The organism is Ralstonia nicotianae, assembly GCF_018243235.1.
Taxonomy (GTDB): domain Bacteria; phylum Pseudomonadota; class Gammaproteobacteria; order Burkholderiales; family Burkholderiaceae; genus Ralstonia; species Ralstonia nicotianae.
In genome coordinates this window covers 3,008,553-3,232,800 of the sequence record NZ_CP046674.1, presented here as the reverse complement: position 1 = coordinate 3,232,800, position 224,248 = coordinate 3,008,553, and the positions used below count along the sequence as shown (strand labels likewise).

Genomic DNA, 224,248 nt, shown 5'->3' with positions numbered 1-224,248 from the left:
ATCGATGACCGCCATATCGGTGGCTTCGACGACCTCTCGGCGCTCGACCGCGAAGGCGGGCTGGAGCCGCTGCTGGCGGCCTGACGGCCCCCGCGAAAACGCCCGGCTCCGGCCGGGCGTTGTACTTTTAGGCCGGCTCCGATGGCGCCCCGCGTGCCGTCATGTACCATACGCGTCTTGCGCGCCGGGCAGCTTCCGGCCAGCACCGACCCATACCTATTTCGAAGGCGAGTCATGAGCGACCAGCAACAGCAGCAACCCGGCCAGGACGGCCAGCCGTTCTTCAATATTCAGCGCGTCTACCTGAAGGACCTGTCGCTGGAGCAGCCGAACTCGCCGCACATCTTCCTGGAGCAGGAGCAGCCGACGGTGGAAGTGCAGGTCGACGTGGCCGCCACGCAGCTGGCCGAGGGCGTGTTCGAAGTCACGGTGATCGGTACGGTCACCACCAAGGTCAAGGAGAAGGTCGCGTTCCTGGTGGAAGCCAAGCAGGCCGGCATCTTCGACATCCGCAACGTGCCGGTTGAGCAGATGGACCCGCTGCTGGGCATCGCCTGCCCGACCATCGTGTACCCGTACCTGCGCTCGAACATCGCCGACACCATCGGCCGCGCCGGCTTCCAGCCGATCCACCTGGCCGAGATCAACTTCCAGGCACTGTACGAGCAGCGCCTGGCCTCTGCCATGGAAGAGGCCCAGGCCGCCGGCGGCAATGGCGGCATCGTGATGCCGGACGGCTCCAAGGCCACCCACTGAACACGATGGCGCATTGCGCCTGATGCCCGCGCCGGCCGACCGCTCGCGCGGGCATTTTTTTTGCCTGACTGACTCACACTTCTAGCTCATGCGGATTTCCGTTCTGGGCGCGGGCGCCTGGGGCACGGCCCTGGCCAGCCACGCCGCGCAATCGCACGATGTCGTGCTGTGGGGCCGCGACGCGGCACTGGTGGCCCAGATGGCGGCGACACGCGCCAACGAGCGCTACCTGCCGGGCATCCCGCTGCACGCATCGCTGCGTTTCGAGGCGGAGATGTCGGCCGCGCTCGATCATGCCACTGGGGAAGACGCGCTGGTCGTGATCGCCTCGCCGGTCGCGGGGCTGGCCGACCTGACGCGCGGCGTGGCCGCGCATGGCGGCGTGCGCAACGTGATCTGGCTGTGCAAGGGCTTCGACCCCGAGTCGGGCGCGCTGCCGCACGCCATTGTGGCCGGCGTGCTGGCGCAGACCGGGCGCGCCGATCTGGCCACCGGTGCACTGTCCGGCCCGAGCTTCGCCAAGGAAGTCGCGCAGGGACTGCCGTGCGCGATGACGGTGGCGTCGGCCAGCACCGCGCTGTGCACGCGCACTCAGCGCGCTTTCCATCACCATGCGATGCGCGTCTACGCGAGCGACGACCTCGTCGGCGTGGAAGTGGGCGGCGCGGTGAAGAACGTGCTGGCCATTGCGACCGGCGCGGCGGATGGTCTGGGCCTGGGCCTCAATGCGCGCGCCGCGCTGGTGACGCGCGGCCTTGCCGAGATGACGCGGTTGGGCACGGCACTGGGCGGCCGGCCGGAGACCTTCATGGGCCTGACTGGCATGGGCGATCTGCTGTTGACCGCCACCGGCGATCTCTCCCGCAACCGCACCGTCGGCATGCAGCTCGCGCAGGGGCGTTCGCTGGATGAGATTCTGGCGCACCTCGGCCATGTCGCCGAGGGTGTGCGCTGCGCACGGGCGGTGGCGGCCCTTGCGCGCGCCAAGGGCGTCGACATGCCGATCACCTTTGCCGTGTGCGAAGTCCTGTTCGATGGGCTGGCGCCGTCGCGCGCCGTCGATCGCCTGCTGCAGCGCGACGCCAAGGCCGAATCCGTGCGCTGACCGGCAGGGCCGGCGCGCTCAGGCGCCGCCCGCGAATCCGTTCTGCCGCCACGCCTCGAAGACCACCACGGCCACTGTGTTCGACAGGTTGAGGCTGCGGTTGTCGGGGCGCATCGGCAGGCGGATGCGCTGCGATGGCGGAAACCCTGCGCGGCGCTCTTCCGACAGGCCCCGCGTTTCCGATCCGAACACGAACCAGTCGCCCGGCTGGAACGCCAGTCCCGCGAACGGCGTCGAGCCGCGCGTGGTGAGCGCGAACATGCGCGCGGGGTCGGGCTGCGCATCGCGCAGGAACGCGTCCCAGCTCGCGTGCACGCGCATCGTGGCGTATTCGTGGTAGTCCAGGCCGGCGCGGCGCATGCGTGCATCCTCGAGCGGAAAACCGAGTGGTTCGATCAGGTGCAGCTGCGCGCCGGTGTTGGCGCACAGCCGGATCACATTGCCCGTGTTGGGCGGAATTTCGGGCTCGACGAGAACGACGTTGAACATGATGGCAGACCGGGCAATACCGGCGGCGAGCTTATCGGCATCGGCAAGGGTTGTCACCTTGCCACAAGGGGCGCGACACAATGCCGCAGAGGCATATTGCTAGGGTGTGCGCAAGGCGACGCAATTGGTTACCCGCGCCGCGCCCGCGCGCTTGAGCTGCGTGGCGATCTCGCTCAGCGTGGCGCCCGTGGTCATCACATCGTCGACCACGCCGATGTGGCGGCCGGCGATGCACGCCGGATCCGGCACATCGAATGCGCCCTGGAGGTTGGCGAGGCGTTCGTCGCGGTCCAGTGTCGACTGGGCGGGGCTGTCGCGCAGCCGGCGCAGCCCGTCCGGAATCGCGGCGATGCCGAGCTGCGGGCCCAGCCGTCGCGCCACTTCCCAGGCCTGGTTGTAGCCGCGCGTGCGCAAGCGCGGTATGGAGAGCGGCACGGGCAGCAGCAACTCGGGCAGCGTACCTGGCGCAGCGAGCAGCGCGTCGGCGAGTCGTTCGGCCAGCCATGCGGCCAGCGGCAGCTGCGCGCGGAATTTCAATCCGGTGACAAGGTGATCCAGTGGCCAGGCGTAGTCGGCGATGACGACGGTGGCGTCGAAGTCCGGCGCGCCGGCCAGGCAGGCCGGGCAATGCCGCGCGGGATGCCGCCGGTCGAGCGGCCTGGCGCACTGGCGGCAGCGGCGCCGATCCAGCAGCGGTGACATGTCCGCCATGCAGCCCGCGCAGACGAGGTCATGCTGGACGGCGCCGCACAGCGCGCAGGCGCAGGGCAGCAGATGGCGGAGGCCGGCGGCGAGCCGGTGCAGCAGGAGCGGGACGGGCATGGCAAAAAGCCCCATCGAAACCGATCGGCGCGCGCCGCGCCATCGGACAGCGCCCCGAAATGGCCCGCCGGTATACTGAGCGGCCGCAGCACATTGCCTCGTGTTTCCTGTCCGATGTCCGATCCCGTTCTTGCCCGTCCCGCCGCGCTGCGGCGCGCCTTCGACCGCCGCGCCGCGCGCTTTGCCGAGGCGGATTTCCTGCTGCGCGAGGTGGGGCAGCGGATGCAGGACAGGCTGTCATACATCAAGCTCACGCCCGCCCGCGCACTGGACCTGGGCTGCGGCCTCGGTCAGGGCCTGGCGGTGCTGCGCGCGCAGTACCCCGACGCGCAGATCTGCGGGCTGGACTGGTCGGCCGCCATGCTGGCCCGCGCGCGCCAGCTCGATCCGCAGCACAGCGATGGCGGCTGGCTGGGCCGGCTGCTGAAGAAGCGGCCGGTGTTCGATTTCGCCCAAGCGGATTTCCGTGCGCTGCCGTTTGCCGATGCATCGTTCGATCTGCTGTGGTCCAACCTGGCGCTGCACTGGGATCCGTCGCCGCACGCGATCTTTCCCGAATGGCACCGCGTGACGGCCGAGGGCGGCCTGCTGATGTTCAGCCTGTTCGGCCCCGACACCTTGCGCGAACTGCGCAGCGCGCTGGCCGGCATCGACGCCTCCGTGCATACGCTGCGGTTTGTCGACATGCACGATATCGGCGACATGCTGGTGCACGGCCGCTGGTCCACGCCGGTCATGGACATGGAGCAGATCACCATCACCTACGAATCGCCCCAGGCCCTGCTGGCCGATGTGCACCTGCTGGGCGGCATGGCAGGCCTGGCGGATGGGGATGGCCGCGCGCTGTCGGGCCCGGGACTGTACACGCCGCGCTGGCGCCAGCACCTGTTCGACGCGCTCGATGCCCAGCGCAATCCCGACGGACTGATTCCGCTCACGTTCGAAGTCGTCTATGGCCACGCATGGAAGCTGGCGCCCAACCCGAGGCAGGCGCTGGACGAGCAGGGCCGGGCCATGATCCCGGTCGACCGGATCGGCCGCAGGCCGCGCGCCTGAGGCCTGCGGGGCCGCCGCGTCGGCATCGGCGGCCCTTGTCAATCCGGGACTTGCATCAGCCGGCTTGCCTTGTTCGGGGTCCGTTACGGCCATATAATGCGCCAGTTTGTCGCAGCAGTCCCCCAAAGGCCTATCCCGTTTTTGCCACGGGCGAACCGATCGGGTATGCATCCGAGGCAGGAGTGGTTCAATGCATGACATTGGAATCGCGCTCCAGCCAGCGTGCGGCGCATCCAGCATCCCGGAACCGCCGCGGAAGATCTGGCTCATGAAGCGAAACTGCTCGCTTTCACCCCGCCAGGTCGGCTGGTTCTACCTCTCGATTGTCATCCTCTCGTTCGTGATCGCTTCGTTCTTTGCGTGGCAAGGGGCGTGGTTCGTGCTGCCTTTCTCGGGGCTGGAAGTCGCGGCCCTCGGATGGGCCTTGCTGTACTATGCCCGGCACGCCTCCGATTACGAGCGCATCGAGCTGGATGACGATGCGCTGGTGATCGAACAGGTCAACGCTTGCAGGCGGGTGCGCCACGTGCTCAACCCGCACTGGGTGCACGTGGAAGTGGTAGAGCCGTTGCAGGAGCAGGTCGCGCTCTGTTCGAGCGGGCGCGTCGTGCGGGTAGGGCGGTTTCTTGACCCTGCCGGTCGTCGCCGGCTGGCGGATGAGCTTTCCCGGTGTCTGGGACGCGGGCAACCAACCCATGTTCCATGAGCCGCGCACCGGGCCAGAGTGGAGTCTGTAAATTGGGTAGACAAAAATGAAAATGTTCAATAAGACATTGGCAGGTTTGCTGGCGGCAGGCTCCCTCCTTGCCCTCGGTCAAACAGCCCTGGCAGTGGAAGACATGCCGGGCGGCCCCGCGGTGCGACAGCTGAATCTTGCCCCTCCGGTCACCAAGATCGCGGCGGAGATCCACTGGCTGCACTACATGATGCTGATCATCTGTATCGTGATCTTCGTCGGTGTGTTCGGGGTGATGTTCTATTCGATTTTCAAGCACCGCAAATCGCTGGGTCATAAGCCGGCGACCTTCCACGAAAGCACCACCGTCGAAATCATCTGGACCATCGTGCCGTTCCTGATCGTGATCGGGATGGCGCTGCCGGCCACCCGGGCCGTGGTCGCGATGAAGGACACCACCAACTCCGACCTCACCATCAAGGCCACCGGCTACCAGTGGAAGTGGGGCTATGACTACCTGAAAGGCGAAGGCGAGGGCATCTCGTTCCTGTCCACCCTCGCCACGCCGCGCGACCAGATCGACAACCTGGCGCCGAAGAGCGACACCTATCTCATCGAGGTCGACAACGAGCTGGTCGTGCCGGTCAACCGCAAGGTGCGCATCGTCACCACCGCCAACGACGTGATCCACTCGTGGATGATCCCGGCCTTCGGCGTCAAGCAGGACGCGATCCCGGGCTTCGTGCGCGATACGTGGTTCAAGGCCGAGAAGGTCGGCGTGTACCGGGGCCAGTGCGCCGAGCTGTGCGGCAAGGAACATGCCTTCATGCCGATCGTCGTGCGCGTGGTGTCCGACGCGGACTACACCAGCTGGGTCGACGGCAAGAAGAAGGAGATGGCCGCCAAGGCCGACGACCCCAACAAGACCTACACGCTCGACGAGCTGAAGACGCGCGGCGAGAAGGTCTACACCGCCAACTGCGCCGTGTGCCATCAGCCGAACGGCAAGGGCGGTGGCGCGTTCCCGGCCCTGGACGGCTCCAAGATCGCGACCGGCCCGCTGGCCGACCACGTGAGCATCGTGCTGCACGGCAAGGGCGCCATGCCGCCCTGGGCCTCGGCGCTCAACGACGTGGAGATCGCATCCGTCATTACCTACGAGCGGAACAACTGGGGCAATCACACCAATGACGTGCTGCAGCCGACCCAGGTGAAGGAGGCGCGCGGCGGCAAGATGCCCGAGGGCGGCGGTGCCGGCAAGACCGCGGCGGCCGAAGCGGCGAAGACCGCTGCCCCGCAGGCCAGCGTCGCGGCGCCCGCCCGCAACGCCGGCTGACCGACCGCCTGCGTGACGAAACGACACCAAGGAGTTTTGCGATGAGCACTGCGATAACGCACCCGCAAGATCACGCGCACGGTCATGGAGACGACCACGCGCACGACCATCCGCATGGCTGGCGCCGTTGGCTGTTCGCGACCAACCACAAGGACATCGGCACGCTGTACCTGCTGTTCTCCTTCACGATGCTGCTCTCGGGCGGCACGCTGGCACTGCTGATCCGCCTGGAGCTGTTCGAGCCGGGCCTGCAGTTCTTCCATCCGGAGCTGTTCAACCAGTTCACCACGCTGCACGGCCTGGTCATGGTGTTCGGCGCGATCATGCCGGCCTTCGTCGGCTTCGCGAACTGGATGATCCCGCTGCAGGTCGGCGCGTCCGACATGGCCTTCGCGCGGATGAACAACTTCAGCTTCTGGCTGCTGCCCCCCGCGGCCATCCTGCTGGTCGGCTCGTTCTTCGTGCCGGGCGGCGCCACCGCCGCCGGCTGGACGCTCTACGCGCCGCTGTCGGTGCAGATGGGGCCCGGCATGGACATGGCGATCTTCGCGGTGCACATCATGGGCGCCTCGTCGATCATGGGCGCGATCAACATCATCGTGACCATCCTGAACATGCGCGCCCCCGGCATGACGCTGATGAAGATGCCGATGTTCTGCTGGACGTGGCTGATCACGGCCTACCTGCTGATCGCCGTGATGCCGGTGCTGGCCGGCGCGATCACCATGGTGCTGACCGACCGCCACTTCGGCACGAGCTTCTTCTCGGCCGCCGGCGGCGGCGATCCGGTGATGTACCAGCACATCTTCTGGTTCTTCGGGCATCCCGAGGTCTACATCATGATCCTGCCGGCGTTCGGCATCGTCAGCCAGATCGTGCCGGCCTTCGCGCGCAAGCCGCTGTTCGGCTACAGCTCGATGGTGTACGCCACCGCCTCGATCGCCATCCTGTCGTTCATCGTGTGGGCGCACCACATGTTCACGACCGGCATGCCCGTCACCGGCCAGCTGTTTTTCATGTACGCGACCATGCTGATCGCGGTGCCGACCGGCGTGAAGATCTTCAACTGGATCGCCACCATGTGGCGCGGCTCGATGACCTTCGAGACGCCGATGCTGTTCGCGCTCGGCTTCATCTTCGTGTTCACCATCGGCGGGTTCACGGGCCTGATCCTGGCCGTGGCGCCGATCGACATCCAGCTGCAGGACACCTACTACGTGGTGGCGCACTTCCACTACGTGCTGGTGGCGGGCTCGCTGTTCGCGCTGTTCGCGGGTTTCTACTACTGGGGGCCGAAGTGGTCGGGCTACATGTACAACGAGACGCGCGGCCAGATCCACTTCTGGGGTTCGATGATCTTCTTCAACCTCACCTTCTTCCCGATGCACTTCCTGGGCCTGGCCGGCATGCCGCGCCGCTATGCGGACTACCCGCAGCAGTTCGCCGACTTCAACGCGATCGCGTCGATCGGCGCGCTGGGCTTCGGCCTGATGCAGGTGTATTTCTTCTTCTTCGTGGTGCTGCCGTCGTATCGCGGCGGCGAGAAGGCCGCCGACAAGCCGTGGGACGGCGCCGAGGGCCTGGAGTGGACCGTGCCCTCGCCGGCGCCGTTCCACACCTTTGAAGAACCGCCGCACGTCAAGTGAAACAGGACACGCGGGGCTGGCCGATGCCCGGTCCCGGCCCCGCGCGCCTCCGGACAACGATGCCGAATCCAGGAAACAGCCCGACGCCCGAGCAGCGCGCCAGCAACCGCCGGCTCGCGTTCATTCTTGCCACCATCGCGCTGGTCTTCTTTCTGGGCGTGATTTTCAAGCACGTGGTCTTCGGCGGATAGCCGGAGCGCGCCACTGCCGATCCGAGACCACCATGACCCAGACGCCGGCCAGCCCGGACCCGACCGATGATGCCAGGGCTGCCGAGCGCGGCCTGAACCGGGCCATGCTCGGCAAGCTGGCGGTCGTGGTCGTGATGATGTTCGGTTTCGGCTACGCGATGGTGCCGCTGTACAAGAAGATCTGCGAGCTCACCAACATCAACGTGCTGACCACGCGCGACCTGGACGGTGGTGCGCTGCGCAACACGCAGGTCGACCAGGCGCGCACGGTCACGGTGGAATTCGATTCGAACAGCCAGGGGCCGTTTCGCTTCCGCCCGGTCAAGAACAGCATGGAAGTCCACCCCGGCGAGATCAACCAGATCGTCTACGAGGTGGTGAACAAGGAAGGCCGGTCGGTGTCGGCGCAGGCGATCCCGAGCTATGCGCCCAAGCAGGCGACCGAGTTCTTCAAGAAGATCGAGTGCTTCTGCTTCAAGCAGCAGACGCTGGCCGGCAACGAGTCGCGCGAGATGCCGGTGGTGTTTGTGATTGATCCGGATCTTCCGAAGGACGTGAAGACGATCACCTTGTCCTACACTTTCTTTGAAATCGGCAAGCCGGTGGCGCAAACGCCCACCGTGCCGGGCAAGGGAACGTGAGGCCATGGACGAACTGAAGGAAGCGACCAAGCGGCGCGCGTCGTTCGCGCAGACGATGAAGGCGGTGTTCTGGTCCTTCTTCGGCGTGCGCAGGGGCAGTGACCATGACCGGGACATGGCGCAGCTCAACCCGGTGCACGTGATCATCGCGGGCATCCTGGGGGCGGTGCTGTTCATTGTCGTGCTGCTGCTGATCGTGCGCGCGGTGGTGGGTTGAGGAGGCGGTCCGGCGCATCGTCGCGGCGCCGGGCGGATCGAGTGTGGTTCCAATAAGAGAGCTGGAGAACAAGAGATGAGTGCGAATCGAGCGAACGCTCCGTACTACTTCGTGCCAGGGCCCTCGCGGCATCCGATTTCGGCGAGCATCGGCCTGTTGATCGTGCTGCTCAGCGCGGCGGCGTGGGTCAACGCGCAGCCGTGGGCGCCGTGGACCTTCCTGATCGGCCTGCTGTGGTTCCTGTTCGTGCTGCGCGCGTGGTTCGCCGACGCCATCTCCGAGTCCGAGGGCGGCCAGTACGGCGACCGCGTGGACGCCTCGTTCCGTTGGTCGATGAGCTGGTTCATCTTCTCGGAAGTGATGTTCTTCGCCGCCTTCTTCGGCGCGCTGTTCTATGCCCGCACCATTGCCATGCCGTGGCTGGGCGACCTGAACAACAAGCTGCTGTGGCCCGACTTCAACGCGCTGTGGCCGAACGCCGGCCCGGCCGGCACGGTGCCGCCGTTCACGACGATGGGTCCGTGGCCGATCCCGACCATCAACACCGCGCTGCTGCTCACTTCCGGCGTGACGCTGACCTGGGCGCACCACGCGCTGCGCGAGGGCAAGCGGGCACAGGTCATCCAGGGCATGCTGCTGACGGTCATCCTGGGCGCCACGTTCATGTGCCTGCAGGCGTACGAATACATCCACGCCTACCACGAGCTGAACCTGAAGCTGACCTCGGGCATCTACGGCTCGACCTTCTTCATGCTGACCGGCTTCCACGGCTTCCACGTGACGATGGGCGCGATCATGCTGGCGGTGGTGCTGGGCCGCGTGATCAAGGGGCACTTCACGCCGGAGCACCACTTCGCGTTCGAGGGCGCCGCCTGGTACTGGCACTTCGTGGACGTGGTCTGGCTCGGCCTGTACGTGGTGGTGTACTGGCTGTAGGCGGGCCCCGGGGGCGGTCGCGCATGCGTCGCCCCTGCCGCATCGATGCCGCAGACGGGAAGCCGCTGCGGCGTTTTCATTTTTATCGGCCGAGCTGGATGCCGGTGCTGTGGATCCAGCCCAGCCGGTTCGCCACCAGGATGAACACGAACAGCGCGATCGACAAGCCGACCCGGAGCATCAGCGAGCGGACGGTGCGGTTGCTGGTGCCCTTGTCGCGCATCAGGAAGAACAGCGCGGAGGCAAGGCTGCCGAGGATCAGCACAAAGGCGATGGCAACGACGATGCGCATGGAGGGTGAAGGCGTGAACGGGTTAGCGCAGCATTATCTCACCGGGCGGACGCGATGACGGCGCGGGCCGGCTTGCGCCGGTGGTTTGCGCCGGTGCCCATGCTGGCCGGCGTGGTGGTGATCGCGTCGACGTGCGCGCTGGGCCGCTGGCAGCTGTCGCGCGCGCACGAGCGCATCGAGCGGCAGGCGCGCATCGAGGCGATGGCGCATGCGAGCGCGCAGCGCGTGACCGCGCAGCCGGTGGCCGCCGATGCGGTGATGTACCGGCCGGTGGTGCTGCGGGGCACGTTCGATGTCGCGCATACGGTGCTGCTGGAGAACCGTCCGCATGCGACGAACGGCGTGTCGCGCCCCGGTTTCGAAGTGCTGATTCCGCTGATGCCGGAAGGGGTGGGTGGACGCGCCGTGCTGGTCAACCGGGGCTGGCTGCCGCGCGATCCGGTCGAGCGCACCCGCATCGCCCCGTACACCACACCCGCGGGTGTGGTGCAGGTCGAAGGGATTGCTGTGCCACATGCCAGCCGCGTTTATAGTTTCGGCCGCAAGGACGGCGCAGATGAAGCCGGCCAGCGACTTAGGCAGAATATCGACCTCGACGCGTTTGCGCGCGAAATCGGCGTGCCGCTGCAGCCCTTCGTGGTCGAGCAGCAATCCGGCGCGCAGGACGGCCTGCAGCGCGATTGGCCGCGCGCAGACTCGGGTGCCGACCGCAATTACGGCTACGCCTTCCAGTGGTTTTCGATGGCGGCGGCGGTGCTGGCGCTGATGATCGTTCATGGCGTGCGGCGTTATCGGCGCTTGAGCGGGGCTTCGCCCACCGACTGAACACGAACACGCGTTGCGGCGTAGTGCCGCAGCTAAAGGTATTGGGAATCACATGGTGAATCAGGAATCCGCGTCCGGCCGGCTTCAGGCGCCCGCCGATCCACGCATCGACGCGCGCACGCGCCGGGGCCGCATGATGATGCTGCTGTTGCTGCTGGTATGCGCCTCGCCGGTGATCGCGTCGTACCTGGCGTACTACGTGTTCACGCCGGCCGGCGGCAAGGCGGCGTACGGCATGCTGGTCGAGCCGCAGCGGCCGATGCCGCCCGGCCTGATGGTGAAGGACGAGCATGGCGCGGAAGTGCCGTTCGCCAGCCTCAAGGGCAAATGGCTGATGGTGTCGATGGATGGCAGCGCCTGCGATGACACCTGCGCCCGCAAACTGTTCACCATGCGCCAGCTGCGCATCGGCCAGGGCCCGGACCGCGACCGCATCGTCCCGGTCTGGCTCGTCACCGATCAGGGGCCGATCGACTCGCGCCTGGCCACGGCCTACAACGACGACTACGCGGCCGTGCGTTTCCTGCGGGCCGCCGACCTGCCCAAGGGCTGGCTGGGCGACGGCAAGACCCCCGCGACCGACCACATCTACCTGGTCGATCCGCTCGGCAACCTGATGATGCAGTTCCCGAAGGACCCGGACCCGAAGAAGGTCCGCGGCGACCTCGGCCGGCTGCTCAAGTATTCGCGCATCGGATAGGCCATGCTGCTGCAACTCGCATCGATCGGCGTCCTGATCGCGCTGATTCCGCTGTGCTACGTGGCGGTCAAGGGCGACCGCAACAAATACCGCAAGCTGGTGTGGATCACGGCGTTCCTGACGCTGGACCTCATCATGTTCGGCAGCTTCACGCGCCTGACCGACTCCGGCCTGGGCTGCCCCGACTGGCCCGGCTGCTACGGCACCTCCAACCCCTTCCACGCGCGGGACGACATCCATGCCGCGCAGGCGGCCATGCCATCGGGCCCGGTGACGTGGATGAAGGCGTGGATCGAGATGACGCACCGCTATTTCGCGCTGGCGCTGGGCGTGCTGATCATCACGCTGGTGGTGCTGGTGTGGGCCAAGCGCCGGGAGCTCAGGCAATCTCCGTGGTACGCCACTGCGGTGCTGGGGCTGGTGTGCCTGCAGGGCGCGTTCGGCGCCTGGACCGTCACGCTCAAGCTGCAGCCGGCGATCGTGGTGACGCACCTGCTGCTGGGCATGTCGCTGCTGGCGGCGCTGATCTGGCTCGGCTGCAAGAACGATGCGCCGCGCCTGGTGGACGGCCGGGGCGCGTCGCTGCGCGTGCCGGCGGCGATCGGCCTGGCGTTGCTGGTGGCGCAGATCGCGCTGGGCGGCTGGGTCAGCACCAACTACGCGGTGCTGGCCTGTACCGATTTCCCGCTGTGCAACGGCCAGTGGGTGCCGCCGATGGACTTCGCGCACGGCTTCACGTTCTGGCGTGAGCTCGGCCGTACCGCTGGCGGTGATTTCATCTCGCACGATGCGCTGGTCGCCATCCACTGGACGCACCGCGTGTTCGCGGCGGTCGTCCTGGGCTACCTGGCGTGGCTGGGCCTGCGCGCGCGCCGCGTGGCCGGTATCGCGCGCGTGGCGACCGTGCTGCTGACCGTGCTGGCCGTGCAGCTGGCGACCGGCCTGTCGAACATCGTGCTCGGCTGGCCGCTGCTGGCCGCGGTGGCGCACAACGGCGGCGCGGCGCTGCTGTTGCTGCTGATGGTGCGCTTGCATTACCTGATCGGCCTCGCGCAGGCGCGCGCGCCGATGTCTGCGGCAGTGGCCGCTGTCTGACTGTTTTCTATGAATACCGTGGCTTCCACTTCAACGTCGACCCAACCCTCCGGCTGGCGACACACCGCGTCGCAATATGCGGCGCTGACCAAACCGCGCGTGACGCAACTGGCTGTGTTCTGCGCCGTGATCGGCATGTTTCTCGCCACGCCGGGCATGGTGCCGTGGCCGGTGCTGATTGGCGGCGCCGTCGGCATCTGGCTGTTTGCCGGCGCCGCCTTCGCCATCAACTGCCTTGTCGAGCGCAAGATCGACGCGATGATGCGCCGCACGGCCTGGCGCCCGTCGGCCAGCGGCGAGCTGGGGACGCGACAGATCCTGCTGTTCTCGCTGGTGCTCGGCGGCGCGGGCATGTGGACGCTGCATGTGTTCGCCAACGACCTGACGATGTGGCTGACCTTCGCCACCTTCATCGGCTACGCCATCATCTACACGCTGCTGCTCAAGCCGGCCACGCCGCAGAACATCGTGATCGGCGGCCTGTCGGGCGCGATGCCGCCGGCGCTGGGGTGGGCTGCGGTGGCCAACAGCGTGCCGGCCGAGGCGTGGATCCTGGTGCTGATCATCTTTACCTGGACGCCGCCGCATTTCTGGGCACTGGCGCTGTATCGCCGCGCCGACTACGCCAAGTCCGGCCTGCCCATGCTGCCGATCACGCACGGCGAGAAATTCACGCTGCTGCACATCCTGCTGTACACGCTGATCATGGTCGCCGCCACCATCCTGCCGTTCGTGCATGGCATGAGCGGCTATCTCTACCTGGCGGTGGCGCTGGTGCTCGGCTTCGGCTTCCTCGTCCATGCGTGGCGGATGTACCGCAACTATTCGGATGCGCTGGCGCAGAAGACGTTCCGGTACTCGATCGTCTACCTGTCGCTGCTGTTCGCGGCGCTGCTGATTGACCACTACTTCAAGTTCGGGCCGCAGGGCGCGGCGCTGTGACGCATCGGGCTGTCGGCAAGGGCGCGCGGTTGGCGCTACGCTAGATGGCCGCCTTCGACACGATCCACCATGCTCGTCTTCCGATTCTTCCGCACCGCGCTGTTCGCCATGCTGGCCGCCGCCGCGCTGGCGCTGGTCGCCTGCAGCGACAAGCCGGCCTTCCAGAATCTCGACATCACCGGCGCCAAGAGCTTCGGCGCCGGCTTCTCGCTGACCGATCACACCGGCAAGCGCCGCACGCTGGAGGATTTCCGCGGCAAGGTGGTCGTGATGTTCTTCGGCTACACGCATTGCCCGGACGTCTGTCCGACCACGCTGGCCGAGCTGCGCGGCGTGATGGACGGGCTCGGCAAGGATGCCGACCGCGTGCAGGTACTGTTCGTCACCGTCGATCCGCAGCGCGATACGCAGGACTTGCTGGCCAAGTATGTGCCCGCTTTCGATCCGCGCTTCATCGGCCTGCGCCCGGCCAACGACCAGGAGCTGCAGAAGGTCGCCAAGGACTTCAAGGTGTTCTACAGCAAGGTGCCCGGCAGCACGCCCGACAACTACACGATGGACCACACCGCCGGCAGCTACATGTTCGACCCGAAGGGCAACCTGCGGCTGTTCATCAAGCATGGCCAGGGGCCCGCGCCGATCGTGCACGACATCAAGCTGCTGCTGGACTGATCCAGCCCGCGCCCAAAGAAAAAGCCCGCCAGTTGGCGGGCTTTTCGTTGCGTGGGCGGTCGATCAGGCAAAAGACTGCAGCGCGCCCTTCATCTTCTTCATCGCGGCCGATTCGATCTGGCGGATGCGCTCGGCCGACACGCCGAACTCGTCGGCCAGTTCATGCAGCGTGGCGCCGCCCGAGCCGTCGTCGTTGACGTGGAGCCAGCGCGCCTCGATGATGCGGCGGCTACGCTCGTCCAGCTTGGCCAGGGCGGTTTCGATGCCCTCGCTCTGCAGGCGGTCGCGGCCGCGCCCTTCCAGCACGCGGGTGGGCTCGTTGTGCGTATCGGCCAGGTAGGCGATCGGGGCGAACGACTCTTCGCCGTCGTCGATCTGGCCCTCCAGCGCGATGTCGCCGCCGGACAGGCGCGTTTCCATCTCGCGCACCTCGGCACCCTTGACGTTCAGTTCTTGCGCCACCGCATCGACTTCGTCGGACGTGAAGGTGGCGTGGGCGTCCTGCTTGTGGCTGCGCAGGTTGAAGAACAGCTTGCGCTGGGCCTTGGTGGTCGCCACCTTGACCATGCGCCAGTTCTTCAGGATGTACTCGTGCATCTCGGCCTTGATCCAGTGGATCGCGTACGACACCAGCCGCACGCCCTGGTCCGGGTCGAAGCGCTTGACGGCCTTCATCAGGCCGACGTTGCCTTCCTGGATCAGGTCGGCATGCGGCAGGCCATAGCCGAGGTACTGGCGGGCGATCGACACCACCAGGCGCAGGTGCGATAGCACCAGCCGGCGCGCGGCGTCGAGGTTGCCGGTCGCATGATAGTCGCGGGCCAGCTGTTGTTCTTCTTCGGCCGTGAGCATCGGCACGCGGTTGACGCTCTGGATATAGGCGTCAAGGTTGCCCAGGCTGCCGGGAAAGGCTAGCGCCCAGGCATTGGACGACGGCTGCGTGGCGACGGCGGAAACGGTGTTCACGGGAATGACTGCGTTCACTCAGGACTCCTGTCGAAATCCAGTGGAAGTTTGGAGAGGCATCTTAGCACTCCGGCTGGATGAGTGCTAATCAGACTTTTTGCGCTGTCTGATAGTTCCTATTAATTGGTTGTGTTTTATCAATAGTGTTGTGTTTGCGGCGCAACAAAAGCTGCGCCGGCCACCTTGTCATAGACCGGGGCGAGCGGCATCGGTTCGGCGCCGGGTATCAGGCTGCGGTGTCGCGTCCGCGTGACTTTGCCCAGTAAAGCGCGCGATCCGCCTCGCGCAGCACGGCGTCCGCATCGGCTGCCTCCGGGCTGGGGCAGGCTACGCCGATGCTGGCCGTGACGTTCAGGGCGATGTCGCCGCGCAGCTGGATCGGCGGGCGGATCGCCGCCACCACTTTCCCGGCGGTGTGCAGCGCATCATCGGGGGTGTCGATCGGGTCCAGCAGGATGACGAATTCGTCACCGGCCAGGCGGGCCACGGTGTCGGTGCGGCGCACGGTGTGTTGCAGCCGGCGGGCGACCTCGACCAGCACCGCATCGCCGGCGGCGTGGCCGTAGGTGTCGTTGATGCGCTTGAAGTGGTCCACGTCGAGGTACAGCACGCCCATCGGCGCCGGCTGCCGCTGGCGGCGCTCCAGCGCGGCGCGCAGGCGCTCGTAGAGTTCGTAGCGGTTGGCGAGGCCGGTGAGCGCGTCGAAGTGCGCCATGCGTGACAGCTCCATCTCGTTGCGCTTGGCTTCGGTCACGTCCTGCACGAAGGCGTAGAAGCCGTCGCGCTCGCCCGTGTCGGTGGCATCGACGACGAACTGCCCGCGGAAGTAGCGCGTGCGGCTGCGCGCGCTGGAGCCGGTCGCCTTTTCGTACCAGGGCGCGTTGATTTCGAACTCCACCGATTCGCCGGCCAGCGCGCGCTCGATGTAGGGCGCCAGCAGCGCATAGGTGCCCGGCGTGAATGTCTCGCGCGCGTGCCGGCCGCAGACCTCCTCCGGCGTGCACTGCAGCCAGCGCGCGTGCGTGACGTTGCAGAACGTGAAGACGCCGTGGGCGTCGATGTGCGAAACCAGCAGCGGGGCGTTGTCGAGCACCAGCTTGAGCGCGCGTTCGCTGCGTGCGAGGGCGAGTTCGGCGGTCTTGCGCAGGGTCAGGTCCTGCAGGACGGAGAAGTAGCCGCGCTGCCTGCCGCGGTCGTCGTAGTCAGGGTAGTAGTGGCCGCTGAGGTAGCGCGGCGTGCCGGTCTGCAGCGAGGTGATCTCGAACTGCACCGGGTAGCCTTCCAGCACCTCGGTCATGTAGGGCAGCAGGGTGCGGTAGTCGTCGGGGGCGTAGAGCTCGCGCACTGGGCGGTCCAGCACGTCGGCCTCGGTGCGGCCGAAGGCCTCCTGCAGGGTGCGGCTGGCGAAGCGCAGGACGTTGCCGGAATCGACGTAGCTGAGCTGGGCGGGCACGTTGTCGGCCACCAGGCGCAGCTGTTCGCGGCTGGCGCGCAGCGCATCGCGGCGGCGTTCGAGGTTCTCGTTGGCCTTGCGCAGCGCTCGCTCCGAGGCGGCCAGCCGGTTGGCAAACGGTTGCACCGTCACGCGGATGGCCAGGACGCTGCCGATCATCATGCACAGGATGAAGCTGCCCAGGCGCTCGAACTGCTGCCGCATGGGGGCGTAGAGCTCGGCGCTGGCGATCTTGCTGATCAGCGCGAGGCCGGTGTGCCCGATGGGCGTATAGCCGAAGGCGGTCGGGATGCCGTGGATGTCGCGCCACTGGCCGTAGCCGGTTTGGCCGGTGACGGCCAGGCGCGACGGCAGCGGCCGGTGCTCGGGCATCCAGGCCGGCAGCTCGAAGACATAGGCATCGAAGCGCTGCGGGAACGACATCAGGCGCCCGTGGGCATCCAGGCCGGATATCGCGAGGGTCTCGGTGATGCCCAGGCCGCGCGTCCCGGTATAGCGGGACGTCATGTGCGCCAGCGGGTGTTCGGCGACGAGCCAGCCGACCTGCGTGCCGTCGGCCATGACCGGCGTTTCGGTGCGCATGCTGAAGCCGTGGACCCACTGCAGCGTGGATCGCTCCGGGGCGCGGCCGGCCTGCAGCCGGATGGCGAGTTCGGGCTGGGCGATCTCCGCGCCCAGCTTGAGCACGGTTTCGCCCGCCAGCGTGCGCAGCGCCAGGTACGAATAGCCGTGATCGCGGAACGCGTTGAGCGCTGCCAGGCCGCGCAGGCGCACCCCGTTGTCGGCGGGATGGCGCAACACGTCCTGCACCCGCAGTGCCGCCACGACCAGCCGCGGGTTTTCGATCCGCGCCGTGAGTGCCTGATCGAACTCCTCGGCGTAGCTGGACAGCGCCTGCGCCCGCGTGATGCCGAAGGTGGTGCCGGCGTCTTCGATCTGGAGGATGAAAGCGGTGACGGTCGCGCCCAGTCCGGCCAGCACCACGCAGCCGCCGCTGATCCAGACGATGGTGTCTTCGGGCGACAGGCGGGTTTGCCACGGGCGGGAATGCCGGGCTCGCGTGGCGCAACCGATTGCTGCCACGGCAAAGAGATTGCAGACGGCGGTGACATTCGATGCCCGCCATTTCAGCCACACCGGGTACAGGTACTCCAGGTCCATCGCCCTGCCTAGTAGGTCGACGCCGCTGATGAGTACCGACATGGCCAGCAGGCCGTAGAAGGCGACGGCCTGGCGGCGTTGCGACAGGCCCGGCGCCAGGGCCAGGGCCAGCCCGGTGATGCCGAGGGCCAGCGCGTGGCTCGGCTGCGGCGCGCCGATCCAGCCAGTGAGCCACTGGCGATCGAGCCAGCGGTGCACGTCCGGCACGTCGAGCGCCACCGACCACCCGGTGGCGGCTTCCACCACGCGCAGCGCGCAGAGCACCGCCGCCGTGCCGCCGCAGGCGGCCGTTGCCCATCCGGCGCGGTCGGCGAGGGCGGGGGCCAGGCTTCCGGCCGACAGCGCAACCACCCCGGCGCCCAGCAGCGCGAGGGCGAGCGCCGTCGAAAAGACGATCACGAACTCCGGGTTGCCCAGCGTGACCACCCATGGCCAATGCAGCAGCCAGCCGCCCATGACGGCGGTGGCCAGCAATACGAGGAACAGTCCGATGCCGCCGGCGGCAGCGGCATACGGGCGCGGAGAAACCATGCGAGAAAGCGGGTGGGCGGAATCGGGACGAAACTGTCCAACCCGGTCAATCGGCAGCCGGCCGGGCGACTTGAGCGGTTGCGATGCAACTCTGACACGCAAATGTTTGCGTGTCGAATTGTTCACTCGATCGGCATTCGCCTCGTATGCCCACGGCCCAGTTCGCTACACTGCCGTGGCGGCGTAGCCGTTGCGCGCCGGATCATTTTTCTCCCTGGAGCCCGCATGACCATCGTCGTCACCAAGGACGCGGAAGGACTCTTCCGTCACAAAGTCATCTTTCCCGAAGGCGTGGCCTACACCGATGTTCCCAAGCCGACCGGCGAGGGCAGCGCGCCCGATCCGCACGCCTATTTCGATGCCGCGCTGGCCTGCTGCAAGACGCTGACCGTGACGCTCTACGCGCGCCAGCGCAAATACCCGCTGGAATCCATCGAGGTGGCGGTCGAGCACGACGGCAGCCAGGAGCGCCAGGGCCACTACAAGCTGCGCACCGTGCTGACGCTGCATGGCGACCTGACCGACGAGCAGCGCGCCGACCTGCTGCGCGTGGCCGGCAAGTGCCCGATCCACAAGCTGATGACCGAGGTCGAGGTCAGCATCGACACCCAACTGGCCGAGCGCGCCTGAAGGCCCCGACATGACCTCGATCCAGCACATCATCGGGCCGCACGTGCGCGACCTGGGCGGCTTCTCGGTCAAGCGCGTGCTGCCGGCGGCCGCGCGGCAGACGGTCGGGCCGTTCATCTTCTTCGATCACATGGGGCCGGTCGATTTCGCCCCCGGCGAGGGCATCGACGTGCGTCCGCATCCGCATATCGGCCTGGCCACCGTGACCTACCTGTTCGACGGCAGCATGGTCCACCGCGACAGCCTGGGCAGCGTGCAGACCATCGTCCCCGGCGACGTCAACTGGATGACGGCCGGCAACGGCATCGTCCACTCCGAGCGCACGTCGCCCGAGGTGCGCGAGCAGGGCGCCCGCCTGCACGGCATCCAGACCTGGGTGGCCCTGCCGCGCGGGCAGGAGAAGGTCGATCCCAGCTTCGCGCACCATGCCGCCGACACCTTGCCGAAGCTCGAATGCCCGGGCGTGCGCGGCACCATCATCGCCGGGGATGCGTTCGGGCTGACCTCGCCGGTGCGGGTGTCGTCGCGCACGCTGTACGTGGCGCTGGAGCTGGCGGCGGGCGCATCGCTGGTGATTCCGCCGGAGCATGAGGACCGCGGGGTCTATCTGGTCGACGGCGCCGTCACGATCGACGGCGAGGCGCTGGACCCGCATCACCTGGCCGTGCTCGAGCCCGGCGGCGACATCACGCTCACCGCGCAGGCGTCGTCCCGGGTGATGCTGCTGGGCGGCGCGCCGACCGACGGCCACCGGCATATCTACTGGAACTTCGTTGCCAGCGACCGGGCGGACATCGAAGACGCCAAGCAGCGCTGGCAGGACGACCGGTTTGCCCGCGTGCCGGGCGAGACCGAGCGCATCCCGCTGCCGGCGCGTTGAGCGCGGCGGGTCAGCCGGCCGCGTGCGCGGGCCGCGCGCAGCGCACGATCGCCCGCACCTGCCGGGCGATCGGCTCCGGTACGGGCTGGCGGCCGCCGAGCACGGCCTCGATCCAGCGTGCGGTGGCCTCGGCATCGGTGCCGGCGGGCAATTCGGGGGGCTGGCTGCTGGAGCCTTCCGCGGCTTCGATCACGGTCTCGTGCAGGCCGTCGTGCAGCCATTCGACCGCGCTGCCGCGCCGCGCGTCGGCCACGGCCTCGCCTTCCGTGCCGCGTGCCAGCAAGACATTGGCGGGATGGCGCAGGAAGTAGTCGGTGAGGGTGTCGCGGTATTCGGGGTGGGTGTAGCTGACCAGCCGCAGCGCTTCGTGCGGGGCGTGGCCGCCGATCGGCTGCAGCATCTTCACCACCGTGTGCGACGAGTTGCGCAGGCCGACGATTTCGCGCTTGTCGAGCAGCGCCTTGAGATCCGGCGACAGCACATCGATCGGCACGAAGGCCAGGCGATCGCTCTCCAGCCGCGCGCGGGCCTCGTCCATGTGCTCGCACACGGGCCAGCCCAGCGCGTCGAACAGCGTGGCGGTGGTGATGCGGCCGTCGAAGCGGCGGATGCCGTGGACCAGCACCGGCACGCCTTCGCGCGCCAGCAGCGCGGCCAGCAGCGGCACCAGGTTGGGCTGGCGGCGCGCGCCGTTGTAGCTGGGGATGACCACCGGCAGCGTGCCGCCGGGCGCATCCGGCGCGGGCAGCGGCAGGCAGCGGGCGTGCGTGGCCTCCAGCATGCCGTCGAGCTCTTCCGGCGTCTCGCCCTTGATGCGGTAGGCCATCAGGATCGCGCCCAGCTGCACGTCGGCCACGCGGCCTTCGAGCATGGCGGCGAACAGTGCGCGCGCGTCGTGCTTGACCAGCGCGCGGGCGCCGTCCGCGCCGCGGCCGATCTCCTTGATGAAGCGGGCGGCGGGGAACGGACCGTTGGCGACCGCTTCTTCGGCGGCTTCGTCGGGCAGGAGGGGCGGAGCAGGCATCGGCATCGGAATGGGCAAGGAGGATGACGCCGATGATAGCGCCGCCCGGCGGGCAAAGGCTACGCCGCTTCCTCCATCGCGGGGTGGCACTGCTTGCGGTAGAGGAAATCGAGCACGGCGGTGCGGCAGGCGTGGTAGGCCGGATCGTCGGCCAGCGCCAGCCGCACGCGCGGGCGCGGCAGGCCGACGGTCAGCACCTCGCCGATGGTCGCGGCCGGGCCGTTGGTCATCATGACGATGCGGTCGGCCAGCAGCACGGCTTCGTCCACATCGTGCGTGACCATCACCACCGTGCTGCCGGTCGCGGCGATGATCTTCAGCAGCGCGTCCTGCAGGTGCGCGCGGGTGAGCGCGTCGAGCGCGCCGAACGGCTCGTCCATCAGCAGCACCTTCGGTTCCATCGACAGCGCGCGGGCGATGCCGACGCGCTGCTTCATGCCGCCGGAGATCTCGTGCGGATGCCTGTGCTCGGCGTGCGACAGGCCGACCAGCGCCAGCGCCGCGTGCGTGCGCGCTTTCAGGTCCGCCTTCGATTCGGTCTTGCCGAACACGCGCTCGACGGCCAGGTACACGTTGTCGAAGCAGGTCAGCCACGGCAGCAGCGAGTGGTTTTGGAACACCACCGCGCGGTCCGGCCCCGGCCCCGCGATCTCGCGCTCGGCCAGGATCAGCCCGCCCGAGGTCGGCCGGGTCAGCCCGGCGATCAGGTTCAGCAGCGTGGACTTGCCGCAGCCCGAGTGGCCGATCAGGGCGATGCACTCGCCGCGCGCCACGCTCAGGTCGATGTCGCGCAGCGCGACGAACGGGCCTTTCCGGGTCTTGAAGACCTGGCCAACGCTTTCGATGCGCAGGAATTTGTCGGACATGCCCGGCTCCTCAGATGGCGTCGTACGAGAACCTGCGGGCGACGGCCAGCAGCGCCTGCTCCAGCAGCAGCCCCACCACGCCGATCACGAAGATGGCGATGACGATGTGCTCGACCTTCAGGTTGTTCCATTCGTCCCACAGCCAGAAGCCGATACCGACGCCGCCCGTGAGCATCTCGGCGGCCACGATCACCAGCCACGCGGTGCCGATCGACAGCCGCACGCCGGTCAGCATGTAGGGCAGCACGGCGGGAAACAGCACGCGGGTGAAGATCTTCCATTCCGACAGGTTGAGCACGCGCGCCACGTTCAGGTAGTCCTGCGGCACGCGCGTCACGCCCACGGCGGTGTTGATCACCATCGGCCAGATCGAGCAGATGAAGATCGCCCAGATCGCCGCCGGATTGGCGGACTTGAACAGCAGCAGCCCGATCGGCAGCCACGCCAGCGGCGACACCGGCCGCAGCAGGCTGATGATCGGCGAGGCCATCGCGTTCAGGAAGGCGAAGCGCCCGAGCAGGAAGCCCGCCGGAATGCCGATCACGGCGGCCATGCCGAAGCCCGCGCCCACGCGCGCCAGCGACGACAGCACGTTCCAGCCGACGCCCTGGTCGTTCGGTCCGTTGCGGTAGAACGGATCGGCAAAGAGGGCCACCGCGGCCTTCCAGGTGAGCGCCGGCGTGGGCAGCGCCGGGATGGCCATGGCGATGCCCTGCCAGGCCAGCACGAATAGCGCGAAACCCAGCATGGGCGGGAATCCCTTGACGACGGCGGCCGCCAGCCAGTCGCGCCAGGCGGGTTTGGACGGTACGGAACCAGCGCTGGCGTGCGCGCCGGGCAAGGCTTTGGCAAGCGTGTTCATGTCGGGCTCCATCGATGTGAAGATCCGAAGATCAGGCCTTGATCTTGAAGCTGTCGGCGTAGGCGGCGGGGTTCTTTGCATCCCACACCACGCCGTCGATCAGCCTGGCGGTGCGCAGGTCGCTCTTGGGCAGCGGCGTGCCGGTGGCGGCCGCGGCCTGCTTGTAGATGTCGACGCGGTTGACCTGCCTGGCGATCGCCAGGTAGTCGGGGTGCGTCTTCAGCAGGCCCCAGCGCTTGTGCTGCGTGAGGAACCACATGCCGTCCGACAGGTACGGGAAGTTGACCGCGCCGTCGTGGTAGAAGCGCATCGGGTCCGCATCGTCCCAGGTCTTGCCCAGGCCGTTGGTGTAGCGGCCGAGCATGCGGTCCAGGATGATGTCCATGTCGGTGTTGACATAGGACTTTGCGGCTACTGTCTCGGCCGTCTTGCGCCGGTTCGAGGCCGAGGCATCGATGAACTTGGAGGCCTCCAGCACGGCGGCCGTCAGCGCGCGCGCGGTGTTCGGATACTTCTGCGCGAACTCGGCCGTGGTGCCGAGCACCTTCTCGGGATGGTCTTTCCAGATCGCCTGCGTGGTCTCGGCGGTGAAGCCGATGCCGTCGGCGATGGCACGCGCGCCCCACGGCTCGCCCACGCAGTAGCCGTCCATGTTGCCCACGCGCATGTTGGCGACCATCTGCGGCGGCGGCACGGTGATCGCCTTGGCGTCCTGCAGCGGGTGGATGCCGTGCGCGGCCAGCCAGTAGTACAGCCACATCGCGTGCGTGCCGGTGGGGAAGGTCTGGGCGAAGGTGTAGTCGCGCTTCTCCCTGGTCATCAGGGCCTTGAGCGAAGCGCCGTCCCGCACGCCCGCCTCCTTGAGCTTGGACGACAGCGTGATCGCCTGGCCGTTGTTGTTGAGCGTCATCAGCACGGCCATGTCCTTCTTCGGGCCGCCGATGCCGAGCTGCACACCGTAGACGAGGCCATACAGCACGTGGGCCGCGTCCAGGTCGCCCGAGACCAGCTTGTCGCGCACGCCGGCCCACGAGGCCTCCTTGGACGGCACGATCTTGATGCCGTACTTCTTGTCCAGGCCCAGCGTGGCCGCCATCACCACCGATGCGCAGTCGGTGAGCGGGATGAAGCCGACCTTCAGCTCGGTCTTCTCGGGCGCATCGGAGCCGGCCGCCCAGGCCCCGGCGCGCACCAGCGGGTCTATCAATGCCATTGCGCTGCCTCCAGCGACGGTTGCCAGCACACGCCGGCGCTTGGGGTTGATCGGGGTGTCGGTGTTACTCGGCGCGGCCATCCGTGGCTCCAAAGAAAAGGCGTCCCGGCACGCCGCGCCGCCCGTCGCGAAGGCGGGTCGTCTACGGTTGCGCCGGGACGCCGTTGTCCCATGCCGATACCCACGTTGGCACCGGCTGGGCCGACATTCGCAAGGGGCATGCCATGTGCGCAGGAAGGGGAGCGGGGAGGGGCGACCATGCAGCGGCCGCGCCTTGCCGCGCGGCGGGGCGCGATTGGTGCGCCCGGTTGCGCCGCAGTTGTGCGGCGCACCAGAAGTGGGCGGTGGCGGCCGCCTAGCCGGCCATGACGTCGATGACCCGCTGGGCCGCTTCCACCAGCTTGATGTTGCGGTCCATCGCCATCTTGCGCAGGCGCTTGAAGGCTTCGTCTTCCGACAGCTGCATCTGCTGCATCAGCAGGCCCTTGGCGCGCTCGAGCACCTTGCGCTCGGCCAGCTGGGTCTTGGCGTTGTCCAGCTCGGCGCGCAGCGCGCGCTCGTGCTCGAACCGCGCGTAGGCGACATCCAGCACCGCCTTCACGCGGGTCGGCTTGAGCCCGTCGACGATATAGGCGGTGATGCCGGCCGCGAACGCCGCCTTGATGCGGCTCGCGTCGTCGTTGTCGGTGAACAGCACGATGGGGCGCGGCGCGTGCTGGGTGGCCACGCAGACGTGCTCGATGGTGTCGCGCGCGGCCGATTCGGAGGCCACGATCACCATGTCCGGCTGGGTCTGGGCGATGCGCTCGGGCAGCATCAGGTCGGCATCGACCACGCCCACGTCCACGAAGCCGGCCTCGGCCAGTCCGGCGCGGATCAGCTCCAGGTTGACCTGCTCCGCGTCGAGCGGATCGCGCACCAGCAGCACGCGCGTGGGTGCCATGGCACGAGGAACGGAGGGGGCGGGCGGCTTGGTTTGCATGGTGCAAAGTGGGGCGTTATGCACGCCACCCATGCAAGAACCGCGCCGGGGCGGTGCGCAAGCGGGCAATGGCCACAGTGTATCCTCACTGCTTCGCTGGCGGCACGCAAGCCGCGGCCGACCGGAACATCACCTGAGGAGATCCGCATGACCGATTTCGTCGTCACCCCGCCGGCCGTCACCGGCATTCCCGTCCGCGGCGCAGCCGGCGAGTTTCCGGTGCGCCGCGTCTACTGCGTGGGCCGCAACTACGCCGCCCATGCGCGGGAAATGGGCTCCGACCCGGATCGCGAACCGCCGTTCTTCTTCTGCAAGCCGGCCGATGCCGTGCGCTACGTCGCCGACGGCACCACCGGCCAGTTCGTCTATCCGACCGAGACCCGCGATTGCCACTACGAGATCGAGCTGGTCGTCGCCATCGGCACCGGCGGGCGCGACATCGCGGTGGAGTCGGCCGCCCAGCACATCTACGGCTACGCCATCGGCCTGGACATGACCCGCCGCGACCTGCAGAACGCCGCCAAGAAGGGCGGCCGCCCGTGGGAGACCGGCAAGGCCTTCGACGGCTCCGCCCCGATCGGCCCGATCGTGCCGGCCCAGACGGTGGCCAGCCCCGACCGCGGCGCCATCACGCTGTCGGTCAACGACAAGGCGCATCAGCACGGCGACCTGTCCGATCTGATCTGGTCGGTGCCGGAGACCATCGCCTACCTGTCCCGCCTGTTCGAGCTGCGCCCCGGCGACCTGATCTTCACCGGCACGCCCGAGGGCGTCGGCCCGGTCTCGATCGGCGACCTGATGGTCGGCCGGATCGACGGCGTGGGCGAGCTGCACGTGAAGGTGGTGTGAGCGATGTCGATCAAGCTGTACAACTACTTCCGCAGCTCGGCGTCGTTCCGCGTGCGCATCGCGCTGGAGATCAAGGGCCTGCCGTATGACTATGCGCCGGTGCACCTGCTCAAGGGCGAGCAAGCCGCGCCCGACTTCGTCAAGCTGAACCCGGAAGCGCTGGTGCCGGTGCTGTGCGACGGCACCGAGGTCCTGAACCAGTCGCTGGCGATCGTCGAGTATCTGGAAGAGACGCATCCCGGGCCGACGCTGCTGCCGGGTTCGGCGGCCGACCGCGCCCACATCCGCGCCATCGCGCTGGCGATCGCCTGCGAGATCCATCCGCTGAACAATCCGCGCGTGCTCAAGTACCTCAAGCACACCTTCAACGTGGGCGACGACGCCCGCAATGACTGGTATCGCCATTGGGTGCGCCTGGGCTTCGCCGCGCTGGAGACGCGCCTGACGCAGTCGCCGCGCACCGGCGCCTGCTGCGTGGGCGACACGCCGACGCTGGCCGACCTGTGCCTGGTGCCGCAGGTCTTCAACGGCAAGCGCTTCGACGTGGCGGTAGAGGACTACCCGACGCTCGCCCGCGTCTTCGAGCACTGCATGGCCCAGCCGGCGTTCCAGCGCGCCGCGCCCGCCGCCCAGCCCGACGCCGCGTCCGCATGACGGGGCCCGGCCCGGAGAGCGCGCCGCTGATCGGCGCGGCGCTGTCGGGCTTCGGCCTGGGCGCGAGTCTGATCGTGGCGATCGGCGCGCAGAACGCGTACGTGCTGCGGCAAGGGCTACGCCGCGAATACGTGCTCGGCGTGGTGCTGATCTGCGCGCTGTGCGACATGGCGCTGATCGCGCTGGGCGTGGCGGGCATGGGCACGCTGATCTCGGCGCACCCGGCATGGCTGACGGCGGTGCGCTGGGCCGGCGCGGCCTTCCTGCTGGCCTACGGCGCACGGGCGTTCCGGGCGGCGTGGCGCGGCGCCGAGCGGCTGCAGGCGCGCAACGGCGACAAGGCCTCGCATGCGCAGGTGCTGGCGTCCGCGCTGGCGCTGTCGCTGCTCAATCCGCACGTCTATCTCGACACCGTGGTGCTGCTGGGCGCCATCGGCGGGCGCTACGCGATGCCGGCCAACGTGGCGTTCGCCGGCGGCGCGATGTGCGCGTCGATCCTGTGGTTCTCGCTGCTGGGGTTCGGCGCGCGGCTGCTGGAGCCGGTGTTCGCCAGGCCGGTCGCCTGGCGGGTGCTCGATGCGCTGATCGGCGCGGTGATGTGGGCGATCGCGCTGACGCTGCTGATGGGCGGTTAGCCCAGCAGCGCGTCGGCGAATTCGCGCGCGGAGAACGGCTGCAGGTCTTCCACCTGCTCGCCCACGCCGATGAAATACACCGGCACCGGCCGCTGCCGCGCGATGGCGGCCAGGATGCCGCCTTTGGCGGTGCCGTCCAGCTTGGTGACGATCAGGCCGGTCAGGCCGAGCGCATCGTCGAAGGCTTTCACCTGCGCCAGCGCGTTCTGGCCGGTGTTGGCGTCGATCACCAGCAGGGTCTCGTGCGGCGCGGTCGCCATCGCTTTGCCGATCACGCGGCGCACCTTCTTCAGCTCTTCCATCAGGTGCAGCTGGGTCGGCAGGCGGCCGGCGGTGTCGGCCATGACGATGTCGATGCCGCGGGCGCGCGCCGCGTTCACCGCGTCGAAGATCACGGCGGCCGGGTCGCCCGATTCCTGCGCCACCACGGTCACGTTGTTGCGCTGGCCCCAGATCACCAGCTGCTCGCGCGCGGCGGCGCGGAAGGTGTCGCCGGCGGCCAGCAGCACGGACTGTCCATAGGTCTGGAAGTGCTTGCACAGCTTGCCGATGCTGGTGGTCTTGCCGGCGCCGTTGACGCCCGCGATCATGATCACCGTCGGCTGGTCGCGGCCGAGCACCATGGTCTTTTCTAGCGGATGCAGCAGCTCGATGAGCAGGTCGCGCAGCGCGGTCTTCACGCCCTCGGCGGTCTCGATGCGCTGGGCCTTCACGCGGCGGCGCAGTTCGTCCAGCAGGTACTCGGTGGCATCGACGCCGGCATCGGCCATCAGCAGCGCGGTCTCCAGCTCCTCGAACAGCGCCTCGTCCACCTTCACGCCGACGAACAGCGTGGTCAGGCTCTTGCTGGTCTTCGACAGGCCCGAGCGCAGGCGCGACATCCAGCCTTTGCGCGCCTGCTCCACCACGGGCGGCGTCGGCACGGTCTCGATGTCATCGGCCTGCATGTCCAGCGCAGCCGGCGCGGCCGGCGTATCCGGCACGGCGACCGGGGCGGCGACCGGGGCGGGAGCCGGCGTGGGGACGGGGGTGGCAACCGGGGCCGGGGCAGGAGCCTGTGCGGCTTCGGGCGCGGCGGCGGGCGGCGCCGGTTCGGCAGCCGGCTGGGGCTCTGCCTTGCGCTTCTTCCAGAAACTAAACATCGTAAAAGGCAGTCAATTTCGCCGTTAGAATCAAGCGTCGAATTTTATCAGACGGCCTCTATGCGCTCTTTCCCGCAATCCGTTTCAAATTCCGCCCGGACCGGCCTGTGCTGGGCGGGCATCACTCTGGCGGTCGCCCTGCTGGCCGGCGAGGCCGGTGCGCAGGCGCCGGCCCCGGCCCCGATGGCGGCGCGCCAGGCCGCCGCGCTCACCGGCGCCAAGGTCGGCACCAGCCAGGCCGATACACACGAATACCGGCTCGCCAACGGCCTGCGCCTGATCGTCAAGGAAGACCATCGCGCGCCCACCGTCGCCCACATGGTGTGGTACCACGCCGGCAGCATCGATGAGCACAACGGCACCACCGGTGTCGCCCACATGCTCGAGCACATGATGTTCAAGGGCACCCGGGCCGTCGGCCCCGGCGAGTTCTCGCGCCGCGTCGCCGCCCTGGGCGGCCGCGAGAACGCCATGACCACGCGCGACTTCACGATGTACTTCCAGCAGATCGAGAAGTCGCACCTGGCCGACGTGATGGCGCTCGAAGCCGACCGCATGGCCAACCTCCAGCTGACCGACAAGGAATTCAAGCCGGAGATGAACGTGGTCAAGGAAGAGCGCCGCATGCGCATCGACGATTCCGCCCGCGCTACGGTCTACGAGCAGATGCTTGCCGTGCTCTTCAACGCCGCGCCGTACCGCAACCCGACCATCGGCTGGCCGTCCGACCTCGACACGATGACGGTGCAGGACGCGCAGGACTGGTATCACAAGTGGTACGCGCCCAACAACGCGACGGTGGTCATCACCGGCGACGTCAACCCGGACGAGGTCTTCCGCCAGGCCCAGCGCACCTACGGCAAGCTCCAGCCGCACGCGCTGCCGCGCCGCTACGCGCAGGACGAGCCCAAGCAGGTCGGCGTCAAGCGCATCTGGGTCAAGGCGCCGGCCGAGAATCCCTATGTGGTGCTCGCCTATAAGGCGCCGCCGCTGCGGGACGTGGAGAAGGATGTCGATCCGTATGCGCTGGAAGTGCTGTCCGCCGTGCTCGACGGCTACGACAACGCCCGTTTGCCCAACCTGCTGGTCAAGGGCAAGGATGAAAAAGGCGGGCGCCTCGCCGACGACGTCAACGCCGGCTACGACGGCATGAACCGCGGCCCGTCGATCTTCCTGCTGGACGGCGTGCCCGCCGACGGCCACACCACCGCCGAGATCGAGCAGGCGCTGCGCGCGCAGATCGACCGCATCGCCAGGGATGGCGTGACCGAAGCCGAGCTCAAGCGCGTCAAGGCGCAGGTCGTGGCCGCGCAGATCTACAAGCGCGATTCGGTGTTCGGCCAGGGCATGGAAATCGGCATGGCCGAGATGACCGGCCTGTCGTGGCGCGATCTGGACCGCATTCTGGAGAAGATCAAGTCCGTGACGCCCGCGCAGGTCCAGCAGGTCGCCAAGACCTACTTCACCGAAGACAACCTGGTCGTGGCGACACTGTTGCCGCAACCGATCGACCCGAACAAGCCGGCGCGCAAGCCCGTTCCCGGCATGCGCGAAGAAGGAGGGCTGCGTTGATGCGCGCCATGTCCCTGACCCTGAAGACGTTCCTGGCCGGCATGCTGGCCGCCGCGGCGCACGGTGCGCTGGCCGCGCTGCCGATCGAGCACTGGACGGCCGCCACCGGCGCACGCGTGTTCTTCGTGCCGAGCCCGTCGATCCCGATGCTCGATATCAACCTCGATGTCGATGCCGGCACGCGCTATGAGCCGGCGGCCAAGGTCGGCCTCGCCTCGCTCACGGCGGGCATGCTCGACAAGGGCGTCGCAGCCGTCGGCAGCACGCCGGCGCGCGACGAGGCGGCCATCGCCGATGCCTTTGCCGACGTGGGCGCCAGCTTCTCGGGCGGCGCCGGCGGCGACCGCACCAGCCTGCGCCTGCGCACGCTGTCCGATCCGGCCGAGCGCAAGCCCGCGGTGGACCTGATGGCGCAGATCGTCGCCGCGCCCACCGTGCCCGACGCCGTGCTGACGCGCGACAAGCAGCGCACGGTCGCCGCCATCCGCGAGTCGCTGACCAAGCCCCAGGTGCTGGCCGACCGCGCCTTCGGCACGGCCATCTACGGCACGCACCCGTACGGCCAGTCGGCGACGCCCGACACGGTGCAGAGCATCACCCGCGACGACATCCTGCGCTTCTACCACGCCAACTACACCGCCAAGCGCGCCGTGGTCACGCTGATCGGTGCGATCAGCCGGCAGGAGGCCGAGGCCATCGCCGAGCAGGTCACGCGCGGCCTGCCGCCGGATGGCGCCACGCCGCCCGCGCTGCCCGCCGTCGATGCGCCGCTGGCCAAGGCCGACACCGTGCGCATTGCGCACCCGGCGCAGCAGGCGACCATCGTGATGGGGCAGCCCGGCATCGCGCGCAGCGACAAGGACTACTTCCCGCTGCTGGTCGGCAATTACGTGCTGGGCGGCGGTGGCTTCAGCTCGCGCCTGACCAACGAAGTCCGCGAGAAACGCGGCCTGACCTACAGCATCGGCAGCTATTTCGCGCCGGCCGCGCAGCTTGGCCCGTTCGAACTGGCGCTGCAGACGCGCAAGGACCAGACCGAGCAGGCGCTGACCGTGGTGCGCGACACCGTCGTCCGCTTTGTCGCCGAGGGCCCGACCGATGCCGAGCTCAAGGCCGCCAAGGACAACCTCGTCAACGGTTTCCCGCTGCGCCTGGACAGCAACCGCAAGCTGCTGGACAACGTCGCCAACATCGCGTGGTACAACCTGCCGCTCGACTACCTGGACACCTGGACGCAGCGCGTCGCGGCCGTCACGCGCGAGCAGGTGCGCGTCGCGTTCCAGCGCGTGCTGCAGCCGCAGACCATGGCGACCATCGTGGTGGGCGGTCCGGCACCGCACTGACGGCCGGGTTGGCTCCCGAGCGCAAAAAACCGGCGGCATCCCCGCCGGTTTTTGTTTGCGCAGGCTCTACAATCGCGCCCATGGCTTCCCGTACTCCCAATCGTCCCAAGACTTCATCCGCCACGTCGCATGCCCGCGCGCCGCACCAGGTGCGGATCATCGGCGGGCAGTACAAGCGCACGCCGCTGCCGGTGATCGATGCCGAGGGCCTGCGCCCGACCGGCGATCGCGTTCGCGAGACCCTGTTCAACTGGCTGGGCCAGGACCTGGCCGGCTGGCGCTGCGCCGATCTCTTCGCCGGTACCGGCGCGCTCGGCTTCGAGGCCGCCTCGCGCGGCGCGGCGCGGGTCACGCTGGTGGAAAGCCATGCGCCCGCGCTGCGCGCCCTGCACGCGGTGCGCGACAAGCTGCGCGCCGGCATGGTCGACATCGTGGCGGGTGATGTCTTCGCCTGGCTCGCGCGCCAGGCCGACGGCGCTTTCGACCTGGTCTTCATCGATCCGCCGTTTGCGCAGGACTGGACCCTGCGGGCGCTGGAAGCCGCGCTGCGCGTGGTGCCCGAGGGTGGGCTGATCTACGTGGAATCGCCGCGTCCGCTGGTGGCGGTCGAGCCGGGCGACGGCGTTGCACCGGAGGCCGGCACGCCGCTTCCGGCCGGCGTGGTGCTGCACAGGCACCTGCGCGCCGGCGCGGTGCATGCCCATTTGCTGCTGCGCAAAAACGGTTAAACTACGCGGCTTGTCGCCGGTGCATGGGCAGCCGGCGGCACGTTGCCGCCGGGCTTGGGCGTTCCGACCTGATCCCGGCAATGCGGGCGGCAGATTCGGGGTCTGCCGTGCACGACAATCGTGTCCGACCGCAGCAGGCGCGGCCAAGTACCTCGCCGCGCCACCGGATGCTTTTTTCCCCTTGGTGGAGGAACCATGGTGATCGCGGTTTATCCCGGCACATTCGATCCGTTCACGCGCGGCCACGAGGATCTCGTGCGGCGCGCATCCAACATCTTCGACGAGCTTGTCGTCGGGGTGGCGCAGAGCCCGAACAAGCGGCCCTTCTTTGCGCTCGAGGAGCGCATCCACATCGCGCGGGAAGTGCTGGGCCACTACCCCAACGTGCGGGTGGAAGGCTTTTCCGGCCTGCTCAAGGATTTCGTGCGCAAGAACAACGCGCGGGTGATCGTGCGCGGGCTGCGTGCCGTGTCGGACTTCGAGTACGAATTCCAGATGGCCGGCATGAACCGCTACCTGCTGCCTGACGTGGAAACCATGTTCCTCACGCCGTCCGACCAATACCAGTTCATCTCCGGCACTTTCGTGCGGGAGATTGCCCAGCTGGGCGGCGATGTCAGCAAGTTCGTCTTTCCGTCGGTGGAGCGGTGGCTGGTCGAGAAGGTCGGCCGCCGGCATGCCGAGTCCGACAAAACGGCTTAAAATGGCCGCTTGGCGGGAACGCTTCCGCCGGTCATTTCAAGGAAGGCATCATGGCGCTCATGATTACCGATGAGTGCATCAATTGCGACGTCTGCGAGCCCGAGTGCCCCAACGGCGCGATTTCGATGGGCCCGGAGATCTACGTGATCGACCCGGGCAAGTGCACCGAGTGCGTCGGCCACTTCGACGCACCGCAGTGCCAGCAGGTGTGTCCGGTCGAGTGCATCCCCAACGACCCGGCCCACGCCGAGACCCCCGAGCAGTTGATGCAGAAGTACCTCAAGTTGACCGCTGCCTAGCGCGCGGCGCACGCAAAAAAAGAGACGGTTCCGGCCGTCTCTTTTTTTTTCGTGGATGCGCCCGCTCCCTCATTCAACCGGCAGCAGGTCCTCCGGCCCGTCGTACACGTAGCCCGGCTCGCAGACGATGCGGTAGGCCGGCGGATGCAGGTGCGGCGGGCGCGGCACGATCGGCGCGGGGCGGGTGACGGGCGCCTGCACGAACGGCAGCGGCTTGCCGCCGCTGTTGCCGGCCTGTTGCCCCGGGACGATGCGCGGCATCGGTGTCGGAATCGGTGTCGGAATCGGTGTCGGAATCGGTGTCGGAATCGGCGCCGGCGGCGTCACCATCGGGACCGGGTACGGATACGGCATCGGGCCAACGTAGACCCGATGGCAATAGCGCGCGCCCACGTCCTGCTGCACCCGCCGGGCGCGTTCCTGATCGCGCCGCGCCTGCTCGGCGGCTTCGGCGGCAAGGCGTGTCTCGGCGGCAAGGCGTGCGTCTTCTGCCGCCTGGGCCTTGCGGCGGGCGGTCTGTGCCTCGCGCACCTGTACCGCTTCGTCGGCAGCGCGTTCGCGCGCGGCCTTCTGGTCGGCTGCGCTCGGCGTGCTGTCGAGCAGCGGCACGGTCACGGCGCGCGATCCGCAGGGATGGTCGGAGTACACCGTCTGGCCGTTCTCGGTGCAACGATAGACCTCGCCGGCGGCGGGCAGGGCCGTCGCCGCGGCCCATAGGCCGAGTGCGAGCGCAATCGGCGCACGGGGGCGGGACGACGGGATGGGTGGCTTCATGGCGGTGTCCTGCGCGCGGCTGGCGCGTCAGCCTGTGGTGTGCAGGCGCATCATGGCGCGCTCGGCGTTGCCGGCAACCAGGTCCGGCAGCGCATCGAGGCTGCGATCGATGGCGCGGTCGATCAGTTCCTGTTCCTCCCTGCGCGGCGCCTTGAGCACGAAGTTGGCGACATCGTGCTGGCCGGACGGTGCCGTGCCGGGCGGCAGCAGATTCCGCGGATGCCCGATGCCCAGGCGCAGCCGCCAGAACTGCTGCGTGGTCAGGTGGGCCGCGATGTCCTTCAACCCATTGTGCCCGCCCGAGCCGCCGCCCAGCTTCAGCTTGACGGCACCCGGCAGCAGGTCCAGTTCGTCGTGCGCGACCAGGATCTCATCGGGCAGGATTTTGTAGAAGCGCGCCAGCGCTACCGTGGCGAGGCCCGAGCGGTTCATGAAGGTCTGCGGCTGCAGCAGCCAGACCTCATGGCTCCACAGCGTGGCACGCGCCGCGTAGCCGTGGAAGCGCGTTTCGTTGCGCAGTGTCACGTGGCCCATGCGTGCGAGCTGGTCGACCAGCCAGAAGCCGGCGTTGTGCCGCGTCGCCGCGTATTCGGCGCCCGGGTTGCCGAGCCCGACAATGAGTTTGATCATGCGATTCGGAGGGAAGCGGGTGAACGATGCGCCCTGTGACCGTACAAGCATAGCCGCTTTCGCGTGAGCGGATGCACGGCGGGCGCAGGCAGAAAAAAAGCCCGGCGAGACAGGCTCGGCGGGCTTTCCTTCCGATCGCGCCGGTGTGGCGCGACGGTCCGGCACCTTAGGCGGCGGGCTTGTCGCCTTCGCCAGCCGACTCGGCGGCAGCGGCGGACACTTCGCCAGCCGGCACGCTGATGTTGGCCACGGCCGGGTTTTCGTCGCCACCGTGCGTCACGATGGTCACGCCCTTCGGCAGCTTCAGGTCGGAGATGTGCAGGGTCTGGCCGATTTCCAGGTTGCCCAGGTCTACTTCGATGAACTCCGGCAGGTCGGCCGGCAGGCACGACACTTCAACGTCGTTCAGGATGTGGTTGACGATGCCATGGCCCAGCTTCACGCCCGGCGCGGTTTCCTGGTTCAGGAAGTGCAGCGGCACCTTGACGTGGATCTTTTCCGTGGCCGACACGCGCTGGAAGTCGACGTGCAGGACCAGCTGCTTGAACGGGTGCAGTTGGAAATCGCGCAGCAGCGCCTTTTCCACCTTGCCGGCCACTTCGATGTCGAGGATCGACGAGTGGAAGGCTTCCTTCTTCAGCGCGTGGTACAGCGCATTGTGATCGAGTTCGATCAGCTTCGGCTCTGCGCCGGCACCGTAGATGATGGCCGGGGTCTTGCCAGCATTGCGCAGGCGGCGGCTCGCACCCGTACCCTGAACGCTACGCTCGAAAGCGACAACTTTCATGATTGCTCCAAACGAAAAAGACGACTCGCGACCAAGCCGTCTGGTGAAACGGGGCGCCGATGCACCCCGTTGGATATCGCGCAACCGCCGATCAGGCCGGCATTTGCGCAGTAAAGCTTTGAATTATAACAGGATGCCCGAGCCCTGCTGAATTATTCGGCAAACAGCGACATGATCGAGTCGCCGCGCACGATGCGGGTGAAGGTCTCGGCCAGCAGCGGCGCCGTCGACAGCTGGCGGATCTTGCCGCACTGGGCGGCATCGTCACGCAGCGGAATGGTGTCGGTCACGACCACTTCGTCCAGCGCCGAGTCGGCAATGCGGGCCGCCGCGCCACCCGACAGCACCGGGTGCGTGCAGTAGGAGAACACCTGCTTGGCGCCGCGCTCCTTGAGCACCTGCGCAGCCTTGCACAGCGTGCCGCCGGTATCGATCATGTCGTCCATGATCACGCAGTTGCGGCCCTCGACCTCGCCGATGATGTTCATCACTTCGGCCACGTTGGCCTTGGGACGGCGCTTGTCGATGATCGCCAGGTCGACGCCAAGCTGCTTGGCGAGTGCGCGCGCGCGCACCACACCGCCCACGTCGGGCGACACCACCAGCAGGTTGTCGTAATTCTTCTTGCGCAGGTCTTCGAGCAGGATCGGCGACGCGTAGATGTTGTCGACCGGGATGTCGAAGAAGCCCTGGATCTGATCGGCGTGGAGGTCCATCGTCAGCACGCGCTCGACGCCGGCGACTTCCAGCATGTTGGCCACGACCTTGGCCGAGATGGCCACGCGCGCCGAACGCGGGCGGCGGTCCTGGCGGGCATAGCCGAAATAGGGGATGGCGGCGGTGATGCGACGGGCGGACGCGCGCTTGAGCGCATCGACCATCACCATCAGTTCCATCAGATTGTCGTTGGTCGGCGCGCAGGTAGATTGCAGGATGAACACGTGCTTGCCGCGCACGTTTTCCTGGATCTCGACCTGAACTTCTCCATCCGAGAACCGGCCGACAAGGGCCTTGCCTAGCGGGATGTTGAGATGCTTGACGACAGCTTCTGCGAGTTTCGGGTTGGCATTGCCGGTAAAGACCATCAAGCCTTCGCTGCTCATCGGGGCACCTGTTTTTCGACTTCAGACGCGCCGGTTGGCTGGAGTGCCAACCGGGCAATTGCTGGGAACATGAGGAAGAAAATGGCAGGGGAGGAAGGACTCGAACCCTCGCATGCCGGAATCAAAATCCGGTGCCTTAACCAACTTGGCGACTCCCCTACACAACCGATCGGCCCTTGCTTCCGTTGCAGAAGCAAAAGCTGCAAACCTTATACAGCGAACATCGCGAGCGGGTGATGCGTCAGACCTGCCGCACACCGACCTTCCCATTCGGAAGGCACCTGATCCGCCACCGCTTGTGCCTGTTCTGCACGATCAAACGGTGCGAACACGCATGCGCCGGATCCGGTCATCCTTGCCAGTGGGCTGAACTGACGCAGCCAGGCAAGAGCTCGGGCGATTTCGCCGTATTTCCTTTCCGCCACCGCTTGCAGATCGTTGCGACCGTAAGCGAAAACAATTTGTTGGTCAGGAAAGTCCGTAATTATGGTGAGGGGAGTGTTACGTGTCAACCCCTCATCGGAAAAAATTTCGGGGGTGGGGACATGGACGCGCGGATGGATGACCACAAAGGTCGCCGGCGGCAGCGCGATCGGTGTCAGCTCTTCACCGATGCCCTCGGCAAATGCGTTCTGGCCGAACAGGAAGAAAGGCACGTCAGCGCCCAGGCGCAGGCCCAGCGACATCAGCTTCGCGCGCGGCAGGTCGAGCCCCCACAGGCGGTTGAGCGCCAGCAGCACCGTCGCCGCATCGGACGAGCCGCCGCCGATGCCGCCGCCCATCGGCAGGCGCTTTTCCAGCGCGATGTCGGCGCCGTAGGCGCAGCCGGTCTCCGCCTGCAGCAGGCGGGCGGCGCGGATGACCAGGTCTTCGTCCGCCGGAACGCCGGGGATGTCGGTGGTGCGCACCAAGCGGCCGTCGGCGCGGCGGCCGAAGTGCAGGGTGTCGCACCAGTCGATCAGCTGGAACACGGTCTGCAGCAGGTGATAGCCGTCCGGCCGGCGGCCGACCACGTGCAGGAACAGGTTGAGCTTGGCGGGCGCGGGACAGTCGCGCAGTTCGGTGGGCGCGGAGGGCATGGCGGGATGGTGACGGTCTTACTGGTCGAGCACGAGGCGCACGGACAGCGGGCCCGGCGCGCCGCCCGCGCCCTGGGGCCGGTCGAGATCCAGCCGGCGTACGCGGGCATTGGCGGTGCTGTTGTCGCCATCGTCGCTCCAGGCGACGTAGTGCACCGTCCACCCGTTCTGCTCAATGGTCTCGGGGCGCGATTGCGCGTCGCGCGCCACGCGGGCCGGCGTGCCGGGCGTGGGGCGGGCGCGCAGCCAGTCGCGCAGGCCGGAGACCGGCAGCGAGAAGCCGAGCGCGTCCTGCATCAGCGTATCCACTTCGGCGGCGCGGCGCGGCGGCTGGTTAGGCAGTTCCAGGGTGGCGCCCTGCCGGTTCTGGCTGACGATGGCGAGCGTCTGGCCCAGCGGCGACATCAGCTCCAGCTGCACGTCCGCCCCCCGTTCGCGCCACAGGAAGCTGCCAACCGCGCTCTGCTGCGCGTCGTCCTGCACGTAGCGCGCCGAAAAGCGGCCCTGGTAGCGCGTGATGGTGGCGTCGCCGTCTTGCGTGCCGGCGAAGAGGTCGTTGGCCGGCCGTACGCTGGCGCAGCCTGCAAGCAGCGCGCACGCAACACCCAGCACCAGCGCGCCGAGCGCTCGCGAAAACACGGTCGCCATCAGTTCGCGCTCGTGGGCGCGTCCGGCAGCGGCTGGCTGAAGCGGTGCAGTGTCTCGCGCAGGGTCGTGTCGTTGATATCGAGCTTGGCGGCTTCGGTCCAGACCTTGCGGGCATCGTCCTGCTTGCCCGACTGCCACAGCACTTCGCCCAGGTGAGCGCCGATCTCGGCCTGCGGCGCGGCGGCCCAGGCTTTGCGCAGGATGTCGGTGGCGGCCGGCAGGTCGCCGCGGCGGTACTTGACCCAGCCCAGGCTGTCGGCGATGTAGGGGTCGTCCGGCGCCAGCGATACGGCTTTTTCCAGCAGCTCCTGCGCTTCCTGCAGGCGGATGTTGCGATCGGCCAGCGAGTAGCCGAGCGCGTTGTAGCCGATCGCCTGGCCCGGGCGCAGGTCGATCACCTTGCGCAGCAGGGTCTCCATGTTGTCGTAATGGCCGTCGTGCTCTTCGAGCATCGACAGCTGATAGGTGTATTCGACGCTGTCGGGGCTGGTCCTCAGGAGGTCGTTGACGCGGGCACGTGCGCGTCCGTACGCCTTGGCGTCCATCAGCATGCCGACCTCGGCCTGGCGGATGCCGTCCATCAGGGCTTGCCGGCGCGGGCCGTCGGGCACGTCTTCGGTGTCGGCGATGAGCTCGTCGAAGGCCTGCTGCGCTTCATCGATGCGACGCAGCTTGCCGAGCAACTGGGCGCGCTTGATGCCGGCGGCAAGCGCCACCTGGCCGTCGCCATCGCCGTTCGAGGCGCCGGCGATCTTGTCCAGCCACGTGATGGCGCCGGCGTAGTCGCGTTTTTCCTCGGCCACTTGCGCCAGGCCCTGGTAGCCGGGCTCGGGGCTCAGCGAGGGCGACTTGGCGGCCTGCGCGACGTATTCCTTCAGATACTGTTCGGCCGAGTCGTACTGCCGCTGTTGCAGGTTCAGCAGGCCCAGCGCCAGCGGGATGCGCGGGTCGGTCGGGGCGATTTTCCTGAGCGCTTCGAATTCGGCGCGCGCCTGGTCATTCTGATTGCGGACCAGATACATGCGGGCCAGCGCGAGGTGCCCGTCGATGGAAGCCGGCGCCGCCTTCAGGAACGTACGCAGGCCGCTGATGGCGGCGTCGGGATCGCTGTCGGCGCGCAGTTCGGCGGCCAGGATGGCGGCATCTTCATAGCCGGGGCGCAGCTTGAGCGCGGTGTCGAGCTCGGACAGTGCGCCGGTGTTGTCCTTGGCGACCACCTTGGCGCGGGCCAGCGCCAGGTGGGTTTCCGGTCGCTGCGCGTCGTGCGTGGTCAGGCGTTGCAGGGCGGAAACGGCGCCGGCCGGGTCATTGCTCTTGGACATCTGCTGCTGCAGTTGCAGGATGGCCTCGGCGCGCTGTCCGGGCGAGACCTTGTTCAGCTGTGCCTGCAGCATCGGCTCGACTTCGCTCCACTGGCCCGTGGCGACCATCAGCAGCTGCTGCACCTGGCGCGCCGGCATCGAGGTGGGGGCGAGCTCGACCCACAGCCGCGCGGCCGTCAGCGCTTGCGAGGGGGAGCGGGTCAGGAAGGCGATTTCGGTGGCGCGCTGGGCGAAGCGCGGGTCGCGCGTGTCCTGCGCGAGGCCGAGGTAGGTGCGGTAGGCCGGCTCGACCAGGCCGCGTTGCAGCGACACCTCGGACGCCAGCACGCGGTACATGATGTCTTCTGAGAGCGGGACGGCCGGCAGGTCGGTGCGGTCGGTCGCCAGCAGGTTGCCGCGCGGCCGGGATTTTTCGAGCTGGACCGCTGCCCGGCTGCTGCCTTCAGGCGCCGCCTGTGCCGTCCGCGTGGCCGGTGCCGCGGCCCGCGCCGGCAGGCTCACCAATCCCGCCGCAAGCAGCGAGGCCAGCAGGAGCGCCCGGCTGCGCGGAAAGCGCCCGGAACGGTGCGTCGCGGGCGGGCGGGAGAAGGCGTGCGGCATGGTCAAAAGACTCCGGATTCGGTTCGGCTCATTGTAGCCTGACCGCTACAATTGCCGTCTGATCAATCACCGATTGGAGCCGCGCATGCGGCGGAGGTTCGATGCCTGAATTGCCCGAGGTCGAGGTCACCCGGCTGGGACTCGTCCCACACCTGACAGGTCGGCGGATCGTCCGCGCCGTGGTGCGGCATCACGGCCTGCGCTGGCCGGTCGATCCGGCGCTGCCCGAGCTGCTGGGCGGGCGCACGGTCGCGCGCGTGCTGCGCCGGGGCAAGTATCTGCTGATCGAGTGCGTGCCCGACATTGCCCACGGGCCGCAGGCGGGGGCCGGCTGGCTGCTGGTCCACCTGGGCATGACGGGCACCCTGCGCGTGCTGGAGACGCCTGCCGCACCCGGCACCCACGACCATCTCGACATCGAGCTCGCGGACGCGGCCGGCCGGCCCATCACATTGCGCTACCGCGATCCGCGCCGTTTTGGTGCCGTGCTATGGCACGATGGGGACGAGGCCGCGCTGTCGGCGCATCCGCTGCTGCGCAACCTCGGCATCGAGCCCTTCGACACGCGCTTCGACGGCGACTGGATGCACGCCCGCACCCGCGGCCGCAGCGCTGCCATCAAGACCGTGCTGCTGGCCGGCGACATCGTCGTCGGCGTCGGCAATATCTATTGCTCGGAAAGCCTGTTCCGAGCCGGTATCCGGCCCACCACGGCGGCCGGGCGCATCAGCCGGCCGCGCTATGCGGCGCTGGCGGAGGCCATCCGCGCCACGCTGGCGGACGCCATTGCCCGCGGCGGCAGCACGCTGCGCGACTTCGTCGGCTCGGACGGGCAGAGCGGCTATTTCCAGCTGGATGCGCTCGTCTACGACCGAGCAGGCTTGCCGTGCCGCGTGTGCGGCACGCCGATCCGCCAGATCGTGCAGGGCCAGCGCTCGACCTTCTATTGCCCGGCCTGTCAGCGCTGAAGGCCGGCACGCCGTGAGGCAAACGGCGCCGTAGAGCGCTTTGCACAGCATTTCGCAAGATTTTCGAAGTGGGGTGTCGCGTCGCCGATGGCATCCCGCAACACTTGCACCCGCAAGCCCTTGTTGGAGCGCGGAAAGTTCCCCCGAAACCTTGCAGTTCCCTGTATCGTTCCACCTAAAATTGTGCATTTCTGTGCCGTAAAGGGCGGTAATCAGAGATGCCTGACGCGCGTGATCGGGGCGCGCATCCATACGATAGAACGATGAACAACACACTGAGCACTCAGTTCGAGCAATACAGCGCCTGGCGCGCGTCGGTATTGCAATCCGTGGGGGAATTTCAGGACTGGCTCCAGGCCCAGGAACTGTACGACGCCCAAGCCGACATGCGCGCCCAGCGTATCCGCGGCGTACTGCGCAGCGATAAGCTGAAGGTCGCCTTCATCGCCGAGTTTTCGCGCGGCAAGAGCGAACTGATCAACTCGATCTTCTTCGCAGACTTCGGCCGGCGCATCCTGCCGTCGTCGGCGGGCCGGACCACGATGTGTCCGACCGAGCTGATGTACGACGACAGCTATCCGCCGTCGATTCGCCTGCTGCCGATCGAGACGCGCCTGCACGATGCCTCCACCGCCGATTTCCGCGACGCCGGAAGCCACTGGCTGTCGGTGCCGCTCGATCCGTCGTCGCCCGAGGGCATGCTGGAAGCGTTCCGCCACGTGGTGGAGACCGTGCGTGTGCCCAAGGAGGAGGCCGAATTGCTGGGCCTCTACAACGATGCCGATCCGGATGCCGCTTTCTCGGTGGATGCCGCCGGCACCGTCGAAGTCTCGAAGTGGCGCCACGCCATCATCAATTTCCCGCACCCGATGCTCAAGCAGGGCCTGGTGATCCTGGACACGCCGGGCCTGAACGCCATCGGTACCGAGCCGGAGCTGACGCTGCGCCTGATTCCGGATGCGCACGTGGTCGTGTTCGTGCTGGCCGCCGATGCCGGCGTGACCAAGAGCGACCTGGAGCTGTGGCGCTCGCACGTGGGCGGCGGCCAGCGCAAGGGCTGCATCGCCGTGCTCAACAAGGTCGACGGCCTGTGGGACCCGCTCAAGAGCGAGCGGGAAGTCGAGTCCGAGATCAACCGCCAGATCGTGACCACCGCGCAGGTGCTGGATATCGACGTCAAGCGCGTCTATCCGGTCTCGGCGCAGAAGGGCCTGCTGGCCAAGGTCAGCCATGACCCGGCGCTGCTGGCCAAGAGCCGGCTGCTGGAGCTGGAGTCGGTGCTGTCCGATCAGCTGATCCCGCAGCGGCGCGAGATCGTCACCGAGCAGGTGCAACTGGCCGTCAAGGACATGGCTGCCGGTGCGCAGCAACTGCTGCAGACGCGCCGCCGCGACATCGTCGAGCAGCTGTTCGAGCTGCGCGGCCTGCGTGGCAAGAACCACACGATGGTCAAGCACATGCTGTCGCGCGTGCAGGGCGAGAAGGAAGAGTTCGAGCAGAGCATCGCCAAGTTCCAGGCGCTGCGCACGGTGTTCGGTCGCCACAGCGCGGAGATCATCAAGAGCGTGCAGCTCAAGCAGATCCGCACCACCATGCGCGACGCGCGCGAAAAGATGAAGGAGCGCGTGTTCTCGCGCGGCCTGCGCGACGACATGGAGAAGCTGTTCGGCCACCTGGGTGGCCTGGTGCGCGATGCCACCAGCCGCATCGACCAGTTGCACCAGATGGTCGACGGCATGTACAAGAAGTTCAATGCCGAGCACGGTTTCACGCTGTCGCCGCCGCTGCGCTTCCTGGGCACGCGCTATGACGCCGATCTCAAGGAGACGCTGGCGCTGGCGCACGCGCACTTCGGCGCGTTCAGCTTCCTGACCCGTCCGAAGCCGCAGCTCGTGCACGGCGCGTTCTCGACGGTGGCCAGCCGCGTGCTGGACACCTTCCAGGACATGAACCGCGACATCGAGATCTGGCTGAAGTCGGTGATGTCGCCGCTCGAAGCTCAGGTGCGCGATCACCAGAAGCAGCTGCGCAAGCGTGTCGATTCGATCGAGCGCATCCACGAGGCGACCGACACGCTGGAGGCGCGCATCGCCGAACTGGAGGCCATGCTCAACACGCTGGACGAGCGCAGCGGCACGATCGCCGACTACTCGTCGCGCATCCTGTCGGCCGGCACGCTGCTGGAGACCCAGTCGGTGGCCGCCTGACGACCGGACGGCATGTCGACGAAAAAGGCGCCTGCGGGCGCCTTTTTCGTTCCGGTATGATCCCCGCCAGCGCAGCCTGCCTGCGCGCCGTCTCCCCATCACACGCATGACCACCACACCCCGCCGTTCGCGCCGCGCCGCGCCGTCCGCCCCCGCCCTGCCGCCCTTGCCCGAGGATTTCGCCGTCCGCGTGATCGCCTGGCAGCGCCGCCATGGCCGCCATCACCTGCCGTGGCAGAACACCGGTGACGCCTATCGCGTGTGGCTGTCGGAGATCATGCTGCAGCAGACGCAGGTGTCGGCGGTGCTGGGCTACTACGCCCGCTTCGTGGAGCGGTTCCCGACCGTGCAGGCACTGGCCGCGGCACTCGCGGACGACGTGATGGCCGCCTGGGCGGGCCTGGGCTACTACACCCGCGCGCGCAATCTGCACCGCTGCGCGCAGATCGTGGTGGCCGAGCATGGCGGCGTATTTCCGCGCGATCCCGAGGCGCTGGCGGCGCTGCCGGGCATCGGGCGCTCCACCGCCGCGGCCATCGCCGCGTTTTCGTACGGTGTGCGCGCGGCCATTCTCGACGGCAACGTCAAGCGCGTGTTTGCGCGCGTCTTCGGCATCGACGGCTTTCCCGGCGACAAGCGCGTCGAGGAAACGATGTGGCGCATCGCCGAGACCGTGCTGCCCCCGGCGGACGGCATCCAGTCGTACACGCAGGGCCTGATGGACCTGGGCGCCACGGTCTGCACGCGCGGCAGGCCGGCATGCCTGACCGGCGAGCGCGCATGTCCGCTCGAATCGCTGTGCGAGGCGCGCCGGACCGGGCGCGTGATGGAACTGCCCGTGCCGCGTCCGCGCAAGGCCATCCCCGAGCGCGCGGCGACCCTGCTGATGGCGCTGCATGACGGCGCGGTGCTGCTCCAGCGCCGTCCGCAGCGCGGCATCTGGGGCGGGCTGTGGTCGCTGCCGCTGGTGGGCGACATGGACACGGCGCTCGATGCGCATCCGGTGGCGACGGACGTGGCGCATGCCGCTGCGCAGGCCTACGGTACGGTGTCATCGATCGAGTCGGCCGGCGTGCTCATGCATACCTTTACGCATTTCCGCCTGCAGATGCACCTGCTGCGCGCGGACATCCGCCAGCCCGCCGCGCTGGGCGACGACTGGCGCTGGGTGCCGCTCGTGCGGTTCGATACCGTGGGAATGCCGGCGCCCGTGAAGCTGGCGCTGGAGATGCTGGCGCAGCCGAGCCTGGTGTGATGGCCGGCGGTTGCCGCGCTACAGGATGTGGTGCTGCTTCATATAGCGATGGACGATCTCGATGCGCATGCCGGCATCCATCAGTTCCATCAGCTTCTGCTTGGCCTTGAGCGGCACCGGCAGCAGTTCGCACAGCCGGTTGCCGACCCAGCTCGGGCTGGCCCAGTCATAGGGCTCGGCCAGCGGCACCTGGCCTTCCTCGCGCGCGCCCAGTGTCGTGACGATGCGCCGCAGGGCATTGACGCAATCGTCGAACAGTTCGCCCTTGCAGTCTTCCAGGTCGGCGCCGATCGGCTCCACGGTGCCGCGCAGCAGGCCGCCGACGGTGGTGTCGACCGACCGCACCTTGAAGCGCTGCGTACCGCGCGCCTTGATCATCAGCAGGCCGAGCTGCTCCATGTCGCATTCGACGATATGGGCGATGCAGCCGATGTCGACCGGGACGGTCGGCGTGTCTGCTGCGACCTCGTTGCCGCGCTCGATCAGGCAGACGCCGAATGGGGTCTGCTCGCGCAGGCAGGTGCGCACCATGTCGATGTAGCGGGCCTCGAAGATGCGCAGCGGCAACAGGCCACCCGGAAACAGCACCGTGTGCAGCGGGAACAATGGCAGCTCGGTCGGCAGCGGAGGCAGCGGGGAAAACGGGGAGAGGGCAATATCGTCTTGCATGGGCGGGCGTCGGCGGGACCTTCGCGCAGCGCTACGTGGCCGGGCGGCGAGTCGCGGGCCAGTGGGGCAGACGCGGTTTAAGCGTCTACCGCCAGTTCGCGGTGGCGGACCAACACATTACCATGCGCACGGAAGTAGGTGGCGAGCCGTTCCGCGATATAGACGGAGCGGTGCTGCCCACCCGTGCAGCCGATGGCCACGGTCAGGTAGCTGCGGTTGTCGGCAATGAAACTTGGCAGCCACTTTTCGACATAGGCGCGGATGTCCTCGGCCATCGCCAGCACCATCGGCTGGCTTTGCAGGAAGTCGATGACGGGCTGGTCACGCCCGGTCAGCGGCCGCAGCTGCGTATCGTAGTAGGGGTTGGGCAGCGAGCGCACGTCGAACACGAGGTCGGCGTCCGTCGGCACGCCGTGCTTGAAGCCGAACGATTCGAACATCAGGGTGATGTCGTGCGGCTCGTCGCTGATGAATTCCTTGATGTACGCGCGCAGGGCGTTGGTGCGCAGGGTGCTGGTGTCGATGCGGTGTGCCGGATCGGCGAGCGGGCTCAGCAGCTCCCGCTCCATTTCGATGGCTTCGATGAGCGAGGTGTCGGGACCCTTGGCCGCGCTGGGCGGATTGCCCGCATCGGGCCGGCCGTTGCGGATCGACAGCGGATGGCGCCGGCGCGTCTCCGAGTAGCGCTGCACCAGCGCATTCGTGCTGGCCGTCAGGAACAGCATGCGGACATCGTGTTCCTTGCGCAGCTGGGTGATCGTCTCGGGCACCTTGCGCAGCGATTCGCGGCTGCGGATGTCGGTGGCGACGCCCAGGTGCGTGTAGCCCTGGTCCGCCAGATAGCGCGCCAGCTCGGGGATGAACTGCGCGGGCAGGTTGTCCACGCAGTAGTAGCCTGCGTCTTCGAGCACATTCAGGGCGACCGACTTCCCCGAACCCGACATACCGGTGATGAGAATGATCCGCATCCTGCGAGGATAGCATCCTTGTGTGGCAGGGCAGCGACCAACAAAAAAGGCGACCTGGGCGGTCACCTTTCTGGCATTGCGCTAAGCGGATGCTCAGCTCTTGAGGCAATCGCTCTGGGCCTTCTTGTATTCGTCGCCCTTCTTACCCTTGTTGGTCTTGGCGCAGGCTGCCATCTTTTCCTGTTGGGTCATCGGTGCTGCTGCCGGCGCGGCGTCGGTTTTGCCGGACAGGCAGTCGCTCTGGGCCTTCTTGTAATCGGCGCCCTTCTTGCCCTTGTTGGCCTTGGCGCAGGCCGCCATCTTCTCTTGCTGCGAAGTCTTGGCTGCGGGTGCGGCCGGAGCAGCAGCGGCCGGTGCGCTGCCTTGGGCGAACGCCTGGCCGGCCAGGAACGGGAGTGCCAGGGCGCAAGCGGCAATCAGTTGTTTCATCGTTTTCTCCTTGGATACCGTCAGAAGGGCGGGCGGATCGAGCGCCGCGCCCGCGATGAACGCCGTCGCGTGTGCTCGGCGCATTCCCTCCCACAACGGAATGGCCGTGTGCCGGGTTGACGTTTTTCTACAAAAGTTTGAGAAAGTCGCCGCGCTCGCCTGTCGGAGCGCGCGCTTTGTAAAGACTTTGCTAAAGCAGGCGGCCCTGCGGCGAGTGCGACGCGGCTTCGGCTTGCATGGCGGCACGCTGGCGGTCCATGAAGTCGCGCAGCGTGTCGATGCCGCGCAGCCGCAGGATGGTGTTGCGCACGGCGGCCTCGACCAGCACGGCCAGGTTGCGGCCGGCCGCCACCTGGATCTTCACCATGTGGATGGGCAGGCCGAGCACATCCATGTATTGCGAATCCAGCGGCAGCCGCTCGAATTCGCCGTCGTTGCGGCGCACGAGCTGGACGATCAGCTTGATCTTCATCTTCCGGCGTACCGCGGTCTCGCCGAAGATGGTCTTGATGTCGAGCAGGCCCAGGCCGCGCACTTCCAGCAGGTTCTGCAGCAGCGGCGGGCAGCGGCCCTCGATGAAGTCCGGCCCCAGGCGCACGAAGTCGACCGCGTCGTCGGCCACCAGGCCGTGGCCGCGCGAGATCAGTTCCAGCCCGAGCTCGCTCTTGCCCAGACCGGAGTCGCCCATGATCAGCACGCCCATGCCGAGGATGTCGAGGAACACCCCGTGCATCGTCACGCGCGGCGCCGAGATGCGCGACAGATACAGCCGCAGGTGGTCGATCACGGCCGCGGAGGAAATCGGCGACGTGAACAGTGGCGTGGACGATCGCGTGCAGCGCAGTTCCAGGTCGGGCGGCGGATCGACACCATCGGCCACCACCAGGAAGGGCGGCTCGAGCAGGATCAGTTCGCCCATCTGGCGCTTGCGGTTTTCTTCGGACAGGCGCTGGTAGTAGGTGATCTCGGGCTTGCCGAGCACCTGGATGCGGTTCGGGTGGATCAGGTTCAAGTGCCCCACCAGATCGGCTGCGGAGGTCGCTTCCTTGGCGAAATCCACGTCGAATGCGCGGTCCGCGCCTTCCAGGCCGGCGACCCACGACAGCTTCAGGTCGGCGGCATTGTCGTCGAAGATCGATTGGGCGGTGACGCCGGTCAGTTCCATGTCGGTGCGTTCCGTGGCGCTCGGGTGGAGGGCGGTCGGGCCGCGGCATCCGCGGCGTGTTGCCTTTGGCCTAAGGGCGCCAGTCGGTGAGTAGCTGGTGAATCGCCTCGGGCGACGGCAGGGTGGTGAGTCCCTCGCGCATGTCGCGGTCGGACAGCAGCTGGGCGATTTCGGACAGGATCTCCAGATGCTGCTGGGTGGCCTGTTCCGGCACCAGCAGGAAGATCAGCAGCGAGACGGGCTTGCCGTCGGGCGATTCGAAGGGCACGGGCTCGGACAGGCGCATGAATGCCGCCAGCGGCTGCTTGAGGCCCTTGATGCGGCCGTGCGGAATGGCCACGCCAGCTCCCAGGCCCGTCGATCCGAGAGATTCCCGTGCAAACAGGTTGTCGGTGACGGTCGCGCGGGCAACCCCGTGATTGTTCTCGAACAGCAGGCCTGCCTGTTCAAACACCCGCTTTTTGCTGGTTACGCTGACGTCGAGGGCAATATTCCCGGGCGGCAGCAGTTTGGCCAAGCGATTCATGTGCAATGCGTGAAATGAGCGGCGTCCTTCTGCACCAAAGTGGCGCGCGGACAATCGAGTCATTATAGACCAGCGCACCGCTCGATTTGTGCGGCGCACCAGCGATGGCCGCATCTGGCAGAGAGGCGACTCCCCCAAGGCTGCAATCGGTTGCGGAAAGCGTTTTCGCGTTGCCGCAGCCCCTGTGTGTCGCATAGCGTGACGCGGAAACCCGCGCGGCGCCATGCGTTCATGCTTTGGTCAGATTTTAGCCCGACTGAAATCCGATGCAATCGGATTCATTGGGCACGCACCAACACATAAAAAAAACCGCGCCATCCCGGGGCGCGGTTTTTTGTGGTGCATCGTGCTATTGCTGCATCTGCGCGGCGGAGAGGGCCTGATGCTTCAGGGCGTCGCGATCATGCCCCTGTACGCGGTCCTTGTATTTGAGGACCTGCCGGTCGAGCTTGTCGACGAGGAGATCGATGGCCGCATAGAGATCTTCATGGTGTGATTCGACGAAGACATCCTTACCCTTGAGATGCAGGTTGATTTCCGCGTACTGGCGGCGACTCTTCTCCTTGTGGTTATCGACCGATAGCAGCACGCTGACGCCAATCACCTGATCGAAGTGTCTGATCACACGCTCCAGTTTCGTTTCCACGTACTCACGCAACGGTGGCGTGATGTCCAGGTGGTGTCCACTGAGTTTGAAGTTCATAGCGGTTCTCCTTCTCACGGATGGGCCGCACCGGAACTGCCCGCGATGCGGCTATAAAGACTTGCGCAGATTCACTGCTGGGATCTTGAGGGCTTCGCGGTACTTGGCCACCGTCCGACGGGCCACCACGAATCCTTGTTCGCCTAACAGCTCGGCAATTCTGCTATCGGACAGAGGATTCTTCGGGTCTTCGGCTCCTACAAGTTGCTTGATGAGCGCGCGTATCGCGGTGGATGACGCGGCCCCGCCGGTTTCCGTCGATACATGGCTGCCGAAGAAGTACTTCAGCTCGAAGGTCCCCATGGGGGTTGCCATGTATTTGTTGGTCGTCACACGGGAGATCGTGGACTCGTGTAGACCCAGTGTATCGGCTATTTCCCGCAAAACCAAGGGGCGCATGGCGATTTCACCGTGCGTGAAAAAGCTCTTTTGACGTTCGACAATTGCTTGCGAGACACGCAGGATGGTGTCGAAGCGCTGCTGGATATTTTTGATCAGCCAGCGCGCTTCCTGCAGCTTCTGCTGCAGGTTGGCGGCACCCGATTCGCCACGGCTGCTGCGCAGGATCTGCGCATACATGTCGTTGATGCGCAGGCGTGGCATCACGTCGGGGTTCAGCTGTGCCATCCAGCCGGCGGCGGTCTTGCGCACCACCACGTCGGGCACGACGAAGTCGGCCTCGGCCCGCCCGAAGGCGTGGCCAGGAAAGGGCGCCAGCGAGCGGATCAGCTCATGCGCGGCCTTCAGCTCGCCATCATCGACGGACAGCGCTTTCTTCAGCCGCGTGTAGTCGCGCGCGGCGAGCAGTTCGAGATGCTGGTTGACGATGGTCAGCGCCAGCGGCTTGGCCGGGGAGTCCAGGCGCTGCAGCTGCAGCGTCAGGCATTCGGCCGCCGAGCGCGCACCGATGCCGGCCGGATCGAAGCTCTGCAGCATCCGCAGCGCGGCCTGCAATTCGTCGAGCTCGACCTCGAGTTCGGCCGGCAGGTCGGCGAGGATCTCATCGAGCGAGCCGGTCAGGTAGCCTTCGTCGTCCAGCGATTCGATCAGGAAGATGACGAGGCCCTTGTCGCGCGGGGACAGCTTGAGCGGCGCGAGTTGTTCCATCAGGAATTCGCGCTGCGTGGGTTCGGCCTCGCGCAGCTGCATCGGCGCGCGGTCGTCTTCGTCGGACTGGGGTTTGCGCGCGAAGTCGTCGAGGCTCCAGTCGGACCGCTCGGTGCCGTAGTCGCTGTCGAAATCGCTGCCGTTTTCGTACGATGCGTCGGCTGTGTCGGCATGGTCCGCACCGTTGGCGGCGGGCGGCGGCGATTCGGTCGGCAGCGGGGTGGCGCTGCTGCTCTGCAGGGCGTTGACCGAGCCGTCGGCGCCGATGCGCGCGGAGGTGTCGAGCCACTCGTTCTCGCGCTCGAGCAGCGGGTTCTCGGTCAGCGCCTGCTCGACTTCCTGTTGCAGCTCGATGGTCGACAACTGCAGCAGCCGGATCGACTGCTGCAGTTGTGGCGTGAGCGCCAGATGCTGGGAGAGACGGAGCTGGAGCGACTGTTTCATGCGGGCTATTCTATGCCCAACAGTCGGCTGATGGAACGGAATTTGCTTGATTGTGCCGCTTTGCTACGTCCATAAGGCGTAGGCAGGCGCGCCAGGCTTACATCCGGAAGTTGTCGCCCAAATAGACCTTGCGCACGTCTTCGTTTTCGACGATCTGCTCAGGCATGCCGGCGGCGAGCACCGTGCCTTCGCTGATGATGTAGGCGTGGTCGCAGATGCCCAGCGTTTCACGCACATTGTGATCGGTGATCAGCACGCCGATGTTGCGGTCTTTCAGGAAACTGACGATGCGCTGGATTTCGCCCACGGCGATCGGGTCCACGCCGGCAAACGGCTCATCGAGCAGGATGAAGCGCGGCGAGGAGGCCAGTGCCCGGGCGATCTCGACGCGGCGGCGTTCGCCGCCGGACAGCGAGAGCGCGGGGTTGTCGCGCAGGTGGGCGATCTGCAGGTCGTCGAGCAGGGCGTCCAGCCGGCGGTTGACTTCGGCGGACGACAGCGGCTTGCCGTCCTGCTCCTGCAGTTCCAGCACGGCCCGGATGTTTTCCTGCACGTTGAGCTTGCGGAACACCGAGGCTTCCTGCGGCAGGTACGACAGTCCCATGCGCGCGCGCTGGTGGATCGGCAGGCGGCTGATGTGCTGGCCGTCGAGCACGATATCGCCGGCGTCCAGCGCCACCAGCCCGACGATCATGTAGAACGAGGTGGTCTTGCCCGCGCCGTTCGGGCCGAGCAGGCCGACCACTTCGCCGCTCTTGACGTCCAGCGAGACATCCTTGACCACCGTGCGCGTGCCGTAGCGCTTTTTCAGGTGCCGGACCACCAGCGTGCTGGAGGTGGCGGCTTGCGGCGCGATGGTGGCGGTGGCTTGGGCAGTGGCGGACATAGGCGAAGCGGAAAAGCGGGTCGGCGGGACGGATCAGGGCTTGGCGGCCGGCGTCCCGCTGCGCGGCGCGAGCACGGCACGCACGCGGCCGGACGGGTTGGCGGCGGTTGCGTTCTCCGCGCCGCCCGAGGCCGTGTAGAACTCCTTCTGGCCGTCGTAGGTGATGACCGCGCCGCGGATCTCGTCGAGCTGCGTGGCGCCCTGCAGGCGCTCCATGCGGGCACGGTTGATCAGCTTGGAGATCTCCTGCTTGCCGTCGTACTCGATGCGCTCGCCCCAGCCCTGGATGTACTCATCGACGTTGTCGCGCTTCTGGCGGATGAAGGCCAGGTTGCCGGGCTTGGCGATGGCGACGGCGTAGTTGTAGCCCTCCGGGTCCGTGCGCAGATCGGCGGTGTCGGAGCGCAGCACCATGGTGCCCTTGGTCAGCACCACGTTGCCGGACAGGTGATAGACCTGCTTCAGGTCGTCGTAGCTGGCGTTGTCGGCTTCGAGCACCAGCGGCTTGTCGCGGTCGGCGCGCTCGGCGTGCGCGGGCAGGGCCGGCAGCAACAGCGCGGCGCTCAGGGCGAGGAGGGCAAGGCCGCTGGCGCGGCGGGTGTCGGTCATGGAAATCGGATCGGAGAAGGCGCGGTGGATCGGGAGCGTCGGGGCCGGAACGTTGCCGAGGGCGCAGTTTACTGCTTCGGCGCGCCCAGCCCTTCGATGCGGCCGCGCACATTGCCCAGCAATTGTACTTGGCGCGTCACGTTGTTGAAGACGAGGCCGTTGGCATTCATGACCGACGGCCCGCGATGGAGTTCGACCGGCTTGTCGGTGCGCACCACGTCGTCGTTGAGCAGCACCTGGAAGTAGGTCGAATCGGCGGTCATCAGCGGGTCCTGGCGCAGGTCCGGGCCCTGGGCGCGGACCACCTTGGCGTTGTCGTACAGGTCGATGATGCTGCCTTCGCCGTTCATCTTGCCGAGATCGGCGCGCGCGGTGACCTGCGGGCGGTCCGGCGCGTAGATGCGCAGCGCGGGAAAGGTGACATCGTAGGTCAGGTCGTCCTCGTAGTGGTTCATGTGGACGCCGGTGAAGCGGTATTTGGTGACGCCGCGCTCGTCCAGCGCAGTGGCCGAGATGCCGTCCATGGTGTAGTCGGCCACGTGGCGCTTGGCCTGGTTGGCGGTTTCTTCGGTCTGCGGTGTGTTGACCTGCACCAGCAGGAAGGTGACGCCGCATACCACCGCCATCAGCAGGATGGGCAACCCGCGCAGCATGATCTGCAGCAGGGAGGAGACGAGGCGTTGAGAGCGTTCGCTGGCCATGTCAGGGGGCGTTGGGCGCTTGCAGCAGTTGCGCGAGCAGGTCGTCGTAGGCGCCCTGGGCCTTGAGGATCAGGTCGGCGACTTCACGCGCCGCGCCGCGACCGCCCTTGGCCCGGGTCACATAGTGGCAGCGGCTGCGCACCTCGGCGTGGGCCTGGGCGGGGCAGGCGGCAAAGCCGACCTGCGCCATGACCGGCAGGTCGGGCCAGTCGTCGCCCATGTAGCCGGCGTCGGCGGGCTGCAGCGCTGTGGCGGCAAGCAGGTGGACGAAGGCCTCGCGCTTGTCGGCCACACCTTGGTACAGATGTTCGATGCCGAGTTCCCCGGCGCGCCAAGCCACGATCTCGGATTCGCGCCCGGTGATGATGGCCGGCGTAATGCCCGCCTGGGCCAGCAGCTTGATGCCGTGGCCGTCCAGCGTATCGAAGGCCTTGCTGATCTCGCCCTGCGGGCCGACCAGCAGGCGGCCGTCGGTCAGCACGCCGTCCACGTCGAAGATCATCAGGCGCACGCGGGCGGCGCGCTCCATTGCCTGCGGGAAGCGTGCCTCGATGTTGCTGTGGACGGGGGAATCGGCCGGGCTGGACATCGGCGGGGCGTCTGGGTGTCGGAGCAGCGGAATCAGACTCAGATGACCTTGGCGCGGGTCAGGTCGTGGATGTGCAGCGCGCCCATCAGCTGCCCGGCGGCGTCCACCACCAGCAGCTGGTTGATGCGATGCGTTTCCATCACTTCGACCGCCTCGACCGCCAACTGGTCGGGGCCGACCGCGTGCGGATTGCGGTGCATCACTTCGTGCATCGGCACGGTGCGCCAGTCGCGCGGGGTTTCCAGCAGGCGGCGCAGGTCGCCGTCGGTGAAGACCCCTACGGCGCGGCCCGTGGCGTCGACCACGGCGGTCATCGCCATGCCCTTGCGGGTGATTTCCATCAGCGCCTGCGACAGCGGCGTGTCTTCGGTCACGCGCGGCACGGCGTCGCCCTGACGCATGATGTCGCGCACGTGCGTGAGCAGCTTGCGCCCGAGCGAGCCGCCGGGGTGCGAGCGGGCGAAATCGTCTGCGCCGAAGCCGCGCGCATCGAGCAGAGCCACGGCCAGGGCGTCGCCCAGGGCCATTTGCGCGGTGGTGCTGGCGGTCGGCGCCAGGTTGAGCGGGCAGGCCTCGACCTCGACGCGCGAGTTCAGTATGACGTCGGCGTGCTGCGCCAGCGACGATTGCGGATTGCCCGTCACGGCGATCAGCCTGGCGCCCAGCCGCTTGACCAGCGGCAGGATGGCGGTCAGCTCCGACACCTCGCCGGAATTGGAGAAGCCGATGAAGACGTCGTCACGCGTGACCATGCCGAGGTCGCCGTGGCTGGCTTCGGCGGGGTGGACGAAGAACGCCGGCGTGCCGGTGGAGGCGAGCGTGGCCGCCACCTTGCGCGCGATATGGCCGGATTTGCCGATGCCCGAGACGACCACGCGGCCGGTGCAGCGCAGCACCATCTCGACCGCGCGCGCAAAGTCGGCGGAAACCTGGGACTTGAGACCGAGCACGGCCTGCGCTTCGATGTCGAAGGTCTGCTGGGCCAGGGCCAGCGCTCGATCCGGATTGAAATTCGCTATCATGGCGGCGAAGTATAACAACGATTGGCCATGGCCACGGCCGCCCGGAGCGCGCCGCGGCTTGGCCCGCGGGGAGCGGACGGGGCGTGCGGGCGCACCGCTTTGCTGTGCCGCAACGGTCCGCCTCCGATGACTGCTTTCCCCCGCCGCCACGCTCCGGCATTGCGCCGTGGCGTCCCGCGTCGCTTGGTTCTTGTTGCCCTGGCATCGGTTTTGCAAGGTGCGGCGTGCCGCTTGTCGCACGCACCGTTCCGATGCCGGGGCATCGTCCCGCATTGCCAACCCTTTCGCCTGATTTTTCGCGTCGCATGCATTCGCCGCTGGAACTCACCCTCGTGTTGTTGGCCGCCGCCGTGATCGGCGTGGTGCTGTTCCGCATGCTGCAACTGCCGCCGATGCTGGCCTACCTGGTGGTCGGCGTGGTGATCGGCCCGAATGCGACCGGGCTGGAGTCCGATTCGGCGCAGACGCGCTATCTGGCCGAGTTCGGCGTGGTGTTCCTGATGTTCTCGATCGGGCTGGAGTTCAGCCTGGCCAAGCTGCGCTCGATGCGCCGGCTGGTGCTGGGGCTGGGCGCCTCGCAGGTGGTGCTGACCATGCTGCTGACGGTGCCGGCCTCGCTGCTGCTCTCGCGCTGGTACCCGCTGTCGTGGCAGGCGAGCCTGGCGCTGGGCGGCGCGCTGGCGATGTCGTCCACCGCCATCGTCTCCAAGATGCTGGCCGAGCGGCTGCAGCTGGAGACGGAGCACGGCCGCAACATCATCAGCGTGCTGCTGTTCCAGGATCTGGCCGTGGTGCTGCTGCTGATCGTGGTGCCGTCGCTCGGCAAGAACCCGACCGACCTGGTGCTGACGCTGTCCATCGCGGCGGTGAAGATCATCGTCGCGCTGGTGCTGATCCTGTTCCTGGGGCAGAAGCTGCTGTCGCGCTGGTTTCACCTGGTGGCCGCGCGCCGCTCGCAGGAGCTGTTCATGCTGAACCTGCTGCTGGTGACGCTGGGCATGGCGGCGCTGACCGAGCGGCTGGGCCTGTCGATGGCGCTGGGCGCCTTCCTGGCCGGCATGCTGGTGTCGGAAACGCCGTACCGGCTGCAGGTGGAGGAGGACATCAAGCCCTTCCGCGACGTGCTGCTGGGGCTGTTCTTCGTCACCGTGGGCATGCTGCTCGACCCGCGCGTGGTGATCGGGCACTGGGGGCTGGTGATCGGGCTGGTGATCGGGCCGGTGCTGTTCAAGTTCGCGCTGATCGCCTTGCTGGCGCGCGCCTTCGGCTCGGGCGGCGGCACGGCGATCCGCACGGCGCTCGGCCTGGCGCAGGCCGGCGAGTTCGGCTTCGTGCTGCTCAACCAGATCGACGGGATGCGGCTGATCGATCCGCTGCTCAGCCAGGCGATCCTGGCGGCGATGCTGCTGTCGATGCTGCTGGCGCCATTCCTGATCCAGTACAGCGATGCGATCGCCATGCGGCTGTCGCGCACGGACTGGCTGATGCAGTCGCTGGCGATGACCAAGATCGCCGCGCAGAGCCTGCAGACCGAGCGCCACGTCATCATCTGCGGCTACGGGCGCAGCGGCCAGAACCTGGCGCACATGCTGGAGCAGGAGGACATCAGCTATGTCGCCCTCGACCTGGACCCCGACCGCGTGCGCGATGCGGCGGCGGCCGGCGAGCGTGTGGTCTACGGCGATGCGGCGCGGCGCGAGTCGCTGGTGGCGGCCGGGGTCCACCGCGCGGCGGCGGTTGCCGTCACCTATGCCGACACGGCCTCGGCGCTGAAGGTGCTGCACCACGTGCAGGCGCTGGCGCCGACCTTGCCCGTCATCGTGCGCACCATCGACGATGCCGATCTCGACCGGCTGCAGCAGGCCGGCGCCGCCGAAGTGGTGCCGGAGATCATCGAGGGCAGCCTGATGCTGGCCTCGCACGCGCTGGTGCTGCTGGGCGTGCCGCTGCGGCGCGTGGTGCGCCGCGCGCAGGAAATGCGCGATGCGCGCTACGGCCTGCTGCGCGGCTACTTCCACGGCCAGGATGACGACGAGGACATGCTCGAGCGCGACGCCGTGCGCCTGCACTCGGTGCCGCTGATCAAGGGCTCGCCCGCGATCGGCCGCCCGCTGGGCACGCTGGGGCTGGAAACCTTCAAGACCTCGGTGACGGCGATCCGGCGCCAGGGTATCCGCGCGCTCGACCCGGAGCCGAACACCCTGCTCGAGCTGGGCGACATCGTCGTGCTGCGCGGCACGCCCGACGGCCTCCAGCAGGCCGAGGAGCGCCTGTCGCCCCGCTGATGTGCGGGTGCGTTATTTCGCCACGACTTCGAGCAGCGGCCCGCGCGAGCGCCGCTGCAGCGGCGGCTCGGCCAGGCGCGGCGGCAGGCCGGCCAGCACCGCGGCCGCGTTCAGCGAGCGGATCGGCACGCGCGTGTCCGACGGGATGCGCCCGTCCTGCTGCAGCATCAGGTAGCGCAGGCAGCAGACACGCAGGAACGAGGCGAAGTTGGCGACCTCGCCGCGCCGCTCCAGCAGTTCGTCGTAGAGCCTGCCGATCAGCTGGGTGACGCTCAGGCTGTCGCGCCGGCCGATTTCTTCGAGCACGTCCCAGAACAGGCATTCGAGCCGCACGCTGGTCGCCACGCCGTGCAGGCGCAGCGAGCGGGCCTGGGTTTCGTACGACTGCGGATTGGCGCGGATGAAGATTTCGCACATGGCGGGGTCTCCGGGCGGGAGCGCCCGGCGCGCGGGCAGTCCGATCAGTGTAGGACCCGCGTCCCCAGGACTTCAAGAAATTGCGCCAGCCATGCGGGGTGGGCCGGCCACGCGGGCGCGGTCACCAGGTTGCCGTCGGTATGGGCCTGGTCGACGGGGATGTCCTGGTAGGTGCCGCCCGCCGCCGTGACTTCCGGGCCACATGCCGGATAGGCGGAGCACGCGCGGTCCTTCAGGACGCCCGCCCCCGACAGCAGCTGCGCGCCGTGGCAGATCGCCGCGATGGGTTTGCCGGCGCCGCTGAAGTGGCGCACGATGTCGAGCACGCGCGGATCGAGGCGCAGGTATTCGGGAGCGCGGCCGCCGGGCACGACCAGCGCGTCATAGGCGGCGGGATCGACGTCGGCGAAGCTGGCATTGACGGTGAAGCGGTGGCCCGGCTTCTCGGAATACGTCTGCGCGCCCTCGAAGTCGTGCACGGCGGTGGCGATCGATTCGCCGGCCTGCTTGTCCGGGCAGACCGCGTGCACGGTGTGGCCGACCATCTGCAGGGCCTGGAAGGGCACCATGACTTCGTAGTCTTCGACATAGTCGCCTACCAGCATCAGAATCTTCTTCGCCATCGTCGTCTCCTGTATGGTTGCGGTTTGTGCATGGCGGCTGCCGTGCACCGTGCCTGCCGCATTGTGGTGCGGCGCCATCCGGGCCGGGTGGTAGCCGGCTACCGCATCGCCTTTTCTCTTTCTGTTTCAGCAATGACCGACGCCAGCATCTCTCCGTCCTCGCCCGTTCCTGCCTCGACCGAACTGGGCGATGTGACGCGCTACCTGCGCGAGCGCATCCGCACCGTGCCCGACTGGCCGCAGCCGGGGGTGATGTTCCGCGACATCACGCCGCTACTGCAGGACCCGAAGAGCCTGCGCGTGCTGGTGGACGTGTTCGTCCATCGCTATATGGGACAGGGGCTGAACCTGGTGGCGGGCATCGATGCGCGCGGCTTCATCCTCGGCTCCATCGTCGCGTACGAGCTGAACCTGGGCTTCGTGCCGATCCGCAAGAAGGGCAAGCTGCCGTTCACCACCGTGGCCGAGGAGTACATGCTGGAGTACGGCAGCGCCACGGTGGAGATCCACGCCGACGCCTGCAAGCCCGGCGACCGCGTGCTGCTGATCGACGACCTGATCGCCACCGGCGGCACCATGATGGCCGGCAAGCGCCTGCTGGAGCGGCTGGGCGCGACGGTGGTGGAGGGCGCGGCCATCGTCGACCTGCCCGAACTGGGTGGCTCGCGCCTGCTGATGGACGGCGGCCTGCCGCTCTTTACCGTGTGCCGCTTCGACGGGCATTGATGGCCGCCGGCGATGCCCTGGCCGCATCCCTTGGTGTCACCGCAACAAGACGCCGCCGCGCGCCGCGCGGTGGTGTGACCTTTTGATGAGAGGACAACGATGCCGAATGTGCTGCTGTTCCTGCTGTCTTCCGTCGCCATCACGGTGATGCCGGGGCCGGACAACCTGCAGGTGATCGCGCGCGGCGCGAGCCAGGGCCGCAAGGCCGGGCTGGCGGTGGCGGCCGGGTTTGCCTCGGGCTGCCTGTTCCATACGACGCTGGCGGCGCTGGGGCTGGCGGCGGTGCTGCAGTCCGCGCCGGTGGCGTTCCAGGCGATCCGCTGGCTGGGCGCGGCCTACCTGGTCTGGCTGGGCGTGCAGGCGCTGCGCAGCAAGGGCGGCGTCGGGCCGTCGGTGAGCGCGCAGGCGGCGGCGCCCGATCTGTGGCAGGTGTTCCGCCAGAGCGTGCTGGCCAACATGCTCAACCCCAAGGTGACGCTGTTCTTCGTGGTGTTCCTGCCGCAGTTCGTCGATGCGCAGGCCGGTCATGCGGCGCTGCAGATGCTGCTGCTGGGCGGGGTGTTCATGGCGCAGACCATCGTGGTCTTCGGCCTGTACGGCTGGTGCGCGGCGGCGCTGGGCGGCTGGATGCGCCGCACGCCGCGCGCGTCGCTGTGGCTGGATCGCGTGAGCGGCTGCATTTTCATCGGGCTGGGGCTGCGGGTCGCGCTCACCAAGTAAGTCACAGGCAAGGCGAGAAAGGATGTACACGCTGCTCAAGCTGCTCTCGGGCGTGGCCCTGCTGGTCTGGGGGACACAGACCGTCAAGGTCGGCATGCTGCGCCTGTATGGCGCCGACCTGCGCAGGCTGCTGTCGCGCAGTGTGTCGAACCGGTTCTCCGCGCTGCTGGCTGGCATCGGCGTGACGTGCCTGGTGCAGAGCAGCAACGCCACCGCCACCATCGTCGGCGCGTTCGTCGCGCAGGGGTTGATGAGCGTGTCGTCGGCGCTGGCGATCCTGCTGGGTGCCAACGTGGGCACCGCGATGATGGCGCAAGTGTTTGCGCTGGACCTGTCGTGGCTGTCGCCGCTGCTGATCTTCTTCGGGGTGATCCTGCACCTGTCGCGCAAGGGCAGTCCGGTCGGACATTTTGGGCGCGTGCTGATCGGGCTGGGGCTGATCATGCTGGCGCTGGAGCTGATCGCGGTGGCGGCCAGCCCGATGGTGGAGGCCAATGCGCTGCGCGTGCTGCTCGGTTCGATCTCGGCCGACACCGGCCTGAACATGCTGATCGGCGCGCTGCTTACGCTGCTGTGCTATTCGAGCCTGGCGGTGGTGCTGTTCTGCGCCACGCTGGCGACCTCGGCGGCGGTGTCGATCAAGGTGGCGTTCGCGATCGTGCTGGGCGCCAATATCGGCAGCGCCATCGCCGCGCTGGCGACCACGCCGTCGTCCAGCCAGGCCGCGCGCCGGGCGACGCTGGGCAATCTGCTGTCGCGCGTGCTGGGGGCGGCGCTGGTGCTGCCGTTCCTGGACAAGCTGGCCGCACTGGCGCCGCATGCCAGTGTGGCGCTGCAGCATGTGGTGGTGGCGTTCCACGTGCTCTTCAACGTGGCGCTGGCGGTGCTGCTGGTCGGCTTCACCGACCGGATGGCCAGGCTGTGCACGCGCATCCTGCCCGGTGGCCGGCACGTCGACGAACTGGTCGCGCCGCGCTATCTCGATCCGTCTGCGCTGGCCACGCCCATGCTGGCGCTGGGCAATGCCTCGCGCGAGGTGCTGCGCATCGGCGACCGCGTCGAGCACATGCTGGAAAACACCATGCGCGTGCTCAAGACCGATGACGTGCGGCTGCTGCAGACCACGCGCGCCGTCGACGATGAAGTCGACGCGCTGTACACAGCCATCAAGCTCTACCTGACGCAGCTCAGCCACGAGGCGCTGGACGAGCGCGAGGGCAAGCGCTGGGCCGACATCATCTCGCTGACCATCAACCTGGAGCATGCCGGCGACATCATCGATCGCATGCTGCAGGACGTGCGCGAGAAGAAGATCGCGCACAAGCTGGCCTTCTCGGAGGCGGGCCTGCGGGAGCTGGAGGACATGCATGCCCGGCTGGTTGCCAACCTGCGGCTGGCGCTGTCGGTGTTCCTGACCGGCGACCTGCGCAGCGCCCAGCAGCTCATGCTGGAGAAGGCGCACTTCCGCGACCTGGAGAAGCGCTACGCGCGCAGCCACCTTACGCGTGTGTCGGCGCAGACCTCGGAGAGCATCGAGACCAGCTCGCTGCACCTGGACATCATCAGCGATTTCAAGCGGCTCAATTCGCTGTTCTGCGCGGCCGCCTACCCGGTGCTGGACGAGGCCGGGCTGCTGGGGCGCAGCCGCATGCACGAGGCGGACGAGGCCACGAGCACCGAGGCCTGAGCGCTACAGCTTGTAGCCGATCTGCCGCAGCAGGTCCTTGCGCCATGCGATGTCGGCATCGGTCTCGATGCCCAGCGGCGAGGCGCCGTCCACCACGCCCAGTACGCCGCGGCCCTGCTCGGTTTGCGCGACGATCACCTGCGTCGGGTTGGCGGTGGCGCAGTAGATGCGGCACACCTCCGGCACCGCGCGCACGGCGGCCAGCACGTTGACGGGGAAAAAGCCGTCGCCCAGGAAGATCAGGAACACATGACCCGCGCCGATGGCGAGCGCGTTGTCGCGGGCCAGCTTGAGCGCGGCGTCGTCATTGCCGGACCAGCGCACCAGCCGCTTGCCGGACGCCTCGCAGAAGGCCAGGCCGAAACGGATGCCGGGCACCGCGCCGACCAGCGCTTCGTGGAGGTCTTCCACGGTCTTGATGAAGTGCGACTGGCCGAGGATGAAGTTGGTGGCTTCCGGCTTGACGATGGGGACTACCGTGAGTTCCATGGCCGCGCTCCCGCGAGTAGGGCAATGCCATCCATGGTAGGCCGCCGCGATGCCATTGCAAGCCGCGGCGGCGTGCGCCTCATTTGCGCTTGAGCAACGGCGCCAGATACTTGCCGGTAAAGCTCGCGCGGCTCTTGGCCACCTCCTCCGGCGTGCCCTTGGCGATGATCTGCCCGCCGCCGGCGCCGCCTTCGGGGCCGAGGTCGAGCAGCCAGTCCGCCGTTTTGATCACGTCGAGGTTGTGCTCGATGATGACGACCGTGTTGCCCTGGTCGCGCAGCTTGTGGATCACCTTGAGCAGCAGCTCGATGTCGTGGAAGTGCAGGCCGGTGGTTGGCTCGTCGAGGATGTAGAGCGTGCGGCCGGTGTCGCGCTTGGACAGCTCCAGCGACAGCTTCACGCGCTGCGCCTCGCCGCCCGACAGCGTGGTCGCCGACTGGCCCAGGCGGATGTAGCCCAGGCCCACGTCCAGCAGCGTCTGCAGCTTGCGGCGCACTACCGGCACCGGCGCGAAGAACTCGTGCGCCTGCTCGACCGTCATCTCGAGCACTTCGGTGATGTTCTTGCCCTTGTACAGCACCTCCAGCGTTTCGCGGTTGTAGCGCTTGCCGTGGCACACGTCGCAGGGCACGTACACGTCGGGCAGAAAGTGCATCTCGACCTTGAGCACGCCGTCGCCCTGGCACGCCTCGCAGCGGCCGCCCTTGACGTTGAACGAGAAGCGGCCCGGGTCGTAGCCGCGCTCCTTGGCGGCCGGCACGCCCGCATACAGCTCGCGGATCGGCGTGAACAGGCCGGTGTAGGTGGCCGGGTTGGAGCGCGGGGTGCGGCCGATCGGCGACTGGTCGACGTTGATGACCTTGTCGAAGTGCTCCAGGCCGTCGATGCGGTCGTGCGCGGTGGGCTCCGGGGTGGAGCCGTAGAGGTGGCGCGCCACCGCGTTGTACAGCGTGTCGTTGATCAGCGTCGATTTGCCCGAGCCCGATACGCCCGTCACGCAGGTGAGCAGCCCGACCGGGATGTCGGCGTTGACGTGCTTCAGGTTGTTGCCCGACGCGTTGACGATGCGCAGCCAGCGCGCTTCGTCGGGCGCGGTGCGCTGCTTGGGCACCTCGATGCGGCGCTTGCCCGACAGGTATTCGCCGGTCAGCGAGCCGGGTGACCGCTCGATCTGCCTGGGCGTGCCTTCGGCGATGATCTGGCCGCCGTGCACGCCGGCGCCGGGGCCGATGTCGACCACGTGGTCCGAGGCGCGGATCATGTCTTCATCGTGCTCGACCACCAGCACCGAGTTGCCGAGGTCGCGCAGGTGCTTGAGGGTGCCGATCAGCCGGTCGTTGTCGCGCTGGTGCAGGCCGATGGAGGGCTCGTCCAGCACGTACATCACGCCGGTCAGGCCCGAGCCGATCTGCGAGGCCAGGCGGATGCGCTGCGCCTCGCCGCCGGAGAGCGTGTCGGCGCTGCGCTCCAGCGAGAGGTAGTCGAGCCCGACGTTGTTCAGGAAGTTCAGCCGCGAGGTGATTTCCTGGACGATCTTGTCGGCGATCTCGCGCTTGGCGCCGTGCAGGTTCAGCGTGAGGAAATATGTGAGCGCATCGCGCAGCGGCCAGCCGTTGATCTCGTAGATGGCGCGGGCCTGGTCGCTGTCGCCGAGCTTGACGTGGCGCGCCTCGCGGCGCAGGCGCGTGCCCTCGCACTCGGGGCAGGCCTGGTTGTTCTGGTACTTGGCCAGCTCTTCGCGCACGGCGATGGAGTCGGTTTCCTTGTAGCGCCGCTCCAGGTTGGGGATGATGCCCTCGAAGGCATGCTCGCGCACCGTGGTGCGGCCGCGTTCGTTGATGTACGTGAACGGGATCTGCTGCTTGCCCGAGCCCTGCAGCACGACGTCCTGGACTTCACTGGGCAGCTCTTCGAACGGCGTGTCGGTGTCGAAGTCGTAGAACGCCGCCAGGCTCTGCAGCATCTGGAAGTAGAACTGGTTGCGGCGGTCCCAGCCCTTGATGGCGCCCGAGGCCAGCGACAGGTTGGGGAAGGCCACCACGCGCTTCGGGTCGAAGAAGGTGATCTGGCCCAGGCCGTCGCAATGGGGGCAGGCGCCCATCGGGTTGTTGAACGAGAACAGGCGCGGCTCCAGCTCCGGCAGCGAATACGAGCAGATCGGGCAGGCGAACTTGGAGCTGAAGACGTGCTCCTTGCCCGTGTCCATCTCCAGCGCGAGGGCGCGGCCGTCGGCCAGGCGCAGCGCGGTCTCGAAGGATTCGGCCAGGCGCTGCTTGAGTTCCGGGTTGACCTTGACGCGATCGACCACCACCTCGATGGCGTGCTTGTCGTTCTTCTTCAGCTTGGGCAGCGCGTCGACCTCGTAGACCTTGGCTTCGGCCTCGTGCGCCGTGCCGCCGCCCGAGCGGATGCGGAAGCGCACGAAGCCCTGCGCCTGCATCGCCTCGAACAGGTCCACGTGCTCGCCCTTGCGGTTGGTCACCACGGGCGCCAGGATCATCAGCTTGGTGTCGGCCGGCAGCGCCAGCACGGCATCCACCATCTGCGACACGCTCTGCGCTTCCAGCGGCTGGCCGTGCTCCGGGCAGTAGGGCGTGCCGGCGCGGGCGTACAGCAGGCGCAGGTAGTCGTGGATCTCGGTGACGGTGCCGACGGTGGAGCGCGGGTTGTGGCTGGTGGCCTTCTGTTCGATCGAGATGGCCGGCGACAGGCCTTCGATCAGGTCCACGTCCGGCTTTTCCATCAGTTGCAGGAACTGCCGCGCATAGGCCGACAGCGACTCCACGTAGCGGCGCTGCCCTTCCGCATAGAGTGTGTCGAACGCGAGCGACGACTTGCCCGACCCCGACAGCCCCGTGATGACCACCAGCTGGTTGCGCGGCAGATCGAGGTTGATGTTCTTCAGGTTGTGGGTCCGGGCCCCACGAATCTTGATGGCTTCCATGTGCGGCGTCGCGCTGTCGGGCCCCGTGCCACAAGAATTGGCAAAAAGGCGGAAGGGGCGAAAAGGGTAAGCCTGCTAATATACCGAACTTCGGTTTTGCGGGTGCTGGCCCCAGCGTGGGGCGATTCGCGGGGCCGTTCAAGTGTCCTTGCCGTCGCTCGATGGCGGCGGTCCCCGCACATGTCTTCCGCTTCCCCACTCATGACTTCCGCCTCCGGCCGCATGACCGGTTTCGAGTTGCGCGCCGCCACTTCGCTGGCCGGCATCTTCGCGCTGCGCATGCTGGGCCTGTTCATGATCATGCCGGTGTTCGCCGTGTTCGCGAAGTCGCTGCCGGACGGCGGCAACACCCAGCTGGTCGCTTTCGCCATCGGCGTGTACGGCCTCACGCAAGCCGTGCTCTACATCCCCTACGGCTGGCTGTCGGACCGCTTCGGGCGCAAGCCGGTCATCGTGGCGGGGCTGCTGATCTTTGCCGCGGGCAGCCTGGTGGCGGCGTTCTCGCACAGCGTGGCGGGCATCGCGGTGGGCCGGGCCATCCAGGGCGCCGGCGCGATCTCGTCCGCGGTGATCGCCTTCGTGGCCGACCTGACGCGCGAGGAGCACCGCACCAAGGCGATGGCGATGATCGGCGGCAGCATCGGCGTGTCGTTCGCCGTGGCCATTGTCAGCGCGCCGGTCATCTTCCGCTGGATCGGCATGCCGGGCATGTTCCTGGCCATCGGCATCCTGGCGCTGATCGCCATCGGCGTGGTGCTGTGGGTCGTGCCGGATGCGCCGCGCCCGGCGGCGCACGTGAGCGCGCCGTTCCGCGAGGTGCTGCACAACCGCGAGCTGCTGCGCCTGAACTTCGGCGTGTTCGCGCTGCATGCCACGCAGACGGCGCTGTTCGTCGTGCTGCCGCACATGCTGGAGACCGCCGGCCTGCCGGTCGATTCGCACTGGAAGATCTACCTGCCGGTGATGGGTGTGTCGTTCGTGCTGATGGTGCCGGCCATCATCGCCGCGGAGAAGCGCGGCAAGATGAAGGCGGTGCTGCTGTCGGCCGTCGCGCTGGTGATGGTGGCGCAGCTGGCGCTGGGCGAGGCGCAGCCGACGTTGGCCTCGCTGACGGTCGCGCTGCTGGTGTACTTCCTCGGCTTCAACGTGCTGGAGGCCTCGCAGCCGTCGCTGGTCTCGAAATATGCGCCGGGCGTGCGCAAGGGCGCCGCGATGGGCGTCTACAACACGACGCAGGCGCTCGGGCTGTTCACGGGCGGGGCCGGCGGCGGCTGGATTCTGCTGCATGCCGGGCAGCATGCGGTGTTCTTCACCTGCGCTGGCCTGGCGGCAGCCTGGCTTATAATCGCCGGTCCCATGCGGATGCCGGCGCTGCGTCGTCACTAAAGCCGGCCGATACGGCGGCATCACTTACTTATCTTCGGAAACTCATCATGGCGTCCGTCAACAAAGTCATCATCGTCGGCAATCTCGGCGCCGATCCCGAAACGCGTTACATGCCGAGCGGCGACGCCGTCACCAATATCCGCGTGGCGACCACCGACCGCTACAAGGACAAGGCCAGCGGCGAAATGCGCGAGGCCACCGAGTGGCACCGCATCGCCTTCTTCGGCCGCCTGGCCGAAATTGCCGGCGAATACCTGAAGAAGGGTTCGCAGGTCTACGTCGAAGGCCGCCTCAAGACCCGCCAGTGGGAGAAGGACGGCCAGAAACAGTACAGCACCGAAATCGTCGCCGAGCAGATGCAGATGCTCGGCAGCCGCCAGGGCATGGGCGGCGAGGGCGGTGGCGGCGGCGGCTACTCGCGCGGCGAATCGTCGGGAGGTGGCGGTTACGGCGGTGGCCGTGCCCAGGGCGGCGGCGGTATGAGCCGCGGCGAAGGCGGTGGTGGTCAAGGCGGCGGCGCGCGCCGTCAGCAGGCGCCTTCGAATGGGTTTGAGGATATGGATGACGATATTCCGTTCTAAGAGGAACTTAGTCTAATTCTTTAAAGGAAGGCTCCGAAATTCTTGTCTAATCAATGGGTTAGGCAGGGATTTGCGGGGCCTTCTTTTTTTGACCCTATACCAGCAAACCGTACCCCAGAGAAGTCGAGACTCCGGCATGATTTTCACCATTTGAAATGGAAGACATGCCATGAAGACGAGCAAGTTCACCGAGGCGCAAATAGCGTTCGCGCTCAAGCAAGCGGAGCTGGGCACGAAGGTCGAGGCAGTGTGCCGCAAGCTGCGGCATCAGCGACGCGACGTTCTACAACGGGAAGAACTACGGTGGCGTTGGCCCTTCGGAGCTGCGTAGGATGCGCCAACTCGAAGAAGAGAATGCGAAGCTCAAGCGGCTGGTGGCGGACCTGAGCCTGGACAAGGCCATGCTGCAGGACGTGCTGTCAAAAAAGCTCTGAAGCCTTCCCGCACGCGCACGCTGATCGACGAGCTACCGAACGCCATCGCGCGAGCCTGACCAAGGCTTGCGCGCTGTTTCGCATGTCGTGCTCGGTGTACGGGTATCGGTTTGTTGCTCGCGACGCATTGGCACTGCTTGCACGCATCAAGGCGATTGCGGCCACACGTGTGCATTACGGCTATCGCCGTGTGCACGTGATGCTGCAGCGGGACGGTTGGAAAGACCATCACAAACGCGTCTATCGTCCGTATCGAGCGGAAGGCTTGTCGCTCCGGCAAAAACGCCCAAAGCGCAACAAGTCGGCGCGGCTAGCGGTCATGTCAGAAAATATTCGATACGGCGCCCTCTCGATGAGCGCTGGAGAGCAACTGGCGAACTAAACTTTAGGGGACGATGCCTGCCGCCCCGGGGAGAAGCCATGAAACGCGTGATCAAGAGTTTCCTGCTTGCCGTTGCCCTACTGACAGTGGTTAGCGGCACCGTTGGAACCTATGCGCTCCTCTCCGCACAGTCGGCTCATGCTGAGCCGTGCGGCGGCCGTGGGTATCCGCAGGGCAGTGGCGGCAGCCAGCCCTAGCCTTTTTGCAGAACGAATACCCGTAGGCCGCAATAGAGCGGCAGAAATTTCGTGCCTCAGGCGCATCGACCGTGTGATGGTGATGACTGACCGCGCCCGGGTTGTTCTCCTGATGATCGGCCCCGCCATCGCGCGGGGCCGGTCTTTCATTCCGAATCGTTCTTGTGAAAGAGCCGCTTGGTGGCCCGCTTGGTCTCGTGCGCCGCGTTCGCTACGCCATGACCGACCGTCCGGGCTGCGTTGGCGGTCGCGTGGCCGAATTCCCGCGCGGCGTGTCCCGTTTTTTTCGCGGCATCTTTCGAGCCTTGCTTGATGTCCTGCTTCATCTCGCCCAGGTCGGCGCGTGCCGCGGGGCTGAGGAGGGCGAGCATGAGCGCGGCGAGCGCGAAGTGGCGACGGTTCATGGTGTCTGTCCTCCGAACAAGTGTTGACGCTACCGCGCCTGAGCGTTGGCTTTGGCGAGCGCACCGGCATCCGGCAGGCCCAGGCCGGCCGCGTCCAGCACGACGGCGGCGCGGCCGGTGAGCAGCACGCGCTCGCCGCAGCGCACCGAGAAGCGATACAGCACGTTGTTGCCGTCGCCGCCCATGCGCTCGGCCTCGATGGTCAAGGGGGCCTCGATCGTATCCAGGCGTTCGACGTGCGCCTCGACACTGCGCACGCTGGCAAGGAAGCCCGCGCGCGGGCGGTCTTGCGCGTTGCCGAGGATGGCGCCGTGGACGGCCATGGCCTGGGCGGCGTATTCGATCCCGCAGACCGCCGCCAGCCGGCCGTGGGCACGCAGCGGGTTGTCGGGGGCGCGATGGCTGGTCGTGGTGCAGCGGATGTGCGTGTCGTCCCACGTGACGACCTGGTCGAGCAGGCACATCGCGCCGCTGTGCGGAATGCGCGCGGCGATCCAGGCGTGGTCGAGCGGCGGCGAGAGGGGGCGGTCGGTGGTCATCGCGGGAAGGCGCCGGAGGCTGTCGGCATGACGATGTCGACGTGCAGCCGGGTGTCCGGCAGGTAGTCGAGCACCACGCTCGCCGGGCGCCGGGCGGCCAGCGCTTCGAGCAGCGGCAGCGCGCGGGCGGCGGGGTTGCCCGCCCGCAACGGCTCGAACTCGGGTGAGGCGAGGGGGGTGGCGGGCGCATCGGTGAGCCGGGCATCGATGCGCGCCAGCGTGTGCGGGCCGGCCTCGGGCGCCAGCACCAGCGCCACGCCGAAGGCATCGGGAATGGGCCGCACCGCGCGCAGCGGTTCGGGGTAATCGGTGTCGAAGGCGATCAGCAGGGTGGGCACCGCGTCGACCGTCACCTGGCACAGGCTTTCGAGCAGGCCCGCGACGAAGCTGCCGTCGTAGGCGCACAGCACGTTGGACGGCGCCATGGCGCGGGTGGCGATGCTCCAGTAGCCCGCCGGCGCGTTGTGCACGGAATTGTGGAAGCGCGTCGGCGAGAGCTGGCGGTCTTCGCCCGCGAGCGTTTCGCAGATCGCGTGGCAGTTCTGGCTGTCGCCGCCGGATGCGGCAAAGACGGTGGCGAGCGTGGCGGCGTCGCGGCCGCTCGCGGCCACCGCTTCCAGGCCCACCGCCAGCGCGACGCGGACGGCGGGGCCGGTGCGGCGCCGTTCGGCCGCGGGCAGACCGGCGGGCGGCGGCAAGGCGGTGCGTTCGGGCGCGTAGGGCGCCTGGCCGGTCAGCAGGGCGGCTGCGTGCGGCCACTGGTTCAGGCCGGGCCCGAGCAGCCCGACGCCTTCGATGAATGCGCTCAGTCGGGTCATGGGGCGATGGAGGTGGCGAGGCTGTCCGCGCGGCCGAGCACCAGGCTGCAGTTGGTGCCGCCGAAGCCGAACGCATTGCTGAGGGCGGCGCGCAGGCGGGCCGGTCGGCTCGTCAGCACGTAGTCGAGCGCGAGCACCGGATCGGGCCGGGTCGTGTTGATGCCGGCGGGCAGCAGCTGATGGCGCAGCGCGAGCGCCGCGATCACCGCTTCCAGCGCCCCCGCCGCGCCCAGCGTGTGGCCGGTCGCGCCTTTGGTCGAACTGCACGGCGTGTCGCTGAACAGTGCGTTGACCGCGTGGCTTTCGGCGGCGTCGTTGCTGGCGGTGGCAGTGCCGTGCAGGTTGATGTAGTCGATCGCCTCGGCCGCGATGCCGGCCGAGGCCAGCGCCTGCTCCATCGCCAGGCGCGCGCCCAGTCCCTCCGGATGCGGTGTCGACATATGGTGCGCGTCGCTCGATTCGCCGACGCCGAGCAGCAGGATGGCCTCGTCGTGCCCGGACCGGCCGTCGGCGCGCTCGAGCAGGACGAAGGCTGCAGCCTCGCCGATCGAGATGCCGTCACGCGCCACGTCGAACGGCTTGCATGGTTGCCGCGACAGCAGTTCGAGCGAGTTGAAGCCGTACAGCGTGGTCAGGCACAGCGAATCCACGCCGCCCACGACCGCCGCGTCGATCAGGCCGGCTTCGAGCATGCGCCGCGCCGAGCCGAAGACCTTGGCGCCGGACGAGCAGGCCGACGAGACCGACATGGCCGGGCCGTGCAGCCCGAAATAGGCGCGCACGAAGGCGGCGGACGAATAGGGGCTGTGCGTGTGCGCGTAGCGGAAATCGGCGGGCAGGGCGCCGGTCTGCGGATCGCGGTGCCGGTAGGCGAGTTCGGTCTCCAGGATGCCGGCGGTGCTGGTGCCCACGAAGACGCCGATGCGCCCGGCGCCATGGCGCGCCCGTGCTGCCTCGACCTGTTCGGCGAAGCCGTCCTGCGTCAGGCCGATCTGCGCGAGCCGGTTGTTGCGGCACTCGAAGTCGCTCAGGTCGGCGCGCACGGGCTGGGCGTCGACGTCCTCGACCGCGCCGGTCCAGGTGTCGAGGTCAGCGCGCTCGAAGCGGCAGGGCGCGAGGCCGCCGCGCTGCCCGCGCAGGGCATCGAGCGTGGCGTCGAGGCCGCGTCCGAGGCAGCTCGTGGCGGTGAAGTGCGTGAGCAGGAGGGGTTTCAACGGGACGGGTCCGGTGGCGGCCTTGCGGGGCCGCGATGGGGTGGTCAATGGGACGGTCTGGGTGCCGGTCTTTTCAAATTTTATCAAGCGGCCGGGGCGGGCTGGGCCGGATGGATCGGTTCCGGCGCGATCGCGGCGCGCAGCGTTGTGCACTGCAACCGCGCATCCGCCGCCGCGCGCAGTAAGGCCGGCAGCACTTCCAGGACGACCGGCTCGCCTTGCGTGCTGCGTGCGGCATGGCCGTCATGGAGGAGCAGGATGTCGCGCGGGGCGAGGCCGCGCAGCAGGCGGCGTGTCACCACGGCGGCGTCGCGCGTGCGGGTGTCGAAGCCGCGCCGGGTCCAGCTTGCCAGCTGCAGTCCGAGCCGGCACAGCACCGGCTCGAGGAACGGATTGCGCAAGCCCGCGGGCGCGCGGAAGAACAGCGGTTGCATGCCGCTGAGCCCGGTCAGCGTCTCCTGCGCGGCCTCGATCTCGCGCCGCAGCGCGCCCGGGCCCAGCAGGGAGAAGTTGTGCCAGTGCCGCTGGCTGTGGTTCTCCACCGCATGCCCGCGCGCGACGATGGCTTCGACCAGCCGGGGGTGCCGGCGCGCCAGGTCGCCGATACAGAAGAACGTTGCCTGCGCGCCATGGCGATCGAGCAGATCGAGCACGCGCGGGGTGACTTCCGGATGCGGGCCATCGTCGATGGTGAGGGCGATCTTGCGGCCCGCGCTTTCCGGCAGCCGGGTCCAGTTGGGGCCGAGCAGCGCGCTGCTCGGCCACAGGCCGGCAGCGGCCAGCGCCAGGTGGGACGCGATCACCCCGCCGGCCGCCCACGGCCACCAGCCCGGCTGGGCCACCACCGCCGCAGCGGCGCCGGCGTGCAGCACGGCCGTGCCGGCGATGAGCGGCGTCGGCTTCCAGGGGCGCGGCGTGCCGGGCGGAATGGGCAACGGCGGATTCATGCCGGATCTCCGTGACGGGGGTGGGTCGGTGCGGGCGCGGTCGCTTGTGTCGCCGCCGGCGCGAGGATGGCGGCAAACACCAGTGCGAGGATGGCGCCGGGGCCGACGGTCAGCCCGAACGTCTCCAGCATCGGCACCCGCGACAGCGCCAGCAGGCCGAAGCCGGCCACGGTGGCGAGATTGGCGATCAGCAGCGAGACCAGGGTTTGCGGCGTCACCGGCTGCGCGCCGGCCGATGCATCCGCGCGCCGGCTGAAGAACAGCGCGTAGTTCGAGCCGACCGCCACGATCAGCAGCATGCCGATCAGGTGCAGGATGGTCAGCGGCACGCCCGCCAGCGCAAAGCCGGCGGCTACCATCAGCACGGCGGCCGCCAGCGGCGCGAGCGCGAGCATGGCGCGCCGCGCGGACCGTAGCGCGATCGCCAGCAGCAGCGCGATGGCGCCGACGCCCGCGAGCGACAGGCGAATGTCTTCGCGCACGTAGTTCACATAGAGGCGGTCGGCCTCGGCCTTCATGTCGATGAAGAGCGCGTCCGGCACGCCCGCGCGCTCGACGGCGGCACGGACCCGGGCGGTATCGAGGCCGGGCTGGCCGGCGCTGCGCGCTTGCGCGTCGGCGCTCGCGCGCAGCGGCAGCATCGCGCTCCAGCGGCCGGCGCGTTCGGTCAGCAGGGCATCGACGGCCAGCGCCATCGAGGTGCCGCGCAGGTCCGCGCGCGTGAGCAGCGGCTGGTGCCGCGCTGCCTCCACATCGGCGAGGAACGGCGCGAACCGTTCCGGCTTCACGCGGATGGGCTGATCGACCAGGGCGGCGCGCAGGCGTGCCGCGAGCGCGTCGGCGTTCGGCAGGCTCGCCAGGCGCGCACGCTGCGCGGCCTCGCTCGGCAGGAAGCGCGCCGGGCTGTCGTAGCCGCCGAGCACGCCCGCATCCACCAGCGGCTGCAACTGAGCCGACACCTTCTCGGCGCCCTCGAGCACGGCCTGCTCGCCGGCGCCCGAGATCACCACCAGATACCGCACGTCGGGCGCACCGGCGTCGGCGCGCAGGCTCGCATCGAGCGCCTGGCTCTGGGCCGGCACCGGGCTCAGGGCGGCCAGCTCCCGGTTCCAGAGCCGGTCATGGTGCAGCGCGAGCCCGGCGCAGGCGGCAACCAGCAGCGCCGCCAGCGGCCAGCGCAGCCGGGGCGCCGCCCGGGCCGCGCGCGCCAGTGCCGCGCCCAGCCGCGAGACATCCCGGATGGCGGCTTGGCCGCCGCGCAGATGCGGCAGCACGAAGCGCGTGACCAGGGCGGCCGTCGCCAGGCCCGCGATCGAATACAGCCCGAGCTGCACCAGGCCGGGAAAGCCCGAGAACAGCATCGACGCAAAGCCGCACACGGAGGTCAGCACACCGAGCCGGATGGTCGGCCAGTACTCGGCGATCCAGCCGCGCATCGCATCCGCCCGGCGCACGCCCGGCTGCGCCGATTGCACGAACAGATAGATCGAATAGTCCACCGCTTCGCCGATCAGCGTGGTGCCGAACCCGAGCGTCAATCCGTGGACGGCACCGAACGCCAGGCTGACCGACGCCACGCCCGCGGCCACGCCCGACAGCACCGGCAGCAGGCCGAGCGCGAGCGTGCGCGGCGACCGGTAGACCACGAACAGCAGCGCGACGATCAGGGCGAGGCTCAGCGTGGAGAGCCGCTCCACGTCGTGCCGGATGGTGTCGCGCGTGTCGACGGCGAATACGCCCGGGCCCGTCATCAGCAGGCGGCAGGCGGCGGCGTCGGGCAGCGCGCGCGCGGCGGCCTCGAAGGCGCCGCGCACGGCGGCCATGGCGCCGGCCTGCGCGTCGGTGTCGGCACCGGCGCCGGCGGTCTGGGCGACCAGCACGGCGCGCCGGCCGTCGCGCGAGACCCAGACGCCGTGGCGCGACGGCGGCTGCGCGCTGCTGTCGAGCTGGCTGACCAGCGCGGCCACTTCACCGGTGGGATCGCGCGGCAGCATGGCCTTGGCGACGAGGCCCGCCGACGAGCTCAGCAGGTCGAGGCTGTCGCCCAGGGCCTGGTGCAGCCCGTCGGCGGAAAAGCGCTGCGGCGTCACCGCCGGGCTCAGCAGGTAGCGGTGATCGACGACGAAGCGCTGGTCCCGCTCCCGGCCGACCGGCTCGCCGTTGCTGACCGACGCGAACCGGGCATCGCCGCGCAGGGTCGCCGCCACCCGCCGCGACAGCTCGGCGCGCACCGGCGGCTCGCCGCCCTCGATCGCGACCAGCATCAGCCGCGACACCAGCCCGTCGCGCAACTGGTCGACCAGCACGCGCTGCTCGGCGCTCGGCGAGCTTGGCAGGAAGGCGGATAGATCGGCCACGAAGCTCGCGCGGACGATCACGGCGACGCAGGCCAGCAGGCCCAGCAGCCACAGCAGCACGGCGGGCTGCCGCAGTGCGCGCGGGCGATGCGTGTCGGGGCCGGTCGATGGGCGTGGAGGCATCGGTCAGTTCGCCGGGCGGTCCTGCAGCTGCATCACCGAGCGGTCGCCGTCGGCCTGCTGGATCGCGACCCGGTGCAGCCGGTCGCGTGTGCCGTCGAGGGTGATGGTGCTGACCACCTTGAGCATGCGCGCGTCGAGCGGCGTGAGCGTGAGCGTCCAGTCATCGCCGCGGCCGGTGACGGCCACCCGGTAGACCTGTTCGAGCGCGTAGCGGTTGCCCGCGAGCGTCGCGCGGATGCTTTCGATGAAGGCGTCGAGCTCCGGGTACTGGGCCAGCGGCAGCGTGTACTTGCGCTGGTTGCGCTCGATGGTCAGCTTGTCGCCGTCGACCACGAGGTGCTCGGGCTTCGGGCTGAGCGTGTGCTTCTCCAGGTGGTCGGGCGCCGCGAACACCAGTTCGCCGGACGATTCCACGGGCTGCGCGGCGATCGCCAGGTATTTGGTTTCGACGAACGTCGCCCGGCCCGCCTTGTTGCGCGCGAGCGTGGACATCAGGCGGTCCAGGTTCCAGTCGGACGGGTTGGGTCCGGTCGCGCCGGCGGCGATGGCGGCGTCGGCCAGCGCGATGGCGGTCAGGGTGATGGCGATGGCCCCGAAGGCCCGTCGACGGATCGGAAGGAAGCGGCGCGTGGCGGTCATGCGTCAGGGGTTCCTGGTGGCGGGCAGGTCGGCGCCCGGCGGTGCGGCGTCGCGGGGCGGTGCGGCGGTCTCGGCACCCTGCCAGAAGTCGAAGTAGTTGAACCAGTTGTAGGGGGCCGCCCGGCAGTAGCGTTCGAGCAGCGCGACGTAGCGCGTCAGCGCGGCGTGCACCGCGGCGGCCCGCTCGTCGCGCCGCACGCCGGAGAAATCGGCCAGCGTCTCGAAGTGCACGTCGTAGCGGTTGCCGTCACGGTACAGGCCCGTCATGAAGAGCACGGGGCGCTTGAGCATGGCCGCCATGTGCAGCGGGCCGAGCGGGAACATGGCGGGTGCGCCCAGGAAGGCCATGCGCTGCACCGATGCGCCGGCCTCGCGCAGCAGGGTGCGGTCGGCCAGCATGCCGACCATGCTGTTGGCGTCCAGCGCCTCGTGCACCTTGAGCATCGCGTCGACGCGGCCCAGGCCGATGACTTCGGGCTTCGCGGCGGGGTTGATGGCGGCGAGCGCGGCGTTGATCTTGCGCGCATTGTCTTCGTACATGGTGATGGCGATGCGCATGCCCGGCCGCGTGCGGCCGAGGGCGCGCACCACCTCGAAGCTGCCCAGGTGCGCGCCCATCAGGAACACGCCGCGCCCCTCGGCGAGCGCGGCGTGGACCAGGCCCTCGCCCTGCAGGCGGATGTCGAACAGGTCGAAGCGTCCGTGCATCAGGTAGATGCGGTCGTGGATCGTCGCGCCGAAGGTGAACAGGTGCCGGTACACGTCGCGCCAGCGCGCGGGCCGGCCGAGCACCCGGCGCAGATAGTCGCGCGAAGCCCGGCGCGCCGACGGCGAGAACAGCATGAAATACGCGGCGGCGGCCCGCAGCACGGCACGGCCGACCGGCCGCCCGAAGCGCAGCGAAATCCACGTCATGGCGCGCAGCAGCGGCAGGTTGCTGCGCTCCTCGCGCTCGGCCCATTCGGTGCGCTTCATGGGCGCGCCGCCTCCTGTTGCGCCAGCACGCCGCTCGCGACTTCGCGCTCGCCGGCGCTGACCGTGAAGCGGATCGCCCCGCTGGCCGTGGCCTCGAAGGCGAGCGCGAGCGGCACGCCGGGCGCGGCGGGGCTGAGGAATTTCGCCGAACTGAGCCGGCAGGCGTCGAACGGCCGGTTCAGCGCCGCGCCGATCCGGCGGATCGCCTGATCGAGCAGCACGACGCCCGGCACGATCGGGTGCCCGGGGAAATGGCCCGGCAGGGCGGGGTGATCGGCGGGGATCGTGAAGGTGATCGGGGCCGGCGCACCTGCGCGGGCCCCGCGGTGCCCGTGCTGCGCAATCAGCGCCGCGAGCGCATCGCGCGGCAGCTTGCCGGTGGCATCGCGCGGCAGCGCCTCGACCAACAGCAGCGGGCGCGGCAGGAAGGCCGGATCGATGCGCTCGCGCAGGGCGTGCAGCAGGTCGGCGGCGGCAAGCTCCGGTGCGACCACCAGCGCGGCCAGGCGCGCGGGCGGCTCGCTGCCGTTGTCCGCGGCGGACGGCATGAAGAACACGCCGTCCTCGACGCCCGGTATCGCGTTGAGCTGGTGGTTCAGGTAGGCCAGCGAAGTCCGCTTGCCGGCGACGTTGATGAGATCGGCCTTGCGTCCGTGCAGCAGGAAGTGGGTGTCGTCGATCGGCTCGAGCGTGTCGCCCATCGGCACGGGCGCATCGAGGTGCGCGCCCGAGGCCCAGGTGACCGGTCCGTCCTCATCGGGCGTGCCGGCGCGGGCTTCGAGCCGGATGCCCGGCTGCAGGTGCCACGTGGCGCCCTGCGCGGTCCGTCGCGTGGCGATCTGGCCGGTTTCGGTGCTGCCGTAGATCTCGATCAGGGGCGCCGCGAGCCGTGCCTCGGCCTCGCTCGCCAGGGGCTCGGGCAGCGGCGCGGTCGCCGACAGCACCAGCGCGGCCGGCGGCAGCGCGCGCTCCGACGACAGCAGCGCACGCAGATGGATGGGCGAGGTCACCAGCACGCGCGGCTGGGGCACCGCTTCGAGCGCCGCCCGGATGTCGGCCGGATAGAACGGCAGCCGGTTGCTGAAGGCGAGGCCGCCGACCAGCGCGAGCAGCACCGTCGACTCGAAGCCGTACATATGCTGCGGCGGCACCGTGCCCACCAGCGTGCAGGCGTGCGCATCGAGCAGCCCGAGGCGCGCGGCCGACGCGCGCACGCCCTCGACGAGCGCGCCCCACGTCTTGCGGTGCGGCACGGGCGTGCCGGTCGAGCCGGACGTGAAGATATAGGCCATCACCCGCGATGCATCGATCTGCGGCACGTCGACCGGCGCATCGGCCCCCGCTGCCGGCAGCGGCTCGGGAAACCGGAAGCGGGGCAGCGCGATCGCGCAGTCGGGCGCATCGTGCAGGCAGAACACATCGGGCGCGAACGCGGCCAGCCGGCGCACGGTCTCCGGCGTCTGCGAGGCCGGCAGCAGGCTGATCTTGCCGGCGACCAGCGTCGCGCACAGGCCGACCGTGAACCGGTAGCGGTCGGTGCACGCGTTGAAGACATGCGCGCCCGCAGGCAGCGCCGCGGCCAGCTGTGCCACCTCGGCGAGGAAGGTGCGCACGGCAACCGGCGCGCCGTCGCGCCAGGCGATGGTCTGGTCGGGCGAGGCATGGAACACCAGCGGATAGGTCTGCATGGCGTGGATCAATACAGTAGCGACAGGTCGAGCGGCGCGGCGGTACCGCATCGCGCGGACGGTGGATTCATCGGGTCTGGCCTGCCCTGGCGTGCATCGACTGCCGGTAGGCCCGCACCGACTCCAGGAGGCCGGTGCGTTGCGCGGGCGGCAGCATGAGGCGCCGGCACGCATATTCTGCGACGAACATCGCGCCCGCCAGCGGCAGCGTCAGGTAGTTGGCGAAGGTGGACCACGTCACGATCGGCGACGCGGCGAACAGCAGCGTGGAGACCGCGGCCATCCCCAGGAAGAACAGCGTCCAGGCCACCGTGATCTGCCGCGTGTAGCGCGCCACCTCCGGCGCGAGCGTGCCGTGGACGATGGCCGCGAACTGCGTGCACAGCGGCGTGCGGCCGGCCGCGAGCGTGCGGCCGAACACGAACGCCATCATCAGGTTGAAGCTGACGTGCTCGAGATACAGGCCCCATTCGAAATGGCGCGCCAGCGGTGCACGCGCCAGCCACAGTGCCGCGCAGGCGAGCGCCCACAGCGGCAGCAGCCAGGCGCGATGCGCCGATCGCAGCGCCGCGGCTAGCGCGATCGCCAGCAGCGGCACGATCGCCATGGCAAGGCCGAAGCCGTGCGCACCCGGCGTCGCCGCCGCGTGGTGCGCGCCGATCTGGTAAGCGGCAACGGCGAGGACCCCGGCCGCGCCGCGCGCGATGCGGGTCAGCGCGCCCATCGTCCGCTCCCGGGCGGGTCTTGCCGACGCGCGCACCCCGGCATCATGTCCCGGCCGGCGCGGGGCGGGCGACATGGGGCGGGGCGGACTTGCGGGGATCGGCTCAATGGATGGCACTGCATTTCGGGGACATCGGCGCTGACAGGGTGGGCGCGGCGCGGGGATCGGCGATGCCCCCAATCATACGCACCTCGTTTGGCGCCAAACGTTTTGGCTGGTGCGTTCGGGCCGGCACATTCTAGTGTCCGGGCCGTCCATTGTTGCGGTTGTGCCGGCGCGGCTTTGTAACCGTTTGTACGGCCGGGCCGCCGCCGGCGTCAGGCGGGGCGGCGCCCTGCGGGGATCGGCCGGGCGGCCCGTGCGGACCCGTCACAAAGTGCGGTCCGCGCCTTGTATCTTTGTCACCGTTTGGCGGTATACGAGGGGGGACCCTTCGTCTAGAATCCGCCTACCTTAAAAGGCCCATGATGCGGGCGGGGGTGGCAGGGCTGCGCGCGACATGCACGGGACGGACCAGACGGACGTCGGTGTCTCCGGTTGCCTCCCTGCCGTGAGCTGCCCGTTTGCTTGCACGATGAACGCACTGGAAAAAGAGCTCGCCGAGCTGATGATCGGCGAACTGAATCTCGAAGACATCCAACTCGAAAACGTGTCCGCCGATACCCCGCTATATGGGGAAGGCTTCGCGCTCGACTCCATCGATATCCTGGAAATCGCGCTGCTGGTCTCGAAAAAATACGGCTTCGAACTGCGCTCTGGGAATCCGGATAACCAGAAGATCTTCGCCACGCTCGGTTCGCTGGCCGCTTACATCGCGGCGCACCGCGTGCGCTAGCATCCGGCGCGCTGCGGCGGCACCGCCCGGACACGGGGCGGCCGGCCCCGCGCATGGCCGATCACATCGGAAGTGGACCAACCAAAGGGAGTGGAGAAGCGATGCGTGCGCTCGTAACCGGGGGCAGCGGTGCAATCGGGCAGGCCGTCAGCGAGGCGCTGGCAAGGGCCGGGCACGAAGTCTGGGTGCATGCGAACCGCAATCTGGAGCAGGCTGAAGCCGTCGCGCAGCGGATCGTCGCGGCCGGCGGCACCGCGCATGCCATCGCATTCGACGTGACCGACGCGCAGGCCACCGAGGCCGCCCTGGCGCCCGTGCTCGACGGCGCGCCCGTGCAGATTCTCGTCAACAACGCCGGCGTCCACGACGATGCGCCGATGGCCGGCATGACGCAGCAGCAATGGCGCCGCGTCATCGACGTCTCGCTCAATGGCTTCTTCAATGTCACGCAGCCGCTGCTGATGCCGATGATCCGCACCCGCTGGGGGCGCATCATCAACATGGCCTCGGTGGCCGGCGTGATGGGCAATCGCGGGCAGGCCAACTATGCGGCGGCCAAGGCCGGCCTGATCGGCGCGACCAAATCGCTGGCGCAGGAGCTGGCCTCGCGCGGCATCACCGTGAATGCGGTGGCGCCCGGCATCATCGCTTCGCCGATGGCCGGGGAGGCGTTTCCGGCCGAGCGCATCAAGCAGCTGGTGCCGGCCGGGCGCGCGGGCCAGCCCGACGAGGTCGCGGGCATGGTGGCGTACCTGGCATCGGATGCGGCCGCCTATGTCACGGGGCAGGTCCTCTCGATCAACGGCGGACTGGCCTGAGCCTCGCGGCGCACGCCGGCCAGCCCTTCTCCGGTTTTTCTCCCATTGGCTGTTTCCATGTCCACGACCCGCGCTTCGGCGACGCACCTGGTGCTGATCCCCAGCTACAACCCCGGCATCAAGGTCGATGACACCGTGCGCAGTGCGCGCGCGCATTGGAACCCCGTCTGGGTCGTCGTCGATGGCAGCACCGACGGCAGTGCCGCCCGCCTGCAGGCGATGGCCGAGCGCGACCCGGGGCTGCACGTGATGGTGCTGCCGCGCAACCGCGGCAAGGGCGTCGCCGTGCTCGCCGGGCTCGAGGCCGCGGCCGAGCGCGGCTTCACGCATGTGCTGACGATGGACTCCGACGGCCAGCATCCCGCCGACCTGATCCCCGCGTTCATGGCGGCCTCGCAGGCCGCGCCCGACGCGATGGTGCTGGGCCGGCCGAGGTTCGACGCCAGCGCGCCGCAGCTGCGCGTGCAGGGCCGCCGCTTGTCCAACGTCTGCACGGACATCGAGACCCTGTGGGCCGGCATCGGCGATTCGCTGTTCGGCTTCCGCATCTATCCGATCGCGCCGCTGGTCGTGATCATGCGCCGGCAGCGGCGCTGGATGCGCGGCTTCGATTTCGATCCCGAGGCGGCCGTGCGCCTGTGCTGGGCCGGCGTGCGTCCGATCCGGCTGGATGCCCCCGTGCGGTACTTCCGTGCCGCCGAAGGCGGGGTGTCGCACTTCCATTACGGCCGGGACAACGTGCTGCTGATCTGGATGCACCTCCGGCTGCTGTTCGGGTGCCTGTGGCGCCTGCCGCTGCTTGTCGCGCGGAGGTTGCGGCGGGGCGCATAGCACGCGCGGCCCCCGGGTCCCGGCAAGATCGCAGAGGCCGCGCGTTCGCGGTGAGCACGGGCGCCGGTTGCCCAGGCTGGTTGCCTGGCGGCCGGTCGCGCGTGCCGTGATCGAGCCCGATCGATCCGTTTGAAAGGGAGCGTGCGCAGACGCGGTATCCGACGCCCCCCGTGTAACGAGCACAAGCCTGCGGCGCGGATCGTCGCGGGCTTGTTCGCGAGCGGTGTCTAGCGCCGCCGTTCCATCGCGCTGAAGACCGCCATGCCCGCCAGCATGGCGGCGACGAAGCCCCAGGCTTTCGGCGCGCCGGCCCCGAGCGCGACCAGCGCCGGACCGGGGCAGAATCCCGCCAGTCCCCAGCCGATCCCGAACGCCGCGCTGCCGAGCACGAGCCGCGCCGTGATCGCCGCGCCGGCCGGCAGCCGGACCGGCAGCCCCAGCAGCGAACGCCCGCGCCGCCGCGCGATGAAGAACGCGATGGCGCCGACCAGGATCGCCCCGGCCATCACGAAGGCCAGCGACGGATCCCAGCGGCCGGCGAGATCGAGAAAGCCGAGCACCTTGGCCGGACTGGCCATGCCCGACACCATGAGTCCGGCACCGAATAGCAGCCCCGCTGCCCATGCAATGAGGACGGCCATGTCAGCCTCCCAGCACGTGCCGCTGCACGAAGACGGTGAGAACGCCCGCCGCCATGAAGGTCGCGGTGGCCACCAGCGAGCGCAGCGAGCCGCGCGACAGCCCGCACACGCCATGGCCGCTGGTGCAGCCGCCCGCGTAGCGCGTGCCCAGGCCCACCACGAAGCCGGCCGCAAGGACTTCGCCCCAGCCCGCCCCGATGTCGGGCACCAGCGGCCGGCCGAGGGCCGCCGCCAGCACCGGCGCGCCGATCAGCCCGGCGAGGAAGGCCAGGCGCCACGCCATGTCGTCGCGCGGGCGTTCGAGCAGTCCGCCCAGGATGCCGCTGATGCCGGCGATGCGGCCGTTGAACAGCACCAGCATCGCCGCCGCCGCGCCGATGGCCAGTCCGCCGATCAGGGCGGGGCCCGGGGTGAAGTGTGCGAGATCGATCGTCATGTCTGCGAGTCTGCCATCAATTAAGGACCCAATAATATATAAATTTATAGATTGTTGGGCGGATGTGCCGGACGCTCGGGCACGGCAGCGGGACAGGCTTCGCGGGACGCGACCGGTCCGCGGGCTGCCGGCGGGCACATGGCAGGCGCGACGCGCGCCCATTGTCCGGATGGCGCAACCCCGCTACGCTGGACGTTTCTGGGCATGGGGCAGGCAATGAGCTGGCAGAACTGGGTGGTGTCGTGGCTGGCGCGCAATCGCATCAAGAAGCCGACCGAGCGCTTGCCGTTCGACCCGATCGCAACGCGCGTCAACGCAGAGACGCGATCGATGCCGATGCCGGTGCGCCTGCCGCCGGACTGGCGCATCGTTCGGGCCGACGGCGCGCTGCCCGGTGAATGGATCGAGCCGGCCGATCCCGACAGTCTTGGCGATGCGCCGCCGGTGGTGTTCTATCTGCACGGCGGCGGCTACTTTTTCTGCAGCCCGCGCACGCATCGCTCCATCACCATCGGTCTGGCCGTGCATGCACGGGCGCGCGTGTTCGCGCTGGATTACCGCCTGGCGCCCGAGCATCCGTTTCCCGCAGCCGTGCTCGATGCGCTGGCCGGCTATCGGGGCTTGCTGGCGCAGCGGGTCGCGCCGTCGCGCATCGTGGTGGCGGGGGATTCGGCGGGCGGCGGGCTGTCGCTGGCGCTGCTGGTGGCCCTGCGCGATGCCGGCGATCCGCTGCCGGCCGGCGCGATCCTGTATTCGCCGTGGACCGATCTGGCCGCCACCGGCGCCAGCCTGGTCGAGAACGATGCCTCCGACGTGATGTTCCGCGGTGCCTGGATGGCGCGCGGCGCGACGCTCTATCTGGGCGACTCCGGCGTGCCGGCCGACCATCCGCTGGCCTCGCCGCTGTACGCCGATTTCACCGGGCTGCCGCCGCTGCACTGCTATGTCAGCACCAGCGAAGTGCTGCGCGACGATACCCTCCGGATGGCCGAGCGGGCGCGCGCCGCGGGCGTATCCGTTTCGGTGGAATTGGGCCGGCGGCTCCCACATGTGTGGCCGATCTTCTATCCTTTCTTACCAGAGGCGCGCAAGGCGCTGCGGCAGTCCGGCGATGCGGTGCGTCGCATGACGGCGGGCCGCGCGGTGCCGGCGGAATGCGCGCCGGCATGACACAGACACAGACGGCGCCCGAAAAGCGCTGCATGCACGAATGGAATGGCATCGAACGGGGAGCCCATCATGCGTCGGGTGATGGCATTGGTGTTGGCGTTGGCTGCGGTGGCCGGCGCATGGCAATGGAGCCGGCATGACCGCGCGCGGCTGACGCATGTCCGGTTTTCGCCGATCGAGACCGTGGCCGCGGCCACCGACACGCCGCCGGGCGGCACGCCCCTGCCGATGGGCGCATCCAAGAGCTATTGGCTGAAGACTTGCGATGAGCGGCTGGGGCCGATGCATGTCACCGTGCGCACCAACGAGACGCCGCTGGCCTTCACCAACGACCGCTCCGTCGATCAGCTCACCGCCGAGGCCCCGCCCTATGACCGTGCCTCGCGCGTGCTGGGCAAGACGTACGCCACGCTGGCTGCGCAGTTCGCCGTCACGACCCGCTACATCGCCCTGCCGACGCAGCCGCCGACCACCTGCCTGCGGCCGTCGGTTGACGTGGTGCTGATCTTGAGCGATTTCCGCGTGACGGTGGCGCGCGAGTTCGCGCCGGGCTCGTGCGCCTACGAGGCGATCCGCGCGCACGAGATGCGGCATGTGGCCGTGAACCGGGCCGTGCTGCCGCGCGCGGCCGAGCTCATCCGCCAGGAGATTCAGCGCGAATACGGCGGTCGCCTGTACTTCGGCGATCCGGACCGCATGGCCGCCGAACTTGAGGCGGCACTCTCGCGCCACTGGCTGCCGCGCGCGCGGTCGCTGATCGAACTGGGGCTGCAGGCGCACGAGCAGATCGACACGCCCCAGGAGCAGGACCGCATGAGCCGGGTGTGCAACGGGGACGTGCAGGCCGTGCTGCAGCAGCTCTCGCGTAGCTGACGCAGTTGATGCGCCGTGGCAGCGGTGCGTGCGCGTCAGGCCGCCGGGCGATGCGCCATGCGCGCCTGCAGCTGTTCGACGGCCTGCTGCGCGACGGTCTCCTGCGGCAGCGCAATGTCCACCACGATGGCGTCGGCGGGCTCTTCCAGCGCGTCGAACTGGCTGCGCAGCAGCACCGGGTTGAAGAAGTGATCCTGGCGGGCGGCCAGGCGGTTCCGCAGCAGCTCGAAGTCCCCTTTCAGGTAGACGAACGCCGTGCTGCCCGACGGGCCGCGCAGCACGTCGCGGTACCGTTCCTTGAGCGCCGAGCACGCCACCACCAGCGAGCGGCCGCCGGCCGTGGTCTCGTCCATGTAGGCGCGGATGGTTTCGAGCCAGGGCTTGCGGTCGTCGTCGTTGAGCGGGATGCCGGCGTGCATCTTGGCGCGATTGGCCTCGCTGTGGAATTCGTCGCCGTCGCGGAAGGTGCACCCCAGCCGCTCGGCAATCATGCGGCCCACCGTCGACTTGCCGCACCCCGACACACCCATCACCACAACGATCATCGCCAATCCCATCCGAAACGTCAGGCGGGCATGGTAGCGCGTCGGCGGTGGCCGGCCCGGATTTTTTCTGCTGCGATGCAGCAATGCTCAGGCCTCGTCGTCCATCCGCGAGCCGATTGCCAAACGCGCCGGGCTGCGTCAAATTGCAGGCTGCTGTACGCAGAGGCAACCCAAACCAGGCCCGCACAGAACGCGGCCGGTGCCGAATCCATACTGGAGGAGACGTCCATGGCTGGTGAAGCGTTCGATCCGCGTCCGCGCGGCGGTGTGTCGTCCGTGGTGGGCGATATGTCGGTGCCGCTGGCGCACGTGAGCGTGCCCGCGTTGCTGGCGGACACGGTGCGCCGCTGTCCCGATGCGCAGGCGGTGGTGTTCCGGGAGCAGGGCGTGCGCTGCACGTGGCGCGCGTTCGCCGAGCAGGTCGATGCGCTGGCCGCCGGCCTGCACGCGCTGGGGCTGCAGCGCGGCGAGCGCATCGGCATCTGGTCGCCCAACCGCTACGAATGGGTGCTGACGCAGTTCGCCACCGCGCGGCTCGGGCTGATCCTGGTCAACATCAATCCGGCCTACCGGCTCACGGAGCTGGAATACGCGCTCAACAAGGTCGGCTGCAAGGCCATCGTGGTGGCCGAGGCGTTCAAGACCTCGCGCTATCTGGAGATGCTGCAGACGCTGGCACCCGAGCTGGCCACGGCGCAGCCGGGTGCCCTGCGGGCCGCGAAGCTGCCGGCGCTGCGCTGGGTCATCCGGATGGGCGAGGGGGCCACGCCCGGCATGATCCGCTTCGACGAGGTGATTGCGCGCGGGCAGGGCGTACCCGCCGGCACGCTCGACGCCATCACCGCCGCGCTGTCGCCCGATGATGCGATCAACATCCAGTTCACCAGCGGCACCACCGGCGCGCCCAAGGGCGCCACGCTCACCCACGTCAACATCGTCAACAACGCGCGCTTCGTGGCCATGGCGATGAATCTGCAGGGCACGGACCGCCTGTGCGTTCCGGTGCCGCTGTACCACTGCTTCGGCATGGTGATGTCGGTGCTCGCCTGCGCCGCCACCGGTGCGTGCATGGTCTTCCCGGGCGAGGCCTTCGACCCGCTCGCCACGCTGCGCGCCGTGGCCGAGGAGCGCTGCACCGCGCTGCACGGCGTGCCGACCATGTTCATCGCGCAGCTCGATCATCCCGAATTCCCCGGCTTCGATGTGTCCAGCCTGCGCGGCGGCATCATGGCCGGCTCGCCGTGTCCGATCGAGGTGATGAAGCGCGTGGTGGCCGAGATGCACCTGCGCGAGATCACCATCGCCTACGGCATGACGGAGACCAGCCCCGTGTCGTTCCAGAGCGCCGTGACCGATCCGCTCGACAAGCGCGTGACCACCGTGGGCCGCGTCCAGCCGCACCTGCAGGTCAAGCTGGTGGACGGCGCGGGCGAGGTGGTGCCGGTGGGCGAGAAGGGCGAGCTGTGCACCAGGGGCTATTCGGTGATGCTCGGCTACTGGGACGACGAGGCCAAGACCGCCGAGTCCATCCAAGACGGCTGGATGCGCACCGGCGATCTCGCCACCTTCGACGCCGACGGCTACTGCAACATCGTCGGCCGCGTGAAGGACATGCTGATCCGCGGCGGCGAGAATGTGTACCCGCGCGAGATCGAGGAATTCCTCTTCCGCCACCCGAAGGTGCAGGCCGTCAACGTGTTCGGCGTGCCCGATCCGAAGTACGGCGAGGAAGTGTGCGCGTGGATCGTGCTCAAGCCCGGCCAGCAGGCCACGCAAGAGGAGATCCGCGAATTCTGCCAAGGACAGATCGCGCACTACAAGATCCCGCGCTACATCCGCTTCGTCACCGAGATGCCGATGACGGTGACGGGCAAGGTCCAGAAATTCGTCATGCGCGAGCGCATGATCGAAGAGCTCAGGCTGACTGTGGCTGCCACGGCCTGATACGGCGGCGCGCGGTTTCTCGGATGAAATGCCGATCCGCCGCACACCGCATGTCGTTGGCGTGACGCCGCGCACGATGCGCCCGGCATCGTGCGCGGGCCGGCAATTCGGCTGTCCGGCATCGCCCCCGCCGAAACCGTTGCCCTGCCTGTTTCTCGGTGATGTCGTGCCGAAGGCCGGACAGGTGTGCGCGATGCCCGCGCGGCCGGCGCCTGTCCCGCGGTTGCCGTGCCGCAACATGCGAGTGCCTGCGGGGATGCTTGCTGGCCGGCCTGCCTGCCTACATCGAATGAATGTGCGCGGGCCCGGTTGTATCAGGCCCGAAACCCGGTCGCTGCCTGCGCATTGAAGCGTGCGCACCGGCGGCATCCGCAGGCGGCGCGCGGCGCTTCGCGCGATGCGCCGACGTTCGCGCGGCACGGCGGCGCGCTGGACTGTTACAGCCGCGCAACCGAATCGCTCCGATTCCCGCGCCAAAGAATGTACGTCCCGACACATTTGCGCGGCACTGCGCACGCGGGCGGCCGCGGGCTTTCCGATTCCTCCACGTTTTCAATTGGTTAGCGATCCGCTGTGCGGCCGGCCTCGCGGATGGCACCGAATATGCGAACAGCCGCCCCGGGGTGGGTGAGGTCTCCCAGTGCAGCAAGCAAACCGCCCCTTCTCTCTTTCTGGAGTGCGCTATGAAGAAGACGTTACTGGCCACCGCCATCGCCATGGGATTGGGGGTCTCTGGCGCGGCATGGGCCGACATCGGGAACACGGCGTCCGGCGCGGGTGACAAGACCCAAACCAACACGTCCACCATCACCAACACCACGACAACGACAACGACCGACACCAGCTCGCGTACGAGCACACGGAACACAGACAACTCCAACCAGAACAACGACCAAAGCCAGGGCAGCAACCGCGACAACAGCGGCTGGGCACACGCCGAAGGCTATGGCACCGCGGCCGCCAACAACGGTGGTACCGCAGTGTCCACGTTCAGCAATTCCTTCAACACCAGCAAGGCCATCGCCATTTCCCGGCTGGATGGCGCGGTGAGCAACATCAGCGTTTCCGGGATCGGCAATGTCGCGACCAATACCGGCACGGCCAACGGCGGCAGCGGCGGCAGGGGTGGCTACGGCTATGGCGGCAGCGGCACCGGCGGCAGCGGTGGGGCTGGCGGCGCGGGCGGCAGCGGCGGCTCGGGTGGCAGCTCGGGCAGTGTCACGCACGGCAGCGCGACCAATGGCGGTGCGACGGCGGGCAACGGTGCCATGGGCGGGAGTGCCGGCGGCAACGCGGGCAGCGGTGGCGCGGGCGGTAGCTCCGGCACGCTCTCGGCCAGCCTTGGCGCGGGCCTGGGCGGCTGGGCCGGCAGTGCCAGCGCAGCCGGTGGCGGCGGTGGCGGCAGCGGTGGCGGTGCCGGCGCGGCTGGCGGCGATGCCAATCGTCACCATGGCTCCGGCACGGCGACCGGCGGTGCCGCCGGCGCGGCCGGCGGTGCGGGCGGCGCAGGCGGCTCGGTCAGCAGCGGCGCGTCGTCGGCCTCGGGCGGCGCGGGCACCGGCACGAGCGCGGCGACGGGCTCGAGCACGGGCGGCGCGGGTGCCGCGGGCGGCATGGCCACCAACGTTGCCGGCGCAGGCGGCGCGGGCGGCGGCGCGGCCAACGGCAGCGCGACCAACGGCTCGGCTTCGACCACCGCGGGCAACGGCGCGACCGGTGCCGTGGGTGCCGCGGGCGGCATGGGCGGCACCGGCAACGGCGGTGTCGGCAATGGCGCGGTCGGCGGTGCGGGTGGCGCTGGCGGTGCGGTGGCCGTGGATGCGGGCACCTTCAACATGTCCAACGCCATGACCAGCGTCGGCCAATCCGCTGCGGGCGTGATGGTCGCCAATCAAAACAGCGGCTTCGCTTCGCTGGTGCAGCAAAGCATCAACGTGCAGGCCAACCTGAATGTCGGCAAGTAAGCGGCCGTCAGGCTTGAGCGGGGAAGTGCCGCCGCCGGCGCGCGAGCAGTGAAGGCGGGCGCCGGCGGCGGAAGGTCGGGCCGGACCGCGGGCAAGCGGCCCGGCCCGGGTCGGAACGTGAAGGAGGCGCTCGATGCGATCCGACAACGCAGCAGGACTGGCGGCATGGCTGTGCGCATGCGGCCTCGCGGCATGGCCCGCGGCGATGGCAATGGCGGCGGACGATGTCCCGGTCGCGGACGCGTCCTTGCAGCCCAGCGTGGAGGCGGCGCGTCCCCCGGTCGCCGCGGCCACGGTGGTGCAGGGATTCGGCCAGGCGGTGGAGGCATCTGCGCTCGAAGGTTATCGCGGCGGGACGCAGCCGCTGTACCAGACCGTCAACGACGCCAGGCTGTCCGGCACCGTGACGGACAACGCCGCCATCAACGTGGCGACGGGGGCGAACATCGTGCGCGACGGCTCCTTCGCCAATGCGAGCGGGATTCCCACGGTCATCCAGAACACCGGCGCGAACGTGCTGATCCAGAACGCCACCATCGTCAACGTGCAGTTCCGGCCCTGACCGCGCGACGGGGATGACGCCATGCGTGGGATGGGGTGGGCGACGCTGCTGGCGATGGCAGGGGCGCTGGCGCCGCTGATGGTGCCGGCACCGGCGCGCGCCGGCTCGATCGACATGCCGGGCGCGGGCGGCGCGCTGTACACCGTGCCGGTCACGAGCATGAAGGAGATGCGCTTCCTGCGCACGATCCGGCAGCGCTTCGATTTCAGCTGCGGCTCGGCCGCGGTGGCGACGCTGCTGACGTACCAGTACGGCTATCCGGTCAGCGAACAGGTCGTGTTCGAGGCCATGTACCGGCATGGCAACCAGGAGAAGATCCGGCGCGAGGGGTTCTCGCTGCTCGACATCAAGCGCTATCTCGAGTCGCAGGGCTTCGAGGCGGACGGCTTCGAGCAGCCGCTGGATGCGTTGAAGGATGCCCACCTGCCCGCCATCGTGCTGCTGAGCGAGAACGGTTACCACCACTTTGTCGTGGTCAAGGGCGTCCAGGCGGGGCGCGTGCTGGTCGGCGATCCGGCCATGGGCACGCGCGCGATTCCCCGTGCCAGCTTCGAGGGCATGTGGGACAACCATTTGCTGTTCGTCATCCACAACCGCGAGGAACGCGCCGCGTTCAACACCGGAGCGGATTGGCGCGTCGCGCCGCGCGCGCCGCTGGCCGAAGGGCCCGAGCGCAGCGGCCTGGGGAACATCGTCATCCCCAAGCACGGTCCGGGCGATTTCTGAGGCGGACCGCGCGCTGGAGGGCATCATGGGACGGTTGGCATGGACTGCTTGCGCGGTCGGCCTGCTCGCCTGCGCCGGCTCGGCGCCGGCCTGGGCGGGCGGGCTGGACGCCTGCCTGGACTGCATGGACGGCACGGAAGGCGCGCGGCCGAACCCCGTACATGCGTGGACGGCCGTGTCGGAAGACCGGCTCGACGACATGCGCGGCGGCTTCGACATTCCCAGCGTGGACAACCTGCGGATCTCGTTCGGCATCGACCGCGCCGTCTACGTGAACGGCGCCCTGACGACGAGCGTGTCGGTCAACATTCCCGACGTGGCGCGCATGACGGCCGACCAGGCGCGTCAGCTGGCGGCGGTCGCCAACACCGTCAGCCTGGTGCAGAACGGGCCCAACAACGCGTTTTCGCCGGATGCCGTCGCCGGCGCCACCGCGGCCGCGACGGTGATCCAGAACACGCTGAACAACCAGACGCTGCAATCGCTCACCACCATCAACGCCGCCGTCAACAGCCTGCCGCAGTTCCGGCAACTCAATCTCGGCAACCTCCTGCAGAACGCGCTGACGAACGTGGTCAACCCGCACTGAGCGGGCCGGCCGCGTCCTAGAAGGTGATCGGCAGGCGCAGCGTGACCGTCAGGTCGGGCGTGTCGCGCGTGAGCCCCGCGCCCACCGACAGGTTCAGCGTCATCTTGGGCGAGATGCGGTACGAGTAGCCGACCAGCAGCGTGCCCAGGATGGTGCGCACCGAGCCCGGCACGCGCTGGCCGTTCTGCCTGGTCGGGCCGATGATGCTCTGGTCGTAGCCGATCGAGAACGCGGCGCGCTCGTTCAGTGCCAGCCCCATGCCGAAGTTCAGGCCGATGATGTCGCCGGCCTTCACGTCGCCCAGGAACTCCTTCGAGCCGTCCACCAGGTTCAGGCTGACGTCCTTGCGCTCGAAGTTGTGCAGGTAGCTGATGCTGCCGAAGAACACGGCCGGATCGGTCGGGTACAGCCAGGTCAGTCCCGGCTGCACCGCGAAGAAGCCCGAGCCGGTGGGCTGCTGCAGCGGCAGTCCGGTGCCGGTGGTGTTGCTGACGCAGCGCGTGATGCAGTCGGTGGTGACCTCGAACGGGTCTTTGCCGGTGCGGGTCTTGAAGCGCAGCCAGCCGATATAGAACGGTTTGTCGATGCCGCCGGCGTTGAGCTGGTAGCGCGCGGTCAGCTCGACGTCGCCGATGCCGTGGCCGTGCGAGCTGAAGGCGCGGTCGGTGGCCGTGCCGGTGAAGATCTCGCGGCTGACATTCTCGCTGGTGCTGTAGACGTAGGGCACGCGCGCTTCGAGCTCCCAGCGCTTGGCCAGCCCGTAGCGCACCGCCACCGTGCCGGTGAGCGTGGTGGTCTTGACCTGGCGCACGTCGATCAGGCCGATCAGCAGCGCCGGGATGATGGTGTAGCCCACCAGCGCCACCCGGTCGGACGACGAATACGCCATCTGCAGCGAGGGCTCGACCACCACCTTGCCGGGCGGCGTGAGCGCGCTGGGCTCGTCGAAGATCTGCGCGACGCGTGGCGGCTGGCCGGTCTCGGCGGGCGGCTGGCCCACCGGCGTGGCGCCGGGCTGGCCGTTCTGCGCCATCTGCGAGGCCGCGCTGCCGGTCGTGCCGGTGGCGCTGCCCGAATCCGCGCCCGCGCCGGGTGCCCCGGCACCGCGCACATCGTCCAGCGCACCCATGCCGAGGGCGCGCCGCATGTCGTTCAGGCGGGCTTCCTGCTGCTGGATGGCGCGCTTGAGTTCGCTCAGGCGCGCCTGCTCCTCGGCGAGTTGCCGCTGCAGGGTTTCGAAACTCGGCGGCTTGTCATCCACCACCTCGTTCGTCGTCTGCGCAAGGATCGGCCTGCCGCTCAGCAACAGGCATGCACACGCAACCGCGCGTAGCGGCCACCATGGCGTCGTCGTCATGGCCATGTCCCCCGTCGAGAGAGCCCCCTCCACAAGAGCGGACGGGTGCCTCGCGATTCCCCCGGGTGCCGGACTGCGGTTCCACTATAGGCGAGCAGGGGCGAAACGAAAGCCCCGCGCGGGTCCCCAAAACGGACGATGCCGCGTATGTCGTTCGGTCGACGCGCGGGCAAGAAAAAAGGGCGCCCGAAGGCGCCCTGGTCTGCGTGCGGCCGGCACGCGCGGCCTATTGGCGCGCGTTGCGCAGGTTGTCCGGCCAGGGCGTGTTGAAGTTGGTCCGGAACGGGTTGATATCCAGCCCGCCGCGCCGCGTATAGCGCGCGTACACCGCCAGCTTGACCGGCCGGCACTGGCGCTGGATGTCCATGAAGATGCGCTCGACGCACTGCTCGTGGAATTCGTTGTGCTCGCGGAACGAGATCAGGTACTTGAGCAGCCCTTCCTGGTTGATCGGCGCGCCCACGTAGCGGATCTGCACGCTGCCCCAGTCCGGCTGGCCCGTCACCAGGCAGTTGGACTTGAGCAGGTGCGACACCAGCACTTCCTCCACCGGGCTTTCGTCCTGGTCGGCATGCAGCAGCCCGGGCGTGGGCTGGTAGACGTCGGTTTCGACGTCCAGCCGGTCGAGCGACAGGCCTGCGAGCTCGCCCATCTTCTGTCGGGCAAATTCCTCCTGCGGCACGATGCGCACCTGCACCGGCGCGCCGCACGCCTCCGACAGGTCGTGATGGATCAGCTGCTGCAGCGCCTCGCTCGAGGCCACCTTGGTCTGGTTGAACGCGTTCAGGTACAGCTTGAACGACTTCGATTCGACGATGTTGGGTGAATCCGCCGGCACGATCACGGTGCCGATCGCCACCTGCGGCTTGCCCTTGAGGTTCAGCCACGACAGCTCGTACAGGTTCCACAGATCGATGCCGAAGAAGGGCAGCGCGCTGCCGGCGGCCAGGCCGATCTCGTCACGCTTGGCCTGGCGCGGAATGGGGAACAGCAGGCTCGGGTCGTACTGCGTCTTGTAGGCCGAGACCTTGCCCAGCGGTGAGTGTTCGGGATGGCTCATGCGGAAGACTCCACGGCAACGGATGGGATCAGCGCAGGAACAGTCCGTAGACCGGGTTCTCGCTTTCGTCCCAGAACGTGTAGCCGAGCGTGGCGAGGAAGGCCTTGAACGCGCGCTTCTCGTTCTTCGGCACCTGGATGCCGACCAGGATGTTGCTCGAATCCGCGCCCTGGTTGCGGTAGTGGAACAGGCTGATGTTCCAGTTCGGGCTCATGCTCGAGAGGAACTTTATCAGCGCGCCGGGCCGCTCGGGAAACTCGAAGCGGTACAGCAGCTCGTTCTCGGCCAGCGGCGAATGCCCGCCCACCATGTAGCGGATGTGCTGCTTGGCCAGTTCGTCGTTGGACAGGTCCAGCGTCGGGAAGCCGTGCTTGCGGAAGCCGTCGGCGATCTTGTCGCCCTCGGCGCGCGAGGCGATCTGCACGCCCACGAAGATGTGCGCCTCGTTCTTGTCGGCGATGCGGTAGTTGAACTCGGTCACGCTGCGCGACCAGCCGACCACCTCGCAGAAGCGCCTGAAGCTGCCGCGCTCCTCCGGAATCGTCACCGCGAACACGGCTTCGCGCGCCTCGCCCACCTCGGCGCGCTCGGCCACGAAGCGCAGGCGGTCGAAGTTCATGTTGGCGCCGGACGCGATCGCCACCAGCGACTGGCTCTTGAGCTTGCGGTCCGCCGCGTACTGCTTGAGCCCGGCCAGCGCCAGCGCGCCCGCCGGCTCCAGCACGCTGCGGGTGTCCTGGAACACGTCCTTGAGCGCCGCGCAGATGGCGTCGGTGTCCACGGTGATGATCTCGTCGACCAGTTCGCGGGTCAGGCGGAAGGTTTCCTTGCCGACCAGCTTGACCGCCGTGCCGTCCGAGAACAAGCCCACGTCCCGCAGCGTCACCCGCTTGCCGGCCGCCACCGAGCAGGCCATCGCATCGGAATCCGCCGTCTGCACGCCGATCACCTTGATGTCCGGGCGCACCGCCTTCACGTAGGCCGCGATGCCCGACACCAGCCCGCCGCCGCCGATCGCCGCGAAGATGGCGTGGATCGGCTCCGGATGCTGGCGCAGGATCTCCACGGCAATGGTGCCCTGGCCCGCGATCACCTCCGGATCGTCGAACGGGTGGACGAAGGTGTAGCCGTGCTTCTCCTGCAGCTTGACGGCGTGGTCGTACGCATCCGTATAGCTTTCGCCGTGCAGCACGATCTCGACCCACTCGCCGCCGCGCGAGCGCACGCCGTCGATCTTCAGCTGCGGCGTCGTCACCGGCATGGTGATGACCGCCTTGCAGCCGAGCCGGGCGGCGCTGAACGCCACGCCCTGCGCATGGTTGCCCGCCGATGCCGTAATCACGCCCCGCTTGCGCTCGGCCGGCGTCAGCGACGCCATCTTGTTGTAGGCGCCGCGCAGCTTGAACGAGAACACCGGCTGGTTGTCTTCGCGCTTGAGGTACACGCGGTTGCCGATGCGTGCCGACAGGCTGGGCGCGGGCTGCAGGTCGGTTTCCTGCGCGACGTCGTAGACCTTGGCGGTCAGGATCTTCTTGAGATAGTCGATGGCCATGATGCGGGGACCGGGTTGGACGGAGGACAGCCCATAAGCCTATCACGCGGCGTCTTGTGCCAGGGCCGGACCGGTCGGTACACTGCCCCGGCCGCCCGGGGCCCGGGCACAACCCCTGTACCTTTCGGGAGGAGGGCAGCGATGGACATCCGGTCGTTCCTTTCCCGGCGCACGCGCCGCGGGCGCAAGCTCTGGTCCGGCACCCAGCATGTGATTGCCCACGGCATGCCGCCGCTCGGCTGGCGCGACATCTACCACCGCGCGCTGGAGGTGAACTGGCCGACGTTCTTCGCGCTGCTCGCCGGGCTGTTCTTCATGCTGAACACCGTCTTCGCCGGGCTGTATTCGCTCGGCACGGCGTCCATCGCCAACCAGTCGCCGCCGGGCTTCGTCGGGGCGTTCTTCTTCAGCGTGGAGACGCTCGCCACCGTCGGCTACGGCGACATGCACCCGCAGACCCTCTACGCGCACTGCATCGCCACGCTGGAGATCTTCGTCGGCATGTCGGGCATCGCCCTGGCCACGGGGCTGGTGTTCGCGCGCTTCTCGCGGCCGCGCGCCAAGATCATGTTCGTGCGCAATCCGATCGTGCGCACGCTCAACGGCAAGCCGACGCTGATGGTGCGTGCCGCCAACGCACGCCAGAACGTGATCGCCGAGGCCACGGCCAAGCTGCGCCTGCTGCAGGACGAACGCTCGCCCGAGGGCTACACGCTCTACAAGATTCGCGATCTCACGCTGGTGCGCAGCGAGCATCCGATCTTCCTGCTCGGCTGGATCCTGATGCACGTGATCGACGAGACGAGTCCGCTCTTCGGCGCCACCGCCGCGTCGCTCGCCGCCGGCGATGCCTTGCTGCTGCTCACCATCGGGGGCTCCGACGAGACCGCCGCCCAGACCCTGCTGGCACGCCATTCCTGGCGGCACGACGAGATTCGCTGGGGGCATCGCTATGTCGACCTGATGCACGACGAAGGCAACGTCACGCATGTCGACTACGCGAACTTTCACGAGACCGTGCCGGTGGACGAGCCGGCCGCTGGCGCATCATCCGGCCAGGCTTGAGCGGCGCGGGACTACGCGGCCTTCGGCTGCACTGCGCGCCGCTCCATGACCGCCGCGATCACCCAGGCTTGCGCCGCCGCGATGACGGCCCAGAAACCCAGTTCCGCCAGCACCAGCACGAGCGGCTCGCCGAGCAGGTTGAACGGCGTGAAGAATTCAAAGAACAGGTAGGACAGCACAAAGGTGAGGCCGGCAAAGCGCAGCGCTCTCGGCAGCACGCCCTGCGGCCACGCCGGCGCCAGCCAGCCGTAGATGGCCGCGTGGGCCACGCCGAACAGCACCAGCCCGGCGATCATCGGCGCGGGGTTGGCGACGATCAGCGGCAGCGGTTCGATCTGCGTCCACACCGCGATCAGCTTGCGGCTCTGGATCGTGGCCGTGAGCAGGAAGCCGCCGCCGTTCCAGCCGAAGCCGATCAAGCGGAACGTCAGCAGCATGACGACGTTCAGGGTCAGCCCGCCGGCCAGCCCGGCCATGAGGATTCTGGTCATGCGGCCGCCCCTGTCTGGAAAGGATTGCACCGTGATCCGGGCAGTATAGGTTGCCTTTCTGCGCTTGCCCGGCTGGCTTGGCGCGCAGGTCCGGCACAATAGGCGCTTCCGCACTGCATGAATGCGCCGTGGCCCTCAACCTCGTCTGGCTCGCCTTCTTCCTCGTCGCCTTCGTCACCGCCTGCGTGCAGGTGGCGATGGGCGACATGGAGATCTTCTCCCGCATGCTCACCGGCATGTTCGACGCCGCGCGCACCGGCTTCGAGATCGCGCTCGGCCTGACCGGCATGATGGCGCTGTGGCTGGGCATCATGCGCGTCGGCGAGCGGGCAGGGGTGGTGGACCTGTTCGCCCGCCTGGTGAACCCGCTGATGCGCCACCTGTTCCCATCGGTGCCGCCGGGCCACGCGGCCAACGGGGCGATGATGATGAACGTCTCGGCCAACGTGCTGGGCCTGGACAACGCCGCCACGCCGCTCGGCCTGCAGGCCATGCGCGAGCTGCAGTCGATCAACCCGCAGCCGCGCCGCGCCAGCGACGCGCAGCTGATGTTCGTCGTGCTCAACACCGCCGGCGTGACGCTGGTGCCCACCTCCGTGATCGCCATCCGGCAGGCGCTGGCGGTCAAGCAGGGGCTGGCCGGCTTCAACGCGGCCGACATCTTCCTGCCGACGCTGCTGTCCACCTTCGTCGGTTTCTGCGCGGGCATCGCCGCGGTGGCCTGGCATCAGCGCATCAACCTATTCCGGCCGGCGCTGCTGGCGTACTTCGGCGGCTTCGTCGCGGCGATGGGGCTGCTGTTCGCGTGGCTGCGCCAGTTTCCGCCCCAGCAGATGGCGGCGTGGATCGGCCTGATCGGCGCGGGGGCCATCCTCACGATCGTGGTGGCGTTCCTGGCGTGCGGGGCGCTGCGGCGGATCAATGTCTACGAGACCTTCGTCGACGGCGCCAAGGACGGCTTCCAGGTGGCGATCGGCATCGTGCCGTACCTGGTGGCGGTGCTGGTCGGCATCGCGGTGTTCCGCGCGGCCGGCTGCATGGAGTTCCTGATGCAGGGGCTGTCGGCGGCGTTCAGCCACCTGGGCATCGATACGCGCTTCGTGCCGGCGCTGCCCGTGGGCCTGATGAAAACGCTGTCCGGCGCCGGCGCGCGCGGCCTGATGGTGGACGTGATGACCACCTACGGCGTCGACTCCTTCCAGGGCAAGCTGGCCGCCATCATCCAGGGCTCGACCGAGACCACGTTCTACGTGCTGGCCGTGTATTTCGGCAGCGTGGGCATCAAGGACACGCGCTACGCGCTCGCCTGCGGGCTGTGGGCCGACCTGATCGGCCTGGTCGGCGCGGTGCTGATCGCCTACCTGTTCTTCGGCTGAGGCGCGCGGGCCGCCGGGGTGCGCCCCGAGCGACGCCATCGCCGCCCGGCCTCTACAATCGACCGCATGGAAACGTGGATCGCCTGGCTCCTCGCCACCCTGGCCCTGCCCAACGTGGGGCTGCCCGCCATCTTCATCGTCTGCTTTGTCTCGGCGACGCTGCTGCCGCTGGGGTCCGAGCCGGCGGTGTTCGGCTACATCAAGCTCAATCCCGAGATGTTCTGGCCGGCTATCTTCGTGGCGGCCGCCGGCAATACGCTGGGCGGCGCGGTCGACTGGTGGATGGGCTATGCGGCCAAGCTGGCGCTGGTGCGGTTCCACCTGGCGCGCCGCCGCCGCCAGCACGACACCGAGCACGTGCAGCACATCCCGCACCCGCAGCGCCACCGCGCCCCGCCGCTGGACAAGAAATACTTCCGCTGGATGCGCCGCATCGGCCCGGTGTCGCTGCTGGCGTCGTGGGTGCCCGGCATCGGCGATCCGCTGTGCACGCTGGCCGGCTGGCTGCGGCTGTCCTTCTGGCCCAGCGTGGCCTACATGGCGATCGGCAAGTTCCTGCGCTACCTGGTCATGACCGCCGCGCTGTTGACCCTGCCGGACCGTTTCTGGCACGGCATCTTCGGGTGGATCAAGACGCTCCTGATGTGACTTTTCGTCCTCTTCATCGGGCCCGCCGCGCGCCGGTATTTCCGCAACCCGTTGAAAACGCGATGGTTTTGGCGCCCATGTTCGGTGCAGGGATACCGTTGCTGCAATGCGTCAAGCGGGCGCCTTGCAGTACAATTCCCCTTTAATGACCGCGCGGCGGGGATCGTCTCCGTCCTAGCCGCGCCCCTCCCTGCGGCTCGCCATGAATGCCCCACTGCTGATCGACGCCAAACTCGCGGCGCAGGACGCCGCGCCACGGCTGCGCGAGATTCCCTATAACTACACCTCGTTCTCGGATCGGGAAATCGTCATTCGTCTGCTGGGCGAGTCTGCGTGGCAGATCCTCGACGAGCTGCGCAGCGAACGCCGCACCGGCCGCTCCGCGCGGATGCTGTACGAAGTGCTGGGCGACATCTGGGTGGTGCGCCGCAATCCGTACCTGCAGGACGACCTGCTCGACAATCCCAAGCGCCGGCAGATGCTGATCGACGCGCTCAATCACCGCCTGGCGGAGATCGAGAAGCGCCGCACCGCCGACCAGACCGCGCACAACGACCCGGAAAGCGATGAGCGCTCCCGCAAGGTCGAGCAGCTGGTCGTGCACGCGCGCCGCGCCGTCAAGGCCTTCGAGGACGAATTCGCCCAGGTGTACGACCTGCGCCGCCGCGCCCAGAAGGTGCTCGGCCGCGTGACCGCCAAGGACAACATCAAGTTCGACGGCCTGTCGCGCGTGTCGCACGTCACCGACGCCACCGACTGGCGCGTCGAGTACCCGTTCGTGGTGCTGGCGCCGGACACGGAAGACGAGGTGGCCGGCATCGTCAAGGGCTGCTTCGAGCTGGGCCTGACCATCATCCCGCGCGGAGGCGGCACCGGCTACACCGGCGGCGCCGTGCCGCTGACGCCGTTCTCGGCCGTCATCAACACCGAGAAGCTGGAGCGCCTGGATGCGGTCGAGATGACCGACCTGCCCGGCGTCGACCACCCCGTCGCCACCATCTATTCGGCCGCCGGCGTGGTGACGCGCCGCGTGGCGGAGGCCGCCGAGCGCGCCGGTCTCGTCTTCGCGGTGGACCCGACCTCGATCGACGCCTCGTGCATCGGCGGCAACGTCGCCATGAACGCGGGCGGCAAGAAGGCCGTGCTGTGGGGCACCGCGCTGGACAACCTGGCCTGGTGGCGCATGGTCGATCCGGACGGCAACTGGCTCGAAGTCACGCGCCTGGACCACAACCTGGGCAAGATCCACGACGCGCCGGTCGCCACCTTCGAGCTGAAGTGGTTCGACGGCAACGCGCCCGTGGGCAGCAAGCCGCTGCGCACCGAGTCGCTCACCATCGAAGGCCGCAAGTTCCGCAAGGAAGGCCTCGGCAAGGACGTCACCGACAAGTTCCTGGCCGGCCTGCCCGGCGTGCAGAAGGAAGGCTGCGACGGCATCATCACCAGCGCGCGCTGGGTCCTGCACCGCATGCCCAAGTCGATCCGCACCGTGTGCCTGGAGTTCTTCGGCCAGGCGCGCGACGCGATCCCGAGCATCGTCGAGATCAAGGACTACCTCGACGCCGAGACCAAGAAACCCGGCGGCGCCATCCTGGCCGGCCTGGAGCACCTGGACGAGCGCTACCTGCGCGCGGTCGGCTATGCCACCAAGAGCAAGCGCAACGCCTTCCCGAAGATGGTGCTGATCGGCGACATCGTCGGCGACGACGACGATGCCGTGGCGCGCGCCACCTCGGAAGTCATCCGCCTGGCCAACGGCAAGAGCGGCGAAGGCTTCGTCGCCGTGAGCCCCGAGGCGCGCAAGAAGTTCTGGCTGGACCGCTCGCGCACCGCCGCCATCGCCAAGCACACCAACGCCTTCAAGATCAACGAAGACGTGGTGATCCCGCTGCCGCGCATGGGCGAGTACACCGACGGCATCGAGCGCATCAACATCGAGCTGTCGGTCAAGAACAAGCTGAAGCTGGCAGACGCGCTGCTGGCGTTCTTCGCGCGCACCGACCTGCCGCTCGGCCGCACCGACGACGCCAACGAGATCCCCAGCGCCGAACTGCTGGAAGACCGCGTGCAGCAGGCGCAGCAGCTGCTGCGCGCCACCCGCGCGCGCTGGCAGTACCTGCTGGACCATCTTGACACGCCGGTCAATGCCGCGCGCGCCAGCCTGATCGGCCTGGGCCTGGGCTACCTCGCCCAGACCATCGACGAGCGCCTGCAGGTCCAGCCGGACGCCAACCTGTTCCATCTGCTGCAGGACCGCACCATCCGCGTGTCGTGGAAGGCCGAGATCCGCGCCGAGTTGCGCAAGATCTTCAACGGCGGCGAGTTCAAGCCGATCCTCGACGAAGCGCAGGCGATCCACAAGCAGGTGCTGCGCGGCCGCGTCTTCGTGGCGCTGCACATGCACGCGGGCGACGGCAACGTGCACACCAACCTGCCGGTCAACTCGGACGACTACGACATGCTGCAGGACGCCCACAAGGCGGTGGCCCGCATCATGACGCTGGCGCGCTCGCTCGATGGCGTCATCTCGGGCGAGCACGGCATCGGCATTACCAAGCTGGAGTTCCTGACCGACGACGAGATCGCCGACTTCGCCGCCTACAAGCGCCGCGTCGACCCGAACGGCCGCTTCAACAAGGGCAAGCTGCTGCGCGACCTGAACGACCCGCAGGCGCCGGCCGCCGACCTGCGCAATGCCTACACGCCGTCGTTCGGCCTGATGGGGCACGAGTCGATCATCATGCAGCAGAGCGACATCGGCGCCATCTCGGACAGCATCAAGGACTGCCTGCGCTGCGGCAAGTGCAAGCCGGTGTGCGCCACCCACGTGCCGCGCGCCAACCTGCTGTACAGCCCGCGCAACAAGATCCTGGCCACCTCGCTGCTGATCGAGGCCTTCCTGTACGAAGAGCAGACGCGCCGCGGCGTGTCGGTCAAGCACTGGGAAGAGTTCGCCGACGTGGGCGACCACTGCACGGTCTGCCACAAGTGCGCCACGCCGTGCCCGGTCAAGATCGACTTCGGCGACGTGTCGATGAACATGCGCAACCTGCTGCGCAAGATGGGGCAGAAGAAGTTCAACCCCGGCACCGCCGCGTCGATGTTCTTCCTGAACGCGACCAATCCCGAGACCATCAACCTCACGCGCAAGGTGATGATCGACTGGGGCTACAAGGCGCAGCGCCTGGGGCACGACATCCTGAAGAAATTCGCCAGGAAGCAGACCGCGCATCCGCCCGCCACGGTGGGCAAGCCGCCGGTGCGCGAGCAGGTGATCCACTTCATCAACAAGAAGATGCCGGGCAACCTGCCCAAGAAGACGGCTCGCGCCCTGCTGGACATCGAGGACAACGAGATCGTCCCGATCATCCGCGACCCGAAGGTCACCACGCCCGACAGCGAGGCGGTGTTCTACTTCCCGGGCTGCGGCTCGGAGCGGCTGTTCTCGCAGGTGGGCCTGGCCACGCAGGCGATGCTGTGGCACGCCGGAGTGCAGACCGTGCTGCCGCCGGGCTACCTGTGCTGCGGCTATCCGCAGCGCGGCAATGGCCAGTACGACAAGGCCGAGAAGATCGTCACCGACAACCGCGTGCTGTTCCACCGCGTGGCCAACACGCTCAACTACCTCGACATCAAGACGGTGGTGGTGAGCTGCGGCACGTGCTACGACCAGCTGGCCGGCTACGAATTCGACAAGATCTTCCCGGGCTGCCGCATCATCGACATCCACGAATTCCTGCTGGAGAAGGGCGTCAAGATCGACGGCGTGCAGGGCGTGCGCTACATGTACCACGACCCCTGCCACACCCCGATCAAGACCATGGACCCGACCAAGCTGGTCAACCAGCTGATGGGCGGCAACAAGGGCGCCGACGGCCAGACCCGCGCGATCGAGAAGAACGACCGCTGCTGCGGCGAGTCCGGCACGCTGGCGGTCTCGCGTCCGGACATCTCCACGCAGATCCGCTTCCGCAAGGAAGAAGAGATGCGCAAGGGCGCCGACAAGCTGCGCCAGCTTGACCAGGCCAGCGGCCAGGGCGGCGAGGCCTTCAGCGGCGACGTGAAGATCCTCACCAGCTGCCCGTCGTGCCTGCAGGGCCTGTCGCGCTACAGCGAGGATGCTTCGGTGCAGGCCGACTACATCGTGGTCGAGATGGCGCGCCATGTGCTGGGCGAGACCTGGCTGCAGGACTACGTCGCCCATGCCAACGCCGGTGGTATCGAGCGGGTGCTGGTGTGACGGCGGGGGCGCGCGTGGCCGGCTGCGCGCTGTGCGAGGGCGACGGCGGCGAGCCGGTCTGGCGCAATGCCCGGGCGCGCGTGGTGCTGGTCGAGCACGCGCGCTTTCCGGGCTTCTGCCGCGTCATCTGGAACGGCCACGTCGCCGAGCAGACCGACCTGATGGAGGCTGACCGCCGCTGGCTGATGGAGGTGGTCGCCCGCGTCGAGCGCGTGCAGCGCGAAGTGCTGGCGCCGGACAAGATCAACCTCGCCAGCTTCGGCAACTTCGTGCCGCACCTGCACTGGCACGTCATCCCGCGCTACCGCTGGGACACGCACTTCCCGGAGGCCGTCTGGGCCGCCGCGCAGCGCGAGCCCGATGCGGCGCGGATGGCCGAGGTCGCCGCCAGGCTGCCGGCGCTGTCCTACGCGCTGCAGGCCGCGCTGGCCGACGCCTGAGCCACGCCCACGCGAGGCTGCGCGGAACCCCGTCGCGCGCAGCCCGTCAGATGTTCATTCCGTCTCCTGTCGTGTCAACGACCTCGCCATGACGACACCGCGCACCGCCGCCACGCCCGATAGCCACAAGGACTCGATCGCCGAGCTGACCGTTCACCACGGCCGGCTCAACCTGTCCGAGACGTGGCAGCTCATCAAGCCTTACTGGTTCTCGCAAGACCGCTACAAGGCCTGGAGCCTGCTGGCGCTGGTGGTCGCGCTCAGCCTGTTCGTGGTCTACATGAACGTGCTGTTCACCGACTGGAACCGGCTGTTCTACAACGCGCTGGAACAGAAGGACAAGGCCGAATTCTGGCGCCAGCTCGGGCGCTTCTCCTGGATCGCCGCGCTGATCATCGTCGCCTCCGTGCTGCGCCAGTACTACACGATGATGCTGCGCATGCGCTGGCGGACGTGGATCACCGGCAGCTTCCTTGACGGCTGGCTCGGCAAACAGGCCTTCTACCGCCTGGAGCAGACCCACACGGCCGACAACCCCGACCAGCGAATCGCCGACGACCTGCGCAACTTCACCGATGCCACCCTCACGCTGGCGCTGGGTTTCCTCAATTCGGCGGTGACGCTGGTTTCGTTCTTCGGCATCCTGTGGGCGGTGTCGGGGCCGCTGGCGTTCGCGCTGGGCGGGCATGACTTCGTCATCCCGGGCTATATGGTGTGGTTTGCGCTGTTGTATTCGGTTGTCTGCTCGGTGGCCATCCATTTCGTGGGTCGGCCGCTGATCGGGCTGTCGTTTCAACAGGAGCGCTACGAGGCGTATTTCCGTTTCCTGCTCGTGCGCGTGCGCGAGAACAGCGAGAGCATTGCGCTCTACCGTGGCGAGCCGACCGAGAAGGCTATCCTGCGCGGCCGCTTCGAACGCATCCGCGCCAACTGGAATCAGTTGATGGATTACACCCTGCGTCTGAACTTCGCCAGTTCCGGCTATGGACAGTTCGCCATCATCTTCCCGTTCCTGGTGTCGGCGCCGCGCTATTTCGGCGGCACGCTCACGCTGGGCGGCATGATGCAGGTGGCCACGGCGTTCGGCCAGGTGCAGGGGGCGATGTCCTGGTTCGTCGATAACTACAGCACGCTGGTCAGCTGGAAGGCCTCCACCAACCGCCTGATCGAATTCCAGCGCGCCATGCGCGCCGCCGAGCGCGAAGAGGAGCGCCGCGCCGGCATCCGCGACATCGAGGTCGATGCCGCCGCCGTGCCCGCCATCGAAGCGCACGGCCTGGCGCTGAACCTGCCCGGCCGCGCGCCGCAGGACGTGCTGGTCGAGCCGTTCGACATGGCCATCGGCCGCGGCGAGCGCGTGCTGGTCAATGGCCCCTCCGGCTGCGGCAAGAGCACGCTGGTGCGCGCCGTGGCCGGCATCTGGCCCTACGGCACCGGCCGCATCGACATCCCCGACGACGCCCGCGTGCTGTTCCTGCCGCAGCGCAGCTACCTGCCCGCCGGCACGCTGGCCGACGCGCTGTGCTATCCCGATCTGCCCACCGAGTACGCCGCCGAGCGCCTGGCCGAAGTCCTGGTCGCCTGCCGCCTGCCGGCGCTGGTCGGCCTGCTGGACGAAGTCAGCAACTGGAGCCTGCGCCTGTCGCCCGGCGAGCAGCAGCGCCTGGCCTTCGCGCGCGCCTTGCTGCAGCGCCCGGATTACCTGTTCCTGGATGAAGCCACCAGCGCACTCGACGAGGACACCGAAGCCTTCATGTACGGCCTGATGCTCGACGCGATGCCCGAGGTGACCCTGGTGAGCGTGGCGCACCGCAGCACGGTGGCGCGTTTCCATCATCGCCGGTTGCGCTATGTCCCGGAGGGCGACGCACTGACTGCGGTAAGCTATCGCGTGGTGGAGGAGCCTGCGCACATGGCGCTGGCGGCTTCCTGATCCGCAATTCCCGAGACGTTTTTCCATGGCCGGACTCACCGCCGACACTCCGCAGCCGACCGGCATCACGGTGCACACGCAATCGCGCGTGCTCGAGATCGCCTTCGCCGACGGCAAGCAGTTCCGCCTGCCGTTCGAATACCTGCGCGTGCTGTCGCCGTCGGCCGAAGTGCAGGGGCATGGGCCGGGGCAGGAGGTGTTGCAGACCGGCAAGCGCGAGGTCGGCATCGTCGGCGTGGAGCCGGTTGGCAACTACGCGATCCGCCCGCTGTTCTCCGATGGCCATGATTCCGGCATCTACGACTGGGCCTATCTGTACCGCCTCGGCGCCGAGCAGGACGCGCTGTGGCAGGCCTATCTCGATCGCCTCGCCGCCGCGGGCCTCGACCGCGACGCACCGATGGCGCCCGGCGCCGGCCATGCCTGCGGCCACGGCCACTGATTCCGATTCACTCCGCGGCGCAGGCGCGCCGCATCGCAACCCCATTCCGTCATGAGCCAAACCCACTTCGGATTCCAGCAGGTCGACGAGCGCGAGAAGGCCGGCAAGGTCGCCGGCGTGTTCCATTCCGTCGCCAGCAAGTACGACGTGATGAACGACCTGATGTCCGGCGGCATGCACCGGCTGTGGAAGATGTTCACCATCGCCCAGGCCGCCGTGCGCCCGGGCTACAAGGTGCTCGACATCGCCGGCGGCACCGGTGACCTAGCCAAGGCCTTCGCGCGCCAGGCCGGCCCTACCGGCGAGGTGTGGCTGACCGACATCAACGAATCGATGCTGCGCGTGGGCCGTGACCGCCTACTCGATGCCGGCGTGCTCACGCCCACCTGCCTGTGCGATGCCGAGCACATTCCCTTTCCGAACGCTTACTTCGATGTCGTGACAGTTGCGTTCGGCTTGCGCAACATGACGCACAAGGATCGTGCGCTGGCCGAGATGCGTCGCGTGGTCAAGCCGGGCGGCAAGGTGATGGTGCTGGAGTTCTCCAAGGTGTGGCAGCCGCTGGAGAAGGCCTACGACGTGTACTCGTTCAAGGTGCTGCCGTGGCTGGGCAGCAAGGTCGCCGGCGATGCCGAGAGCTACCGCTATCTGGCCGAGTCCATCCGCATGCACCCGGATCAGGAAACGCTCAAGCAGATGATGGAACAGGCCGGGTTGGACTCGGTCGAATACTTCAATCTGACGGCGGGTGTCGTCGCGCTGCACGTCGGCCGGCGTCTCTGATCCGTTGGATGGGCGATGTGGCGCGCTGCGGCGTCATGCCACGATCCGTCACATTGAATTCCGGCGGGGGCGTCATCATCTGATGGGGCGTCACTGCCACAGGAGAGATGACAGCGATGAAATTGCATTGGGGTGGAAAACTCGTAACGGCCGCACTGGTTGCGACGCTCGCATTGGGCGCGGCCATGGATGCCAACGCCAAGCGCATCGGCGGCGGCAGCCGCAGCTTCGGCAAGCAATCGTCCACCGTGACGCAGCGTCAGCAGACGCCGCCGACCACGCCCGCACCGACCCAGCAGCAGGCGGCGCCGACCGCGCAGCCGTCGCCGGCGGCGCCCGCGCCGATGCCGGCGCAGCAGCCGCGCCGCAACTGGGGCGCCATGCTGGGTGGCCTGGCCGCGGGCCTGGGCCTCGGTTACCTGTTGTCCAAGTTCGGCCTGGGCGCCGGTCTGGCGTCGCTGCTGTCGAACCTGATCCTGATCGCGATCATCGCCTTCGTGGTGATGTGGATCATCCGCAAGCTGCGCGGCAGCCGTCCGCAGGAGCCGGCGTACGCCACCGGCGGTCCGTCGCTAAGCGGTGACCGCGAACCCTATGTGCCGGCGCCGGCCGCACCCGCGGCACAGCCGGCCGCACCGGTCGCGGCGTCGACCGGCACTGGCAGCGCGGGTAATACGTCGGGCCTGGGCGTGGGCGCACAGACCGCGGCGCAAGCCTGGAGCCTCGGTGGCCCGGCCGCGCCGGCGGCCAACGCGCCGGCCGCGGCGCCCGCTGCGCAGCAGCCGTGGGGGGTGCCGGCCGACTTCGACACGCAGGCTTTCCTGCGCAACGCCAAGGTCTACTTCGTCCGGCTGCAGGCCGCGTGGGATGCCGGCAACCTGAACGACATCCGCGAGTTCACCACGCCGGAGATGTTCGCCGAGATCAAGATGGACCTGACGGACCGCGGCACCGTGCCCAACAAGACCGACGTGGTGTCGGTGGAGGCCGAGCTGCTCGGCATCGAGACGCATCCGGCCGAATACCTGGCCAGCGTGCGTTTCTCGGGCATGATCCGCGAAGAGACGAGCGCGCCGGCACAGCCGTTCGCCGAGGTGTGGAACCTGACCAAGCCGACCCAGGGCAGCGGCGGCTGGGTGCTGGCCGGTATCCAGCAGTTGCAATAACCTTCACGCTTTGGAGGGCGGTCAAACCGGCCCTCCCGGCATTGCCCGTAAAATAGGGCCCGACCGTCCGGTTCGGGCCTTTTTTGTTGCCCACCGGCTAGCCCGTTTCCGGTTTCCATCGCCGCATGTCTTCGACTGCCTCTTCGTCCCCGTTTCCCGTTGCGCTGATGCAGCCGCTGCTGCTCGCGCTCAATCACTTGCTGCGGCAGGAGCCCTGGGCCCAGGCGATGCTGCGTCCGTTCGCGGGCCGTGTCGCGCATTTCGATCTCGCGCCGTTCTCGCTGTCGCTGCAGGTGGATGCCGGTGGCCTGGTGACGTCGCCCGAACTTGGTGTCGAGCCGGCCGTCCGGGTCGTGGTGCCGCTCGCGGCCGCCGTGGGCGATTACGCCACCGGTGGCCAGGCAGCCGTGCTCAAGCATGTGCGCATCGACGGTGAGGCCGAATTCGCCAACGTGCTGTCGACGCTGCTGCGCAACGTGCGCTGGGATGCGGCCGAAGATCTGTCGCGCGTGTTCGGCGATGTGCTCGCGCAGCGCATGGTGCGGGGCGCCCAGTCGATCCGCACCGAGGCGACGCGCGTGGGCCGTTCGCTGGTGGATGCGGTGGCGTCCTACCTGACCGACGAGCAGCCGACGCTGGTGCGCCATGCCCGGCTCGCGCAGTTCGCCGCGGACGTGGCGGCCGTGCGCGATGATGCGGCGCGCCTGGAGAAGCGGCTGGAGCGGCTCGAACGCGCCGCGCGCGGGACCTCGACGGCACGGGCGGGCGAATCGGCATGACGCGCTTGTTCCGGCTGTGCAAGATCATCTTCGTCATCCTCTATCACGGGCTGGATCAGCTCGCGCTGTCGGGCTTCAAGAGCCGGCGCATCCGCGCGCTGGTCTGGGTGCTGACCCTCGGCCGCAGGCAGACACGCCCGCGCGGTGAGCGCCTGCGCCTGGCGCTGGAGCAGCTCGGCCCGATCTTCGTGAAGTTCGGGCAGGTCCTGTCCACGCGTCGCGACCTGCTGCCGCCCGATGTGGCGGACGAACTGGCCAAGCTGCAGGACCGTGTGCCGCCGTTCGACCCCAAGATCGCGGCCGCCATTGTCGAGCGATCGCTGGGCAAGCCGCTGTCGGCGCTGTTCCATCGCTTCGACCATCATCCGGTGGCCAGCGCCTCGATCGCGCAGGTGCACTTCGCCACCCTGCGCGGCGGTCCCGACGACGGCCGCGAGGTGGCCGTGAAGGTGCTGCGTCCCGGCATGCTGCCGGTGATCGACAGCGACCTCGCGCTGATGCGCGACGTGGCCACGTGGATGGAGAAGCTGTGGGCGGACGGCAAGCGCCTGAAGCCGCGCGAGGTGGTCGCCGAGTTCGACAAGTACCTGCACGACGAACTCGACCTGATGCGCGAGGCCGCCAACGCCAGCCAGCTGCGCCGCAACTTCGCCAAGTCCGAGCTGCTGCTGGTGCCCGAGGTGTTCTGGGACTGGTGCACCTCTGAGGTGTTCGTGATGGAGCGCATGCACGGCGTGCGCGTCTCGCACGCCGACGAACTGCGTGCGGCCGGCGTCGACACGCATAAGCTGGCGCGCGACGGCGTGGAGATCTTCTTCACGCAGGTGTTTCGCGACGGCTTCTTCCACGCCGACATGCACCCCGGCAACATCCTGGTGAGCGTGGCGCCCGAGTCCCTGGGCCGCTATATCGCGCTGGATTTCGGCATCGTCGGGGCGCTGTCGGAATTCGACAAGAATTACCTGGCGCAGAATTTCCTGGCCTTCTTCCAGCGCGATTACCACCGTGTGGCGCTGCTGCATGTCGAATCCGGCTGGGCGCCCGAAGAGACCCGCGTGGAGGAGCTCGAAGGCGCCATTCGCGCCTGCTGCGAGCCGTACTTCGATCGCCCCCTCGGCGAGATTTCGCTGGGGCTCGTGCTGATGCGGCTGTTCCAGACTTCGCGCCGCTTCAACGTGGAAGTGCAGCCGCAGCTGGTGCTGCTGCAGAAGACGCTGCTCAACGTCGAGGGCCTGGGCCGCCAGCTCGATCCGGACCTGGATCTGTGGAAGACCGCCAAGCCATTCCTGGAACGCTGGATGCACGAGCAGATCGGCTGGCGCGGCCTGGTTGATCGCCTCAAGATCGAGGCGCCGCAATGGGCCAACATGCTGCCGGACTTCCCGCGCCTGGCGCACCAGATCCTGGAGCGCCACGCCCGCGACAACGGCAGCGCTCAGACCGCCACGCTGAGCGCGCTGCTGGCCGAGCAGCGCCGCACCAACCGCCTGCTGTCGGCGGCGCTGCTGTTCATCGGCGGCTTTGCGGTCGGCATCATTGCCACGCATGTGCTGGCGTGGCTGGCCCACCACTGACCGCCGACCGACTCTGACCCGCATGGCCCAACCGCCCGTCTTCACCACTCGCGATGCCGCCGCCCCCGCGTTCTGGGACGAGCGCTTCAGCCGCGACCACATGCCTTGGGACGCGCACGGCGTGCCGCCGGCCTTCCGCCAGTTCTGCGAAGCGCAGCCCGCGCCGCTCTCCACGCTGATCCCCGGCTGCGGCAGCGCCTACGAGGCGGGCTGGCTGGCCGAGCGTGGCTGGCCCGTCGCCGCCATCGACTTCGCGCCGAGTGCGGTGGCCTCCGCACAGGCCGTGCTGGGGCCGCATGCCGGCGTGGTCGAACTGGCCGATTTTTTCCGGTTCACGCCGCGCCAGCCGGTGCAATGGATCTACGAGCGCGCCTTCCTGTGCGCGATGCCGCGCCGGCTGTGGGCGGATTACGCCACGCAGGTCGCGCGGCTGCTGCCGCCCGGCGGGTTGCTGGCCGGGTTCTTCGTTGTGGTCGACGGCCGGGCCGCCGCGCCTAGCGGGCCGCCGTTCGAGATCACGGCGCAGGAGCAGGAGGCGCTGCTGTCGCCGGCCTTCGAGCGGATTGCCGATGCGCTGGTCCCAGAGAACGAATCGATACCCGTGTTCGCCGGGCGCGAGCGTTGGCAGGTCTGGCGCCGCCGCGCCGACTGACTCCGGCGCCTTTAGCGCCACAGGGGCACGCCCGGGGCAGGGCACGGTGTTGGTGCTGAGCAACATGGCCGATCACCCGGAAAAAGCCTGCGGACGCCTGTTGCGGCTCGTTGCTTAAAAAAGTGGCAAACTGGTCCGCTTTCGTGGCCGCCCCAATGCCCCGCAGGGGTGTCCCATCGCTATAATCCCGCCATTTCGCCCGGCGCCGGCGTGGCCGCCAACGGGATTTCCAGAGTCTGTTCTTCCGTGAATCGAGTGCCATGCTGATCTGGTTCGTCATTGTTTATTGGGTGATTTCGGTCGGTATCGGCCTGTGGGCGGCGCTGCGCGTGCGCAATACGGCCGACTTCGCGGTGGCCGGCCGCGGCCTGCCGTTCTACGTTGTCACCGCCACGGTGTTCGCGACGTGGTTCGGTTCCGAGACGGTGCTCGGTATTCCGGCGGTGTTCCTCAAGGAGGGCCTGCACGGCGTGGTGGCCGATCCGTTCGGGTCGTCGCTGTGCCTGATCCTGGTGGGCCTGTTCTTCGCCCGGCCGCTGTACCGGATGAACCTGCTGACCATCGGCGACTTCTACCGCAACCGCTTCGGCCGCGTGGCCGAGGTGCTGACCACCCTGTGCATCGTCGTGTCCTATCTGGGCTGGGTGGCGGCGCAGATCAAGGCGCTGGGCCTGGTGTTCTATACCGTTTCGGACGGCGGGCTGTCGCAGCAGACCGGCATGATGATCGGCGCGGCCAGCGTGCTGGTCTACACGCTGTTCGGCGGCATGTGGTCGGTGGCGGTGACGGACTTCATCCAGATGATCATCATCGTGATCGGCATGATGTACATCGGCTGGGAGGTCTCGGGCCAGGCCGGCGGCGTGGCCACGGTGGTGGCGCATGCATCGGCGGCGGGCAAGTTCTCGTTCTGGCCGGCGTTCAACCCGATCGAGGTGATCGGCTTCGTGACGGCCTGGATCACCATGATGCTCGGCTCGATTCCGCAGCAGGACGTGTTCCAGCGCGTGACGTCGTCGCGCACCGAGCGCATCGCCGGCACGGCCTCGGTGCTGGGCGGCGTGCTGTATTTCCTGTTCGCCTTCATCCCGATGTTCCTGGCGTATTCGGCTACGCTGATCGACCCGCAGATGGTCGCCAGGTACATCAACACCGATTCGCAGCTGATCCTGCCCAAGCTGGTGCTCGAGCACGCGCCGCTGGTCGCGCAGGTGATGTTCTTCGGCGCGCTGCTGTCGGCCATCAAGAGCTGCGCGAGCGCGACGCTGCTGGCGCCGTCGGTCACCTTTGCCGAAAACGTGCTGCGCCCGATGCTGCCGCGCATGGACGACAAGCGCTTCCTGCGCGTGATGCAGGCGGTGGTGCTGGTCTTCACGGCGCTGGTGACGCTGTTTGCGCTCAACTCGCATCTGTCGATCTTCCACATGGTGGAGAATGCCTACAAGGTGACGCTGGTCGCCGCCTTCGTGCCGCTGGCGTTCGGCCTGTTCTGGAAGCGCGCTACGCGCCAGGGCGGCCTGCTGGCCATCGCCCTCGGGCTGACCGTGTGGATCTGGTGCGAGGTGTTCCTCTCTGATGCGATGTTCCCGCCACAATTGGTCGGCCTGCTGGCCAGCCTGGGGGCGATGGTGATCGGCTCGCTGGGTCCGCAATGGATCCGCGATCGCGTTCCGGCCAGCGAGCCCGTCACACAGGCCTGACGCGCGGCGTTCCCGCGGGCAGGGCGGGCCACATTGTGGCGCGCTGCGTCGGATGCCGCGAATCCGCCGTCGGGGATTTTGCGGAAAGGGTTTATAATTCAAGGCTTTGCGTGCGGGCACTTGCAATCCGCGCCGGCGCCCCGAGATTCCGCGGGCCCGTGCCGTGCGGACTGTGCTGGCACCCGCTTTTTGCTTTTTCGAGATCTACGTTTCGTTCCAGGTGAGGACACCATGCCGATCTATGCTTATCGATGCGACGCCTGCGGCCACGCCAAGGATGTGCTGCAGAAGATGAGCGACGCGCCGCTGACGGATTGCCCCGCATGCAATGCGCCGGCGTTCAAGAAGCAGCTGACCGCAGCCGGCTTCCAGCTCAAGGGCTCGGGCTGGTACGTGACGGATTTCCGCGGCGGCTCCGGCGGCACGTCGGCGACCAGCGCCGCGGCCAAGACCGACAGCACCGCCTCCGGCGACGCTGCCGCCCCTGCCTCGGCCGCCTCCGACAGCGGCACGGCCTCGGCCGGCGCGGCGGCTTCCGGTGGCTGCGGCGCGTCGTGCGCGTGCCATTGAACGCCTCAACCTTCGGCCGCCTGTTCCCATGAACAAGAAAACCAGCGCCCTCAAGACATGGTTCCTGACCGGTCTACTGGTGCTCGTCCCGCTTGCGATCACGCTGTGGGTGCTGTCGCTCATCATCGGCACGATGGACCAGAGCCTGGCGCTGCTGCCTGCGGCCTGGCAGCCGGACCGCCTGTTCGGCATGCGTGTTCCCGGGCTGGGCGCGATCCTGACGCTGCTGTTCATCCTGATCGTGGGCGTGCTCGCGCACAACTTCATCGGCCAGAAGCTGGTGCTGTGGTGGGAGGCGCTGCTGGGGCGCATCCCCGTGGTCGGGCCGATCTATTCGAGCGTCAAGCAGGTTTCCGACACGCTGCTGTCGTCCAACGGCAATGCGTTCCGCAAGGCGCTGCTGGTGCAGTATCCGCGTGAAGGCTCGTGGACGATCGCCTTCCTGACCGGCCGCCCCGGCGGCGACGTGGAGAACCACCTGCAGGGCGAATATGTCAGCGTCTATGTGCCGACCACGCCGAACCCGACGTCCGGCTTCTTCCTGATGATGCCCAAGGCCGACACCATCGAGCTGGACATGACGGTGGATGCGGCGCTCAAGTACATCGTGTCGATGGGCGTGGTGGCGCCGGAGTCGCTGCCGCGACGCATGGACCCGCCATCACCCGAATCGGAGGACCGGTCGCCGGCCCAGGTGCCGCGCGGCCCCTCGAATCCGCAGGCGCTGCCCGATGGTGGTGGCGCCGTGTCCGCCCCCTGAGCCGGTCGTCCCAACCGATTCACGCCGGCTTCTCGATCAACTTTCACGCGTGTCGCTGTGTTGGCGGCGCGCTTCGCGGAAAACCACAACATGCAAATGCGTACTCAATATTGCGGTCAGGTCACCGAACAACTGCTGGGCCAGAGCGTCACCCTGTCGGGCTGGGCGCATCGCCGGCGTGACCACGGCGGCGTGATCTTCATCGACCTGCGCGATCGCGAGGGCTTGGTGCAGGTGGTGTGCGATCCGGACCGTCCGGAGATGTTCAAGGTGGCCGAAGGCGTGCGCAACGAGTTCTGCCTGCAGGTCAAGGGCATCGTGCGTGCGCGTCCGGAAGGCACGACCAACCCGAACCTGGCCAGCGGCAAGATCGAGGTGCTGTGCCATGAGCTGACGGTGCTCAACGCCTCCGTCACGCCGCCGTTCCAGCTCGACGACGACAACCTGTCGGAAACCACGCGCCTGACGCACCGCGTGCTGGACCTGCGCCGCCCGCAGATGCAATACAACCTGCGCCTGCGCTACAAGGTGGCGATGGAAGTGCGCAAGTACCTGGACGACAAGGGCTTCATCGACATCGAAACGCCGATGCTGACCAAGAGCACGCCGGAAGGCGCGCGCGACTACCTGGTGCCGTCGCGCGTGAACGCCGGCCAGTTCTTCGCGCTGCCGCAGTCGCCGCAGCTGTTCAAGCAGATGCTGATGGTGTCGGGCTTCGACCGCTACTACCAGATCACCAAGTGCTTCCGCGACGAAGACCTGCGCGCTGACCGCCAGCCCGAATTCACCCAGATCGACTGCGAAACGTCGTTCCTGAGCGAGCAGGAAATCCGCGATCTGTTTGAAGAAATGATCCGCACGGTGTTCCAGAACACCATGTCGGTCGCGCTGGATGCCAAGTTCCCGGTGATGGAGTTCCGCGAGGCGATGGCCCGTTTCGGTTCGGACAAGCCGGACCTGCGCGTGAAGCTGGAGTTCACCGAGCTGACCGACGCCATGAAAGACGTCGACTTCAAGGTGTTCTCCGGCCCGGCCAACGCCGAAGGCGGCCGCGTGGTGGCGCTGCGTGTGCCGGGCGGTGCTGCCCTGTCGCGGGGTGACATCGACGCCTACACCAAGTTCGTCGAGATCTACGGCGCCAAGGGCCTGGCCTGGATCAAGGTCAACGAAGTGGCCAAGGGCCGCGACGGCCTGCAATCGCCGATCGTGAAGAACCTGCACGACGCGGCCATCGCCGAGATCCTCAAGCGTAGCGGCGCGCAAGACGGCGACATCCTGTTCTTCGGCGCCGACCGCGCCAAGGTCGTCAACGACGCCATGGGCGCGCTGCGCCTGAAGGTGGGCCATTCGGACTTCGCCAAGAGCACCGGCCTGTTCGAAGACGCCTGGAAGCCGCTGTGGGTGGTCGACTTCCCGATGTTCGAGTACGACGAGGAAGACGCGCGCTGGGTGGCCATGCACCACCCGTTCACGAGTCCGAAGGACGAGCACCTGGAATACCTGGAAACCGATCCGGGCAAGTGCATCGCCAAGGCCTACGACATGGTGCTCAACGGCTGGGAAATCGGTGGCGGCTCGGTGCGGATCTACCGTGAAGAAGTGCAGAGCAAGGTGTTCCGCGCCCTGAAGATCGGTGATGAAGAAGCGCGCGCCAAGTTCGGCTTCCTGCTGGACGCCTTGCAGTATGGCGCGCCCCCGCACGGCGGCATCGCGTTCGGCCTGGACCGCGTTGTCACGATGATGGCCGGCGCCGACTCGATCCGCGACGTGATCGCCTTCCCGAAGACGCAGCGTGCGCAGGATCTGCTCACGCAGGCGCCGAGCCCGGTCGACGAGAAGCAGCTGCGCGAACTGCACATCCGCCTGCGCGCGGCGGAGGCCAAGGTCGCCGCGCCGGCGGCGGCCACGGCCTGACCGACGCGCTTCCCGCTGGACGCAAGCCGCGCCGGCCCGCAAGGGCGGCGCGGTTTTTTCTTTGGGCCGCGCGGATGCGGCATGGGTGGTGCGCGCGTCGCTTGCCAGGAACGATGGCGGCCGGGCACGGTCTTTTCTAGCTGTCACCGTGTTTGACGAGCGAGGAGAGACGCCTTGAGTGAAACCATCGACTTCGTGCGTGCCTGGGTGGTGGCGCACGCCGCATTTCTGCTGACCTGGCTGATTGCCGCGCTGGTGGTGATCGCGCTGGCCTGGATCGAGATCCGCCGCGCGACACGCCGCGCCGCCATTGCGATGGCGGAGGCGGTGGCGACCACCGTGGCCGCGTGTGTACCGGAAATCGCCGCTGCGGCGCAGGGCGCACAGGGAACGACCGTGCCGATCGTGCCGGCGTCCGGTGCCGGCCTGTCCGAAGCGCTGCGCGATCTCGGCCGCGCCGCCGCCGAACGCATGGCTTGGCTGCGCGGCGTGGCCAATCTGCGCATGCCCGACACGGCACTGCCACCGGTGGCAGGCAACACGCCGGTCCACCCGTTGCTGTATGACGCGCCGCGCCCGCTGGCCGAGGCCTACCTCACCGCCGAACGCTGCTTCGCCGACCACGCCCGCGCGCTGCTGGCCGAGCGCCGCGCGCTGCAGGCGCTGGAGACCGCCGGGCATGACGGCCGCGACGAGCTGCACCGCATCGAGCGTGAGACCGCCGCCATCGTGGTGCGCTTCGAGCAGGCCAACGCGCAATCCGAGCAGACCGAGGTGCAGCGCTTCCTGATCCAGAAATTCAACGCGCTCGGCACGCGCGAGCGTGAGCTGACCGCGCAGCAGGCGGCGCTGCGCCAGCAGTTGGTCGAACGCGCGGATGTGCTGTGGCTGCAGTCGCATCACGCCGCCGAAGCCTACGTGGCGGCGCTCGATCCGCTGCTGGCGATGGCGCGCCGCGAACTCGGCCATGAGACCGCGAGCGATGAGACGGCGCTGTGGCTGTCGCGGGCCCGGGCCGGCCAGGGGCCGCTGCGCGCCGGCTGAGTGCCGCCGCCGCGGTCCGGCTGCGGTAAGCTATCGGACCGTGGCGCGCTCGCGCCATCCGTTGCTTCTCCTGGTCATGCCGCACAAGATTCCCGTTTCCGTCCTCGTCGTCATCCACACGCCTGATCTCCAGGTGCTGGTGATGGAGCGGGCGGACCACCCGGGTTTCTGGCAATCCGTCACCGGCAGCTGTGACACCCCGGACGAGCTCCTGGCCGAGACCGCGCGCCGCGAAGTGCTGGAGGAAACCGGCATCGACACGATGCAGCACCGGCTCATCGACTGGGGCCATCACATCGAATACGAGATCTACCCGCGTTGGCGCCACCGCTACGCGCCGGGCGTCACGCGCAACACCGAACACTGGTTCGGCCTGCTGGTCGGCGGCGAGGTGCCGGTGCGGCTGTCGCCGCGCGAGCATCTGCAGGCCGAGTGGCTGCCGTACCGCGAGGCCGCCGCGCGCTGCTTCTCGCGCAGCAACGGCGAGGCGATCCTGCAGCTGCCCGCGCGCTTGGCCGACGCGGCCGCGCTGGCAAAGGACCGGGCCTGAGATGCTGCGCCTGCGTGTCGCCACCTACAACATCCACAAGGGCGTGACCGGCATCGCGCGGCGCGTGCGGGTGCACGATGTGCGGCAAGGGCTGCACACCATGGACGCCGACATCGTTTTCCTGCAGGAAGTGCAGGACCGCAACGACCGCCTGGTGGCCGCTGAACTGTTCGACCCGCACTACACCCAGCTGCGATACCTGGCCACCGACGTGTACCCGCACACGGTGTACGGCCGCAATGCGGTGTACGACCACGGGCACCACGGCAACGCTATCCTGTCGCGCTATCCGATCCTGCTGTCGGAGAACCTCGACATTTCCGACCATCGCTTCGAGCAGCGCGGGCTGCTGCATGCCGTCGCCGACCTGGGGTTTGGCGAGGTCCACCTGCTGTGCGCGCATTTCGGCCTGTTCGCACGCAGCCGCCGGCGGCAGGCCGAGGCGCTGATCGAGCGCGTGTGCTCGGTGGTGCCCATCGATGCGCCGCTGGTGGTGGCGGGCGACTTCAACGACTGGAACAACCGGCTCGACCGCGTCATCTGCCAGGCGCTGGGCGTCACCGAGGTGGCCGACAAGGCTGCCGGCGCGCGGCCGCTGCGCACCTTTCCGAGCCACCTGCCGTGGCTGCGGCTGGACCGCATCTATGTGCGCGGCTTCGAGATCGACCGCGCACATGCGCTGACCGGCCGCGACTGGGCCCAGCGGTCCGATCACGTGCCCCTGCTGGCGGAACTGTCGCGCTCATGAAGGTCGCGCGCGATGCCGGGCCGTTGCGTTCGGAGTGGCGGCGGGGCAAGCCCCTGCCGGGCAACCGGATCGACCTGCTGCACGGCGGCGCCGCGTTCTTTCCCGCGCTGATCGAAGCCATCGATGCCGCGCGCCGCCGCATCGCGCTGGAAACCTACATCTATATCGACGACGACACCGGGCGCCGCGTGACCGAGGCGCTGGCGCGCGCGGCGCGGCGCGGCGTGGACGTGCGCGTCACCGTGGACGGCTTTGGCACCGGCACGCTGCCCGCCGGCATCGCGGCGATGCTGGATGCGGCCGGCGCGGCCTGGCGGGTGTACCGGCCGGTGCGCGGCTTTCGCCTGCAGCGCCGCTACCTGCGCCGCCTGCATCGCAAGGTCGCCGTGATCGATGACGAGGTGGCGTTCGTCGGCGGCATCAACATCATCGACGACCTGAACCACACCCCGTTCCGCGACGACGCACTGGGTGCCCGCTATGACTTCGCCGTGCGCGTGCGCGGGCCGCTGGTCGGCCAGATCGCGCTGATGGTCGACCGGCTGTGGTGGCAGACGGGCCTGCTCGCCGGCGTGCGCGAGGTGGGCGTGACCGGCGTGGCCGCCGAGTTTCCGGTGATGACCGACACGCCCAAGCCGGGGCGGCGCGGTGCCTCGGGGACGCAGCACGATCAGGCGCCGGACAACGTGCTGGCGTCGCTGGTGCTGCGCGACAACGTGCGCAACCGCCGCGCCATCGAGCGCGAGTACCTGCGCGCGCTGGGCACGGCGCGGCACGAGGTGATCATCGCCAATGCCTATTTCCTGCCGGGCGTGCGCTTCATGCGCGCGCTGGCCGCGTGCCGGCGCCGCGGCGTGCGGGTGCGCATGCTGCTGCAGGGCCATGTCGAATATGCGGTGCAGCATTACGCAACGCGTTCGCTGTATCACATGCTGCTGCGCGACGGCGTGGAGATCCACGAATACACGGCCAGCTTCCTGCACGCCAAGGTCGCGGTCGTGGATGGGCGCTGGGCGACGGTGGGTTCGAGCAACATCGATCCGTTCAGTCTGCTGCTGGCGCGCGAAGCCAACGTGGTCGCCTGGGACGCGGGGGTCGCCGGGCAGCTGCGCGCCGCGCTGGAAGACGCCATTGCGCGCCATGCGCGGCCGATCCTCGCCGATGCGCATGCGGCCCGGCCCTGGTGGTGGCGCGTGGTCGACTGGTGCGCGTATCGGCTGGTGCGGCTGGGCGTCGTCATCAGCGGCCGCGCGGCGCACTACTGACGCAAGGCGGGCGCCTGCAATCACACGGAGGGGACATGCAGGTCATCACGGCGGAGGAAGCGGCGCGGCTGGTGCAGCCGGGCTGGACGGTGGCGTGCGCCGGCTTCGTCGGCGCGGGCCACGCGGAGGCGGTGACGCACGCGCTGGAACGCCGCTTCCTGGCCACCGGCGAACCGCGCGACCTCACGCTGGTGTACTCCGCCGGCCAGGGCGACCGTACCACGCGCGGCGTCAACCACTTCGGCAACCCCGGCATGACGCGCTGCGTGGTCGGCGGCCATTGGCGCTCGGCGACGCGGCTGGCCGCGCTGGCGCTGGCCGAGCAGTGCGAGGCCTTCAACCTCCCGCAGGGCGTGCTGACGCACCTGTACCGCGCCATCGCCGGCGGCAAGCCGGGCGTGCTGACCAGGATCGGCCTGCATACCTTTGTCGATCCGCGGACCTCGCTCGATGCGCGCTACCAGGGCGCGGCCATCAACGCGCGCGCCCGGGCGGCCCGCGCGGCCGGCACCGCGTCGTGGGTCGAATACGAGCGCTTTCGCGGCGAGGACTACCTGTTCTATCCGCGCTTCCCGCTGCATTGCGTCTTCCTGCGCGGCACCGCGGCCGACCCGCGCGGCAACATCAGCACGCACGAGGAAGCCTTCCACCACGAGCTGCTGGCGATGGCGCAGGCCGCGCGCAATGCGGGCGGCATCGTCGTCGCGCAGGTGCGGCGGCTGGTGGACCGGCACGACAACCTGCAGGCGGTCCACGTGCCGGGCATCCTGGTCGACTACGTCGTCGTGGCCGAGGATTCGGCCGAACACCAGATGACGTTCGGTGAGGCGTTCAACCCGGCCTACCTCCGGCCCTGGCAGGGCGAAGCGATCCAGCTGCGCGAGGACGCGCTGGAAGCCGGCGCGGCGCTGCAGGCCAGCCTGCACGGCGTGCTCGATGCCCGCACGCTGGTGCAGCGGCGCGCGGTGCTGGAGCTGATGGCGCGGCGGCCGCGCGTGGTGAACCTGGGCGTGGGCATGCCCGCCGCCGTCGGCGCGCTGGCCGAGCAGGAGGGCGCGCGCGGCTTCACGCTGACCGTCGAGGCCGGGCCGATCGGCGGCACGCCGGCCGATGGGCTGAGCTTCGGCGCATCGGCCTATCCGGAGGCGGTGGTCGACCAGCCGGCGCAGTTCGATTTCTACGAGGGCGGCGGCATTGACCTCGCCATTCTCGGCCTGGCCGAACTGGATGGGCAGGGCAACGTCAACGTCAGCCTGTTCGGTGAAGGCGACGACACGATCGTCGCGGGTGTCGGCGGCTTCATCAACATCACGCAGAGCGCGCGGGCCCTGGTGTTCATGGGCACGCTCACGGCCGGCGGCCTGCAGGTGGAGGCTGAAGACGGCCGCCTGCGCATCGTGCGCGAAGGGCGCCTGAAGAAGATCGTGCCGGCCGTGTCGCACTTGACCTTCAACGGGGCGTACGCGGCGCGGTCCGGCATTCCGGTGCGCTATGTGACCGAGCGCGCGGTCTTCGAGATGCGCGACGACGGCCACGGCGGGCGCCGGCTGACGCTGACGGAAATCGCTCCCGGCATTGATCTGCGGCGCGACGTGCTCGACCAGTGCGCCGCCGAGGTTGCCGTGGCAGCCGATCTGCGCGAGATGGACCACCGCATCTTCCGCCGCGGTCCGATGTGCGGCGGGGCGGCGGCATGATCGGGGCGGGTGTTTTCCGTGTCTTGCGGCCGCGTTCTATTTACTGATCGGTAGTACTAGATCGGGGCCGTTGATGTTGCGCCGCGCGTGTTTTCGTGATGCGGCGCACATCGCGCAAAGCCTTGTCCCGACGGGGTTTGCGCGCCGCGTGCTGCAATGCCGTGGCGTGCACCGCGGTGCTTTTGTTTAGATGCGGTTTTCTAATAAAACACTTGCCGCTGAAGCGAGCGGCTGTGAATAATTGAACGACCGTTCGATTTTGGGCTAGAGTGTGCGTGCAGGCCGACTGACGGCCTTGCACGGCACGCGAACGGCGCCCAGCGAGAGCGCGACGTGCCAGCGTGTCATGCCCCCGAAATGAACGGAGAGAAATCATCATGCGTCACCCCACCGCCCGTCCTGAGTCGAACCATGCAGCAGCCACGCCGATGCGCAAGGGCGAGCTGACGCGTGCCGCGATTCTCGATGCCGCGCTGGAACTGGCATCGCGCGACGGACTGGAAGGGCTGACGATCGGTGTGCTCGCCGAGCGCATGCAGATGAGCAAGAGCGGCGTGTTCGCGCACTTCGGCTCGCGCGAGGATCTGCAGGTGGAGGTGGTGCGCGAGTATCACCGCCGGTTCGAGCGGGAAGTCTTCTACCCGAGCCTGACGGAACCGCGCGGGCTGCCGCGCCTGTGGAGCCTGGTGCGCCGCTGGATGGAGCGGCGCATCCAGGAGGTCACCACGGGCTGCATCTACATCAGCGGCGCGGTGGAGTACGACGACCGCGCCGGGAGCCCGGTGCGCGACGAACTCGTCAAGAGCGTCACGATCTGGCGGGCGGCGCTGACCCGCGCGATCGAGCAGGCGAAGGAAGAAGGCCATCTGCGCGCCGAGGCCGATCCGAAGCTGATGCTGTTCGAGATGTACAGCCTGGAGCTGGGCCTGCATCACGACGCGCGTTTCCTGCGGGTGCCCGACAGCGCCGAGCTGGCCATGGTGGCGCTCAACAAACTGATTCAGTCTTACCGAACCTGACGTGGCATCGCACACCTAGCGGTCGTCGCGCAGCACAACCAAGGAGTCCCAGATGGGTCAATACACCGCACCGTTGCGCGATATGCAGTTCGTCCTTCATGAGCTTCTCGATGTCGAGGGGCATCTGAAGGCGATGCCGGCGCATGCGGAGATCGACGCCGATACCATCAACCAGGTGATCGAAGAAGCCGGCAAGTTCTGCTCGGAAGTCATCTTCCCGCTCAACCAGTCGGGCGATCGCGAGGGCTGCACCTACCACGGCGACGGCGTCGTGACGGCCCCCAAGGGCTTCAAGGAAGCGTACAAGCAATACGTCGAAGGCGGCTGGCCGGCGCTGGGCTGCGATCCGGAATTCGGCGGCCAGGGCCTGCCGATCCTGGTCAACAACGCCGTCTACGAGATGCTGAACTCGGCCAACCAGGCGTGGACGATGTACCCCGGCCTGTCGCACGGCGCCTACGAGGCCCTGCACGCGCACGGCACGGATGAACTCAAGCAGCGCTACCTGCCCAAGCTGGTGTCGGGCGAGTGGACCGGCACGATGTGCCTGACCGAGCCGCATTGCGGCACCGACCTCGGCATCCTGCGCACCAGGGCCGAGCCGCTGGCCGACGGCGCGTACGCCATCACCGGCACGAAGATCTTCATCTCGGCGGGCGAGCATGACCTGTCGGACAACATCATCCACCTGGTGCTGGCCCGCCTGCCGGATGCGCCGGCCGGCACCAAGGGCATCTCGCTGTTCGTGGTGCCGAAGTTCATCCCCGATGCCGCCGGCAACCCGGGCGAGCGCAACGGCGTGAAGTGCGGCTCCATCGAGCACAAGATGGGCATCCACGGCAACGCCACCTGCGTGATCAACCTGGACGGCGCGCGCGGCTGGATGGTCGGCGAGCCGAACAAGGGCCTGAACGCCATGTTCGTGATGATGAACGCCGCCCGCCTGGGCGTCGGCATGCAGGGCCTGGGCCTGACGGAAGTGGCCTACCAGAACTCGGCGGCCTACGCCAAGGAGCGCCTGCAGATGCGCAGCCTCTCCGGTCCGAAGGCGCCGGACAAGCCGGCCGACCCCATCATCGTGCACCCGGATGTGCGCCGCATGCTGCTGACCCAGCGCGCCTACGCCGAGGGCGGCCGCGCCTTCGCCTACTGGATCGCGCTGCAGATCGACCGCGAGCTGTCGCACCCGGACGAATCGGTGCGCAAGGAGGCCGCCGATCTCGTCGCGCTGCTCACGCCCGTCATCAAGGCCTTCCTGACCGACAACGCCTTCACCGCCACCAACGAGGGCATGCAGGTGTTCGGCGGCCACGGCTATATTGCCGAGTGGGGCATGGAGCAGTACGTGCGCGATGCCCGCATCAACATGATCTACGAAGGCACGAACACCGTGCAGTCGCTGGACCTGCTGGGCCGCAAGATCCTGGGCGACATGGGCGCCAAGATGAAGAAGTTCGGCAAGATCGTGCAGGACTTCGTCGAGGCCGAAGGCACCAATGAGGCCATGCAGGAATTCGTCAACCCGCTGGCCGACATCGGCGACAAGGTCCAGAAGCTGACCATGGAGATCGGCATGAAGGCGATGGCGAACCCGGACGAAGTCGGCGCCGCCGCCGTGCCGTACCTGCGCGTGGTCGGTCACCTGGTGTTCGCCTACTTCTGGGCCCGCATGGCCAAGCTCGCGCTGGACAAGCAGGGCAACGGCGACACCTTCTACAAGGCCAAGCTGGCGACGGCGCGCTTCTACTTCGCCAAGCTGCTGCCCGAGACGGCGTACCAGATCCGCGCCGCGCGCGCGGGCGTCAAGCCGCTGATGGACCTCGAAGCCGAGCTGTTCTGACAGCCGCCCCCCAACTCGGGGCGACGTGCAGCCGCGTCGCCCCGCCCGTCTCTGCCTCTCTCCCCGCGAGGACACCATGACCCGCACCGAACTCCCGACCACCCAGGCGCAGCCGCAGGCCGGCGCGCGCTCCAACTTCCTCGTCCGGCGCGTGGCCGTGCTGGGCGCCGGCGTGATGGGCGCGCAGATCGCCGCGCACCTAGTCAACGCCAAGGTTCCCGTCACGCTGTTCGATCTCCCGGCCAAGGATGGCCTGAAGAACGGCATCGTGCTCAAGGCCATTGAGAATCTGAAGAAGCTGTCGCCGGCGCCGCTGGGCGTCAAGGACGACGCGGCCCTGATCCAGATCGCCAACTACGAGGACGACATCGAGCGCCTGCGCGACTGCGACCTCGTCATCGAGGCCATCGCCGAGCGCATGGACTGGAAGCACGACCTGTACAAGAAGGTCGCGCCGCACATCGCGCCGCATGCGATCTTCGCCTCCAACACCTCGGGCCTGTCGATCGGCGCGCTGTCGGACGGCTTCGACGCCGAGCTGAAGTCGCGCTTCTGCGGCGTGCACTTCTTCAATCCGCCGCGCTACATGCACCTGGTCGAGCTGATCCCGACCGCCCACACGCGCGGCGACATCCTCGACAAGCTGGAAACCTTCCTGACCTCCGCGCTCGGCAAGGGCGTGGTGCGCGCCAAGGACACCCCGAACTTCATCGCCAACCGGGTCGGCATCTTTTCGATCCTGGCGGTGTTCGCGGAGTCGGCCAAGTACGGTATCCCGTTCGACGTGGTGGATGACCTGACGGGCTCGAAGCTGGGCCGCGCCAAGTCGGCCACGTTCCGCACGGCCGATGTGGTGGGCCTGGACACCATGGCGCACGTCATCAAGACGATGCAGGACACGCTGAAGGACGATCCGTTCGCCCCGGTCTATGCCACGCCGCCCGTGCTGGCCAAGCTGGTGGAGGCGGGCGCCCTGGGCCAGAAGACCGGCGCCGGCTTCTACAAGAAGGAAGGCAAGGACATCAAGGTGCTGGACCCGCAGAGCGGCCAGTACGGCCCGAGCGGCAAGAAGGCCGACGAGATCGTCGTGCGTATCCTGAAGAAGGCGCCGGCCGAGCGCCTGAAGCTGCTGCGCGAATCGACCAATCCGCAGGCGCAGTTCCTGTGGGCGGTGTTCCGCGACGTGTTCCACTACATCGCCGTATACCTGGAGCAGATCGCCGATTCGGCCGCGGAAGTCGACCTGGCGATCCGCTGGGGCTTCGGCTGGAACAGCGGCCCGTTCGAAGACTGGCAGCAGGCCGGCTGGAAGCAGGTGGCCGAGTGGGTGAAGGAAGACATCGATGCGGGCAAGGCGCTCGCGAACGCGCCGCTGCCGCAGTGGGTGTTCGCGGGCCCGGTGGCCGACAACGGCGGCGTGCATGCGGCGCAGGGCTCGTGGTCGGCGTCGCAGGGCAGCTTCCTGGCGCGCAGCACGCTGCCGGTCTATGGCCGCCAGGTGTTCCGCGCGGCGATCCAGGGCGCCACCACGGTCGACCCGCTCACCCACGGCAAGACCATCGAAGAGACCGACGCCGTGCGCATCTGGGTGGACGACGCGGCCGGCCAGGACGACGTGCTCGTGCTCTCGTTCAAGAGCAAGATGAACACCATCGGCCCGAGCGTGATCGCGGGCATCGTGCGCGCCATCGACCTGGCCGAAGCCGGCTACAAGGGGCTGGTGGTGTGGCAGCCGACCTCGCTCAAGCTGGGCGCGCCGGGCGGTCCGTTCTCGGCGGGCGCGAACCTGGAAGAGGCCATGCCGGCTTTCATGATGGGCGGCGCCAAGGGCATCGAGCCGTTCGTCAAGACGTTCCAGGACGGCATGATGCGGGTGAAGTACGCTAACGTGCCGGTCGTCTCGGCGGCGTCGGGCATCGCGCTGGGCGGCGGCTGCGAGCTGCTGCTGCACTCGGCCAAGCGCGTGGCGGCCTTCGAGACCTACATCGGCCTGGTGGAAGTGGGCGTGGGCCTGGTGCCGGCCGGCGGCGGCCTGAAGGAAGCCGCGCTGGCGGCCGCGCGGGCGGCGGAGGCGGCGGGCAGCACCAACCTGCTGCCGTTCCTGACCAGCCGCTTCCAGTCCGCAGCCATGGCCAAAGTATCGAGCTCGGCGCTGGACGCGCAGAAGCTCGGCTACCTGCAGCCGACCGACACCATCGTCTTCAACGTGCACGAGCTGCTGCACGTGGCGCGCAATGAAGTGCGCGCGCTGGCCGATGCCGGCTACCGCGCGCCGATGCGTCCGGCGGGCATCCCGGTGGCGGGCCGGTCGGGCATCTCGACCATCAAGGCCTCGCTGGTGAACATGCGCGATGGCGGCTTCATCTCGCAGCACGACTTCACGATCGCCTCGCGCATTGCCGAGGCCGTGTGCGGCGGCGACGTGGAAGCCGGCGCGCTGGTGGACGAAGAATGGCTGCTGGCCCTCGAGCGCAAGGCGTTCGTCGAGCTGCTCGGCACGGCCAAGACCCAGGAGCGCATCATGGGCATGCTGCAGACCGGCAAGCCGGTGCGCAACTGATTCGCGCGACGACAGAGAACAGGAGTTTCATCATGACCAAGCAACTGCAAGACGCCTACATCGTCGCCGCCACCCGTTCCCCGATCGGCAAGGCGCCCAAGGGCTCGTTCAAGAACCTGCGTCCGGACGACCTGCTGGCGACCGTGCTCAAGAGCGCGGTGGCCCAGGTGCCGGACCTGGACCCGAAGCTGATCGAAGACGCCATCGTCGGCTGCGCGATCCCCGAAGCGCAGCAGGGCCTGAACGTGGCGCGCATCGGCGCGCTGCTGGCCGGCCTGCCCAACACCGTGGGCGGCGTGACGGTCAACCGCTTCTGCGCCTCGGGCCTGACCGCCGTGGCCATGGCCGCCGACCGCATCCGCGTGGGCGAATCCGACGTGATGATCGCCGCCGGCGTCGAGTCGATGAGCATGGTGCCGATGATGGGCAATTCGCCGTCGATGTCGCCGGACATCTTCACGCGCGACGAGAACATCGGCATCGCCTACGGCATGGGCCTGACCGCCGAGCGCGTCGCCCAGCAGTGGAAGATCACGCGCGATGCGCAGGATGCGTTCTCGGTCGCTTCGCACCAGAAGGCATTGGCCGCGCAGCAGGCCGGCGAGTTCAAGGACGAGATCACCCCGATCGAGATCATCGAGAAGTTCCCCAACCTGGGCACCGGCGCGATCGACCTGAAGACGCGCACGCTGTCGCTCGATGAGGGCCCGCGCGCCGACACCTCGCTCGAAGGCCTGGCCAAGCTGCGCGCGGTGTTCGCCAACAAGGGCAGCGTGACGGCCGGCAACAGCTCGCAGACGTCGGACGGCTCGGGCGCGCTGATCCTGGTGTCGGAGAAGATCCTCAGGCAGTTCAACCTGACGCCGCTGGCGCGCTTCGTGTCGTTCGCGGTGCGCGGCGTGCCGCCGGAGATCATGGGCATCGGCCCGAAGGAAGCGATCCCGGCCGCGCTCAGGGCCGCCGGCCTGACGCAGGACCAGCTCGACTGGATCGAGCTGAACGAAGCGTTCGCCGCGCAGTCGCTGGCGGTCATCCAGGACCTGGGCCTGGACACCGGCAAGATCAACCCGCTGGGCGGCGCGATCGCGCTGGGCCACCCGCTGGGCGCGACCGGTGCGATCCGCGCGGCCACGGTCGTGCACGGCCTGCGCCGCCGCAACCTGAAGTACGGCATGGTGACGATGTGCGTCGGCACCGGCATGGGCGCGGCGGGCATTTTCGAGCGCGTCTGAGCCCGTGCGAGGGGACGGCCCAGGGGGCCAACGCGTTCTCCGTCGGCGATCTGTCCGATTCGCCCGTGCCGGTGTGATCCGGGCGCGGGCATTCTCTCTGGAGCATTCATGTCGATTCGTACCGAGACCGCAGACGGCATCCTCACGCTGACCTTCGACCGCCTGGACAAGAAGAACGCCATCACCGCCGCGATGTACCAGGCGCTGGCGGATGCGCTGGTGGCCGCCGAGGACGATCCCGCCGTGCGCGTGATCGTGCTGGCCGGGCACGAGAGCGCCTTCACGGCCGGCAACGATCTCGAAGATTTCATGAAGCACCCGCCCAAGGACGAGCACGCGCCCGTGCACCGGTTCCTCAGGGCGATCAGCGCGGCGACCAAGCCGCTGGTCGCGTCGGTGAGCGGCGTGGCGGTCGGGGTGGGCACCACCATGCTGCTGCACTGCGACCTGGTGTACGCCTCGGACACCGCCAGGCTGTCGATGCCGTTCGCGCAGCTGGGGCTGTGTCCCGAGGCCGCGTCGAGCCTGCTGCTGCCGCAGTTGGCGGGCTACCACCGCGCGGCCGAGAAACTGCTGTTCGGCGAGCCCTTCGACGCCGGCGAGGCGCGCGAGCTGGGGCTGGTCAACCGCGTGCTGCCGGTGGCCGAGCTGGAGGCCTTCGTGCGCGCCCAGGCGCGCAAGCTGACGCTGCTGCCGCCGTCGTCGCTGCGTGCGACCAAGCGGCTGATGAAGGAGGGCGCCACGCCGCAGATCGCGGCGCGCATGTCGCTGGAGGGCAGGCAGTTCGGCGAGATGCTGCGCGCGCCCGAGGCACGCGAGGCGTTCACGGCGTTCTTCGAGAAGCGCCGCCCGGATTTCTCCAGGTTCAGCTGACCGGGCCTGGGCCCGCCGCGGCAAAAGAAAACCCGGCCGTGGCCGGGTCGTTTTGCGGGACGTTGCCGGTTCAGTGCGGCGGCAGCGCGCGCGGTTTGCGGCTCGCGTCGGTGGCGACGTAGGTGAGGGTGGCCTCGGTCACCTTGACCGTCTCGTGGCGGCCGTTGCTGCCCATGCGCTGCGCATAGACTTCCACGTCCACCGTGATGGAGGTGCGGCCGGTCTTGACCACGCTGGCGTAGAAGCTCACCAGGTCGCCCACGTAGACGGGCTGCTTGAAGACGAACGAGTTGACCGCCACCGTGGCCACGCGCCCGTTGGCGCGCACCACCGCCGGGATCGAGCCGGCGATGTCCACCTGCGCCATGATCCAGCCGCCGAACACGTCGCCGTGGACATTGGCGTCGGCGGGCATCGGCATGACGCGGACGGCGGGCTGCTTGCCGGCGGGCAGCGATACGGTTTCGGCGGGGCGTTCGGGCTGGGACATGGCGGCAACTGGTGCAATCGGCGATCCGGCCGCCGCCCGGGCGGAGCGAGGCGGGCGGCCGCGATCGGTGGGAGAATACACAATCCGCGTTTTTCCTGCACCGCCCATGCGCCGCTACGCCGCCCCCACCGAACCGCCTCCCGCCGGGGCGCCCATGCGCGGCGACTGGAGCACCATCCGCAGCCTGCTGCCCTACCTGTGGGCGTACAAGTGGCGCGTGGCGCTGGCGCTGTCGTTCCTGATCGCCGCCAAGGTCGCCAACCTGGGCGTGCCGATGGTGATGAAGCGGCTGATCGATGCGATGAACGTGTCGCCCACCGACCCGCGCGCGCTGCTGGTGGTGCCGGTCGGCATCATCCTCGGCTATGGGCTGCTGCGGCTGTCGACCTCGCTGTTCTCGGAGCTGCGCGAGATCCTGTTCTCCAAGGTGACGGAGAGCTCGGTGCGCACGCTGGCGCTGCAGGTGTTCCGGCATCTGCACGCACTGTCGCTGCGCTTTCACCTGGAGCGCCAGACCGGCGGCATGAGCCGCGACATCGAGCGCGGTACGCGCGGCATCCAGTCGCTCATCTCGTATTCGCTGTACAGCATCCTGCCGACGCTGGTGGAGGTGGGGCTGGTCATCACGTACTTCTTCGTGAAGTACGACGCGTGGTTCGCGCTCATCACGTTCTGTGCGCTGGTGTCGTACATCGTCTTCACCGTGACGGTGACGAACTGGCGCACGCACTTCCGCCGCAGGATGAACGAGCTCGATTCGCGCGCCAACCAGAAGGCGATCGATTCGCTGCTCAATTTCGAGACGGTCAAGTACTTCGGCAATGAGGAGTACGAGGCGCGCCGCTACGACGAGAACCTGCGGAAATACCGCGCCGCCGCCATCCGCTCGCAGCACTCGCTGTCGCTGCTGAACTTCGGGCAGCAGCTCATCGTGGCCGTCGCGCTGATCCTGATCCTGTACCGCGCCACCCAGGGCGTGGCAGCCGGCCACATGACGCTGGGCGACCTGGTGCTGGTCAACACGCTGATGCTGCAGATCTACATCCCGCTCAACTTCCTGGGCGTGATCTACCGAGAGCTCAAGCAGGCGGTCACCGACATGGATCGCATGTTCAAGCTGCTGCACACGAACCGCGAGGTGGCCGACCGGCCGGACGCGCAACCGCTTGCCGTGCGCGCCGGCGAGGTCCGCTTCGCCCACGTCGATTTCGGCTACGAGTCCAACCGGCAGATCCTGTTCGACGTCGATTTCACCATCCCGGCCGGCACGACCACGGCGGTGGTGGGGCAGAGCGGCTCCGGCAAGTCGACGCTCGCGCGTCTGCTGTTCCGCTTCTACGATGCCACGTCCGGCGCAATCCAGATCGACGGCCAGGACGTGCGCGACGTCACGCAGGCCAGCGTGCGTGCCGCCATCGGCATCGTCCCGCAGGACACCGTGCTGTTCAACGACAGCATCTACTACAACATTGCCTACGGCCGCCCCGATGCCACGCGCGAGGAAGTGATCGCGGCCGCCCGCGCCGCACAGATCCACGGCTTCGTCGAGTCGCTGCCCGAGGGCTACGACACCCCGGTCGGCGAGCGGGGGCTGAAGCTGTCGGGCGGCGAGAAGCAGCGCGTGGCGATTGCCCGCACGCTGCTCAAGCGCCCGCCCATCCTGGTGTTCGACGAAGCCACCTCGGCGCTCGATTCGCGCACCGAGCACGCCATCCAGGAAGAGCTGATGCGCCTGGCGCAGAACCACACCACGCTGGTGATCGCGCACCGGCTCTCGACCATCGTCGGCGCGCACCAGATCCTGGTGATGGAGCACGGCCGCATCATCGAGCGCGGCACGCACGCGTCGCTGTTGCGCGCCGAAGGCCGCTACGCGCAGATGTGGCGCATGCAGGCGCGCGAGCCCGAGCGCGTGCAGGAAACGGAGGCCTGAGGCTGCCGCCGGCTGTTGCGCATCGGCGGCGCGTGCGGCGCGCGGCCGCCGGGTCGTTCCGTTGCAGGGCGCGTGCCGTGCCGGGAGGATGGCCCGCGAGCCCGTCCAGCGCTTAAAATGCCTTCCCAGCAGGCGCCCGTGCGGGGAGAGCGTCCGCCAGTCGAGCGGATGGCCACGGGCGCCGTCGGCACTGCGGGGAAGGGGACACAAGTCGATGGAACTCAAATGGCTGGAAGATTTCATCAGCCTGGCGGAAACGCGCAGCTTTTCGCGTTCGGCCGAGCTGCGGCACGTCACGCAGCCGGCCTTCTCGCGGCGCATCCAGTCGCTCGAAGCCTGGCTGGGCAATGAGCTGATCGACCGCTCCAGCTATCCCACGCGCCTGACGCCCGCCGGCGAAGTCTTCTACGAACAGGCGCTGGCGATGCTCGCGCAGGTCAGCGAGACGCGCGCCCTGATGCGCGGGCAGCGTCCGGCCAGCGCCTCGACCATCGATTTTGCGGTGCCGCATACGTTGTCGCTGACCTTCTTTCCGGGCTGGCTGGCCAAGGTCGAGGAGAAGATCGGTAAGCTGCAGTGCCGGCTGCGCGCGCTCAACGTGCATGACGCGGTGATGACGCTGGTGGACGGCGGCTGCGATCTGGTCATGGTTTACCACCACGCGCGCCAGATGATCCAGCTCGACCCGACGCGCTACGACATGCTGGTGCTCGGCACCGAGCGGCTGTCGCCGTTCAGCAAGCCCGACGTGGGCGGCCGCCCGATCTACAAGCTGACGCCCGCCGCGCGCAAGCCGATCGCCTATCTTAGCTATACGCCCAATGCCTTCCTCGGGCGCATGGTCGATGTGCTGCTGGAGAACTCGCCGGTGGCGCCGCTGCTCGACAAGTGCTACGAGACCGACATGGCCGAGGCGCTCAAGGTGATGGCGCTGGCCGGGCATGGCGTCGCCTTTCTGCCCGAGAGCGCGGTACGCGACGATGTGGCGGCCGGACGGCTGGTCCGCGCCGAAGGTAAGGGCGGCGGCACCCTGTCGATCGAGATGGAGATCCGGCTGTACCGCGAGCACCCGCAGAGCGGCGCGCACGACCGGCGGCACCAGCAGTCCAAGCGCAAGCGCGAGCTGGTCGACATGCTGTGGGCCGTGCTGTCGGCGTGAGGGCCGGAATGGGATCCATGCCGGGTTATGCGTGGCTGGCATAACCCGATGTAAAAACAGCATTGGATTTCGTTCAGGGGCCTGCCTAAGCTGGCGGGCATTTTACAGGCACTCACGAGCCTTACCCAGGCTCCAAAGGAAGAGGAAGACAGCCATGTCCAATGTCGCATCTCCGTCGACGCTCCAGCACGCCATTCCGTCCTACCTGCCAGCCGATAACCTCGGTCCGTGGGGCATCTACCTGCAGCAGGTCGATCGGGTCACCCCCTATCTCGGCTCGCTGGCACGCTGGGTCGAAACCCTGAAGCGTCCCAAGCGCGCCCTGATCGTCGACGTGCCCATCCAGATGGATGACGGCCGCATCGCCCACTTCGAGGGCTACCGCGTGCAGCACAACACATCGCGCGGCCCGGGCAAGGGCGGGGTGCGTTTCCACCAGGACGTGACGCTGTCGGAAGTGATGGCGCTGTCGGCCTGGATGTCGGTCAAGAACGCGGCCGTCAACGTGCCGTACGGCGGCGCCAAGGGCGGCGTCCGCGTCGATCCGCGCAAGCTGTCGTCGGGCGAGCTCGAGCGCCTGACCCGCCGCTACACCAGCGAGATCGGCATCATCATCGGCCCGAACAAGGACATCCCGGCGCCGGACGTGAACACCAACGCGCAGATCATGGCGTGGATGATGGACACGTACTCCATGAACGAAGGCGCCACCGCCACCGGCGTGGTGACCGGCAAGCCGATCGCGCTGGGCGGCAGCCTGGGCCGCCGCGAGGCGACCGGCCGCGGCGTGTTCGTGGTCGGCAGCGAGGCTGCACGCAATCTGGGCATCGACGTCAAGGGTGCGCGCATCGTGGTGCAAGGCTTCGGCAACGTCGGCAGCGTGGCCGCCAAGCTGTTCCAGGATGCCGGCGCCAAGGTGATCGCGGTGCAGGACCACAAGGGCATCGTGTTCAACGGCGCGGGCCTGGACGTCGACGCGCTGATCCAGCACGTGGACCATAACGGCAGCGTCGACGGCTTCAAGGCCGAGACCCTGTCGGCGGACGATTTCTGGGCGCTGGAATGCGAATTCCTGATCCCGGCCGCGCTCGAAGGCCAGATCACCGGCAAGAACGCGCCCCAAATCAAGGCAAAAATTGTCGTTGAAGGTGCAAACGGCCCCACGACGCCCGAAGCGGACGACATCCTGCGCGATCGCGGCATCCTGGTCTGCCCGGACGTGATCGCCAATGCCGGCGGCGTCACGGTGAGCTATTTCGAGTGGGTGCAGGATTTCTCGAGCTTCTTCTGGACCGAAGACGAGATCAACCAGCGCCTGGTACGGATCATGCAAGATGCTTTCCGCGCCATCTGGCAGGTGGCCCAGGACAACAAGGTAACTCTGCGGACGGCGGCGTTCATCATCGCCTGTACGCGGATTCTGCAGGCGCGCCAAGAGCGCGGTCTGTACCCCTGATCGGCGACGCGTCGGTCAATACCGGCGCGGTGCCTCATCAGGGTATCGCTCCGGTCTATCGCGTCGCCGCCGATCAGGCGGCCATGCGCGACGGTTGAAGAAAGAAGCCGGTGTCCATGGACGGACCATAACGTTCCGGGGCACCGCACCATACGAAGGGCAACCCAGGTTGCCCTTCATCCTTCCTCGAAGTCTCCTCCTCGAAGTCGGGCTTGGTGTCAGCGTCAGAGAACGCACATCGGGCGGACTTTCCCCCCCTGGTTTGAACAGTCTTGACGGCCGTCGTCCCGCCGTTGCCTGCGCCTGCGCGCGCGGCACGCGCGAGACCATGCCGTCGGTGAATGCCGCGTGCCGGTTTTCCGGATTGCCGGAAAGCGCAACGTAAGGATTCCGATGTCCCGGAAGCGCAGCAGGCACAAGGCTTTACGAGGGGAGAAAATCCGTTGGATTCAACGGTTTAGTGGCACTACTAATATTGACGCTAAACGTTTTTTGGTACATTCCCGTTTTCTCTTTCATGGTCAAAAGGAGACCTTCATGAACCTCGCCAAGCTGGCAACCGTGCTTGCTGCCATTGGTGTGTTGAGCAGCGCTGCGCACGCGCAGGAGCTGACTGGTACGCTGAAGAAGATCAAGGACACCGGCACCATCACGCTGGGCGTGCGCGATTCGTCGATTCCGTTCAGCTACAACGTCGGCGGGGTCCGGACGATCGGCTACTCGTATGACGTCGCCACCAAGGTCGTCGAGGCTGTGAAGGAGCAGCTCAAGCTGAAGGATCTGCAGGTCAAGGAGATCCCGGTCACGTCGCAGAACCGCATCACGCTGCTGCAGAACGGCACGATCGACCTCGAATGCGGCTCCACCACCAATAACCTCGAGCGCCAGAAGCAGGCGTCGTTCACCAACACCATCTTCATCATCGGCACGCGCATGATGGTGAAGAAGGATTCCGGCATCAAGGACTGGGTCGACCTGAAGGGCAAGAACGTCGTGACCACCGCGGGCACCACGTCCGAGCGCCTGCTGCGCAAGATGAACGACGAGAAGCAGCTGGGCATGAACATCATCAGCACCAAGGACCATGGCCAGTCGTTCCTGACGCTGGAGTCGGGTCGCGCCGTCGCCTTCATGATGGACGACGCCTTGCTGTACGGCGAGCGCGCCAAGGCCAAGACCCCGGCCGACTGGGTCGTCGTGGGCAAGCCGCAGTCGCGCGAAGCCTACGGCTGCATGGTGCGCAAGGATGACGCCCCCTTCAAGACGCTGGCCGACAAGACCATCGCCGGCATGATGAAGGACGGTTCGATCAACGCCGAGTACAAGAAGTGGTTCGAGCAGCCGGTTCCGCCCAAGGGCCTGAACCTGGACTTCCCGCTGTCGGACGACATGAAGGCGCTGATCAAGAGCCCGAACGACAAGGCGCTGGACTGATCGGCTCCCTCAGGAACGAGCAACGCTGAGCATCATTGAAACGGAAGGCAAAGGCCGGTTGACAGGCCCTCCCTTCCGTTTCTTTTTGAGGGAACCATCATGAATTACCACTGGAACTGGGGCGTCTTCTTCACCGAAGCCGCGCAGAATCAGACCTACCTTGACTGGCTGCTTGCGGGGTTGAAAACCACGATCGCGCTGGGCCTGTCCTCCTGGATCATCGCGCTTGTCCTCGGCTCCGTGCTGGGCGTGCTGCGCACCGTGCCCAGCAAGGCGCTGTCGGGCCTTGCCACGGCCTACGTGGAGCTGTTCCGCAACATCCCGCTGATCGTGCAGCTGTTCATCTGGTATTTCGTCATGCCGGAACTGGTGCCGGGCGGCGACTACATCAAGCAGATGAACCCCGCCACGGCGATGTTCCTGTGCGCGATGCTGTGCCTCGGTACTTTTACCGCGGCGCGGGTGTGCGAACAGGTGCGCTCGGGCATCAACTCGCTGCCGCGCGGCCAGCGCAACGCCGGCCTGGCGATGGGCTTCACGCTGGCGCAGACGTACCGCCACGTCATGCTGCCGATGGCGTTCCGCATCATCGTGCCGCCGCTCACCTCCGAGTTCCTGAACATCTTCAAGAACTCCGCGGTGGCGTCGACCATCGGTTTGCTGGAGCTCGCGGCACAGGGGCGTCAACTGGTGGACTACACCGCGCAGCCCTACGAGTCGTTCATCGCCGTGACACTGATGTACATGCTGATCAACCTGACCGTCATGGGAATCATGCGCTGGGTTGAAGCACGTACCCGGCTGCCCGGTTTCATCGGCGGCAAGTAAGCCGGCACGCGAGGATATTCATGGCTTATCAATTCGATTTCACGTCCGTCAACGCCGACAACCTGCGCGTGCTCGGCGAAGGCATGGTCCTGTCGCTCGAGATCACGGCCACGGCCATTCTGGTCGGCATCGTCTGGGGCACGCTGCTGGCGATGATGCGCCTGTCGGGCATCAAGCCGCTGCAGTGGTTCGGGCAGGCCTATGTGAACCTCTTCCGCTCCATCCCGCTGGTGATGGTGCTGCTGTGGTTCTTCCTGATCGTGCCGCAGGTGCTGCAGAAGCTCTTCAACCTGTCGCCGGCCACCGACATGCGCATGACCTCCGCGCTGGTCGCCTTCGCGCTGTTCGAGGCGGCGTACTACTCGGAGATCATCCGCGCCGGCATCCAGAGCGTCTCGCGCGGGCAGATGTTCGCGGCCTATGCGATGGGCATGACGTACGGCCAGGCCATGCGCCTGGTGATCCTGCCGCAGGCTTTCCGCAACATGATCCCGCTGCTGCTCACGCAGGCCATCATCCTGTTCCAGGATACGTCGCTGGTGTATGTGAGCGCGCTGTCGGATTTCTTTACGCAGGCTTACAACATCGGTGAGCGCGATGGCCGCATCGTCGAGCTGCTGCTGTTTGCCGGCTTTTGCTATTTCGTGATCTGCTTCGGCGCCTCCGTGCTGGTGAAGCGGCTTCAGAAGAAGGTGACCCAATGATCGAGATCAAGAACGTTTCCAAGTGGTACGGCCAGTTCCAAGTGCTGACCGACTGCACCACCAGCGTGAAGAAGAGCGAGGTGGTGGTGGTGTGCGGCCCGTCGGGTTCGGGCAAGTCCACGCTCATCAAGACCGTCAACGCGCTGGAGCCGTTCCAGAAGGGCGAGATCCTGGTCGACGGCACCTCGGTGGGCGCCCGCGGCACCAACCTGCCGAAGCTGCGTTCGCGCGTGGGCATGGTGTTCCAGAACTTCGAGCTGTTCCCGCACCTGTCGATCACCGAGAACCTGACGATCGCGCAGCAGAAAGTGCTGGGACGCTCCAAGGACGAGGCGATGGCCAAGGGTTTGAAGTACCTGGAGCGCGTGGGCCTGAAGGCGCATGCCGCCAAGTACCCCGGCCAGCTGTCGGGCGGCCAGCAGCAGCGCGTGGCGATCGCCCGCGCGCTGTCGATGGACCCGATCTGCATGCTGTTCGACGAGCCCACCTCCGCACTGGACCCGGAAATGGTCAACGAAGTGCTCGACGTGATGGTGGAGCTGGCCAAGGAAGGCATGACCATGATGTGCGTGACCCACGAAATGGGTTTCGCCCGCAAGGTCGCCAACCGCGTGATCTTCATGGACCAGGGCCGCATCGTCGAGGATTGCGAGAAGGAGGAGTTCTTCGGCAACATCGACAACCGCTCCGACCGCGCCAAGCAGTTCCTGTCGAAGATCCTGTCGCACTGATCGCCGGGTTCCGCGCAAAAGAAAAGCCGCTCTTTCGGGAGCGGCTTTTTCGTTTGCGATGCGGATCTCAGGTGCAGGCCGTGTTGGCGGCGTTGGCCGCCTGCACGGCTTCGGGGATCGGCACCTTGGTCGCCATGGTCGCCTGGCCCGATTCGAACATCAGCAGCTCGCCGGGCACGAAGGGGGTCCAGATCTCGTTGTCGGTCAGCGGCGCGGTGGCGATCACGGCGACGCGGTCCTCGGGCGTGGTGTACTTGGCGAAATCGATCGTCATGTCGGCGTCGATCAGGTGCGCCGTCGAGAACGGCCACTGCCGCACGATGTAGTACAGCCGCGTCGAGCAATGCGCGAACAGCGCCTGTCCGTTGCACAGCAGGTAGTTGAACACGCCGTGGCGGTTCACCTCCCGGGTGACATCCGACAGCGCGTAGAACAGCTCGTTGAGCGGCGGCTGCGAGCCTGGGAAGCGCTTGCGCAGCGCCTGCATGATGAAGCAGAAGGCCAGCTCGCTGTCGGTGTCGCCCACAGGCTGGTAGACGCCGGAGAGGAAGGGCGAGAAGTGCTTGAGGTCGCCGTTGTGGGCAAAGATCCAGTGCCGGCCCCACAGCTCGCGCATGAACGGGTGGCAGTTCTCCAGCCGGACGCTGCCCTGGGTCGCCTTGCGGATGTGCGAGATGACGTTCTTGGACTTGATCGGGTAGCGCTTGACCAGCTCCGCCACCGGCGAGGTGCCGGCTGACTGGTTGTCGATGAACAGCCGGCAGGCCTTGTCCTCGAAAAACGCTACGCCGAAGCCGTCGGCGTGGTGGTCGGTGACCCCGCCGCGCGCGGCGAACCCCGTGAATGAGAACGTCACGTCGGTTGGTTCTGCGCAGTTCATGCCAAGTAGCTGGCACATGATGGGGCGAAAGACAGGATGCAATAAAATAGTCATTATCCTGCGGGCCGCCGGGGGTGCCAAGCGCCCGGTGCACGCAACCCCATCCACGATGCCCGGCCGTTGCGCTCACGCCGCACCGCGTCAGGTCTTGGTCCGGCCACCCAACCCAGCCTCCAGGCGGAACGCATCCCATGAGTTCGTATCGCATCGCCGTGATTCCCGGAGACGGGATCGGCAAGGAAGTCGTGCCCGAAGGGCTGCGCGTGCTGGATGCCGCCGCGCGCAGGTTCGGCTTTGCGCTGCAGTGCGACCATTTCGACTTCGCCAGCTGCGACTACTACGCGCGTCACGGCAAGATGCTGCCCGACGGCTGGTTCGACACCCTGCGCGGCTACGATGCCCTGTTCTTCGGCGCGGTCGGCTGGCCCGATACGGTGCCCGACCATATCTCGCTGTGGGGCTCGCTGCTGCAGTTCCGGCGCGGCTTCGACCAGTACGTGAACCTGCGTCCGGTACGCCTGATGCCCGGCATCCGCAGCCCGCTGGTCGACCGCAGCGGCCAGCCGCGCGCGCCCGGCGCGATCGATTTCTACGTGGTGCGCGAGAACACCGAGGGCGAATATTCCAGCATCGGCGGCCGCATGTACGGCGGCACCGAGCGCGAGATCGTGATCCAGGAAACGGTCATGAGCCGCACCGGCGTGGACCGCATCCTCAAGTTCGCCTTCGATCTGGCGCAGCGCCGCCCGGCGCGCCACCTGACCTCGGCCACCAAGTCCAACGGCATCGCCATCACCATGCCGTACTGGGATGAGCGCGTGGAGGCGATGGCCGGGCAGTACCCCGAGGTCAGCGTCGACAAGTACCACATCGACATTCTGACCGCGCATTTCGTGCAGAAGCCGGAGATGTTCGACGTGGTGGTCGCCAGCAACCTGTTCGGCGACATCCTGTCGGATCTGGGCCCGGCCTGCACCGGCACCATCGCCATCGCGCCGTCGGCCAACATCAATCCGGACCGCACCTATCCGAGCCTGTTCGAGCCGGTGCACGGCTCCGCGCCGGACATCGCGGGCCAGGGCATCGCCAATCCGATCGGCCAGATCTGGTGCGCGGCGATGCTGCTGGAGCACCTGGGCCAGCCGGAGGCGGGCGCCGCCGTGCTGGCCGCCATCGAGCGCGTGCTGGGCGCCGGGCCGGCCCATGCGCCGCTCACGCGCGACATCGGCGGCACCGCCGGCACGGCGGACCTGGGCCGTGCGATCGCGGAGGCGCTGGCGTGAAGCTGGACCGCGCCGCCGCCCGCGCCCTGCTGCTGGAGAGCTACGCGGCGGCCGTCGCCGCGGCGGACCCGCTCAAGATCGTCGCCGGCTTCCTGCCGCCGCCGCATGCCGGTGGCCGGACGCTGGTGGTCGGGGCCGGCAAGGCGGCCGCGTCGATGGCGCTGGCGGTTGATCGGGCCTACGCCGGCCGCGCACAGATCGAAGGGCTGGTCGTCACGCGCTATGCGCACGGGTTGCCGACCGATCACATCCGCGTGATCGAAGCCGGCCACCCGGTGCCGGACGAGGCGGGCGAGCAGGCGGCGCAGGCCATTTTCGATCGCGTGTCGACGCTGACCGAACACGACCGGCTGATCGTGCTGGTGTCCGGCGGCGGCTCGAGCCTGCTGTCGCTGCCGGCCGAGGGCGTTCCCATGGCCGACCTCAAGGCCGTGACACGCGAGCTGCTGCGCTGCGGCGCGCCGATCACCGACATGAACATCGTGCGCAAGCACCTGTCGCGCATCCAGGGCGGCCGCCTGGCCGCGGCATCCCGCGCGCCGGTGACCACGCTGATCGTCTCCGACGTGGCCGGCGATGACCCGAGCGCGATCGCCAGCGGCCCCACCGTGCCCGACCCGAGCACCTACGCCGACGCGCTGGCCATTCTCGCGCGCTGGGGCGCACAGGCGCCCGAATCGGTGCGCGCGCACCTGGAGCGCGGCGCGCGCGGCGAGATCGCCGAGACGCCCAAGCCGGGCGATGCCTGCTTTGCGCGGGTGGCCAACCATGTCATCGCCACCGCGCAGCAGAGCCTGGTGGCGGGGGCGCAGGTCTTCGCGGCGCGCGGCATCCACACGGCCATCCTGGGGGATACCGTCACCGGCGAGGCGCGCGAGGTCGCCCAGGTGTACGGCGCGCTCGCGCGGCAGGTCCGCCGGCACGGCACGCCGTTCGCGGCGCCCGTCGCGCTGATCTCCGGCGGTGAATGCACGGTGACTCTCCCGCCGGGCCTGACCGGTGGCCGGGGCGGCCGCTGCGCCGAATTCCTGCTGTCGCTGGGGATCGCGCTGGAAGACATGGGCGATGTCTATGCGCTGGCGGCCGACACCGACGGTATCGACGGTTCGGAGGACAATGCAGGCGCCGTGCTCGATCCGCAGTCCATCGGACGCGCCGCCGCGCGCGGTGTTGCCGCCCGCGCCGCGCTGGACGCGCACGACGCCTATGGCTTCTTCGCCGCCGCCGGCGACCTGATCGTCACCGGCCCGACGCGCACCAATGTCAACGACTACCGCGTCATCCTGATTCTCTGAATTTCATTTCTTTCTGTCTTTTTCTCTTCACGCATCATGATCGATACCCTGACCATCGTCCGCCCTGATGACTGGCACCTGCACCTGCGCGATGGCGACGCGCTCGCCGACGTGGTGGGCGACACCGCGCGCCAGTTCGGCCGGGCGATCATCATGCCCAACCTCAAGCCGCCGGTGACGACCACCGCGCAGGCTCGCGCCTACCGCGAGCGCATCCTCGCCGCGCTGCCGGCGGGCACGCGCTTTGAGCCGCTGATGACGCTGTACCTGACCGATAACACCACGCCCGAGGAAGTCCGCGCCGCCCGCGCCAGCGGCTTCGTGCATGGCGTCAAGCTCTACCCGGCCGGTGCCACCACCAACAGCGATGCCGGCGTGACCGACCTGCGCCGCTGCGCCAAGACGCTCGAAGCGATGCAGGACGTCGGCATGCCCCTGCTGGTGCACGGCGAAGTGACCGACCCCACGGTCGACATCTTCGATCGCGAAGCCGTCTTCATCGACACCGTGATGCAGCCGCTGCGCCGCGATTTTCCGGCGCTCAAGGTCGTGTTCGAGCACATCACCACCAAGCACGCCGCCGAATACGTGCGCGACGCGCAGGGGCCGGTCGGCGCGACCATCACGGCACACCACCTGCTGTATAACCGCAACGCGCTGTTCGTTGGCGGCATTCGTCCGCACTACTACTGCCTGCCGGTGCTCAAGCGCGAAACGCATCGCCTGGCGCTGGTGGCGGCGGCCACCTCGGGCCATCCGCGCTTCTTCCTCGGCACCGACAGCGCACCGCATGCCAAGGGCCTGAAGGAGCACGCCTGCGGCTGCGCCGGCTGCTATACCGCGCTGCACGCGATGGAGCTGTACGCCGAAGCCTTTGAAGACGCCAACGCGCTCGACAAGCTCGAAGGCTTCGCCAGCCTGCACGGCCCGGACTTCTACGGCCTGCCGCGCAACGCCGGCACGCTCACGCTCACGCGCTCGCAGTGGCAGCTGCCCGCCGAGGTGCCCTTCGGCGAGCAGATGCTGGTGCCGCTGCGCGGCGGCGAGATGCTGCGCTGGAAGACGGTCTGAGTGTGCGCTCGGCGGGTTTGACCGGGATCGACTGGGCGCACCCGGCGTTCGCGCCGCTGGCGGCCATCGGCGCACCGGTCGCCCGGGCGGTCGGCCAAGGTGCCGACCTGCGCGACGTTCTCAATGCGCACGCGCAGCGGCAAGACTTGCGCACGGCCGGCGGCCATCCGCTGCGCTTCATCCTGCAGGGCGCGCTGCCGCCCGGCGTTGCCTACGAGGCGCACATCGCCGCCACCGGTGGTGTGCCCACGCGGGACAACCTGCACGATGGCTTCAACGCGCTGATCTGGCTGCACTGGCCGCGCACCAAGGCAGTGCTCAATGCTCGCCAGGCCAGCGCCATCGCCCGCGATGGCATCGGTGCGGCACGCGGTACCGTGCGCGATGCCGTCACCCTGTTCGACGAGAACGCCCTGATCTTCCTGCATACCGACGATGCGCCCGAGCGTTGCCTGACCGGTTTCGACTGGCGGGGCCTGTTCATCGAGGGCAGGGTGGCCTGGGGGCAGTCATGCGCCGTGCTGCCGTTCGGGCATGCGCTGCTGGAGAAGCTGGTCGCGCCGTACAAGTCGATCACCGCCCATGCTTGGCCCGTGCGCGTCGCGTCCTTGGCGGCGGCAGGGGCGGCTTCGATCGACGCTGTCCTGGCCGCTACGCTCGCCAGCGCCGATCTGACCACGGGCGACTTCCGCCCGCTGCCCGTCATGGGCATCCCCGGATGGTGCGAGGCGAACCGGGATTCCGCCTTCTATGCGGATGCCGCTGTTTTCCGCGCCGGTCGGCGCATATCGGCCAAACCGGGCCAGAAGTGCTAGACTCGCGCCTCGCGAAGCGGACCAGACAACCGCTGCTTCCGCGTGCTTGCACGACGGAAGGGGAGGAAAGTCCGGACTCCACAGGGCAGGGTGATGGCTAACGACCATCCACGGCGACGTGCGGAATAGGGCCACAGAGACGAGTCTTCGCTCACGGCTTCGGCCAGGGCGAAGGGTGAAACGCGGTAACCTCCACCCGGAGCAATCCCAAGTAAGCAGGCGATGAAGCGGCCCGCCGAGCCTGCGGGTAGGGAGCTTGAGCCGGCCGGCAACGGTCGGTCTAGAGGAATGGTTGTCACGCCGCGCGGTGTCATGCCGCGCGGCGCACAGAATCCGGCTTATCGGTCCGCTTCGCGTTCTTATTCCGTCGGTGCGCCGGCGACGGCCAGATCCACCAGCTCCAGCGAATGCGTGATCTCGGCCGTCTTGGCCAGCATGATCGACGCCGAGCAGTACTTCTCGTGCGACAGCTGGACCGCGCGCTCCACCGTTTCCCGCTTCAGGTTGCGTCCCGTCACCGTGAAGGTGAAGTGGATGCGCGTGAAGACCTTGGGGTCCGTCTCGGCGCGCTCGGCGAGCAACTTGACGCTGCAGCCCTGCACATCCTGGCGGCCACGCTTGAGGATCAGCACCACGTCATAGGCGGTGCAGCCGCCGGTGCCCAGCAGCACCATTTCCATCGGGCGTGGCGCCAGGTTGCGGCCGCCGCCGTCCGGTGCGCCATCCATCGTGACCAGATGGCCGCTTCCGGTTTCCGCCAAAAACGCCATGCCATCCGGGCCGGTCCAGCTTACTGTGCATTCCATGTCGAATCCTTTTGCCTGTCGACGGATGCGCCGACGAAAAGCCACATTGTAGCCATCCCGCTTGCCCGCCGCCGGCGCTCAGGGTGACTGCCCCTTGACAGGAACACCGGCGCGGAAAGGTGCAACCCGCCGCTCCCGCACCAGAAGCGGGACGAAATTGGAGGCAAGGCTCTAATGCGCGACATTTGTGCATGTGACGAATTTCCATAACTTATTGATTTTCAATGAAAATTCAACAAGTCGTGTGCATATTGGTGCATTTCACATTAAGAAATGCGATTTCGTAGTGCAAATTTTCTTGCGCACGCCCTAGAACTGGGTATAATTCCCTCCATTGGATCGGCTGACACGGTGCAACCCACTGGGTCAACGATCAGCAGGTGTCTCCTCCACCCTCCTCCTTTGGTGGATTCAAACCCCAAGCCAAACCGCTTGGGGTTTTTTTTCGTCCGCTGCGCTTGAATGCGTGCTTTTCCTTGTGTCAAGGGTGGCTTGCGAGGTACAATCGAAATCTTTTCCGGATTGCCCGCGGAAAAGAAGAAGCAAGGAGAGCCCGCGTCAACAAGCGGGAAGGCGGGCCGGCGACGTGCCTTTTCAAAGGTCGCGCAGGCGTCCGCAAGACGATCCGTTCGTGCGAGGTTGAGCGCGATACGGGTCCACTCGGGCACTGACTCAAAATTGGAAAAATCATGAAGACCTTTTCCGCGAAGCCCCATGAGGTGAAGCGCAATTGGTTCGTGATTGACGCGACGGACAAGGTCCTCGGGCGTGTCGCCAGCGAAGTGGCACTCCGACTGCGCGGCAAGCACAAACCCGAATTCACTCCGCACGTCGACACGGGCGATTTCATCATCGTGATCAACGCAGCCAAGCTGCGTGTGACGGGCGCCAAGACGACCGACAAGAAGTACTATCGCCACTCGGGCTACCCGGGCGGTATCTACGAAACGACGTTCGGCAAGATGCAGCAGCGTTTCCCGGGCCGCGCCCTGGAAAAAGCCGTGAAGGGCATGCTGCCGAAGGGTCCGCTGGGCTACGCGATGATCAAGAAGCTGAAGGTGTACGCCGAAGGCTCGCATCCGCACGAAGCTCAGCAGCCGCAAGTGCTGGAAATCTAAGGGGCCGCCATGATCGGAAACTGGAACTACGGTACCGGCCGCCGCAAGAGCGCAGTGGCACGTGTCTTCATCAAGTCCGGCAAGGGCGACATCATCGTCAACGGCAAGCCGGTCGCTGACTACTTCGCTCGCGAAACCTCGCTGATGATGGTTCGCCAGCCGCTCGAACTGACCAACCACGGCGCCACCTTCGACATCAAGGTGAACGTGGTCGGTGGTGGTGAAACCGGCCAGGCCGGCGCTGTCCGCCACGGCATCACCCGCGCGCTGATCGACTACGACGCCACGCTCAAGCCGACCCTGTCGAAGGCTGGCCTGGTGACCCGCGACGCTCGTGAAGTCGAACGTAAGAAGGTCGGTCTGCACAAGGCCCGCCGCCGCAAGCAGTTCTCCAAGCGTTAATTCGCCGGATCTGCTTCAGCAAAAAACCACACCTTCGGGTGTGGTTTTTTGTTTTTGCGCATTCAACTGAGTTGTGTGATTCATGATGCATGTTGCTTACCGTTTGCAACAGCTCAGACATGCCGTCCCGACTACAATTCACACTTCGCTAGCGTTTGGTCCAGATGATGCAATCCGCCATTTGTCCTAACCCGCTGCCGTCACGCATGACGGCGCATGGGGGCACCGCATGAAGGGGCGACGTCTGCTGCGTCGCGTTTCGGTGCTTGCGCCCAACGTGACGGTGCGTTCGCGCCTACCGTGGCCGGTGACCATCCTGCTGATCGCCGTGGTGGTGGGTCTTGCCGCTGCGGCGGCACTGTGGGCGTTCGAGGAGGGTCGCCGGCTGACCGGCCCGCACGACGCCGACTTGCGGGCGATGAACCGTGAGCTGGGCGTCAAGCTGGCAACCGTGCAGGCCGAGCGCGACAAGCTCGCTGCCTCGGCCGGCACGGCCGAGTCGCGGCTGGGCATGGCTGAAGGCGCCCAGCAGCAGATGGCCGAGCAGATCAAGACGCTGGAAGCCGAGAACGCGCAGTTGAAGGAAGATCTGGCCTTCTTCGACAGCTTGCTGCCCGCCCCCACCAATTCCGCCGGCATCTATGTGCGCAGTTTCCGGATCGCTCCGGACGAAGCGCAGCCCGCACGGCTGCGTTTCCGTGTCCTGCTGATGCAGGGCGGCGGCAAGGCGTTCGCGCCGGTCTCCGAATTCGAGGGCCAACTGGCGCTCACGCTGAATGTGGTGCAGGCGGGCAAACCTGCTACGATCGACTTCCCCGGCGCCGCGGCCGGCGGGTCGGCGGCGCCGGCCACGCGGGTCAAGCTGACGCACTACCAGCGTCTGGAAGGGTGGGTGGATGTTCCGCCCGGCACCACGGTCAAGTCGGTGGTCGTGAAGGTGCTGCAGAACGGCAAGGTCAAGGCCAGCCAGAGTTTTTCCATTTGACGGGCATTGTCCCATCTGCACAAAGGAGTCGACGATGCTGTTTGGCAAAAAGAAAGGGCTGGCGATCGAAACCCTGCTGGGCGCGCGTACGCGGCTGGAAGGGGAACTGCGCTTTTCAGGCGGTCTGCGCATCGACGGGCAGATCAAGGGCAACGTGATCGGCGATCCCGACAAGCCCAGCATGCTGGTGGTGACCGACAGCGCGCGCATCGAGGGCGAAGTGCATGTCGGGCACCTGATTCTCAACGGCACGGTCGTGGGGCCGGTGCATGTCTCGGAGTTGCTGGAGCTGCAGCCCAAGGCGCGCATCGAGGGCAATGTGCAATACGCTGCGCTGGAAATGCATCAGGGTGCCGTCGTCATGGGCACGCTGACGCATTCCACACCCGGTGATGTGAAGCTGCTGCCCAACCTGAAGCTGGCCTCCAACCAGGACTGATCCGGCGGCGGCGCGAGCCGTTGCGGCCGCACCGCACAATGTCCTCTTGAAAGCTGGGGCTTCGGCACGATTTACCGTCTGCGCTTAAAATAGCAGCAGATTTGAGACGTTCCCACAGGAGATTTTTCATGAACGCAGTCGCGCAGGCAGCCACGCCCGATGTGAACGAGGTTCCGGCTCCGCTGGTCTTTACCGACAGCGCTGCGGACAAGGTCAAGCAACTGATCGAAGAGGAAGGCAATCCGGAGCTGAAGCTGCGCGTGTTCGTGCAAGGCGGCGGGTGCTCGGGCTTCCAGTACGGCTTCACCTTTGACGAAGACACCAACGAAGACGACACGACCATGACCAAGAATGGCGTGACGCTTCTGATCGACTCGATGAGCTACCAGTACCTGGTGGGCGCCGAGATCGATTACAAGGAAGACATCAACGGTGCCCAGTTCGTCATCAAGAACCCGAATGCCTCGACCACCTGCGGTTGCGGTTCGTCGTTCTCGGTCTGAAACCGGCATCGACAAAAGAAAAAGCGCACTTCGGTGCGCTTTTTTGTTGCCCATTGCCGCCGTCTAGGCCGGATAGATCGTGCCCAGCACGCGGGGGCCGGCCGCACCGGTGGCATGGTAGACGTTGCCGGGTTCGCGGCGCACGCATTGGCGTGCCAGCCAGGCGAAGGCCAGTGCCTCGACCTGATGCGCGGGGACCCCGAAGTCATCGCTCGCGGCGACCAGGGTACCTGGCAGCTGTGCCGCCAGCCGCTGCATCAGCGCGCCGTTGCGGGCGCCGCCGCCGCAGACCACGAGGGATGCGGTACGCGGTGCGTGGGTGCGGACGGCATCGGCAATGGTGTCGGCCGTCAGGGCGAGCAGGGTGGCCTGCACGTCCTCGGGGCGGATGCGCTCAAGCGTGTCGCCGGCCTGCTGCTGCAGCCAGGTCGGGTTGAACAGGTCGCGGCCGGTGCTCTTGGGTGGCATCCTGGCGAAGAACGGCTCGCTGCGCAGGGTCTCGAGCAGCGCGGCGTCGATCCAGCCGCTGCGGGCCCACTCGCCGTTGCGGTCGTAGGCTTCGCCGCGGTGGGCATGGACCCAGTAGTCGAGCAGCGCGTTGCCCGGGCCGCAGTCGAAGCCGAGCACCCGGTCGCGCGCATCCGACTGCTGCGGCGGCAGCACGGTCAGGTTGGCGATGCCGCCGATGTTGCAGACCACGCGCCAGGCATCGGGCAGCGCGAACAGTGCGCGGTGCACGGCCGGTACCAGCGGCGCGCCCTGGCCGCCGGCGGCGATGTCGCGGCTGCGGAAATCGGCGATGACGTCGATGCCGGTGCGCTCGGCGAGCACGGCGGCGTGCTGCGTCTGCCGTGTATAGCCGATGCCGTCGTGCTCGCCGGGCTGGTGGCGGATGGTCTGGCCGTGGGCGCCGATGGCGCGGACTTCGCGCGGATCGCAGCCGCTCTCATGCAGCAGTTGCGCGACGCATTCGGCGTACAGGTCGGCCAGCGCGTTGGCGGCCAGCGCCTCGCGGTGGATTTCGTTGTGGCCGGCGGACTGCAGGTCGAAGAATGCCTGCCGCAGCGCGGGCGGAAAGGGCACGTAGGCGTCCGTCAGCAGCATCGGACGCGGGCCGGAGAAGTCGACCAGCACGCCGTCGACACCGTCCAGGCTGGTGCCGGACATCAGGCCGATGTAGCGCTCGCTGATGGAGGAGGCAAGTGTCGTCATGCGCGTGAGCATACCAGCGGGGGCAGCGGTTGGGGCGGCTTCGGGGTGGCCGTTGGGCGGGTGGCCGCCTCACGGTAAAATCGCGGGATCGCGCCGGCCGCCTTCGCGGCGAGCGCATGCCTGTTGTCTTCCGAATTGCCTCGACCGTGTGCCGCTGTGGCGCATGCGGCTCTTTTTTTATTTGCCATGACCGTTTCCGACGCCTCCGCTGCTCCCGCTCCCGAACACAACACGCCGGGCAAACCGAAGTACCCGGTCACGCCGGAGGTGCTGCATGCGATGGAGGTCACGCAGCGCGGCTGCGACGAACTGCTGATCGCCGCGGAGTGGGAGCAGAAGCTGGCCCGCAGCGCCGCCACCGGCGTGCCGCTGCGCATCAAGCTGGGCCTGGACCCGACCGCGCCCGACATCCACATCGGCCACACCGTGGTGCTCAACAAGATGCGCCAGCTGCAGGACCTGGGGCACCAGGTGATCTTCCTGATCGGCGATTTCACCTCGACCATCGGCGATCCGTCGGGCCGCAACGCCACGCGCCCGCCGCTCACGCGCGAGCAGATCGAGGCCAACGCGCAGACCTACTACCGCCAGGCCAGCATGGTGCTGGACCCGAGCAAGACCGAGATCCGCTACAACAGCGAGTGGTGCGATCCGCTGGGCGCGCGCGGCATCATCCAGCTCGCCGCCAAGTACACCGTGGCCCGCATGATGGAGCGCGACGACTTCACCAAGCGCTACAAGGCGGGTGTGCCGATCTCGGTGCACGAATTCCTCTACCCGCTGATGCAGGGCTATGACTCGGTGGCGCTGAAGTCCGACCTGGAGCTCGGTGGGACCGACCAGAAATTCAACCTGCTGGTCGGCCGCGAATTGCAGAAGGAATACGGCCAGGAGCCGCAGTGCATCTTGACGATGCCGCTGCTGGTCGGCCTGGACGGCGTGGAGAAGATGTCCAAGTCCAAGGGCAACTACGTCGGCATCAGCGAGGCGCCCAACGAGATGTTCGGCAAGCTGATGAGCATCTCCGACGACCTGATGTGGACGTACTACACGCTGCTGTCGTTCCGCCCGCTGGCCGAGATCGACCTGATGAAGCAGGAAGTGACGCTGGGCCGCAACCCGCGCGACTGCAAGGTGCTGCTGGCGCAAGAAATCATCGCGCGCTTCCACAGCCAGGCCGATGCCGAGCGCGCGCTGGAGGACTTCAACCACCGCGCGCGCGGCGGCGTGCCGGACGACATTCCGCAGATCGAGCTGTCGGGCGCGCCGATCGGCATCGCGCAACTGCTCAAGCAGGCCGGCCTGTGCCCGTCCACCTCGGAAGCCAACCGCAATATCGAGCAGGGCGGGGTGAAGATCGACGGCACCGTCATCAGCGACAAGGGGCTGAAGGTCGAGGCCGGCACCTTTGTGATGCAGGTGGGCAAGCGGCGCTTTGCGCGCGTGGTGCTGTCGTGATCGGTCTGATCCAGCGCGTCTCGCAGGCGGCGGTGCGGGTCGATGGCCGCGTGGTCGGCGAGATCGGGCCAGGCCTGCTGGCGCTGGTGTGCGCCGAGCGTGGCGATACCGTCGCCGAGGCCGACCGCCTGCTGGAGAAGCTGCTGAACTACCGTGTGTTCTCCGATGCGCAGGGCAAGATGAACCTGCCGGTGCGCAACATCGACGGCAACGGGCTGGCAGGCGGCTTGCTGGTGGTATCGCAGTTCACGCTGGCGGCCGATACCAAGTCCGGCACGCGGCCGAGCTTCACGCCGGCGGCGGCGCCCGAGGTGGGCCGCCGCCTGTATGAGCATTTCGTGGCGCGGGCACGGCAGCAGCATCCCATCGTCGCGACCGGCGAGTTCGGCGCGATGATGCAGGTGTCGCTGGTCAACGACGGCCCGGTCACGTTCTGGCTGCAGGTGGCGCCGCAGGCCGTGCGCGCCGGCGAGGCCGAGACCGCGAAATCCGCCTGATCACCAGGAGGGGCACGATGAAGCTGACTTCCGACGTCATTCACCGCGACGCGCCGATTCCCGTCGAATGTGTCGAGGGCCACGCGCTGGCCGAGGCGTCCGTGACCGGCACCTGCACGCTCAACCCGAGCCCTGCGGAGACGTCCTGATGGCACGCACCGCCGCCATGCCCATGCCGATGCCGCAGATCACCCACATCGTGCTGGTGCGGCACGGCGAGACCGACTGGAACCGCGAGCGCCGGCTCCAGGGCCAGCTCGACGTGCCGCTCAATGCGCAGGGGCGCGAACAGGCCGCGCAGCTGGGCCGGGCGCTGGCGCGCGAGCCGTTCGATGCGATCTATGCCAGCGATCTGTCGCGCGCCAGGGAGACGGCGCAGGCATTGGCCGGCGAGGTCGGCAAGGCTGTGCGCGATGACACCGGCCTGCGCGAACGCTGCTACGGCGGGTTCGAAGGGCTGACCTATGCCGAGGTGGCCGAGCGCCATCCGGCGGAATTCGAGGCGTGGCAGAGCCGCGTGCCGGAATTCGCCCCGCCCGGCGGCGGCGAGACGCTGGCCGGGTTCCACGCGCGCGCGGTGGATGCGGCGCTGCGGCTGATCCGCCGCCATCCGGGCGAGCGCATCGCGCTGGTCAGCCATGGCGGTGTGCTCGATTGCCTGTACCGGCACGCCAACGCCATGACGCTCACCGAGCCGCGCCAGCACGCGCTGCGCAATGCCAGCATCAACCGGCTGTCGTCCGACGGGCACCAGCTGACCGTGCTGCAGTGGGGGGATGTCGCGCACCTGGACCTGCTGGTGCTCGACGAAGTGGATCGGCGCGTACCGTAGGGCGGCCTCAGACCCGCGGCCGGGGCGGCATGCAGCCGATGCGCCGATGCTGCGGCTGATCGGCTAGGCGTTGTTGTCCCACAGGTCGCGCGCCGGACCGGCCTTCGGCGCGCCCAGCCCGAAGTGCTGGTAGGCCGATGCCGTGGCGACGCGCCCGCGCGGCGTGCGCTGCAGGTAGCCCTGCTGGATCAGGTAGGGCTCGAGCACGTCTTCGATGGTGTCGCGCTCCTCGCCGATGGCGGCGGCCAGGTTGTCGATGCCGACCGGGCCGCCGTTGAACTTGTGCAGGATGGCTTCCAGCAGCTTGCGGTCCATCAGGTCGAAGCCGACCGCATCCACGTCGAGCATCGCCAGCGCCGCGTCGGCCACCGCGCGGGTGATGACGCCGTCGGCTTTCACTTCAGCGTAGTCGCGCACGCGGCGCAGCAGGCGGTTGGCGATGCGGGGCGTGCCGCGCGAGCGCTTGGCGATCTCCAGCGCGCCGTCTTCGGCGATGCGCGCGTCGAGCAGGCCGGCCGAGCGCGTGACGATGCGCGCGAGCTCCGTCGGCGTATAGAACTCGAGCCGGGCGACGATGCCGAAGCGGTCGCGCAGCGGGTTGGTCAGCATGCCGGCGCGCGTGGTGGCGCCCACCAGCGTGAACGGCTGCAGATCGAGCTTGACCGAGCGGGCTGCCGGGCCTTCGCCGATCATGATGTCGATCTGGTAGTCCTCGAGCGCCGGATACAGGATTTCCTCCACCACCGGCGAGAGTCGATGGATCTCGTCGATGAAGAGGACGTCGTTGGCTTCGAGGTTGGTCAGCAGCGCGGCCAGGTCGCCCGGGCGCTCCAGCACGGGGCCCGAGGTCTGGCGCAGGTTGACGCCCATCTCGCGGGCGATGATGTGCGCCAGCGTCGTCTTGCCCAGGCCCGGCGGGCCGAACAGCAGCACGTGGTCGAGCGCCTCGCGGCGCTTCTTGGCCGCCGTCATGAAGATATCGAGCTGGCCGCGCACCTTTTCCTGGCCGACGTATTCGTCGAGCAGCTTGGGGCGCAGCGCGCGCTCGAATGCCTCCTCGTTGGGGGAGGCGGGCGAGGCCGAGATCAGGCGTTCAGCGGAGACGGCCTTGGCGGCGAGCTTGTCGGTTTCGATCATGGCGGGCAGACGGCGCGGGGGGACCGCGGACGGGCCATTTTACCGTCTCGCGCCGCCGGGGCGTCAGCCCTTGGAGAGGGCCTTGAGCGCCAGCTTGATGCCTTCGGAGACGCCGGTGCCGGCCGGCACCTGCTTGATGGCCTGCGCGGCTTCCTTGTCGGAGTAGCCCAGCGCCAGCAGGGCGTTGAGCACATCGACCGCATCGTCCGACACGGCCGGACCGCCCGGCACCGCGCCCAGGTCGGCGCCGAGCTTGCCCTTGAGTTCGAGCAGCAGGCGCTCGGCGGTCTTTTTGCCGATGCCGGGAATGCGCGTCAGCCGTCCGGCTTCCTGCAGCGTCACGGCCTGCGCCAGTTCGGCCACCGACATGCCCGACAGCACCGCCAGCGCGATGCGCGCGCCGATGCCGGAGATCTTGATGAGCTGACGGAAGGTCTCGCGCTCGGCGGCGGTGCCGAAGCCGTACAGCAGGTGCGCATCCTCGCGCACGATCTGCTGGGTGAGCAGCGCGACCTTCTCGCCGGTGGCGGGCAGGTTGTAGAACGTGCTCATCGGCACGTCGATTTCATAGCCGACGCCGTGGCAGTCGACCAGCAGGTGCGGCGGGTTCTTTTCGATCAGCGTCCCGGCGATGCGTCCGATCATGGATGAGGTTCTCCCAAAACGGCACGCAGTGTAGCCGATGCCGGGCCGGCGCTAGCGCTGGAGGGTGTCCACGGCCTGCCTGCCGACCGCCGGGTCGTCGGTGAAGAAGCCGTCGACGCCCGCGCGCAGGAAGGCCTGGATTTCCTGGATCGAGCCGCTCACGTTGCGCGCGTTGTCCGCACCGCTGCGCAGCGCGGCCGGCAGGAAGATGTTCTCGGGCCGGAACGTGTACGGGTGCACCACGAGGCCGGCGCTGTGGGCATTGCGGATGAGGTCGCTGGGGTCGGTCAGCGCGCCGTTGGCGTCCAGCGCGATCACGCTGTTCTTGTCCGGCCCGACGCCGTTGGCATAGGCGGCGATGTCGCGCAGGCCCTGGTCGGTCATCAGGTCGGCGTAGGTGCGGGCGTCGTTGGCCACCGTGAAGTCGTAGGGGCGCTGGGTGGCGGTGCCCAGCAGCTGCACGAGCTTCCAGTTGGGCTGGCTGCCGCCGATCCGGTTGCGGATCGACTTCAGGTTGGCGACTTCGAACGACTGGATATGGACCGTGGTCCGGCTGGCCGTGAAATCGTCCTGGCGCAGCGCGGCGATCAGCCGGTCTTCCAGCGGCAGGCCGATCGACTGGAAATAGGTCGGGTGCTTGGTCTCGGGGTAGAGGCCGATGTTGCGGCCGCGCAGGGCCGACTGGTCGCGGGCGAGCGCGATGATCTCGGCCAGCGTCGGGATGTCGAACTGGTCGTTGTAGGCCGTGTTGTCCGGGCGGATGTCGGGGATGCGCTCGCGGGCGCGCAGGGTCTTCAGTTCGGCCAGCGTGAAGTCTTCCGTGAACCAGCCGCTGACGCTCTGGCCGTCGATGGTCTTGGTGGCGCGGCGGCCGGCGAACTGCGGCAGGTCGGCCACGTTGGTGGTGCCGGAGATCTCGTTTTCGTGGCGCGCGACCAGCACGCCGTCCTGGGTGGCGACGAGGTCCGGCTCGATGATGTCGGCGCCATCGTCGATGGCCTTCTGGTATGACGCCAGCGTGTGCTCCGGGCGCAACGCCGGGGCGCCGCGATGGCCGATCACCTGGACGGTGGCGATGGGCGTGGTGTCGCCGTGGTTGCCGCCGTGATTGTATTCCAGCCGGCAGGCCGACAGTGCGATGGCGGTCGTCAACATCAGCGGGCACAGCAGAGCGAAGCGGCGCGGCATCCGGGGGGCCTCCTGCAGACGGGGTCTTCCGCATGGTAGACGGCCGTGCTGCCCGGTGCCAGCCAGCCGGCGTTTTGGGAGCGCTCGCGCGCGGCTTAGCCGACCAGCCGGCCGCGCCGCACGCGCAGGCCCTTGCGCGCCAGCTGCGGCGCCAGTCCGGCCATGGCGGCCAGGGTTTCGCCGCCGTGCGCATGGCAGATCGCCACGCCCAGCGCGTCGGCCGCATCGGTGCCGGGCCGGCCTTCCAGGTTGAGCAGGCGCACCACCATGTCCTGCACCTGATCCTTGTTGGCGCGGCCGTAGCCGACCACGGCCTGCTTCAGTTGCAGCGCGGTGTATTCGAACACCGGCAGGTTGCCGCTCATCAGCCCGCAGATCACTGCACCGCGCGCCTGGCCCAGCAGCAGCGTCGACTGCGGGTTGACGTTGACGAACACCTTTTCGATGGAGGCGCAATCCGGCCGGTAGGTGCGCACCAGCTCCGACACGCCGTCGTACAGCGTCTTCAGGCGGCTGGGCAGGTCGGCGTTGCCGTCGCTCTTGATCGTGCCCGAGGCGACGTAGACCAATTGGTGGCCGTGCCGCTCGAGCACGCCGAAGCCGGTGGTGCGAAGGCCGGGGTCGATGCCGAGGATGCGCATGAAGGGGACAGGCAAAAGAAAAACGGGGCAGGCGACAGTCTACGCCTTGCCCCGTTGCGCGGTGGAGCCGCGGGTGATGCTTAGTGGCTTAGTGGCGGAAGTGGCGTGTGCCGGTGAAGATCATGGCCACGTTGCGCTCGTCGGCGGCGGCGATCACTTCGTCATCGCGCACCGAGCCGCCCGGCTGGATCACGCACGAGGCGCCGGCGTCGACCACCACGTCCAGGCCGTCGCGGAACGGGAAGAAGGCGTCCGATGCCACCGCCGAGCCCGACAGCATCAGGCCCGCGTTCTGCGCCTTGATGCTGGCGATGCGGGCCGAGTCCACGCGGCTCATCTGGCCGGCGCCCACGCCCAGCGTCATGCCGCCGCCGCAGAACACGATGGCGTTGGACTTGACGAACTTGGCGACGCGCCAGGCGAACAGCAGGTCGTCCATCTCCTTCGGGGTCGGGTGGCGCTTGGTGACCACGCGCAGCTCGGCCGACTGCACGTTCTTGGCATCCGGGCTCTGCACCAGCAGGCCGCCGCCGACGCGCTTGAAGTCGTAGGCGTTGACGCCCTTGCCCAGCGGAATTTCCAGCAGGCGCACGTTCTGCTTGGCCGCGAATACCGTGCGTGCGCCCGCGGAGAAGCCCGGCGCGATCAGCACTTCGACGAACTGCTTGGCCACCACCTGCGCGGCCGCTTCGTCCAGCGGCACGTTGAAGGCGATGATGCCGCCGAAGGCCGAGGTCGAGTCGGTCTTGAAGGCCTTCTCGTAGGCTTCCTGCGCGGTGCCGCCGATGGCCACGCCGCACGGGTTGGCGTGCTTGATGATGACGCACGCCGCGCCCTTGGCCGGGTCGAACGATTTCACGCACTCCCACGCCGCATCGGCATCGGCGATGTTGTTGTACGACAGCTCCTTGCCCTGCAGCTGCGCGTAGTTGGCCAGCGCGCCGTCCACGGCCTTCAGGTCGCGGTAGAAGGCGGCGGACTGGTGCGGGTTCTCGCCGTAGCGCATCTCCTGCACCTGCTCGAAGGCCAGGTTCAGCGTCTGCGGATACTGGCTGCGGGTGCTGTGCGACTTGTCCTGTCCCAGGCTGGTCAGGTAGTTGGTGATGGCGCCGTCGTACTGCGCGGTGTGCGCGAACACTTTCTTGGCCAGCATGAAGTTGGTGTCGTAGCCGACCGTGTTGCCGTTGGCCTGCATCTCGGCCAGCACGGTGGCGTAGTCGGCCGGATCGACGATCACCGTCACGTCGCGGTGGTTCTTGGCGGCCGAGCGCAGCATGGTCGGGCCGCCGATGTCGATGTTTTCGATGGCATCGGCCAGCGAGCATTCATCCTTGGCGACGGTCTGCTGGAACGGATACAGGTTCACCACCAGCAGGTCGATGGTCGGGATGCCGTGCTGGGACAGCGCCGCCATGTGTTCGGGCAGGTCGCGGCGGGCCAGGATGCCGCCGTGCACCTTCGGGTGCAAGGTCTTGACGCGGCCGTCGAGCATTTCCGGGAAGCCGGTGTAGTCGGCCACTTCCGTCACGGGCAGGCCGGACTCGGCGAGCAGCTTGGCGGTGCCGCCGGTGGAGAGGAGCTTGACGCCCGCGCCGTGCAGCGCACGGGCAAAGTCGACGATGCCGGTCTTGTCGGAAACGGAAAGCAGAGCTTGCTGGATCATGGTGGAAACGCCGTCAGGCGGATGGGGCGCGGCGAGGCGCCGTCAGGAAAGGAAAATCGGGATGCGGCGGGGCACGGTGCCGGGCCGCCTCAGAGCAGTCCGTGCTGCTGCAGTTTCTTGCGCAGCGTGTTGCGGTTGATGCCGAGATAATCGGCGGCCAGCGACTGGTTGTTGGAGGCCCATTCCATCACGGTCTCCAGCAGCGGCCGCTCGATGGCCTGCAGCACCATGTCGTAGACGTTGGACGGGTTCTCGCCGTCCAGGTCGCGGTAGTACGTATCCAGGCTGTCCCGGATGCAGCGTTCGATGGGGTTGCGGCTCATGCGGCAAGCAGTTCCTTGTTGTCGTTGTTGTTGCCCGTCGTGGGAGGGCCGCCCGCGGCATCGTCCTGGTCCGTGTAGACCAGGCGGTCGGACAGCGCGCGCTGCTCGTCGAAGAAGGCATTGACGGCGGCCAGCTGGGCCGCGGTGTCTTCGATGGTGTTCATGCGGTGGCGGAACAGGTTGGCGCCCGCCAGCCCCCGCGTGTACCAGGCGATGTGCTTGCGCGCGGTGCGCACGCCGGTGTACTCGCCGTAGAACGCGTAATGCTCTTCCAGGTGCGTGTTCATGATGCCGCGGATCTCTTCGACCTCCGGCGCCGGCAGCAGCGTGCCGGTCTTCAGGAAGTGCTCGATCTCGCGGAACAGCCACGGGCGCCCCTGGGCGGCGCGGCCGATCATGATGGCGTCGGCGCCGGTCACCTCCAGCACGTGCCGGGCCTTGGCCGGCGTGCCGATGTCGCCGTTGGCGACCACCGGGATGCGCACCGAGGCCTTGACCGCGGCGATGGTCTCGTACTCGGCCTCGCCGTGGTACAAGTCGGCGCGGGTGCGGCCGTGCACGGTCAGCATGCTGATGCCGGCTTCCTGCGCGATGCGCGCGACCGTCAGCGCGTTGCGGTGCTCGCGGTCCCAGCCGGTGCGGATCTTGAGCGTGACCGGCACGCGGCCGCCCACCGCGCCGACCACCGCCTCGACGATGCGCGCCACCAGCGGCTCGTTCTGCAGCAGGGCCGAGCCGGCCGCCACGTTGCACACCTTCTTGGCCGGGCAGCCCATGTTGATGTCGATGATCTGCGCGCCGCGCTCGACGTTGTAGCGCGCGGCCTCGGCCATCATCATCGGCTCGGCGCCGGCGATCTGCACGGCGATCGGCTCGACCTCGCCGGTGTGGTTGGCGCGGCGCATGGTCTTCTCGCTCTTCCACAGCTGCGCGTTGGACGCCACCATCTCCGAGACCGCATAGCCGGCGCCCAGCCGCTTGCACAGCTGGCGGAACGGGCGGTCCGTCACGCCCGCCATGGGGGCGACGAACAGGTTGTTGCGCAGGAGATGCGGTCCGATCTGCAAGGCGGGATCCGAAGAAGCGAAGACCAAGAAACGAAAAAGCGGCCCCTTCCGCCCGGGCAGGCGGAACGACGGGGAGTCAAAAATGCGAGGACGGGATTTTACCGCCAAACCGCCGGATTGCCTAAATGTTGTGCACAAGCTATGCGGCGGCGCATCCGGTGCGGTGTTTGGGGCGCGGGTGTGGGCTGGCTTGCCACCGAGGCGGGCGGCAGAGCGGCGCGATACAGGACGACTCCGGCACGCTGACGACCATGGCCCGAGTCGATGGGTCAGGCGATCAGAACCTCGGCGGGGATATGCAGGCCTGCATGCAGACGACGGATCATCTCCAGGCTCAGCCCGCGCTTGCCATTGAGCACCTCGTACACTCGATTCGTCTTGCCGATATACGGCTGCATGTCCCGGGCAGTCAGACCGCCCTGCTCCATGCGAAAACGGATGGCCTCGATCGCCGTCGGATGCTCGAGGGGAAAATGCGTGGCCTCGTAGCGCTCAATGAGCGTGGACAGAATCTCCAGGCGATCACCGTCCGGCGTGCCGGGCGCAGGATCCGCATCGACGAGCGCCGAAACGATGGCGAGCGCCTCGTTGTAGTCTTTTTCGGTATGCAGCGGTCGGATGTCCATTGCCTGACTCCAATTCCACGGTTGCCGCGTCGATACGGCCGTGCTCGGCATGCGTGCCAACAAACTTCACGCGCACCACGCCGATCTGGAATGCGATCGCCACGATCAGGCGGTAGTTGTTCCCGCCGATGTTGAACACGACGCGATTGCGCCCCATGAAGCTGGCCGAAGCGTAGTGAGCCTTGATGTCCTGCGGCGTCTTCCACGTGGCCCGGGCGGCTTCGGCATGCCAGGCTAGCCGGGAGGGCTTGGCTCCTGGGTGCTTCGCGCAGAATGCCGGCAGGTTTTTCTTCGCAACGATTCGCATGAGCGCATGCGTAGTCCCGTTTTGGGACTCGGGCAGCGGCGGCATGCCGTCATCACGTCAATTGCCGCCACGATCCGCAAAAAAAGGTGATCGTCAATCACCTGCGCCGCCCTAGCGTCCGTCGTGCCTCAGTCAAAACGTTGCAGGCCGTAGGGGCGGGCATCGATGAACGGCGGCCGGCCGGCAACCAGATCGGCGATCAGCCGGCCGGTGCCCGGCGCCCCCGTCATGCCCAGGTGACCGTGGCCGAAGGCGAAGAAGACATCGGGGAACCGCTCGGAGCGGTCGATCACGGGCAGGCTGTCGGGAATGGAGGGCCGATAGCCCATCCAGGCGCTGTCGCCGGTGAAGGCGAGGCCCGGGAACAGCGCCTGGCCGTGCCGGGTCAGCGTATCGGCGCGGCGGAAGTCGGGTGGGATGTCCAGGCCGCCGATCTCCACCGTGCCGGCGATGCGCAAGCCGTCTTCCATCGGCGTGGCGATGAACTTGCGCTCGCAGTCCATGACCGGCCGCGAGGGCTGCACCGTCGGCGCGCGCAGCATGGCGTGGTAGCCGCGCTCCGTGTCGAGCGGGATGCGCACGCCGGTGAGCCTGGCGCCCAGCCGCATCGACCACGCGCCCGCGCAGATCACCAGCGTCGAGACCGGTAGCGAACCGCAGTCGGTGTACAGGCGGGTGGGGCCGCGCTCGCCCAGCGCGAAGTCCAGCACCTTGCGCCGCAGTACGGTGCCGCCGGCCGCGACGAAATGGGCCGCGAGCGTCTTGACCAGCCGCTCCGGGTTGCAGGTGAAGCCGTTGTCCGGCAGCAGCAGGCCGGACCGGATGTCGCCGGCGAGGGCCGGCTCCAGCTCGCGGACTTCGCCCGCGCTCAGTGCCTGTGAGCGCACGCCGGTGGCGTCGCGGATGGATTGCGCCAGCACCTCGCCCGGGCCGCGCGCCAGCGTGCGCCACACGTACAGGTGGCCGGTGGCGCGGATCAGGTCGTCGTACTGGGCGGGCTCCAGCAGGCCGCGGTAGCCGGGATAGGTCGCGCTGAAGAGGTCGGCCAGCGGCCGCGCCACGGCGCGCGCTCGCGCCTCGGTGCCGGCGCGGATCCACTTGAGCAGCCACGGCAGCGCGCGCGGCAGGTAGGACCAGCGCACCGTCAGCGGCCCCAGCGGGTCCGCCAGCCATTTGGGCACCTGCGCGAGCATGCCCGGCAGCGCCATCGCCACCACCGATGCCACGCTGAGGCAGCCGGCATTGCCGTACGAGCATCCTTCGCCGATGCCCGCCTGGTCCAGCAGGGTGACCCGGTGGCCGTCGCGCTGCAGCTGCAAGGCGCATGACACGCCGACGATGCCGGCGCCCACCACCGTGATGGCCCGTCGCCCGGCCGGGGCCGCTGTGTCGTTGTGCATAAGCTGGATGGCGGCGCTAGCCCCGTTGCCCGAACATCATCTGCCGCGCCAGTTCGTGCTTGAGCGGCGGCACGCATTCGAGCAGTGTCAGCGCGATGCCGCGCAGGTGCCCGACCGGCCGGCCCGGCACGGCAAAGGCGCGCGGCAGCAGGTCGGTCAGGCCGATGGTGACGGCGCGGTCGAACGCGCGTTCGCGGGCAAAGCGCGCGAGCGCGGCCGGCGTGACGGCGTCGCGCAGCGCACGCGCCAGTTCGAAGGCGTCGCGCAGGCCCAGGTTGAAGCCCTGGCCGGCGACCGGGTGGATGGTCTGCGCGGCATTGCCGATGGCGACCACGCGGCGGTCGACCGGCGTACGCCGGGCGTGCAGCCCGAGCGCGAAGGTGTGGCGCGGGCCGACCTGCGTGAAGCGTCCCATGCGCTCGCCGAAGGCCGCACCCAGCTCCGCCAGGAAGGCCGCATCGGGCAGGCCGGCACGGCGGCGCGCCTGGTCGGGCGCGCAGCACCAGACCAGCGCGTAGCCGGGGCCGTCCGCGTCGTGCTGCGGCAGCAGCGCGAGCGGCCCTTCGGTGGTGAAGCGCTCCCACGCCCAGCCTTCGAGCGGCGCGGCGCAGCGCACGTGGGCGACGATGGCGGTCTGGCCGTAGTCGCGGTGCCGCGTGTGATGCAGGTACGACGACCTCGCGGCCTGCCGGCGCGCATCGTCGAACAGGCCGCCTTCGGCCTGGATGACGACCGCGGTTTCGACGGCCAGCGGGTGCCGCCCTTCGCGCGCCGCCCGCACGCGCGCCGGCGCCACGGAGCCGTCGGCGCGGGGCAACTGCTCGACGCGCTCGACCGGCGTGTGGTCGTAGCGTGCGAGCCGGTCCGGGTAGCGCTGCACCTGCGTGGCCAGCGCCGCGTTGAGCGCGGCGCTCAGGTCGCCGTACTGGACGACGTGGCCGAGCGCGGGGATGTCGTAGTCCTCGCGGCGGATGTGGGTCTGGCCGAAGTGGCCGCGCTGCGAGACGTGGATATGCGTGATCGGCGTGGCGCGCGCCGGCCAGCCGCCGATCGCTTCGAGCAGCACGCGCGAGCCGTGCGACAGCGCCAGCGCGCGCGGGTCGCGGGCGGCGGCCTCGGCGTCGCGGGCATCGAACAGGGCGATGCGCCAGTCGGTGTCGCGCAGCAGCCAGTTGGCCAGCGCCAGGCCGACCGGCCCGGCGCCGACGATGGCGATGTCGAAGTCCGGCGTGGCCGCCGCGGTATCGGTCATGCCTGGCTGCGCATCAGCGCTTCGATGTCGTCCGCGGCCACCGGCACATCGCGCGTGATCAGCTCGCAGCCCTGCGGCGTGACGATGGCATCGTCCTCGATGCGGATGCCGATGTGCCAGAACGCCTCAGGCACGTCCGGCGCCGGACGCACGTAGAGGCCGGGCTCGACGGTCAGCACCATGCCGGCCTCGAGCGGGCGCCACGGGCGCTCGCCCTGGACGGGCGCCGCGCCGGGCGTGCGGTATTCGCCCACGTCGTGCACGTCCATGCCCAGCCAGTGGCCGGTGCGGTGCATGTAGAACTGGCGGTACTGGCCGCCGGCGAGCACGTCGTCGAGCGTGCCGACCCGGTTCGCGTCCAGCAGGCCGGTGTCGAGCATGCCCTGCGCCAGCACGCGCGTGGCGGCATCGTGCGGCACGTTGTACGGGACGCCCGGCCGGGTTTGCGCGATGGCGGCCTCCTGCGCGGCCACCACGAGGTCGTAGAGCGCGCGCTGCGGGCCGGAGAAGCGCCCGTTGACGGGGAAGGTGCGGGTGATGTCGGAGGCATAGCCGTCGAGCTCGCAGCCGGCATCGATCAGGCACAGGTCGCCGTCGCGCAGCTCGGCATTGCCGGCGCGGTAGTGCAGCACGCAGGCATTCGGCCCGGTGGCGACGATGGAGTTGTAGGCGACGCTCTGCGCGCCGTGGCGGCGGAATTCGTAGAGCAGCTCGGCCTCGAGGTGGTACTCGCGCAGGCCGGCGCGCGAGGTCCGCATGGCGCGCACATGCGCCCCAGCGGAGATGCGCGCGGCGCGGCGCATGATGTCGAGCTCGCCCGCGTCCTTGAACAGGCGCATCTCGTCGAGGATGGCGCGCACGTCCAGCGCCTGGTGCGGCGCCGACACGCCGGCGCGGCCCTGCATGCGCACGGCGTCGAGCCAGTGGCGCATGCGGCGGTCGAAGACGCCGCTCTCGGCCAGCGGATAGGCCACGGCGGCCGCATTGGCGAGCAGGCCCGGCAGCGTCGCGTCGATTTCGTCGACCGAATGCGCTTCGTCCAGGCCGAAGGCTTCCCGGGCGGCTTCGGGGCCGAAGCGGAAGCCGTCCCAGATTTCGCGCTCCTCGTGCTTGGGGCGGCAGAACAGCACGCTGCGCGCCGGCGCGCCGCCGGCTGGCACCACGATGGCCAGCACCGCCTCGGGCTCGGTGAAGCCGGTCAGGTAGTAGAAGTAGCTGTCGTGCCGGTAGGGGTAGTCGCTGTCGCGGTTGCGCATGGTTTCCGGCGCGGTCGGGACGATGGCGACGCCGCCGCCCGCCGCGCGCAGCCATTGCGCGATGCGCTCGCGGCGCTGGCGGGTGGTCTGGAGGAAGGCGAGTTCGGTGGCGGACATGGCGCGAGCCCAGGGATGACGGGGATGGCCGATTGTAACGCCGCGATCGGCGGCCTTGGCCACGCGGCGCCGGCGTCCGATCCGGCGTTTACATTTCCTTAAGAAGTCGGGTCGGGCATGGCCGACAATGCCCGCATGGGCCGGATCCGTCGGCCGCGGCCGGCGCCGGAGCGCGCAGGCCGGCGCCGGATCGGCCTGCCCTGGAGAATCGATGCTGGCCGGCAGCTACCACCCCCTTCTTGTCCTGTTCTCACTGTGCGTGGCGATCCTGGCGTCGTACACGGCGCTGGACATGGCCGGCCGCATCGCCACGGCGCGCGGGCGCGCCGCGCAGTGGTGGCTCGCCGGCGGCGCCTGCGCCATGGGGCTGGGCATCTGGTCGATGCATTTCGTGGGCATGCTGGCCTTCCGCCTGCCGATTCCGCTCGGCTATGACACGTGGATCACCCTGGCCTCGCTGCTGATCGCCATCGCCCTGTCGGCTTTTGCGCTGTGGCTGGTCTGCCAGCGCCGGCTGCCCTGGCCGCGGCTGGCCGGCGGCGCGCAGCTGATGGGCGCGGGCGTGGCCAGCATGCATTACACCGGCATGGCGGCCATGCGCATGTCGCCGGGGATCCTCTACGATCCGGCCCTCTTCTGCCTGTCGGTGGTCATCGCCATGCTGGCGTCGGGCGCGGCGCTGTGGATCGCGTTCCGCCTGCGGCGCCAGTCGCGCCGCGTGCGGGCGATGCGCGCCGGCGCCGCGGTGGTGATGGGCCTGGCCATCGTCGGCATGCACTACACCGGCATGGCGGCGGCCGGCTTCCCGCTGGGCAGCATTTGCGGTGCGGCGCGCGGCGGCGCCAGCGCCGAATGGTTGGCCCTGGTCATCATCGTGGTGACGCTCGCGGTGCTGGCGATGGCGCTGCTCATTTCGGTGCTGGACCTGCGCATGGAGGCGCGCACGGCGGTGCTGGCGACGTCGCTGGCCAAGGCCAACCGCGAGCTGGCCTACCTGGCGCTGCACGACAGCCTGACCAAGCTGTCCAACCGCCTGCTGCTCGAAGACCGCCTGGACCAGGCGATCCAGGCGGCCGGCCGCAATCGCGGCAGCTTCGCGCTGATGTTCCTCGACCTGGACGGCTTCAAGGCGATCAACGACGTCTATGGCCATCACGCGGGCGATCTGCTGCTGGCCGACGTGGCGCGGCGCATCGTGGCGTGCGTGCGCCAGCAGGACACGGTGGCGCGGGTCGGCGGCGACGAGTTCGTCGTGCTGGCCGGCGTGGGCGAGCCCGCGGACGCCGGGACCCTGGCCGACGCCCTGCTGGCCGCCGTGCGCGCGCCGTTCCTGGTGGACGGGCACGCACTGCGGGTGTCGACCAGCATCGGTATCGCGCTCTATCCGGACGACGGCGCCGGCCAGCACGATCTGCTCACCAATGCCGACGCGGCGATGTACCACGCCAAGGGCATGGGCCGCGATACGTACTGCTTCTTCGAGGCGTCGATGAACACCAACGTCCATCAGCAGCTGCAGCTGGTGCAGGACCTGCGCCTGGCGCTGGAGCGGCACGAGCTGGTGCTGCACTACCAGCCCAAGTTCAGCGCGCCGCATGGCCCCGTGGTCGGGGTCGAGGCGCTGGTGCGCTGGCAGCATCCCGAGCGCGGGCTGGTGCAGCCCGATGCCTTCATTCCGCTGGCGGAGAAGACCGGCCTGATCGTGCCGCTCGGAGCCTGGGTGCTCGACGAGGCGTGCCGGCAGATGGCGCAATGGCGCCGGGAAGGGCACGCGCAATGGTCCATCGCCGTCAACCTGTCGGCGGTGCAGTTCGCCCATGCGGCGCTGGTCGACACCGTGCGCGACACGCTTGCCCGCCATGCGCTGGAGCCGCAAGGCCTGACGCTGGAGATCACCGAATCGACCGCGATGCGCGACGCCGACGCCAGCCTGCACATCCTGCAGCAGCTGCATGCGATGGGCGTGCGCATCTCGATCGACGATTTCGGCACCGGCTATTCGAGCCTGCTGTATCTGAAGCGCCTGCCGGCCAGCGAACTGAAGATCGATCGCGGGTTCGTGCGCGACCTGGCGCACGACTCCGAGGATGCGGCCATCGTCTCGGCCGTCGTGGCGCTGGGCCAGACCCTGAACCTGCGCATCGTGGCCGAAGGCGTGGAGACCGAGGCGCAGCAGGCGTTCCTGACGCGCCTCGGTTGCCATGCACTGCAGGGCAACCTGCTGGGCCGGCCGATGACGGCGCAGGCGGTGCTCGAGGCCGCCGGACTGGCGCAGGCGCAGGGCCTCCAGGCGATGGCGGCCGAAGCGCGGGCCTAGGCCGACCGCGACGGCGCGCTCAGCGCCGCGTCCAGCGCCGCCAGCTGGGCCGGCGTGCCGACGTTCTCCCACGGGCCGTCGAAGCGTTCGCCGGTGGCCTGGCCCGCGGCGATGGCGCGGCGGTATAGAGGCGTCATCGCCAGTCGCGTGCCGGGCGCGATGCCGTCGAACAGCCGCGTGTCGTACAACCCGATGTTGCCGAACGTCAGGCGCGGGATGCCGGCCGGCGCATCGTCACCGTGCAGGCGGCCGTCGGCGGCCAGGGCGAAATCGCCGCGCGGGTGGTAGGGCGGGTTGGGCACCATCACCAGGTGCATGCCGGGCGCGGGCCGGGCGGCCAGCGCCTGGGCGCGCTCGCGCAGCGCGGCGTAGTCGTAGTCGCAGAACACGTCGCCGCTGACCGCGATGAAGACGCTGTGGGCATCGCCCGTGTGCAGCAGGGGCAGGGCCTGGACCACGCCGCCGGCGGTCTCCAGCGCTTCGCTCTCGGGGGAGTACGCCAGGCGCACGCCCCAGGCGCCGCCGTCGCCCAGCGCCGCTTCGATCTGCGCGCCGAGCCATGCATGGTTGATGACGATATCGCGCACGCCCGCCGCCGCCAGGCGCTCGATCTGCCAGACGATCAGCGGCTTGCCGCCCACGGGCAGCAGCGGCTTGGGGGTGCGGTCGGTCAGCGGCCGCATGCGGTCGCCGCGGCCGGCGGCGAAGATCATCGCTTTCATGCCATTGCCTTCATCAGGATCAGCAGGACCGCCATGCCGCCGACGATGGTCCACATCGCGCTGCGGGTCATGCGCGCGATGACGATGGCGACGAGGCCGGCGATCAGGCGCGGGTTGCTGGTGGAGACGGCCAGCGCGCCGTTGCGCACCAGCAGGTCGGGCGCGATCAGCGCCGTCAGCATGGCGGCAGGGACATAGGGCATGGCGCTACGGAACCACGGCGGCAGGTTCATGCGGCCTTCCAGCGCGATGAACGACAGCCGGATCAGGTAGGTGGCCGCGCCCGAGAGGAGCAGCACGCCAAGCAGGAGCATCGCCTTCATGCCGTGGCGCCCTTGCCGGTGCCCCCGGCAACCAGCCGCTCGACGATCGTGCCGACGGCGATGCCGGCGCAGGCCGCGCCCATCAGGCCCAGCTTGTGCGGCCAGCCCGTCCAGGCTACGGCCAGCGCAGCGCCGGTCAGCGCCGCGGCCAGCTGCGCGCGCGTGCGCAGCGACGGCACCACGATGGCGATGAAGGTCAGCGGCAGGAAGAAGTCGAGCGGCCAGGTGGCCGGCACCTTCGCGCCCAGCGCCACGCCGACGATGGTGGACGCCTGCCAGCTGGTCCACAGCGCCACGCCGGCGCCGAGGAAGAACCAGTGGCGGTGGGTGGCCTCTTGCGCATCCGGCTGCGCATTGACCACGCGCCGGTTCATGGCGGCGAAGGCTTCGTCGGTCAGCAGGTAGGCGATCAGCCATTTCCAGCGGCGCGGCAGGTGCACCAGGGCCGGCGCGATGCTGGCCGAATACAGCGCGTGCCGCAGGTTGACCATCGACACCGTCGCCGCCATCACGAGCGCCGGCGCGCCGCCCGCCCACAGCTGCACCAGGATCATCTGCGAGGCGCCGCCGAAGACGATGGTGCTCATCGCCACCGCCAGCCAGGCGGGCATGCCGGCGGCGGTCGCCAGCACGCCGTAGATCAGGCCGAACGGCACCACGCCCACCAGCATGGGCGCGAGCGTCAGGACGCCGGCGCGGAATTCGGCGGCGCGGGAGGCGGTCATCAGAAGGTGTAGCCGACCTGCGCGGCGCGGTTTTCCAGCTGGTCGAGCAGGCGCGCCAGCGGCGCCAGCGCGGTGTAGCGCGTGGCAACGCGGCGCAGGTAGGCGATGAAGCGCGGCGTGTCTTCCACGTAGCCGGCCTTGCCGTCGCGGTAGCGCAGGCGGGCAAAGATGCCGGCCACCTTCAGGTGACGCTGGGCGCCCATCCATTCGAGCGCGCGGTAGAACTCGCCGAAGTCTTCGTCGACCGGCAGCCCGGCAAGGCGGGCGGCTTCCCAGTAGCGCACGGCCCAGTCGAGCTCCTGCTCCTCTTCCCACGACAGGAAGGCGTCGCGCAGCAGCGAGGCGGCGTCGTAGGTGATGGGGCCGTAGACGGCATCCTGGAAGTCCAGCACGCCCGGCCGCGACGGGTCGGCCGCGTTGATCATCAGGTTGCGCGGCATGTAATCGCGGTGCACGTAGACGCGCGGCTGGGCCAGGGCGCTGTCGACCAGCAGCCGGAAGACCTTGTCGAGCGCCTCGCGCTGGGCGGCGTCGAGCGGGCGCTGCAGGTGGCGCTCGACATACCAGTCGGGGAACAGCGACAGCTCGCGGCGCAGCAGGGCCTCGTCATACGGAGGCAGCTCGCCCTCGCGCGAGGCCGATTGCCAGCGCACCAGCGTACCGATGGCCGGGCGGAACAGCGCATCGGCGTGGGCCAGGTCGAAATGGCGTTCGCGCAGCGATTGCAGGTAGGTCTGCGGACCGAGGTCGGTCAGCAGCAGGAAGCCCTGCGCGATGTCCTGCTCCAGGACCTGCGGCGCGTGCACGCCGGCGCCGCCCAGCAGGGCGGCCACGTGAACGAACGGGCGGCAGTCTTCCTGGGGCGGCGGGGCGTCCATGGCGATCAGTGTGCCGGCCTGGCCATCGAGGCGGAAATAGCGGCGGAAGCTGGCGTCGGCCGAGGCGGGGCGCAGGGTGTCGACACGCAGGCCGTGGGCGGCGGGCAATGTGCCGAGCCAGTCGCGCAACTGGTTGAGGCGCGCATCGGTTGCGCCGGTGGCGCTGGGGGTCGAGGCCATGCTGAGGGAACGCTGGAATGGGGCTGGGAGGAAGCCCCGTATAATACCCGACCGAGTTTCGTCGCGAACGCCCGCCAGCCCTGTGCGGCCGGGCCACCGCGCGCCGAAGTACCGACCGATGACGTGCCGTGCGCGCCCGCTGCGCGCCGCGCCCAGTTTCCGACTTGCATGACCGAACCGAACCGAGCCAGGAAAACCCGGCAGCGCACCGCTTTTGCTGCGCCCGATCAGCGGACCGCACCCCGTCGTGGCGCGCTGGCGCTGCGGCCGCTGGTGTTCGCGGTGGCCGGGGTCTGGACGGCGGCATCCGCGGCGCAGAGTCAGGACGCCACGCAGCAGGCGGCGTCCGCGCAGGCACCCTCGTCGGCCGCTTCCGTGACGGCCCTGGCGGTGTCGGGCCCGACCACGCCGGGCGGCGCACCGCTGGTGCCCAAGATGGCCGAGCCCGTCAAGCGCCCGGACAACGCCGTGCCCTCGTTCGCCGCCGCCGATGCCATGGACGGCCGCACCAATGAGGACATCCACCTGCGCGGCCACGGCGAGCTGCGCCGCAACGGCACCGTGGTCAAGGGCGACACGCTGGACTACAACCAGGACACCGATTTCGCCACCGCCACCGGCAACGTGCGCCTGTTCCGCGACGGCACGCTCGTCACCGGCCCGGACGCCGCGCTCAAGGTGACCGCCAACGAGGGCACCATGCACACGCCCTCGTACGAATTCCACACCGTGGGCGGCCGCGGCAGCGCCGAGCGCATCGATTTCATCGACAAGGACAACAGCCGCATCACCAAGGGCACGTACACCACGTGTTCGCCGGACAACGTCGACTGGTACTTCAGCGCCAGCCAGATCGACATCGACAGCGACCGCCAAGTCGGCTCCGGCCGCGCTGGTGTGCTGCACTTCCTGGGCATGCCGGTGTTCGCCTCGCCGGTGTTCGATTTCCCGCTCAACGATGAGCGCCGCAGCGGCTTTCTCGCGCCGGTGTTCGGCTACAGCAGCCGCAGCGGCGCCGACGTGACGCTGCCGTACTACTTCAACATCGCGCCCAACCGGGACCTGACGCTGTATCCGCGCCTGCTCTCGCAGCGCGGCCTGCAGTTGGGCGCCGAGTATCGCTACCTGAGCCAGACCTACAACGGCGTGCTGCGCGGCGAATTCCTGCCCAATGATCGCGAGGCCGACCGCAACCGCTGGTCGATCGCGCTGGTGCACAACCAGCGTCTGGCGACCGGCCTGAACGCCTACGTCAACTACAACAAGGTCTCCGACAGCACCTACCCGGACGACCTCGGCCGCAGTATCGTCACGGCGACGCAGCGCCAGTACACGCAGGAAGGCGGCGTCACGTATTCCATCGGCGACTGGGTGGCCCTGGCGCGGGTGCAGAAGTTCCAGACGCTGTCGACCGCGACCACGGCGCTGTCGCCGCCGTACGAGCGCGTGCCGCAGCTGAACCTGTCGTACAACCGGTACGATGTCGGCGGCTTCGACATCAACTTCCAGACCGACTACACCAAGTTCAGCATCCCGACCGAGAACACGGTCCAGGGCGAGCGCCTGTTCATGCAGCCGACGATCAGCTATCCGATCATCCGGCCGGGCTGGTTCGTCACGCCCAAGTTCATCCTGAACACGACGTCGTACCGCCTGGACCGTCCGACGGGCGACACGCAGGCTTCGCAGATCAACCGCACGCTGCCGACCGTCTCGCTCGATTCGGGGCTGACCTTCGAGCGCGATACGCCGCTGGTGTCGAAGTGGTTCGGCCGCAGCTACATCCAGACGCTGGAGCCGCGGCTGTTCTACGTCTACACGCCGTTCCGCGACCAGTCGCAGATCCCGCTGTTCGATACGGCGCAGTCGGACTACAACCTCGGCCAGATCTTCACCGAGAACCCGTACACCGGCTACGACCGCATCGCCGACAACAACAAGCTGACGGCCGGCGTGACCACCCGCTTCATCGAGTCCGAGACGGGCATCGAGCGCCTGCGCGCCACGCTGGCCCAGCGCCTGGACTTCGAGGGCCAGCGCGTGACCCTGGCCGGCTCGGCGCCCACCTCGGTGCGCCGCTATTCGGACCTGCTGGGCGCGACCACCATCCAGATGTTCCGCGGTATCTTTTTCGATACCAACCTTCAGTACAATCAGGACATCGACCGCATCATGCGCTCGACGATGGCGTTCAGCTGGAAGCCGGATGCCAACAAGGTGATCAACCTCGGCTACCGTTACTACCGCGCCGATGCCAACACCGGGCAGCTGGCGCTGGAGCAGACCGACATCTCGGCGCAGTGGCCGCTGACGCGCCGCCTATATGGCCTGGGGCGCATCGGCTACGACATGGATGCCAAGAAGCCGTCGGACATGCTGCTGGGCTTCGAATATGTCGCCGACTGCTGGGTCGGGCGGCTGGCGGTGCAGCGCTACAGCAACGCGACCTCGGGCTATACGACGCACATCTTTGCCCAGATCGAGTTCAAGGGGCTGTCGAAGGTGGGGAACAATCCGATCGACGTGATCCGACTCAACGTGCCCGGCTACCAGCCGGTCACCGCGCAGCCGGTCACGCCGTCCGTGCTGGATCAATACGAATGACTATGGCTTGCAAATCGACTGCTGTCCGCTCTGCCACGCGCGTGGCGCCCACCCGCCGGCTGGGCATGGTGACCGGTGCGCTGGTTGCGCTGATGGCTGGTGCGGCGCTGCTGCCCGCCGCCCATGCGCAGCAGACGCAGAAGAAGAGCGCGCCGCTGCGCGGCATCTTCACCACGCCCGATGCATCGCCCAGCCAGCCGCTGCTGCGGGGCACGCTGCCGGGGCCGTCGACGGCCTCCGGCGCGGCGCGCAGCCAGCTGGTCGACGAAGTGGTGGCGGTGGTCAATACCGACATCATCACGCGCCGCGAGCTGCTGGATCGCGCCGACCTGGTCGAACGCACCCTGCAGTCGCAGAATCGCCAGGTACCGGTGCGCGCCGACCTGCTCGGCGAAGTGCTGGAGCAGCTGATCCTGGAGCGGGTGCAGGCGCAGACGGCCAAGGAAAGCGGCATCCGCGTGTCGGATGCCGACGTGGACCGCGCGGTGGAGAGCGTGGCCCAGCGCAACAACCTGTCGGTATCGCAGCTCAAGTCCAAGCTGGCCCAGTCCGGGCTGGCCTACGACAAGTACCGTGAAGACCTGCGGCAGGAGATCCTGCTGGCCCGCCTGCGCGATCGCGAGGTGGATTCCAAGGTGCAGGTGTTCGACGGCGAGATCGACAACTTCCTCGCCCAGCAGGGCGGCAGCGCCGCATCGAGCGGTGTGCAGGAATACAACGTCGCCCAGATCCTGGTGCCGGTGGCCGAGGATGCCTCCGCCGAGCAGAAGGCGGCCGCGCGCGGCAAGGCCGAAAGCCTGCTGAAGCAGGTCCAGGGCGGCGCGGACTTTGCCAAGCTGGCGCGCGACAGTTCCGGCGCGCCCGAGGCCGCGCAGGGCGGCGAGCTCGGCTTGCGCCCGATCGGCCGCCTGCCGGCGCAGTTCGCCAACGCCGTGGTCGATCTGAAGCCGGGCCAGGTGGTGGACCAGGTGATCGAGAGCCCCGCCGGCTTCCATGTGCTGAAGCTGGTGGACAAGCGTGCGCAGGGCACCGCCATCACGGCCAAGGTGGCGCAGACGCAGGTCCGCCATATCCTGATCAAGACCGGCCCGACCATGTCGGCCGACGACGCGCGCCGCCAGCTGGCCGGCCTGCGTGACCGCATCGTCCACGGCTACGATTTCGGCGATGCGGCGCGCCGCTATTCGCAGGATACCTCGGCCAGCGCGGGCGGCGAGCTGGGCTGGGTGTCGCCCGGCCAGCTGGTGCCGGAGTTCGAGCAGGCGATGGGCCTGCTCAAGCCGGGCGAGGTTTCGCAGCCGGTGCAGAGCCAGTTCGGCCTGCACCTGATCCAGGTGGAAGGCCGCCGCGAAGCTGAAGTGCCGGTGGACCGCCAGCGCGACTACGCGCGCTCGGTGATCCGCGAGCAAAAAGTCCAGGCCGCGTACGAAGACTGGCTGCGCCAGCTGCGCGACAGCGCCCACGTGGAATACCGCGTGAACCGCCAGCAGTAAGTCGGGTACGCTGTCGGGACGCTTGCTTCCCGGTTCACGGCCGCCCGCGGGCGGCCGTTCCATTTCCGATGCCACCGCAGTCACTGAAAGGCGCCGCATGCTGAACATTGCCATCACGACCGGCGAACCGGCCGGCATCGGTCCGGACATCACCGTGACGGCGCTGCTGCGCCTGCTGCGGCAGCCCGCCCCGCGCCATGCCGACGTGCGCTGGCATGTGATCGGCGATGCCGCGCTGCTGCAGGCGCGCGCCGATGCCATCGGCCTGGGCGACGCCTGGCGGGACGCAGCGGCGGCGCTCACCGTGGTCGCGCGTCCGCTCGGGGCGCCGGTGCGCACCGGCGTGCTCGATGCCGCCAATGGCCGCTATGTGCTCGACCTGCTCGATGCCGCCATCGACGGCTGCCTGCCCGATGCCGCGGGCATGGCGCGCTACGACGCGATGGTGACGGCCCCGGTGCAGAAGAGCACCATCAACGACGCCGGCGTGCCGTTCACCGGCCATACCGAATACCTGGCCGAGCGCAGCCGCACGCCGCGCGTGGTGATGATGCTGGCCGGCCCGCAGCCCGCGCATGGCAACGCCATGCTGCGCGTGGCGCTGGCCACCACGCACCTGCCGCTGCGCGAGGTGCCGGATGCCATCACGCCCGCCGTGCTGGACGAGACGCTGGACATCGTGCAGCGGGACCTGCGCGCCCGCTTCGGCATGGCCGCGCCTCGCATCCTGGTCACCGGGCTGAATCCGCATGCCGGCGAGGCGGGCCACCTGGGCCGCGAGGAGATCGAGGTGATCGAACCCGCCGTTGTCCGGGCCCGTGCGCGCGGCATCGACGCCCGCGGGCCGTATCCCGCCGACACGCTGTTCCAGCCGCGCCTGCTGGCCGATGCCGATTGCGTGCTGGCGATGTATCACGACCAGGGCCTGGCGCCGCTCAAGTACGGCACCTTCGGCCACGGCGTCAACATCACGCTGGGGTTGCCGTTCGTGCGCACCTCCGTCGACCACGGCACCGCGCTGGATCTTGCCGGCACCGGCCGCGCGGAGGCGGGCAGCCTGCTCGAGGCGATCGATACCGCTGTCGAGATGGCCCGCCACGCGGCGCATTCCTGATTCCATTTCTTCCGTTTTCCGAGCTTCGCTATGGCGCGATCCACTTCCGGCGTTCACCAGGGGCACCAGGCCCGCAAGCGTTTCGGCCAGAACTTCCTGGTCGATGACGGCGTGATCCACGCCATCGTGGCCGCCATCGACCCGCAGCCGGACGACGTGCTGGTCGAGATCGGCCCGGGCCTCGGCGCGCTGACCGTGCCGCTGATGGAGCGCGTGCCCACGCTGCAGGTCGTCGAGCTCGATCGCGACCTGGTGGCGCGCCTGCAGCGGCGCTTCGGCGACAAGCTGATCGTCCACGCGGGCGATGCGCTGGCGTTCGACTTCGGTACGCTGCATGTCCCCGGGCGGTCGCTGCGCATCGTCGGCAACCTGCCGTACAACATCTCCAGCCCGCTGCTGTTCCACTTGAGCGCGTTTGCCGATCGCGTCCGCGACCAGCACTTCATGCTGCAGAAGGAGGTGGTCGACCGCATGGTGGCCGCGCCGGGCAGCAAGGCCTTCAGCCGCCTGTCGGTGATGCTGCAGGTGCGCTACTACATGGAGCTGGTGCTGGAGGTGCCGCCGGGCTCGTTCAATCCGCCGCCCAAGGTGGATTCGGCGGTGGTGCGGATGATCCCCTGGCCGGCCGACAAATCGCCGTATGCCCCGGTCGACATGCGGGCGCTGGGCACGGTGGTGACGCTGGCGTTCTCGCAGCGGCGCAAGGTGCTGCGCAACACGCTGGGATCGCTGCGCGAGGTGATCGACTTCGACGCGCTCGGGTTCGACCTGGGCCGCCGCGCGGAGGAAGTCCCGGTGGCCGATTTCGTGGCGGTGGCGAACGCGCTGCCGGCCGAGCGCATCGCCGGCGGCGCGCCCGACCTCAACGAAGATTGACGAGCAGGATGCCCGACAGCACCAGCGCCGCGGCCAGCGCGAAGCGCAGGCCGACGGGGTCGTGCAGCAGCAGCACGCCGAACGCCACGCCGAACATCGGCGTCAGGAACGAGAACACCGACAGCCGCGACGCCAGGTAGCGGCGCAGCAGCCAGAACCACACCAGGTAGCTGGCGAAGGCGATCAGCACGGATTGGTAGGCGAGGCTCGCCAGCGCGGTGGGCGTGAGGTTGGCGGTCCAGGCCTGGCCGGTGCCGGCCGCCATGGCCAGCAGCAGCACGGCGGAGACGGCCAACTGGTACAGCAGCGTCTTTGCCGCCGGCGCCTCCGACAGCCGGCTCGCGCGCACCACCAGGGTGGTCGCGCTCCACAGCACGCCCGCCAGCACGCCCAGCGCATCGCCCAGCGACGTCGATGGGCCGGCCGCCGGATGCAGCATGCCATCGGCGAAGGCCAGCACCATGCCCGCGAACGCCACGCCGATGCCGAGCCACTGCCGCGGCCGCAGGTGCTCGCCCGGCACGAAGGCGTGCAGGCCGAGCGCCGTGAAGATCGGCGCGGTGTACAGGAACACCGCCATGCGCGAGGCCGTGGTATGGCCCAGGCCGATGAAGATGCAGAGGAACTCGATGCCGAACAGCGTGCCCGCGGCCAGGCCGCCCGGCAGCGTGCCGTCGCGCAGCGTCAGGCGCGTGCCGCGCCACAGCGCAAACGCCAGCACCAGCACCGACGCGATCGCCGAGCGCACGCCGGCCTGCATGACCGGACCGACATCGTGCACGGCCACCTTGATGGCCACCTGCTGCAGGCCCCAGCACAGGCACAGCACCACCATCAGGCCGATGGCGGTGCCGTCCAGCGGCCGGCGCACCGGGTCAGTGGCGGTTGCCATCGGGCATCGAGCGGGCCTGGATCAGTTCGATCTTGTAGCCGTCCGGGTCTTCCACGAACGCGATGATGGTGCTGCCGCCCTTGACCGGGCCGGCCTCGCGCGTGACCTTGCCGCCCGCCGCGCGGATCTGCTCGCACGCCTGCGCCGCATTGTCGACCTCGATGGCAAGATGGCCGAATGCCGTGCCCAGCTCGTATGCGCTGACGCCGTAGTTGTAGGTCAGCTCGATCACCGTGTTGCCGGTTTCCGGGCCGTAGCCGACGAAGGCCAGCGAGTACTTGTATTCGGGGTTGTCGCTGGTGCGCAGCAGGTGCATGCCGAGCACCTTGGTGTAGAAGTCGATGGAACGTTGCAGGTCGCCGACGCGCAGCATGGTGTGGAGCATTCGCATGGGATTTCCTTCCTTGGGGGACTGCGGGGAGCCGGTATTGTAGGAGGGGAGTTGTGCTTCGGGGGGATTGGCTTGGTTGGGTTTGATGCCGGTGGTGCATCCCCGGTTTCGTCCCCTGGCGGGGCCGACCTACTTTCTTTGTCTTGCCAAAGAAAGTAGGCAAAGAAAGGCGCGCCCGAGATGGCGACCCCCTCCTTGAATTTTTGATACCGGGCGGGGAAGGGGGCAAACTCGCTGCGCTCAGACAAGCCCCCTTCCTTTTTCCGCCCGGTATCAAAAATTCAAGGCGCCATCTAGGGCAGGAACGGCCAAACCGACGAGTAGCGTAGGTAAGCGCCAAGGCCAATCTTGATGGTATGTCTCGTGTCAGATTGTTTGCTTTTCCCTTGCCCTATGCGGCGCCTTGAATTTCTGTTGCAAGGAGGAAAAAGAGGGGAGGCTGTCTGAGCGAAGCGAGTTTGCCTCCCCTCCCTCCTTGCAACAGAAATTCAAGGAGGGTGTCGCCGCATCGGGCGCGCCTTTCTTTGCTTACTTTCTTTGGCAAGACAAAGAAAGTGAGTCAGCCCCGGCAGGGGATGAAACAAGGGATGGACCACCGAGCCCAGCCCCGCCAGGGGACGAAACCCGGGATGCACCACCAAGCCTCGCCCCCACAGAAGAAAAAACAACAGCACGGACCGCGAAAGCAAATTCAGAAGACAGGCAAATACTCCGGCGGATGCGATCGCAATTGCTCCCGCGCCTCGCGGAACTCGGGAAAGATCGACTCCACCGTGTCCCAGAAGCGCGGGCTGTGGTTCATCTCCTTGAGATGCGCCAGCTCGTGCGCCACCACGTAGTCGATCAGCGACAGCGGGAAATGCACCAGCCGCCAGTTGAGCCGGATCTTGCCGTCGGCCGTGCAGCTGCCCCAGCGCGTCGCGGCCGAGGACAGGGCATAGGCGCTGTGCCGCACGCCGAGGCGTTCGGCATACACGTCCAGCCGCTCGCCGAACAGCCGTCGCGCCTGGGTCTGCAGCCAGCCCTGCACGCGGTCCTTGATCTGCTGCCCGGTGGCGGTGGGCGGCAGGCCGAGGTGCAGGGTGCGCATGTCGGCGTCGAACACCAGCGCGCCGATGGGCGACTCCAGCTTGAGCATGACGGGCTTGCCGAGGAAGGGCAGCGTCGCGCCGTCTTCCCACCGCATGGGCGGCAGCACGCGGCGCGCGGCGCTGGTGTGCCATTCGGCCAGCTTGGCGAAGATCCACTTCTGCTTTTCGGCGATGGCGTGCTCGATCTCGGCGAGCGTCACCCAGCGCGGCGCCGTGATGGACAGGCCGCGGTCATCGACGACAAAGCCGATGGTGCGCCGCGACGAGCGCTTCAGGTGGTAGACCAGCGTGCGCTCGCCGAGCGCGAGGCGGCGCTGGTCGGGGCCCAGCGGTGCGGCCGGGTCGGGCTGCGCGGGGTCGGCGGACGGCGGGGCGGCGGCATCCGGAGCGGCCGGTGGCGCCAGCAGCGGCAGCTCCAGCTGCGCGGATGCGGTGGGCGATGCCGGTGGTCGCCGCCCTTTCATGCACGCTCGCGGTAGCTGTCCGCGTCGATCCGGCGCATTTCCGCCTCGATCCACGCTTGCACTTCACGGTTGAGCTGGTCGCCGCTCTTGCCGGCGCTGGAGATGGCCGGGCCGATCGACAGCGTGATCAGCCCCGGATATTTCAGGAACGCGTTGCGCGGCCACAGCCGGCCCGAGTTGTGGGCGATCGGGATGACCCACGCGCCGGTGTCCACGGCCAGCCGCGCGCCGCCGCTCTTGTAGCGCGGGTTGGGGGCGCCCACCGGGGTGCGCGTGCCTTCGGGGAACATGATGATCCACGAGCCGTCGGCCATCCGCTCCTTGCCCTGGCGCGCCACCGAGGCGAAGGCGTTGGTGCCGTCCTTGCGGTTGATGTGCACCATCTTCAGCATGCCGAGCGCCCAGCCGAAGAACGGCACATACAGCAGCTCGCGCTTGAACACGTAGCACAGCGGGCGCGGCATGATCGCGACAAATGCAATGGTCTCCCAGGCCGACTGATGCTTGGAGAGCAGGACCACCTGCTTGTTGGTGGCGACCGCCTCCTCGATGTGCTCCCAGCCCTGGCATTGCCAGCGGATGCCAACCAGCCAGCGCGCCACCCAGATGGCGGACTTGGTCCAACCCGTCACCATCCAGAAACGGCGATGCGGGTTCATGAACGGAAAGGCGATGAAGCAGGCCACCGCATAGAACGGTGTCCAGACGATCAGGAAACTCAGGTACAGCAGCGAACGGACAAAAGTCATGGTGCGGGTTCGGTCGGCGCGCGCGACGGCGCGCCGGGAGGATGATGTGCGGGCGAGAGCAGCGCGCGGGCGAAGGCGCGCAGGTCCTGGTGGACGTGCGTGCCGGGCGGCAGGTTGCCGGCCTGCAGCGTCTTGGCGCCCTTGCCGGTCAGCACGAGGTGCGGCACGGCGCCGACTTCCGCGCCGGCCTGCAGGTCGCGCAGCGAGTCGCCGACCACCGGCACGCCGGCGAGATCGACGTCGAAGCGGCGGGCGATTTCACGGAACATGCCGGCCTTGGGCTTGCGGCAGTCGCACCCTTCGGCGGCGGTGTGCGGGCAGAAGAAGACCGCATCGACGCGGCCGCCCTGCGACGCCAGCGCCTTGTACATCTTCTCGTGCATGGCGTTGAGCGCGGCGGCCTCGAACAGTCCGCGCCCGATGCCCGACTGGTTGGTGGCGACCACCACTTGGTAGCCGGCCTGGTTCAGTTCGGCGATCGCCTCCAGGCTGCCCTCGATGGCGATCCACTCGTCGGGCGACTTGATGAACTGGTCGCTGTCGAGGTTGATGACACCATCGCGGTCCAGGATCACGAGCTTCGGTATGTGCGGCATGTCGGGCTCCGGGGCAGGGCTTACGCTGCCAGCTTGGAGATGTCGGCCACGCGGTTCATCAGGCCGTGCAGCTCGCCCAGCAGGGCCAGGCGGTTGTCGCGCAGCGCGGTGTCGTCGGCCATCACCATCACGCCGTCGAAGAAGCTGTCGACCGCTTCGCGCAGGCCGGCCAGCGTCTTGAGCGCGGTGGTGAAGTCGCCGCGCGCGAAGGCATCGTGCACGTGCGGCTCCGAGATGGCGACGGCCTGGTGCAGCGCGCGCTCGGCGTCTTCCCTGAGCAGCTGCGGCTGCACCGAGCCGATGGTGATGTCGGTCTTCTTCAGGATGTTGGTGATGCGCTTGTTGGCGGCGGCCAGCGCTTCGGCCTGCGGCAGGGCGGCGAAGGCGCGCACGGCTTCCAGGCGCGCGACGATGTCGTCCAGGCGCTGCGGGCGCTGGCTGACCACGGCCTCCACCTCGTTGGTGCTGTAGCCCTTGTCCTTCAGGTAGCCGCGCAGGCGGTCATACAGGAAGTCGGTGATGGCGGCCAGGTCCGGCTTGACGGCGGCGATGCCCTCGAAGCTGGCGGCGGCTGCCTCCAGCACTTCGGCGATGCCCAGCGCCAGCGGCTTCTCGATCAGCATGCGCAGGATGCCCAGCGCATGGCGGCGCAGGGCGAACGGGTCTTTCTCGCCGGTGGGCGCCAGGCCGATGCCCCAGATGCCGACCAGCGTCTCCAGCTTGTCGGCCAGCGCCACCACGGTGCCGGTGGCGGTGCCGGGCAGCGCATCACCGGCGAAGCGCGGCTGATAGTGCTCGGAGCAGGCCAGCGCCACGTCTTCGGCCTCGCCGTCGTGGCGGGCGTAGTAGGTGCCCATGGTGCCCTGCAGCTCGGGGAACTCGCCGACCATGTCGGTCAGCAGGTCGGCCTTGGCCAGCAGCGCCGCGCGCGAGGCGTGCGCGACGTCCGCGCCGAGCTTCTCGGCCAGCTGGCCGGCGATCGCCTGCAGGCGCGAGACGCGCTCGAGCTGCGTGCCGATCTTGTTGTGGTAGACCACGCGCGCGAGTTGTGGCACGCGATCGGCCAGCGGCTTCTTCTTGTCGTGCTCGAAGAAGAAGCGGGCATCGGCCAGGCGCGGGCGCACCACGCGCTCGTTGCCTTCGATGATGGCCTGCGGCGTCTCGGTGGCCAGGTTGGAGACGATCAGGAAGCGGTTGCGCAGATGGCCCTGCGCGTCGGTCAGCGCAAAGTACTTCTGGTTGGTCTGCATGGTCAGGATCAGGCACTCCTGCGGCACGGCGAGGAACTGTTCCTCGAAGTGGCAGGGGTAGACCACCGGCCATTCGACCAGCGCATTGACCTCGTCGAGCAGCGCCTCGGGCATCACCACCGTATCGGCGCCGGCGGCCTTCAGCAGTTCGGCGCGGATGGCTTCCTTGCGTTCAGCATAGCCGGCGATGACCTTGCCCTGCGACTTCAGCGTGCTCGCATAGGCGGTCGCGTGCGGAATGATGATCTCGCCGGCCGACAGGAAGCGGTGGCCCAGCGTGACGTTGCCCGACTGCAGGCCCAGCACGCCGGCGGGGATGATTTCGTCGTTCAGCAGCGCGATCAGGCGGTGCGCCGGGCGCACGAACTGCACGTTGTCGCCGTTGGGGCGCTGGTAGATCATCACCTTGGGGATCGGCAGGCCGGCGATGGTTTGCGACAGCGCGGCCTGCAGGCCATCGGCCAGCACGGCGCCGCGCGCGGTGTAGCGGTGGAACAGCGATTCGGCCTTGCCGTCCGGCGCGCGCTCCAGCGATTCGGGCGCGATCGTGTCCACGCCGATCGACTTGGCGAGCGCCGCGAGCTTCTTGGTCAGCGGCGCGGTCGGCTTGCCTTCGGCGTCGAAGGCGATGTTGACGGGCAGCACCTTCTCGCGCAGCTCGCGGTCGGGCGCGGCGCGGCGCACGCCGGTGATCGACGCGGCCAGGCGGCGCGGGGTGGCAAAGCCTTCCACCTGCGCGCCTTCCTCGAGCAGGCCTTGCGCCGACAGGCCGTCGAACAGGCTCTGCGCAAACGCCTCGCCCAGGCGGGCCAGCGCCTTCGGCGGCAGTTCTTCGGTCAGCAGTTCGATCAGGAGGGTGGACATAGCGTAAGAATCAGAGACGTCGTTGTTCTGCGCCGCGCGCGGGCGGCGGTTACGGTGTTGGGTTCAGCAGGGCGAGCCCGGCACGGGCTCCACGCCCGACAGCAGCCACACGCCGTTCTGCTGCTGGAACTGCAGCTGCGTGCCGGCGCACTGGCCCGGCGGAGGCGGCGGCGCGGCCGGCGTGGCGGCCTCGCGGCGCAGGAAGCGGGCGCTCAGCATGCCGCGGCGGGCGTCGTAGCGCACCTCCTGCAGCGAGCCCGATACGTTGAATTCGAGCCGGCTCGGCAGCTGCGCCGACGAGCGGAACACGCGCGTGCGGCGCTGCGCCTTGCCGCTCGGGCCCTGCCATTCGGTCCAGGAGAAGGGGAAGCGCAGGGTGGTCGCGTAGGTCCGTAGCGGCACGCGGTGCCAGCCGAGGTCGCGCGCGCCGGAGAGATCGCATGCGATGGTGCGGGCCAGGCTGGTCCACTGGTCGAGCGAGGCGGGCGCGGGCGTCCACTGGGCGGCCAGGGCCTGCTGCAGCGGCTTGGCGTCGGCCACGCACAGCTGCGACAGGTTGTCGGGCACGGTGAAGGCCTTGTCGGCGGCCGGCGCCGGCCGGGCGGCCCGATGGTGCCGTGCCTGCGCGATCCCCGCGGGCAGGGTCAGCGCGGCGGCCATCAGCAGGGCCAGGCCGCGCCGGGTGCGAGCGAGCGTCATGCGGCCTCCGTGGCCGCCGGCGCCGCGGCCGTGCCGCACATCGGGAAGCCCAGGCGCTCGCGCGAGTCGTAGTAGGCCTGCGCCACCAGCCGCGACAGGTTGCGGATGCGGCCGATGTAGGCGGCGCGCTCGGTCACCGAGATGGCGCCGCGCGCGTCCAGCAGGTTGAAGGTGTGGCCGGCCTTGAGCACCTGCTCGTAGGCGGGCAGCGCCAGCTGCGGCACCGCTGCGCCGTCGTCGGCCGCGCCTTCCTCGCGCACGCCCATCAGGCGCTTGGCCTCCGCCTCGTGTTCTGCGAAGCGGCGGAACAGCACGGCCGTATCCGCGTGCTCGAAGTTGTACGTCGACTGCTCGACTTCGTTCTGGTGATAGACGTCGCCGTAGGTCAGGCGGCGCTTGATGGGGCCGTTGGGGCCCGGCTCTTCCCACTCCGTCCAGACCAGGTCGTAGACGTTCTCGACCTGCTGCAGGTACATCGCCAGGCGCTCGATGCCGTAGGTGATTTCGCCCGTAATGGGCTTGCAGTCGAGGCCGCCGACCTGCTGGAAGTAGGTGAACTGCGTGACTTCCATGCCGTTGAGCCAGACTTCCCAGCCCAGGCCCCAGGCGCCGAGCGTGGGGTTTTCCCAGTCGTCCTCGACGAAGCGCACGTCGTTCTGCTTGAGGTCCAGCCCCAGCGCCTGGAGTGAGCCGAGGTACAGGTCGAGGATGTTCTCGGGCGCGGGCTTGAGCACCACCTGGTACTGGTAGTAGTGCTGCAGGCGGTTGGGGTTCTCGCCGTAGCGGCCGTCCTTGGGACGGCGCGACGGCTGCACGTAGGCGGCGCGCCACGGCTCCGGGCCGATGGCGCGCAGGAAGGTGTGGACGTGCGAGGTGCCGGCACCGACTTCGAGGTCGATCGGCTGCAGCAGCGCGCAGCCCTGGGCGTCCCAGTACGACTGCAGCTTGAGGATGAGTTGCTGGAAGGTGAGCATGGTGATCCCGAGGGTCCGGCGCGGACGAGGCCGCCGCGCGGCGGTCGAATGCAGCGGCGGGGTGCCTGGGCGCCCCGCCGTAAAACGTTGAATTTTAGCGTTTTTTGTCCAGCGTCCCGCAAAGTGCGCGAAAAGCCGCCGGACTGGGCCGGGTTACGCCGCTCCGGCGCGGCGGCGGCGCGCCAGCGCGGCCAGCAGCACCAGCACACCGGCGCCCAGCGCGGGCGCGTTGCCGGTCCGCACGAACGGCGTCAGGCCCTGCATGCCCTGCACGTCGGCCTGCAGCGTGCCGAGCGTGAACACGGGCAGCCGCGCCTGCACGCTGCCGTCCGGACGCACCACGGCGGTGGCGCCGGTGTTGGTCGCGCGCAGCATCGGCCGGCCGCTCTCCAGGGCCCGCATGCGCGAGATCTGAAGGTGCTGGTCCAGCGCGATGGTGTCGCCGAACCAGGCCAGGTTGGTCACGTTGGCGAGCATCGTGGCCGGCCGTTCCGCCTGGCGCAGCGATGCGGCGATCTCCTCGCCGAACAAGTCCTCGTAGCAGATGTTGGGCGCGACGCGCTGGCCGGCCACCGGCATGGGCGGCTGCACCGGCAGGCCGCGGCGGAAGTCGCCGAGCGGCATGTTCATCATGTGGACGAACCAGTGGAAGCCGAACGGGATGAATTCGCCGAAGGGCACGAGGTGGTGCTTGTCGTAGCGATACACCCCCTTGAACCACGGGCCGACGCCGAACGCGCTGTTGGTGTAGTCCACTGCCGAATCCGCGTTGGCCGCGCCGAACAGCACGCTGGAGCCGGTCGTGTCCACATAGGTGCGGATGGCCAGCGCGATCTCCTGCGGCATGTCCTGGAGCAGGATCGGGAAGGCCGTCTCGGGCGTCACCACCAGCTGGGCGGGCTGCTCGGTCACCATCTTGGTGTACAGCGCCAGCGAGTGGTCGATGCCGGTCTGCTGGAACTTCACGTCCTGCGGCACGTTGCCCTGCAGCAGCCGCACGGTGATCGGCTTGCCCACCGGCTGGGTCCACGCGATGGTGTGCAGCGGCCAGCCGGCCGCCAGCACGGCCACGCCCGCGAGCCCGGCAAGCCAGTGCAGCCGGCGCTCGGCGGCCGCGCACAGCAGGCCGGCCAGCGTCGCGGCGATCGCGACGACGCCATACACGCCGACCAGCGGCGCATAGCCGGCCAGCGGACCGTCGGTGTGGGCATAACCGCCGTTGAGCCAGGGGAAGCCCGTCCATTCCGTGCCGCGCAGCCATTCCGAGACGAGCCACGCCGCGCCGAACACGAGCGCGCTGGCCGCGCCGGACAGCCGGCGGCCGCGCGCGAGGCGCTGCCACAGCCATGCCGCGAGCGCCGGGTGCAGGGCCAGGTAGGCCGAGAACAGCAGCACGGCGGCCGCGGCCATCCATGCCGGCATGTCGCCGTAGACGTGCATGCTGATGTACAGCCACCAGATGCCCGACAGGAACCAGCCCAGCCCGAAGGCGTAGCCGACCCAGGCCACGTCGCGCAGGCGCGGTGCCTGCCGGACCAGCGCCGCCAGCCCGGCCAGCGACAGGATCTGCAGCCACCACCAGCGGTTGGGCGCGAAGGCCAGCGTATGCATGACACCCAGCAGCGCCGCCAGCGGCGCGGCAAAGCGCAGCCGGGCAAGCGGCACGGCCAGGGCTTCCTGCTGGCCAGCGGTGTCGGCGGCAGGAGAGGAGAACAAAGCGCGCACGGAAAACGAACTCAGGCGATCAGGCGGGGTTGGAGCGGGACGGGTCGGCCGGGGCGGCGGCGCCCGGCGCGGGTGCGGCGAGGTGGCGCACCAGCAGCACCTGCACCTGGCGCGCATCGGCGCGCAGCACGTCGAACTGCAGCGTGCCCAGCACGATCTTCTCGCCCCGGTGCGGCACGCGGCCCAGGTGGTTGGCGAGCAGGCCGCCGACGGTGTCGACGTCCTCGTCGGAGAAGTGCGTGCCGAAGGCTTCGTTGAACTGGCTGATCTCGGTCAGCCCGCGCACGCGCATGTGGCCGTCGGCGGTGGGGAGGATGTTGTCTTCCTCCTGGTCGAAATCGTATTCGTCCTCGATGTCGCCGACGATCTGCTCCAGCACGTCTTCGATGGTGATCAGGCCGGCCACGCCGCCGTATTCATCGACGACGATGGCGATGTGGTTGCGGTTGACGCGGAAGTCGCGCAGCAGCACGTTCAGCCGCTTGGATTCGGGAATGAACACGGCCGGGCGCAGCATGTCGCGCACGTCGAAGCCTTCGTCCGTGTAGTAGCGCAGCAGGTCCTTGGCCAGCAGGATGCCGATGATGTTGTCGCGGCTGCCCTCGTAGACGGGGAAGCGCGAATGCGCGGCCTGCTGGACGAAGGGGATGAATTCGGCGGGCGCGTCGGCGATGTTGATCGCGTCCATCTGCGCGCGCGGGATCATGATGTCGCGCGCGCACAGGTCGGAGACCTGGAAGACCCCTTCGATCATCGACAGGGAGTCGGCATCGATCAGGTTGCGCGCGTGCGCGTCTTGGAGGATTTCCAGCAGCTCGGCCCGCGACTCGGGCTCGGGCGAGATGAGATCGGTCAGGCGTTCCAGCAGCGAGCGGGGTTTGTCGGCTGGCTTCGGACTGGGATACGGATCATTCATGGCGCGAAGGCGCGTTGTTACACATCAGCCCAGCATACACCAAAAGGCAGGCCCTCCCGATGACGGCCCGGCGCCGTGCGGCGGCGCGGGCGGTTGCTCCGGCAGGGGGCATCCGGGTGGGTGCCGTGCCTTTCACACGGACGCGCCGGGCCGTGCGCCGGCGCTTTGTGCGTCAGCGGTCCGCGTACGGATCGGGAAAGCCGAGCCCGGCGAGGACCTCGGTCTCGATGCCTTCCATTTCTTCGGCTTGGGCCGGGTCTTCATGGTCGTAGCCCTGGGCGTGCAGCGCGCCGTGCACGATCAGGTGCGCGTAGTGGGCGCGCAGCGGCTTGCCCTGGTCCTTGGCTTCCTGCTCGACCACCGGGCAGCACAGCACGATGTCGGCGGCGACCGGGTCGTCTTCGGTCTCCGCGTAGGAGAAGGTCAGCACGTTGGTGGCGTAGTCCTTGCCGCGATAGGTGTGGTTGAGCGTGCGGCCTTCTTCCTCGTCGACGAAGCGCACGTTGAGCTGCGCATCGGCGAACAGCGCGGGCGCGATCCACGCTTCGATGTCCTTCTGCTTGGGGAGTGCCTTGCGGGCGGCGGCCTTGAGCGCGTCGCCGTGCTGCACGGTCAGGTCCAGCGTGAGCATCTCGGCGCCGGCCAGCGCGTCGTCGGCGTCTTCCGCTTCGGCGGCCGGCTCGGCCTCGATGCGCAGCGTAATGCTGTCGTGGTGCTCGGGGCGTAGCGCCAGCATGGCGTGCGTGGCGGCATCGGCGTGCTCGGCCACCAGGGTGATGGCGCCGTCGGCCGTGTCCGGCAGGCTGACGAGCAGGCTGCGGCCGTCGGCGAAGGCGATGCGCAGGGCGCTGGCGTCCACCGTCTTCGGCTTGCCCTTGGCGTCGAACACGTCGACGCGGGGGGCGGTGGCGGCGGGTTGGGTCTTCTTCGGTTTAGCCACGGTCAGGTGTCCTTGTGCTGTGCATGGAATTCGTCATAGGCCTCGACGATGCGGGCGACCAGCGGGTGCCGCACCACGTCGACGCTGGAGAAGCGCGTCATCGACACGCCGCGCACGTCGCGCAGCACGTGCTGCGCCTCGATCAGGCCGCTCTTCTGGCCGCGCGGCAAGTCGATCTGCGTGGTGTCGCCGGTGATGACCGCCTTGGAGCCGAAGCCGATGCGCGTGAGGAACATCTTCATCTGCTCGGGCGTGGTGTTCTGCGCCTCATCCAGGATGATGAAGGCGTGGTTGAGCGTGCGGCCGCGCATGTAGGCCAGCGGCGCGATCTCGATCATCTGGCGCTCGAACATCTTCTGCGTCTTGTCGAAGCCGAGCAGGTCGTACAGCGCGTCGTACAGCGGGCGCAGGTACGGGTCCACCTTCTGCGCGAGGTCGCCGGGCAGGAAGCCCAGGCGCTCGCCGGCTTCCACGGCCGGGCGCGTCAGCACGATGCGCTTGACGGCGTCGCGCTCCAGCGCATCCACCGCGCAGGCGACGGCCAGGTAGGTCTTGCCGGTGCCCGCCGGGCCGATGCCGAACGACAGGTCGTGCGACAGGATGCTGCGCAAGTATTCGCGCTGCGCCGGGGTGCGGCCGTGCAGGTCGGTGCGGCGCGTGTGCAGCACGGGCGATTCGTCCGCGCCGTTGGGGGCTTCCACCGGAATGCGCTCGGACAGCGGGCGCGTCTCGATCAGGCCGAGCTGCACGTCGTCCACCGTCAGCGGCTCGCGCGCCTGGTTGTAGAACAGCTCCAGCGCCGCCACCGCCTGGGCGGCCTGCTCGCCGCGCACCGTCAGGCGATGGCCGCGGCGGATGATCGATACGTCGAGTGCCTGCTCGATCTGGCGCAGGTTTTCATCGAGCGGCCCGCACAGGTTCTGCAGGCGCGCGTTGTCGTCGCGCGGGGCGACGAACTCGTGGGGTTTCGCTTTGTTCAAGATGGGTGTGCCTAGTGCTGGGTCACGCCGTCCGGGCGCTGTTCAACCACGTCCCCGCGCAGCGAGTGCGGATACGCATGCACGATGCGCACGTCCAGCATCTGGCCGACCAGCTGGTCGCGGCGCGCCTGCGGTAGATCGGGCAGGGCGAAGTTGACCACGCGGTTGTTCTCGGTGCGGCCGTGCAGCTCGCTCGGGTCCTTGCGCGACGGGCCTTCGACCAGGATGCGCTGCACGCTGCCGACCATGCCTTCGCTGATGCGCGCCATGTTGGCGTCGATGGTCGCCTGCAGGTGCTTCAGGCGCTCGAGCTTGACGGCGTGCGGCGTGTCGTCGTGCAGATTGGCGGCCGGCGTGCCGGGGCGCGGGCTGTAGATGAAGCTGAACGAGTTGTCATAGCCGATCTCGTGGACGAGGTCCATGGTCTTGGCGAAGTCCGCATCGGTCTCGCCGGGGAAGCCGACGATGAAGTCGGTGGCGATCGAGATGTCCGGCCGGATCGCGCGGAGCTTGCGGATGATGCTCTTGTACTCGAGCACCGTGTAGCCGCGCTTCATCGCCATCAGGATGCGGTCGGAGCCGTGCTGCACGGGCAGGTGCAGGTGGTCGACCAGCTTGCGGTTGGTGGCGTAGGCCTCGATCAGGCGCGCGGTGAATTCCTTCGGGTGGCTGGTGGTGTAGCGGATGCGCTCGATGCCGGGAATCTCGGCCACGTATTCGAGCAGCAGGGCAAAGTCCGCACGCTCGCTGGTGTCGCCCATCTTGCCGATGTAGGCGTTGACGTTCTGGCCCAGCAGCGTGACTTCGCGCACGCCCTGCTCGGCCAGGCCGGCCACCTCGGCCAGCACATCCTCGAACGGGCGCGACACCTCTTCGCCGCGCGTGTAAGGCACCACGCAGTAGCTGCAGTATTTCGAGCAGCCCTCCATGATCGAGACGAACGCGCTTGGGCCTTCCACGCGCGCGGGCGGCAGGTGGTCGAACTTCTCGATCTCGGGGAAGGACACGTCCACCTGCGGGCGGCCCGTGCGGCGGCGCGCGTCGATCAGCTCCGGCAGGCGGTGCAGCGTCTGCGGGCCGAAGACCACGTCGACGTAGGGCGCGCGCGCCACGATGGAGGCGCCTTCCTGGCTCGCCACGCAGCCGCCCACGCCGACCACGAGGTCCGGGTTGCGCGCCTTGAGCGCCTTGACGCGGCCGAGGTCGGAGAACACTTTCTCCTGCGCCTTCTCGCGCACCGAGCAGGTGTTGAAGAGGATCACGTCCGCGTCTTCGGGCGTGTCGGTGGGGACGAGACCTTCAGCGGCGTTGAGAACGTCGGCCATCTTGTCCGAGTCGTACTCGTTCATCTGGCAGCCGAAGGTTTTGATGAAGACTTTTTTCATGTGCCGTTCGCAGTGGTTGACCTGGGGGCACGTGCTTCGCGGGGCGGGTGGCCCCCGGTTGGCTTACTGGCTGCTCGCCGCCGTCTTGTACTCGTCGTCGCTGACGGCCCAGGCGGTCAGCAACTGCTGGTACAGGTCGAGCTTGTAGCGCACCTTGAGCGTCTGGCCGACCAGCGAGCTGGTCGGCAGCAGGCGCCCCTCCTGCGAGATGATCCGCACGCCCGGCGCGAAGCGGATTTCCGTGCCGCTGCTGATGAGGCCGCCGTCGAGCGTGCCGGTATTGACCGAGGTGACGGTCAGCTTGGCGCGCGGGGCGTCCGCCGGGATGTTGCGCAGCACCTGCGCATGGGCGGTCAGCAGGGGCACCGCGGCCGCGAATGCGGCGCAGGCGAGAGCAAGGACTTGGCGTCGGGTACGCATGGCGTCGTCAGGAACAGTCCACCGCCGGGTGAGCGACCCGGCACACGAAACACGAGACAGCCTGAGATTGTAACGCCCGGCGGCGTTTTCCTATAGCGCTTCGGCGATCTTTGCGGCCAATGCCACACCGCTCAGGAAGGCGGCCTCCACGCGCGGCCCCTCGCACCAGTCGCCGCAGGCACCCAGGCGGCTGGCGGCGTCCCAGAGGCACGGGGTGCCGGCGGACTGCTCCACCAGCGCGTACGGCCACAGGTGCGCGGCCATGACGGTGGGCTCGGGCGTGCCGGGGAAGGCCTCGGCGAAGCGGGCGTGCATGGCGTGCAGCGCCTGTTCGGGCGTATCGCCCGCGTGCGCCGCCGACCAGCCGGGCGAGGCGTGCACCACCCAGGATTCGTCGACCATCACGCGGCCCGGCTTGGTGTTGTCGCGGGCGGCCCAGGCCAGCATGTCGTCGTCGATGCGGATGCCGTCATAGGGCAGGGGCAGCGGCTGGGCGAATCCCATCATCAGCGCCCAGCACGGCGCGTAGCGGACCGGCGCGATGGCGTCGCGCAGCGTGGCCGGCGCGCCGCCATCGTCGAACAGGGCCGGCAGCTCGGGCGCGGGCAGCGCAAGCACGACCAGGTCGGCCTGCGCGGCATCGGCGCCGTCGCGATGCAGCGTCCACCCCTTGCCCGCGTGCGCGACGCGCGTGACGGCATGGCCGAGGCGCACGTCCAGCGGGGTGGCCAGGCTGCGCACCAGCGCGCTCATGCCGGGCTGGCCGACGTAGCGGGCCTCGTCGCGCGTATCGGCCTGCAGGCCGTCGGCCGTGCGGTGGCCCCAGCGGGCCGGCCAGGGCATCACCAGGCCCTGGCGGCGGGCGGCGTCCACGGCGCGGCGGAAGGCTTCGGTGCGCACGTTGAACGACTGAGCGCCGTGGTCGAAGGCGTGGGTCGGGGCGCCTTCCGGCAGCACCCGCGTCGCCAGCCGGCCGCCCACGCCGCCGCCGCGCTCGTAGACGGTGGCGGAAATGCCCTCCGCGGCGAGCGCGTTGGCACAGGCTACGCCGGCAATGCCGGCTCCGACGATGGCGATGGAAGGCTGGGTCATGGGTGGCGTGGCGGAGATGGGCGTTGGCAAAACCCCGCCATGATATCGGGTCGCCGCCCAATGAAAAACGCCACCCGGAGGTGGCGTCGGCGCGGGGGGCGGCCGGGGCTCAGAACTTGTAGCCCAGGTTCAGGCCGAACACGACCGGGTCGACCTTGATGTCGGTCTTGTTGGTGGCCAGCACCTGGCCCTGCTGGCTGCGGATGGTGATGGTCGAGGTCGTCTTCAGCGGCAGGTAGGACACCGTGCCGGTAGCGAACCAGTTCTTGGCGAGCTCGTACGATACGCCCACCGTGGCAGTGGGCGTCCACGAGCTCGAGGTCTCGGCGCTCACCTTGCCGGGGCCGGTCGGGATCTGCCCCATGCCCAGTTGCAGCGTCTGGCCCAGTTGTCGTCGAAGAAGTGCGTGAACGTGAGCGACAGCGTGTTGGCGTTGCTGACCCTGACGTCCGTGCCCGGCGACTGCCAGGTGCCCAGTCCCAGGGAACTGGTGGTCGTGGCGAGCGGCGTGGCCGAGTCGATCGGCCGGATGTGGAACCAGCCCACGGCCATGATGTTGCGGCCCCAGACTTAGAGTCGCTAACAAAACCGATCAACAAATCGTCCGCAGATGACGGCGCAAGCCAGGGTGAGCAAAGCGAGGTGAGTCTGAAGAGAACGCTCGAAACGAATGCGCAACTTGCCGAATCCAGCAAGCCAGGCATGGGTGCGTTCGACCACCCAGCGATGCTTGCCGAGCCGGTCGTTCTTCTCGATGCCACGGCGAGCGATCCGGGGAGTCATGCCCCGCTTGCGCAGATGCCGGCGGCATCGCGCGAAGTCGTATCCCTTATCCGCGTGAAGCTTGTCGGGGCGGCATCGCGGGCGGCCATCGAGTCCTGGCACGCTCGGGATGGCGTCAACGAGCACCTCGAACACCACCGAGTCGTGACGATTGGCACCGGTGACCATCAGCGCCAACGGCACGCCGCGCCGATCTACGACGAGATGGCGCTTGCTACCGAGCTTGCCGCGATCTGTTGGATTCGGCCCCGTCTGCTCGCCCCCCGGGGGCTGGCCACCGTTGCACCGTCGACACTGGCTCGGCTCCAGTCAATCTGGTCGTGTTCGCGTAGGCGCTTGAGCAGAGCCAAATGCAGCCGCTCCCAAACGCCGTTGGCCTGCCACTCCCGCAGGCGACGCCAGCACGTCATGCCGCTGCCAAAGCCCAGTTCTTTAGGCAGGTCTTCCCACGGGATACCGGTATGCAGAACAAACAGGATGCCGTTGAGCGCCGCCCGATCATCCACGCGCGGACGACCGCCTTTGGTCGAAGGCTCCACAACCGGCAGCAGCGGTTGCAATGCCTTCCACAGTTCATTGCTGATCTTCTTTCGTGCCATGCCAACAACAACGCTCAACCACCTGCGTTCGATGACTTGGTTTTGTTAGCGGCACTTAGTCGTCCATGAAGCCGCCGGTGCTGGCGCTCGCGCCGGCTTCGGTGCTCGCCTGTGCCTGGGCGACCGGGGTGGCAAGGATGCAGGAGGCGGCGCAGGCAAAGACGGCCCCGAAGCGGCGGGCATTGTGGATCATGGGGTGGTGTCTCTCTGCATGTGGTTGTTATGTCGCCAGCGGCGTGGCGGTTTGTTTGCGCAGCATAACGCAGCGATTTCACTGCATTGACCGAGGTTTTCCTCTAGCTGGCGTGCATGCCACAGGGGTTTCCCCTACGGGCCTGCGCGTCGCCTCCGCCGGGTGGCGGAGCCTTGTAAAACAAAGCGCTGCGGGCTGTTTTTAAAATTTGTATTCCGGATTTTTCGGGTCGAAAGTCTGGTCGTTCCAGGTCTTGCGCGTGACGTTTTCAATCACGATTTTCTCCAGCTGCCGGCCCGATTCGTCCCATGCGTCTTCGGCGCGCACCCAGGGGTGCCTGAGGTCGAAATACAGGCGCACGCGCTTGGCGTAGAACGCGGGCGGACCGGCGGGGGCGTCCCAGGTCAGCCGCAGCATGCGCAGGCCGCCCTCGGTGACGATCCGGGCCTCGTCGAAGCGGCCGCTGCGTCCGGCCGCCGCGTAGGCCCGGCCGTCGCGCTCGAGCGTATCGACGATGAACTGCAGGCCGAGCTCGCGCGCCGTGTGGTTCGACTGCGCCCGGACGATTGGGCCGTCCAGCGCGCTCCAGAGGGTCGCGAAGCCGAGCAGGCCGCCCAGGTGGCCGAGCACTTCGTCCTTGCGGATGGTCTCGTCGTAGAGGATCTCCTGCCCGGCGTGGGCGCCGCCCTTGAGCCAGCGCGCGTAGACCTGGCGCGGCGCGTCGCGGTAGCGGATGTCCATGATCGAGGGCTGGCGTTGCCAGTGGTCCTTGACGCGCTCCTGGCGCCGTATCCGGTAGGCATATTCGGGCAGCCCGGCGACCTCGGCGCGCAGCCAGCGTGCCAGGGTGTCGGGCCGCATGGCGCGGGCCATGGCGAGGACTTCTGCATCGGGCCAGCCGGCCAGGCTGCCGTCGCGCACGTGCGCGCCGAGCCAGGCCGCCTGCGCCGACGTGTCCATTGCGGCGAACGCGGCGACGGCCTGCGGTGCTTGCGCGGCGGCCCCGGAGGCATCGCCGTCGGGCGCGGACCGCGGCTGGGCCCAGGCGCAGGCCGCCCAGGCCAAGAGCATGGCGGCGGCGAGCGGGCGGATCTGCATGCCGGTCTCCTGTGGGGCCTGCTGTCGCGGCGGGCGCCGTCCCGGTCAGGCCCGGGCAGCGCGGGCGCGCTGGATGTCCGGATCGCTGTCGCGCAGCGCGCGGCGCAGGATCTTGCCGACGGCCGACTTGGGCAGGCCCTCGCGGCGGAACTCGACGAAGCGCGGCACCTTGTAGCCGGTCAGGTGGGCGCGGCAGTGCGCCAGCAGGGCGGCTTCGGTGAGCGCATCGCCGCGCGGCACCACGATGACCTTCACGCGCTCGCCGGCCACCGGGTCGGGCACCCCGATGGCGGCCACTTCCAGCATGTCGGGGTGCAGTGCGATCACGTCTTCGATCTCGTTGGGGTACACGTTGAAGCCGGAGACCAGAATCATGTCCTTCTTGCGGTCGATCAGGCGGATGTAGCCGCGCGCGTCCATCACGCCGATGTCGCCGGTGGAGAACCAGCCGTCGGTGCTCATCGCCCTGGCGGTCTCTTCGGCGCGCTGCCAGTAGCCGTGCATCACCTGCGGGCCGCGCACCTGCAGTTCGCCCGGCTCGCCCACCGGCGCGCTGCTGCCGTCGTCGCGCATGAAGCGCACCTCGGTGGACGGCATCGGCAGCCCGATCGAGCCGGTGAGCTCGGCGATGTCGGGCGGGTTCATTGTCACCACTGGCGAGCACTCCGTGAGTCCATAGCCCTCTACGATAGTGTGGCCGGTCACCTGTTTCCAGCGCTGGGCGATGGCCCGCTGCACCGCCATGCCGCCGCCGATGGTGATCTTCATGGCCGAGAAATCGCGCCGGGCGAACCCGGGATCCTCCAGCAGCGCGTTGAACAGCGTGTTGACGCCCGCGATGCACGAGAACCGCTCGCGGCGCAGGAGGAACAGCACCCGCCGGGTGTCGCGCGGATTGGCGATCAGGATATTGCGCCCGCCCAGGGTCATGAGCATCAGCAGGTTCACCGTGAGCGAGAAGATGTGATAGAGCGGCAGCAGCGTGACGTTGGTCTGCACCTCGCCCGACAGCATGCCCTGGGACCACACCTCGGCCTGCTGCAGGTTGGCGACGATGTTGCGGTGGGTCAGCATTGCCCCCTTGGCCACGCCGGTGGTGCCACCGGTGTATTGCAGGAAGGCGATGTCCTGCGGGCCGAGCGGCACCGGCTGCAGCGCGTGCGTGCCGCCTTCGGCCAGGGCGTCGCGCAGCCGGATCGGCGAGGGCAGGCGGTGCGGCGGCACCTGCTTCCGCATGTGGCGCATCGCGAAGTTCAGCGCGCGGCCCTTGAGGTTGAGGGCGCCGCCCAGCAGGTCGCCGATGCCGGTGAGCACGATGTTGCGCACGCCGGTGCCCGGCAGCGCCTGCTCCAGCGTGCGGGCGAAGTTCTCCAGCACCACGATGGTCTGCGCGCCCGAGTCGCGCAACTGGTGCGCAAGCTCCGACGCGGTGTAGAGCGGATTGACGTTGACCACGATGGCGCCGGCCAGCAGCGTGCCGAACAGGCATACCGGATATTGCAGGCTGTTGGGCAGCATGATCGCCACGCGGTCGTCCTTGCGCACGCCGCACGCCTGCAGCCAGGCGGCGAAGCGCGTGGCCAGCGTCTCGCATTCGCCGTAGGTCATCTCGGTGCCGATGCTGACATAGGCGGCGCGGCCGCGGTACTTCAGCACCGATTCGCGGAACACCTCGACCAGCGAGCGGTAGCGCTCGGGGTCGATCTCCGCCGGCACGCCCTCGGGGTACGACTGCAGCCAGATGCGGTCGGCCAGGCGGCTGCGTTCGGCAGCGGTGGTCATGGTGTCGCCTCCATGGGCGGCGGCGCGTGGTTGTGGTCTGCCGCCCGGGGTGGGTTCAGGGCCGTTCCCGTTCGGCCCGCGCGTCGGTCAGCCGTGCATGCGCTCCGGTCGTTCGAGGATGGCGACCACGCCCTGGCCGCGCGCATGCCGGAACCGCCGGCGCGGCCGGACTTCCACCCGCGCGCACTCGCCCGGCGTCAGGGGGCGGTGCTGGCGGATGGCGTGGCCCAGGTGTACCAGGCCGATCACCGGGTAGGGAAAGGCCCGCTCTGTCGTCAGCATCCGTTGCAGCGGAAAGCCGAGCCGGTGCGGATACGTCAGCGGCACGTCGTGCGCGGGCGAGACGCCGCACACGGCCGCATCGCGCGTGATGTGCGCGGCGTCGAGCGGCACCTCTTGGCGCACACGCACGTGGCGCGGCAGCGGTCCGCCGCGCCGGCCCTTGCGCCACGCCAGTGCGCTGGCCGACGGCGCTTCGGCCACCCACGTCGGCGCGGCGACGCAGGGCGGGGCGATCGGGCAGGTGAGCGCGGCGGCGGTTCGCACGATGCGGCGCCTACGCCCCGAGCAGGCTTTGCCCGCACACCCGCACGACGTTGCCGGTCACGCCGTTCGAGGCCGGGCAGGCGAGCCACGCGATGGCTTCGGCCACGTCCACCGGCTGTCCGCCCTGGGCCATCGCATTCATGCGCCGGCCCGCCTCGCGGATGGCGAACGGCACCGCCGCCGTCATCTGCGTCTCGATGAAGCCCGGCGCCACGGCATTGATGGTGATGCCGCGCTCGGCCAGCAGCGGGGCGCAGGCCTGCACCAGGCCGATCACGCCGGCCTTGGCGGTGGCGTAGTTGGTCTGCCCGGGGTTGCCCGCGATGCCGCTGATCGACGACACGCAGACGATCGCGCCGCCCGCATGCAGCGCGCCGGCGGCGAGCAGCGCGTCGTTGATGCGCTGCTGCGCGGCGAGGTTGATGTCCAGCACGCTGCGCCACGCGGCTTCGGTCATGCGGGCGATGGTCTTGTCGCGCGTGATGCCGGCGTTGTGGACCAGGATGTCGATGCCGCCCATCGCCGCGAGCTGTCGGGCCAGGCGCGCGGGCGTCTCGGCCTCGGCGATGTCGTAGGCGAGCGCCTCGCCGCCGATGGCCCTGGCGACGCCGTCGAGCGCCGGCTGCGCGGCCGGCACATCGAGGCACAGCACGCGCGCGCCGTCGCGCGCCAGCACCTGCGCGATGGCCGCGCCGATGCCGCGCGACGCCCCGGTCACCAGCGCCGTGCGTCCGGCGAGCGGCTGTTGCCAGTCCACCGTGGCCGCCGTTGCCGGCCGCACGCGCACCACCTGCCCCGACACGTAGGCCGAACGCGCCGACAGCAAGAAGCGCAGCGTGGACGCCGCCGCAGGCTCCGCGCCCTCGGCCACATAGACCAGCTGCACCGTGCAGCCGCGCCGGATCTCCTTGCCGAGCGAGCGCGTCAGCCCTTCCAGCGCGCGCTGGACGATCGCCGCCTGCGGCGCCGCGCAGCCCTCGGGCGGCCGGCCGATCACCACCACGCGCCCGCAGCGGCCGATCGCGCGCACGCCGTCGTGGAACACGGTGTACAGCGCCTCCAGCCCCTCGGTCGATGCGATGCCCGTCGCGTCGAACACGATGCCGCCGAGGCGGTCGGACGCCTCGCCTTCCTGGCCCGTGGGCGCGACGAAGCGGCCAGTGATCTGCCCCTGCCGGTTGGCGGCGCCCAGCCATTCGGGGTGGCTGTCGTGGAAGCGCGTCGGCACGCCCATCCCGGCGAACAGCGCGGCCAGCGTCTCGCGCAGTGCCCCGCCCGGCGCCGCGCCCACCAGGAAGGGGCCGGCGAATTCGGGTTCGCCGGGGCGATGGCGGCGCAGCGGGACCGGCTGCGGCAGGCCGAGGTTGGTCGACAGCCATTTGCCGAAGCCGGAACGGACGAAATCGAGATACTTGTCTTGCATCGGATGGTGGGGGAGGGATCAGGCGGCATGCTGCCCGGCCGCTTGCAGGGCCTCCAGCGCGGCTTTGCGGCGCTGCAGGTCGGCCAGCAGGTTGAAGTCGGGCGGGAAGTCGTCCACGGCGACGGCGTGCTCGCCATAGCGGGCATAGTCGCAGAGGCGGGCGCGCTCTTCCTCGTCGATCAGGTGTTGCGCCAGGGCCTGCGCGGTCCACGCTTCGAACTCGGGCAGGCTCTGCGGCACGGGCGCAAGCTTGCCCGCGCGGATGGCGGGTTTCAAGCGCCGTTCGATCGCATCGACCGCCGGCTGCAAGCGGAAGGCGGCTTCTCCGTAGGCGATCGGGTCGGTCTCGGGCGCCGGGCAGTATGAATCGGCGAGCAGGCGATCGCGCGCCGCGCCCGGCGTCTGCACCAGCTCGGCGACCCGCGCCGACAGCGCATCCGCCGGCCGGCGATACGGCGAGCCGAACGGGAAGGTCAGCATGCGCAGCACGCCGGCCACGGCGCGGTTCGGGAAGTTCGCCAGGACGCCGTCGAGCGCGTCGTAGGCGCGGGCCAGCGCGTCCTGCGCCGACCAGTGCGCCAGCGCCGCATCGTCGGCCGGCCGGCCGTCGTCTTCAAAGCGTTTGAGCACGGCGCTCACCAGGTACAGCTGCGAGAGGATGTCGCCCAGCCGCCCGGTGAGGCTCTCGCGGCGCTTGAGCGTGCCGCCCAGCGTGAACATCGACACATCGGCCAGCAGCGCCAGCGCGGTCGAGAAGCGGTTGACGGCCCGATAGTAGCGGCGCAGCGCCGGCGCGGCATCCGATGGCGCCGCCGTCGCGCGCCCGCCCGACAGCGCATGCAGCAGCGCACGCACCAGGTTGCCGGCGACGAAGGCGCCGTGGCCAAACAGCGCCGCGTCGAAGGCGCGCAGGCTCGCGGGCGAATCGGCGCCTTGCGCGGCCGTCATCTCGCGCAGCACGTACGGGTGGCAGCGGATCACGCCTTGGCCGAAGATGATCAGGCAGCGCGTCATGATGTTGGCGCCCTCCACCGTGATGGCGATCGGAATCTGCTGGTACGCGCGCGCCAGGAAGTTGTTCGGCCCCATGCAGATGCCCTTGCCGCCGACGATGTCCATGGCATCGTTGATCACGTCGCGGGCGCGCTCGGTGACGTGGTACTTGGCCATGGCGGAGATGACCGACGGCTTCTCGCCCAGGTCCACCGCCAGCGCCGACAGCCGGCGCGCCGCATCCATCGTGTAGAGGTTGCCGCCCATGCGGCCCAGCGCCTCCCGGATGCCCTCGAACTGCCCGATGGGCGTGCGGAACTGCCGGCGCACGGCGGCATAGGCGCCGGTCGCGCGCACCGCCAGCTTGGCCATCCCGACGTTGGACGACGGCAGCGAGATCGCGCGGCCCGCCGCCAGGCATTCCATCAGCATGCGCCAGCCGCGCCCCACCTGCGCCTGCCCGCCGATCACCCAGTCGATCGGGATGAACACATCCTTGCCCCAGTTCGGGCCGTTCTGGAACACCGCGTTGAGCGGCCAGTGGCGGCGGCCGATGTTGACGCCCGGATGCCGCGTCGGGATCAGCGCGCAGGTGATGCCGGGCGCCTTGTCGTCGCCCAGCAGGCCGTCCGGATCGACCACGCGGAAGGCCAGCCCCAGCACCGTCGCGATCGGCCCGAGCGTGATATAGCGCTTGCTCCAGGTCACGCGCAGGCCGAGCGTCTCGCGGCCCTCGTGCAGGCCGCGGCAGACCACGCCCACATCGGGGATGGCGGCGGCGTCCGAGCCGGCGTAGGCGTTGGTCAGCGCGAAGCAGGGGATCTCCTCGCCGCGCGCCAGGCGCGGCAGGTAGTAGGCCTTCTGCGCGTCGGTGCCGTAGTGCAGCAGCAGCTCGGCCGGGCCCAGCGAGTTCGGCACCATCACCGACACCGCCGCCGCCGAACAGCGCGTCGCCAGCTTCATCACCACCTGCGAGTGCGCATAGGCCGAGAACCCTTTGCCGCAGTATTCCCTGGGGATGATCATGCCGAGGAAGCCGGCCTGCTTGGCATAGGCCCACGCTTCGGGCGACAGGTCCTGCCAGACCTGCGTGCTCTCCCAGTCGTTGGCGAGGTCGCACAGCTTCCCGGTCTCGATGTCGAGGAAGGCTTGCTCCTCCGGCGTCAGCTGTGGCGCCGGGGCCGCGCGCAGCCGTTTCCAGTCGGGGCGGCCGGAGAACAGTTCGGCATCCCACCACACCGTGCCGGCTTCGATGGCGTCGCGCTCGGTCTGCGACATCTCCGGCAGGATCGCGCGGAACGTCGCCAGTACCGGCCGCGTGACCAGCGCGCGGCGCAGCGGCTTGAGCGTGAGCAGCAGGGCGGGCAGCACCAGCACGATGGCCAGCACGGCAGTCGCCACCGGGCCCGCCAGGCCGAGCCACGCGCCGGCCGCGAGCCAGACGGCCGTGCCCGCCAGCCACGCCAGCGCCGGGGCTTCCATGCTGGCGAGCCCGAGCGCGCCGATGCAGAGCAGGACGATCCAGATCGTCATGATGGTCTCCGGTCCATGCGTTCGTGGGGCCGGATGCCTTGCCCGCCGGCATCCGGTGAGCGGCGCATCCGCAAGCCCCGCACGGGCTCAGGCGCCGGGGCTGCGCCAGGGCCGCATCGGATTGGCCGGGAAGATGGCGCGGGCCGCGTTGCTGCGGCGGATCGCCAGGGCACGGGTCCGCGCGGAGGGTGTGGCCTGCGGCGCGGTGCTGCTGCCATCCACGTTGTCGCTGTCGTCGTCGGCTGTGTCGTTGCGTGCGGCCCCGGCGTCGGCGCGCGATGCCGCGGTCCGGCCGAACGGGTCGCCGGAGAAGGGCGCGGCATGCGGCGGGCTGCCGGCGCGCTCGGTGCCTCGGTCCGCGCCGCCGCCCCCGTTGCCGGTGGAATCGTCGTCCGCCGGCGCCGTGGATGCGGGGGGCTGGACCTCGGCCAGTTCCACCACCTGGTCCAGCGCGCCCGCCTCGTCGCCCGGCAGCGGCGCGTTGAGCGTGGCCACCACCAGCGCGGTCAGGCGCGCCAGCAGGGTCGCATCGTTCATCGGCTTGCCCTGCGTGAACAGCGGCAGCAGGTTGTTGAGGTCATCGCCGGCCAGCACGCCGGCCAGCGCCTTGAGCGCGAAATGCAGCCGCCAGCCGAGCTCGGCGCGGGGAAGGCCCGGCAGCGTGCGCGAGAACGCTTCGAAGAAGCGGTCGAAGACGGGCGCATAGTGGCCGAGCAGATAGTTCTGCACGAACGGCGACGTATCGGAATACACGCGGCCCATCAGCCGCAGGAAGGCGGGGCCGCCGGTGTCGGGGGTGCGCGCCATCTGCAGCGCGGGCACGAACAGCGCGCCCAGCACATGCTCGCAGCTCAGCCGCTGCGGCCAGCGCTCCTCGCACGCGGTCAGCAGCGCCAGCCGGCGCGTGTTGAGCGGGTCGAGCCGGCGGCCGAGCACTGACTGCATCAGCGCTTCCTTGCTGCCGAAGTGATAGTTGACGGCGGCCAGGTTGACCTTAGCGCGCGCCGTGATCTGCCGCAACGACATCGCCTCGTAGCCGAACTCGATGAACAGCAGTTCGGTGGCTTCCAGAATGCGGTTCTTGGTGTCTCCTGCGCCAGGACGGGCCATGTCTCCTGCCTCGTTGTTTTGGGGGCCGATCACGCGTTCCATTGCTGCGGTGCAGCGCTCGAACGTACGATTCAAACGTATGTATTGGGTGGTGCGGGCATGTTAGGAACGGATGTTTTAAAACGCCAAGGTCGCAATTCGAGGGGGGGCTCTAGACGGCTTGGGGTTCGTGCGTTGATGTATGAGGCATGAGGGTTGTTGTGGGAGTGTGTGCAAACTTTTTGGGGGCGTTGGTGTTTGGCTGATGGTGGTTTGGTTTGGTTTGGTTTGGTTTGGTTTGGTTTGGTTTGGTTTGGTTTGGTGCTGGTGGTGCATCCTGTGTTTCGGCCCCTGCCGGGGCCGACTCACTTTCTTTGTCTTGCCAAAGAAAGTAAGCAAAGAAAGGCGCGCCCGAGATGGCGACCCCCTCCTTGAATTTTTGTTACGGGGAGGGAGAGGGGGCAAACTCGCTTCGCTCAAACAGCCCCCTCTCTTTTTCCTCCCCGTAACAAAAATTCAAGGCGCCATCTAGGGCAGGAACGGCCAAACCGACGAGCGGCGCAGGCAAACGCCAAAGCCAATTTTGATGGTACGTCTCGTGTCAGATGGTTTGCTTTGCCCTTGCCCTATGCGGCGCCTTGAATTTGTGTTGCAGGGAGGAAAAAGGAAGGGGGCTGTCTGAGCGAAGCGAGTTTGCCCCCTTCCCCTCCCTGCAACACAAATTCAAGGAGGGTGTCGCCGCATCGGGCGCGCTTTTCTTTGCTTACTTTCTTTGGCAAGACAAAGAAAGTGAGTCAGCCCCGGCAGGGGATGAAACCAGGGATGGACCACTAAGCCCGGCTTCGGCGGGGGATGAAACAAGGGATGCACCACCAAGCCCGGCTTTGGCGGGAGACGAAACCAGGGATGCACCACCAAGCCCGGCTTTGGCGGGAGACGAAACCAGGGATGGACCACCAAGCCCAGCCCCGGCAGGGGACGAAACCCGGGACGCACCACCAGCACCCAACCCCAAGGCCAGGACCAAAACCAGTCTTTACGCAGCATCCTGTTAAACTACCGCCCTTCGCAGTCCCCGGGGTCCAGTCGCCCCGTCACCTACCCAGGCTCTGTCCACGATTGGCGCACGAACGAATGCGCGGGACACGCCGGTCCAATTGCTTTTCCATGTCGTTTTCCGAACTCGGCTTGTCAGACAAGCTGGTACGTGCCGTTGCCGAACTCGGCTACGCAGAACCCACCCCGATTCAACGCCAGGCCATCCCCGCGATCCTCAAGGGCGGTGACCTGCTTGCCGGTGCACAGACCGGCACCGGCAAGACCGCCGGCTTCACATTGCCGCTGCTGCATCGCCTGTCCGCTGTGCAGCCCAACAAGGTGCAGACGCCCCACGGCATGCGCTATCCCATCCGTGCGCTGGTGCTCACACCCACGCGCGAGCTCGCCGCGCAGGTGGAAGAGAGCGTGCGCGCCTACGGCAAGTACCTGCCGCTGAAGTCGATGGTGATGTTCGGCGGCGTCGGCATCAATCCGCAGATCGATGCGCTCAAGCGCGGCGTCGATATCGTCGTGGCCACGCCGGGCCGTCTGCTGGACCACGTCGGCCAGCGCACCATCGATCTGTCGCACATCGAACTGCTGGTGCTGGACGAAGCCGACCGCATGCTGGACATGGGCTTCATCCACGACATCCGCAAGATCCTCAACATCCTGCCGCCCAAGCGCCAGAACCTGCTGTTCTCGGCGACGTTCTCGGATGATATTCGCGCGCTGGCCGACCGCCTGCTGGATCAGCCCGCGCTGATCGAAGTCGCGCGCCGCAACACCACCGCCGAGACGGTCGAACAGCGCATCTACCCGGTCGACCGCGAACGCAAGCGCGAACTGCTCGCCAAGCTCGTGAGCGACAACGACTGGCACCAGGTGCTGGTCTTCACGCGCACCAAGCACGGCGCCAACCGCCTGGCCGAGCAGCTCACGCGCGACGGCATCCCGGCGCTGGCCATCCACGGCAACAAGAGCCAGTCGGCGCGCACGCGGGCGCTGTCGGAGTTCAAGGCCGGGACGCTGCGCGTGCTGGTCGCCACCGACATCGCCGCGCGCGGCATCGATATCGACCAACTGCCGCACGTGGTCAACTTCGACCTGCCCAACGTGCCGGAAGACTATGTGCACCGCATCGGCCGCACCGGCCGCGCGGGCGCGCAGGGCGAGGCGATCTCGCTGGTGTGCGTGGACGAGCATGGCCTGCTGCGCGACATCGAGCGCCTGATCAAGCGCGAACTGCCGCGCACCGTCCTGGCGGGCTTCGAGCCGGACCCGACCATCGCGCCGGAGCCGATTCCGAACGGCCGCAACAGTGCCCGTGCGCCGCGCCAGGGTGGCGGTCGCAGTCAGCCGCCGCGCCAGGTCGCGGGCAACGCCGCGCCGCGCGAGCCTCGTGCGCCGCGTGAGCCTCGTGCGCCGCGTGAGCCGCGCCGCGAGTCGGGCGCCAGCGGTCAGGGTCAAGGGCAGGGTCAGGGCCAAGGCCGCAATGGCGGCGGCCGCCAGCGTCAGGCACAAGGCCAGCGCGATGGCCAAGCCGCGCCGAAGCCGCGCGGCGGTCAGGGCAGCGGTAACGGCAACGGCCAATCGCATGCGCGCGGCCAGCGCCAGGGCAACGGCCAAGGCAACGGGCAGGGCGGCCAGCGCCGTGCGTCCAACACGCAAGCCGCGCAGCCGGCCAAGGTGGCGCAGCCCGCACCCAAGCAGCCGTTCAACGGCCTGTTTGCCAAGGCAGCGGCACTGCTCGGCGGCCGCAAGGCCTGACATCCATGCGGCACGACGGTCAGCCTCCATCGCCCGATGCGTCCGAGGCGCCCTATGCCGGCCTGACGCCCGACAGCATTCTCGATGCGCTGGCGCAGGTCGGGCTGATGCCGGACGGCCGCATGTTCGCGCTCAACAGCTACGAGAACCGCGTCTACCAGGCGGGCATCGAAGACGGCGCGCCGGTGGTCGTCAAGTTCTATCGCCCCGGGCGCTGGAACGACGCGCAGATCGTCGAAGAGCACGCCTTCACCGCCGAGCTGGCGGCGGCCGAGATCCCGGTGGTCGCGCCGCTGGAAATCGACGGCCGCACGCTGCACGCCTTCGACCGCTGGCACTTCGCCGTCTTCCCGCGCTGCGCCGGCCGCGTGCCGGCCATCGACCGCGACGACACGCTCGAATGGATGGGGCGCTTCCTCGGCCGCATCCACGCCGTCGGCGCGCGCCGTCCGTTCATGGCCCGGCCCACGCTCGATATCGACACCTTCGGCGTGCAGTCGCGCGACTGGCTGCTCGAACACGATTTCATCCCGCCCGACCTGCTGCCCGCCTGGCGCAGCGTGGCCGATGCCGCGCTCGACGGCGTGCGCCGCTGCTACGACCGCGCGGGCGAGGTCGCGATGCTGCGCTTGCACGGCGATTGCCACGCCTCCAACGTGCTGTGGATCGACGAGGCCGATGCGCTCAAGAACGATCCGCTGCGCAGCGCCGGCCCGCACTTCGTCGATTTCGACGATAGCCGCACCGGCCCCGCCGTGCAGGACCTGTGGATGCTGTTGTCGGGCGATCGCGCGTCGATGCGGCATCAATTGGCCAGCGTGCTCGCCGGCTACGAGGATTTCTGCGCGTTCGACACGCGCGAGCTGCATCTGGTGGAGGCGCTGCGCACGCTGCGCTTGCTGCACTACAGCGCCTGGCTGGCGCGGCGCTGGAACGATCCGGCGTTCCCGGCGGCCTTCCCGTGGTTCAACACGCAGCGCTACTGGCAGGACCGCGTGCTGGAGCTGCGCGAGCAGATCGCGCTGCTGGACGAGCCGCCGCTCTGGTAGCACCAGGCGGCGGTTTTTTTCTGGCGGACGCGGCGGGCGCCCGATGCGCTCAGGCGAACTTGCCGGCCTGGAAGTCGCGCACGGCCTGGAAGATCTCTTCCTGCGTGTTCATCACGAACGGGCCGTACTGCGCGATCGGCTCGTTCAGCGGCTGGCCGGCCACCAGCAGCACGCGCGCCGGCGCATCGTCCGCGCGGATCACCACGCCGTCGCTGCCTTCCGTGTTGGCGAGGATGGCCATCTGCTTGTCGTCCACGCGCTGCAGTCCGGCACCGCCCGGCGCCTGCGCATCGCCGACCAGCGCGCTGCCGCGAAACACATAGACGAACGCGTTGTGCCGCGCCGGCAGCGGCTGCGCGAATGCCGCGCCCGCCGGCAGCGAGAGGTCCAGGTACAGCGGCTGCGTCGCATCGCGCGTCATCGCGCCTTGCACGCCATGCGACTCGCCGGCGATCACGCGCACCGCCACGCCGCCTTCCGTCGTGAACCCGGGAATCTCGGCCGAGGGGATGTCGCGATACCACGGCGTCGTCATCTTGTCGCGCGCGGGCAGGTTCAGCCACAGCTGGAAGCCTTCCATCACGCCGTCCTCCTGCTCCGGCATCTCCGAATGCACGATGCCGCTGCCGGCCGTCATCCATTGCACGCCGCCGGTCTGCAGCAGGCCCTCGTGGCCGGCGTTGTCGCGGTGGCGCATGCGGCCCGCGATCATGTACGTCACCGTCTCGAAGCCGCGGTGCGGATGATCGGGGAAGCCGGCCAGATAGTCATTCGGGTCATCGCTGCGGAAGGCATCGAGCATCAGGAACGGATCGAGCCGGCGCTGCAGCGGCTGGGTCAGCACGCGCGTGAGCCTGACGCCCGCGCCGTCCGAGGTGGCGTGGCCGGTGACGACGCGCTCGACGCGGCGGGCGTGTTCCACGTGGGGTTGTACGAGGGTGTCCATGGCGTTCTCCTGAATCGGGAAGGAATCTGTCACATCCCGAATGTAGGGTGGTTGCCCCTTTTGCACTAGATGGGTATCGTGGGAAAAAATGTTGCCTGCAGCGGGACAATTAAACAAGGCAGGCCAGCCGGTCCCACGATACGAGGAAGACACCATGGATCTCAACCAACTGGCGCTGTTCGTGCGCGTCGTCGAAGCGGGGAGCTTCACGGCGGCGGCGGTGCGGCTGGACTTGCCCAAGTCGTCGGTCAGCCGGGGCATCGCCGCGCTCGAGCAGGATTTGAACGTCCGGCTGCTACAGCGCACCACGCGCACGCTGCACCTGACCGATGCCGGCCAGAGCCTGTACCAGGTGGCGTCGCATGCACTGGAAGAGATCGAGCGCGCCACCACCTGCGCCGGTGAACTGCAGGACCTGCCGCGCGGCAAGGTGCGCATGACGGCCCCCGAAGACGTCGGCCGGCTGCTGATCGCGCCGATCGTGGCGCGCTTCATGCAGCAGTACCCCGACATCGACCTCGACGTGGTGCTGACGCCGCGCAACGTCGATCTCGTGCAGGAGGGCTTCGATCTGGCGGTCCGCGTCGGGCGCCTGGCCGACAGTTCGCTGGTGGCCCGGCCGTTGGGCGTGCTGCGCATCGGCCTGTTCGCCTCGCCGGACTACCTGCAGAAGCAGGGCGTGCCGCAGGCGGTGCGCGACCTGAGTCATCACAACTGCCTCGATTTCCGCGGCACCGGCCGCGGCGAGACGCAATGGCGCCTGGTCGGCCCCGACGGCCTGAAGACCGTGGCCGTGCGCGCGCGCCTGAATGCCGACAGCCTGTCCTATCTCGAAACGCTGATCGCGAGCGGCGCCGGCATCGGCCCGCTGCCGCTCTATGCCGGCGGCGTCGCCCGCGCCAACGCCCCGCTGCCGCGCCTGGTGCGGGTGCTGCCCGAATATGCTACCAGCGGCGAGCCCCTGCATCTGGTCACGCCCACCGCCCGCTTCATTCCCAAGCGGGTTCGCCTGCTGATCGACATGCTGACGGAAGCGATCCGCCACGAGCTGGACAGCAGCGATCCGGCATGAGCCCGGCCTGGGGGCACTGACGCCGCCATCGTCAAATGTTGTGGCGCGTACGCTGTCGCGGGGCGCCGCGCGGCATGATTCATCCCGCGCATGTCGGGCGATGCATCGCGCACGCTCCTGACGTGACCTCGCGAAACGTTGCAGCCTGCTCCCCGTGTGCTGCGACGGGTCCGGCATGCGCGCCTTGGATGTTCCGGCCTTGCCGCCCGGCGAAGCCGCGCCGGCCCGGGCCGCGTTGTCCCGGCTTGTTTCCGGTCACGATGCCGGAGGCCGTTCCTGTCGGCCATGGTCCGCAGAATCAGATTGTTCCGATGGCCGGTGCCATACGTCGCCATGAAAATGCGGGCAGTGCAATCCATGCCACGGAGCGCATCCCGTCATGCCGGCCCGTCGTGACGCGCATGTGGCGCCTGCCGCTTTTCATGGAGCCCGATCATGCGCATCGCCTTGCTTGAGGACGATCCCTTCCAGAGCGAAGTCATCGCCCAGATCCTGTCCCAGTCCGGCCACGACGTGGTGACGTTCACCAATGGCGCCACGCTGCTGCGCATGCTGGGCCGCTCGTCGTACGACATGCTCGTGCTCGACTGGCACACGCCCGGCATGCTGGGCATCGATCTGCTGAGTGTCGTGCGCAGCCGGCACCAGGAAGTCCTGCCGATCCTCTTCGTCACGGCCGAGGCCCGCGAGCGGGGCCTGGTGCGGGCGCTGGGCCAGGGCGCGGACGACTACATCACCAAGCCGTTCCACATCCCCGAGTTGCGCGCCCGTGTCGAAGCCCTGCTGCGCCGGGCCCACCCGGTACCGTACGCCGGCATGCCGTTCGCGGTCGGCCCGTATCACTTCCATCCGCAGCGCCGGCTGGTCACGCTGCACGGTGCGCCGCTCGCGCTCACCGGCATCGAGTTCCAGCTGGCCATGCTGCTGTTCGCCAACGCGGGCCGCACGCTGTCGCGCGACCACATCTTCGGGCAGGTCTGGGGCCGCAATTCGGCGGAGTACACGCGCACGATCGACAGCCATGTGTCGCGCATCCGCCTGAAGCTGCGCCTCGAGCCGGTGAACGAGGTCCGGCTGGTGGCGGTGTACAAGCACGGCTACCGCCTGGATCACCTGAGCGTCGCAGACAAGACCGGCACCCTGGCAGTATCCGTCGCGGAACCCGCGGTGATCTAGCGCCGCGGGTTGGAGGTCCGGCGACAAGCCAAGCACTAAGCGTGCGCTTCGGCCAGTTGCCGGATCCGCTGCAGCAGCATCCGGCGGATCAAGCCGCTGGGCACGCGGATGAGGTACCAGTACGGCGCAAACCGGCGTCGCGTGGCTTCGTCGGGGCAGTGGACGCAGGTCCGCGTGGTCAGCAGCGTGCCGGCATCGTCGGGCTCGGCGATGAACGTCATGACCAGCTTGGCAACACCGGGTTCGCTGAAGCCGCGGAAGTCGTCCGCCGCCACCCGGATCAGGCCGCCCGTCGGTTCCCAGAACCGGCCGATCAGGCCGAATGCGCATTCGCGATCGCCGTCGCGTCCGAGCACGGTGAAATCGTGCAGGCCGAAGGTGGCATCGACACGCCGCGCGCTGGTGTTGGCGCCTGCCCATGCGGCCACGCGCGCGGGCAGGGCGCGCAGATGCAGGAACAGCTTCGCCAGCGGAAAGTCGGCGACATCAAGCTGCGGCACCACGTCGAGCACGCGGCCTGGCGCCGCCGCGATCCGGATCCGGTGCATTTCGCTGAACTGATGCCGGGGGAGGAAGGTGTCGAGCAGGGACATAGGGACGGTTCGTCAGGGATTCATGCCTGGGGTTCTTCGTTCGCGGGCACGGTGCCGATGGCGGTGCCGCGCGCGGGCGGCTCGGTCAGGCTGCGCTTCATCAGCCAGGGCACGCCCGGGATGCGCAGGCCGGCGGCGAACACGAGGTCGCGCGCCCAGCCCCCATGCGTTGCCTGGAAGCACGGCGTGAGCGCACGGCTGACGGTCTGGTAGGCCTGCACGGTGCGCAGCCTGCGCGCATGGTAGGCGAGGGCGCCGTCGACCGGCCCATGCGCCTGCACGGCGCAGGCGAGGGCCAGTGCGTCCTGTGCCGCCAGCGTGGTGCCCAGGCCCAGTTGCGGGCTCATCGCGTGGGCTGCGTCGCCGATCACGCAGTAGGGCGGCCGGGCCAGGGCGCGCGGCCAGGTATGGCGGTAGGCGGCGAACGGCAGGTCGTCGTGCGCGCGGATCTGCTCGACCACCGGTGCCGATTGCGGCCACAGGCGCAGCACCTGCTGCTTCCATTGCCCGATGTCGGTCCGTCGCCAGGCCTCCAGGGCATCGCCGCGCAAGCTCCAGAACATCGACAGGCGCGTGCGATGGCCCTCTGTGTCGGTGGGCAGCAGGCCCATCATCTCGCGCGTACCGCGAAAGCGTTGCTGCAGCGCGCGGGGGTCCCAGCCGTCCACCCACGCCTGGAACCACAGCGTGCCCCAGCGGTAGAGGCTCGACGGCCCCGCCAGCCCGGCCTGCTCGCGCAGCGTCGATGCCGCGCCATCGGCGATGACGAAGAGGTCGAACCCCGATTCGCCACCGGCGTGCACAACCCGCGCCCGCACCCCATCGCGGTGGAGTTCGCGGATGCCGCAGCCGAAGCTGAATGCCGCACCGGCCCGCCGCGCCGCGTCGAACAGCAGGTTCGACAGCGCGGGGCGTGTCACCGCGCGGCCAGGCGAGCCGGCCAGATCGACGTCGATCAGCCGCCAGCCCCGATGGCTCAGGCCGAGCAGCCGGTCAATCGGCGCGCCGATCCCTTCGAGTTCGCGGCCCAGGCCCAGTGCCTCGAACGCGCGGATGCCCTGCGGCTGGATCAACAGCCCCGCGCCCATAGCCGTCAACTGCGGATGTTTCTCGAAAACGCGGACATCGTGGCCCTGCCGGGCAAAGGCGATGGCGGCAGCCAGGCCGGCATTGCCGGCGCCGGCGATGCCGATGGACAGTGGGTGGAGAGCGGTCATGGAAGCGCATCGGAGTCACACCGGCATGATAGCGATGCGCCACACAGTACAGTGTCGCGAGGAAGCGTCGCCACAGGCATCGAGGTGCCAATCGACCCGGTGAATGCCGAACGGGATGTGCCGGCCAGGGCCATTTTTCTTGTGTTGCCCGATGACCGGGCCATTCCGTGGCGTTGTCCACGGCCACGGCACGCTTGGCGTGCAGGCATGGTCACCTGGCGATTGCATCCGCGTTTCTGTCCCGAAATTGTCACGGGCGCGCCGTCAGTATTCCTTCTGACGGCTCAAGGCACGCATTTTTCTGCCTGGGCAAACGATTTCGCGGTCCTCCTCCTCAGCCGTGTGCCCGGCTTCCGGGACACAGATACCGCGAAGCTCGAGGTCAACCCCGACACCCCATGGCGACCTTGCACGATCTCGTCATGTGTCGGCGTTGCCCCGGCGTGTTGTCTTCGATGTCAGGACGTCTTGCGGGAGCGGCCATGTCAACGCTCGACCATCTTTCCAGGCACCGGACCGCGGCGCCTGAGCGGAAGGGGCTGAAGGTCCTGGCCACGTTCCTGCTCGTCGCCCTGGTCGCGGTCGTGCTGTTCGACCTGCTCAACAGCGCGGGCATCCTGGCGCGGATCGACTTCGTTTTCGGCGGGACCCACTGGCCGCTGGCGGGCCAATGCATCCTGTTGCCGTGCTTGTGAGGGCGGTGGCGTGCCGCCGGTCTGGCTGGGGCGATATGACAGATGCCGACATTGCCACGGCCCAGTACGCCCCAAAGCAAAAAGCCGCGAACCCTTGCGGGATCGCGGCTTTTTTGAGACTGGTGGCGAATCAGGGACTCGAACCCCGGACCTGCGGATTATGATTCCGTCGCTCTAACCGACTGAGCTAATTCGCCGAAAACCGCGATTATACCGTTGTCCGATGGGGTGTCAAGCACCTATCGTCAGTCGTGGCGATAGATGTCGACGTCCTTGGTCTCCCGCACGAACAGGGCCCCGATCACGAAGGTGATGGCGGCAATCCAGATCGGGTACCACAGCCCGTAGTAGATGTTGCCGTGCTGCGCCACCAGCGCGAACGAGATGGTCGGCAGCAGGCCGCCGAACCAGCCGTTGCCGATGTGGTACGGCAGCGACATCGACGTATAGCGGATGCGCGTCGGGAACAGCTCCACCAGCATTGCCGCGATCGGGCCATAGACCATGGTCACGTAGATCACCAGGATCACCAGGATCACCAGCACCATCACCGTGTTCATCTGCGCCGGGTCGGCCTTGCTCGGGTAGTTCGCCGCCTTGAGCGCGTCGCTCACCGATTTCTTGAAGTCGGTGATCTTCTTCTTGCTGTCGGCATCGAAGTTCTGGCCGTCGGCCGTGCGGCTGGCGTTGAGCGAGGCGATTTCCCTGCCGGCGATCGTCACCGAGGCGATGGTGCCGGCCGGCGCGTCTTCCGATTCATAGCTGGCCGACGATTGCGCGAGCGTGCGCTTGGCGATGTCGCACGACGAGCGGAAATCGACTTCCCGCGCGATCGGGCTGCCCTGGAACGAGCATTCCTTCGGATCGGCCTTGATGGTGATCTGCGCGGTCTGCTGGGCACGCTCCAGCGCCGGATTGGCATAGTGGGTGAGCGCCTTGAACAGCGGGAAGTAGGTCAGCACCGCCAGCAGGCAACCGGCCATGATGATCCACTTGCGGCCGATGCGGTCCGACAGCGAGCCGAAGAACACGAAGAACGGCGTGCCGATGGCCAGCGCCACGGCAATCAGCACGTTGGCCGTGAACGCATCCACCTTCAGCACCTGCGTCAGGAAGAACAGCGCATAGAACTGGCCCGTGTACCACACCACGGCCTGGCCGGCGGTCAGTCCCACCAGCGCCAGGATCACGATCTTCAGGTTGCGCCACTGGCCGAACGATTCCGTCAGCGGGGCCTTGGAGGTCTTGCCCTCGGCCTTCATCTTCTGGAACGCCGGCGACTCGCTCATCGACAGGCGGATGTACACCGACGTGGCCAGCAGCACGATCGACACCAGGAACGGGATGCGCCAGCCCCAGTCCTCGAACGATGCGCCGGTCAGCTCGCGCACCACCAGGATCACGATCAGCGACAGGAACAGGCCCAGCGTGGCGGTGGTCTGGATCCACGACGTGTAATTGCCCCGCCGCCCGTGCGGCGCGTGCTCGGCGACGTAGGTGGCGGCACCGCCGTACTCGCCGCCCAGCGCCAGGCCCTGCAGCAGGCGCAGCATGATGAGGATGACCGGTGCGGCCGCCCCGATCGTGGTGTAGGAGGGCAGCAGGCCGACGATGAAGGTCGACGTGCCCATGATCAGGATGGTGATCAGGAAGGTGTACTTGCGCCCGATCATGTCGCCCAGCCGGCCGAACACCAGCGCGCCGAACGGCCGCACCAGGAAGCCCGCCGCGAATGCCAGCAGCGCAAAGATGAACGCCGCCGTCGGGTCCAGCCCGGAAAAGAACTGCTTGGCGATGATGGCCGCCAGGGACCCATAGAGATAGAAGTCGTACCACTCGAACACCGTGCCCAGCGAGGAGGCGAAGATGACCTTCTTCTCCTCCCGGGTCATGGGCGAGGGCTGCATGCGCCCGACGGGCGCGTTCGGTGCACTTTGCACGGTTGCCATGTTGTCTCCTGTTCGTGAGTCTTCCCGCTGGGCATGGGACATGACAACGCAACGCAGCGCCCGCGGAATTGCGAACGATTGTGGGAGCCGAAACTTACTGCGTTCTGACACGAACGCCCCCCAAACGGGGCGTTTTCGTCGGGGTATACGCGCAGATGTGCGCGATGGCCGGCGGCCTGCCGAGGCTGCTTCGGCGCATCAAATCGAGGGGGGCGGTGAGGTCGCGCGCGCGTCCTGCTGCGCTGCGCCGGCGTCTCGCGCCGCAGCATCGGCGAGCCGGTTGGTGCGCCAGGCATACAGCATGGTGATCAGCACGTAGGCGATGGGCGCACCCTGGCCGGCCACCCAGTAAGCGAAGGGCCAGTCGAAGATGCGCATCGACAGGTCGCGCGCGAAGAACGCCACCACGAAGGTCACCACGAACCACACGCCCAGCAGCGCGGCGATCCAGCGCATGTTGGAGATCCAGCGCCGGCGCGCGGGCGTCGGTGCGTCCGATGTGGCGTCGGGCGTCATGCCGAGGCCCCCTCGCCCGGCGTGCCGCGCGGCAGGGTGATGCGGAACCGCGCCCCCGCCAGCCGCGGCGACGACTGGTAGACGTAGTCCAGCACCGCGATGTCGCCGCCGTGCTGCTGCACGATCTCGCGCACGATCGCCAGGCCCAGTCCGCTGCCCTCGGCCTGCGTGCCGAGGATGCGATAGAAGCGCTGCATGACCCGCTCGCGCTCGGCCGCCGGAATGCCGGGGCCGGTGTCCTCCACATCTAGGAACACGAAGGGCTCGAACGGCGCGGTGGTCACGCGCACCGTGACATGGCCGCCGTCGGGCGTATAGCGGATCGCGTTGTCGAGCAGGTTGTTGAGCATCTCGGCCAGCATGGTGGCGTTGCCGGAGGTCGTCACCGGCGCGCCGGGCTCCTCGAAGCCCAGGTCGATCTGCTTGGCCCAGGCCTTGGGCAGCCACTCGGCCACCACCTGCCGCGACAGCGCGCACAGGTCCAGCGGCACCATGCCGTCGGCCGCGCCCATGTTCTCCATGCGCGCCAGCGACAGCAGCTGCTTGACCAGGTGCGCGGTGCGCTCCGAGCTGTCGGCGATGTGGGCCAGGGTGCGGCGCAGTTCGTCGGGCGACTGCTCGCGCTGCGCCAGCTCCGCCTGCATGCGCAGGCCGGCCAGCGGTGTTTTCATCTGGTGCGCGGCGTCGGCGATGAAGCGCTTCTGCGTCTGCACCGATTGCTCCAGGCGCCCGAGCAGCTCGTTGAATGAGGCGACCAGGGGCGTCAGCTCCTGCGGCGCCGCGCCTTCGTCGATGGGGCTCGTGTCGCCCGGGCTGCGCGCGCGGATGCGCTCCTGGATCGCGTTGAGCGGCGCCAGTCCGCGCGTGAGCCCGAACCACACCAGGATCACCGCCAGCGGCAGGATCACGAACTGCGGCAGGATCACACCCTTGATGATCTCGTTGGCCAGCTGCGCGCGCTTGTCCAGCGTCTCGGCCACCTGCACCAGCGCGGGCCGGGCGCCGGGCTGCTGCACATAGGTGTACGCCACGCGGATCTCCGCACCGTGGATACGGTCGTCGCGCAGTTGCACCAGGCTGCCGGCGCCGGCGTCCTCCTCGGGGGGCAGCGGCAGATCGCGGTCGCCGGAGACGAACTCGCCGCTGCTGCCGAGCACCTGGTAATAGATGTTGTCGGTCTCGTCCGCGCGCAGAATCTCCCGCGCAGAGATCGGCAACTGCAACGTCACGCGCCCGTTGACCTCGTGCAATTGCTGGCTGAGCACGATGGCGCTCGATTCCAGCGCGCGGTCGTACGGCGCATTGGCGATCGACTTGGCCACCAGGTAGGTCACCGCAATGCTCATCGGCCACAGCAGCAGCAGCGGCGCGAGCATCCAGTCGAGAATCTCGCCGAACAGTGAGCGGGCGATGGGCCGGGTGGCGTCGTTCTCGAGGTGGGGGAGGGTGTCGGCGAGATCGTGGTCGTCGGCGCCCGGCGCGGTGCGGTCGGGCGCCGCGCGCGGCCGGCGCCAGGGCCAGGCCAGCCGGTCACCCATGGACGGCAGCCGGTACGCTCACGCGTTCCAGGCAATAGCCGAGCCCGCGCACGGTGGCGATGCGGATGCCGTCCACCTCGATCTTCTTGCGCAGGCGGTGCACGTAGACCTCGATCGCGTTGTTGCTGACTTCTTCGCCCCAGCCGCACAGGTGGTCGACCAGCTGTTCCTTCGAGACCAGCCGGCCGGCGCGCGACAGCAGGATCTCCAGCAGCCCGAGCTCCCGCGCCGACAGGTCCACCATCTGGTCGCGGATGTAGGCGATGCGTCCGACCTGGTCGAAGGCCAACGGCCCGTGGCGGACCAGCGTGGCGCCGCCGCCGGTGCCGCGCCGCACCAGCGCCCGCACGCGCGCCTCCAGCTCGGACAGCGCAAAGGGCTTGGCCATGTAGTCGTCGGCCCCCAGGTCCAGGCCCTTGACGCGCTCGTCGACACTGTCGGCGGCGGTCAGGATCAGCACCGGCAGCATCGCCCCGCGCGAGCGCAGCCGCTTGAGCACTTCCAGGCCGGACAGGCGCGGCAGCCCGACATCGAGGATCAGCAGGTCGTAGGTTTGCGCGGTCTGCGCGGAAAGGGCCGCGTCGGCGGCGGCGCCGTCCGCGGCCCGGTCGACGGCATAGCCGGCCTGGCGCAACGAACGGGTCAGCCCGTCGGCCAGGGTGGCGTCGTCTTCAGCAATCAGGATGCGCATGCGTGTCTCCCCGCAATGCCGGGCGGATCATCCGATCCGTCCATCCCGCCCGCTACATTTTTTCACGCGACGTCCTAGCGGGAGACTTGTCAAAACCACTGGTTTTTTATACAGTATCCCGAATGCGCGGTGCTGTAGTCTTGGCGGCGCTAAAGTATGGAAATTGGGCCATGTCCCGGACACCGGACGGTGACGCGCGGCCCGCCATTGCGGACGACCGCTGGAATCCCAGGCCCTTGCGGCCAGTTTATACACCAATTTGCACGAAGGACGACCATGGAAGACGGCAAGAAGGCAGCCTCGATGAGCGCAGAAAAGCAGAAGGCGCTGGCTGCCGCGCTCGCGCAGATCGAAAAGCAGTTCGGCAAGGGCTCGATCATGAAGATGGGCGACGCCGAGGTGGAGCCGGTCCAGGTTGTGTCCACCGGCTCGCTGGGTCTGGACGTCGCGCTGGGCGTCGGCGGCCTGCCGCGCGGTCGCGTGGTCGAGATCTACGGCCCCGAATCGTCCGGCAAGACCACGCTGACGCTGCAGGTGGTCGCCGAGATGCAGAAGCTGGGCGGCACCTGCGCCTTCATCGACGCCGAGCATGCGCTGGACGTCACCTATGCCGACAAGCTCGGCGTGAAGGTGCCGGACCTGCTGATCTCCCAACCGGACACCGGTGAGCAGGCGCTGGAAATCGCTGACGCGCTGGTGCGCTCGGGCTCGGTCGACCTGATCGTCATCGACTCGGTGGCCGCGCTGGTGCCCAAGGCCGAAATCGAAGGCGAGATGGGCGACGCGCTGCCCGGTCTGCAGGCCCGCCTGATGAGCCAGGCGCTGCGCAAGCTGACCGGCACCATCAAGCGCACCAACTGCCTGGTGATCTTCATCAACCAGATCCGCATGAAGATCGGCGTGATGTTCGGCTCGCCGGAAACCACCACGGGCGGCAATGCGCTCAAGTTTTACGCTTCGGTGCGTCTGGACATCCGCCGCATCGGCTCGATCAAGAAGGGCGATGAGGTGGTCGGCAACGAGACCAAGGTCAAGGTCGTCAAGAACAAGGTGGCGCCGCCGTTCCGCGAGGCGATCTTCGACATCCTCTACGGTGCGGGCGTGTCGCGCGAAGGCGAGATCATCGATCTGGGCGTGGAAGCCAAGGTGGTCGAGAAATCCGGCGCCTGGTACAGCTACAACGGCGAGCGCATCGGCCAGGGCCGTGACAACTGCCGCGAATTCCTGCGCGAAAACGCCGAACTGGCCCGCGAGATCGAAAACAAGGTCCGCGAACACCTGGGCGTGACGCCGATGGGCGCCGTCACGCTGGCCGAGGAAGTCGAGGAAGATTGATTGGGTTGGCTGTCGGCGCAGATCGACAGCCGTATCGAGATTGACGCGCCTGCCGTTTCGCGACGGTAGGCGTTTTTCTTTGGAGCGTGTCCGGATGGCGTTGCCACGTCAACCGCTGTCGCTGAAGGCGAGGGCGCTGGGTTACCTGTCCCGGCGCGAGCACAGCCGCGCGGAGTTGCGCCGCAAGCTGGCTCCCCATGCCGAGTCCGTCGATGAGGTGGAAGCATTGCTGGACTGGCTGGAGGGCGAGAACTGGCTCTCCAACACGCGCTTTGCCGAAAGCGTGGTGCATCGCCGGGCCAGCCGCTATGGCACGGCCCGGCTGATGCAGGAGCTGAAAACCCACGAATTGGGCGACGACGCCCTGGGCGAGGTCAAAGCGCAATTGCAGGCCTCCGAAATGGTGCGCGCCAAGGCGGTCTGGGAGCGCCGCTTCGGGCGCCCGCCTGCCGACATGGCCGAACGTGCCAAGCAGGTGCGGTTCATGGTGGCGCGCGGGTTCTCCCGGGCGGTGGTATCGCGCATCATCCAGGGCGCGGATGCACCGCTGGACGACGGAGACGAACCGGTCTGAAGATCGCTCGATTATGCAACCAGTTGCTTGCAAAGTGCGGCGGGGCCGCTGGCCCAGCAGGTTGCACCCTGGGCGTTTGTCGTCACCTGTTCGGCGCGGGTTCCTGCGAGGCGCCCCGGTCCGGTCATGACGACGTGCTAGAATTCCCGGCTTTGATGTTGCCCGCGACTTCGGTGGCGGCAACTGCGTTTGCGTGCATTGGTCGCGAACGTTGTGCGGGCACGCGCGATCTGCGTGCGCCGGCCTGCGTCGGTCCTATCGGTCTGTCTGGTCCATGCCTTTGTCCAATCCCGTCCCGCGCGTCGCGCGCCATCGCCGTGCCATCACGGTCGAGGCCTATTTGCGGGAAGACGGCCTGTGGGACATCGAGGCCCGCCTGATGGACACCAAGCCCCATGACATCCCGCTCGTCAGCGGCCGTGTACGGCCGCAAGGCCAGCCGTTGCACGACCTGTGGCTGCGCGTCACCATCGATATCCATATGAACGTCGTGGACGCCGAAGCGTGTTCCGACTGGGTACCCTATCCCACGCACTGCGACACGATCGGCCCGGCCTACCGCAAGCTGGTCGGCCTGAACCTGATGAAAGGTTTCCGCAAGGCCGCCCGTGAGAGACTTGGCGGCGTAGCGGGGTGCACGCATCTGACCGAACTGTGCGCCGTGCTGCCGACCGCAGCTATTCAGGCGTTCCCCGAGGATGCTTTGCCGGCACGCGACCATTCCGACGACCACCGGTCGAACAAGCCCGGGGAGACACCACCGTATCAACTTCATGGCTGCCATGCCCTGCATTTCGAGGGCGAGGTGGTCCGCAAGCATTATCCGCGCTGGTTTGCCTACCAGCCGGCCTCCAGGATCCAACCGCCAATCGCCGAGCCGTCATCGGGGACGTCGTCCTGACGGGTTTCCGGGCGCTCGCGTTTTCAACCTTCATCACACTCATCCAGCCTAGCAAAGGAAACACGCATGAATATCCATGAGTACCAAGGCAAGGAAATCCTGCGCAAATACAATGTGCCGGTTCCGCGCGGCATTCCGGCTTTTTCGGTCGAAGAGGCCCTGAAGGCCGCTGAAACCCTGGGCGGCCCGGTGTGGGTCGTGAAGGCGCAGATTCATGCGGGCGGCCGCGGCAAGGGCGGCGGCGTGAAGGTTGCCAAGAGCATGGACGAGGTGAAGACCTACGCCAGCAACATCCTGGGCATGACCCTGGTGACGCACCAGACCGGCCCGGAAGGCAAGAAGGTCAACCGCCTGCTGATCGAAGAAGGCGCGGACATCAAGAAGGAACTGTACGTGTCGCTGGTGGTGGACCGCGTCTCGCAGAAGGTCGCCCTGATGGCCTCCAGCGAAGGCGGCATGGACATCGAAGAAGTCGCTGCCCACACCCCGGAAAAGATCCACACGCTGATCGTCGATCCGCAAATCGGCCTGCAAGACGCTGAAGCCGACGACATCGCCCGCAAGATCGGCGTGCCCGACGCGAGCGTGCCGCAAGCCCGCCAAGCCCTGCAAGGCCTGTACAAGGCATTCTGGGAAACCGACGCTTCGCTGGCGGAAATCAACCCGCTGATCCTGACCGGCGACGGTAAGGTCATCGCGCTGGACGCCAAGTTCAACTTCGACTCCAACGCGCTGTTCCGTCACCCGGAAATCGTCGCCTACCGCGACCTGGATGAAGAAGACGCCAACGAAATCGAAGCCTCGAAGTTCGATCTGGCCTACATCTCGCTCGACGGCAACATCGGCTGCCTGGTGAACGGCGCCGGCCTGGCCATGGCCACCATGGACACCATCAAGCTGTTCGGCGGCGAGCCGGCCAACTTCCTCGACGTGGGCGGCGGCGCCACCACCGAGAAGGTCACCGAAGCCTTCAAGCTGATGCTGAAGAACCCGGGCCTGAAGGCCATCCTGGTGAACATCTTCGGCGGCATCATGCGCTGCGACGTGATCGCCGAAGGCGTGATCGCCGCGTCGAAGGCCGTGTCGCTGTCGGTGCCGCTGGTGGTCCGCATGAAGGGCACCAACGAAGACCTCGGCAAGAAGATGCTGGCCGACTCGGGTCTGCCCATCATCGCCGCCGACACGATGGAAGAGGCCGCCCAGAAGGTCGTGGCCGCAGCCGCCGGCAAGTAAGCCGCCCGCTGAACGAACCATACGCGAACGCGAGCGGCACCCGGCCACCGGGAGGCGGCTCGCAGCCAAGCAAAGGATTACAGCATGTCGATTCTGATCAACAAAGACACCAAGGTCATCACCCAGGGGATCACCGGCAAGACCGGGCAGTTCCACACCCGCGGCTGCCGCGACTACGCCAACGGCAAGAACGCCTTCGTGGCGGGCGTGAACCCGAAGAAGGCCGGCGAAGATTTCGAAGGCATTCCCATCTACGCCAGCGTCAAGGAAGCCAAGGACCAGACCGGCGCGACCGTCTCGGTCATCTACGTGCCGCCCGCCGGCGCCGCTGCCGCCATCTGGGAAGCCGTCGACGCCGACCTGGACCTGGTGGTCTGCATCACCGAAGGCATCCCCGTCCGCGACATGATGGAAGTCAAGGACAAGATGCGTAAGCAGAACAAGACGACCCTGCTGCTGGGTCCGAACTGCCCGGGCCTGATCACGCCGGACGAAATCAAGATCGGCATCATGCCGGGCCACATTCACCGCAAGGGCCGCATCGGCGTGGTGTCGCGCTCGGGCACGCTGACGTACGAAGCCGTGGGCCAGCTGACCGCGCTGGGCCTGGGCCAGTCGTCGGCTGTCGGCATCGGCGGCGACCCGATCAACGGCCTGAAGCACATCGACGTCATGAAGATGTTCAACGACGATCCGGACACGGACGCCGTGGTCATGATCGGTGAGATCGGCGGTCCGGACGAAGCCAACGCCGCGCGCTGGATCAAGGACAACATGAAGAAGCCGGTGGTCGGCTTCATCGCGGGCGTGACCGCGCCTCCGGGCAAGCGCATGGGCCACGCCGGCGCGCTGATCTCGGGCGGCGCCGACACCGCGCAGGCCAAGCTCGACATCATGGAAGAGTGCGGCATCAAGGCCACCAAGAACCCGTCCGAAATGGGCCGGCTGCTGAAGGCACTGCTGTAATCGGCAGGGTTTGAGGTTGTGCGAGAACGGGAGGCCTGGCCTCCCGTTTTTGTTTGGGCGGCCGCGCCGCCGCGTGCACACTCGGTGTGAGGCGTGTATAAGCAATCACGGCAAGCGGTTCGCGCACGTGTACATCCACGGGGACGGCCATGGCGCTCACCTCCAGCGCATTCTGGTTCGCACTTGGCTCCATCATCCTGACCAACATCGTGCTGTCGGGCGACAACGCTGTCGTCATCGCCCTGGCGGCACGCAATCTGCCTCGCCGGCAGCAGCGGCAGGCGATCTTCTGGGGCAGTGCCGCGGCCATCGCGCTGCGGATTGCGCTGACCGTGCTGGCAGTCAAGCTGCTGGCGCTTCCTTATCTGAAAACGATCGGTGCGGTGCTGCTGGTCTACATCGGCATCAAGCTGCTGAGCGAAGCCGAAGACCAGGCGGCAGGAGAGCACCGCCCACACGACGGCCTGTGGCCCGCCATCCGAACCATTCTGATTGCCGACCTGGTGATGTCGCTCGACAACGTCGTCGCCGTGGCCGCCGCGGCAGAGAAGGGGCCGCCGGGGACCGACGTTGCGTTGCTCGTGCTGGGGCTCGGGCTGTCGATTCCGCTGATCATCTTCGGCAGCACGCTCCTGGTGGCACTGATGGTGCGGCTTCCGCTCATCGTCACGCTCGCGGCGGCACTGCTCGGCTATCTGGCGGGCGACATGCTGGTGACCGATCCGGTGGACGCCGGCTGGTTCATGCAAGCCATCCCGTATGCCGATGTCGCGATCGGCTGTCTTGGCGCGTTGATCGTCGTGATCGTGGGCTGGTGGATGGGGCGGCGTTCACTGCGCCAGGCGTGACTTGATGGGACACCCCCCGAAAGTAGGTCGTGACGATCTTTGTCCGGTTTTTTGCCAAGAAAGGTCAGTTTTGCGCACGAATTCTCGCCAAATCTTACCGATTTGCGCCCAGAAGTAGCGGGCGCTGCGTGGCATGGTCTGTGCTGTTTCCACCCCTCAAACAATATCGATTGAACGCTTTCGGGGAGAAACCATGGCATCGAAGCACAGCAGGAACAGGCGGCGTGGCCAGCGCGGCTTTACATTGATCGAGTTGATGATCGTGGTGGCGATCATCGGGATTTTGGCGGCGCTGGCGATTCCGGCGTATCAGGACTACACGATCCGGTCGCGTGTGGTCGAGGGGCTGGCACTGGCAGGGCAAGCCAAGGCGCTGGTGGTTGAAAATGCCGCCAACGCACAGAGTAGCCTGTCACTCGGTTCCGCATCGTTGCCGGCCAGCAAGAACGTCAGTGCGCTGAATATTGATTCGTCCACCGGCGAAATCGCAGTGGTCTATGCACCCGCTGTTACGGAAGCGGGGGCGAATACGTTGGTATTGACCCCATACTCCGGCAGTTCGTCAGTATTTGGCAATTTGCAGGCAGGTTCAACGCCGCCGGCAATGGTGCTGTGGGTGTGTGCCGCCGCCGGCAAGTCGATGCCGGTCAATACCGTTACCCAGAGGACGACGGCTACGTTGCCACCGAAATACGCGCCCTCGGAGTGCCGTTGAATCCGTCGGCCTGGCACCAAAAAACAAAAGCGCCTTCGGGCGCTTTTGTTTTGGGAGTTGCCACCCTGCTGCCGGGAAGGGGGCTCTGTGATCGATGGCTCCCATATTGACGCTCTCCGTCAATGTCTGCCGAAAACTGTCAACTCGAGGCCGGCGATCACCCGAATCGCGTCAGTTTTTCGCCGACAGCCCCGGTTTTTCGGCTGGCACGGTCCCTGCTCTATCTCCCACGCATCATCTTTAACCACACTTTCCGGGGGAATTTCATGAAGTCGATGCGTCATCTCAACAAGCGTGTCCAGAAGGGTTTCACGCTGATCGAACTGATGATCGTGGTCGCGATCGTCGGTATTCTGGCTGCGATTGCCATTCCGGCCTATCAGGACTACACGGTTCGTGCACGCGTGACGGAAGGTCTGTCGCTGGCTGCACAAGCCAAGGCACTGGTGTCGGAAAACGCTGCCAATGCACAGTCTGACCTGTCGGTGGGTTCGTCGGTGTTCACGGCCACCAAGAACGTTGCCAACCTCCAGATCCTCGGTACGGATGCTACTGCTCCGGGCCAGATCACCGTTACCTATACGACGGCAGCTGGCGGCGGCACGCTGGCTCTGGTTCCGACTGCGGCAGGCGCTAAGCTGCCGTTGAGCTCCGCACCGTCGGGCCCGATCATGTGGACCTGCTACGCTCAAAACAAGGCCACTGCTGCCAGCAGCGTTCCTCCGAGTGGTACGATGACGCTGGCGGCCAAGTATGCCCCGGCAGAATGCCGCTAAGCTGTAAGCTAAGCTAAGCTAAGCTAAGCTAGCTGCTGTAGTAAAGAGCGCCTTTGGGCGCTCTTTTTGTTTCGCCATATTCGTGTCCTGCCCATCAATGCTTCCAGTTCATCGTTCCCTGTTGTTGTGGCCGGTCTGGCTGGCCACAGTTGCGTGCTGGTCTGTCCCGTTCCTGGTGGCTGTCCATAGTTACCCGATCCCAACGTTCTACAGCGAATTCGTAGCGGCGATCGGCTGGGTTGCTCTGGCAGCGGGCGTGCTGGGCTCGACGTGGCATAGCAAGGCAGGGCTACCCAAGGTTGTCTTGGCGCCGCTGGCGCTGATCGGTGTGTTGATCGTGCAACTGGTCGTTGCCACGCCGCTGAACCCGTTTTTTACCTTTGCGGCCATCGTGTTTCTGCTCGGAACCGTGGCCGTATGCGGTCTCGGTGCGCGCTGCCGCGACGTCCCCGGTGTGCTGGAGTCGATCGCGGTTGCCGTCATCATTGGCGGATTGCTGACGGTGGCGGTTGAATGTCTGCACCTGTTCCGTGTTTCTGGCCTGCCGATCAATTGGATCTCGATCATGCCAACGGGCGCAGGCCGCCGAATGTGGGGCAACCTGAATCAGCCGAATCACGTGGCGACCTATCTCGCCTTTGGCCTGGCAGCGTGCCTGTTCTTGGGTTCGACGCGTCGGCGATATTGGGCGCCCCTGGCTGCCATCGCTCTGGCATTGTTGTTGGGCATGGCGCTGACGGTTTCCCGGATGAGCTGGCTTCACCTTGTCCTGGTTGGGGGCGTCGCAGGGCTGGCCTGGTCAGCAGAGGAGCGGGGGGCTCGCCGCTGGATTCGGGCGGGCGTGCCTGTGCTCGGCCTGGCCGTGGTTTATCAGCTCTGCAACTGGCTGGTGGCCTATGCCAACGTGCTTTGGCATCTGGACTTGCCGATCTCGCTGGACGAGCGGTTGCAGCAGGGTGTGGGTCTGCGGGTGTTCCTATGGAAGCATGCGTGGCACATGTTCCTGGCGCATCCCTGGCTCGGCGGTGGCTGGGGCGACTATGCCTGGAACCAGTACGTGCAGACCGACGTGCTCGGCCATGTCGAAATGTCCATGAACGCCCACAACCTCGTCCTGGATCTCCTGGCCAAGGTGGGTGTGTTCGGGTTGCTGGCCGTGATGCTGCCGTTCTTGGGGTTGGTGCATGCTGCGTGGAAACGGCGAATGACGCCCGCGCTGGCCTTTCTGTATGCGGTCATTCTGGTGACCGTGGCGCATTCGATGCTGGAATATCCGCTGCACTATCTGTACTTCCTGCTGCCGTTTGCTTTCGCGCTGGGGTATGTGGATGACCGCAAGTTGCGCGTTCTTTCCCCAGATACGGCATGGGTACTGACCGGCATCGTGGCAGTATGCGGTGCCGTGCTGACGGGCCGGATGTGGATCGACTACCAATCGGTGGAGCGCTTGTATTACTCCCTCGACGGTCCGGTGGAATTGCAACGGTACCAGCGCAGTGGGCAACTGCTGCTGGTCCCATATGGCAACCTGTCAATCGCGAACAATGCCGGGATGACGGCCGAGACGGCGCCGATCATGGCTGCGGTCGAACACCAGGCTGTGCAGTTCTATCCTGGTTCTGGCACGGTTCAACGTTGGGCGATTGCGCTCGCGTTTCAAGGCAAGACCGACGAAGCCCTCACCCAGGTCCGTCGGCTGCACAATCAATACTGGATCGACTATGCGGGCGATTCGAAATTGCTGACACTTGTCTGCACCAAGAAATTGGAAGGGTTGGCGACGTTCTGCGCGCGGCTCAAGGCGGAGAACTTGGTTGTCGGTGTAGATTAAGGATCGCGTCTCAAAAAGAAAGCGCCTCGTTGAAGGCGCTTTTTTTTTCGGCAATGACAACCAAAGCAAAGTGGGCACAGCGCGACGCGGCAAGCTGGAGCACTCTGCCGTCTACCGCGCAAGGCGCGCAGCAAAATTGGCACCCGCTGAATGCCGCAAGGCTGCTGAGCAGAAAGAAGAGCGCATCCGATGCGCCCGCTTCCTTTTGCGGAAACGGGCTCGGAAATTCATTGCGCCACCCACTCCCCGGACTTCCCCCCACGCTTCTCCATCAGCCGCACATCGCCGATGACCATCCCCCGGTCAACGGCCTTGCACATGTCGTAGATGGTCAGCAGCCCCACCTGCACGGCGGTCAGCGCTTCCATCTCCACGCCGGTCTGCCCGTGCGTCTCGGCGCGTACCGTGCAGCGGACGGTGCGGTCCACCTCATCCAGTTCGAAGTCGACCGCGACCTTGGTCAACGCCAGTGGGTGACACAGCGGGATCAAATCCGACGTCCGCTTCGCCCCCTGGATCGCGGCGATGCGGGCGATGCCCAGCACATCGCCTTTCTTGGCGGTGCCGTCGCGCACCAGCGCGAACGTCGTGGGCAGCATGTGGATGAGGCCGGTGGCGACGGCGACGCGGTGGGTGACGGCTTTGTCGCCGACGTCGACCATGTGGGCTTGTCCGGCGGTATCGAAGTGGGTGAGGTGCGGCATGAATGACGGTGCTTGGTGTGAAGCGATTTATGATAGCAAGTGCCCAGCGCCCGGCGATGCCGCCGGGTGGATTCCGCCCCACGCGCATTCCGTATGACGCTCTCTTTCTTCCGGCCGCGCGCCCGCAAGGTGACGGCCGCCGTGCTGTTGATGACGTGGCTTGCCCCCGTGTCGCCGTTGGCGCTGGCGCAGCCGGCGTCTGTTCCCGCTGCGCCGGCCGGCGCGGCAGCGGCGTCGGAGCAGGTGCAGAGCAACCTGAACCGCAGCGTGCAGATCGGCCGCCAGTCGCCGTATCTGCAGAAAGACGCGACGATCATCGATGCGCCGACCTACGAGTTGCCTGACATGGGCGATCCGTCCACGGCGGCGCTGTCGCCGGAGATGGAGCGCCGTCTGGGCGACCGCGTGATGCGGCAGATCCGGCGCGACCCGGATTATGTGCCGGATCCGCTGCTGTCGGACTACCTGAACGATATCGGCTACCGGCTGATCGAGGCGGCGCGACGGCAGCATGTGGCGGGCAGTACGTCGGCATCGAGCTTCGAGCTGTTCGCGGTGCGCGATCCGGGCATCAACGCGTTTGCGCTGCCGGGCGGGTATATCGGCGTCAACACGGGCACGCTGGTGGCGACGGAGAGCGAATCGGAGCTGGCCTCGGTGCTCGGCCACGAGATCGGCCACGTGCTGCAGCGGCACATCGCGCGCGGCATCGACAAGTCGGGCGAGTCGATGTGGATTGCGCTGGCGTCGATCCTGCTGGCGGGGCTGGCGGCCACCAAGAGCGGCGACGCGGCGCAGGCGCTGGCGGTGGGCGGGCAGGCGGCGGCGGTGTCGAACCAGCTGGCGTTTTCGCGCGGCGCGGAGCGCGAGGCCGACCGCGTCGGCTTTACGCTGCTGACTGGCGCCGGCTACAACCCTGACGGCATGCCCGATTTCTTCCGACGGCTGCAGCGCGTGAGCAGCATCGCGGACACCGGCGCCGTTCCCGGCTACGCGCGCACCCACCCGCTGACCGGTGAGCGCATCGCCGACATGGAAGACCGCGCGCGCGGCCTGCCGCACCCGCGCCAGCCGCAGCGGCCGGCGTTCGGCTTTGCCAAGGCGCGTGCGCGCGTGCTGCAGGAGACCTCGACCAGCGCCTATCTCGACGTGCGCAATGCGATGCGCTCGCAGCTGGCCTCCGCGCCGGATGCGCCGGCCGAGAAACGCGCGGCGCTGTGGTACGGCATCGCCGTCGCCGAGCAACTGGCCGGGCAGCTGGACCCCGCGGAGCAGGCGCTGCTCGAAGCGCGGCGGCTGTACGGCAACATCCCCGGTATCACCTCGGGCAGTCCGAGCCTGGATGTGACTGCCATCGAACTGGCCCGTGCCCGCAATCGCGTGCCGGAGGCGCTGACGATGGCACGGGCCGCGCTGGCGGCGTATCCGCTGTCGCGCGCGGTCGGCATCACCTATGCGCAGACGCTGCTGGCGGCGGGCCGCGCGGGCGATGCGATTCCCTATCTGCAGGACAAGGCGCGCGAAGACACCGCACAGCCGATCTGGTGGGACATGCTGGCCCGCGCCTATGCGGACCAGGGCAAGCGCGTCGAGCAGCATCGCGCGCTGGCCGAGAAGTACGCGCGCGACGGTGCCTGGGGCGCGGCAGTGGAGCAGCTCAAGCTCGCGCGCGACGCGGGCGATGCGGATTTCTATACGCTGTCCGAGGTCGATGCGCGGCTGCACCAGATGGAGCGCCAGTACCGCGAAGAGAAGCAGGAAGAGAAGGCGCTGCCGAAGTAGCGGGCCGGCCGGCGTCAGGCGAGCGCGGCCGGATGCCGGACGAAGCCGAAGCGCCGTTCGGCCTCGTCGCTGCGGATCGGCTGAATGTCGAAGGTGCGATCGCCCCAGGGCAGCATGCCGAGCGCGGCGCCGCACGCTTGGCCGTGCCAGTGCGCCAGCGACGAGAACGGCTCCAGGTCATGATCGTGCAGCAGGGCAAGGGTCTCGCGGCTGGCCACGCCGGCGACGTGGCCGGCGAGCAGGACGTTGCCGTGCTCGTCGACAAAGCAGCCGGCGGGCACGAAGGCGGCGCCCGTGGTGGTGGCAAGGGCCGTCGGCGCGCCTTCGGGCGACAGCCGCACGATCCACGGCGTGCAGTCCAGTTCCACGAACACGCGCTGCGGGCCGTTCTGGAAGAACCAGCGGCCGGCCGCGTCGTGCGTGTAGTTGCGGACGATGAAGTCGATCAGCGCGGGGTGGCGGACAGGGTCGCCGGACAGCCTGTGCTGCTGCGCGTATTCGTTGCGCATGCGCCATTGGCCGCGCCGGTCGAGCGCCAGCCAGCCGAAGCAGTCGGGCACGTCGGGCCACCTGGCCATGGCCTGGCGGACGATCTCATCCACGGTCGGCTCCGGGGTGTTCGGGGGCATCCGGGCGGGGCGTGCGGCCGAGCACGTCGTCGAAGAAGCGCAGCAGGCGCGCCGGCATCCAGTCGATGCGGCCGGCCAGCGGGAGATGGCGCAGCTTGCCGTCGCGCCGCATCAGGAAGCCGACGTGGCCGCCGTGCAGCGGCTGGTCGAGCACCACGTCGGGCGAGACGTCGCCGGGGCCGGGCAGGTGGCGTCCGGGCAGGAAGGGATCGTTGCGCGCGTTCAGCACCAGCACCGGCACGCGCACATCGCGCAGTACCGGCTTGGACGAGGCGCGCGTCCAATAGTCGTAGACGTTGCGGTAGCCGTGCAGCGGCGCGGTGACGAGGTTGTCGAATTCGACGAAGCTGCGCGCGGCCAGCATGGCGCGGCGGTCGTACAGGCCGGGATGCTGGTCGAGCTTGGCCGC

General features: G+C 68.1%; 214 protein-coding genes, 2 tRNA genes, 1 other RNA gene and 3 pseudogenes (2 of these 220 only partly in view). 113 read left to right on the top strand and 107 right to left on the bottom strand.

Annotated features, from left to right (window positions below):
- The 3 genes from grxC to GO999_RS14895 form a co-directional block, all read left to right on the top strand.
- Nucleotides 1-84: the 3' end of a glutaredoxin 3 gene (gene grxC, locus GO999_RS14905; RefSeq protein ID WP_028852551.1), read on the top strand. Its footprint begins 174 nt before the window's first position; the window shows 84 of its 258 coding nt (coding positions 175-258); the start codon falls outside the window, past its left edge; its stop codon occupies nt 82-84.
- Between the two features lie 150 nt (nt 85-234).
- Nucleotides 235-756, top strand: coding sequence for a protein-export chaperone SecB (gene secB, locus GO999_RS14900; protein WP_011000319.1), 522 nt, complete (start codon nt 235-237; stop codon nt 754-756).
- An 88-nt stretch (nt 757-844) separates the two neighbouring features.
- On the top strand, nt 845-1,861 hold the full coding sequence (locus GO999_RS14895) for an NAD(P)H-dependent glycerol-3-phosphate dehydrogenase (protein WP_011000320.1): 1,017 nt from the start codon (nt 845-847) through the stop codon (nt 1,859-1,861).
- An 18-nt stretch (nt 1,862-1,879) separates the two neighbouring features.
- Here the strand turns inward: GO999_RS14895 and trmL are convergent, their stop codons facing one another.
- Both trmL and GO999_RS14885 read right to left on the bottom strand, forming a co-directional pair.
- Nucleotides 1,880-2,350 carry a tRNA (uridine(34)/cytosine(34)/5-carboxymethylaminomethyluridine(34)-2'-O)-methyltransferase TrmL gene (trmL, locus tag GO999_RS14890; RefSeq protein WP_011000321.1) on the bottom strand — a complete coding sequence of 157 codons (471 nt, stop codon included), beginning with the start codon at nt 2,348-2,350 and terminating at the stop codon, nt 1,880-1,882.
- A 99-nt stretch (nt 2,351-2,449) separates the two neighbouring features.
- Entirely contained in the window at nt 2,450-3,172 is a 723-nt protein-coding gene (locus GO999_RS14885) for a ComF family protein (protein ID WP_211906344.1), read from the bottom strand.
- A 114-nt stretch (nt 3,173-3,286) separates the two neighbouring features.
- On the opposite strand from GO999_RS14885, the gene GO999_RS14880 reads away from it, so the two are divergent.
- From GO999_RS14880 to GO999_RS14845, 8 genes are all read left to right on the top strand, one after another.
- Complete coding sequence (locus GO999_RS14880; protein WP_016724241.1) at nt 3,287-4,228, top strand: methyltransferase domain-containing protein; 942 nt, start codon at nt 3,287-3,289, stop codon at nt 4,226-4,228.
- Between the two features lie 190 nt (nt 4,229-4,418).
- Nucleotides 4,419-4,934 (top strand): DUF2244 domain-containing protein, encoded by a 516-nt coding sequence (locus GO999_RS14875; protein WP_016724242.1) that lies wholly within the window; start codon nt 4,419-4,421, stop codon nt 4,932-4,934.
- Nucleotides 4,935-4,980: 46 nt separating this feature from the next.
- A complete protein-coding gene (gene coxB / locus GO999_RS14870; protein WP_020831114.1) occupies nt 4,981-6,240 on the top strand; it encodes a cytochrome c oxidase subunit II in 1,260 nt (419 codons plus the stop codon).
- Between the two features lie 41 nt (nt 6,241-6,281).
- A complete protein-coding gene (gene ctaD, locus GO999_RS14865) occupies nt 6,282-7,886 on the top strand; it encodes a cytochrome c oxidase subunit I (RefSeq protein WP_011000326.1) in 1,605 nt (534 codons plus the stop codon).
- A gap of 59 nt (nt 7,887-7,945) precedes the next feature.
- Entirely contained in the window at nt 7,946-8,077 is a 132-nt protein-coding gene (locus tag GO999_RS14860; RefSeq protein WP_011000327.1) for a cytochrome oxidase small assembly protein, read from the top strand.
- Between the two features lie 32 nt (nt 8,078-8,109).
- Entirely contained in the window at nt 8,110-8,718 is a 609-nt protein-coding gene (locus GO999_RS14855) for a cytochrome c oxidase assembly protein (protein ID WP_011000328.1), read from the top strand.
- A 4-nt stretch (nt 8,719-8,722) separates the two neighbouring features.
- Nucleotides 8,723-8,935 carry a DUF2970 domain-containing protein gene (locus tag GO999_RS14850; protein WP_011000329.1) on the top strand — a complete coding sequence of 71 codons (213 nt, stop codon included), beginning with the start codon at nt 8,723-8,725 and terminating at the stop codon, nt 8,933-8,935.
- A gap of 75 nt (nt 8,936-9,010) precedes the next feature.
- Nucleotides 9,011-9,871: a cytochrome c oxidase subunit 3 gene (locus GO999_RS14845; protein ID WP_011000330.1), complete on the top strand. Its 861-nt coding sequence runs from the start codon at nt 9,011-9,013 to the stop codon at nt 9,869-9,871.
- 82 nt (nt 9,872-9,953) lie between these two features.
- Here GO999_RS14845 and GO999_RS14840 read toward each other — a convergent pair whose 3' ends face one another.
- Nucleotides 9,954-10,163 carry a twin transmembrane helix small protein gene (locus GO999_RS14840; protein WP_011000331.1) on the bottom strand — a complete coding sequence of 70 codons (210 nt, stop codon included), beginning with the start codon at nt 10,161-10,163 and terminating at the stop codon, nt 9,954-9,956.
- A gap of 54 nt (nt 10,164-10,217) precedes the next feature.
- Between GO999_RS14840 and GO999_RS14835 the strand changes: the two genes are divergently transcribed.
- From GO999_RS14835 to GO999_RS14815, 5 genes are all read left to right on the top strand, one after another.
- Nucleotides 10,218-10,988, top strand: coding sequence for an SURF1 family protein (locus tag GO999_RS14835; RefSeq protein WP_028860153.1), 771 nt, complete (start codon nt 10,218-10,220; stop codon nt 10,986-10,988).
- A 52-nt stretch (nt 10,989-11,040) separates the two neighbouring features.
- A complete protein-coding gene (locus GO999_RS14830) occupies nt 11,041-11,688 on the top strand; it encodes an SCO family protein (RefSeq protein WP_011000333.1) in 648 nt (215 codons plus the stop codon).
- Between the two features lie 3 nt (nt 11,689-11,691).
- On the top strand, nt 11,692-12,783 hold the full coding sequence (locus tag GO999_RS14825; protein ID WP_211906343.1) for a COX15/CtaA family protein: 1,092 nt from the start codon (nt 11,692-11,694) through the stop codon (nt 12,781-12,783).
- 9 nt (nt 12,784-12,792) lie between these two features.
- A complete protein-coding gene (locus GO999_RS14820; protein WP_019717475.1) occupies nt 12,793-13,725 on the top strand; it encodes a heme o synthase in 933 nt (310 codons plus the stop codon).
- Nucleotides 13,726-13,794: 69 nt separating this feature from the next.
- On the top strand, nt 13,795-14,397 hold the full coding sequence (locus tag GO999_RS14815; protein WP_016726602.1) for an SCO family protein: 603 nt from the start codon (nt 13,795-13,797) through the stop codon (nt 14,395-14,397).
- 63 nt (nt 14,398-14,460) lie between these two features.
- On the opposite strand, the gene rpoH is transcribed toward GO999_RS14815, so the two are convergent.
- Nucleotides 14,461-15,381 (bottom strand): RNA polymerase sigma factor RpoH, encoded by a 921-nt coding sequence (gene rpoH / locus GO999_RS14810; RefSeq protein ID WP_019717476.1) that lies wholly within the window; start codon nt 15,379-15,381, stop codon nt 14,461-14,463.
- A 208-nt stretch (nt 15,382-15,589) separates the two neighbouring features.
- The gene (locus GO999_RS14805) at nt 15,590-18,508 is read right to left on the bottom strand and encodes a sensor domain-containing diguanylate cyclase (protein WP_043885917.1); all 2,919 of its coding nucleotides are present in this window, start codon (nt 18,506-18,508) and stop codon (nt 15,590-15,592) included.
- Nucleotides 18,509-18,733: 225 nt separating this feature from the next.
- Here GO999_RS14805 and GO999_RS14800 point away from each other — a divergent pair, with 225 nt between their 5' ends.
- Together GO999_RS14800 and GO999_RS14795 are read left to right on the top strand one after the other, a co-directional pair.
- Complete coding sequence (locus tag GO999_RS14800) at nt 18,734-19,138, top strand: OsmC family protein (protein ID WP_011000339.1); 405 nt, start codon at nt 18,734-18,736, stop codon at nt 19,136-19,138.
- Nucleotides 19,139-19,148: 10 nt separating this feature from the next.
- Nucleotides 19,149-20,018 (top strand): pirin family protein, encoded by an 870-nt coding sequence (locus tag GO999_RS14795; protein WP_019717479.1) that lies wholly within the window; start codon nt 19,149-19,151, stop codon nt 20,016-20,018.
- Between the two features lie 10 nt (nt 20,019-20,028).
- Here GO999_RS14795 and ybiB read toward each other — a convergent pair whose 3' ends face one another.
- The 5 genes from ybiB to GO999_RS14770 all read right to left on the bottom strand — a co-directional run bounded on the left by ybiB (nt 20,029) and on the right by GO999_RS14770 (nt 24,965).
- A complete protein-coding gene (gene ybiB, locus GO999_RS14790) occupies nt 20,029-21,042 on the bottom strand; it encodes a DNA-binding protein YbiB (protein WP_028852559.1) in 1,014 nt (337 codons plus the stop codon).
- Nucleotides 21,043-21,101: 59 nt separating this feature from the next.
- Nucleotides 21,102-21,908, bottom strand: a complete 807-nt coding sequence (locus tag GO999_RS14785; RefSeq protein WP_016724250.1) for an ABC transporter ATP-binding protein — start codon at nt 21,906-21,908, stop codon at nt 21,102-21,104.
- Nucleotides 21,909-21,918: 10 nt separating this feature from the next.
- Complete coding sequence (gene ntrB / locus GO999_RS14780; protein WP_019717481.1) at nt 21,919-22,770, bottom strand: nitrate ABC transporter permease; 852 nt, start codon at nt 22,768-22,770, stop codon at nt 21,919-21,921.
- Between the two features lie 31 nt (nt 22,771-22,801).
- The gene (locus GO999_RS14775; protein ID WP_019717482.1) at nt 22,802-24,064 is read right to left on the bottom strand and encodes a CmpA/NrtA family ABC transporter substrate-binding protein; all 1,263 of its coding nucleotides are present in this window, start codon (nt 24,062-24,064) and stop codon (nt 22,802-22,804) included.
- 274 nt (nt 24,065-24,338) lie between these two features.
- On the bottom strand, nt 24,339-24,965 hold the full coding sequence (locus GO999_RS14770; RefSeq protein WP_038938076.1) for an ANTAR domain-containing response regulator: 627 nt from the start codon (nt 24,963-24,965) through the stop codon (nt 24,339-24,341).
- A gap of 147 nt (nt 24,966-25,112) precedes the next feature.
- Between GO999_RS14770 and GO999_RS14765 the strand changes: the two genes are divergently transcribed.
- The 3 genes from GO999_RS14765 to GO999_RS14755 are packed head-to-tail and all read left to right on the top strand — an operon-like array spanning nt 25,113 to nt 27,103.
- On the top strand, nt 25,113-25,814 hold the full coding sequence (locus tag GO999_RS14765; RefSeq protein ID WP_011000346.1) for a fumarylacetoacetate hydrolase family protein: 702 nt from the start codon (nt 25,113-25,115) through the stop codon (nt 25,812-25,814).
- 3 nt (nt 25,815-25,817) lie between these two features.
- On the top strand, nt 25,818-26,468 hold the full coding sequence (gene maiA, locus GO999_RS14760) for a maleylacetoacetate isomerase (RefSeq protein ID WP_019717483.1): 651 nt from the start codon (nt 25,818-25,820) through the stop codon (nt 26,466-26,468).
- A complete protein-coding gene (locus GO999_RS14755) occupies nt 26,465-27,103 on the top strand; it encodes a LysE/ArgO family amino acid transporter (RefSeq protein ID WP_011000348.1) in 639 nt (212 codons plus the stop codon). Before maiA ends, GO999_RS14755 begins: the two co-directional genes overlap by 4 nt.
- On the opposite strand, the gene ftsY is transcribed toward GO999_RS14755, so the two are convergent.
- Complete coding sequence (gene ftsY / locus GO999_RS14750) at nt 27,100-28,245, bottom strand: signal recognition particle-docking protein FtsY (RefSeq protein WP_211906342.1); 1,146 nt, start codon at nt 28,243-28,245, stop codon at nt 27,100-27,102. The genes GO999_RS14755 and ftsY overlap by 4 nt on opposite strands.
- Before the next feature lie 60 nt (nt 28,246-28,305).
- Between ftsY and GO999_RS14745 the strand changes: the two genes are divergently transcribed.
- From GO999_RS14745 to GO999_RS14725, 5 genes are all read left to right on the top strand, one after another.
- Nucleotides 28,306-29,817: a M16 family metallopeptidase gene (locus GO999_RS14745; protein WP_211906341.1), complete on the top strand. Its 1,512-nt coding sequence runs from the start codon at nt 28,306-28,308 to the stop codon at nt 29,815-29,817.
- Nucleotides 29,817-31,160 carry a M16 family metallopeptidase gene (locus GO999_RS14740; protein ID WP_011000351.1) on the top strand — a complete coding sequence of 448 codons (1,344 nt, stop codon included), beginning with the start codon at nt 29,817-29,819 and terminating at the stop codon, nt 31,158-31,160. The genes GO999_RS14745 and GO999_RS14740 overlap by 1 nt, the downstream gene beginning before the upstream one ends.
- Before the next feature lie 80 nt (nt 31,161-31,240).
- A complete protein-coding gene (rsmD, locus tag GO999_RS14735; RefSeq protein WP_016724254.1) occupies nt 31,241-31,888 on the top strand; it encodes a 16S rRNA (guanine(966)-N(2))-methyltransferase RsmD in 648 nt (215 codons plus the stop codon).
- A gap of 195 nt (nt 31,889-32,083) precedes the next feature.
- Nucleotides 32,084-32,590 carry a pantetheine-phosphate adenylyltransferase gene (gene coaD / locus GO999_RS14730; protein ID WP_003262550.1) on the top strand — a complete coding sequence of 169 codons (507 nt, stop codon included), beginning with the start codon at nt 32,084-32,086 and terminating at the stop codon, nt 32,588-32,590.
- Nucleotides 32,591-32,640: 50 nt separating this feature from the next.
- The gene (locus GO999_RS14725; RefSeq protein WP_011000353.1) at nt 32,641-32,889 is read left to right on the top strand and encodes a YfhL family 4Fe-4S dicluster ferredoxin; all 249 of its coding nucleotides are present in this window, start codon (nt 32,641-32,643) and stop codon (nt 32,887-32,889) included.
- Nucleotides 32,890-32,958: 69 nt separating this feature from the next.
- On the opposite strand, the gene GO999_RS14720 is transcribed toward GO999_RS14725, so the two are convergent.
- The 8 genes from GO999_RS14720 to GO999_RS14685 form a co-directional block, all read right to left on the bottom strand.
- The gene (locus tag GO999_RS14720) at nt 32,959-33,663 is read right to left on the bottom strand and encodes a DUF4124 domain-containing protein (RefSeq protein ID WP_211906340.1); all 705 of its coding nucleotides are present in this window, start codon (nt 33,661-33,663) and stop codon (nt 32,959-32,961) included.
- Between the two features lie 27 nt (nt 33,664-33,690).
- Nucleotides 33,691-34,293, bottom strand: a complete 603-nt coding sequence (gene pth / locus GO999_RS14715; protein WP_211906339.1) for an aminoacyl-tRNA hydrolase — start codon at nt 34,291-34,293, stop codon at nt 33,691-33,693.
- Nucleotides 34,294-34,459: 166 nt separating this feature from the next.
- A complete protein-coding gene (locus tag GO999_RS14710) occupies nt 34,460-35,080 on the bottom strand; it encodes a 50S ribosomal protein L25/general stress protein Ctc (protein ID WP_011000356.1) in 621 nt (206 codons plus the stop codon).
- Between the two features lie 152 nt (nt 35,081-35,232).
- On the bottom strand, nt 35,233-36,183 hold the full coding sequence (locus GO999_RS14705) for a ribose-phosphate pyrophosphokinase (protein ID WP_011000357.1): 951 nt from the start codon (nt 36,181-36,183) through the stop codon (nt 35,233-35,235).
- Between the two features lie 82 nt (nt 36,184-36,265).
- Nucleotides 36,266-36,342: transfer RNA gene (locus tag GO999_RS14700), tRNA-Gln, on the bottom strand.
- Between the two features lie 50 nt (nt 36,343-36,392).
- Nucleotides 36,393-37,262: a 4-(cytidine 5'-diphospho)-2-C-methyl-D-erythritol kinase gene (gene ispE, locus GO999_RS14695; RefSeq protein ID WP_071089671.1), complete on the bottom strand. Its 870-nt coding sequence runs from the start codon at nt 37,260-37,262 to the stop codon at nt 36,393-36,395.
- Between the two features lie 18 nt (nt 37,263-37,280).
- A complete protein-coding gene (lolB, locus tag GO999_RS14690) occupies nt 37,281-37,910 on the bottom strand; it encodes a lipoprotein insertase outer membrane protein LolB (protein ID WP_011000359.1) in 630 nt (209 codons plus the stop codon).
- Nucleotides 37,910-39,832 carry a tetratricopeptide repeat protein gene (locus tag GO999_RS14685; RefSeq protein ID WP_211906338.1) on the bottom strand — a complete coding sequence of 641 codons (1,923 nt, stop codon included), beginning with the start codon at nt 39,830-39,832 and terminating at the stop codon, nt 37,910-37,912. The genes lolB and GO999_RS14685 overlap by 1 nt, the downstream gene beginning before the upstream one ends.
- Nucleotides 39,833-39,933: 101 nt before the next feature.
- Here GO999_RS14685 and mutM point away from each other — a divergent pair, with 101 nt between their 5' ends.
- From mutM to mutY, 3 genes are all read left to right on the top strand, one after another.
- Nucleotides 39,934-40,800 (top strand): bifunctional DNA-formamidopyrimidine glycosylase/DNA-(apurinic or apyrimidinic site) lyase, encoded by an 867-nt coding sequence (gene mutM / locus GO999_RS14680; RefSeq protein ID WP_016724258.1) that lies wholly within the window; start codon nt 39,934-39,936, stop codon nt 40,798-40,800.
- 263 nt (nt 40,801-41,063) lie between these two features.
- Nucleotides 41,064-43,007, top strand: a complete 1,944-nt coding sequence (locus tag GO999_RS14675; protein ID WP_016724259.1) for a dynamin family protein — start codon at nt 41,064-41,066, stop codon at nt 43,005-43,007.
- A 106-nt stretch (nt 43,008-43,113) separates the two neighbouring features.
- On the top strand, nt 43,114-44,262 hold the full coding sequence (gene mutY / locus GO999_RS14670; RefSeq protein ID WP_211906337.1) for an A/G-specific adenine glycosylase: 1,149 nt from the start codon (nt 43,114-43,116) through the stop codon (nt 44,260-44,262).
- Nucleotides 44,263-44,280: 18 nt separating this feature from the next.
- On the opposite strand, the gene GO999_RS14665 is transcribed toward mutY, so the two are convergent.
- The 12 genes from GO999_RS14665 to GO999_RS14610 form a co-directional block, all read right to left on the bottom strand.
- The gene (locus GO999_RS14665; RefSeq protein WP_011000364.1) at nt 44,281-44,931 is read right to left on the bottom strand and encodes an LON peptidase substrate-binding domain-containing protein; all 651 of its coding nucleotides are present in this window, start codon (nt 44,929-44,931) and stop codon (nt 44,281-44,283) included.
- Nucleotides 44,932-45,008: 77 nt separating this feature from the next.
- Nucleotides 45,009-45,899 (bottom strand): RNase adapter RapZ, encoded by an 891-nt coding sequence (rapZ, locus tag GO999_RS14660; RefSeq protein ID WP_011000365.1) that lies wholly within the window; start codon nt 45,897-45,899, stop codon nt 45,009-45,011.
- A gap of 93 nt (nt 45,900-45,992) precedes the next feature.
- Nucleotides 45,993-46,328 carry a PsiF family protein gene (locus GO999_RS14655; RefSeq protein ID WP_020425146.1) on the bottom strand — a complete coding sequence of 112 codons (336 nt, stop codon included), beginning with the start codon at nt 46,326-46,328 and terminating at the stop codon, nt 45,993-45,995.
- Nucleotides 46,329-46,518: 190 nt separating this feature from the next.
- Nucleotides 46,519-47,493: an HPr(Ser) kinase/phosphatase gene (hprK, locus tag GO999_RS14650; protein WP_011000367.1), complete on the bottom strand. Its 975-nt coding sequence runs from the start codon at nt 47,491-47,493 to the stop codon at nt 46,519-46,521.
- Between the two features lie 70 nt (nt 47,494-47,563).
- On the bottom strand, nt 47,564-48,019 hold the full coding sequence (gene ptsN, locus GO999_RS14645) for a PTS IIA-like nitrogen regulatory protein PtsN (RefSeq protein ID WP_003269869.1): 456 nt from the start codon (nt 48,017-48,019) through the stop codon (nt 47,564-47,566).
- 349 nt (nt 48,020-48,368) lie between these two features.
- Nucleotides 48,369-48,722, bottom strand: a complete 354-nt coding sequence (gene hpf, locus GO999_RS14640; protein WP_011000368.1) for a ribosome hibernation-promoting factor, HPF/YfiA family — start codon at nt 48,720-48,722, stop codon at nt 48,369-48,371.
- 51 nt (nt 48,723-48,773) lie between these two features.
- The gene (locus tag GO999_RS14635; protein WP_020831172.1) at nt 48,774-50,273 is read right to left on the bottom strand and encodes an RNA polymerase factor sigma-54; all 1,500 of its coding nucleotides are present in this window, start codon (nt 50,271-50,273) and stop codon (nt 48,774-48,776) included.
- Between the two features lie 97 nt (nt 50,274-50,370).
- Nucleotides 50,371-51,159: an LPS export ABC transporter ATP-binding protein gene (gene lptB, locus GO999_RS14630; RefSeq protein ID WP_016724264.1), complete on the bottom strand. Its 789-nt coding sequence runs from the start codon at nt 51,157-51,159 to the stop codon at nt 50,371-50,373.
- Between the two features lie 33 nt (nt 51,160-51,192).
- Nucleotides 51,193-51,768, bottom strand: coding sequence for a lipopolysaccharide transport periplasmic protein LptA (lptA, locus tag GO999_RS14625; RefSeq protein ID WP_011000371.1), 576 nt, complete (start codon nt 51,766-51,768; stop codon nt 51,193-51,195).
- A gap of 68 nt (nt 51,769-51,836) precedes the next feature.
- Nucleotides 51,837-52,469, bottom strand: a complete 633-nt coding sequence (lptC, locus tag GO999_RS14620) for an LPS export ABC transporter periplasmic protein LptC (protein WP_011000372.1) — start codon at nt 52,467-52,469, stop codon at nt 51,837-51,839.
- Between the two features lies 1 nt (nt 52,470).
- A complete protein-coding gene (locus GO999_RS14615) occupies nt 52,471-53,058 on the bottom strand; it encodes a KdsC family phosphatase (protein WP_011000373.1) in 588 nt (195 codons plus the stop codon).
- Nucleotides 53,059-53,096: 38 nt separating this feature from the next.
- On the bottom strand, nt 53,097-54,080 hold the full coding sequence (locus GO999_RS14610) for a KpsF/GutQ family sugar-phosphate isomerase (protein ID WP_016724265.1): 984 nt from the start codon (nt 54,078-54,080) through the stop codon (nt 53,097-53,099).
- A 305-nt stretch (nt 54,081-54,385) separates the two neighbouring features.
- On the opposite strand from GO999_RS14610, the gene GO999_RS14605 reads away from it, so the two are divergent.
- Nucleotides 54,386-56,365, top strand: coding sequence for a monovalent cation:proton antiporter family protein (locus GO999_RS14605; RefSeq protein WP_011000375.1), 1,980 nt, complete (start codon nt 54,386-54,388; stop codon nt 56,363-56,365).
- Nucleotides 56,366-56,377: 12 nt separating this feature from the next.
- On the opposite strand, the gene GO999_RS14600 is transcribed toward GO999_RS14605, so the two are convergent.
- Nucleotides 56,378-56,782, bottom strand: coding sequence for a ribbon-helix-helix domain-containing protein (locus GO999_RS14600; RefSeq protein ID WP_019717493.1), 405 nt, complete (start codon nt 56,780-56,782; stop codon nt 56,378-56,380).
- A gap of 44 nt (nt 56,783-56,826) precedes the next feature.
- Entirely contained in the window at nt 56,827-57,405 is a 579-nt protein-coding gene (locus GO999_RS14595) for a DJ-1/PfpI family protein (protein WP_011000377.1), read from the bottom strand.
- A 132-nt stretch (nt 57,406-57,537) separates the two neighbouring features.
- Between GO999_RS14595 and GO999_RS14590 the strand changes: the two genes are divergently transcribed.
- The 3 genes from GO999_RS14590 (at nt 57,538) to GO999_RS14580 (ending at nt 60,538) form a co-directional block, all read left to right on the top strand.
- Entirely contained in the window at nt 57,538-58,131 is a 594-nt protein-coding gene (locus tag GO999_RS14590) for an adenine phosphoribosyltransferase (protein WP_019717494.1), read from the top strand.
- A 99-nt stretch (nt 58,132-58,230) separates the two neighbouring features.
- Nucleotides 58,231-58,851 carry a LysE family translocator gene (locus tag GO999_RS14585; RefSeq protein WP_211906336.1) on the top strand — a complete coding sequence of 207 codons (621 nt, stop codon included), beginning with the start codon at nt 58,231-58,233 and terminating at the stop codon, nt 58,849-58,851.
- 22 nt (nt 58,852-58,873) lie between these two features.
- Nucleotides 58,874-60,538 (top strand): Na/Pi cotransporter family protein, encoded by a 1,665-nt coding sequence (locus GO999_RS14580; protein WP_019717496.1) that lies wholly within the window; start codon nt 58,874-58,876, stop codon nt 60,536-60,538.
- Between the two features lie 3 nt (nt 60,539-60,541).
- Here the strand turns inward: GO999_RS14580 and GO999_RS14575 are convergent, their stop codons facing one another.
- Nucleotides 60,542-61,027, bottom strand: a complete 486-nt coding sequence (locus GO999_RS14575; RefSeq protein ID WP_011000380.1) for an adenosine-specific kinase — start codon at nt 61,025-61,027, stop codon at nt 60,542-60,544.
- A 79-nt stretch (nt 61,028-61,106) separates the two neighbouring features.
- Nucleotides 61,107-63,971 carry an excinuclease ABC subunit UvrA gene (uvrA, locus tag GO999_RS14570; RefSeq protein ID WP_011000381.1) on the bottom strand — a complete coding sequence of 955 codons (2,865 nt, stop codon included), beginning with the start codon at nt 63,969-63,971 and terminating at the stop codon, nt 61,107-61,109.
- Between the two features lie 222 nt (nt 63,972-64,193).
- Here uvrA and GO999_RS14565 point away from each other — a divergent pair, with 222 nt between their 5' ends.
- From GO999_RS14565 to GO999_RS24755, 3 genes and pseudogenes are all read left to right on the top strand, one after another.
- Complete coding sequence (locus tag GO999_RS14565) at nt 64,194-65,357, top strand: MFS transporter (RefSeq protein WP_016726609.1); 1,164 nt, start codon at nt 64,194-64,196, stop codon at nt 65,355-65,357.
- 47 nt (nt 65,358-65,404) lie between these two features.
- Nucleotides 65,405-65,938 (top strand): single-stranded DNA-binding protein, encoded by a 534-nt coding sequence (locus GO999_RS14560; protein WP_138929578.1) that lies wholly within the window; start codon nt 65,405-65,407, stop codon nt 65,936-65,938.
- A 169-nt stretch (nt 65,939-66,107) separates the two neighbouring features.
- A pseudogene (locus GO999_RS24755) lies at nt 66,108-66,682 on the top strand (transposase); the annotation flags it as partial.
- A gap of 415 nt (nt 66,683-67,097) precedes the next feature.
- On the opposite strand, the gene GO999_RS14545 reads toward GO999_RS24755, so the two are convergent.
- From GO999_RS14545 to GO999_RS14500, 10 genes are all read right to left on the bottom strand, one after another.
- The gene (locus tag GO999_RS14545) at nt 67,098-67,355 is read right to left on the bottom strand and encodes a hypothetical protein (RefSeq protein ID WP_011000385.1); all 258 of its coding nucleotides are present in this window, start codon (nt 67,353-67,355) and stop codon (nt 67,098-67,100) included.
- 29 nt (nt 67,356-67,384) lie between these two features.
- On the bottom strand, nt 67,385-67,894 hold the full coding sequence (locus GO999_RS14540) for a hotdog family protein (protein WP_016724277.1): 510 nt from the start codon (nt 67,892-67,894) through the stop codon (nt 67,385-67,387).
- The gene (locus tag GO999_RS14535; protein WP_011000387.1) at nt 67,891-68,712 is read right to left on the bottom strand and encodes a beta-ketoacyl synthase chain length factor; all 822 of its coding nucleotides are present in this window, start codon (nt 68,710-68,712) and stop codon (nt 67,891-67,893) included. The genes GO999_RS14540 and GO999_RS14535 overlap by 4 nt, the downstream gene beginning before the upstream one ends.
- Nucleotides 68,709-69,926 carry a beta-ketoacyl-[acyl-carrier-protein] synthase family protein gene (locus GO999_RS14530; protein ID WP_211906335.1) on the bottom strand — a complete coding sequence of 406 codons (1,218 nt, stop codon included), beginning with the start codon at nt 69,924-69,926 and terminating at the stop codon, nt 68,709-68,711. The genes GO999_RS14535 and GO999_RS14530 overlap by 4 nt, the downstream gene beginning before the upstream one ends.
- An 83-nt stretch (nt 69,927-70,009) precedes the next feature.
- Complete coding sequence (locus tag GO999_RS14525; protein ID WP_211906334.1) at nt 70,010-70,873, bottom strand: polysaccharide deacetylase family protein; 864 nt, start codon at nt 70,871-70,873, stop codon at nt 70,010-70,012.
- Nucleotides 70,870-73,353, bottom strand: coding sequence for an MMPL family transporter (locus tag GO999_RS14520; protein WP_211906333.1), 2,484 nt, complete (start codon nt 73,351-73,353; stop codon nt 70,870-70,872). Before GO999_RS14520 ends, GO999_RS14525 begins: the two co-directional genes overlap by 4 nt.
- 3 nt (nt 73,354-73,356) lie before the next feature.
- Nucleotides 73,357-73,992, bottom strand: coding sequence for an outer membrane lipoprotein carrier protein LolA (locus tag GO999_RS14515; RefSeq protein WP_011000391.1), 636 nt, complete (start codon nt 73,990-73,992; stop codon nt 73,357-73,359).
- A 3-nt stretch (nt 73,993-73,995) separates the two neighbouring features.
- Complete coding sequence (locus GO999_RS14510) at nt 73,996-74,967, bottom strand: lysophospholipid acyltransferase family protein (protein WP_019717502.1); 972 nt, start codon at nt 74,965-74,967, stop codon at nt 73,996-73,998.
- On the bottom strand, nt 74,964-76,655 hold the full coding sequence (locus GO999_RS14505; protein WP_058907474.1) for an AMP-binding protein: 1,692 nt from the start codon (nt 76,653-76,655) through the stop codon (nt 74,964-74,966). Before GO999_RS14505 ends, GO999_RS14510 begins: the two co-directional genes overlap by 4 nt.
- Before the next feature lie 67 nt (nt 76,656-76,722).
- On the bottom strand, nt 76,723-77,379 hold the full coding sequence (locus GO999_RS14500) for a COG4648 family protein (protein ID WP_071507124.1): 657 nt from the start codon (nt 77,377-77,379) through the stop codon (nt 76,723-76,725).
- A gap of 574 nt (nt 77,380-77,953) precedes the next feature.
- Between GO999_RS14500 and apeE the strand changes: the two genes are divergently transcribed.
- From apeE to GO999_RS14485, 3 genes are all read left to right on the top strand, one after another.
- Nucleotides 77,954-78,214, top strand: a complete 261-nt coding sequence (apeE, locus tag GO999_RS14495) for an ApeE family acyl carrier protein (protein ID WP_016724058.1) — start codon at nt 77,954-77,956, stop codon at nt 78,212-78,214.
- A 101-nt stretch (nt 78,215-78,315) separates the two neighbouring features.
- Nucleotides 78,316-79,032 carry a 3-oxoacyl-ACP reductase FabG gene (gene fabG / locus GO999_RS14490; protein ID WP_011000396.1) on the top strand — a complete coding sequence of 239 codons (717 nt, stop codon included), beginning with the start codon at nt 78,316-78,318 and terminating at the stop codon, nt 79,030-79,032.
- A 57-nt stretch (nt 79,033-79,089) separates the two neighbouring features.
- Nucleotides 79,090-79,863, top strand: coding sequence for a glycosyltransferase family 2 protein (locus GO999_RS14485; protein ID WP_211906332.1), 774 nt, complete (start codon nt 79,090-79,092; stop codon nt 79,861-79,863).
- Between the two features lie 227 nt (nt 79,864-80,090).
- On the opposite strand, the gene GO999_RS14480 is transcribed toward GO999_RS14485, so the two are convergent.
- Together GO999_RS14480 and GO999_RS14475 are read right to left on the bottom strand one after the other, a co-directional pair.
- A complete protein-coding gene (locus GO999_RS14480; RefSeq protein WP_020831200.1) occupies nt 80,091-80,504 on the bottom strand; it encodes a YeeE/YedE family protein in 414 nt (137 codons plus the stop codon).
- Nucleotide 80,505: 1 nt separating this feature from the next.
- Complete coding sequence (locus GO999_RS14475) at nt 80,506-80,940, bottom strand: YeeE/YedE family protein (RefSeq protein ID WP_011000399.1); 435 nt, start codon at nt 80,938-80,940, stop codon at nt 80,506-80,508.
- A gap of 216 nt (nt 80,941-81,156) precedes the next feature.
- On the opposite strand from GO999_RS14475, the gene GO999_RS14470 reads away from it, so the two are divergent.
- The gene (locus tag GO999_RS14470; protein ID WP_019717506.1) at nt 81,157-82,110 is read left to right on the top strand and encodes an alpha/beta hydrolase; all 954 of its coding nucleotides are present in this window, start codon (nt 81,157-81,159) and stop codon (nt 82,108-82,110) included.
- 69 nt (nt 82,111-82,179) lie between these two features.
- Nucleotides 82,180-82,983 carry a hypothetical protein gene (locus GO999_RS14465; protein ID WP_011000401.1) on the top strand — a complete coding sequence of 268 codons (804 nt, stop codon included), beginning with the start codon at nt 82,180-82,182 and terminating at the stop codon, nt 82,981-82,983.
- A gap of 35 nt (nt 82,984-83,018) precedes the next feature.
- Here GO999_RS14465 and GO999_RS14460 read toward each other — a convergent pair whose 3' ends face one another.
- Nucleotides 83,019-83,528 carry a gluconokinase gene (locus tag GO999_RS14460; RefSeq protein ID WP_016726619.1) on the bottom strand — a complete coding sequence of 170 codons (510 nt, stop codon included), beginning with the start codon at nt 83,526-83,528 and terminating at the stop codon, nt 83,019-83,021.
- A 228-nt stretch (nt 83,529-83,756) separates the two neighbouring features.
- Here GO999_RS14460 and GO999_RS14455 point away from each other — a divergent pair, with 228 nt between their 5' ends.
- The 5 genes from GO999_RS14455 to GO999_RS14435 all read left to right on the top strand — a co-directional run bounded on the left by GO999_RS14455 (nt 83,757) and on the right by GO999_RS14435 (nt 89,313).
- Nucleotides 83,757-85,472 carry an AMP-binding protein gene (locus GO999_RS14455; protein WP_058907476.1) on the top strand — a complete coding sequence of 572 codons (1,716 nt, stop codon included), beginning with the start codon at nt 83,757-83,759 and terminating at the stop codon, nt 85,470-85,472.
- Nucleotides 85,473-86,155: 683 nt separating this feature from the next.
- On the top strand, nt 86,156-87,436 hold the full coding sequence (locus tag GO999_RS14450) for a hypothetical protein (RefSeq protein WP_165591614.1): 1,281 nt from the start codon (nt 86,156-86,158) through the stop codon (nt 87,434-87,436).
- 133 nt (nt 87,437-87,569) lie between these two features.
- On the top strand, nt 87,570-87,998 hold the full coding sequence (locus GO999_RS14445; RefSeq protein ID WP_011000405.1) for a hypothetical protein: 429 nt from the start codon (nt 87,570-87,572) through the stop codon (nt 87,996-87,998).
- Nucleotides 87,999-88,019: 21 nt separating this feature from the next.
- A complete protein-coding gene (locus tag GO999_RS14440) occupies nt 88,020-88,724 on the top strand; it encodes a C39 family peptidase (RefSeq protein ID WP_016724053.1) in 705 nt (234 codons plus the stop codon).
- 25 nt (nt 88,725-88,749) lie between these two features.
- Nucleotides 88,750-89,313 (top strand): hypothetical protein, encoded by a 564-nt coding sequence (locus GO999_RS14435; RefSeq protein WP_011000407.1) that lies wholly within the window; start codon nt 88,750-88,752, stop codon nt 89,311-89,313.
- A 16-nt stretch (nt 89,314-89,329) separates the two neighbouring features.
- On the opposite strand, the gene GO999_RS14430 is transcribed toward GO999_RS14435, so the two are convergent.
- The 3 genes from GO999_RS14430 to ilvA form a co-directional block, all read right to left on the bottom strand.
- Nucleotides 89,330-90,670 carry a transporter gene (locus tag GO999_RS14430; protein ID WP_029240210.1) on the bottom strand — a complete coding sequence of 447 codons (1,341 nt, stop codon included), beginning with the start codon at nt 90,668-90,670 and terminating at the stop codon, nt 89,330-89,332.
- A 226-nt stretch (nt 90,671-90,896) separates the two neighbouring features.
- A complete protein-coding gene (queF, locus tag GO999_RS14425; protein ID WP_019717512.1) occupies nt 90,897-91,730 on the bottom strand; it encodes an NADPH-dependent 7-cyano-7-deazaguanine reductase QueF in 834 nt (277 codons plus the stop codon).
- Between the two features lie 28 nt (nt 91,731-91,758).
- Nucleotides 91,759-93,282: a threonine ammonia-lyase, biosynthetic gene (gene ilvA / locus GO999_RS14420; RefSeq protein WP_011000410.1), complete on the bottom strand. Its 1,524-nt coding sequence runs from the start codon at nt 93,280-93,282 to the stop codon at nt 91,759-91,761.
- Nucleotides 93,283-93,423: 141 nt separating this feature from the next.
- Between ilvA and GO999_RS14415 the strand changes: the two genes are divergently transcribed.
- Entirely contained in the window at nt 93,424-94,347 is a 924-nt protein-coding gene (locus GO999_RS14415; RefSeq protein WP_016724048.1) for an ion channel, read from the top strand.
- A gap of 11 nt (nt 94,348-94,358) precedes the next feature.
- Here GO999_RS14415 and GO999_RS14410 read toward each other — a convergent pair whose 3' ends face one another.
- On the bottom strand, nt 94,359-94,838 hold the full coding sequence (locus tag GO999_RS14410; protein WP_071011617.1) for a hypothetical protein: 480 nt from the start codon (nt 94,836-94,838) through the stop codon (nt 94,359-94,361).
- Between the two features lie 128 nt (nt 94,839-94,966).
- Here GO999_RS14410 and GO999_RS14405 point away from each other — a divergent pair, with 128 nt between their 5' ends.
- The 25 genes from GO999_RS14405 to GO999_RS14285 all read left to right on the top strand — a co-directional run bounded on the left by GO999_RS14405 (nt 94,967) and on the right by GO999_RS14285 (nt 126,643).
- On the top strand, nt 94,967-96,214 hold the full coding sequence (locus GO999_RS14405; RefSeq protein WP_016726625.1) for a spore maturation protein: 1,248 nt from the start codon (nt 94,967-94,969) through the stop codon (nt 96,212-96,214).
- Between the two features lie 66 nt (nt 96,215-96,280).
- Nucleotides 96,281-96,862 carry a YqaA family protein gene (locus tag GO999_RS14400; RefSeq protein WP_011000414.1) on the top strand — a complete coding sequence of 194 codons (582 nt, stop codon included), beginning with the start codon at nt 96,281-96,283 and terminating at the stop codon, nt 96,860-96,862.
- 202 nt (nt 96,863-97,064) lie between these two features.
- Nucleotides 97,065-101,102: a DUF3683 domain-containing protein gene (locus tag GO999_RS14395; RefSeq protein WP_016724045.1), complete on the top strand. Its 4,038-nt coding sequence runs from the start codon at nt 97,065-97,067 to the stop codon at nt 101,100-101,102.
- Nucleotides 101,099-101,542 carry an HIT family protein gene (locus GO999_RS14390; protein WP_016726626.1) on the top strand — a complete coding sequence of 148 codons (444 nt, stop codon included), beginning with the start codon at nt 101,099-101,101 and terminating at the stop codon, nt 101,540-101,542. The genes GO999_RS14395 and GO999_RS14390 overlap by 4 nt, the downstream gene beginning before the upstream one ends.
- Before the next feature lie 88 nt (nt 101,543-101,630).
- The gene (locus GO999_RS14385; RefSeq protein WP_011000417.1) at nt 101,631-103,475 is read left to right on the top strand and encodes an ABC transporter ATP-binding protein/permease; all 1,845 of its coding nucleotides are present in this window, start codon (nt 101,631-101,633) and stop codon (nt 103,473-103,475) included.
- Nucleotides 103,476-103,500: 25 nt separating this feature from the next.
- A complete protein-coding gene (locus GO999_RS14380) occupies nt 103,501-103,917 on the top strand; it encodes a gamma-butyrobetaine hydroxylase family protein (RefSeq protein WP_016724043.1) in 417 nt (138 codons plus the stop codon).
- Nucleotides 103,918-103,968: 51 nt separating this feature from the next.
- Nucleotides 103,969-104,700, top strand: coding sequence for a bifunctional demethylmenaquinone methyltransferase/2-methoxy-6-polyprenyl-1,4-benzoquinol methylase UbiE (ubiE, locus tag GO999_RS14375; RefSeq protein ID WP_011000419.1), 732 nt, complete (start codon nt 103,969-103,971; stop codon nt 104,698-104,700).
- 116 nt (nt 104,701-104,816) lie between these two features.
- A complete protein-coding gene (locus GO999_RS14370) occupies nt 104,817-105,866 on the top strand; it encodes a Tim44 domain-containing protein (protein WP_211906331.1) in 1,050 nt (349 codons plus the stop codon).
- A gap of 125 nt (nt 105,867-105,991) precedes the next feature.
- Complete coding sequence (locus GO999_RS14365) at nt 105,992-106,645, top strand: ubiquinone biosynthesis accessory factor UbiJ (protein ID WP_058907482.1); 654 nt, start codon at nt 105,992-105,994, stop codon at nt 106,643-106,645.
- Nucleotides 106,642-108,219, top strand: coding sequence for a ubiquinone biosynthesis regulatory protein kinase UbiB (ubiB, locus tag GO999_RS14360; RefSeq protein WP_087451588.1), 1,578 nt, complete (start codon nt 106,642-106,644; stop codon nt 108,217-108,219). Before GO999_RS14365 ends, ubiB begins: the two co-directional genes overlap by 4 nt.
- Before the next feature lie 22 nt (nt 108,220-108,241).
- On the top strand, nt 108,242-108,871 hold the full coding sequence (locus tag GO999_RS14355) for a TPMT family class I SAM-dependent methyltransferase (protein WP_011000423.1): 630 nt from the start codon (nt 108,242-108,244) through the stop codon (nt 108,869-108,871).
- Between the two features lie 260 nt (nt 108,872-109,131).
- Nucleotides 109,132-110,571, top strand: a complete 1,440-nt coding sequence (locus GO999_RS14350) for a high affinity choline transporter 1 (RefSeq protein ID WP_071089624.1) — start codon at nt 109,132-109,134, stop codon at nt 110,569-110,571.
- Between the two features lie 231 nt (nt 110,572-110,802).
- The gene (locus tag GO999_RS14345) at nt 110,803-111,141 is read left to right on the top strand and encodes an FmdB family zinc ribbon protein (protein ID WP_019717515.1); all 339 of its coding nucleotides are present in this window, start codon (nt 110,803-110,805) and stop codon (nt 111,139-111,141) included.
- Nucleotides 111,142-111,169: 28 nt separating this feature from the next.
- On the top strand, nt 111,170-111,901 hold the full coding sequence (locus GO999_RS14340; protein ID WP_011000426.1) for a DUF502 domain-containing protein: 732 nt from the start codon (nt 111,170-111,172) through the stop codon (nt 111,899-111,901).
- 90 nt (nt 111,902-111,991) lie between these two features.
- Nucleotides 111,992-113,815: an aspartate--tRNA ligase gene (aspS, locus tag GO999_RS14335; RefSeq protein WP_021155999.1), complete on the top strand. Its 1,824-nt coding sequence runs from the start codon at nt 111,992-111,994 to the stop codon at nt 113,813-113,815.
- 174 nt (nt 113,816-113,989) lie between these two features.
- Nucleotides 113,990-114,859 (top strand): hypothetical protein, encoded by an 870-nt coding sequence (locus tag GO999_RS14330; protein WP_064047608.1) that lies wholly within the window; start codon nt 113,990-113,992, stop codon nt 114,857-114,859.
- 76 nt (nt 114,860-114,935) lie between these two features.
- Complete coding sequence (gene nudB, locus GO999_RS14325) at nt 114,936-115,409, top strand: dihydroneopterin triphosphate diphosphatase (protein WP_016726635.1); 474 nt, start codon at nt 114,936-114,938, stop codon at nt 115,407-115,409.
- Nucleotide 115,410: 1 nt separating this feature from the next.
- Nucleotides 115,411-116,157: an endonuclease/exonuclease/phosphatase family protein gene (locus GO999_RS14320; RefSeq protein WP_011000430.1), complete on the top strand. Its 747-nt coding sequence runs from the start codon at nt 115,411-115,413 to the stop codon at nt 116,155-116,157.
- Nucleotides 116,154-117,422, top strand: a complete 1,269-nt coding sequence (gene clsB, locus GO999_RS14315; RefSeq protein WP_011000431.1) for a cardiolipin synthase ClsB — start codon at nt 116,154-116,156, stop codon at nt 117,420-117,422. Before GO999_RS14320 ends, clsB begins: the two co-directional genes overlap by 4 nt.
- Nucleotides 117,423-117,457: 35 nt before the next feature.
- Nucleotides 117,458-119,119 carry an acyl CoA:acetate/3-ketoacid CoA transferase gene (locus GO999_RS14310; protein WP_211906330.1) on the top strand — a complete coding sequence of 554 codons (1,662 nt, stop codon included), beginning with the start codon at nt 117,458-117,460 and terminating at the stop codon, nt 119,117-119,119.
- A gap of 428 nt (nt 119,120-119,547) precedes the next feature.
- Nucleotides 119,548-120,138, top strand: coding sequence for a TetR/AcrR family transcriptional regulator (locus GO999_RS14305; RefSeq protein WP_020831236.1), 591 nt, complete (start codon nt 119,548-119,550; stop codon nt 120,136-120,138).
- A 52-nt stretch (nt 120,139-120,190) separates the two neighbouring features.
- Entirely contained in the window at nt 120,191-121,978 is a 1,788-nt protein-coding gene (locus GO999_RS14300; RefSeq protein WP_019717521.1) for an acyl-CoA dehydrogenase C-terminal domain-containing protein, read from the top strand.
- Nucleotides 121,979-122,054: 76 nt separating this feature from the next.
- The gene (locus GO999_RS14295; RefSeq protein WP_211906329.1) at nt 122,055-124,538 is read left to right on the top strand and encodes a 3-hydroxyacyl-CoA dehydrogenase/enoyl-CoA hydratase family protein; all 2,484 of its coding nucleotides are present in this window, start codon (nt 122,055-122,057) and stop codon (nt 124,536-124,538) included.
- A 32-nt stretch (nt 124,539-124,570) separates the two neighbouring features.
- Nucleotides 124,571-125,770: an acetyl-CoA C-acyltransferase gene (locus GO999_RS14290; protein ID WP_028860190.1), complete on the top strand. Its 1,200-nt coding sequence runs from the start codon at nt 124,571-124,573 to the stop codon at nt 125,768-125,770.
- Nucleotides 125,771-125,878: 108 nt separating this feature from the next.
- Complete coding sequence (locus GO999_RS14285; RefSeq protein WP_011000437.1) at nt 125,879-126,643, top strand: enoyl-CoA hydratase; 765 nt, start codon at nt 125,879-125,881, stop codon at nt 126,641-126,643.
- Between the two features lie 70 nt (nt 126,644-126,713).
- Here the strand turns inward: GO999_RS14285 and GO999_RS14280 are convergent, their stop codons facing one another.
- Nucleotides 126,714-127,133 (bottom strand): acyl-CoA thioesterase, encoded by a 420-nt coding sequence (locus GO999_RS14280; protein WP_016726639.1) that lies wholly within the window; start codon nt 127,131-127,133, stop codon nt 126,714-126,716.
- A gap of 106 nt (nt 127,134-127,239) precedes the next feature.
- Here GO999_RS14280 and GO999_RS14275 point away from each other — a divergent pair, with 106 nt between their 5' ends.
- The 7 genes from GO999_RS14275 to GO999_RS14245 all read left to right on the top strand — a co-directional run bounded on the left by GO999_RS14275 (nt 127,240) and on the right by GO999_RS14245 (nt 135,378).
- The gene (locus GO999_RS14275; RefSeq protein ID WP_016724025.1) at nt 127,240-129,066 is read left to right on the top strand and encodes an ABCB family ABC transporter ATP-binding protein/permease; all 1,827 of its coding nucleotides are present in this window, start codon (nt 127,240-127,242) and stop codon (nt 129,064-129,066) included.
- Nucleotides 129,067-129,280: 214 nt separating this feature from the next.
- The gene (locus tag GO999_RS14270; protein ID WP_011000440.1) at nt 129,281-130,225 is read left to right on the top strand and encodes a LysR family transcriptional regulator; all 945 of its coding nucleotides are present in this window, start codon (nt 129,281-129,283) and stop codon (nt 130,223-130,225) included.
- A 154-nt stretch (nt 130,226-130,379) separates the two neighbouring features.
- A complete protein-coding gene (locus GO999_RS14265; RefSeq protein ID WP_011000441.1) occupies nt 130,380-131,681 on the top strand; it encodes a Glu/Leu/Phe/Val family dehydrogenase in 1,302 nt (433 codons plus the stop codon).
- A 537-nt stretch (nt 131,682-132,218) separates the two neighbouring features.
- A complete protein-coding gene (locus GO999_RS14260; RefSeq protein ID WP_016724024.1) occupies nt 132,219-133,115 on the top strand; it encodes a glutamate/aspartate ABC transporter substrate-binding protein in 897 nt (298 codons plus the stop codon).
- Nucleotides 133,116-133,214: 99 nt separating this feature from the next.
- Nucleotides 133,215-133,943, top strand: a complete 729-nt coding sequence (locus tag GO999_RS14255; RefSeq protein ID WP_020831242.1) for an amino acid ABC transporter permease — start codon at nt 133,215-133,217, stop codon at nt 133,941-133,943.
- Nucleotides 133,944-133,963: 20 nt separating this feature from the next.
- The gene (gltK, locus tag GO999_RS14250; RefSeq protein WP_011000444.1) at nt 133,964-134,647 is read left to right on the top strand and encodes a glutamate/aspartate ABC transporter permease GltK; all 684 of its coding nucleotides are present in this window, start codon (nt 133,964-133,966) and stop codon (nt 134,645-134,647) included.
- Nucleotides 134,644-135,378, top strand: a complete 735-nt coding sequence (locus tag GO999_RS14245; protein ID WP_011000445.1) for an amino acid ABC transporter ATP-binding protein — start codon at nt 134,644-134,646, stop codon at nt 135,376-135,378. Before gltK ends, GO999_RS14245 begins: the two co-directional genes overlap by 4 nt.
- A gap of 67 nt (nt 135,379-135,445) precedes the next feature.
- Here the strand turns inward: GO999_RS14245 and GO999_RS14240 are convergent, their stop codons facing one another.
- Nucleotides 135,446-136,276: a class II glutamine amidotransferase gene (locus GO999_RS14240; RefSeq protein ID WP_011000446.1), complete on the bottom strand. Its 831-nt coding sequence runs from the start codon at nt 136,274-136,276 to the stop codon at nt 135,446-135,448.
- Between the two features lie 173 nt (nt 136,277-136,449).
- Between GO999_RS14240 and GO999_RS14235 the strand changes: the two genes are divergently transcribed.
- The 5 genes from GO999_RS14235 (at nt 136,450) to rnpB (ending at nt 141,079) form a co-directional block, all read left to right on the top strand.
- Nucleotides 136,450-137,541, top strand: a complete 1,092-nt coding sequence (locus GO999_RS14235; protein ID WP_020831245.1) for a tartrate dehydrogenase — start codon at nt 136,450-136,452, stop codon at nt 137,539-137,541.
- On the top strand, nt 137,538-138,836 hold the full coding sequence (locus GO999_RS14230; protein ID WP_211906328.1) for a glycerate kinase type-2 family protein: 1,299 nt from the start codon (nt 137,538-137,540) through the stop codon (nt 138,834-138,836). Before GO999_RS14235 ends, GO999_RS14230 begins: the two co-directional genes overlap by 4 nt.
- A 36-nt stretch (nt 138,837-138,872) precedes the next feature.
- Entirely contained in the window at nt 138,873-139,907 is a 1,035-nt protein-coding gene (pyrC, locus tag GO999_RS14225; protein ID WP_011000448.1) for a dihydroorotase, read from the top strand.
- 2 nt (nt 139,908-139,909) lie between these two features.
- On the top strand, nt 139,910-140,722 hold the full coding sequence (locus GO999_RS14220) for a DUF3025 domain-containing protein (RefSeq protein ID WP_071092639.1): 813 nt from the start codon (nt 139,910-139,912) through the stop codon (nt 140,720-140,722).
- Nucleotides 140,723-140,735: 13 nt separating this feature from the next.
- Nucleotides 140,736-141,079, top strand: an RNA gene (gene rnpB / locus GO999_RS14215) — RNase P RNA component class A.
- A 2-nt stretch (nt 141,080-141,081) separates the two neighbouring features.
- On the opposite strand, the gene GO999_RS14210 is transcribed toward rnpB, so the two are convergent.
- Nucleotides 141,082-141,528, bottom strand: coding sequence for an OsmC family protein (locus GO999_RS14210; protein WP_011000450.1), 447 nt, complete (start codon nt 141,526-141,528; stop codon nt 141,082-141,084).
- A gap of 689 nt (nt 141,529-142,217) precedes the next feature.
- Here GO999_RS14210 and rplM point away from each other — a divergent pair.
- The 5 genes from rplM (at nt 142,218) to erpA (ending at nt 144,975) form a co-directional block, all read left to right on the top strand.
- A complete protein-coding gene (gene rplM / locus GO999_RS14205; protein ID WP_003265480.1) occupies nt 142,218-142,646 on the top strand; it encodes a 50S ribosomal protein L13 in 429 nt (142 codons plus the stop codon).
- A 9-nt stretch (nt 142,647-142,655) separates the two neighbouring features.
- A complete protein-coding gene (rpsI, locus tag GO999_RS14200) occupies nt 142,656-143,048 on the top strand; it encodes a 30S ribosomal protein S9 (protein WP_011000451.1) in 393 nt (130 codons plus the stop codon).
- Nucleotides 143,049-143,277: 229 nt separating this feature from the next.
- Nucleotides 143,278-144,033 carry a DUF6776 family protein gene (locus GO999_RS14195; RefSeq protein WP_016724019.1) on the top strand — a complete coding sequence of 252 codons (756 nt, stop codon included), beginning with the start codon at nt 143,278-143,280 and terminating at the stop codon, nt 144,031-144,033.
- A gap of 34 nt (nt 144,034-144,067) precedes the next feature.
- Nucleotides 144,068-144,472: a bactofilin family protein gene (locus tag GO999_RS14190; protein WP_011000453.1), complete on the top strand. Its 405-nt coding sequence runs from the start codon at nt 144,068-144,070 to the stop codon at nt 144,470-144,472.
- 128 nt (nt 144,473-144,600) lie between these two features.
- Nucleotides 144,601-144,975 (top strand): iron-sulfur cluster insertion protein ErpA, encoded by a 375-nt coding sequence (gene erpA, locus GO999_RS14185; protein WP_003265486.1) that lies wholly within the window; start codon nt 144,601-144,603, stop codon nt 144,973-144,975.
- Nucleotides 144,976-145,038: 63 nt separating this feature from the next.
- Here erpA and GO999_RS14180 read toward each other — a convergent pair whose 3' ends face one another.
- Entirely contained in the window at nt 145,039-146,199 is a 1,161-nt protein-coding gene (locus GO999_RS14180; RefSeq protein WP_011000454.1) for an anhydro-N-acetylmuramic acid kinase, read from the bottom strand.
- Between the two features lie 174 nt (nt 146,200-146,373).
- Between GO999_RS14180 and tyrS the strand changes: the two genes are divergently transcribed.
- From tyrS to GO999_RS14160, 4 genes are read left to right on the top strand one after another with little or no spacing between them, the layout of a single operon-like run.
- Nucleotides 146,374-147,645: a tyrosine--tRNA ligase gene (gene tyrS / locus GO999_RS14175; protein WP_016724018.1), complete on the top strand. Its 1,272-nt coding sequence runs from the start codon at nt 146,374-146,376 to the stop codon at nt 147,643-147,645.
- Nucleotides 147,642-148,142 (top strand): D-aminoacyl-tRNA deacylase, encoded by a 501-nt coding sequence (gene dtd / locus GO999_RS14170; protein WP_016724017.1) that lies wholly within the window; start codon nt 147,642-147,644, stop codon nt 148,140-148,142. The genes tyrS and dtd overlap by 4 nt, the downstream gene beginning before the upstream one ends.
- 17 nt (nt 148,143-148,159) lie before the next feature.
- On the top strand, nt 148,160-148,291 hold the full coding sequence (locus GO999_RS14165; RefSeq protein WP_016724016.1) for a hypothetical protein: 132 nt from the start codon (nt 148,160-148,162) through the stop codon (nt 148,289-148,291).
- Complete coding sequence (locus tag GO999_RS14160; RefSeq protein ID WP_011000458.1) at nt 148,291-148,974, top strand: histidine phosphatase family protein; 684 nt, start codon at nt 148,291-148,293, stop codon at nt 148,972-148,974. Before GO999_RS14165 ends, GO999_RS14160 begins: the two co-directional genes overlap by 1 nt.
- Before the next feature lie 63 nt (nt 148,975-149,037).
- Here the strand turns inward: GO999_RS14160 and ruvB are convergent, their stop codons facing one another.
- The 12 genes and pseudogenes from ruvB to GO999_RS14100 all read right to left on the bottom strand — a co-directional run bounded on the left by ruvB (nt 149,038) and on the right by GO999_RS14100 (nt 160,596).
- Nucleotides 149,038-150,111: a Holliday junction branch migration DNA helicase RuvB gene (gene ruvB, locus GO999_RS14155; RefSeq protein ID WP_173941630.1), complete on the bottom strand. Its 1,074-nt coding sequence runs from the start codon at nt 150,109-150,111 to the stop codon at nt 149,038-149,040.
- 63 nt (nt 150,112-150,174) lie between these two features.
- The gene (gene ruvA / locus GO999_RS14150; RefSeq protein ID WP_019717529.1) at nt 150,175-150,756 is read right to left on the bottom strand and encodes a Holliday junction branch migration protein RuvA; all 582 of its coding nucleotides are present in this window, start codon (nt 150,754-150,756) and stop codon (nt 150,175-150,177) included.
- A gap of 51 nt (nt 150,757-150,807) precedes the next feature.
- Nucleotides 150,808-151,944, bottom strand: coding sequence for a glycerophosphodiester phosphodiesterase (locus GO999_RS14145; RefSeq protein ID WP_028852603.1), 1,137 nt, complete (start codon nt 151,942-151,944; stop codon nt 150,808-150,810).
- Nucleotides 151,945-152,039: 95 nt separating this feature from the next.
- Nucleotides 152,040-152,585, bottom strand: a complete 546-nt coding sequence (ruvC, locus tag GO999_RS14140) for a crossover junction endodeoxyribonuclease RuvC (protein ID WP_011000462.1) — start codon at nt 152,583-152,585, stop codon at nt 152,040-152,042.
- An 88-nt stretch (nt 152,586-152,673) separates the two neighbouring features.
- Nucleotides 152,674-154,248, bottom strand: a complete 1,575-nt coding sequence (gene purH / locus GO999_RS14135) for a bifunctional phosphoribosylaminoimidazolecarboxamide formyltransferase/IMP cyclohydrolase (RefSeq protein WP_019717531.1) — start codon at nt 154,246-154,248, stop codon at nt 152,674-152,676.
- A gap of 89 nt (nt 154,249-154,337) precedes the next feature.
- Nucleotides 154,338-154,571: a Fis family transcriptional regulator gene (locus GO999_RS14130; RefSeq protein WP_011000464.1), complete on the bottom strand. Its 234-nt coding sequence runs from the start codon at nt 154,569-154,571 to the stop codon at nt 154,338-154,340.
- Complete coding sequence (dusB, locus tag GO999_RS14125) at nt 154,568-155,638, bottom strand: tRNA dihydrouridine synthase DusB (RefSeq protein ID WP_016726646.1); 1,071 nt, start codon at nt 155,636-155,638, stop codon at nt 154,568-154,570. The genes GO999_RS14130 and dusB overlap by 4 nt, the downstream gene beginning before the upstream one ends.
- A 269-nt stretch (nt 155,639-155,907) precedes the next feature.
- Nucleotides 155,908-156,264 carry a helix-turn-helix domain-containing protein gene (locus GO999_RS14120; protein WP_019717533.1) on the bottom strand — a complete coding sequence of 119 codons (357 nt, stop codon included), beginning with the start codon at nt 156,262-156,264 and terminating at the stop codon, nt 155,908-155,910.
- A 7-nt stretch (nt 156,265-156,271) separates the two neighbouring features.
- Nucleotides 156,272-156,571: pseudogene (locus tag GO999_RS14115) on the bottom strand (type II toxin-antitoxin system HigB family toxin); the annotation flags it as partial.
- Between the two features lie 128 nt (nt 156,572-156,699).
- On the bottom strand, nt 156,700-157,971 hold the full coding sequence (locus GO999_RS14110) for an NAD(P)/FAD-dependent oxidoreductase (protein WP_019717535.1): 1,272 nt from the start codon (nt 157,969-157,971) through the stop codon (nt 156,700-156,702).
- 16 nt (nt 157,972-157,987) lie between these two features.
- A complete protein-coding gene (locus GO999_RS14105) occupies nt 157,988-159,223 on the bottom strand; it encodes a UbiH/UbiF/VisC/COQ6 family ubiquinone biosynthesis hydroxylase (RefSeq protein ID WP_064477515.1) in 1,236 nt (411 codons plus the stop codon).
- The gene (locus tag GO999_RS14100) at nt 159,220-160,596 is read right to left on the bottom strand and encodes an aminopeptidase P N-terminal domain-containing protein (protein WP_211906327.1); all 1,377 of its coding nucleotides are present in this window, start codon (nt 160,594-160,596) and stop codon (nt 159,220-159,222) included. Before GO999_RS14100 ends, GO999_RS14105 begins: the two co-directional genes overlap by 4 nt.
- 211 nt (nt 160,597-160,807) lie before the next feature.
- On the opposite strand from GO999_RS14100, the gene GO999_RS14095 reads away from it, so the two are divergent.
- Nucleotides 160,808-162,913: a putative bifunctional diguanylate cyclase/phosphodiesterase gene (locus tag GO999_RS14095; RefSeq protein ID WP_211906326.1), complete on the top strand. Its 2,106-nt coding sequence runs from the start codon at nt 160,808-160,810 to the stop codon at nt 162,911-162,913.
- On the opposite strand, the gene murU is transcribed toward GO999_RS14095, so the two are convergent.
- The 4 genes from murU to GO999_RS14075 are packed head-to-tail and all read right to left on the bottom strand — an operon-like array spanning nt 162,910 to nt 165,741.
- Nucleotides 162,910-163,635 (bottom strand): N-acetylmuramate alpha-1-phosphate uridylyltransferase MurU, encoded by a 726-nt coding sequence (gene murU / locus GO999_RS14090; protein ID WP_028852609.1) that lies wholly within the window; start codon nt 163,633-163,635, stop codon nt 162,910-162,912. The genes GO999_RS14095 and murU overlap by 4 nt on opposite strands.
- Complete coding sequence (locus tag GO999_RS14085; protein WP_011000471.1) at nt 163,632-163,958, bottom strand: branched-chain amino acid transport AzlD family protein; 327 nt, start codon at nt 163,956-163,958, stop codon at nt 163,632-163,634. Before GO999_RS14085 ends, murU begins: the two co-directional genes overlap by 4 nt.
- Nucleotides 163,955-164,683 (bottom strand): AzlC family ABC transporter permease, encoded by a 729-nt coding sequence (locus tag GO999_RS14080; protein WP_020831271.1) that lies wholly within the window; start codon nt 164,681-164,683, stop codon nt 163,955-163,957. Before GO999_RS14080 ends, GO999_RS14085 begins: the two co-directional genes overlap by 4 nt.
- Nucleotides 164,683-165,741: an aminoglycoside phosphotransferase family protein gene (locus tag GO999_RS14075; protein WP_211906325.1), complete on the bottom strand. Its 1,059-nt coding sequence runs from the start codon at nt 165,739-165,741 to the stop codon at nt 164,683-164,685. The genes GO999_RS14080 and GO999_RS14075 overlap by 1 nt, the downstream gene beginning before the upstream one ends.
- Before the next feature lie 168 nt (nt 165,742-165,909).
- On the opposite strand from GO999_RS14075, the gene lptD reads away from it, so the two are divergent.
- From lptD to rsmA, 4 genes are all read left to right on the top strand, one after another.
- Nucleotides 165,910-168,345 carry an LPS-assembly protein LptD gene (gene lptD / locus GO999_RS14070; RefSeq protein WP_019717543.1) on the top strand — a complete coding sequence of 812 codons (2,436 nt, stop codon included), beginning with the start codon at nt 165,910-165,912 and terminating at the stop codon, nt 168,343-168,345.
- Nucleotides 168,346-168,347: 2 nt separating this feature from the next.
- Nucleotides 168,348-169,838, top strand: coding sequence for a peptidylprolyl isomerase (locus GO999_RS14065; RefSeq protein WP_020831275.1), 1,491 nt, complete (start codon nt 168,348-168,350; stop codon nt 169,836-169,838).
- A 97-nt stretch (nt 169,839-169,935) separates the two neighbouring features.
- On the top strand, nt 169,936-170,952 hold the full coding sequence (gene pdxA, locus GO999_RS14060; protein WP_011000476.1) for a 4-hydroxythreonine-4-phosphate dehydrogenase PdxA: 1,017 nt from the start codon (nt 169,936-169,938) through the stop codon (nt 170,950-170,952).
- A gap of 30 nt (nt 170,953-170,982) precedes the next feature.
- Nucleotides 170,983-171,828, top strand: a complete 846-nt coding sequence (gene rsmA, locus GO999_RS14055) for a 16S rRNA (adenine(1518)-N(6)/adenine(1519)-N(6))-dimethyltransferase RsmA (protein ID WP_011000477.1) — start codon at nt 170,983-170,985, stop codon at nt 171,826-171,828.
- On the opposite strand, the gene GO999_RS14050 is transcribed toward rsmA, so the two are convergent.
- From GO999_RS14050 to GO999_RS13935, 24 genes and pseudogenes are all read right to left on the bottom strand, one after another.
- The gene (locus tag GO999_RS14050; RefSeq protein ID WP_019717545.1) at nt 171,815-172,720 is read right to left on the bottom strand and encodes a DMT family transporter; all 906 of its coding nucleotides are present in this window, start codon (nt 172,718-172,720) and stop codon (nt 171,815-171,817) included. The two genes, rsmA and GO999_RS14050, sit on opposite strands and share 14 nt — an antisense overlap.
- Complete coding sequence (gene gloA, locus GO999_RS14045; RefSeq protein ID WP_011000479.1) at nt 172,704-173,111, bottom strand: lactoylglutathione lyase; 408 nt, start codon at nt 173,109-173,111, stop codon at nt 172,704-172,706. Before gloA ends, GO999_RS14050 begins: the two co-directional genes overlap by 17 nt.
- 691 nt (nt 173,112-173,802) lie before the next feature.
- A complete protein-coding gene (locus GO999_RS14040; protein ID WP_021156018.1) occupies nt 173,803-174,666 on the bottom strand; it encodes a M48 family metallopeptidase in 864 nt (287 codons plus the stop codon).
- Nucleotides 174,663-175,415, bottom strand: coding sequence for a lysophospholipid acyltransferase family protein (locus tag GO999_RS14035; RefSeq protein ID WP_019717546.1), 753 nt, complete (start codon nt 175,413-175,415; stop codon nt 174,663-174,665). Before GO999_RS14035 ends, GO999_RS14040 begins: the two co-directional genes overlap by 4 nt.
- Complete coding sequence (gene gmhB, locus GO999_RS14030) at nt 175,412-176,011, bottom strand: D-glycero-beta-D-manno-heptose 1,7-bisphosphate 7-phosphatase (RefSeq protein ID WP_011000482.1); 600 nt, start codon at nt 176,009-176,011, stop codon at nt 175,412-175,414. The genes GO999_RS14035 and gmhB overlap by 4 nt, the downstream gene beginning before the upstream one ends.
- Nucleotides 176,012-176,031: 20 nt before the next feature.
- A complete protein-coding gene (glyS, locus tag GO999_RS14025; protein ID WP_211906324.1) occupies nt 176,032-178,125 on the bottom strand; it encodes a glycine--tRNA ligase subunit beta in 2,094 nt (697 codons plus the stop codon).
- Between the two features lie 63 nt (nt 178,126-178,188).
- Nucleotides 178,189-178,824 carry a hypothetical protein gene (locus GO999_RS14020; RefSeq protein WP_058908520.1) on the bottom strand — a complete coding sequence of 212 codons (636 nt, stop codon included), beginning with the start codon at nt 178,822-178,824 and terminating at the stop codon, nt 178,189-178,191.
- Nucleotides 178,821-179,798, bottom strand: coding sequence for a glycine--tRNA ligase subunit alpha (gene glyQ, locus GO999_RS14015; protein ID WP_019717548.1), 978 nt, complete (start codon nt 179,796-179,798; stop codon nt 178,821-178,823). The genes GO999_RS14020 and glyQ overlap by 4 nt, the downstream gene beginning before the upstream one ends.
- A gap of 153 nt (nt 179,799-179,951) precedes the next feature.
- Complete coding sequence (gene lnt, locus GO999_RS14010) at nt 179,952-181,463, bottom strand: apolipoprotein N-acyltransferase (RefSeq protein WP_028852616.1); 1,512 nt, start codon at nt 181,461-181,463, stop codon at nt 179,952-179,954.
- 79 nt (nt 181,464-181,542) lie between these two features.
- Nucleotides 181,543-182,439 (bottom strand): CorC family transporter, encoded by an 897-nt coding sequence (locus tag GO999_RS14005; protein ID WP_011000487.1) that lies wholly within the window; start codon nt 182,437-182,439, stop codon nt 181,543-181,545.
- A 172-nt stretch (nt 182,440-182,611) separates the two neighbouring features.
- Nucleotides 182,612-183,379 (bottom strand): rRNA maturation RNase YbeY, encoded by a 768-nt coding sequence (gene ybeY, locus GO999_RS14000; protein ID WP_011000488.1) that lies wholly within the window; start codon nt 183,377-183,379, stop codon nt 182,612-182,614.
- A 2-nt stretch (nt 183,380-183,381) separates the two neighbouring features.
- Nucleotides 183,382-184,359 carry a PhoH family protein gene (locus GO999_RS13995; RefSeq protein ID WP_011000489.1) on the bottom strand — a complete coding sequence of 326 codons (978 nt, stop codon included), beginning with the start codon at nt 184,357-184,359 and terminating at the stop codon, nt 183,382-183,384.
- Between the two features lie 11 nt (nt 184,360-184,370).
- Nucleotides 184,371-185,744 carry a tRNA (N6-isopentenyl adenosine(37)-C2)-methylthiotransferase MiaB gene (gene miaB, locus GO999_RS13990; RefSeq protein ID WP_064047614.1) on the bottom strand — a complete coding sequence of 458 codons (1,374 nt, stop codon included), beginning with the start codon at nt 185,742-185,744 and terminating at the stop codon, nt 184,371-184,373.
- Between the two features lie 63 nt (nt 185,745-185,807).
- Nucleotides 185,808-186,164 (bottom strand): hypothetical protein, encoded by a 357-nt coding sequence (locus tag GO999_RS13985; protein ID WP_064477525.1) that lies wholly within the window; start codon nt 186,162-186,164, stop codon nt 185,808-185,810.
- A gap of 90 nt (nt 186,165-186,254) precedes the next feature.
- Entirely contained in the window at nt 186,255-187,256 is a 1,002-nt protein-coding gene (locus GO999_RS13980) for an NAD(P)/FAD-dependent oxidoreductase (RefSeq protein ID WP_021156024.1), read from the bottom strand.
- A 109-nt stretch (nt 187,257-187,365) separates the two neighbouring features.
- Nucleotides 187,366-187,826, bottom strand: a pseudogene (locus GO999_RS25040) (OmpW/AlkL family protein); the annotation flags it as partial.
- A gap of 9 nt (nt 187,827-187,835) precedes the next feature.
- A protein-coding gene (locus tag GO999_RS13970; RefSeq protein ID WP_086004752.1) for an IS5-like element IS1421 family transposase occupies nt 187,836-188,638 on the bottom strand; the annotation gives its coding sequence in 2 pieces (ribosomal slippage) (nt 187,836-188,311 and nt 188,311-188,638; 804 coding nt in all).
- 55 nt (nt 188,639-188,693) lie between these two features.
- Nucleotides 188,694-188,831, bottom strand: a complete 138-nt coding sequence (locus GO999_RS13965) for a hypothetical protein (protein WP_019717553.1) — start codon at nt 188,829-188,831, stop codon at nt 188,694-188,696.
- 201 nt (nt 188,832-189,032) lie between these two features.
- On the bottom strand, nt 189,033-189,929 hold the full coding sequence (locus tag GO999_RS13960) for a DUF1571 domain-containing protein (protein ID WP_011000493.1): 897 nt from the start codon (nt 189,927-189,929) through the stop codon (nt 189,033-189,035).
- Nucleotides 189,930-189,974: 45 nt separating this feature from the next.
- Nucleotides 189,975-191,711 (bottom strand): AMP-binding protein, encoded by a 1,737-nt coding sequence (locus GO999_RS13955; protein ID WP_211906323.1) that lies wholly within the window; start codon nt 191,709-191,711, stop codon nt 189,975-189,977.
- An 87-nt stretch (nt 191,712-191,798) separates the two neighbouring features.
- The gene (locus tag GO999_RS13950; RefSeq protein WP_248171880.1) at nt 191,799-192,257 is read right to left on the bottom strand and encodes a hypothetical protein; all 459 of its coding nucleotides are present in this window, start codon (nt 192,255-192,257) and stop codon (nt 191,799-191,801) included.
- A 10-nt stretch (nt 192,258-192,267) separates the two neighbouring features.
- Nucleotides 192,268-193,680, bottom strand: coding sequence for a 3-oxoacyl-ACP reductase (locus tag GO999_RS13945; RefSeq protein ID WP_211906322.1), 1,413 nt, complete (start codon nt 193,678-193,680; stop codon nt 192,268-192,270).
- Between the two features lie 18 nt (nt 193,681-193,698).
- Nucleotides 193,699-196,206 (bottom strand): acyl-CoA dehydrogenase, encoded by a 2,508-nt coding sequence (locus tag GO999_RS13940; protein ID WP_211906321.1) that lies wholly within the window; start codon nt 196,204-196,206, stop codon nt 193,699-193,701.
- 87 nt (nt 196,207-196,293) lie between these two features.
- Entirely contained in the window at nt 196,294-197,316 is a 1,023-nt protein-coding gene (locus tag GO999_RS13935) for a TetR/AcrR family transcriptional regulator (protein WP_011000497.1), read from the bottom strand.
- 1,146 nt (nt 197,317-198,462) lie between these two features.
- Here GO999_RS13935 and GO999_RS13930 point away from each other — a divergent pair.
- Nucleotides 198,463-200,103: a DEAD/DEAH box helicase gene (locus tag GO999_RS13930; RefSeq protein WP_211906320.1), complete on the top strand. Its 1,641-nt coding sequence runs from the start codon at nt 198,463-198,465 to the stop codon at nt 200,101-200,103.
- A 5-nt stretch (nt 200,104-200,108) separates the two neighbouring features.
- Nucleotides 200,109-201,152: a serine/threonine protein kinase gene (locus tag GO999_RS13925; protein WP_016723988.1), complete on the top strand. Its 1,044-nt coding sequence runs from the start codon at nt 200,109-200,111 to the stop codon at nt 201,150-201,152.
- A gap of 49 nt (nt 201,153-201,201) precedes the next feature.
- On the opposite strand, the gene GO999_RS13920 is transcribed toward GO999_RS13925, so the two are convergent.
- Entirely contained in the window at nt 201,202-202,098 is an 897-nt protein-coding gene (locus GO999_RS13920; RefSeq protein WP_019717561.1) for a pirin family protein, read from the bottom strand.
- Nucleotides 202,099-202,252: 154 nt separating this feature from the next.
- Here GO999_RS13920 and GO999_RS13915 point away from each other — a divergent pair, with 154 nt between their 5' ends.
- Nucleotides 202,253-203,170, top strand: coding sequence for a LysR family transcriptional regulator (locus GO999_RS13915; protein WP_011000501.1), 918 nt, complete (start codon nt 202,253-202,255; stop codon nt 203,168-203,170).
- 435 nt (nt 203,171-203,605) lie between these two features.
- Nucleotides 203,606-204,346 carry a response regulator transcription factor gene (locus GO999_RS13910; RefSeq protein WP_016723985.1) on the top strand — a complete coding sequence of 247 codons (741 nt, stop codon included), beginning with the start codon at nt 203,606-203,608 and terminating at the stop codon, nt 204,344-204,346.
- 35 nt (nt 204,347-204,381) lie between these two features.
- Here the strand turns inward: GO999_RS13910 and GO999_RS13905 are convergent, their stop codons facing one another.
- Entirely contained in the window at nt 204,382-204,939 is a 558-nt protein-coding gene (locus GO999_RS13905) for a hypothetical protein (RefSeq protein ID WP_028852627.1), read from the bottom strand.
- A 20-nt stretch (nt 204,940-204,959) separates the two neighbouring features.
- Complete coding sequence (locus GO999_RS13900; protein ID WP_020831282.1) at nt 204,960-206,156, bottom strand: FAD-dependent oxidoreductase; 1,197 nt, start codon at nt 206,154-206,156, stop codon at nt 204,960-204,962.
- A 482-nt stretch (nt 206,157-206,638) separates the two neighbouring features.
- Here GO999_RS13900 and GO999_RS13895 point away from each other — a divergent pair, with 482 nt between their 5' ends.
- On the top strand, nt 206,639-206,851 hold the full coding sequence (locus tag GO999_RS13895; RefSeq protein WP_011000505.1) for a hypothetical protein: 213 nt from the start codon (nt 206,639-206,641) through the stop codon (nt 206,849-206,851).
- Nucleotides 206,852-206,971: 120 nt separating this feature from the next.
- Here GO999_RS13895 and GO999_RS13890 read toward each other — a convergent pair.
- From GO999_RS13890 to GO999_RS13870, 5 genes are all read right to left on the bottom strand, one after another.
- Nucleotides 206,972-207,048: transfer RNA gene (locus GO999_RS13890), tRNA-Met, on the bottom strand.
- A 48-nt stretch (nt 207,049-207,096) separates the two neighbouring features.
- A complete protein-coding gene (locus GO999_RS13885; protein ID WP_016723983.1) occupies nt 207,097-208,800 on the bottom strand; it encodes an MFS transporter in 1,704 nt (567 codons plus the stop codon).
- Nucleotides 208,801-208,998: 198 nt separating this feature from the next.
- Nucleotides 208,999-209,316 (bottom strand): sodium/substrate symporter small subunit, encoded by a 318-nt coding sequence (locus tag GO999_RS13880; RefSeq protein WP_071507618.1) that lies wholly within the window; start codon nt 209,314-209,316, stop codon nt 208,999-209,001.
- On the bottom strand, nt 209,313-210,854 hold the full coding sequence (locus tag GO999_RS13875; RefSeq protein ID WP_019717565.1) for a sensor histidine kinase: 1,542 nt from the start codon (nt 210,852-210,854) through the stop codon (nt 209,313-209,315). Before GO999_RS13875 ends, GO999_RS13880 begins: the two co-directional genes overlap by 4 nt.
- A complete protein-coding gene (locus tag GO999_RS13870) occupies nt 210,847-211,545 on the bottom strand; it encodes a response regulator (protein WP_011000509.1) in 699 nt (232 codons plus the stop codon). The genes GO999_RS13875 and GO999_RS13870 overlap by 8 nt, the downstream gene beginning before the upstream one ends.
- A gap of 276 nt (nt 211,546-211,821) precedes the next feature.
- On the opposite strand from GO999_RS13870, the gene recA reads away from it, so the two are divergent.
- The 9 genes from recA to GO999_RS13825 all read left to right on the top strand — a co-directional run bounded on the left by recA (nt 211,822) and on the right by GO999_RS13825 (nt 220,724).
- A complete protein-coding gene (recA, locus tag GO999_RS13865) occupies nt 211,822-212,880 on the top strand; it encodes a recombinase RecA (RefSeq protein WP_011000510.1) in 1,059 nt (352 codons plus the stop codon).
- A 94-nt stretch (nt 212,881-212,974) separates the two neighbouring features.
- Nucleotides 212,975-213,454, top strand: coding sequence for a recombination regulator RecX (gene recX, locus GO999_RS13860; RefSeq protein ID WP_211906319.1), 480 nt, complete (start codon nt 212,975-212,977; stop codon nt 213,452-213,454).
- 274 nt (nt 213,455-213,728) lie between these two features.
- The gene (locus tag GO999_RS13855; RefSeq protein WP_197360772.1) at nt 213,729-214,355 is read left to right on the top strand and encodes a DUF2889 domain-containing protein; all 627 of its coding nucleotides are present in this window, start codon (nt 213,729-213,731) and stop codon (nt 214,353-214,355) included.
- A gap of 66 nt (nt 214,356-214,421) precedes the next feature.
- Nucleotides 214,422-215,588, top strand: a complete 1,167-nt coding sequence (gene sucC, locus GO999_RS13850) for an ADP-forming succinate--CoA ligase subunit beta (RefSeq protein WP_011000513.1) — start codon at nt 214,422-214,424, stop codon at nt 215,586-215,588.
- Nucleotides 215,589-215,672: 84 nt separating this feature from the next.
- On the top strand, nt 215,673-216,554 hold the full coding sequence (sucD, locus tag GO999_RS13845; RefSeq protein WP_011000514.1) for a succinate--CoA ligase subunit alpha: 882 nt from the start codon (nt 215,673-215,675) through the stop codon (nt 216,552-216,554).
- Between the two features lie 149 nt (nt 216,555-216,703).
- The gene (locus GO999_RS13840; RefSeq protein ID WP_019717569.1) at nt 216,704-217,402 is read left to right on the top strand and encodes a TerC family protein; all 699 of its coding nucleotides are present in this window, start codon (nt 216,704-216,706) and stop codon (nt 217,400-217,402) included.
- Nucleotides 217,403-217,595: 193 nt separating this feature from the next.
- Nucleotides 217,596-218,117 (top strand): pilin, encoded by a 522-nt coding sequence (locus GO999_RS13835; protein WP_011000516.1) that lies wholly within the window; start codon nt 217,596-217,598, stop codon nt 218,115-218,117.
- Nucleotides 218,118-218,383: 266 nt separating this feature from the next.
- Nucleotides 218,384-218,893 (top strand): pilin, encoded by a 510-nt coding sequence (locus tag GO999_RS13830; protein ID WP_111374451.1) that lies wholly within the window; start codon nt 218,384-218,386, stop codon nt 218,891-218,893.
- A 97-nt stretch (nt 218,894-218,990) separates the two neighbouring features.
- Nucleotides 218,991-220,724 (top strand): PglL family O-oligosaccharyltransferase, encoded by a 1,734-nt coding sequence (locus tag GO999_RS13825; RefSeq protein WP_111374452.1) that lies wholly within the window; start codon nt 218,991-218,993, stop codon nt 220,722-220,724.
- 227 nt (nt 220,725-220,951) lie between these two features.
- Here the strand turns inward: GO999_RS13825 and moaC are convergent, their stop codons facing one another.
- Nucleotides 220,952-221,428, bottom strand: a complete 477-nt coding sequence (moaC, locus tag GO999_RS13820; protein ID WP_071011469.1) for a cyclic pyranopterin monophosphate synthase MoaC — start codon at nt 221,426-221,428, stop codon at nt 220,952-220,954.
- Between the two features lie 93 nt (nt 221,429-221,521).
- On the opposite strand from moaC, the gene GO999_RS13815 reads away from it, so the two are divergent.
- Nucleotides 221,522-223,210: a beta-barrel assembly-enhancing protease gene (locus tag GO999_RS13815; RefSeq protein ID WP_211906318.1), complete on the top strand. Its 1,689-nt coding sequence runs from the start codon at nt 221,522-221,524 to the stop codon at nt 223,208-223,210.
- A gap of 14 nt (nt 223,211-223,224) precedes the next feature.
- Here the strand turns inward: GO999_RS13815 and GO999_RS13810 are convergent, their stop codons facing one another.
- Entirely contained in the window at nt 223,225-223,812 is a 588-nt protein-coding gene (locus GO999_RS13810; RefSeq protein WP_211906317.1) for a DUF2946 family protein, read from the bottom strand.
- Nucleotides 223,805-224,248: the final stretch of a YheT family hydrolase gene (locus GO999_RS13805; protein ID WP_211906788.1), read on the bottom strand. 672 nt of this gene lie beyond the right edge of the window; only the last 444 of its 1,116 coding nucleotides appear in the window; its start codon lies off the right edge, out of view; its stop codon occupies nt 223,805-223,807. Before GO999_RS13805 ends, GO999_RS13810 begins: the two co-directional genes overlap by 8 nt.

Excerpts from the sequence above, each read along its gene's own strand:
- GO999_RS14395 (WP_016724045.1), top strand. The coding sequence starts at position 97,065 with ATGAATGCCCCACTGCTGATCGACGCCAAACTCGCGGCGCAGGACGCC.
- GO999_RS13885 (WP_016723983.1), bottom strand. The coding sequence starts at position 208,800 with ATGGCAACCGTGCAAAGTGCACCGAACGCGCCCGTCGGGCGCATGCAG.
- GO999_RS14540 (WP_016724277.1), bottom strand. The coding sequence starts at position 67,894 with ATGACCACCGACCGCCCCCTCTCGCCGCCGCTCGACCACGCCTGGATC.
- GO999_RS13840 (WP_019717569.1), top strand. The coding sequence starts at position 216,704 with ATGGCGCTCACCTCCAGCGCATTCTGGTTCGCACTTGGCTCCATCATC.
- GO999_RS14685 (WP_211906338.1), bottom strand. The coding sequence starts at position 39,832 with ATGCCGCACGCCTTCTCCCGCCCGCCCGCGACGCACCGTTCCGGGCGC.
- ybiB (WP_028852559.1), bottom strand. The coding sequence starts at position 21,042 with ATGCCTGCTCCGCCCCTCCTGCCCGACGAAGCCGCCGAAGAAGCGGTC.
- GO999_RS13935 (WP_011000497.1), bottom strand. The coding sequence starts at position 197,316 with ATGGCCCGTCCTGGCGCAGGAGACACCAAGAACCGCATTCTGGAAGCC.
- GO999_RS14725 (WP_011000353.1), top strand. The coding sequence starts at position 32,641 with ATGGCGCTCATGATTACCGATGAGTGCATCAATTGCGACGTCTGCGAG.
- GO999_RS13915 (WP_011000501.1), top strand. The coding sequence starts at position 202,253 with ATGGATCTCAACCAACTGGCGCTGTTCGTGCGCGTCGTCGAAGCGGGG.
- ntrB (WP_019717481.1), bottom strand. The coding sequence starts at position 22,770 with ATGAACACGCTTGCCAAAGCCTTGCCCGGCGCGCACGCCAGCGCTGGT.
- GO999_RS13955 (WP_211906323.1), bottom strand. The coding sequence starts at position 191,711 with ATGACCACCGCTGCCGAACGCAGCCGCCTGGCCGACCGCATCTGGCTG.
- rplM (WP_003265480.1), top strand. The coding sequence starts at position 142,218 with ATGAAGACCTTTTCCGCGAAGCCCCATGAGGTGAAGCGCAATTGGTTC.
- GO999_RS13960 (WP_011000493.1), bottom strand. The coding sequence starts at position 189,929 with ATGCAGATCCGCCCGCTCGCCGCCGCCATGCTCTTGGCCTGGGCGGCC.
- mutM (WP_016724258.1), top strand. The coding sequence starts at position 39,934 with ATGCCTGAATTGCCCGAGGTCGAGGTCACCCGGCTGGGACTCGTCCCA.
- gltK (WP_011000444.1), top strand. The coding sequence starts at position 133,964 with ATGGCTTATCAATTCGATTTCACGTCCGTCAACGCCGACAACCTGCGC.
- GO999_RS14270 (WP_011000440.1), top strand. The coding sequence starts at position 129,281 with ATGGAACTCAAATGGCTGGAAGATTTCATCAGCCTGGCGGAAACGCGC.
- clsB (WP_011000431.1), top strand. The coding sequence starts at position 116,154 with ATGAAGGTCGCGCGCGATGCCGGGCCGTTGCGTTCGGAGTGGCGGCGG.
- sucD (WP_011000514.1), top strand. The coding sequence starts at position 215,673 with ATGTCGATTCTGATCAACAAAGACACCAAGGTCATCACCCAGGGGATC.
- lolB (WP_011000359.1), bottom strand. The coding sequence starts at position 37,910 with ATGGCGACCGTGTTTTCGCGAGCGCTCGGCGCGCTGGTGCTGGGTGTT.
- coxB (WP_020831114.1), top strand. The coding sequence starts at position 4,981 with ATGAAAATGTTCAATAAGACATTGGCAGGTTTGCTGGCGGCAGGCTCC.
- ubiE (WP_011000419.1), top strand. The coding sequence starts at position 103,969 with ATGAGCCAAACCCACTTCGGATTCCAGCAGGTCGACGAGCGCGAGAAG.
- GO999_RS14245 (WP_011000445.1), top strand. The coding sequence starts at position 134,644 with ATGATCGAGATCAAGAACGTTTCCAAGTGGTACGGCCAGTTCCAAGTG.
- GO999_RS14485 (WP_211906332.1), top strand. The coding sequence starts at position 79,090 with ATGTCCACGACCCGCGCTTCGGCGACGCACCTGGTGCTGATCCCCAGC.
- GO999_RS14705 (WP_011000357.1), bottom strand. The coding sequence starts at position 36,183 with ATGAGCAGCGAAGGCTTGATGGTCTTTACCGGCAATGCCAACCCGAAA.
- rsmD (WP_016724254.1), top strand. The coding sequence starts at position 31,241 with ATGGCTTCCCGTACTCCCAATCGTCCCAAGACTTCATCCGCCACGTCG.
- GO999_RS14675 (WP_016724259.1), top strand. The coding sequence starts at position 41,064 with ATGAACAACACACTGAGCACTCAGTTCGAGCAATACAGCGCCTGGCGC.
- GO999_RS13815 (WP_211906318.1), top strand. The coding sequence starts at position 221,522 with ATGACGCTCTCTTTCTTCCGGCCGCGCGCCCGCAAGGTGACGGCCGCC.
- recX (WP_211906319.1), top strand. The coding sequence starts at position 212,975 with ATGGCGTTGCCACGTCAACCGCTGTCGCTGAAGGCGAGGGCGCTGGGT.
- GO999_RS14600 (WP_019717493.1), bottom strand. The coding sequence starts at position 56,782 with ATGTGCGAAATCTTCATCCGCGCCAATCCGCAGTCGTACGAAACCCAG.
- nudB (WP_016726635.1), top strand. The coding sequence starts at position 114,936 with ATGCCGCACAAGATTCCCGTTTCCGTCCTCGTCGTCATCCACACGCCT.
- GO999_RS14435 (WP_011000407.1), top strand. The coding sequence starts at position 88,750 with ATGGGACGGTTGGCATGGACTGCTTGCGCGGTCGGCCTGCTCGCCTGC.
- GO999_RS14305 (WP_020831236.1), top strand. The coding sequence starts at position 119,548 with ATGCGCAAGGGCGAGCTGACGCGTGCCGCGATTCTCGATGCCGCGCTG.
- GO999_RS14770 (WP_038938076.1), bottom strand. The coding sequence starts at position 24,965 with ATGCAAACCAAGCCGCCCGCCCCCTCCGTTCCTCGTGCCATGGCACCC.
- maiA (WP_019717483.1), top strand. The coding sequence starts at position 25,818 with ATGTCGATCAAGCTGTACAACTACTTCCGCAGCTCGGCGTCGTTCCGC.
- GO999_RS14300 (WP_019717521.1), top strand. The coding sequence starts at position 120,191 with ATGGGTCAATACACCGCACCGTTGCGCGATATGCAGTTCGTCCTTCAT.
- GO999_RS14050 (WP_019717545.1), bottom strand. The coding sequence starts at position 172,720 with ATGGCAACCGCCACTGACCCGGTGCGCCGGCCGCTGGACGGCACCGCC.
- glyS (WP_211906324.1), bottom strand. The coding sequence starts at position 178,125 with ATGTCCACCCTCCTGATCGAACTGCTGACCGAAGAACTGCCGCCGAAG.
- GO999_RS14465 (WP_011000401.1), top strand. The coding sequence starts at position 82,180 with ATGCGTCGGGTGATGGCATTGGTGTTGGCGTTGGCTGCGGTGGCCGGC.
- GO999_RS14410 (WP_071011617.1), bottom strand. The coding sequence starts at position 94,838 with ATGACCAGAATCCTCATGGCCGGGCTGGCCGGCGGGCTGACCCTGAAC.
- GO999_RS14615 (WP_011000373.1), bottom strand. The coding sequence starts at position 53,058 with ATGTCCAGCCCGGCCGATTCCCCCGTCCACAGCAACATCGAGGCACGC.
- pdxA (WP_011000476.1), top strand. The coding sequence starts at position 169,936 with ATGCTGAACATTGCCATCACGACCGGCGAACCGGCCGGCATCGGTCCG.
- ispE (WP_071089671.1), bottom strand. The coding sequence starts at position 37,262 with ATGCCCTCCGCGCCCACCGAACTGCGCGACTGTCCCGCGCCCGCCAAG.
- GO999_RS14765 (WP_011000346.1), top strand. The coding sequence starts at position 25,113 with ATGACCGATTTCGTCGTCACCCCGCCGGCCGTCACCGGCATTCCCGTC.
- GO999_RS14290 (WP_028860190.1), top strand. The coding sequence starts at position 124,571 with ATGACCAAGCAACTGCAAGACGCCTACATCGTCGCCGCCACCCGTTCC.
- gmhB (WP_011000482.1), bottom strand. The coding sequence starts at position 176,011 with ATGCCGCACATACCGAAGCTCGTGATCCTGGACCGCGATGGTGTCATC.
- GO999_RS14895 (WP_011000320.1), top strand. The coding sequence starts at position 845 with ATGCGGATTTCCGTTCTGGGCGCGGGCGCCTGGGGCACGGCCCTGGCC.
- GO999_RS14165 (WP_016724016.1), top strand. The coding sequence starts at position 148,160 with ATGAAGCTGACTTCCGACGTCATTCACCGCGACGCGCCGATTCCCGTC.
- GO999_RS13925 (WP_016723988.1), top strand. The coding sequence starts at position 200,109 with ATGCGGCACGACGGTCAGCCTCCATCGCCCGATGCGTCCGAGGCGCCC.
- GO999_RS14145 (WP_028852603.1), bottom strand. The coding sequence starts at position 151,944 with ATGCCGCGCCGCTTCGCTCTGCTGTGCCCGCTGATGTTGACGACCGCC.
- GO999_RS13980 (WP_021156024.1), bottom strand. The coding sequence starts at position 187,256 with ATGACCCAGCCTTCCATCGCCATCGTCGGAGCCGGCATTGCCGGCGTA.
- GO999_RS14635 (WP_020831172.1), bottom strand. The coding sequence starts at position 50,273 with ATGAAACAGTCGCTCCAGCTCCGTCTCTCCCAGCATCTGGCGCTCACG.
- GO999_RS14595 (WP_011000377.1), bottom strand. The coding sequence starts at position 57,405 with ATGGCGAAGAAGATTCTGATGCTGGTAGGCGACTATGTCGAAGACTAC.
- GO999_RS14235 (WP_020831245.1), top strand. The coding sequence starts at position 136,450 with ATGAGTTCGTATCGCATCGCCGTGATTCCCGGAGACGGGATCGGCAAG.
- GO999_RS14835 (WP_028860153.1), top strand. The coding sequence starts at position 10,218 with ATGACGGCGCGGGCCGGCTTGCGCCGGTGGTTTGCGCCGGTGCCCATG.
- mutY (WP_211906337.1), top strand. The coding sequence starts at position 43,114 with ATGACCACCACACCCCGCCGTTCGCGCCGCGCCGCGCCGTCCGCCCCC.
- GO999_RS14505 (WP_058907474.1), bottom strand. The coding sequence starts at position 76,655 with ATGCAGACCTATCCGCTGGTGTTCCATGCCTCGCCCGACCAGACCATC.
- ruvC (WP_011000462.1), bottom strand. The coding sequence starts at position 152,585 with ATGCGCATCCTCGGCATCGACCCCGGCCTTCGCACCACCGGCTTCGGC.
- GO999_RS14860 (WP_011000327.1), top strand. The coding sequence starts at position 7,946 with ATGCCGAATCCAGGAAACAGCCCGACGCCCGAGCAGCGCGCCAGCAAC.
- GO999_RS13870 (WP_011000509.1), bottom strand. The coding sequence starts at position 211,545 with ATGCGCATCCTGATTGCTGAAGACGACGCCACCCTGGCCGACGGGCTG.
- GO999_RS14535 (WP_011000387.1), bottom strand. The coding sequence starts at position 68,712 with ATGACCCGACTGAGCGCATTCATCGAAGGCGTCGGGCTGCTCGGGCCC.
- rsmA (WP_011000477.1), top strand. The coding sequence starts at position 170,983 with ATGGCGCGATCCACTTCCGGCGTTCACCAGGGGCACCAGGCCCGCAAG.
- GO999_RS14285 (WP_011000437.1), top strand. The coding sequence starts at position 125,879 with ATGTCGATTCGTACCGAGACCGCAGACGGCATCCTCACGCTGACCTTC.
- GO999_RS14855 (WP_011000328.1), top strand. The coding sequence starts at position 8,110 with ATGACCCAGACGCCGGCCAGCCCGGACCCGACCGATGATGCCAGGGCT.
- pth (WP_211906339.1), bottom strand. The coding sequence starts at position 34,293 with ATGATCAAACTCATTGTCGGGCTCGGCAACCCGGGCGCCGAATACGCG.
- GO999_RS14340 (WP_011000426.1), top strand. The coding sequence starts at position 111,170 with ATGAACAAGAAAACCAGCGCCCTCAAGACATGGTTCCTGACCGGTCTA.
- ftsY (WP_211906342.1), bottom strand. The coding sequence starts at position 28,245 with ATGTTTAGTTTCTGGAAGAAGCGCAAGGCAGAGCCCCAGCCGGCTGCC.
- GO999_RS14260 (WP_016724024.1), top strand. The coding sequence starts at position 132,219 with ATGAACCTCGCCAAGCTGGCAACCGTGCTTGCTGCCATTGGTGTGTTG.
- GO999_RS13930 (WP_211906320.1), top strand. The coding sequence starts at position 198,463 with ATGTCGTTTTCCGAACTCGGCTTGTCAGACAAGCTGGTACGTGCCGTT.
- sucC (WP_011000513.1), top strand. The coding sequence starts at position 214,422 with ATGAATATCCATGAGTACCAAGGCAAGGAAATCCTGCGCAAATACAAT.
- GO999_RS14095 (WP_211906326.1), top strand. The coding sequence starts at position 160,808 with ATGCTGGCCGGCAGCTACCACCCCCTTCTTGTCCTGTTCTCACTGTGC.
- ptsN (WP_003269869.1), bottom strand. The coding sequence starts at position 48,019 with ATGAATCGCTTGGCCAAACTGCTGCCGCCCGGGAATATTGCCCTCGAC.
- GO999_RS14745 (WP_211906341.1), top strand. The coding sequence starts at position 28,306 with ATGCGCTCTTTCCCGCAATCCGTTTCAAATTCCGCCCGGACCGGCCTG.
- GO999_RS14560 (WP_138929578.1), top strand. The coding sequence starts at position 65,405 with ATGGCGTCCGTCAACAAAGTCATCATCGTCGGCAATCTCGGCGCCGAT.
- GO999_RS14075 (WP_211906325.1), bottom strand. The coding sequence starts at position 165,741 with ATGGCCTCGACCCCCAGCGCCACCGGCGCAACCGATGCGCGCCTCAAC.
- glyQ (WP_019717548.1), bottom strand. The coding sequence starts at position 179,798 with ATGCTCACCTTCCAGCAACTCATCCTCAAGCTGCAGTCGTACTGGGAC.
- GO999_RS14830 (WP_011000333.1), top strand. The coding sequence starts at position 11,041 with ATGGTGAATCAGGAATCCGCGTCCGGCCGGCTTCAGGCGCCCGCCGAT.
- GO999_RS14195 (WP_016724019.1), top strand. The coding sequence starts at position 143,278 with ATGAAGGGGCGACGTCTGCTGCGTCGCGTTTCGGTGCTTGCGCCCAAC.
- GO999_RS14430 (WP_029240210.1), bottom strand. The coding sequence starts at position 90,670 with ATGACGACGACGCCATGGTGGCCGCTACGCGCGGTTGCGTGTGCATGC.
- GO999_RS14210 (WP_011000450.1), bottom strand. The coding sequence starts at position 141,528 with ATGGAATGCACAGTAAGCTGGACCGGCCCGGATGGCATGGCGTTTTTG.
- GO999_RS13905 (WP_028852627.1), bottom strand. The coding sequence starts at position 204,939 with ATGTCCCTGCTCGACACCTTCCTCCCCCGGCATCAGTTCAGCGAAATG.
- GO999_RS14590 (WP_019717494.1), top strand. The coding sequence starts at position 57,538 with ATGACCGACGCCAGCATCTCTCCGTCCTCGCCCGTTCCTGCCTCGACC.
- lptA (WP_011000371.1), bottom strand. The coding sequence starts at position 51,768 with ATGACCGACACCCGCCGCGCCAGCGGCCTTGCCCTCCTCGCCCTGAGC.
- GO999_RS14840 (WP_011000331.1), bottom strand. The coding sequence starts at position 10,163 with ATGCGCATCGTCGTTGCCATCGCCTTTGTGCTGATCCTCGGCAGCCTT.
- GO999_RS14310 (WP_211906330.1), top strand. The coding sequence starts at position 117,458 with ATGCAGGTCATCACGGCGGAGGAAGCGGCGCGGCTGGTGCAGCCGGGC.
- GO999_RS13965 (WP_019717553.1), bottom strand. The coding sequence starts at position 188,831 with ATGATCCACAATGCCCGCCGCTTCGGGGCCGTCTTTGCCTGCGCCGCC.
- GO999_RS14160 (WP_011000458.1), top strand. The coding sequence starts at position 148,291 with ATGGCACGCACCGCCGCCATGCCCATGCCGATGCCGCAGATCACCCAC.
- GO999_RS14580 (WP_019717496.1), top strand. The coding sequence starts at position 58,874 with ATGTACACGCTGCTCAAGCTGCTCTCGGGCGTGGCCCTGCTGGTCTGG.
- GO999_RS14440 (WP_016724053.1), top strand. The coding sequence starts at position 88,020 with ATGCGTGGGATGGGGTGGGCGACGCTGCTGGCGATGGCAGGGGCGCTG.
- GO999_RS14785 (WP_016724250.1), bottom strand. The coding sequence starts at position 21,908 with ATGTCCGACAAATTCCTGCGCATCGAAAGCGTTGGCCAGGTCTTCAAG.
- rapZ (WP_011000365.1), bottom strand. The coding sequence starts at position 45,899 with ATGCGGATCATTCTCATCACCGGTATGTCGGGTTCGGGGAAGTCGGTC.
- lptC (WP_011000372.1), bottom strand. The coding sequence starts at position 52,469 with ATGGCCAGCGAACGCTCTCAACGCCTCGTCTCCTCCCTGCTGCAGATC.
- GO999_RS14020 (WP_058908520.1), bottom strand. The coding sequence starts at position 178,824 with ATGACGCTCGCTCGCACCCGGCGCGGCCTGGCCCTGCTGATGGCCGCC.
- GO999_RS13900 (WP_020831282.1), bottom strand. The coding sequence starts at position 206,156 with ATGACCGCTCTCCACCCACTGTCCATCGGCATCGCCGGCGCCGGCAAT.
- GO999_RS14710 (WP_011000356.1), bottom strand. The coding sequence starts at position 35,080 with ATGAAAGTTGTCGCTTTCGAGCGTAGCGTTCAGGGTACGGGTGCGAGC.
- GO999_RS14120 (WP_019717533.1), bottom strand. The coding sequence starts at position 156,264 with ATGGACATCCGACCGCTGCATACCGAAAAAGACTACAACGAGGCGCTC.
- GO999_RS14515 (WP_011000391.1), bottom strand. The coding sequence starts at position 73,992 with ATGACCGCCACGCGCCGCTTCCTTCCGATCCGTCGACGGGCCTTCGGG.
- GO999_RS14545 (WP_011000385.1), bottom strand. The coding sequence starts at position 67,355 with ATGAACCGTCGCCACTTCGCGCTCGCCGCGCTCATGCTCGCCCTCCTC.
- GO999_RS14400 (WP_011000414.1), top strand. The coding sequence starts at position 96,281 with ATGGAAACGTGGATCGCCTGGCTCCTCGCCACCCTGGCCCTGCCCAAC.
- purH (WP_019717531.1), bottom strand. The coding sequence starts at position 154,248 with ATGATCCAGCAAGCTCTGCTTTCCGTTTCCGACAAGACCGGCATCGTC.
- GO999_RS13835 (WP_011000516.1), top strand. The coding sequence starts at position 217,596 with ATGGCATCGAAGCACAGCAGGAACAGGCGGCGTGGCCAGCGCGGCTTT.
- lptB (WP_016724264.1), bottom strand. The coding sequence starts at position 51,159 with ATGTCCGCCACTGCCCAAGCCACCGCCACCATCGCGCCGCAAGCCGCC.
- GO999_RS14565 (WP_016726609.1), top strand. The coding sequence starts at position 64,194 with ATGACCGGTTTCGAGTTGCGCGCCGCCACTTCGCTGGCCGGCATCTTC.
- GO999_RS14180 (WP_011000454.1), bottom strand. The coding sequence starts at position 146,199 with ATGCTCACGCGCATGACGACACTTGCCTCCTCCATCAGCGAGCGCTAC.
- GO999_RS14885 (WP_211906344.1), bottom strand. The coding sequence starts at position 3,172 with ATGCCCGTCCCGCTCCTGCTGCACCGGCTCGCCGCCGGCCTCCGCCAT.
- GO999_RS14525 (WP_211906334.1), bottom strand. The coding sequence starts at position 70,873 with ATGAATCCGCCGTTGCCCATTCCGCCCGGCACGCCGCGCCCCTGGAAG.
- GO999_RS14500 (WP_071507124.1), bottom strand. The coding sequence starts at position 77,379 with ATGGGCGCGCTGACCCGCATCGCGCGCGGCGCGGCCGGGGTCCTCGCC.
- GO999_RS14655 (WP_020425146.1), bottom strand. The coding sequence starts at position 46,328 with ATGAAACAACTGATTGCCGCTTGCGCCCTGGCACTCCCGTTCCTGGCC.
- GO999_RS14805 (WP_043885917.1), bottom strand. The coding sequence starts at position 18,508 with ATGGTTTCTCCGCGCCCGTATGCCGCTGCCGCCGGCGGCATCGGACTG.
- GO999_RS14255 (WP_020831242.1), top strand. The coding sequence starts at position 133,215 with ATGAATTACCACTGGAACTGGGGCGTCTTCTTCACCGAAGCCGCGCAG.
- ilvA (WP_011000410.1), bottom strand. The coding sequence starts at position 93,282 with ATGGCCATCGACTATCTCAAGAAGATCCTGACCGCCAAGGTCTACGAC.
- GO999_RS14240 (WP_011000446.1), bottom strand. The coding sequence starts at position 136,276 with ATGTGCCAGCTACTTGGCATGAACTGCGCAGAACCAACCGACGTGACG.
- GO999_RS14035 (WP_019717546.1), bottom strand. The coding sequence starts at position 175,415 with ATGACTTTTGTCCGTTCGCTGCTGTACCTGAGTTTCCTGATCGTCTGG.
- GO999_RS13855 (WP_197360772.1), top strand. The coding sequence starts at position 213,729 with ATGCCTTTGTCCAATCCCGTCCCGCGCGTCGCGCGCCATCGCCGTGCC.
- aspS (WP_021155999.1), top strand. The coding sequence starts at position 111,992 with ATGCAAATGCGTACTCAATATTGCGGTCAGGTCACCGAACAACTGCTG.
- GO999_RS14275 (WP_016724025.1), top strand. The coding sequence starts at position 127,240 with ATGCGCCGCTACGCCGCCCCCACCGAACCGCCTCCCGCCGGGGCGCCC.
- trmL (WP_011000321.1), bottom strand. The coding sequence starts at position 2,350 with ATGTTCAACGTCGTTCTCGTCGAGCCCGAAATTCCGCCCAACACGGGC.
- GO999_RS14665 (WP_011000364.1), bottom strand. The coding sequence starts at position 44,931 with ATGCAAGACGATATTGCCCTCTCCCCGTTTTCCCCGCTGCCTCCGCTG.
- recA (WP_011000510.1), top strand. The coding sequence starts at position 211,822 with ATGGAAGACGGCAAGAAGGCAGCCTCGATGAGCGCAGAAAAGCAGAAG.
- GO999_RS14450 (WP_165591614.1), top strand. The coding sequence starts at position 86,156 with ATGAAGAAGACGTTACTGGCCACCGCCATCGCCATGGGATTGGGGGTC.
- GO999_RS14720 (WP_211906340.1), bottom strand. The coding sequence starts at position 33,663 with ATGAAGCCACCCATCCCGTCGTCCCGCCCCCGTGCGCCGATTGCGCTC.
- GO999_RS14105 (WP_064477515.1), bottom strand. The coding sequence starts at position 159,223 with ATGACCGATACCGCGGCGGCCACGCCGGACTTCGACATCGCCATCGTC.
- GO999_RS14265 (WP_011000441.1), top strand. The coding sequence starts at position 130,380 with ATGTCCAATGTCGCATCTCCGTCGACGCTCCAGCACGCCATTCCGTCC.
- queF (WP_019717512.1), bottom strand. The coding sequence starts at position 91,730 with ATGAGCCATCCCGAACACTCACCGCTGGGCAAGGTCTCGGCCTACAAG.
- GO999_RS13875 (WP_019717565.1), bottom strand. The coding sequence starts at position 210,854 with ATGGGTGACCGGCTGGCCTGGCCCTGGCGCCGGCCGCGCGCGGCGCCC.
- GO999_RS13940 (WP_211906321.1), bottom strand. The coding sequence starts at position 196,206 with ATGACGATCTGGATCGTCCTGCTCTGCATCGGCGCGCTCGGGCTCGCC.
- GO999_RS13895 (WP_011000505.1), top strand. The coding sequence starts at position 206,639 with ATGTCAACGCTCGACCATCTTTCCAGGCACCGGACCGCGGCGCCTGAG.
- ruvA (WP_019717529.1), bottom strand. The coding sequence starts at position 150,756 with ATGATCGGACGCATCGCCGGGACGCTGATCGAAAAGAACCCGCCGCAC.
- GO999_RS14755 (WP_011000348.1), top strand. The coding sequence starts at position 26,465 with ATGACGGGGCCCGGCCCGGAGAGCGCGCCGCTGATCGGCGCGGCGCTG.
- GO999_RS14345 (WP_019717515.1), top strand. The coding sequence starts at position 110,803 with ATGCCGATCTATGCTTATCGATGCGACGCCTGCGGCCACGCCAAGGAT.
- secB (WP_011000319.1), top strand. The coding sequence starts at position 235 with ATGAGCGACCAGCAACAGCAGCAACCCGGCCAGGACGGCCAGCCGTTC.
- erpA (WP_003265486.1), top strand. The coding sequence starts at position 144,601 with ATGAACGCAGTCGCGCAGGCAGCCACGCCCGATGTGAACGAGGTTCCG.
- coaD (WP_003262550.1), top strand. The coding sequence starts at position 32,084 with ATGGTGATCGCGGTTTATCCCGGCACATTCGATCCGTTCACGCGCGGC.
- GO999_RS14365 (WP_058907482.1), top strand. The coding sequence starts at position 105,992 with ATGTCTTCGACTGCCTCTTCGTCCCCGTTTCCCGTTGCGCTGATGCAG.
- GO999_RS14815 (WP_016726602.1), top strand. The coding sequence starts at position 13,795 with ATGCTCGTCTTCCGATTCTTCCGCACCGCGCTGTTCGCCATGCTGGCC.
- GO999_RS14445 (WP_011000405.1), top strand. The coding sequence starts at position 87,570 with ATGCGATCCGACAACGCAGCAGGACTGGCGGCATGGCTGTGCGCATGC.
- GO999_RS14110 (WP_019717535.1), bottom strand. The coding sequence starts at position 157,971 with ATGCACAACGACACAGCGGCCCCGGCCGGGCGACGGGCCATCACGGTG.
- GO999_RS14385 (WP_011000417.1), top strand. The coding sequence starts at position 101,631 with ATGACGACACCGCGCACCGCCGCCACGCCCGATAGCCACAAGGACTCG.
- fabG (WP_011000396.1), top strand. The coding sequence starts at position 78,316 with ATGCGTGCGCTCGTAACCGGGGGCAGCGGTGCAATCGGGCAGGCCGTC.
- GO999_RS14605 (WP_011000375.1), top strand. The coding sequence starts at position 54,386 with ATGCATTCGCCGCTGGAACTCACCCTCGTGTTGTTGGCCGCCGCCGTG.
- GO999_RS13825 (WP_111374452.1), top strand. The coding sequence starts at position 218,991 with ATGCTTCCAGTTCATCGTTCCCTGTTGTTGTGGCCGGTCTGGCTGGCC.
- GO999_RS14850 (WP_011000329.1), top strand. The coding sequence starts at position 8,723 with ATGGACGAACTGAAGGAAGCGACCAAGCGGCGCGCGTCGTTCGCGCAG.
- GO999_RS14080 (WP_020831271.1), bottom strand. The coding sequence starts at position 164,683 with ATGACCGCCTCCCGCGCCGCCGAATTCCGCGCCGGCGTCCTGACGCTC.
- miaB (WP_064047614.1), bottom strand. The coding sequence starts at position 185,744 with ATGAAAAAAGTCTTCATCAAAACCTTCGGCTGCCAGATGAACGAGTAC.
- GO999_RS14355 (WP_011000423.1), top strand. The coding sequence starts at position 108,242 with ATGGCCCAACCGCCCGTCTTCACCACTCGCGATGCCGCCGCCCCCGCG.
- GO999_RS14470 (WP_019717506.1), top strand. The coding sequence starts at position 81,157 with ATGAGCTGGCAGAACTGGGTGGTGTCGTGGCTGGCGCGCAATCGCATC.
- GO999_RS13830 (WP_111374451.1), top strand. The coding sequence starts at position 218,384 with ATGAAGTCGATGCGTCATCTCAACAAGCGTGTCCAGAAGGGTTTCACG.
- GO999_RS14005 (WP_011000487.1), bottom strand. The coding sequence starts at position 182,439 with ATGAATGATCCGTATCCCAGTCCGAAGCCAGCCGACAAACCCCGCTCG.
- uvrA (WP_011000381.1), bottom strand. The coding sequence starts at position 63,971 with ATGGAAGCCATCAAGATTCGTGGGGCCCGGACCCACAACCTGAAGAAC.
- GO999_RS14415 (WP_016724048.1), top strand. The coding sequence starts at position 93,424 with ATGGACATCCGGTCGTTCCTTTCCCGGCGCACGCGCCGCGGGCGCAAG.
- GO999_RS13910 (WP_016723985.1), top strand. The coding sequence starts at position 203,606 with ATGCGCATCGCCTTGCTTGAGGACGATCCCTTCCAGAGCGAAGTCATC.
- moaC (WP_071011469.1), bottom strand. The coding sequence starts at position 221,428 with ATGCCGCACCTCACCCACTTCGATACCGCCGGACAAGCCCACATGGTC.
- GO999_RS14350 (WP_071089624.1), top strand. The coding sequence starts at position 109,132 with ATGCTGATCTGGTTCGTCATTGTTTATTGGGTGATTTCGGTCGGTATC.
- hprK (WP_011000367.1), bottom strand. The coding sequence starts at position 47,493 with ATGGAACTGACCGGCGTCACCGCCCAATCGATCTTCGACGACAATGCC.
- GO999_RS14100 (WP_211906327.1), bottom strand. The coding sequence starts at position 160,596 with ATGTCCGCCACCGAACTCGCCTTCCTCCAGACCACCCGCCAGCGCCGC.
- GO999_RS14480 (WP_020831200.1), bottom strand. The coding sequence starts at position 80,504 with ATGGCCGTCCTCATTGCATGGGCAGCGGGGCTGCTATTCGGTGCCGGA.
- GO999_RS13920 (WP_019717561.1), bottom strand. The coding sequence starts at position 202,098 with ATGGACACCCTCGTACAACCCCACGTGGAACACGCCCGCCGCGTCGAG.
- GO999_RS14455 (WP_058907476.1), top strand. The coding sequence starts at position 83,757 with ATGGCTGGTGAAGCGTTCGATCCGCGTCCGCGCGGCGGTGTGTCGTCC.
- GO999_RS13945 (WP_211906322.1), bottom strand. The coding sequence starts at position 193,680 with ATGCAAGACAAGTATCTCGATTTCGTCCGTTCCGGCTTCGGCAAATGG.
- murU (WP_028852609.1), bottom strand. The coding sequence starts at position 163,635 with ATGAAAGCGATGATCTTCGCCGCCGGCCGCGGCGACCGCATGCGGCCG.
- lptD (WP_019717543.1), top strand. The coding sequence starts at position 165,910 with ATGACCGAACCGAACCGAGCCAGGAAAACCCGGCAGCGCACCGCTTTT.
- GO999_RS14475 (WP_011000399.1), bottom strand. The coding sequence starts at position 80,940 with ATGACGATCGATCTCGCACACTTCACCCCGGGCCCCGCCCTGATCGGC.
- GO999_RS14775 (WP_019717482.1), bottom strand. The coding sequence starts at position 24,064 with ATGGCCGCGCCGAGTAACACCGACACCCCGATCAACCCCAAGCGCCGG.
- GO999_RS13985 (WP_064477525.1), bottom strand. The coding sequence starts at position 186,164 with ATGCGTACCCGACGCCAAGTCCTTGCTCTCGCCTGCGCCGCATTCGCG.
- GO999_RS14460 (WP_016726619.1), bottom strand. The coding sequence starts at position 83,528 with ATGATCGTTGTGGTGATGGGTGTGTCGGGGTGCGGCAAGTCGACGGTG.
- GO999_RS14130 (WP_011000464.1), bottom strand. The coding sequence starts at position 154,571 with ATGAGCCGCAACCCCATCGAACGCTGCATCCGGGACAGCCTGGATACG.
- apeE (WP_016724058.1), top strand. The coding sequence starts at position 77,954 with ATGAACGCACTGGAAAAAGAGCTCGCCGAGCTGATGATCGGCGAACTG.
- GO999_RS14040 (WP_021156018.1), bottom strand. The coding sequence starts at position 174,666 with ATGAAAGGGCGGCGACCACCGGCATCGCCCACCGCATCCGCGCAGCTG.
- GO999_RS14320 (WP_011000430.1), top strand. The coding sequence starts at position 115,411 with ATGCTGCGCCTGCGTGTCGCCACCTACAACATCCACAAGGGCGTGACC.
- hpf (WP_011000368.1), bottom strand. The coding sequence starts at position 48,722 with ATGAACTTCAAACTCAGTGGACACCACCTGGACATCACGCCACCGTTG.
- ruvB (WP_173941630.1), bottom strand. The coding sequence starts at position 150,111 with ATGATCGAAACCGACAAGCTCGCCGCCAAGGCCGTCTCCGCTGAACGC.
- GO999_RS14370 (WP_211906331.1), top strand. The coding sequence starts at position 104,817 with ATGAAATTGCATTGGGGTGGAAAACTCGTAACGGCCGCACTGGTTGCG.
- GO999_RS14795 (WP_019717479.1), top strand. The coding sequence starts at position 19,149 with ATGACCTCGATCCAGCACATCATCGGGCCGCACGTGCGCGACCTGGGC.
- GO999_RS14295 (WP_211906329.1), top strand. The coding sequence starts at position 122,055 with ATGACCCGCACCGAACTCCCGACCACCCAGGCGCAGCCGCAGGCCGGC.
- rpsI (WP_011000451.1), top strand. The coding sequence starts at position 142,656 with ATGATCGGAAACTGGAACTACGGTACCGGCCGCCGCAAGAGCGCAGTG.
- GO999_RS14880 (WP_016724241.1), top strand. The coding sequence starts at position 3,287 with ATGTCCGATCCCGTTCTTGCCCGTCCCGCCGCGCTGCGGCGCGCCTTC.
- GO999_RS14740 (WP_011000351.1), top strand. The coding sequence starts at position 29,817 with ATGCGCGCCATGTCCCTGACCCTGAAGACGTTCCTGGCCGGCATGCTG.
- GO999_RS14585 (WP_211906336.1), top strand. The coding sequence starts at position 58,231 with ATGCCGAATGTGCTGCTGTTCCTGCTGTCTTCCGTCGCCATCACGGTG.
- GO999_RS14190 (WP_011000453.1), top strand. The coding sequence starts at position 144,068 with ATGCTGTTTGGCAAAAAGAAAGGGCTGGCGATCGAAACCCTGCTGGGC.
- pyrC (WP_011000448.1), top strand. The coding sequence starts at position 138,873 with ATGATCGATACCCTGACCATCGTCCGCCCTGATGACTGGCACCTGCAC.
- GO999_RS14820 (WP_019717475.1), top strand. The coding sequence starts at position 12,793 with ATGAATACCGTGGCTTCCACTTCAACGTCGACCCAACCCTCCGGCTGG.
- gloA (WP_011000479.1), bottom strand. The coding sequence starts at position 173,111 with ATGCGAATGCTCCACACCATGCTGCGCGTCGGCGACCTGCAACGTTCC.
- GO999_RS14575 (WP_011000380.1), bottom strand. The coding sequence starts at position 61,027 with ATGGAACTCACGGTAGTCCCCATCGTCAAGCCGGAAGCCACCAACTTC.
- GO999_RS14065 (WP_020831275.1), top strand. The coding sequence starts at position 168,348 with ATGGCTTGCAAATCGACTGCTGTCCGCTCTGCCACGCGCGTGGCGCCC.
- GO999_RS14875 (WP_016724242.1), top strand. The coding sequence starts at position 4,419 with ATGCATGACATTGGAATCGCGCTCCAGCCAGCGTGCGGCGCATCCAGC.
- GO999_RS14825 (WP_211906343.1), top strand. The coding sequence starts at position 11,692 with ATGCTGCTGCAACTCGCATCGATCGGCGTCCTGATCGCGCTGATTCCG.
- GO999_RS14610 (WP_016724265.1), bottom strand. The coding sequence starts at position 54,080 with ATGATAGCGAATTTCAATCCGGATCGAGCGCTGGCCCTGGCCCAGCAG.
- GO999_RS14845 (WP_011000330.1), top strand. The coding sequence starts at position 9,011 with ATGAGTGCGAATCGAGCGAACGCTCCGTACTACTTCGTGCCAGGGCCC.
- GO999_RS14280 (WP_016726639.1), bottom strand. The coding sequence starts at position 127,133 with ATGTCCCAGCCCGAACGCCCCGCCGAAACCGTATCGCTGCCCGCCGGC.
- ctaD (WP_011000326.1), top strand. The coding sequence starts at position 6,282 with ATGAGCACTGCGATAACGCACCCGCAAGATCACGCGCACGGTCATGGA.
- ubiB (WP_087451588.1), top strand. The coding sequence starts at position 106,642 with ATGACGCGCTTGTTCCGGCTGTGCAAGATCATCTTCGTCATCCTCTAT.
- GO999_RS13880 (WP_071507618.1), bottom strand. The coding sequence starts at position 209,316 with ATGACGCCCGACGCCACATCGGACGCACCGACGCCCGCGCGCCGGCGC.
- GO999_RS14510 (WP_019717502.1), bottom strand. The coding sequence starts at position 74,967 with ATGAAGCGCACCGAATGGGCCGAGCGCGAGGAGCGCAGCAACCTGCCG.
- GO999_RS14520 (WP_211906333.1), bottom strand. The coding sequence starts at position 73,353 with ATGCCTCCACGCCCATCGACCGGCCCCGACACGCATCGCCCGCGCGCA.
- tyrS (WP_016724018.1), top strand. The coding sequence starts at position 146,374 with ATGACCGTTTCCGACGCCTCCGCTGCTCCCGCTCCCGAACACAACACG.
- GO999_RS14380 (WP_016724043.1), top strand. The coding sequence starts at position 103,501 with ATGGCCGGACTCACCGCCGACACTCCGCAGCCGACCGGCATCACGGTG.
- GO999_RS14085 (WP_011000471.1), bottom strand. The coding sequence starts at position 163,958 with ATGAAGGCGATGCTCCTGCTTGGCGTGCTGCTCCTCTCGGGCGCGGCC.
- GO999_RS14800 (WP_011000339.1), top strand. The coding sequence starts at position 18,734 with ATGACCATCGTCGTCACCAAGGACGCGGAAGGACTCTTCCGTCACAAA.